Origin of the sequence: Bdellovibrio sp. 22V (assembly GCF_030169785.1) — a bacterium.
Taxonomy (GTDB): domain Bacteria; phylum Bdellovibrionota; class Bdellovibrionia; order Bdellovibrionales; family Bdellovibrionaceae; genus Bdellovibrio.
In genome coordinates this window covers 227,095-453,456 of record NZ_CP125854.1, presented here as the reverse complement: position 1 = coordinate 453,456, position 226,362 = coordinate 227,095, and the positions used below count along the sequence as shown (strand labels likewise).

230 protein-coding genes, 1 tRNA gene and 3 other RNA genes (2 of these 234 cut by a window edge) are annotated in these 226,362 nt (G+C 46.1%); 119 read left to right on the top strand and 115 right to left on the bottom strand.

Translation table 11 applies throughout. The annotated features are described in order from the left end of the window. The 9 genes from QJS83_RS02275 to QJS83_RS02235 form a co-directional block, all read right to left on the bottom strand. On the bottom strand, nt 1-627 hold the 5' portion of the coding sequence (locus QJS83_RS02275; protein WP_284607367.1) for an aminoglycoside phosphotransferase family protein. It extends 408 nt beyond the left edge of the window; the window shows 627 of its 1,035 coding nt (coding positions 1-627); the start codon lies at nt 625-627; its stop codon lies beyond the left edge, outside the window. 32 nt (nt 628-659) lie between these two features. Continuing rightward, a complete protein-coding gene (locus QJS83_RS02270) occupies nt 660-1,535 on the bottom strand; it encodes a hypothetical protein (RefSeq protein WP_284607365.1) in 876 nt (291 codons plus the stop codon). Nucleotides 1,536-1,831: 296 nt separating this feature from the next. After that, on the bottom strand, nt 1,832-3,388 hold the full coding sequence (locus QJS83_RS02265) for a sigma-54 interaction domain-containing protein (protein ID WP_284607364.1): 1,557 nt from the start codon (nt 3,386-3,388) through the stop codon (nt 1,832-1,834). A gap of 143 nt (nt 3,389-3,531) precedes the next feature. Continuing rightward, on the bottom strand, nt 3,532-5,250 hold the full coding sequence (locus QJS83_RS02260) for an ABC transporter ATP-binding protein (protein ID WP_284607362.1): 1,719 nt from the start codon (nt 5,248-5,250) through the stop codon (nt 3,532-3,534). Between the two features lie 15 nt (nt 5,251-5,265). Then, nucleotides 5,266-8,217, bottom strand: a complete 2,952-nt coding sequence (gene uvrA, locus QJS83_RS02255; RefSeq protein WP_284607360.1) for an excinuclease ABC subunit UvrA — start codon at nt 8,215-8,217, stop codon at nt 5,266-5,268. Further along, nucleotides 8,214-10,886, bottom strand: a complete 2,673-nt coding sequence (locus QJS83_RS02250) for a penicillin-binding protein 1A (RefSeq protein ID WP_284607358.1) — start codon at nt 10,884-10,886, stop codon at nt 8,214-8,216. Before QJS83_RS02250 ends, uvrA begins: the two co-directional genes overlap by 4 nt. A gap of 82 nt (nt 10,887-10,968) precedes the next feature. Continuing rightward, on the bottom strand, nt 10,969-12,411 hold the full coding sequence (locus QJS83_RS02245) for a coiled-coil domain-containing protein (RefSeq protein ID WP_284607357.1): 1,443 nt from the start codon (nt 12,409-12,411) through the stop codon (nt 10,969-10,971). A 151-nt stretch (nt 12,412-12,562) separates the two neighbouring features. Continuing rightward, entirely contained in the window at nt 12,563-12,997 is a 435-nt protein-coding gene (gene mscL, locus QJS83_RS02240) for a large conductance mechanosensitive channel protein MscL (RefSeq protein ID WP_284607354.1), read from the bottom strand. A gap of 19 nt (nt 12,998-13,016) precedes the next feature. After that, complete coding sequence (locus tag QJS83_RS02235; protein ID WP_284607353.1) at nt 13,017-13,739, bottom strand: DUF481 domain-containing protein; 723 nt, start codon at nt 13,737-13,739, stop codon at nt 13,017-13,019. 107 nt (nt 13,740-13,846) lie between these two features. On the opposite strand from QJS83_RS02235, the gene QJS83_RS02230 reads away from it, so the two are divergent. The 6 genes from QJS83_RS02230 (at nt 13,847) to QJS83_RS02205 (ending at nt 18,870) form a co-directional block, all read left to right on the top strand. Further along, nucleotides 13,847-14,107: a hypothetical protein gene (locus tag QJS83_RS02230; RefSeq protein WP_284607351.1), complete on the top strand. Its 261-nt coding sequence runs from the start codon at nt 13,847-13,849 to the stop codon at nt 14,105-14,107. 71 nt (nt 14,108-14,178) lie between these two features. After that, nucleotides 14,179-14,841, top strand: a complete 663-nt coding sequence (gene ftsE, locus QJS83_RS02225) for a cell division ATP-binding protein FtsE (protein ID WP_284607350.1) — start codon at nt 14,179-14,181, stop codon at nt 14,839-14,841. Further along, the gene (locus QJS83_RS02220; RefSeq protein WP_284607348.1) at nt 14,838-15,731 is read left to right on the top strand and encodes a cell division protein FtsX; all 894 of its coding nucleotides are present in this window, start codon (nt 14,838-14,840) and stop codon (nt 15,729-15,731) included. The genes ftsE and QJS83_RS02220 overlap by 4 nt, the downstream gene beginning before the upstream one ends. Continuing rightward, entirely contained in the window at nt 15,732-16,847 is a 1,116-nt protein-coding gene (locus QJS83_RS02215) for a murein hydrolase activator EnvC family protein (RefSeq protein WP_284607346.1), read from the top strand. A gap of 4 nt (nt 16,848-16,851) precedes the next feature. Then, entirely contained in the window at nt 16,852-18,231 is a 1,380-nt protein-coding gene (locus QJS83_RS02210; RefSeq protein ID WP_284607345.1) for a S41 family peptidase, read from the top strand. A 72-nt stretch (nt 18,232-18,303) separates the two neighbouring features. After that, the gene (locus QJS83_RS02205) at nt 18,304-18,870 is read left to right on the top strand and encodes a hypothetical protein (RefSeq protein WP_284607344.1); all 567 of its coding nucleotides are present in this window, start codon (nt 18,304-18,306) and stop codon (nt 18,868-18,870) included. Nucleotides 18,871-18,872: 2 nt separating this feature from the next. Here QJS83_RS02205 and QJS83_RS02200 read toward each other — a convergent pair whose 3' ends face one another. The 3 genes from QJS83_RS02200 to tig form a co-directional block, all read right to left on the bottom strand. Then, nucleotides 18,873-21,065, bottom strand: coding sequence for an autotransporter outer membrane beta-barrel domain-containing protein (locus tag QJS83_RS02200; protein WP_284607343.1), 2,193 nt, complete (start codon nt 21,063-21,065; stop codon nt 18,873-18,875). Between the two features lie 117 nt (nt 21,066-21,182). Beyond that, nucleotides 21,183-22,082 carry a DUF72 domain-containing protein gene (locus QJS83_RS02195; RefSeq protein ID WP_284607342.1) on the bottom strand — a complete coding sequence of 300 codons (900 nt, stop codon included), beginning with the start codon at nt 22,080-22,082 and terminating at the stop codon, nt 21,183-21,185. Between the two features lie 54 nt (nt 22,083-22,136). Beyond that, complete coding sequence (tig, locus tag QJS83_RS02190; RefSeq protein WP_284607341.1) at nt 22,137-23,450, bottom strand: trigger factor; 1,314 nt, start codon at nt 23,448-23,450, stop codon at nt 22,137-22,139. Nucleotides 23,451-23,577: 127 nt separating this feature from the next. On the opposite strand from tig, the gene QJS83_RS02185 reads away from it, so the two are divergent. From QJS83_RS02185 to QJS83_RS02165, 5 genes are all read left to right on the top strand, one after another. Further along, nucleotides 23,578-24,447 (top strand): ArsA family ATPase, encoded by an 870-nt coding sequence (locus tag QJS83_RS02185; RefSeq protein ID WP_284607340.1) that lies wholly within the window; start codon nt 23,578-23,580, stop codon nt 24,445-24,447. Beyond that, nucleotides 24,444-25,523: an ArsA family ATPase gene (locus QJS83_RS02180; protein ID WP_284607337.1), complete on the top strand. Its 1,080-nt coding sequence runs from the start codon at nt 24,444-24,446 to the stop codon at nt 25,521-25,523. The genes QJS83_RS02185 and QJS83_RS02180 overlap by 4 nt, the downstream gene beginning before the upstream one ends. Continuing rightward, nucleotides 25,520-26,623: a tetratricopeptide repeat protein gene (locus tag QJS83_RS02175; RefSeq protein ID WP_284607335.1), complete on the top strand. Its 1,104-nt coding sequence runs from the start codon at nt 25,520-25,522 to the stop codon at nt 26,621-26,623. Before QJS83_RS02180 ends, QJS83_RS02175 begins: the two co-directional genes overlap by 4 nt. A gap of 18 nt (nt 26,624-26,641) precedes the next feature. Beyond that, nucleotides 26,642-27,901: a glutamate--cysteine ligase gene (gshA, locus tag QJS83_RS02170; protein WP_284607333.1), complete on the top strand. Its 1,260-nt coding sequence runs from the start codon at nt 26,642-26,644 to the stop codon at nt 27,899-27,901. Between the two features lie 86 nt (nt 27,902-27,987). Beyond that, the gene (locus tag QJS83_RS02165) at nt 27,988-28,245 is read left to right on the top strand and encodes a KH domain-containing protein (protein ID WP_284607332.1); all 258 of its coding nucleotides are present in this window, start codon (nt 27,988-27,990) and stop codon (nt 28,243-28,245) included. 3 nt (nt 28,246-28,248) lie between these two features. Here the strand turns inward: QJS83_RS02165 and QJS83_RS02160 are convergent, their stop codons facing one another. Next, the gene (locus tag QJS83_RS02160) at nt 28,249-29,502 is read right to left on the bottom strand and encodes a hypothetical protein (protein WP_284607330.1); all 1,254 of its coding nucleotides are present in this window, start codon (nt 29,500-29,502) and stop codon (nt 28,249-28,251) included. After that, nucleotides 29,499-30,248 (bottom strand): TIGR02147 family protein, encoded by a 750-nt coding sequence (locus QJS83_RS02155; protein ID WP_284607329.1) that lies wholly within the window; start codon nt 30,246-30,248, stop codon nt 29,499-29,501. The genes QJS83_RS02160 and QJS83_RS02155 overlap by 4 nt, the downstream gene beginning before the upstream one ends. Before the next feature lie 246 nt (nt 30,249-30,494). Between QJS83_RS02155 and QJS83_RS02150 the strand changes: the two genes are divergently transcribed. Beyond that, nucleotides 30,495-31,127, top strand: a complete 633-nt coding sequence (locus QJS83_RS02150) for a hypothetical protein (protein ID WP_284607328.1) — start codon at nt 30,495-30,497, stop codon at nt 31,125-31,127. Nucleotides 31,128-31,233: 106 nt separating this feature from the next. Here the strand turns inward: QJS83_RS02150 and QJS83_RS02145 are convergent, their stop codons facing one another. Further along, a complete protein-coding gene (locus tag QJS83_RS02145) occupies nt 31,234-32,733 on the bottom strand; it encodes a leucyl aminopeptidase (protein ID WP_284607327.1) in 1,500 nt (499 codons plus the stop codon). A 152-nt stretch (nt 32,734-32,885) separates the two neighbouring features. Between QJS83_RS02145 and QJS83_RS02140 the strand changes: the two genes are divergently transcribed. Both QJS83_RS02140 and clpX read left to right on the top strand, forming a co-directional pair. Further along, nucleotides 32,886-33,491 carry an ATP-dependent Clp protease proteolytic subunit gene (locus QJS83_RS02140; RefSeq protein ID WP_284607326.1) on the top strand — a complete coding sequence of 202 codons (606 nt, stop codon included), beginning with the start codon at nt 32,886-32,888 and terminating at the stop codon, nt 33,489-33,491. A 7-nt stretch (nt 33,492-33,498) separates the two neighbouring features. Next, a complete protein-coding gene (gene clpX / locus QJS83_RS02135; protein WP_284607325.1) occupies nt 33,499-34,791 on the top strand; it encodes an ATP-dependent Clp protease ATP-binding subunit ClpX in 1,293 nt (430 codons plus the stop codon). A 97-nt stretch (nt 34,792-34,888) separates the two neighbouring features. Here the strand turns inward: clpX and QJS83_RS02130 are convergent, their stop codons facing one another. Next, on the bottom strand, nt 34,889-35,278 hold the full coding sequence (locus QJS83_RS02130; RefSeq protein WP_284607324.1) for a response regulator: 390 nt from the start codon (nt 35,276-35,278) through the stop codon (nt 34,889-34,891). Further along, nucleotides 35,279-36,808, bottom strand: coding sequence for a sensor histidine kinase (locus QJS83_RS02125; RefSeq protein WP_284607323.1), 1,530 nt, complete (start codon nt 36,806-36,808; stop codon nt 35,279-35,281). 354 nt (nt 36,809-37,162) lie between these two features. Here QJS83_RS02125 and lon point away from each other — a divergent pair, with 354 nt between their 5' ends. Next, nucleotides 37,163-39,667 carry an endopeptidase La gene (lon, locus tag QJS83_RS02120; protein WP_284607321.1) on the top strand — a complete coding sequence of 835 codons (2,505 nt, stop codon included), beginning with the start codon at nt 37,163-37,165 and terminating at the stop codon, nt 39,665-39,667. A gap of 160 nt (nt 39,668-39,827) precedes the next feature. Here the strand turns inward: lon and QJS83_RS02115 are convergent, their stop codons facing one another. Beyond that, the gene (locus QJS83_RS02115) at nt 39,828-40,292 is read right to left on the bottom strand and encodes a hypothetical protein (protein ID WP_284607320.1); all 465 of its coding nucleotides are present in this window, start codon (nt 40,290-40,292) and stop codon (nt 39,828-39,830) included. A 192-nt stretch (nt 40,293-40,484) separates the two neighbouring features. Then, the gene (locus QJS83_RS02110) at nt 40,485-41,744 is read right to left on the bottom strand and encodes an SUMF1/EgtB/PvdO family nonheme iron enzyme (RefSeq protein ID WP_284607319.1); all 1,260 of its coding nucleotides are present in this window, start codon (nt 41,742-41,744) and stop codon (nt 40,485-40,487) included. Between the two features lie 384 nt (nt 41,745-42,128). Between QJS83_RS02110 and QJS83_RS02105 the strand changes: the two genes are divergently transcribed. The 6 genes from QJS83_RS02105 (at nt 42,129) to QJS83_RS02080 (ending at nt 47,388) form a co-directional block, all read left to right on the top strand. Then, on the top strand, nt 42,129-43,232 hold the full coding sequence (locus QJS83_RS02105) for a winged helix-turn-helix domain-containing protein (RefSeq protein WP_284607318.1): 1,104 nt from the start codon (nt 42,129-42,131) through the stop codon (nt 43,230-43,232). Nucleotides 43,233-43,242: 10 nt separating this feature from the next. Then, nucleotides 43,243-43,806: a hypothetical protein gene (locus QJS83_RS02100; RefSeq protein ID WP_284607317.1), complete on the top strand. Its 564-nt coding sequence runs from the start codon at nt 43,243-43,245 to the stop codon at nt 43,804-43,806. Nucleotides 43,807-43,873: 67 nt separating this feature from the next. Continuing rightward, a tRNA-Val gene (locus QJS83_RS02095) sits at nt 43,874-43,949 on the top strand. 499 nt (nt 43,950-44,448) lie between these two features. After that, nucleotides 44,449-45,087 carry a hypothetical protein gene (locus QJS83_RS02090; protein ID WP_284607316.1) on the top strand — a complete coding sequence of 213 codons (639 nt, stop codon included), beginning with the start codon at nt 44,449-44,451 and terminating at the stop codon, nt 45,085-45,087. A gap of 143 nt (nt 45,088-45,230) precedes the next feature. Beyond that, a complete protein-coding gene (locus QJS83_RS02085; protein ID WP_284607314.1) occupies nt 45,231-46,649 on the top strand; it encodes a hypothetical protein in 1,419 nt (472 codons plus the stop codon). After that, nucleotides 46,618-47,388 carry a thrombospondin type-1 domain-containing protein gene (locus QJS83_RS02080; protein WP_284607312.1) on the top strand — a complete coding sequence of 257 codons (771 nt, stop codon included), beginning with the start codon at nt 46,618-46,620 and terminating at the stop codon, nt 47,386-47,388. The genes QJS83_RS02085 and QJS83_RS02080 overlap by 32 nt, the downstream gene beginning before the upstream one ends. 54 nt (nt 47,389-47,442) lie before the next feature. On the opposite strand, the gene QJS83_RS02075 is transcribed toward QJS83_RS02080, so the two are convergent. The 8 genes from QJS83_RS02075 to ffs form a co-directional block, all read right to left on the bottom strand. After that, nucleotides 47,443-47,835 carry a hypothetical protein gene (locus QJS83_RS02075; RefSeq protein ID WP_284607310.1) on the bottom strand — a complete coding sequence of 131 codons (393 nt, stop codon included), beginning with the start codon at nt 47,833-47,835 and terminating at the stop codon, nt 47,443-47,445. Nucleotides 47,836-47,905: 70 nt separating this feature from the next. Continuing rightward, entirely contained in the window at nt 47,906-48,436 is a 531-nt protein-coding gene (locus QJS83_RS02070; protein ID WP_284607309.1) for a 4'-phosphopantetheinyl transferase family protein, read from the bottom strand. 20 nt (nt 48,437-48,456) lie between these two features. Beyond that, complete coding sequence (nadA, locus tag QJS83_RS02065) at nt 48,457-49,422, bottom strand: quinolinate synthase NadA (RefSeq protein WP_284607307.1); 966 nt, start codon at nt 49,420-49,422, stop codon at nt 48,457-48,459. Nucleotides 49,423-49,539: 117 nt separating this feature from the next. Then, nucleotides 49,540-50,133 carry a GTPase MglA gene (gene mglA, locus QJS83_RS02060; RefSeq protein WP_063205482.1) on the bottom strand — a complete coding sequence of 198 codons (594 nt, stop codon included), beginning with the start codon at nt 50,131-50,133 and terminating at the stop codon, nt 49,540-49,542. Continuing rightward, complete coding sequence (recR, locus tag QJS83_RS02055) at nt 50,133-50,747, bottom strand: recombination mediator RecR (protein WP_284607303.1); 615 nt, start codon at nt 50,745-50,747, stop codon at nt 50,133-50,135. The genes mglA and recR overlap by 1 nt, the downstream gene beginning before the upstream one ends. Nucleotides 50,748-50,758: 11 nt before the next feature. Then, entirely contained in the window at nt 50,759-51,082 is a 324-nt protein-coding gene (locus QJS83_RS02050) for a YbaB/EbfC family nucleoid-associated protein (protein ID WP_284607301.1), read from the bottom strand. A gap of 1 nt (nt 51,083) precedes the next feature. After that, nucleotides 51,084-52,862, bottom strand: a complete 1,779-nt coding sequence (gene dnaX, locus QJS83_RS02045; RefSeq protein ID WP_284607299.1) for a DNA polymerase III subunit gamma/tau — start codon at nt 52,860-52,862, stop codon at nt 51,084-51,086. 21 nt (nt 52,863-52,883) lie between these two features. Beyond that, an RNA gene (gene ffs / locus QJS83_RS02040) (signal recognition particle sRNA small type) lies at nt 52,884-52,982 on the bottom strand. A gap of 173 nt (nt 52,983-53,155) precedes the next feature. Here ffs and QJS83_RS02035 point away from each other — a divergent pair. The 3 genes from QJS83_RS02035 to QJS83_RS02025 all read left to right on the top strand — a co-directional run bounded on the left by QJS83_RS02035 (nt 53,156) and on the right by QJS83_RS02025 (nt 55,267). After that, nucleotides 53,156-53,521, top strand: coding sequence for a hypothetical protein (locus QJS83_RS02035; RefSeq protein ID WP_284607297.1), 366 nt, complete (start codon nt 53,156-53,158; stop codon nt 53,519-53,521). Nucleotides 53,522-53,576: 55 nt separating this feature from the next. Then, the gene (locus tag QJS83_RS02030; RefSeq protein WP_284607295.1) at nt 53,577-54,470 is read left to right on the top strand and encodes a hypothetical protein; all 894 of its coding nucleotides are present in this window, start codon (nt 53,577-53,579) and stop codon (nt 54,468-54,470) included. Between the two features lie 149 nt (nt 54,471-54,619). Then, nucleotides 54,620-55,267 carry an ankyrin repeat domain-containing protein gene (locus QJS83_RS02025; protein ID WP_470287790.1) on the top strand — a complete coding sequence of 216 codons (648 nt, stop codon included), beginning with the start codon at nt 54,620-54,622 and terminating at the stop codon, nt 55,265-55,267. A gap of 55 nt (nt 55,268-55,322) precedes the next feature. Here the strand turns inward: QJS83_RS02025 and QJS83_RS02020 are convergent, their stop codons facing one another. After that, on the bottom strand, nt 55,323-56,549 hold the full coding sequence (locus QJS83_RS02020; protein ID WP_284607291.1) for an NADP-dependent isocitrate dehydrogenase: 1,227 nt from the start codon (nt 56,547-56,549) through the stop codon (nt 55,323-55,325). 212 nt (nt 56,550-56,761) lie between these two features. On the opposite strand from QJS83_RS02020, the gene QJS83_RS02015 reads away from it, so the two are divergent. Beyond that, entirely contained in the window at nt 56,762-57,553 is a 792-nt protein-coding gene (locus QJS83_RS02015; RefSeq protein WP_284607288.1) for a M48 family metallopeptidase, read from the top strand. A gap of 113 nt (nt 57,554-57,666) precedes the next feature. After that, on the top strand, nt 57,667-58,086 hold the full coding sequence (locus QJS83_RS02010) for a COG4315 family predicted lipoprotein (RefSeq protein WP_284607286.1): 420 nt from the start codon (nt 57,667-57,669) through the stop codon (nt 58,084-58,086). An 11-nt stretch (nt 58,087-58,097) separates the two neighbouring features. Here the strand turns inward: QJS83_RS02010 and QJS83_RS02005 are convergent, their stop codons facing one another. Then, a complete protein-coding gene (locus tag QJS83_RS02005) occupies nt 58,098-58,382 on the bottom strand; it encodes a TetR-like C-terminal domain-containing protein (protein ID WP_284607284.1) in 285 nt (94 codons plus the stop codon). On the opposite strand from QJS83_RS02005, the gene QJS83_RS02000 reads away from it, so the two are divergent. Together QJS83_RS02000 and QJS83_RS01995 are read left to right on the top strand one after the other, a co-directional pair. After that, nucleotides 58,374-58,880, top strand: coding sequence for a DoxX family protein (locus QJS83_RS02000; RefSeq protein ID WP_284607282.1), 507 nt, complete (start codon nt 58,374-58,376; stop codon nt 58,878-58,880). The genes QJS83_RS02005 and QJS83_RS02000 overlap by 9 nt on opposite strands. 186 nt (nt 58,881-59,066) lie before the next feature. Then, entirely contained in the window at nt 59,067-59,870 is an 804-nt protein-coding gene (locus QJS83_RS01995) for an extracellular medium-chain-length polyhydroxyalkanoate depolymerase (RefSeq protein WP_284607281.1), read from the top strand. A 21-nt stretch (nt 59,871-59,891) separates the two neighbouring features. On the opposite strand, the gene QJS83_RS01990 is transcribed toward QJS83_RS01995, so the two are convergent. Further along, nucleotides 59,892-60,866, bottom strand: a complete 975-nt coding sequence (locus QJS83_RS01990) for a serine/threonine protein kinase (protein WP_284607279.1) — start codon at nt 60,864-60,866, stop codon at nt 59,892-59,894. 47 nt (nt 60,867-60,913) lie between these two features. Between QJS83_RS01990 and QJS83_RS01985 the strand changes: the two genes are divergently transcribed. Beyond that, nucleotides 60,914-61,669, top strand: a complete 756-nt coding sequence (locus QJS83_RS01985; protein WP_284607278.1) for a M48 family metallopeptidase — start codon at nt 60,914-60,916, stop codon at nt 61,667-61,669. Here QJS83_RS01985 and QJS83_RS01980 read toward each other — a convergent pair. Next, the gene (locus tag QJS83_RS01980; RefSeq protein WP_284607276.1) at nt 61,666-62,361 is read right to left on the bottom strand and encodes a phosphatase PAP2 family protein; all 696 of its coding nucleotides are present in this window, start codon (nt 62,359-62,361) and stop codon (nt 61,666-61,668) included. The genes QJS83_RS01985 and QJS83_RS01980 overlap by 4 nt on opposite strands. Nucleotides 62,362-62,485: 124 nt before the next feature. Here QJS83_RS01980 and QJS83_RS01975 point away from each other — a divergent pair, with 124 nt between their 5' ends. The 4 genes from QJS83_RS01975 (at nt 62,486) to ssrA (ending at nt 66,947) form a co-directional block, all read left to right on the top strand. After that, complete coding sequence (locus QJS83_RS01975) at nt 62,486-63,928, top strand: proline-rich domain-containing protein (protein WP_284607274.1); 1,443 nt, start codon at nt 62,486-62,488, stop codon at nt 63,926-63,928. Between the two features lie 176 nt (nt 63,929-64,104). After that, nucleotides 64,105-64,974, top strand: a complete 870-nt coding sequence (locus QJS83_RS01970) for a hypothetical protein (protein WP_284607273.1) — start codon at nt 64,105-64,107, stop codon at nt 64,972-64,974. A 154-nt stretch (nt 64,975-65,128) separates the two neighbouring features. Further along, nucleotides 65,129-66,262, top strand: a complete 1,134-nt coding sequence (locus QJS83_RS01965) for a TIGR02147 family protein (RefSeq protein WP_284607272.1) — start codon at nt 65,129-65,131, stop codon at nt 66,260-66,262. A gap of 339 nt (nt 66,263-66,601) precedes the next feature. Continuing rightward, nucleotides 66,602-66,947: a transfer-messenger RNA gene (ssrA, locus tag QJS83_RS01960) on the top strand. A gap of 97 nt (nt 66,948-67,044) precedes the next feature. Here the strand turns inward: ssrA and QJS83_RS17435 are convergent. Next, on the bottom strand, nt 67,045-67,203 hold the full coding sequence (locus QJS83_RS17435) for a transposase (protein WP_350159168.1): 159 nt from the start codon (nt 67,201-67,203) through the stop codon (nt 67,045-67,047). Nucleotides 67,204-67,720: 517 nt separating this feature from the next. Between QJS83_RS17435 and QJS83_RS01955 the strand changes: the two genes are divergently transcribed. Continuing rightward, a complete protein-coding gene (locus tag QJS83_RS01955; RefSeq protein ID WP_284607270.1) occupies nt 67,721-71,530 on the top strand; it encodes a type ISP restriction/modification enzyme in 3,810 nt (1,269 codons plus the stop codon). Nucleotides 71,531-71,893: 363 nt separating this feature from the next. Here QJS83_RS01955 and QJS83_RS01950 read toward each other — a convergent pair whose 3' ends face one another. Then, nucleotides 71,894-72,502 (bottom strand): TetR/AcrR family transcriptional regulator, encoded by a 609-nt coding sequence (locus tag QJS83_RS01950; protein WP_284607268.1) that lies wholly within the window; start codon nt 72,500-72,502, stop codon nt 71,894-71,896. A 138-nt stretch (nt 72,503-72,640) separates the two neighbouring features. Between QJS83_RS01950 and QJS83_RS01945 the strand changes: the two genes are divergently transcribed. Together QJS83_RS01945 and QJS83_RS01940 are read left to right on the top strand one after the other, a co-directional pair. Beyond that, nucleotides 72,641-73,021 (top strand): DoxX family protein, encoded by a 381-nt coding sequence (locus tag QJS83_RS01945; RefSeq protein ID WP_284607267.1) that lies wholly within the window; start codon nt 72,641-72,643, stop codon nt 73,019-73,021. Nucleotides 73,022-73,037: 16 nt separating this feature from the next. Beyond that, complete coding sequence (locus tag QJS83_RS01940) at nt 73,038-73,523, top strand: SRPBCC family protein (protein ID WP_284607265.1); 486 nt, start codon at nt 73,038-73,040, stop codon at nt 73,521-73,523. 7 nt (nt 73,524-73,530) lie between these two features. On the opposite strand, the gene QJS83_RS01935 is transcribed toward QJS83_RS01940, so the two are convergent. Further along, on the bottom strand, nt 73,531-74,046 hold the full coding sequence (locus tag QJS83_RS01935; protein ID WP_284607263.1) for a cupin domain-containing protein: 516 nt from the start codon (nt 74,044-74,046) through the stop codon (nt 73,531-73,533). Next, nucleotides 74,024-75,247, bottom strand: a complete 1,224-nt coding sequence (locus QJS83_RS01930; protein WP_284607261.1) for an MFS transporter — start codon at nt 75,245-75,247, stop codon at nt 74,024-74,026. The genes QJS83_RS01935 and QJS83_RS01930 overlap by 23 nt, the downstream gene beginning before the upstream one ends. A gap of 128 nt (nt 75,248-75,375) precedes the next feature. Between QJS83_RS01930 and QJS83_RS01925 the strand changes: the two genes are divergently transcribed. The 8 genes from QJS83_RS01925 (at nt 75,376) to QJS83_RS01890 (ending at nt 81,678) form a co-directional block, all read left to right on the top strand. After that, a complete protein-coding gene (locus tag QJS83_RS01925; protein WP_284607259.1) occupies nt 75,376-75,810 on the top strand; it encodes a helix-turn-helix domain-containing protein in 435 nt (144 codons plus the stop codon). A 26-nt stretch (nt 75,811-75,836) separates the two neighbouring features. Next, the gene (locus tag QJS83_RS01920; RefSeq protein ID WP_284607257.1) at nt 75,837-76,391 is read left to right on the top strand and encodes a GNAT family N-acetyltransferase; all 555 of its coding nucleotides are present in this window, start codon (nt 75,837-75,839) and stop codon (nt 76,389-76,391) included. A gap of 169 nt (nt 76,392-76,560) precedes the next feature. Next, nucleotides 76,561-77,247 (top strand): dihydrofolate reductase family protein, encoded by a 687-nt coding sequence (locus QJS83_RS01915; RefSeq protein ID WP_284607255.1) that lies wholly within the window; start codon nt 76,561-76,563, stop codon nt 77,245-77,247. Nucleotides 77,248-77,269: 22 nt separating this feature from the next. Then, nucleotides 77,270-77,749 carry a DUF6496 domain-containing protein gene (locus QJS83_RS01910; protein ID WP_284607254.1) on the top strand — a complete coding sequence of 160 codons (480 nt, stop codon included), beginning with the start codon at nt 77,270-77,272 and terminating at the stop codon, nt 77,747-77,749. A gap of 53 nt (nt 77,750-77,802) precedes the next feature. Beyond that, entirely contained in the window at nt 77,803-78,249 is a 447-nt protein-coding gene (locus tag QJS83_RS01905; RefSeq protein WP_284607253.1) for an SRPBCC family protein, read from the top strand. 77 nt (nt 78,250-78,326) lie between these two features. Further along, the gene (gene katG / locus QJS83_RS01900; RefSeq protein WP_284607251.1) at nt 78,327-80,531 is read left to right on the top strand and encodes a catalase/peroxidase HPI; all 2,205 of its coding nucleotides are present in this window, start codon (nt 78,327-78,329) and stop codon (nt 80,529-80,531) included. A gap of 60 nt (nt 80,532-80,591) precedes the next feature. After that, nucleotides 80,592-81,449, top strand: a complete 858-nt coding sequence (locus QJS83_RS01895; RefSeq protein ID WP_284607249.1) for a class I SAM-dependent methyltransferase — start codon at nt 80,592-80,594, stop codon at nt 81,447-81,449. Between the two features lie 7 nt (nt 81,450-81,456). Continuing rightward, on the top strand, nt 81,457-81,678 hold the full coding sequence (locus tag QJS83_RS01890) for a DUF2905 domain-containing protein (RefSeq protein WP_284607248.1): 222 nt from the start codon (nt 81,457-81,459) through the stop codon (nt 81,676-81,678). Between the two features lie 17 nt (nt 81,679-81,695). On the opposite strand, the gene QJS83_RS01885 is transcribed toward QJS83_RS01890, so the two are convergent. Further along, nucleotides 81,696-82,469, bottom strand: a complete 774-nt coding sequence (locus tag QJS83_RS01885; protein WP_284607246.1) for an exodeoxyribonuclease III — start codon at nt 82,467-82,469, stop codon at nt 81,696-81,698. Between the two features lie 60 nt (nt 82,470-82,529). Between QJS83_RS01885 and QJS83_RS01880 the strand changes: the two genes are divergently transcribed. Beyond that, nucleotides 82,530-83,852 (top strand): MBL fold metallo-hydrolase, encoded by a 1,323-nt coding sequence (locus QJS83_RS01880; RefSeq protein ID WP_284607244.1) that lies wholly within the window; start codon nt 82,530-82,532, stop codon nt 83,850-83,852. A gap of 260 nt (nt 83,853-84,112) precedes the next feature. Here QJS83_RS01880 and QJS83_RS01875 read toward each other — a convergent pair whose 3' ends face one another. Both QJS83_RS01875 and QJS83_RS01870 read right to left on the bottom strand, forming a co-directional pair. Then, nucleotides 84,113-84,481, bottom strand: a complete 369-nt coding sequence (locus QJS83_RS01875) for a hypothetical protein (protein WP_284607242.1) — start codon at nt 84,479-84,481, stop codon at nt 84,113-84,115. Nucleotides 84,482-84,693: 212 nt separating this feature from the next. Then, on the bottom strand, nt 84,694-85,503 hold the full coding sequence (locus QJS83_RS01870; RefSeq protein ID WP_284607241.1) for a pirin family protein: 810 nt from the start codon (nt 85,501-85,503) through the stop codon (nt 84,694-84,696). Between the two features lie 104 nt (nt 85,504-85,607). Here QJS83_RS01870 and QJS83_RS01865 point away from each other — a divergent pair, with 104 nt between their 5' ends. Together QJS83_RS01865 and QJS83_RS01860 are read left to right on the top strand one after the other, a co-directional pair. Further along, the gene (locus QJS83_RS01865; RefSeq protein WP_284607240.1) at nt 85,608-86,495 is read left to right on the top strand and encodes a LysR family transcriptional regulator; all 888 of its coding nucleotides are present in this window, start codon (nt 85,608-85,610) and stop codon (nt 86,493-86,495) included. Nucleotides 86,496-86,542: 47 nt separating this feature from the next. Then, complete coding sequence (locus QJS83_RS01860) at nt 86,543-87,445, top strand: VOC family protein (RefSeq protein ID WP_350159163.1); 903 nt, start codon at nt 86,543-86,545, stop codon at nt 87,443-87,445. Nucleotides 87,446-87,464: 19 nt separating this feature from the next. Here QJS83_RS01860 and QJS83_RS01855 read toward each other — a convergent pair whose 3' ends face one another. The 3 genes from QJS83_RS01855 to QJS83_RS01845 are packed head-to-tail and all read right to left on the bottom strand — an operon-like array spanning nt 87,465 to nt 88,826. Continuing rightward, a complete protein-coding gene (locus QJS83_RS01855) occupies nt 87,465-88,001 on the bottom strand; it encodes an SRPBCC family protein (RefSeq protein ID WP_284607238.1) in 537 nt (178 codons plus the stop codon). Between the two features lie 3 nt (nt 88,002-88,004). Beyond that, complete coding sequence (locus QJS83_RS01850; RefSeq protein WP_284607236.1) at nt 88,005-88,418, bottom strand: NUDIX domain-containing protein; 414 nt, start codon at nt 88,416-88,418, stop codon at nt 88,005-88,007. A gap of 6 nt (nt 88,419-88,424) precedes the next feature. Continuing rightward, nucleotides 88,425-88,826, bottom strand: a complete 402-nt coding sequence (locus QJS83_RS01845) for a VOC family protein (RefSeq protein ID WP_284607235.1) — start codon at nt 88,824-88,826, stop codon at nt 88,425-88,427. Between the two features lie 160 nt (nt 88,827-88,986). On the opposite strand from QJS83_RS01845, the gene QJS83_RS01840 reads away from it, so the two are divergent. From QJS83_RS01840 to QJS83_RS01825, 4 genes are all read left to right on the top strand, one after another. After that, complete coding sequence (locus QJS83_RS01840) at nt 88,987-89,580, top strand: TetR/AcrR family transcriptional regulator (protein WP_284607233.1); 594 nt, start codon at nt 88,987-88,989, stop codon at nt 89,578-89,580. A 75-nt stretch (nt 89,581-89,655) separates the two neighbouring features. After that, a complete protein-coding gene (locus QJS83_RS01835; protein ID WP_284607231.1) occupies nt 89,656-90,162 on the top strand; it encodes an SRPBCC family protein in 507 nt (168 codons plus the stop codon). 158 nt (nt 90,163-90,320) lie between these two features. Next, nucleotides 90,321-91,241, top strand: coding sequence for a PLL family lectin (locus QJS83_RS01830; protein ID WP_284607230.1), 921 nt, complete (start codon nt 90,321-90,323; stop codon nt 91,239-91,241). A 52-nt stretch (nt 91,242-91,293) separates the two neighbouring features. Next, nucleotides 91,294-93,162, top strand: coding sequence for an OPT family oligopeptide transporter (locus tag QJS83_RS01825; RefSeq protein ID WP_284607229.1), 1,869 nt, complete (start codon nt 91,294-91,296; stop codon nt 93,160-93,162). A 29-nt stretch (nt 93,163-93,191) separates the two neighbouring features. Here QJS83_RS01825 and QJS83_RS01820 read toward each other — a convergent pair whose 3' ends face one another. The 5 genes from QJS83_RS01820 to QJS83_RS01800 form a co-directional block, all read right to left on the bottom strand. Next, entirely contained in the window at nt 93,192-93,557 is a 366-nt protein-coding gene (locus QJS83_RS01820; protein ID WP_284607227.1) for a PQQ-dependent sugar dehydrogenase, read from the bottom strand. Beyond that, complete coding sequence (locus tag QJS83_RS01815; protein ID WP_284607225.1) at nt 93,547-94,410, bottom strand: PQQ-dependent sugar dehydrogenase; 864 nt, start codon at nt 94,408-94,410, stop codon at nt 93,547-93,549. Before QJS83_RS01815 ends, QJS83_RS01820 begins: the two co-directional genes overlap by 11 nt. A 91-nt stretch (nt 94,411-94,501) precedes the next feature. After that, complete coding sequence (locus QJS83_RS01810; RefSeq protein WP_284607222.1) at nt 94,502-95,362, bottom strand: MlaD family protein; 861 nt, start codon at nt 95,360-95,362, stop codon at nt 94,502-94,504. Continuing rightward, nucleotides 95,346-95,954, bottom strand: a complete 609-nt coding sequence (locus QJS83_RS01805; RefSeq protein WP_284607220.1) for a paraquat-inducible protein A — start codon at nt 95,952-95,954, stop codon at nt 95,346-95,348. The genes QJS83_RS01810 and QJS83_RS01805 overlap by 17 nt, the downstream gene beginning before the upstream one ends. Nucleotides 95,955-96,051: 97 nt before the next feature. Then, nucleotides 96,052-96,708, bottom strand: coding sequence for a L,D-transpeptidase (locus tag QJS83_RS01800; protein WP_284607219.1), 657 nt, complete (start codon nt 96,706-96,708; stop codon nt 96,052-96,054). A 285-nt stretch (nt 96,709-96,993) separates the two neighbouring features. Here QJS83_RS01800 and QJS83_RS01795 point away from each other — a divergent pair, with 285 nt between their 5' ends. Further along, nucleotides 96,994-97,818 carry an extensin family protein gene (locus QJS83_RS01795; RefSeq protein WP_284607218.1) on the top strand — a complete coding sequence of 275 codons (825 nt, stop codon included), beginning with the start codon at nt 96,994-96,996 and terminating at the stop codon, nt 97,816-97,818. 5 nt (nt 97,819-97,823) lie between these two features. Beyond that, nucleotides 97,824-98,264, top strand: a complete 441-nt coding sequence (locus tag QJS83_RS01790) for a hypothetical protein (RefSeq protein WP_284607217.1) — start codon at nt 97,824-97,826, stop codon at nt 98,262-98,264. Between the two features lies 1 nt (nt 98,265). On the opposite strand, the gene QJS83_RS01785 is transcribed toward QJS83_RS01790, so the two are convergent. Continuing rightward, on the bottom strand, nt 98,266-99,852 hold the full coding sequence (locus QJS83_RS01785; protein WP_284607216.1) for an ABC-F family ATP-binding cassette domain-containing protein: 1,587 nt from the start codon (nt 99,850-99,852) through the stop codon (nt 98,266-98,268). A 16-nt stretch (nt 99,853-99,868) separates the two neighbouring features. Beyond that, complete coding sequence (locus QJS83_RS01780) at nt 99,869-100,732, bottom strand: penicillin-binding transpeptidase domain-containing protein (protein WP_284607214.1); 864 nt, start codon at nt 100,730-100,732, stop codon at nt 99,869-99,871. Nucleotides 100,733-100,784: 52 nt separating this feature from the next. Between QJS83_RS01780 and QJS83_RS01775 the strand changes: the two genes are divergently transcribed. Next, nucleotides 100,785-101,642 (top strand): DUF72 domain-containing protein, encoded by an 858-nt coding sequence (locus QJS83_RS01775; protein ID WP_284607212.1) that lies wholly within the window; start codon nt 100,785-100,787, stop codon nt 101,640-101,642. Here the strand turns inward: QJS83_RS01775 and QJS83_RS01770 are convergent. Together QJS83_RS01770 and QJS83_RS01765 are read right to left on the bottom strand one after the other, a co-directional pair. After that, a complete protein-coding gene (locus tag QJS83_RS01770) occupies nt 101,639-103,372 on the bottom strand; it encodes a hypothetical protein (RefSeq protein ID WP_284607210.1) in 1,734 nt (577 codons plus the stop codon). The genes QJS83_RS01775 and QJS83_RS01770 overlap by 4 nt on opposite strands. Nucleotides 103,373-103,450: 78 nt before the next feature. Beyond that, nucleotides 103,451-103,969 (bottom strand): asparaginase domain-containing protein, encoded by a 519-nt coding sequence (locus QJS83_RS01765; RefSeq protein WP_284607209.1) that lies wholly within the window; start codon nt 103,967-103,969, stop codon nt 103,451-103,453. A 66-nt stretch (nt 103,970-104,035) separates the two neighbouring features. Here QJS83_RS01765 and QJS83_RS01760 point away from each other — a divergent pair, with 66 nt between their 5' ends. Further along, the gene (locus tag QJS83_RS01760) at nt 104,036-104,593 is read left to right on the top strand and encodes an SRPBCC family protein (RefSeq protein ID WP_284607207.1); all 558 of its coding nucleotides are present in this window, start codon (nt 104,036-104,038) and stop codon (nt 104,591-104,593) included. Here QJS83_RS01760 and QJS83_RS01755 read toward each other — a convergent pair whose 3' ends face one another. The 3 genes from QJS83_RS01755 to QJS83_RS01745 form a co-directional block, all read right to left on the bottom strand. Beyond that, nucleotides 104,594-105,073, bottom strand: coding sequence for a GreA/GreB family elongation factor (locus QJS83_RS01755; RefSeq protein WP_284607205.1), 480 nt, complete (start codon nt 105,071-105,073; stop codon nt 104,594-104,596). 38 nt (nt 105,074-105,111) lie between these two features. After that, nucleotides 105,112-105,660, bottom strand: coding sequence for a DUF924 family protein (locus QJS83_RS01750; protein WP_284607203.1), 549 nt, complete (start codon nt 105,658-105,660; stop codon nt 105,112-105,114). Nucleotides 105,661-105,768: 108 nt separating this feature from the next. Beyond that, entirely contained in the window at nt 105,769-106,260 is a 492-nt protein-coding gene (locus QJS83_RS01745) for an Hsp20/alpha crystallin family protein (protein WP_284607201.1), read from the bottom strand. A 163-nt stretch (nt 106,261-106,423) separates the two neighbouring features. Between QJS83_RS01745 and QJS83_RS01740 the strand changes: the two genes are divergently transcribed. Both QJS83_RS01740 and QJS83_RS01735 read left to right on the top strand, forming a co-directional pair. Beyond that, a complete protein-coding gene (locus tag QJS83_RS01740) occupies nt 106,424-107,803 on the top strand; it encodes an NAD(P)H-binding protein (protein WP_284607199.1) in 1,380 nt (459 codons plus the stop codon). Nucleotides 107,804-107,805: 2 nt separating this feature from the next. Beyond that, on the top strand, nt 107,806-108,192 hold the full coding sequence (locus QJS83_RS01735) for an NINE protein (RefSeq protein WP_284607197.1): 387 nt from the start codon (nt 107,806-107,808) through the stop codon (nt 108,190-108,192). On the opposite strand, the gene QJS83_RS17500 is transcribed toward QJS83_RS01735, so the two are convergent. Further along, nucleotides 108,189-109,343, bottom strand: a complete 1,155-nt coding sequence (locus QJS83_RS17500) for an ArnT family glycosyltransferase (RefSeq protein WP_470287789.1) — start codon at nt 109,341-109,343, stop codon at nt 108,189-108,191. The two genes, QJS83_RS01735 and QJS83_RS17500, sit on opposite strands and share 4 nt — an antisense overlap. A 704-nt stretch (nt 109,344-110,047) precedes the next feature. Then, nucleotides 110,048-110,422: a hypothetical protein gene (locus QJS83_RS01725; RefSeq protein ID WP_284607193.1), complete on the bottom strand. Its 375-nt coding sequence runs from the start codon at nt 110,420-110,422 to the stop codon at nt 110,048-110,050. Between the two features lie 134 nt (nt 110,423-110,556). Here QJS83_RS01725 and ubiG point away from each other — a divergent pair, with 134 nt between their 5' ends. Both ubiG and QJS83_RS01715 read left to right on the top strand, forming a co-directional pair. Next, complete coding sequence (gene ubiG, locus QJS83_RS01720) at nt 110,557-111,327, top strand: bifunctional 2-polyprenyl-6-hydroxyphenol methylase/3-demethylubiquinol 3-O-methyltransferase UbiG (protein WP_284607191.1); 771 nt, start codon at nt 110,557-110,559, stop codon at nt 111,325-111,327. Nucleotides 111,328-111,391: 64 nt separating this feature from the next. Continuing rightward, nucleotides 111,392-111,850, top strand: a complete 459-nt coding sequence (locus QJS83_RS01715) for a DUF1772 domain-containing protein (RefSeq protein ID WP_284607190.1) — start codon at nt 111,392-111,394, stop codon at nt 111,848-111,850. On the opposite strand, the gene QJS83_RS01710 is transcribed toward QJS83_RS01715, so the two are convergent. Continuing rightward, the gene (locus QJS83_RS01710; RefSeq protein WP_284607188.1) at nt 111,801-113,378 is read right to left on the bottom strand and encodes a B12-binding domain-containing radical SAM protein; all 1,578 of its coding nucleotides are present in this window, start codon (nt 113,376-113,378) and stop codon (nt 111,801-111,803) included. The genes QJS83_RS01715 and QJS83_RS01710 overlap by 50 nt on opposite strands. 110 nt (nt 113,379-113,488) lie before the next feature. Here QJS83_RS01710 and QJS83_RS01705 point away from each other — a divergent pair, with 110 nt between their 5' ends. Next, a complete protein-coding gene (locus QJS83_RS01705; RefSeq protein WP_284607186.1) occupies nt 113,489-114,721 on the top strand; it encodes a M20/M25/M40 family metallo-hydrolase in 1,233 nt (410 codons plus the stop codon). Here QJS83_RS01705 and QJS83_RS01700 read toward each other — a convergent pair. Beyond that, nucleotides 114,718-115,638 (bottom strand): LysR family transcriptional regulator, encoded by a 921-nt coding sequence (locus QJS83_RS01700; protein WP_284607185.1) that lies wholly within the window; start codon nt 115,636-115,638, stop codon nt 114,718-114,720. The two genes, QJS83_RS01705 and QJS83_RS01700, sit on opposite strands and share 4 nt — an antisense overlap. A gap of 204 nt (nt 115,639-115,842) precedes the next feature. Between QJS83_RS01700 and QJS83_RS01695 the strand changes: the two genes are divergently transcribed. The 6 genes from QJS83_RS01695 (at nt 115,843) to QJS83_RS01670 (ending at nt 119,748) form a co-directional block, all read left to right on the top strand. Continuing rightward, nucleotides 115,843-116,223, top strand: a complete 381-nt coding sequence (locus QJS83_RS01695; RefSeq protein WP_284607183.1) for an HPF/RaiA family ribosome-associated protein — start codon at nt 115,843-115,845, stop codon at nt 116,221-116,223. A gap of 208 nt (nt 116,224-116,431) precedes the next feature. After that, nucleotides 116,432-117,016: a hypothetical protein gene (locus QJS83_RS01690; RefSeq protein WP_284607181.1), complete on the top strand. Its 585-nt coding sequence runs from the start codon at nt 116,432-116,434 to the stop codon at nt 117,014-117,016. Nucleotides 117,017-117,033: 17 nt separating this feature from the next. Next, nucleotides 117,034-117,234, top strand: coding sequence for a CsbD family protein (locus tag QJS83_RS01685; RefSeq protein WP_284607180.1), 201 nt, complete (start codon nt 117,034-117,036; stop codon nt 117,232-117,234). 70 nt (nt 117,235-117,304) lie between these two features. Further along, entirely contained in the window at nt 117,305-118,432 is a 1,128-nt protein-coding gene (locus tag QJS83_RS01680; RefSeq protein ID WP_284607178.1) for a Gfo/Idh/MocA family protein, read from the top strand. Between the two features lie 11 nt (nt 118,433-118,443). Next, nucleotides 118,444-118,980, top strand: a complete 537-nt coding sequence (locus QJS83_RS01675) for a hemerythrin domain-containing protein (protein ID WP_284607176.1) — start codon at nt 118,444-118,446, stop codon at nt 118,978-118,980. Between the two features lie 201 nt (nt 118,981-119,181). Further along, nucleotides 119,182-119,748 (top strand): flavodoxin family protein, encoded by a 567-nt coding sequence (locus tag QJS83_RS01670; RefSeq protein ID WP_284607174.1) that lies wholly within the window; start codon nt 119,182-119,184, stop codon nt 119,746-119,748. Here QJS83_RS01670 and QJS83_RS01665 read toward each other — a convergent pair. The 5 genes from QJS83_RS01665 to QJS83_RS01645 all read right to left on the bottom strand — a co-directional run bounded on the left by QJS83_RS01665 (nt 119,745) and on the right by QJS83_RS01645 (nt 124,564). After that, complete coding sequence (locus tag QJS83_RS01665) at nt 119,745-120,137, bottom strand: hypothetical protein (RefSeq protein WP_284607173.1); 393 nt, start codon at nt 120,135-120,137, stop codon at nt 119,745-119,747. The two genes, QJS83_RS01670 and QJS83_RS01665, sit on opposite strands and share 4 nt — an antisense overlap. Nucleotides 120,138-120,326: 189 nt before the next feature. Continuing rightward, nucleotides 120,327-120,950, bottom strand: a complete 624-nt coding sequence (locus tag QJS83_RS01660; RefSeq protein ID WP_350159274.1) for a superoxide dismutase — start codon at nt 120,948-120,950, stop codon at nt 120,327-120,329. A 62-nt stretch (nt 120,951-121,012) separates the two neighbouring features. Then, nucleotides 121,013-122,302, bottom strand: a complete 1,290-nt coding sequence (gene speE, locus QJS83_RS01655) for a polyamine aminopropyltransferase (protein ID WP_284607170.1) — start codon at nt 122,300-122,302, stop codon at nt 121,013-121,015. 110 nt (nt 122,303-122,412) lie between these two features. After that, nucleotides 122,413-123,558: a polysaccharide deacetylase family protein gene (locus tag QJS83_RS01650; protein ID WP_284607168.1), complete on the bottom strand. Its 1,146-nt coding sequence runs from the start codon at nt 123,556-123,558 to the stop codon at nt 122,413-122,415. A 61-nt stretch (nt 123,559-123,619) separates the two neighbouring features. Next, on the bottom strand, nt 123,620-124,564 hold the full coding sequence (locus tag QJS83_RS01645; protein WP_284607166.1) for a class I SAM-dependent methyltransferase: 945 nt from the start codon (nt 124,562-124,564) through the stop codon (nt 123,620-123,622). Between the two features lie 39 nt (nt 124,565-124,603). On the opposite strand from QJS83_RS01645, the gene QJS83_RS01640 reads away from it, so the two are divergent. After that, entirely contained in the window at nt 124,604-125,446 is an 843-nt protein-coding gene (locus QJS83_RS01640) for a Bd3614 family nucleic acid deaminase (RefSeq protein WP_284607164.1), read from the top strand. Here the strand turns inward: QJS83_RS01640 and QJS83_RS01635 are convergent. Continuing rightward, entirely contained in the window at nt 125,409-126,995 is a 1,587-nt protein-coding gene (locus tag QJS83_RS01635; RefSeq protein ID WP_284607163.1) for a PAS domain-containing hybrid sensor histidine kinase/response regulator, read from the bottom strand. The two genes, QJS83_RS01640 and QJS83_RS01635, sit on opposite strands and share 38 nt — an antisense overlap. A gap of 277 nt (nt 126,996-127,272) precedes the next feature. Between QJS83_RS01635 and QJS83_RS01630 the strand changes: the two genes are divergently transcribed. Then, complete coding sequence (locus tag QJS83_RS01630; RefSeq protein ID WP_284607161.1) at nt 127,273-127,683, top strand: four-helix bundle copper-binding protein; 411 nt, start codon at nt 127,273-127,275, stop codon at nt 127,681-127,683. 60 nt (nt 127,684-127,743) lie between these two features. Here QJS83_RS01630 and QJS83_RS01625 read toward each other — a convergent pair whose 3' ends face one another. Then, complete coding sequence (locus QJS83_RS01625) at nt 127,744-128,232, bottom strand: fibronectin type III domain-containing protein (protein WP_284607159.1); 489 nt, start codon at nt 128,230-128,232, stop codon at nt 127,744-127,746. A 99-nt stretch (nt 128,233-128,331) separates the two neighbouring features. On the opposite strand from QJS83_RS01625, the gene rnpB reads away from it, so the two are divergent. After that, nucleotides 128,332-128,717: RNase P RNA component class A (gene rnpB / locus QJS83_RS01620), an RNA gene on the top strand. A 30-nt stretch (nt 128,718-128,747) separates the two neighbouring features. Further along, nucleotides 128,748-130,577 carry a M3 family oligoendopeptidase gene (locus QJS83_RS01615; RefSeq protein WP_284607156.1) on the top strand — a complete coding sequence of 610 codons (1,830 nt, stop codon included), beginning with the start codon at nt 128,748-128,750 and terminating at the stop codon, nt 130,575-130,577. Between the two features lie 45 nt (nt 130,578-130,622). Here QJS83_RS01615 and QJS83_RS01610 read toward each other — a convergent pair whose 3' ends face one another. After that, nucleotides 130,623-134,621 carry an alkaline phosphatase family protein gene (locus tag QJS83_RS01610; protein ID WP_284607154.1) on the bottom strand — a complete coding sequence of 1,333 codons (3,999 nt, stop codon included), beginning with the start codon at nt 134,619-134,621 and terminating at the stop codon, nt 130,623-130,625. 223 nt (nt 134,622-134,844) lie between these two features. On the opposite strand from QJS83_RS01610, the gene QJS83_RS01605 reads away from it, so the two are divergent. Next, complete coding sequence (locus tag QJS83_RS01605) at nt 134,845-135,480, top strand: phosphatase PAP2-related protein (RefSeq protein WP_284607153.1); 636 nt, start codon at nt 134,845-134,847, stop codon at nt 135,478-135,480. A 7-nt stretch (nt 135,481-135,487) separates the two neighbouring features. On the opposite strand, the gene QJS83_RS01600 is transcribed toward QJS83_RS01605, so the two are convergent. From QJS83_RS01600 to QJS83_RS01555, 10 genes are all read right to left on the bottom strand, one after another. Continuing rightward, on the bottom strand, nt 135,488-136,237 hold the full coding sequence (locus tag QJS83_RS01600) for an alpha/beta fold hydrolase (protein WP_284607152.1): 750 nt from the start codon (nt 136,235-136,237) through the stop codon (nt 135,488-135,490). Then, a complete protein-coding gene (locus tag QJS83_RS01595; RefSeq protein ID WP_284607151.1) occupies nt 136,238-136,852 on the bottom strand; it encodes a glutathione S-transferase family protein in 615 nt (204 codons plus the stop codon). It abuts the gene before it with no gap. 13 nt (nt 136,853-136,865) lie between these two features. Continuing rightward, nucleotides 136,866-137,660 (bottom strand): ABC transporter permease, encoded by a 795-nt coding sequence (locus QJS83_RS01590; RefSeq protein WP_284607150.1) that lies wholly within the window; start codon nt 137,658-137,660, stop codon nt 136,866-136,868. 1 nt (nt 137,661) lies between these two features. Then, nucleotides 137,662-138,480 carry an ABC transporter permease gene (locus QJS83_RS01585; protein WP_284607149.1) on the bottom strand — a complete coding sequence of 273 codons (819 nt, stop codon included), beginning with the start codon at nt 138,478-138,480 and terminating at the stop codon, nt 137,662-137,664. Continuing rightward, nucleotides 138,431-139,261 (bottom strand): ABC transporter ATP-binding protein, encoded by an 831-nt coding sequence (locus QJS83_RS01580; protein WP_284607148.1) that lies wholly within the window; start codon nt 139,259-139,261, stop codon nt 138,431-138,433. Before QJS83_RS01580 ends, QJS83_RS01585 begins: the two co-directional genes overlap by 50 nt. A 15-nt stretch (nt 139,262-139,276) precedes the next feature. After that, entirely contained in the window at nt 139,277-139,807 is a 531-nt protein-coding gene (locus QJS83_RS01575; RefSeq protein ID WP_284607147.1) for a hypothetical protein, read from the bottom strand. 138 nt (nt 139,808-139,945) lie between these two features. Further along, nucleotides 139,946-140,743, bottom strand: a complete 798-nt coding sequence (locus QJS83_RS01570) for an endonuclease/exonuclease/phosphatase family protein (RefSeq protein ID WP_284607145.1) — start codon at nt 140,741-140,743, stop codon at nt 139,946-139,948. A gap of 10 nt (nt 140,744-140,753) precedes the next feature. Continuing rightward, on the bottom strand, nt 140,754-141,278 hold the full coding sequence (locus tag QJS83_RS01565; protein WP_284607143.1) for a GNAT family N-acetyltransferase: 525 nt from the start codon (nt 141,276-141,278) through the stop codon (nt 140,754-140,756). 91 nt (nt 141,279-141,369) lie between these two features. Then, on the bottom strand, nt 141,370-142,404 hold the full coding sequence (locus QJS83_RS01560; RefSeq protein ID WP_284607141.1) for a methyltransferase domain-containing protein: 1,035 nt from the start codon (nt 142,402-142,404) through the stop codon (nt 141,370-141,372). Between the two features lies 1 nt (nt 142,405). After that, nucleotides 142,406-142,885, bottom strand: coding sequence for a hypothetical protein (locus QJS83_RS01555; protein ID WP_284607140.1), 480 nt, complete (start codon nt 142,883-142,885; stop codon nt 142,406-142,408). A gap of 100 nt (nt 142,886-142,985) precedes the next feature. Between QJS83_RS01555 and QJS83_RS01550 the strand changes: the two genes are divergently transcribed. The 7 genes from QJS83_RS01550 to QJS83_RS01520 are packed head-to-tail and all read left to right on the top strand — an operon-like array spanning nt 142,986 to nt 151,450. Further along, nucleotides 142,986-143,621: a hypothetical protein gene (locus tag QJS83_RS01550; RefSeq protein ID WP_284607138.1), complete on the top strand. Its 636-nt coding sequence runs from the start codon at nt 142,986-142,988 to the stop codon at nt 143,619-143,621. Nucleotides 143,622-143,640: 19 nt separating this feature from the next. Next, nucleotides 143,641-145,248, top strand: coding sequence for a carboxyl transferase domain-containing protein (locus QJS83_RS01545; RefSeq protein ID WP_284607136.1), 1,608 nt, complete (start codon nt 143,641-143,643; stop codon nt 145,246-145,248). Nucleotides 145,249-145,250: 2 nt separating this feature from the next. Next, entirely contained in the window at nt 145,251-146,030 is a 780-nt protein-coding gene (locus QJS83_RS01540) for an enoyl-CoA hydratase-related protein (RefSeq protein WP_284607134.1), read from the top strand. Beyond that, the gene (locus tag QJS83_RS01535) at nt 146,030-147,508 is read left to right on the top strand and encodes an acetyl-CoA carboxylase biotin carboxylase subunit (protein ID WP_284607133.1); all 1,479 of its coding nucleotides are present in this window, start codon (nt 146,030-146,032) and stop codon (nt 147,506-147,508) included. The genes QJS83_RS01540 and QJS83_RS01535 overlap by 1 nt, the downstream gene beginning before the upstream one ends. Further along, nucleotides 147,508-147,888, top strand: coding sequence for an acyl-CoA carboxylase biotin carboxyl carrier protein subunit (locus QJS83_RS01530; RefSeq protein WP_284607131.1), 381 nt, complete (start codon nt 147,508-147,510; stop codon nt 147,886-147,888). Before QJS83_RS01535 ends, QJS83_RS01530 begins: the two co-directional genes overlap by 1 nt. Before the next feature lie 5 nt (nt 147,889-147,893). After that, nucleotides 147,894-148,844, top strand: coding sequence for a hydroxymethylglutaryl-CoA lyase (locus QJS83_RS01525; RefSeq protein WP_284607129.1), 951 nt, complete (start codon nt 147,894-147,896; stop codon nt 148,842-148,844). Nucleotides 148,845-148,885: 41 nt separating this feature from the next. Continuing rightward, nucleotides 148,886-151,450: a PAS domain-containing hybrid sensor histidine kinase/response regulator gene (locus tag QJS83_RS01520; protein WP_284607127.1), complete on the top strand. Its 2,565-nt coding sequence runs from the start codon at nt 148,886-148,888 to the stop codon at nt 151,448-151,450. On the opposite strand, the gene QJS83_RS01515 is transcribed toward QJS83_RS01520, so the two are convergent. Together QJS83_RS01515 and QJS83_RS01510 are read right to left on the bottom strand one after the other, a co-directional pair. After that, nucleotides 151,447-153,264 carry a TonB-dependent receptor plug domain-containing protein gene (locus QJS83_RS01515; protein WP_284607125.1) on the bottom strand — a complete coding sequence of 606 codons (1,818 nt, stop codon included), beginning with the start codon at nt 153,262-153,264 and terminating at the stop codon, nt 151,447-151,449. The two genes, QJS83_RS01520 and QJS83_RS01515, sit on opposite strands and share 4 nt — an antisense overlap. Continuing rightward, the gene (locus tag QJS83_RS01510; RefSeq protein ID WP_284607123.1) at nt 153,264-153,851 is read right to left on the bottom strand and encodes an energy transducer TonB; all 588 of its coding nucleotides are present in this window, start codon (nt 153,849-153,851) and stop codon (nt 153,264-153,266) included. The genes QJS83_RS01515 and QJS83_RS01510 overlap by 1 nt, the downstream gene beginning before the upstream one ends. 231 nt (nt 153,852-154,082) lie before the next feature. On the opposite strand from QJS83_RS01510, the gene QJS83_RS01505 reads away from it, so the two are divergent. Both QJS83_RS01505 and QJS83_RS01500 read left to right on the top strand, forming a co-directional pair. Further along, nucleotides 154,083-155,615, top strand: a complete 1,533-nt coding sequence (locus tag QJS83_RS01505; RefSeq protein ID WP_284607121.1) for an ABC-F family ATP-binding cassette domain-containing protein — start codon at nt 154,083-154,085, stop codon at nt 155,613-155,615. Nucleotides 155,616-155,692: 77 nt separating this feature from the next. Then, nucleotides 155,693-157,180 carry a hypothetical protein gene (locus tag QJS83_RS01500; RefSeq protein WP_284607119.1) on the top strand — a complete coding sequence of 496 codons (1,488 nt, stop codon included), beginning with the start codon at nt 155,693-155,695 and terminating at the stop codon, nt 157,178-157,180. On the opposite strand, the gene QJS83_RS01495 is transcribed toward QJS83_RS01500, so the two are convergent. Both QJS83_RS01495 and QJS83_RS01490 read right to left on the bottom strand, forming a co-directional pair. Continuing rightward, nucleotides 157,177-157,983: a DUF2799 domain-containing protein gene (locus QJS83_RS01495; RefSeq protein WP_284607117.1), complete on the bottom strand. Its 807-nt coding sequence runs from the start codon at nt 157,981-157,983 to the stop codon at nt 157,177-157,179. The two genes, QJS83_RS01500 and QJS83_RS01495, sit on opposite strands and share 4 nt — an antisense overlap. 1 nt (nt 157,984) lies before the next feature. Continuing rightward, nucleotides 157,985-159,817: an ATP-binding cassette domain-containing protein gene (locus tag QJS83_RS01490; RefSeq protein WP_284607115.1), complete on the bottom strand. Its 1,833-nt coding sequence runs from the start codon at nt 159,815-159,817 to the stop codon at nt 157,985-157,987. Between the two features lie 162 nt (nt 159,818-159,979). Here QJS83_RS01490 and QJS83_RS01485 point away from each other — a divergent pair, with 162 nt between their 5' ends. Continuing rightward, nucleotides 159,980-160,933, top strand: a complete 954-nt coding sequence (locus tag QJS83_RS01485) for a hypothetical protein (RefSeq protein ID WP_284607114.1) — start codon at nt 159,980-159,982, stop codon at nt 160,931-160,933. On the opposite strand, the gene panD is transcribed toward QJS83_RS01485, so the two are convergent. Genes panD through QJS83_RS01455 form a run of 6 tightly spaced genes read right to left on the bottom strand, consistent with a single transcriptional unit; the run spans nt 160,934 to nt 165,613 of the window. Further along, on the bottom strand, nt 160,934-161,308 hold the full coding sequence (gene panD, locus QJS83_RS01480) for an aspartate 1-decarboxylase (protein WP_284607112.1): 375 nt from the start codon (nt 161,306-161,308) through the stop codon (nt 160,934-160,936). Nucleotides 161,309-161,317: 9 nt separating this feature from the next. Beyond that, on the bottom strand, nt 161,318-162,088 hold the full coding sequence (locus tag QJS83_RS01475; protein WP_284607110.1) for a type III pantothenate kinase: 771 nt from the start codon (nt 162,086-162,088) through the stop codon (nt 161,318-161,320). Continuing rightward, a complete protein-coding gene (gene coaBC, locus QJS83_RS01470; RefSeq protein ID WP_284607108.1) occupies nt 162,085-163,353 on the bottom strand; it encodes a bifunctional phosphopantothenoylcysteine decarboxylase/phosphopantothenate--cysteine ligase CoaBC in 1,269 nt (422 codons plus the stop codon). Before coaBC ends, QJS83_RS01475 begins: the two co-directional genes overlap by 4 nt. Beyond that, the gene (gene panC / locus QJS83_RS01465; protein ID WP_284607107.1) at nt 163,340-164,095 is read right to left on the bottom strand and encodes a pantoate--beta-alanine ligase; all 756 of its coding nucleotides are present in this window, start codon (nt 164,093-164,095) and stop codon (nt 163,340-163,342) included. The genes coaBC and panC overlap by 14 nt, the downstream gene beginning before the upstream one ends. Further along, nucleotides 164,092-164,883 (bottom strand): 3-methyl-2-oxobutanoate hydroxymethyltransferase, encoded by a 792-nt coding sequence (gene panB, locus QJS83_RS01460; RefSeq protein WP_284607106.1) that lies wholly within the window; start codon nt 164,881-164,883, stop codon nt 164,092-164,094. Before panB ends, panC begins: the two co-directional genes overlap by 4 nt. 7 nt (nt 164,884-164,890) lie before the next feature. Next, a complete protein-coding gene (locus QJS83_RS01455) occupies nt 164,891-165,613 on the bottom strand; it encodes a Rossmann-like and DUF2520 domain-containing protein (RefSeq protein WP_284607104.1) in 723 nt (240 codons plus the stop codon). A gap of 162 nt (nt 165,614-165,775) precedes the next feature. Here QJS83_RS01455 and QJS83_RS01450 point away from each other — a divergent pair, with 162 nt between their 5' ends. From QJS83_RS01450 to QJS83_RS01435, 4 genes are all read left to right on the top strand, one after another. After that, complete coding sequence (locus tag QJS83_RS01450) at nt 165,776-166,510, top strand: hypothetical protein (RefSeq protein ID WP_284607103.1); 735 nt, start codon at nt 165,776-165,778, stop codon at nt 166,508-166,510. Between the two features lie 23 nt (nt 166,511-166,533). Continuing rightward, nucleotides 166,534-167,097: a hypothetical protein gene (locus QJS83_RS01445; RefSeq protein ID WP_284607102.1), complete on the top strand. Its 564-nt coding sequence runs from the start codon at nt 166,534-166,536 to the stop codon at nt 167,095-167,097. 11 nt (nt 167,098-167,108) lie between these two features. Then, nucleotides 167,109-167,819: an SDR family NAD(P)-dependent oxidoreductase gene (locus tag QJS83_RS01440; RefSeq protein WP_284607101.1), complete on the top strand. Its 711-nt coding sequence runs from the start codon at nt 167,109-167,111 to the stop codon at nt 167,817-167,819. Nucleotides 167,820-167,918: 99 nt separating this feature from the next. After that, nucleotides 167,919-168,686, top strand: coding sequence for a cyclic nucleotide-binding domain-containing protein (locus QJS83_RS01435; RefSeq protein ID WP_284607100.1), 768 nt, complete (start codon nt 167,919-167,921; stop codon nt 168,684-168,686). A gap of 3 nt (nt 168,687-168,689) precedes the next feature. Here the strand turns inward: QJS83_RS01435 and QJS83_RS01430 are convergent, their stop codons facing one another. After that, nucleotides 168,690-169,496: a helix-turn-helix domain-containing protein gene (locus tag QJS83_RS01430; protein ID WP_284607099.1), complete on the bottom strand. Its 807-nt coding sequence runs from the start codon at nt 169,494-169,496 to the stop codon at nt 168,690-168,692. A 117-nt stretch (nt 169,497-169,613) separates the two neighbouring features. On the opposite strand from QJS83_RS01430, the gene QJS83_RS01425 reads away from it, so the two are divergent. Next, nucleotides 169,614-170,003, top strand: a complete 390-nt coding sequence (locus QJS83_RS01425) for a hypothetical protein (protein ID WP_284607097.1) — start codon at nt 169,614-169,616, stop codon at nt 170,001-170,003. A 70-nt stretch (nt 170,004-170,073) separates the two neighbouring features. Here the strand turns inward: QJS83_RS01425 and QJS83_RS01420 are convergent, their stop codons facing one another. The 4 genes from QJS83_RS01420 to QJS83_RS01405 all read right to left on the bottom strand — a co-directional run bounded on the left by QJS83_RS01420 (nt 170,074) and on the right by QJS83_RS01405 (nt 174,347). Continuing rightward, complete coding sequence (locus QJS83_RS01420; protein ID WP_284607096.1) at nt 170,074-171,447, bottom strand: HAD-IG family 5'-nucleotidase; 1,374 nt, start codon at nt 171,445-171,447, stop codon at nt 170,074-170,076. Nucleotides 171,448-171,450: 3 nt separating this feature from the next. Beyond that, nucleotides 171,451-171,816 carry a rhodanese-like domain-containing protein gene (locus QJS83_RS01415; protein WP_284607095.1) on the bottom strand — a complete coding sequence of 122 codons (366 nt, stop codon included), beginning with the start codon at nt 171,814-171,816 and terminating at the stop codon, nt 171,451-171,453. Nucleotides 171,817-171,904: 88 nt separating this feature from the next. Next, entirely contained in the window at nt 171,905-172,246 is a 342-nt protein-coding gene (locus QJS83_RS01410; RefSeq protein WP_284607094.1) for a hypothetical protein, read from the bottom strand. Between the two features lie 136 nt (nt 172,247-172,382). Continuing rightward, complete coding sequence (locus tag QJS83_RS01405) at nt 172,383-174,347, bottom strand: M13 family metallopeptidase (RefSeq protein ID WP_284607092.1); 1,965 nt, start codon at nt 174,345-174,347, stop codon at nt 172,383-172,385. Nucleotides 174,348-174,499: 152 nt separating this feature from the next. On the opposite strand from QJS83_RS01405, the gene QJS83_RS01400 reads away from it, so the two are divergent. From QJS83_RS01400 to QJS83_RS01370, 7 genes are all read left to right on the top strand, one after another. After that, nucleotides 174,500-175,015 (top strand): hypothetical protein, encoded by a 516-nt coding sequence (locus QJS83_RS01400; RefSeq protein ID WP_284607090.1) that lies wholly within the window; start codon nt 174,500-174,502, stop codon nt 175,013-175,015. Nucleotides 175,016-175,079: 64 nt separating this feature from the next. Continuing rightward, nucleotides 175,080-176,324, top strand: a complete 1,245-nt coding sequence (locus QJS83_RS01395) for a DEAD/DEAH box helicase (RefSeq protein WP_284607089.1) — start codon at nt 175,080-175,082, stop codon at nt 176,322-176,324. Nucleotides 176,325-176,327: 3 nt separating this feature from the next. Then, complete coding sequence (locus tag QJS83_RS01390; RefSeq protein WP_284607087.1) at nt 176,328-177,467, top strand: hypothetical protein; 1,140 nt, start codon at nt 176,328-176,330, stop codon at nt 177,465-177,467. Nucleotides 177,468-177,799: 332 nt separating this feature from the next. Further along, the gene (gene hppD, locus QJS83_RS01385) at nt 177,800-178,855 is read left to right on the top strand and encodes a 4-hydroxyphenylpyruvate dioxygenase (protein WP_284607085.1); all 1,056 of its coding nucleotides are present in this window, start codon (nt 177,800-177,802) and stop codon (nt 178,853-178,855) included. Between the two features lie 7 nt (nt 178,856-178,862). Beyond that, nucleotides 178,863-180,047: a bifunctional diaminohydroxyphosphoribosylaminopyrimidine deaminase/5-amino-6-(5-phosphoribosylamino)uracil reductase RibD gene (gene ribD / locus QJS83_RS01380; protein WP_284607083.1), complete on the top strand. Its 1,185-nt coding sequence runs from the start codon at nt 178,863-178,865 to the stop codon at nt 180,045-180,047. 70 nt (nt 180,048-180,117) lie between these two features. Next, complete coding sequence (locus QJS83_RS01375) at nt 180,118-180,540, top strand: PspC domain-containing protein (RefSeq protein WP_284607081.1); 423 nt, start codon at nt 180,118-180,120, stop codon at nt 180,538-180,540. Between the two features lie 5 nt (nt 180,541-180,545). Further along, entirely contained in the window at nt 180,546-180,959 is a 414-nt protein-coding gene (locus tag QJS83_RS01370; protein ID WP_284607079.1) for a hypothetical protein, read from the top strand. A gap of 46 nt (nt 180,960-181,005) precedes the next feature. Here QJS83_RS01370 and QJS83_RS01365 read toward each other — a convergent pair whose 3' ends face one another. From QJS83_RS01365 to rfaD, 3 genes are read right to left on the bottom strand one after another with little or no spacing between them, the layout of a single operon-like run. Continuing rightward, nucleotides 181,006-181,797: an RNA methyltransferase gene (locus QJS83_RS01365; protein ID WP_284607078.1), complete on the bottom strand. Its 792-nt coding sequence runs from the start codon at nt 181,795-181,797 to the stop codon at nt 181,006-181,008. Next, on the bottom strand, nt 181,798-183,540 hold the full coding sequence (locus QJS83_RS01360; RefSeq protein ID WP_284607076.1) for an aromatic amino acid hydroxylase: 1,743 nt from the start codon (nt 183,538-183,540) through the stop codon (nt 181,798-181,800). It lies immediately after the preceding gene. Between the two features lie 16 nt (nt 183,541-183,556). Further along, nucleotides 183,557-184,531, bottom strand: coding sequence for an ADP-glyceromanno-heptose 6-epimerase (rfaD, locus tag QJS83_RS01355; RefSeq protein WP_284607074.1), 975 nt, complete (start codon nt 184,529-184,531; stop codon nt 183,557-183,559). A gap of 158 nt (nt 184,532-184,689) precedes the next feature. Between rfaD and QJS83_RS01350 the strand changes: the two genes are divergently transcribed. Further along, entirely contained in the window at nt 184,690-186,246 is a 1,557-nt protein-coding gene (locus tag QJS83_RS01350) for a S41 family peptidase (protein WP_284607072.1), read from the top strand. Next, nucleotides 186,243-186,881, top strand: a complete 639-nt coding sequence (locus tag QJS83_RS01345) for an alpha/beta hydrolase (protein WP_284607070.1) — start codon at nt 186,243-186,245, stop codon at nt 186,879-186,881. The genes QJS83_RS01350 and QJS83_RS01345 overlap by 4 nt, the downstream gene beginning before the upstream one ends. A gap of 54 nt (nt 186,882-186,935) precedes the next feature. Here QJS83_RS01345 and QJS83_RS01340 read toward each other — a convergent pair whose 3' ends face one another. From QJS83_RS01340 to QJS83_RS01330, 3 genes are read right to left on the bottom strand one after another with little or no spacing between them, the layout of a single operon-like run. Further along, nucleotides 186,936-187,787, bottom strand: coding sequence for a DUF4097 family beta strand repeat-containing protein (locus tag QJS83_RS01340; protein ID WP_284607069.1), 852 nt, complete (start codon nt 187,785-187,787; stop codon nt 186,936-186,938). 10 nt (nt 187,788-187,797) lie between these two features. Next, entirely contained in the window at nt 187,798-188,370 is a 573-nt protein-coding gene (locus tag QJS83_RS01335) for a DUF1700 domain-containing protein (protein WP_284607067.1), read from the bottom strand. After that, nucleotides 188,367-188,684 carry a PadR family transcriptional regulator gene (locus QJS83_RS01330; protein ID WP_284607065.1) on the bottom strand — a complete coding sequence of 106 codons (318 nt, stop codon included), beginning with the start codon at nt 188,682-188,684 and terminating at the stop codon, nt 188,367-188,369. Before QJS83_RS01330 ends, QJS83_RS01335 begins: the two co-directional genes overlap by 4 nt. Nucleotides 188,685-188,934: 250 nt before the next feature. On the opposite strand from QJS83_RS01330, the gene QJS83_RS01325 reads away from it, so the two are divergent. Together QJS83_RS01325 and QJS83_RS01320 are read left to right on the top strand one after the other, a co-directional pair. Continuing rightward, complete coding sequence (locus QJS83_RS01325; RefSeq protein ID WP_284607063.1) at nt 188,935-189,345, top strand: bacteriohemerythrin; 411 nt, start codon at nt 188,935-188,937, stop codon at nt 189,343-189,345. Between the two features lie 264 nt (nt 189,346-189,609). After that, entirely contained in the window at nt 189,610-190,383 is a 774-nt protein-coding gene (locus tag QJS83_RS01320; protein WP_284607061.1) for a murein L,D-transpeptidase catalytic domain family protein, read from the top strand. Between the two features lie 89 nt (nt 190,384-190,472). Here QJS83_RS01320 and QJS83_RS01315 read toward each other — a convergent pair whose 3' ends face one another. Continuing rightward, nucleotides 190,473-192,329, bottom strand: a complete 1,857-nt coding sequence (locus QJS83_RS01315; protein ID WP_284607059.1) for a hypothetical protein — start codon at nt 192,327-192,329, stop codon at nt 190,473-190,475. A 125-nt stretch (nt 192,330-192,454) separates the two neighbouring features. On the opposite strand from QJS83_RS01315, the gene QJS83_RS01310 reads away from it, so the two are divergent. Continuing rightward, on the top strand, nt 192,455-193,081 hold the full coding sequence (locus QJS83_RS01310) for a hypothetical protein (RefSeq protein WP_284607057.1): 627 nt from the start codon (nt 192,455-192,457) through the stop codon (nt 193,079-193,081). On the opposite strand, the gene QJS83_RS01305 is transcribed toward QJS83_RS01310, so the two are convergent. After that, nucleotides 193,070-194,230, bottom strand: a complete 1,161-nt coding sequence (locus QJS83_RS01305) for a hypothetical protein (RefSeq protein WP_284607055.1) — start codon at nt 194,228-194,230, stop codon at nt 193,070-193,072. The two genes, QJS83_RS01310 and QJS83_RS01305, sit on opposite strands and share 12 nt — an antisense overlap. A gap of 8 nt (nt 194,231-194,238) precedes the next feature. Then, entirely contained in the window at nt 194,239-194,766 is a 528-nt protein-coding gene (locus QJS83_RS01300) for a peroxiredoxin (RefSeq protein WP_284607053.1), read from the bottom strand. Nucleotides 194,767-194,832: 66 nt separating this feature from the next. Between QJS83_RS01300 and QJS83_RS01295 the strand changes: the two genes are divergently transcribed. Then, a complete protein-coding gene (locus QJS83_RS01295; RefSeq protein WP_284607051.1) occupies nt 194,833-195,603 on the top strand; it encodes an exodeoxyribonuclease III in 771 nt (256 codons plus the stop codon). A 12-nt stretch (nt 195,604-195,615) separates the two neighbouring features. After that, on the top strand, nt 195,616-196,194 hold the full coding sequence (locus QJS83_RS01290; RefSeq protein WP_284607049.1) for an FxsA family protein: 579 nt from the start codon (nt 195,616-195,618) through the stop codon (nt 196,192-196,194). Between the two features lie 11 nt (nt 196,195-196,205). Here QJS83_RS01290 and QJS83_RS01285 read toward each other — a convergent pair whose 3' ends face one another. Next, nucleotides 196,206-197,414, bottom strand: a complete 1,209-nt coding sequence (locus QJS83_RS01285; protein ID WP_284607047.1) for a penicillin-binding transpeptidase domain-containing protein — start codon at nt 197,412-197,414, stop codon at nt 196,206-196,208. 216 nt (nt 197,415-197,630) lie between these two features. Here QJS83_RS01285 and QJS83_RS01280 point away from each other — a divergent pair, with 216 nt between their 5' ends. The 3 genes from QJS83_RS01280 to QJS83_RS01270 all read left to right on the top strand — a co-directional run bounded on the left by QJS83_RS01280 (nt 197,631) and on the right by QJS83_RS01270 (nt 199,464). Further along, nucleotides 197,631-198,239 (top strand): TetR/AcrR family transcriptional regulator, encoded by a 609-nt coding sequence (locus tag QJS83_RS01280; protein ID WP_284607045.1) that lies wholly within the window; start codon nt 197,631-197,633, stop codon nt 198,237-198,239. An 88-nt stretch (nt 198,240-198,327) separates the two neighbouring features. Then, entirely contained in the window at nt 198,328-198,672 is a 345-nt protein-coding gene (locus QJS83_RS01275) for a hypothetical protein (RefSeq protein WP_284607043.1), read from the top strand. Nucleotides 198,673-199,092: 420 nt separating this feature from the next. Beyond that, on the top strand, nt 199,093-199,464 hold the full coding sequence (locus QJS83_RS01270; RefSeq protein WP_284607041.1) for a TraR/DksA family transcriptional regulator: 372 nt from the start codon (nt 199,093-199,095) through the stop codon (nt 199,462-199,464). Between the two features lie 97 nt (nt 199,465-199,561). Here QJS83_RS01270 and QJS83_RS01265 read toward each other — a convergent pair whose 3' ends face one another. Both QJS83_RS01265 and lexA read right to left on the bottom strand, forming a co-directional pair. Continuing rightward, on the bottom strand, nt 199,562-200,044 hold the full coding sequence (locus QJS83_RS01265; RefSeq protein WP_284607039.1) for an SRPBCC family protein: 483 nt from the start codon (nt 200,042-200,044) through the stop codon (nt 199,562-199,564). Nucleotides 200,045-200,114: 70 nt separating this feature from the next. Then, nucleotides 200,115-200,834 (bottom strand): transcriptional repressor LexA, encoded by a 720-nt coding sequence (gene lexA, locus QJS83_RS01260; protein WP_284607038.1) that lies wholly within the window; start codon nt 200,832-200,834, stop codon nt 200,115-200,117. 182 nt (nt 200,835-201,016) lie between these two features. On the opposite strand from lexA, the gene QJS83_RS01255 reads away from it, so the two are divergent. Together QJS83_RS01255 and QJS83_RS01250 are read left to right on the top strand one after the other, a co-directional pair. After that, entirely contained in the window at nt 201,017-201,817 is an 801-nt protein-coding gene (locus tag QJS83_RS01255) for a hypothetical protein (RefSeq protein WP_284607037.1), read from the top strand. 200 nt (nt 201,818-202,017) lie between these two features. Continuing rightward, on the top strand, nt 202,018-203,349 hold the full coding sequence (locus QJS83_RS01250) for a polysaccharide deacetylase family protein (RefSeq protein WP_284607036.1): 1,332 nt from the start codon (nt 202,018-202,020) through the stop codon (nt 203,347-203,349). 3 nt (nt 203,350-203,352) lie between these two features. Here QJS83_RS01250 and QJS83_RS01245 read toward each other — a convergent pair whose 3' ends face one another. Together QJS83_RS01245 and QJS83_RS01240 are read right to left on the bottom strand one after the other, a co-directional pair. Beyond that, nucleotides 203,353-203,703, bottom strand: coding sequence for a hypothetical protein (locus tag QJS83_RS01245; protein WP_284607035.1), 351 nt, complete (start codon nt 203,701-203,703; stop codon nt 203,353-203,355). 105 nt (nt 203,704-203,808) lie between these two features. Continuing rightward, nucleotides 203,809-204,030 (bottom strand): hypothetical protein, encoded by a 222-nt coding sequence (locus QJS83_RS01240; RefSeq protein ID WP_284607034.1) that lies wholly within the window; start codon nt 204,028-204,030, stop codon nt 203,809-203,811. Nucleotides 204,031-204,208: 178 nt separating this feature from the next. Here QJS83_RS01240 and QJS83_RS01235 point away from each other — a divergent pair, with 178 nt between their 5' ends. After that, nucleotides 204,209-205,090, top strand: a complete 882-nt coding sequence (locus QJS83_RS01235; protein WP_284607032.1) for a M14 family zinc carboxypeptidase — start codon at nt 204,209-204,211, stop codon at nt 205,088-205,090. A gap of 230 nt (nt 205,091-205,320) precedes the next feature. Here QJS83_RS01235 and QJS83_RS01230 read toward each other — a convergent pair whose 3' ends face one another. The 4 genes from QJS83_RS01230 to QJS83_RS01215 all read right to left on the bottom strand — a co-directional run bounded on the left by QJS83_RS01230 (nt 205,321) and on the right by QJS83_RS01215 (nt 208,076). Then, a complete protein-coding gene (locus QJS83_RS01230; RefSeq protein WP_284607030.1) occupies nt 205,321-205,863 on the bottom strand; it encodes a hypothetical protein in 543 nt (180 codons plus the stop codon). A gap of 144 nt (nt 205,864-206,007) precedes the next feature. After that, nucleotides 206,008-206,508 (bottom strand): hypothetical protein, encoded by a 501-nt coding sequence (locus tag QJS83_RS01225; protein ID WP_284607028.1) that lies wholly within the window; start codon nt 206,506-206,508, stop codon nt 206,008-206,010. 176 nt (nt 206,509-206,684) lie between these two features. Next, nucleotides 206,685-207,647, bottom strand: coding sequence for an aldo/keto reductase family protein (locus tag QJS83_RS01220; RefSeq protein WP_284607026.1), 963 nt, complete (start codon nt 207,645-207,647; stop codon nt 206,685-206,687). Between the two features lie 27 nt (nt 207,648-207,674). After that, nucleotides 207,675-208,076, bottom strand: a complete 402-nt coding sequence (locus QJS83_RS01215) for a hypothetical protein (RefSeq protein ID WP_284607024.1) — start codon at nt 208,074-208,076, stop codon at nt 207,675-207,677. 132 nt (nt 208,077-208,208) lie between these two features. Between QJS83_RS01215 and ung the strand changes: the two genes are divergently transcribed. The 9 genes from ung to QJS83_RS01170 all read left to right on the top strand — a co-directional run bounded on the left by ung (nt 208,209) and on the right by QJS83_RS01170 (nt 216,140). Next, on the top strand, nt 208,209-208,910 hold the full coding sequence (ung, locus tag QJS83_RS01210) for a uracil-DNA glycosylase (protein WP_284607023.1): 702 nt from the start codon (nt 208,209-208,211) through the stop codon (nt 208,908-208,910). 133 nt (nt 208,911-209,043) lie between these two features. Next, complete coding sequence (locus QJS83_RS01205; RefSeq protein ID WP_284607022.1) at nt 209,044-209,358, top strand: hypothetical protein; 315 nt, start codon at nt 209,044-209,046, stop codon at nt 209,356-209,358. Nucleotides 209,359-209,399: 41 nt separating this feature from the next. Then, nucleotides 209,400-209,810, top strand: a complete 411-nt coding sequence (locus QJS83_RS01200) for a sll1863 family stress response protein (protein ID WP_284607021.1) — start codon at nt 209,400-209,402, stop codon at nt 209,808-209,810. After that, on the top strand, nt 209,810-210,862 hold the full coding sequence (locus QJS83_RS01195; protein ID WP_284607020.1) for a 3-dehydroquinate synthase family protein: 1,053 nt from the start codon (nt 209,810-209,812) through the stop codon (nt 210,860-210,862). Before QJS83_RS01200 ends, QJS83_RS01195 begins: the two co-directional genes overlap by 1 nt. Beyond that, nucleotides 210,855-212,027, top strand: coding sequence for a 3-phosphoshikimate 1-carboxyvinyltransferase (locus tag QJS83_RS01190; RefSeq protein WP_284607019.1), 1,173 nt, complete (start codon nt 210,855-210,857; stop codon nt 212,025-212,027). The genes QJS83_RS01195 and QJS83_RS01190 overlap by 8 nt, the downstream gene beginning before the upstream one ends. Next, nucleotides 212,024-213,835, top strand: coding sequence for a shikimate kinase (locus QJS83_RS01185; protein ID WP_284607018.1), 1,812 nt, complete (start codon nt 212,024-212,026; stop codon nt 213,833-213,835). Before QJS83_RS01190 ends, QJS83_RS01185 begins: the two co-directional genes overlap by 4 nt. Further along, nucleotides 213,832-214,857: a chorismate synthase gene (gene aroC, locus QJS83_RS01180; protein WP_284607017.1), complete on the top strand. Its 1,026-nt coding sequence runs from the start codon at nt 213,832-213,834 to the stop codon at nt 214,855-214,857. The genes QJS83_RS01185 and aroC overlap by 4 nt, the downstream gene beginning before the upstream one ends. Before the next feature lie 22 nt (nt 214,858-214,879). Continuing rightward, nucleotides 214,880-215,785, top strand: coding sequence for a 1,4-dihydroxy-2-naphthoyl-CoA synthase (locus QJS83_RS01175; protein WP_284607015.1), 906 nt, complete (start codon nt 214,880-214,882; stop codon nt 215,783-215,785). A 133-nt stretch (nt 215,786-215,918) separates the two neighbouring features. Further along, nucleotides 215,919-216,140: a hypothetical protein gene (locus QJS83_RS01170; protein ID WP_284607013.1), complete on the top strand. Its 222-nt coding sequence runs from the start codon at nt 215,919-215,921 to the stop codon at nt 216,138-216,140. Between the two features lie 179 nt (nt 216,141-216,319). On the opposite strand, the gene ubiE is transcribed toward QJS83_RS01170, so the two are convergent. Next, the gene (gene ubiE / locus QJS83_RS01165) at nt 216,320-217,033 is read right to left on the bottom strand and encodes a bifunctional demethylmenaquinone methyltransferase/2-methoxy-6-polyprenyl-1,4-benzoquinol methylase UbiE (RefSeq protein ID WP_284607011.1); all 714 of its coding nucleotides are present in this window, start codon (nt 217,031-217,033) and stop codon (nt 216,320-216,322) included. Between the two features lie 8 nt (nt 217,034-217,041). After that, complete coding sequence (gene aroF / locus QJS83_RS01160) at nt 217,042-217,863, bottom strand: 3-deoxy-7-phosphoheptulonate synthase (RefSeq protein WP_284607010.1); 822 nt, start codon at nt 217,861-217,863, stop codon at nt 217,042-217,044. Between the two features lie 70 nt (nt 217,864-217,933). Here aroF and QJS83_RS01155 point away from each other — a divergent pair, with 70 nt between their 5' ends. The 3 genes from QJS83_RS01155 to QJS83_RS01145 are packed head-to-tail and all read left to right on the top strand — an operon-like array spanning nt 217,934 to nt 221,345. After that, a complete protein-coding gene (locus QJS83_RS01155) occupies nt 217,934-219,022 on the top strand; it encodes a chorismate-binding protein (RefSeq protein WP_284607009.1) in 1,089 nt (362 codons plus the stop codon). Then, the gene (menD, locus tag QJS83_RS01150; RefSeq protein ID WP_284607007.1) at nt 219,019-220,590 is read left to right on the top strand and encodes a 2-succinyl-5-enolpyruvyl-6-hydroxy-3-cyclohexene-1-carboxylic-acid synthase; all 1,572 of its coding nucleotides are present in this window, start codon (nt 219,019-219,021) and stop codon (nt 220,588-220,590) included. Before QJS83_RS01155 ends, menD begins: the two co-directional genes overlap by 4 nt. Further along, entirely contained in the window at nt 220,578-221,345 is a 768-nt protein-coding gene (locus tag QJS83_RS01145) for an alpha/beta fold hydrolase (RefSeq protein WP_284607006.1), read from the top strand. Before menD ends, QJS83_RS01145 begins: the two co-directional genes overlap by 13 nt. On the opposite strand, the gene QJS83_RS01140 is transcribed toward QJS83_RS01145, so the two are convergent. The 5 genes from QJS83_RS01140 to QJS83_RS01120 form a co-directional block, all read right to left on the bottom strand. Then, nucleotides 221,325-222,170 carry a S1 family peptidase gene (locus tag QJS83_RS01140; protein ID WP_284607005.1) on the bottom strand — a complete coding sequence of 282 codons (846 nt, stop codon included), beginning with the start codon at nt 222,168-222,170 and terminating at the stop codon, nt 221,325-221,327. The two genes, QJS83_RS01145 and QJS83_RS01140, sit on opposite strands and share 21 nt — an antisense overlap. 97 nt (nt 222,171-222,267) lie before the next feature. Beyond that, entirely contained in the window at nt 222,268-223,107 is an 840-nt protein-coding gene (locus tag QJS83_RS01135) for a S1 family peptidase (RefSeq protein ID WP_284607003.1), read from the bottom strand. A 134-nt stretch (nt 223,108-223,241) separates the two neighbouring features. Beyond that, complete coding sequence (gene pip / locus QJS83_RS01130) at nt 223,242-224,189, bottom strand: prolyl aminopeptidase (RefSeq protein WP_284607001.1); 948 nt, start codon at nt 224,187-224,189, stop codon at nt 223,242-223,244. Between the two features lie 48 nt (nt 224,190-224,237). Further along, nucleotides 224,238-224,942, bottom strand: a complete 705-nt coding sequence (locus QJS83_RS01125) for an HAD family hydrolase (protein WP_284606999.1) — start codon at nt 224,940-224,942, stop codon at nt 224,238-224,240. Then, nucleotides 224,911-225,804, bottom strand: a complete 894-nt coding sequence (locus QJS83_RS01120) for a YihY/virulence factor BrkB family protein (RefSeq protein ID WP_284606997.1) — start codon at nt 225,802-225,804, stop codon at nt 224,911-224,913. The genes QJS83_RS01125 and QJS83_RS01120 overlap by 32 nt, the downstream gene beginning before the upstream one ends. A gap of 227 nt (nt 225,805-226,031) precedes the next feature. On the opposite strand from QJS83_RS01120, the gene QJS83_RS01115 reads away from it, so the two are divergent. Continuing rightward, nucleotides 226,032-226,362: the 5' portion of a sensor histidine kinase gene (locus QJS83_RS01115; protein ID WP_284606995.1), read on the top strand. Its footprint extends 353 nt past the window's final position; the window shows 331 of its 684 coding nt (coding positions 1-331); the start codon lies at nt 226,032-226,034; the stop codon falls past the right edge of the window.

Genomic DNA, 226,362 nt, shown 5'->3' with positions numbered 1-226,362 from the left:
CATAAGATTGCGTGAGTGATAGTCACGATGAGCAATACGTTTTGGTTCCGCATCCAAGCGAGAGCAAATGCTTGTGAAAATATCCGCCATCTCTTTGTTCAAAGAGTCGCTGAAATGAAACTTAAGAATTCCGGAAAGCAAATTGTCTTTTCCGTAATTCATTTCCCACAAGAACTTTTCAGTATCAAACTTCATCTTAAAAGCTGTGCACTCGGATTTATCCAAAGTCGCTGGATGATGAATCTTTACGATTTCATCCACGGCCATTTGATAAAACTCCAAGGACGCTTCTTGATTTTGGTTCTCCCAGAATTTTCTTTCTAGTGTCAGGTCACCGAGGTCTTCCAAAAGCACAAGGCCTTCTTGCGGAGACATAGCAATTACTTGCGGCACATGAACGCCGTTTTTTGCGAAATGATTAAGGACACTCAGGAAGGGATAGTTCTCTGGCTGGAAAGGCTCCCAACGCATAAGGACCCAAGAATTGTGATCAAGGACGACGCGATAGTAGCGGCGGTTAGAAGCATCGCCGGCAAGGGAGAAAACCTTGTACGCGCTGGATTGAAGAGAACGAGTTAAAAACGGATTTAGATATTCATCATGAGTGACCATAAGAAAAATTCTCACAGACACTCATGCTATTTTCAAGGATTAAACTTTTAAGCGTCGAGAGGGGAGTCCTTCATGAAGAAAAGCTCCAAGACCTCTTTAAGACCTTGCGTCGTCAGAGGAGCTCGGTCGACCTCGAAACAATTCACGGACAGTTCATCAACAAGATTGGACGTCAGTGAAGACTTGCCAAGATCTTCAAGACTTAACAATGAGCTTGTAATGATAAGAGGTTCGTCTGCTGAGTGCCCTTCAGAGATGTAATCCAGCACGAGTTCTTGCTCAGCCGCGTTCAGATTCTCGACGTTTTCGATGAAGATCGTCATTGCGCCCATTTTAGCGATATCTTGTGCGGAGTGAAGCTGCCCTTTGATATCGTTGAAAGGTACAAAGGCCCATCTTGAAGTCAGCTCATGCAGTTGCAAAGCGACTTTTTTATTGGTGTTTTCAGAGCGACCTTCCAAATGAATCAGGTGAGAAATCAATTCGCTTGCAGGACCTTCGGTCAGGTCGTCGTTCAACTCTTCATCATTCAAAATGTCGTCGATAGTGGGGAGAGACTCTCCGAACAAACGCACGTTATCCAGTTCCAACTGCGCTTTATTCAGTTCCAGAAGATTGGATTCCTTTTGTTCAAGATACCATTTGTACATGGCTGGTTCTAGAACCATACGCACAAGTTGTGTAACACCCTGTTTTTTTTCGGCGTTGAGATCGTCAGCCGAAGGAACGACGGCGGTTCCCAAAAATGCGCCGTTCACTTGAATAGGAATATGAAGATCACGCCCCCGCGTAAAAGCTTCTTCTCCTGATTTCAATTCCGCCAGATCCATCAACTGACGAATCTGTAAACCCTTCCCATAGCGGCTAGCGAGAATTTGCTTCAATCGATTTACGAAAGAGCTGTCCAATGTTGAGTGCTGCATAAACCACGTACCCCTTACGAAAGGACTCTTATTACAAGAGTGGTGCCAGCGGCTTCTCAAAACCAATTCCTCTATAGATTCCAGCGGCTTAGGACCTTCGCCCGACTAAAAAACAGGCGGGGCGAGGGTCCCGAAATACCTGCTAAGTTTCGATCACACAGGTAATTTATTTAGGGTAAGAAACAGAAAGCGGCACGACGAGTTTTTGGCCGGGGCGAGGGTGCCTGAAAAAACAAAGAGCCCTGTGTTTTGCACAGAGCTCTTGGAGTTGGGAAAAGGTATCTGGTACCTTTTTCTTAGCGAGCGAGTTTACGTTTATCGAGGCCGTATTTTTCGACCTTCATGATAAGACCTGCGCGGCTGATACCCAATTCTTTTGCAAGTTTGGATTTATTCCAACCTGTGCGGCGAAGACCTTCACGGATCATTTCGCGCTCAAGATCTTCCAACGCATCTTTCAACTTACCTTGCAAACGGGAACCTTGAACTTTGTTCTTTTCGCCAGCTTCCAAAACTTTTGGAGAAAGAAGTTCCGCCATCAATTTTGTTTCGTCGCCGGAAAGAACACAAAGTCTTTCGATTTCATTTTGCAATTCACGCACGTTACCTGGCCATGGATAGTCATACAACTTTTCCAATGCACGTTTCGTGATTTGACGTTTTGGACCGCCTTGCTGATCGTGGATTTTGCTCAAGAAGAAATCCACAAGGAATGGAATGTCTTCTTTTCTTTCACGAAGAGGCGGAACGCGGATGTTGATAACATTCAAGCGATAGTACAAGTCTTCACGGAATGTTCCTTGCTCTACCATCTCTTTCAAGTTGCGGTTTGTCGCTGCTACGATGCGCACGTCAACTTTTCTAGACTCTGTCGCACCTACTGGCATGAAAGTACCTTCTTGCAATACGCGAAGAAGTTTAACTTGCATTTGCGGAGATGTATCACCGATCTCGTCAAGGAAGAAAGTTCCTTTATCAGCCATCTCGAAAAGACCTTTTTTATCTTTTAGAGCGCCTGTGAACGAGCCCTTCACGTGACCGAAAAGTTCAGATTCCAAGAGGTTGTCATTGAATGCAGAACAGTTTTGGATAATGAAAGGTTTGTCTTTACGGTTGGAATTGTAGTGGATTGATTTTGCAATCAACTCTTTACCAGTACCGTTTTCACCTTGCACCAGCACAGTAGAGTCCGCACCTTTGATCTTATCAAGAAGAGCATACAAAGACTGCATTGGTTTAGATTTACCGATCATGTTGTCATACTTGAAACGGTTGCCCAATTCTTTGTTCAATTCTTTGATGCGGTCTTCACGAGAAGAAATTTCCAAGTGAAGAGTTACAATCTCTTGAGCCACAAGTTCGCAAAGCTCGCCGAAGTGAGCGCGCTCTTGATCGTCCAAGAATTTCAACTTGCCCAAACATTTCTCAATCACTTCACCAGACATGCCGAAAGCAGCCAAGCGCTCACGGATTTCACTCATACGAGCTGTGAAGTTCGCTTCTCGGAAGAAGCCCATCGCAACAACAGTCCCCACGCAATCATTTTCAATCATGATTGGGAAAACACCAACGTCGAAACCAACAATGTCCCACTTGCGTAGGCTAAAGCGATTTTGCGAAGTGCGAAGATCATCCAAAGATTTAGAAACTAACTCTGCAATGCTAGCTTGGCCTGCTTCTTTTTTTACAAGAGCACTGATAGCTGGATTGTTGAAAGTGACTTTATCAGAGTCATACCCTTTAAGGGCGCCACGCTCATCCGTGAAAACCACGTCAATGTTCCACCACGCGCTGAGAATTTGTTTGAGCTTGTTGATCACATGTATATGTTCAAACTCATCCCAATTAATCATAAGTTCTTTCCTTTCATTGACTGTCAAAAGTATCGATACTTTTATCGTCAAGAAAGTAGACGAACTTGAGAGGGACTGTCTAAAGTGAGTTCAAACCTAGACCATGGTCTGTGTCCGATGTTTCACTCTGAAACACCGGGTGTCTAACTGTGTTGCAGGCTGTGGAAACGGAAGTATTCACCTTGCTGAGACAGCAATCCCTGGTGAGTTCCGATCTCGATAATCTCACCATCTTTAAGGACAACGATCTTGTCAGCCTTTTGGATAGTAGAAAGTCGGTGCGCGATAACGAGAGCCGTACGGCCTTCCATCAAATGATCAAGACCCTTTTGTACTTCAATCTCACTCGCCGTGTCCAGGGCGCTTGTCGCCTCATCTAGAATCAAGATAGGAGCATCTTTGAACATGGCGCGAGCAATACTGATACGTTGCTTTTCGCCACCAGAAAGAAGATTTCCGCGGTCGCCGACGCGAGTTTGGTATCCTTGCGGAGTCTTCATAATGAAGTCATGTGCATTTGCAAGCTTCGCCATTTTCGGAATGTCTTCGGTGCTGCGATCGAAATTTCCGGCTTGGATGTTCTTTTCAATCGTATCACTGAATAAGAAAACGTCTTGTGTAACAAGCGCGATATTACGACGAAGATCTTTCAAATTGATATCGAGGATATTTGTATTGTCGATTAGAATTTCGCCGCTGGAAGCATCAAAAAATCTTTCAAGAAGATTTACGATCGTGGACTTGCCGCTTCCACTGGCTCCGACTAAGGCGATCACTTCGCCGCGCTTAATCTCCAAATTGATCCCTTTAAGAATCATTTCTTTGCCATAGCCGAAGCGCACGTCTTTATAAACAAGCTTCTGCCAATCTTTAGGGAAAGACTTATTCACGGTACTTTCAGGAACTTCCTGGTCCGCTTCAATGATGGCGAACACGCGCTCTGAGGCAACGACAACTTGTTGCATACGCACGTAAGACTCTTGGAACTTTTTAATAGGCTGGTTGATCATAAGAAGGGACGTCACGAATCCAACGAACGTTCCCGGAGTTGCGCGCCCTTGCGAAACTTCATACGTCGTATAAAGAAGAACTGACATCATAATGGAGGCCGCCACAAACTCAGTCACAGGTCCCATGGCTTCTGTGCGTGCGTGAACAAGTTTTCTCGCCGCCAAATATTCTTTCGACTCGTCTCTAAGTTTATCAGCCATGACTTTTTCAAGATTGAACGACTGAATGATACGCACGCCATCCAGACTTTCTTTAATCGTGGAGGTCATTCTTTCCAGCACTTGCTGCCCGATAGGAACGTATTTACGCAGACTGCGAGAAATGTTTTTAAGAAAAACGCCGATGACAGGAACCGCCAGCAAAGTTGCAAGCGTTAGTTTCCAGTCAATCAAAAGAAGATTTTTAAGCAAAAAGATAAAGAGCAAGGGGTGCAGGAAAATATCCGCAACCATTCTTAAACCGTCTTGAATCACGTTGATGTCATTGAGAATACGGCTGATAAGACCGCCCGAACCTGTCGTGAAACTATTATGGAAGGTCAGGTTCAAACGCATAAACTTCTGTTGCAACTTTTGGCGCATTCCTTGAACGACACACTCGGCAACGTAGTTCATCAGGTAAATATGAAAGTAACGAGCTATACCTGCAACGACCGACAGACCTAAGGCAAAAGGAACGAGGTGTAATACTTGATCGAAATTAGCGCCGGCCAAATTATCAAAAAGTGGCTTAATCATGTAACCCAGTTGAGCATACGCGGCCGCGTGAATAACTCCCGCTACGGCGACGATGGCAATCAGCTTTTTGTAAACTTTAACTTCGCCGAGAATCTTCTTAATTTGCACTAACATGAGTTATTTCCAAAATTACGGACTTTTCTGACCGTCGATATAGCGTTTTAAATACTGCCCCGTGAGGCTCTTTTTCACCTTCATAATATCTTCCGGGGATCCTTGGGCGACAATATTTCCGCCTTTTTTACCCGCTTCCGGGCCTAGGTCAATAATATAATCAGAGGCGCGAATAACATCGAGATTGTGTTCTACGACGACGACGCTGCCGCCGGTCTCAATCAATTTATTGAGGACCTTCATCAATAGATCGACCTCGCGGAAATGCAGGCCTGTCGTCGGCTCATCAAGGATATACAACGTGGACTTCTGCTGTACTTGTGAAAGTTCTTTCGCGATCTTTAAGCGCTGCGATTCGCCTCCGCTTAAAGAGTTCGCGGGTTGTCCCAGTTGCAAATAATCCAAACCAACTTCTTTAAGAACGCTTAAAGGTTTGCGAATATTCGGATGAGCGACGAAGAAATTCATCGCTTCGTTCACAGTCATCGAAAGGATTTCGTGAACGTTTTTATTTTTATATTGGATTTCTAAAATCTCAGGGCGGTATTTCTTTCCATCGCAGACGTCACAAGGAATAACAACGTTATCCATGAACATCATATCGATTTCTTCATAGCCGGTGCCTTTACAAGCAGGACAGCGTCCACCATCGACGTTCAAGCTGAACGTGCCTGGAGTATAACCGCGGGCTTGTGCTTCCTGAGTGCCGGCCATGATCGTACGAATGGCATCGAAGGCTTTAAGATAAGTTACAGGCGAACTGCGCGCGGACTTACCAATCGGAGACTGGTCAATCAAAAGCACGTTCTTAATATGCTCGACACCTTCAAGAGCGGCGTATTCTTGCGACGGTAAGTATTCCAAATCCAGCGCTCGAGCTAAAGCCGGATACAGAGTCTTCGAAATCAGAGTAGATTTTCCCGATCCACTGACACCCGTGACCGTTACAATCCGATTCAGGGGGAAAACGACATCCAGGTTTTTAAGGTTGTGGCCTTTAGCGCCCTTCAATTCGATTTTTACCTTATAAGAGTCCACATCAACAGGACGAATCGTTCTTAAAGCCGCGACGCTCTTGTTGGGTTTTAAGTAAGGGACGGTATTGGATTTCTCGTAGTCATAGAATTCATCGGTGGCGCCTGCGTAAACGACTTCTCCACCAAGATATCCAGATCCGGGACCCATTTCGATAATGTGTTCGCTGGCTTTAATGACGTCGTGATCGTGTTCCACAATAACCAACGTATTTCCGAGTTCCTTCAGATCTTTCAGAATGGAAATCAAACGATCGTTGTCGCGAGGATGCAAACCTACGGTGGGCTCATCAAGAACATAAAGGGCTTGCGAAAGTCCCATGCCCAGTTGATTCGCAAGAATCAAACGCTGATATTCACCACCCGAAAGAGTGCGAGTTTCACGACTCAAAGACAGATAATGAACTCCAACACGCATAAGGAACTCTAAGCGTGAGCGAATTTGTTTTAAAACTTCACCAGCTACTTCTTCTTGATGAGGTGACACTTCAAGCTTTTGGAAGAACTGATGCAGATCCTCAATCGTGACCGTTGAAAGATCATTGATATTGGAATTTCCAATAAGCACGTGATTTGCCTCTTCACGCAGACGTGCCCCTTTACATGTAGGACATTGGAAAGGACTGCGGAAACGCGAAATAAAGACGCGAACGTGCATCTTATATTTTATTTGATCCAAGTATTCAAAAAGACCACGCACGCCGAAGAACTCTTTATTACCGTTCCAGATAACGTCGCGTTGATCTTTCGGCAACTCATTCCATGGCGAGTGCACATCGATCTTCGCTTTTTTACAGAATGCGAGAAGTTGTTTTTTCTCGTGCGCGGCACTCGGCATCCAGAAAGGACTCAAAGCCCCTTGTGCTAAAGACATGTTGGGATTTGGAATAACTTTCTCTTCGTCGATATCAAGGATATTGCCGAAACCTTTGCAAGTAGGGCAAGCGCCGATCGGAGAGTTGAAACTGAACAATCGCGAAGTCAAAGGCGGCGGCGTGTAGCCACACACTGGACAAGAGGCTTCTTCGCTGACCTGCAGGCGCTGTCCTTCAGTTGTCAGAATTGTTGCACGACGAGTGATTAAATTTGTATTGTACTTAATGCTGGCTTCATAAGCCTGAGTCAGTGAATCAGCGATACGACCACGCTCATCTTCATTAAAGCTCATACGATCGATAACAAGATAGAAAGTTTCTTTCGGAAGACCCTTTTTGATGGCGGCAGCGTCACCGATCTCAAGAACAGTTCCCATCTCTTCCAAAGTCACGCCACCATTGACGATGACAGGCTCGGGAATTTTCACTTCGGTTGTTTTTTTGGAAACTTTCTTTGCGCTTGCTTTTTTAGTCGCTGCTTTTGCTGCGGTCGCAGGTTTGCTTTCAGCAATCTTAGGAACGTAAATACGAAGATAACCGTCTTGGAGAAGCAAAGAATGAAGTTTCTTGGCTTGCGCCACTCGGCCCGCTTCCGTGATTTCGACAAGAATGTAGCCACGTTTACCGGTGAAATTTTTTATCACTTTGTCAGTGGCTTCAGTGACACTCTCTTTTTCCGTCGGACAATGATGAGTCGGGCAATAGGACTTCCCAATCTTTTCAAAAAGCAGGCGCAAGTAATCAATGATCTCTGTCGTCGTTCCGACGGTAGAGCGAGAACTTTTCACCGTGTTCTTTTGCTCGATAGAAATCGCCGGAGGAATATTATTGATACCCTCAATGTCAGGCTTCGGCGCTTTATTCAAAAACTGTCGAGCATAGTTCGACATGCTTTCGATGAAACGTCGCTGGCCTTCGGCAAAAAGAGTCTCGAAGGCCAAGGAGGACTTCCCTGATCCACTGGGGCCGCAGATCACCGTCATAGATCCGACGGGAATCTTCACCTCAATATTCTTCAAATTGTTTTGTTTCACCCCCCAGAGGTGAATATCTTTCATTCAGAGAGATCCTGTTTGTAAAAGTCTGTGGCTTCTTCAGCTTTATTAGCCGCAGCCGTTGGTTCTGTTCCTTCGACGAAAGCTTGGCGAATAATTTTCTTTGTTGAAGCGGAAGCAAGCTTTCCAGTTTCGCTATCAATATTAGCAAACACGATACCGTCAGGCACAGGGAAAGTCATCTGAGGCAGTCCGTCGTGAGCGGCTTTCATATAGTCCACCCAGATAGGTAACGCCGCACGTCCACCGACTTCGCCCTTACCGATACTCTTTTCTTTGTCGAATCCCACCCAAACACCTGTTGCGATTTGCGGGCTGTAACCAATAAACCACGCGTCAAAGTAGTTGTTTGTAGATCCGGTTTTACCAGCGACTTCACGGCCAACAGCGCGTGCTCGTCCGCCAGTACCCCCGGCATCTTCAACAACGCCTTTTAACAATGTCGTCATCACATAAGCGGTTGTTGGACGAATCAATTGCTCTGGATCCTGGAAGAAAATGCTTTCGTCGAGTTTTGCATTCTTATTGTTCTTTTTAAACTCTTCGAGCTTTGCAGGGTCGCCAGCGACTTCCAAATAAGCCTTGCGACGTTGTTCGAAGTCATCAGCCGCCGTTTTGATTTCTTTTTCAAAACGTGTGTCCAATGTCATTGTTTGCAAAAGATTTTTGCCTTGAGCATCTTCCACTTTGTGGATCAGCAGCGGAGAAATTCTTTTTCCAAGGCGGCCGAACTCTGCAAAGACTTTTGTCATCTCATACAAAGTCACGCTGCTGGAGCCAAGAGCCAATGTAAAATCAGGATTCAGAGGACTGTAGATACCCAGGCGTTTTGCATAATCCATCGCCCAAGGCACGCCGACGTCTTCGATGATTTTTACAGTTGGGATATTAAGAGATTTCACCAAAGCATTGCGGAAAAGAATATCCCCACCAAAGCTTTTCGAGTGATTGGATGGTTTCCAAACTTTTGGATCGCCTTGTCCTTCAGAATCGTCAGCGGCACCGCCTTCTTCGTAAACGATAGGAGCGTCCATGATTGGAGTTGCCGGCGTATAACCTTTATCCAAGGCCGAAGCGTAAACAATGGCCTTAAATGCGGAGCCCGTTTGACGAGGAGCTTGAATAGCGCGATTGAATTCGCTTTTCGCAAAGCTAGAACCACCCACCATCGCCACCACATCTTGAGATGTCTGGTCGAATGAAATCAAAGCCCCTTCGACTTGCGGTTCTTGATCCAATTCCAAAGCTAAATATTTCGCAAAGTCAGGGAGAGCCTGATTGGGAGTTTTCTTTTTAGAATTTTGCAAACGGCTTGATTCAAATTTGTCGGCCGTGATTTTTACAAGAATCACGTCGCCTTTTTTCAAAGCCTCTGAAGGTTTCTTAATCTGACCCAAATCGTAGCGCACTTCCGTGTCGGGCTTGCGCGCCCAAGTCATTGTCTCTATGTCAATCAAACCCTGCGCGTCTGGCAAAGTTACGAAAACAAGTCCCAAGCCATCATCAACATTTTGAACGACAGCTTGAACGGTGTCGTTCAGCTTGATGTAGGGAGGAAGCAACGGATGTTCTTTAGTATCTTTTGGGTTTTTAACCGGAACGATATCAGCGAAAGTTCCATCCGGAAGAATCGTTCTTTCCGGTGTGAAGTCGGAGATCAATTTCTTTTGCGTTTCTTTTAGGAACTCTGTGATCGCATCTTCATCAGAGAGATTTTTCAAAGGACCACGGTAGCCTTGGCGTTTATCCAAGGATTTTAAACCTGCCATCACGGATTCTTGTGCGGCAAGCTGCTTTTTGAGATCAAGACTTGTGTGAATGCGAAGTCCCTTATCAAGAACCATGTCCTCACCCAATTGCACGACAAGAAGCTGACGAACCGTTTCTAGGAAAAACGGAGCGAACTCTTCATAGTTCTCACGAACATAGACTTTCACAGGTTCTTTGATCGCTTTTTCTGCTTCATCTTTGGAAATGTAACCCACGTCAGCCATACGACGAAGAACGTAAATTTGTCTTTCTTTCGCTCTTAAAGGATTACGTACGGGAGAGTATTTGCTCGGAGCCTGAGGAAGGCCGGCAAGAATCGCCATCTCTGGAAGTTCCAACTTACTGACAGGTTTACGGAAATATGTTTGCGCCGCCTGCTCAACACCATAAGCGCCTTGCCCGAAGTAAATTTGGTTCAAATAAAGGAAAAGAATGTCTTCTTTGCTTAAGTTCTTTTCCATTTCAATGGCCAAAAGGATGTCACGCAGTTTACGTGTCAGCGTTTTTTCAGACGAAAGTAAAAGTGTTTTTGCCACCTGTTGCGTGATCGTCGATCCCCCTTGAACAGAACGACCAGCACGAAGGTTGGCAAGAGCGGCACGGAAAATTGCTTGAGGATTGATGCCTTTATGCTCAAAGAACTGGTCGTCTTCGGCAGCAAGGAATGAGTTCACTAAGTTCTTTGGAATTTTGTCGTAAGGAACAAGTGTTCTGCGCTCACGAAAGAATTCACCGATCTTTTTACCGTGTCGGTCATACACCTGACTTACAAGCAATGGCTGATAGTCTTTCACAGTGATCAATTGCGGAAGGCCGGATTGAACTGACTTAACAATTAAGTAGAGACTGAGAATGCCAATAAGGCCGAGGGCGACAATAGACAGTACGATCTTTTTTAACACTGGTGGGGGCTCCTTTAACAAGCCCCCATTCTAGCAGTGTGAATAGGGAGGGTCTAGGGACACTGGTCCGAAGACTGGGATATTATTTTGTACCTTTGAGAGAGTCTAGGGCTTCTCTCTTCGAATCAGAAACTTTGGATCTGCAAGACGAAGGGGCATTGCGATCGGCGCGCTCGATGATGCTGATCTGTGCTTCGATCTCTGATGAAGCATCGCTAGGAGCGTAGTCCGAACTCTTATTCTTCGGAGCAGGACCTAAGGTCATAAGCGACTGATTGGCGCGATTCAATGCGGCCTGAAGGCTCGCGCTTTTTGCAGCGAGAGTTTTTAGGTTCTCTTGCATTTTTGTATAAGCGGCCTGCATTCTTTGATTCAAACGGTTACCGAGGTCGATCACGCTTTGTAAAGCATCGTTCTTTTCTTTTGCGGAAGCCTGTTTCATTTCTTCGAGCTGGTTTTGTGCAAGATTCAAACTGTTCTGCACTTCATCCATGCTCGTTTGCAAGTCATTGATCTGCTTCGTGAGCTCATCTTGCTCTTGACGTTTGGATTCATTCAAAGCCACACGTTGTTGATCGAAAGCATCCATACAGTCATTATAGATGTTGATAAGCTCTTGTTTCTTTTTCTTAGCTTGCGCAATGTGATTTGCACTTGTAGACGCAGAAACACTTTCGTAACTCTTTCTCGCATCCGTAACAGCTTTCATGCAGGCGCGTTTGCCCGAAGCCTCTGTCATCGCGATCAACTTCAAGGCCTTGTCGCGCTGAGATTGAATCAGTTGCCCACGGACACGCAGAATTTCCGTCGCTTTTTTGCGCATTTCTTCTTTAGCTTGTGTTTGGCTGGCATTAAATTCAGCAATACGCTCACGCTCTTTTTCGCCGATCTCCAACTCTTTCTTTTTATAGTTCTCTTGCGCTTCTGTCAGAGTTTTTTGAATCTCTTCCATCTCTTTATTGTAGTCATCTTGGATCTGAGCTTTATCGTCGTTGAGATCCGCCAACTCTTTTTCAGTGTCTTTGATCTCTTTTTGAATTTTATCTTTTTCAGTGAAGTAATCGCGGCCACTCATTTGCGGACATGCTGCACTGACGTTTGCAAGACTTCCTGCAGGTAAACCCATTACTGTCGCAAATGCATCCACTGTATTGAACGAATCTTCGCCGGAAGTGCCTGCGCAGTTCTTCGCTTTAGCAACACAGTTTGAGCCACCAGATAAACCCGCTTTTCTGCAGGCTTCGCCGATTTTACGAGTCGCTTCATCAATCTTATCTGTCAGCTGACGACAAGCTTCTGATTCACGCACATCTTTATAGTCTGGTGGATAGCCCATTCCAAAACCATAAGGCTGTTGAGGCGCTTGGTTTTGCGTGTTACCAGAGCCATTATTATTAGTATTGTTGTTATTAGTTGTCGTCTCAGCAAATGCGCCCGGTGAGTAGGAAAGCAAAGACGCGCAAGCCAGGATGTTGATAAAGATTTTGACAACTGTTCTTTCGTTTTTGTCTGAAATCTTATTCATTTGAGTTCCTCCCCGATGAAAATAGATGGTGCAATACCAGTACCAATTATCGGCAGGTGCGCTCAAAAAGTTTACGTATCAAAGTGAGACGAGAATTGTAAAAACGGATATAGAATAAAGCCCGGAAAAATACCGGGCTTTTACAGAAATCCTAAGCGGGAAGAGATGACGTACAGTGAGAGCACTTACGAGCTTTAACAGGAATAACAGAGAGGCACTCTGGGCACTCTTTGGTTCCTGGAGGAGGCGGTTCCTCGGCTCTTTTAAGTTTGTTCGCCATTTTCACAATAATGAAGATAGCAAACGCAACAATAATAAAGTCCAACACCATATTGATGAAGAGTCCGTAGTTGACGGTAGCCACGCCTGCTTTTTTTGCTTCATCTAAAGTAGCATAAGTTTCGCCATTCAATGCCACGAACAAATTCGAGAAATCCACTTTGCCCAAAGCCAAGCTAAGAACCGGCGTCAGGATATCTGCGACGAAGGAAGATACGATCTTGCCAAACGCAGCACCGATGATGATACCCACGGCCATGTCGAGAACATTGCCGCGCATGATAAAGGTTTTAAACTCTTTCCACATAAAATGTCCTTCCTAGGTCTTAGAACTTTGCCACAAGGTTCATTGTAGTCGTAGACGTCGTGTTTTTTCCATTCGCAGGAGGTTCGTTTTGATATTGTAATAGGTAAGCAAGCTTCAACGAGAAAATAGAGTTGAGCATGATGTTCAAAGAAGCTTCTGTGTTGCCTTGCCATGCTTCGCTATCAGTAAAGTTGGGAAGATATTCAGCCCAGTATCTAAACGACAAAGTTTTATCCAGGTTTTTGTTAAATTCCGTGTAAAGACGACCGAAGTTGTCATACATCGTGTTGCCCACAGTCGGTTGAGTTTTCGTATAACGAAGACCGGCTTCAAGGATCCAGTTCATGTCATCTTGTTTTAGAAGGTAGTACTTCAAACCGGCATCAGTCGAATCACGTTGCAAATAACCAGCGAAGATATCACTTTCACTTTTATATCCGACGAAGAAGCTGAAGTAGTCAGTCAACTCGCGCTCATAACGAACACCGGCATCCCATTGACGTGCACTTTCAACGCCGTTGGAAAGAGTTTTAAGGTAACGACCGAAAGCTGTGTAAACATTCTTTTCGTGAGTGTAAGTAGTTTTGATCTTCGCAGCATAACTTTCTGAATCTGTATTCCCAGAAACAATGACCGCACCAGCCTCTGCTTCACCTTTGAAGGGAGGAGGCGCTTCTTGTGCGAAAGCGATAGTTGAAAATACAAGTGTGAACGCACTGACGAGGGACGCAAAAAGTTTCATTCCTTAAATCTCCTTTGATTTACTGACTTTAGTTTCATTTGACAGATGAGTCCAAGAAAAATTTGATGAGAATCCCATGAAATTCTGTTACGTTATGTTCGAGGTTTGTGGCAGTGCAAAAAGGTTTTAATTCAGATATCACGGTTCGCGGTCAAAAATTCCATGTGCAGACAGAAGATTGGGGCGTACAAAATCCATTTCTTGTAAGTCGAATTTTCTGCAACGGCGCTGTGATGAAAACAATCAAAACACCTTATGATTCCGTTCTTCGTTTGGGCTCAACGCGGTCCGAGGAAGCAATTAAGCAAGCTTTGCATCGTCAACATTCCACGATCATCGACACCTTGATGGCAGGCGGAACTGTTTAATTTCCAAGAAAGATAAAAACCTCGACTTCGGGCGAGTATCCAACGTCCCTCGTCTTTCATAAGATAGAGAGATGATTGAATTCTCACATGTCTACAAGACTTATCCCGGGCCTGTTCATGCGCTCAAGAATATCGACTTGCGCATCGACAAAGGTGAATTCGTTTTTCTTACGGGTCCCAGCGGCGCGGGCAAAACAACTCTTTTTAAAATGATTTCTGCATATGACGTCGCAACATCCGGAGACGTCAAAGTCGCGGGCCATGATCTTTTATCCATTAAGAATTCCCAAATTCCTTTTTTCCGCAGAAAAATCGGCGTTGTTTTCCAAGATTTCAAACTGCTGAAAGATAAAACAATCTTTGAGAATGTGGCTTTGCCTTTGCAGGTTCGCGGCGACAAGGCCCCTTCCATCCAACGCCGCGTTTACGAGGTTTTGGAACAAGTGGGCCTTGCTCACAAACATGATCAGTATCCTGATTTTATTTCAGGCGGGGAACAGCAGCGGACCGCGATCGCCCGCGCGATCATTCATCAACCCGGCGTTTTGATTGCCGATGAACCGACGGGGAACTTGGATCCGCGACTCAGCGAAGAGATCATGGATCTTTTAGAGCGTGTCTGTTCGCAAGGAACCACAGTGTTCGTGGCGACTCACGATCATGAGATGGTCAAGCGTCGTAATAAAAGAACTCTTGAATTACGCGATGGCATGATCGTGGGGGATAGTAAATGAGATCCTCCAAGAATTGGGCTCTTAAAGTTTCAACTCTCGTTGTTGTGACTGCGTGTTTCGCGGTGATGGCGGCGTCTTTATTAGTTTCACAAAATTTCAAAAATCTTCTGACACTTTGGGGAGAAGATGTCCAGATGACAGTGTATCTGTCACAAGATCTTTCCGAACAGGGCCGTCAAAGTATTGAAGAAACATTAAAAAAATCCGGTAAAGTCGGCAGCATTCATCTTGTAACTCAAGAAAAGGCATTGGGTGATTTCCGCGCTCAGCTCGCAAGCTATGCGCCGGATCTTTCGCAGGATGAAGAGCTTCTGAAACTGATTCCGTCAAGTTTGCAGGTGCGTCTTGCTGGCTCCGTAACGACTGCAGAACAGATTTCGGTTCTGCGGAGTCTGGCTGATTCGGTCAAAGGAATGAACGGTGTTGATGAAGTCAGTTATGGACAAGACTGGATCGAAAAATATTCAGCCTTAGTCATGGCCATCGAAATGACATTGCACCTTCTAAGTCTTGTTATCCTGGCTGCGGCTGTGTTTGTAATCTCTAATGCGATTCGCGCGTCTGTGCAAAACCGCAAAGATGAAATCGTTGTGATGGAAATGATCGGCGCCACTTTTTCGTCGATACGCAAACCCTTCATGGTGGAAGGGGCGACGGTGGGTTTGATCTCGTCACTGCTCTCTATCACAGCCTGTTTTGTTCTGTTTACGGGGATTAAAAATCTTCTGATGACCAAATTGAGCTTCCTTCAATTAGGCGAACATCTGCGCTTTTTGACTCCGACAGCTTTGGTTCTTTTCATTGTGGGCGGCACGTGTTTGGGTGCCTTGGCTTCTTATATCTGTGTTCGTCGTATCAATGATGGCTATGCAGGAAGTCAGAGGTCCTAGTTGAAATTAGCACAACTTCTTTTGGCAGGTATAATTTCGTTTTCCGTCGGCGTGAAGGCTTCGGCCCCGGCGGAGGTGGATACTATCGCCAAGGATTTTGAGGCCACTAAAAAGAAGTTGGAAGATGCGGAGCTAAAGCAGCGACAAGTCCTTTCGGCGCTCTATCAACTGAATAAAAAAATCAAAAAGATTGTGACGGATCGCGGAGAGATGTCGCAACAAAGAGCATTCTTGGAAGTCAATATCCGCAATCTTTCGCAAAAAGTGGAAGAGTTGGAGCAAAAGAATAAATCTCAAAAAGCTCTTCTGGCAGAGCGTTTGCGCGCGATCTATAAATTGGGTGGTCCTTCTCTGGCGCGTTTTGTTTTCTCTTCTTCGAGTTCTGTGAATTTGGAAAGAAATCTTAAGATCCTTGGCATTGTCGCCGGTCGCGACATGGATATGATTAAAAACTACAGCCGCGACCTTAAAGAGCTGCAAAATAAGAAAAAGATGCTGGCGAACCGTCTGGAAAGTTTAAAAAGCGTCGAACAAAAAATCGTAAGTCAGGAAAAGCAACTTCGCAAAGAGCAAGAGCTTAAGGGCAAGCTCCTTGATGGGATCCGCAAGAGCAAACTTTTTGCTCTTAATAAGATCAATGGATTGCGGGAAAAGTCCTTGCAGTTCAATATTGACGATACTGGACTCTTCGATCTTCTTTTCAAACCTTCCTTTGCAGACCAAAAGGGCGAGCTGCCTTCGCCATTGGCGGGTGTTATCACCAAAAAATTTGGACTTATGAAAGGTGACGATCACCCTTATACTTTAACCCAGAAGGGAATTTTCATTTCTGCTGCAAAAGGAAGTCCGATTAAATCTGTCTTTGATGGCAAGGTCAGTTATATCGGTGAGCTTCCTGGATTTGGTAAAACGCTGATCGTGGATCATGGAGATCACTATTACAGTGTTTACGCACACGCGGAAGAAGTGAAAGTGAATACAGGGGATGAGATCACGCAGTCTCAAATCATTGCTCAAGTGGGCGATGCGCCTCAAGAAAGCAATCCCGGATTATATTTTGAAATTAGACATTTTTCAGAACCCTACGACCCGCAACAGTGGATGAAAGGACTCTAACACTATGCAATCACTCAAACGCTACTGGAAAACCTATATTCTAGGCTTCGTCCTCCTGGTGACGTTGTTCATCATGGCAGAATCAGGTTTTCAGGTTCGTGCTTTCGCCCAAGAACGTTACGCGGATCTACAAAATTTCAGTAAGGTGCTCAATCTAATTCAGCAATACTATGTTGAAGAGGTGAACACAAAGAAGCTTGTCTATGGCGCTATCAAAGGTATGTTGCGTGAACTTGATCCGCACACGAACTTTATGCCGCCAGATATTTTTAAAGATTTCGAGACGGAAACAAGCGGAGAATTCGGTGGCCTTGGGATCGAGATATCGATTCAAAACGGCATTCTGACGATTATCTCTCCGATCGAGGATGCACCAGCTTGGGAAGCCGGCATCAAAGCGGGCGACAAAGTCATCGCCGTCGATGGCAACAGCACGAAGGGTGTGAGTCTTGTCGAAGCGTCTCAATTGATGCGCGGGAAAAAAGGCAGCAAAGTTATTTTGCGTGTCGTGCGCGACGGCGAAGAAAAACCTCGCGACATCACTGTTGTTCGTGGCAGCGTGAAAATCAAATCTGTGAAGTATACGGATATGGGTGACGATTTTGCTTACATCAAAATCACAAGCTTCATCGAGAACACAGCGAAAGATCTGCAAAAGGCGATTGAAAAACACATGAAAGAACATGATGGAAAAATGGCGGGTCTTTTAATCGACTTGCGCAGAAATCCAGGTGGTCTTTTGGATCAAGCCGTGAAAGTCAGCGACATGTTTCTTAAAGACGGAACTATCGTAAGCACCATTGGTCGCAACAAAAACGACAAAGAAGTCGCTGTAGCCACGAAAAAAGGTCAATACACAAATTTCCCTGTTGTGATTCTTGTCAATGAATACACAGCAAGTGCGAGTGAGATCGTTTCGGGTGCTCTCCAAGATAACAAACGTGCATTGATTGTGGGGCAACGTACTTTCGGTAAAGGGTCTGTTCAATCAGTTATTAAATTGGGTGACGGAAGCGGCTTGAAACTTACGGTGGCCCGCTATTACACGCCAAGTGGTGTCTCAATTCAGGCGGAAGGGATTCATCCTGATATCGAAATTGATGATGTCGATCCAGATGCATTTGCAAAAGCGGTTGTGAAAAATCAAACGACTCGCGAGGGCGATATTGCAGGCCACTTAAAAGGAGATCGCGAAAAAGCCGCTGAAAAACTTGATACTAAACAAGGCGTCGAAGAAGGTGCTTTGGCTTGGTGGAAAGACGTGGGTTCGAAAAAAGACGAAAAGCTTTCGCCGCGCGAAAAATTGTTGAAAGCCGATTATCAAGCATATCAGGCGTTTAGCTACCTTAAAGCGTGGGGTACGCTAAAGACTTTGACGCGCTAGTTATTGATTCTGATATTTAGAGGCCCTACTCTAGCGCCACATAGACAAGGCGAGGCAGAGGGGGCCTTACTGATGTTGAAGATCGCAGTTCTTTTACTGACATTCTGTTCATTTGCGAAAGCGGACTACGTCGGCTTTTCTCGCGGCGATCAATTCACAGCCACTCCCATTCAAGGACAAGTCCAAGTTACGTGCAGCGGTTTCAACGGGAGTGGTTCCGCTGTTTACACTTGCCGTGATCTTGTTTTAGATCCTCAAGCTTATGATGTTTTTTTGGGCCCGCGTGATGCAAGAGCGGATCGTGTGACTTTGGTGGCGTCTCATGAAGACGGTTCATCACGCACGAAATCGGCGGACTACGAAGGTACACGTGGTCGCAGCGGTGAAGCGTTCAATTTGTGGATTTCAACTTTGTTCCAAAAACCTTTGCTTGAAAACGGTGTGACGTCGATTCGTTACACGATTAACGGTGGCCATTATGCAGAGCCTCTTGCTGAAGGAACTTTCCGAGTCCTTGTAAAGCGCGGCCCCGCACGTACGTGCCCCAATGCTCGTTATACATCTTCAGACGTGAGCGATTGCAATTCGCAGTACTCCATCTGCCAACGCTACTTCGAAGAATTCCATAACTGCCTCTAAAATTATTTTCCGATCACTTGTGCGAGAATATTGCAGTAGACAATGCCGCCCGTGCCAGAGCCCACATGCCAGTAACCTCGGAATGTCAGTGTTCCGTTGGCAGAGGCTTTATAAAGACCAAAGCTCGAACCCGAAGTCCATGTCGTCATACTCGCAGAAGCCCAATTAGAGGGAAGTAGCCAAGTTCCTCCTGGAGTTGCAAAAACCTCGGGGCGAATGTACGTCACACCACCGCTGTTATTCATACTGCAAGACAATTCCGCTTTGACGACGTCACCATCTTGCACGTCGACGGAGGCGCTGAGTGTGGAGATAAATGTGCTCGTCGTGGAAGTTGTCGAAATGCCGGGCGCATCTATTCTCCCGTAACCAATGCTCGCAACACCGCGAATTTTTCCGTTCACATCTAGAGTCGCCGTTGGAGAAGCCGTACCGATACCGACTTTTCCTGTCGAGTCGATGCGCATCCGTTCCGAGGTTGCAGAAGAAAATCCACCGATATTAAAACGAATCACTCCGCTGGCGTGAGGTGAGGCGATTTGTAGGTTTTGAGTCGTGTTGCCAAGATATAACATCGCTGTATTTTGTAAATAGACGTTGGAATAATCTGAAGTGTAAGCATAGAAACCGAGGGCCGCTTTATTCGTGGGTGTCGTCACGCCGTTAGCTTGTAAATAGAAAAGGCCACCACCGTCTGTACTCGAGTGCACCTCTAAGGGCGAACCAGGGGTGCTAGTTCCAACCCCAACACTTCCGTTCGCGAGAACGGTCACGCGGTCTTTGTTTTCGGTTTTTAAAATAAGGCTTCCGCCTAAGTTTCTATTTGTTACTCTAAGATCACCGGAGTAGTCACCCACGGACCAACGAATTGTGTTGTCAGAGCTGATACCGCGAATATCGCCACTCGCAGCGTTTCCGACGCTGTCGGTGTCTTTTAAAATAAAACCTGGTGAGGTGAAGTGTGCTTCAAACTGGATAGCCCTAGCGATGCCATTTACTTCAAACATCGACGTCGGAGTGAGAGTGTTAATTCCCACTTTTCCTCCACTATAAGAGATGTCGTTGCCGTTTATTTGCCATGCGGTACTCGAAGCAGGGAGACGTGCAGAATCAATTGTGCCTGCCGTAATTTGATTGGCATTCAACGAAATCGTATTGCAGGTAAATGCATCGGTGATCGCACTCCAATTGAGGGTTGTATTCACGGGACAACTTGTCGGAAATTGCGTATTACCCAAGGAATTTTTTAATTCAAATGCACTCACTGATCCACCCGTCCACGTGGAACCATCCCAACGCAAAACTTGATTTGCATTTCCCGAAGGAAGAGCATTTTGTTTTGCCGAAAAAGCCGCATAGTCCGTATTAGAAATCAAACCTGCAGTCACAGAACTCGTGCTTGCCAGTGGAATATTCAAAGTATGAGTTCCCGTTCCATTGTGATTCCAGGCAGGACTGTTGCCTGCGGAACCGGTTGCAAAAACGTGTGCTGAAGTCGTATCTCCCGCGAGAGAAGTAATTCCTCCTCCCGAAGTTCCTACTTGATCGGTCACACACACGAATTGCGCTCCGTTAAACGAAAGAACCTGTCCTACTGTGCATGCCACAGGAGTGCCAGAAGAATTCGGGAGCTGAGACTTCTGTAAAAGATCCGCGGCCGTCAATGCGCCAATGGCATCCGCTTTGGCGGCGCTTTCCGCATAGTGTGCAAACGGCACAGAGCGAATTTGCATGTCTTCGGAAACTAATCTCCAACCGCTGCCATCCCAAAACCGTACACGCAATTTGCGCATGGAATCCACATTCGGAGTCCAAGTGCCTCCCGCCTCACAGGCAAAAGACGAAGTTTTATTATTGAAGGCATCTTTCAAAGTGAACGTGCCTGTGAGCGGAAATTGTACGGAAAAACTTCCGGCACCAAGAGGAACATCAAAGACCCCGTTGGAATTGGTCATGTCGATTGCTTGTGATTCTTCACGATAGATAACACAAGCACCATTATCACTGGTGATATCGAAAAGAAATTTTACACCGGAGCTTTCAAGAGGAATTCCGTCGCTGCGAACGATACGGCCCTGATATGTTAGAGAATTCGGAGTCGCCTCAGCAAAAGATGACAGCAAAAAAATAATGAAAGAACTAATTTTTAGAGCCTTCATACTGTCATCCCCCAACGTGCCAATCAAACTCGACATTTTCGAGTCGTAGAATAATTCGGAATAATCGTGAGGGTAGTTGAGGATTTAGGTCTCCAAATTAAAATCAATCCAAGTTATTTCGGTCACTTAGAGAGCATTTATTTTGTTCCAATTCTACTCCGAAACGGCACACCAGGTAAGGGGATTGAGTTGCGCATCACACTCTTCATTGAGGTATTGAATCAATGCTTGGGTCATTTCGGGGCTTTTCAAATCGTCAGGTTCGTGCACGAAATAGTAAACTCGTTGCAAGCCTTGCTGACTCCATTGCGAAAGACGTTGAGCCCACTCACGGCTGCGCGTGTAATCGCTAGCATGCAAATCATTGCCGATAATTCGCAACATGGTGAAAGGGGCGCTAATGGAAGTATGTAAGACATCGCGCCGACCAGCGACGTCTGTGATTACAAGACCAACGTTGCGTGTTTGCAGATACTTTGTAAGCGCTGAAAGTATGCGACCTTCTTCAAACCAAGAGGGATGACGAAACTCCAAAGCAAGTTCAAACTCTTGCGGCCACTGTTGCAGAAAATAAAAGAGCTGTGCTTTTTTGGAATAATCAAAATGTGGAGGAAATTGCGCAAAACAAGGTCCCAAGTTCGCACGGATATTTGCTAAAAACTGAAACCATTCTTGATAAAGTTTTTTATCTGAAAGCCCCTGCGCGGAATGCGTAATTCCTTGAAACACCTTCGGACAAAATTGAAAGTGTGGAGTGACTTGCTCTTGCCACTTTTTCACTTGTTCGGATGAAGGAATGCGATAGTGGGTGGTATTGAGTTCGATCGTGTCGTAATTGCGGGAGTAGTGGAATAAAAAATCTGCAGGTTTTGTTTTTGCGGGATAGATCTTCCCAATCCACTCTTTGTGTCCCCACGCAGGAGTTCCCAGAAGATATCGCGTGGATGGAAGAGCCGTTCCTGAGAGTTTTTGCAAATACTCCGCTGACGCGGGATCATCCGGCGGTAAAGTCCAATCTACGCTATCGACAGAGGCAAGCTTTCCAAATTCCATAAAAAAACCCGTCAGACTTTCGCCGGACGGGCTTCAATTTCTTAGAAAAAATTCTTAGTTGCCTTCTTCTTTCAAAGAACCAGCTGGAACTTCTTTAACTTTCACAGACTTGTTCAAGAAAGCGATCACCTTTTCTTCAGTGATCATGTAAGTCAAACGGCTTGCTTGTTCAGGACGGCCGTAGAACTCACGAATACGTTGTTCTTCGATACCAGTTTGTTGAGCGTACTCAGCAAACTTCGCATCTAGATCTTCTTTTTTGCAGAACAAATCGTGTTTCTTCGCGATAGCATCAACCAAGAAAGAAGACTGAATCATTTCAGCCGCTGTCTTTTCAAAATCGCCATCCCATTTTTCAACGTAAGAAGCGAAATCCTCTGGGCCCATACCTTGTTCAGTCATGCGTTTTTTGAAGTCTTCAACCAAAGAAGCTTTTTGCTCTTTCAACAAAGAAGGAGGAACTTCAACTGGATTTTCTTTAACAAGAACTTTCAAGAGACGGTTTTTGAAAGCGTCTTCGATACGTTTCTTGTCGCCCTGTTCAAGATCTTCTTGGATAGATTTTTTCAAAGATTCAAGATCTTTGGGTCCACCCAAAGTCGCCAAGAACTCTTCAGTCAACTCAGGCAAAACTTTTGATTTGATTTCGTTTAAAGTCACTTTGAACTCAACAGGTTTACCCGCAAGCTCTGCAGAGTGGTATGGATCCGGGAATTTCAAAGAGATTGTCTTTGATTCGCCTTTTTTCATGCCCACGATGCCGTCTTCGAAACCGTCGATGAATTGTTTTGCGCCCAACTCAAGGTGGTGATTCGTGCCAGAACCGTTTTCAAGAGGCGCTCCGCCCATGAAACCTTGGAAGTCGATAACAGCGATGTCGCCCATTTTAGCAGCGCGATCGTCAGTCACAGTTTCGAAAGTCGCGCGAGAAGCTCTGATGTTTTCAAGAACTTGGTCGACTTTCTTTGGATCGAATTCAAACTTTTCTTTTTCTACTTCCAAGCCTTCGTATTTTTTCAATGCGATCTCAGGACGTACGTCAAAAGCTGCAGAGAAAGAGAAGTCTTTGTTTTCAGACGGGTCAGCAAATTCAAACTCTGGATAGCTGATAGGTTCAAGCTTGTGTTCGTCCAATGCCAAAGCATAGTGTTTTTGAATAAGATCTTGAACAACGTCTTGCTTTACGCGGTCACCGTAAAGACTTTTGATTGTTGCCAAAGGAGCTTTACCTTTACGGAACCCTTTGATCGTTACATCTTTTTGGATGCCGTTGAAGATTTTTTGGAAAGCACTTTGAACAGCTGCCGCAGGAACTTCAATATTCAGTTTTCTGGACAGATTAGAGACTTTTTCTACATTCGATTTCATGTCTATTTCTCCTAAGATACGCGCACGCGTTAAAACTTGTGGATAGTAGAAGAGGTGCTGCTTTAAGGCAATGCTAATGCTATGCGTAATGCCTATATTTCCGAGGTCAGCGACACTCTAAAGACCTATGGAGCAAGAGATTCACTTTGTGACTGGAAAAGGAGGCGTGGGAAAGTCGGTCATCGCCGCGTCCCTGGCCTTAAAGAAGAGCCGTGAAGGCAAAAAAGTCCTCCTTGTCGAACTCGGTGATCAAAGCTTTTTCAAGGATTTCTTTGAACTTCCCGCCGTCGGGTTTCAACCGACCCAACTTCGCGATAATATTTTTGTCGCCCTGTGGACTGGGGAAGCCTGTCTTCAGGAATATGCTCGTCATCTGATCAAGGTCGAAAGCCTAGCGAAACTCTTTTTCGAAAATGCCGTCATGAAGGCGTTCGTTAACGTGGCGCCGGCGCTTCCTGAGTTGGCGATTATGGGAAAAATCACCAGTGGCCCGCGCAAACACGGACCTCCGTTGCCATTTGATTGTCTTGTGATTGATGCCTTTGCGACCGGCCATTTTATGGCGTTGCTTGAAGCCCCCAAAGGGATGGCGCAAGCCGTGCAATTCGGCCCCATGGGAGAGCAAAGCCGCAGTATCGACGCGTGCATTCGCAATACCGATTTATGCCACTATCACATCGTCACATTGCCGGAAGAACTTCCGGTGAAAGAAGCTTCCGAACTTCTTGCGCGTTTGCAGGCGGAGTTTTCCATTCAAGGAAAACTTCTTGTGAACAAAATGCTGCAAACGCCTCTTTCAAAAAAAGAGATGCAAGAAGCGCAAAGTGAAGAGGGTGATCTTGGAAAGTTCGCAAATTATCTTGAGCATCAGTTGGATCGCCAAACTCATATGTGGACCGTGGCTAAAGAAAAAGCGGCGCATATCCAAGCGGTGCCGCTTATCTTCGAAACGAAGCCGTGGCCTTTGGTTGAGCACATTGCGGAGACTCTTAAATGAGTGTGAACATTTTTAAAAACACACAAATCTTAGTCTGCGTCGGAAGCGGTGGAGTCGGTAAAACGACAGTAGCGGCTTCATTAGGTGTTCTTGCGGCTAAAGAGGGAAAGAAAGTTCTTGTTCTTACAATTGATCCGGCCAAACGCTTGGCGCAGACCCTGGGGATTGAAGGAACAAAGGATGTCACAAAAGTTCCGGGACAAGACTTTAAAGGGGAGCTTTACGCTTCTGTCATCGATCACAAAAAAACTTTCGATGATTTTGTCGCTCGGGCCGCGAAGAAAAGTGAAGCCGCGCAAAAGATCTATAAGAACCGACTTTATCAACAGCTTTCAACGAATCTCAGCGGCTCGCAGGAGTTCACGGCCCTGGAGAAACTTTATTCGGTGTATGAGTCTAAAGAGTTTGATTTGATCATTTTGGATACTCCGCCGACAAAACACGCGATTGATTTCCTGCACGCGCCACAAAAACTTTCGGCCCTTTTTAACGAAGGTGTTGCAAAGTGGTTCCGCGATCCTGCTTCGAAAAAATCTGGATTCTTCGGTCAAATTATTCAGACGGGAACACGCCAAGTTTTAAAAATTCTTGAGACTTTGACGGGCTCCAATTTTATTCACGAATTGGCGGACTTTTTCCTCAATATCGAGCAGTGGCAAGAGCAGCTTTTTAAAAGAACAGTGGATGTTCATCGCATGCTTGTTGCGCCGACGACACACTTTTGCATGGTGACCTCCTTTGATCAGGCAAAACTCAAAGAAGCCGAATTCTTCTCTCGAGAAATAAAAAAAGGGGGCTATCACTTGACAACGGTCGTTTTGAACCGAGTTTTCCCCTATTGGCTGGACCTCCAATCCGAGAGTAAACCTAAAAAGGCGCACCAGGACCTTGTAAAAATGTACTCGCAGATGAAGGCCTATTACACTCAGAGGGATCGCCTTTACCAAGGATTCGAAACAACGATGCGCAAAGAAGCGCGTGTCTTTCGCATCCCTGACTTGGTAAAAGACATCTCTGATTTGTCGGGATTGGAAGAGTTAGGCGCATTGATTGTGGAAGGGGAGAAAAAAGCATGAGAATCTTAGTGACGGCTTCGTTGATTTTTCTTTCTGGCTGCTCAAGCTTTCATTTTATCTCCCGGGAAACTCCGCAAGACGCGGAAATGCAAGCGGCGCAAAGAGCGTCCGAAGAAGCGGAAATCGGTAATGCCGAAAAAGTTCTCGCGGCAGGCCGTTTCGAAGAAGCTCGCATTTTGTTTCGTGATTTCCAAACCCGTCATGCGCAAAGCACCTTTTTGCATTCCGCACGTTTGGGAGAAGCAGAAGCTCTTGAAGGTTTAGGACGATATCAAGAATCCGTTGAGCTCAACCGTGAAGTCTATCTTAAAAGTCTTAAGTATCAGCCGGCGATCGCGGCATTAGCTTTGTACAGAATGTCTTTTGCCTATGAAGCGTTAGGCGACGACGAAAAAACTATTGCCTCGCTCTTAGACGCAAAAAGATTGGGCGAACACTTATCACCCGAGGTGCGTGAGGCTGAAATTCCCGCACGTCTTGCTGTCGTCTATGCCAGACAGAATCGTGAAAAAGAGGTCGAAGCCTATCTTAACCAAGCGGAAAAAGGAATCGCGAGACTGCGTGAAGAGCTGGGTCCTCAGTTGAAAAAAGACTGGCTGGCTAAAACTTACGTACAAATGGGCAGTGTTTCCACGAATCAATTGTCTGTGGAAAACTTTGAGGAATACGCGCGAAGCCAACGCTGGGTTCAGATTTATTTGATCAAAGCGCTGAAACTCAACGATGCCGTATGGTCGCCTCGTGCTTTGGCGAAACTGCAAGAAACTTATCGTGATCTTTATACGCAAGTGGAATCCGCTTCCGGAAGAGAGCAACAGTCACAATTGGGCGCCACTTTGGTTGAGTTAGTGGATCAAGCGGAATTATATAAACCGATCCTTGGACAAAAAATGAATACTTATGAGCAAGGATTTTTTAGTTTCCTCGCCGAAGTAAAAAAGAAAACAGAAACGCTTTTGTATCAATCAGGCGAAACAATGGGGTTGACGGAGGAGTCTCAACAGCTCAATAGTCTAAAACGTTTGCCACGAGCTAAAGAGTCGGCAAAACCGCTTCCACTTCCTCCGAAAATAGTTCCCTCGGAAGATCCAAATTTGTAAGAGCCTTAAGGAGAATTTATGGCGAAACTGACACTTCACAAACAAACACTCGCCAATATGAACGAGATTTGCGCATGGTTTGCATCAAAGACGGCAAATCTTTCGTATCCTATTTACTCCAGTTATGACATTCGTGATTCGGGTTATAAGATCTCTAACGTCGATGCGAATATATTCCCGGCAGGATTCAACAATATCTGCCCGACAGATAAAGAGACGTCCATTGGCTTGATGGATAAATACATTCTTAAGCACTATGGTCCTGACGTTAAAAACATTCTTCTTGTTACGGAAGAACATACGAACAATGCGTACTATTGGGAAAACGTTCATACCATCCGCAGTTTGATTGAAGCTTCTAATCGTGTTGTCCGTGTTGCAATTCCACGCGATCTTCCCGAGCCGCTCAAATTAACAAGCTCCGCGGGGAATGAAGTTGTCGTGCATTCTGCGCTTAAAAGCGGAGAGCTTCTGAAAACTTTTAAGCCAGATCTGATTATCAGCAACAACGATTTCTCTGAAGCGTACGAAGAGTGGGCGGGAACGATGACGGAGTTTCCGATGAATCCTCCGCGTGAACTTGGCTGGTATCAAAGAAAGAAAAGCACTTACTTTAAATACTACAACGAACTTGTGAATGAGTTCGCAGAGATCACAAAAATCGATCCTTTCTTGTTGCGTGTTGAAACAGAACTGTTCGAGCACTTCGATATTGGTGATGAAAACAGTCGCAATGCTCTGGCCGAAAAAGTGGATGCGATGCTCAACCGACTTCGCGAAGAATATAAAAAACGCGGCATCAACCAAGAACCTTTTGTTTTCGTAAAAAACAATGCGGGCACTTACGGCCTGGCGGTGATTCGTGTCGGTTCCGGAGCTGAAGTTAAAGAGTGGTCTTATAAATCACGTAAGAAAATGAAAGCAGCCAAAGGCGGACGCGACGTGGAAGAAGTGATCATTCAAGAAGGCATTCCTTCGATCGTGCAAGCGGACGGAGCGAGCGCTGAACCTGTTATCTATATGATCGGTTGTGAATTGGCGGGCGGATTCTTAAGAACGCATGCAGAAAAAAGTTCTACAGACAGTCTTAACAGTCCCGGCGCCGTTTACAAACGTCTTTGCGTTTCCGACCTAGCGATCAATACACCAGGCTGCCCGCAGGAAAACGTTTACGGTTGGACGGCGAAACTAGGTCTTCTTGCCATTGCTCATGAGGCTAAGGAATTAGGTGCGAGTTTTAAAGACTACCAACCTGTGGGATGTGGCAAGTCTAGCTAAGACCGAGTGCGGTCGGTAATAAAATAAATTCTGTTGAGCGAGTGGACTCGTGGATGGCTTCATACTTTTACAGGGGAATGTAAAAGATGGAGCAAGATCCAAGACTTCGTATCGCGAATACTTTAAGAATTGTCGTCGGCGAAATGACGGGTGGTCCCGATATCGTTCGCGTCTCTTTCGTACAAGGCGAAAAAACGACCATTTATAAAATCACATTGGAAGAAGAATCATTTCGGGGAAAATTGATTGGCTCCGGAGGCAGAAACATTGTTTCGTTAAGACAAATTCTCGGAGCCATGTGCGCCAATAACGGCTTCAGAGCCATTATTGACGTCGTCGCCTAGGTTTTAGTAACAGAGTGGCGGCTGCGTTTCAAAGCTGCCGTCCGCTTTCAAATAGACGTTAGCTTCGTTATAGGAATTCGCAGGCAGGAAATCTACGTGGTGTGTTCTTGGATTCAGGCAGGGAGCTCCGCCCAGACCAAGCTCAACCAAATTAAATCCATCATCAAAACGATAATAGCTTGTCGCCGGTCCTTGCGACATACGGAAATTAAATACGTTTCCTTTGTAAGAGAAGGATTCGAAATATCCGAGTTTGCGTGACGAAGAAATCTCTGTCGGTACACCTTCTTCGTTGAAAATCATCGTGTCGCCGTAAATTTTAAAACTATCATCCCCTTGAATGTATTCGGCGTGTGGCAGGGGGCAGCCATCATTTGAGTTGAAAGACGGTACGACTTGCAAAGATCTGAGTAAGCCATTTGGAGAAAGTTTAACGATCGCCAACTCGCCATCTTTTTTTACTCCACAAGAATATTGTAAATAGTGTCTGTCAATTTTCTGCAAACGTGACAGAGTCGCTGTCTCAATAGATCCGTCGTCAGCGAAGTTCATATATGTGGAATTCCATTCGCCTCGATCGTCGATATATCCAATCAAAAGTTCCAAGCTTGCGTAACGATAGTGCGAGAAATGCAGTTCGCGCAAGATCTCAAGGTACTGGGGCAGAGTCATGCCCTTGAAGGCATTAGCAATCAGCATGGAGTTGAAATAACGAATACGCTCGGAGCTGGTCTCTGCCGTGTTCGTCGTTACGAACTCGCGATAAATGATTTCATGAAGCACAAGCGCTGCTTGATTGTTTTCATCGAGCTGTGTCCAGTGATTCAAGTTGATGATGTAGCGAACGCTGTTCAAAATGGAGGGAGTTCTTTGGAAAGCCACCTGTTGCAAGGAGCAACCAAATGGAACTTTCACAAGTCCCAAGTCAGGGGTCGGCGCGAACTCCATTGAAGATGCAAACTGAACGGAGAAGAAGAATTCACGAGCCCACTCCTTGTATAAGGCGGAACGAGCGGGATCAATCTCATCAAGACGCGAGATCAATTCGATCACTTTTTCCAGGGTGCCGTGCACTTTCGGGAAATCAGCCGTACGGAAATGACGAGCCGAAATTTCGTGAACATCTAGAAGCTCCGGCGCCTTGCTGTCGCAGAAAAGGGCGAAGCCGGCATTGCCGCGGTCATACCAGTTGTTGGCAAAACTAGATGACGTGAAGATCGCGATGAAAAGAAAGAGACTGCCTTTTAAAGTTTTCATTTTGAAACCTTCGTCACAGGGAAAAGTTGAACGTTAAGATTATAAACGTCTGTCTTTGGTCCCTGAGTCATCAGGGTTGCCATTTTTCTGCGGAAGTTTCGGATAAGACGTTTTGCTTCAGGAATTTTTTTGCGGTTCATGGGGAATGTGATGGAAGTCACATCACGCAAATCCAAAGGCACGCGGTCCATATTGTCTAGAACTTGTACTAAAGATTGTTTGTGTGAGCGGCGCAAAGATTCAGAAGGAATATTGTGTGTCGTTTCAAGTTGCTTTTGAGTGACGATGAACTTGCCGTCTTCCAAAACCAAAAGTCCCAGACGCACCAATCTGTCGATCGCGGCATGTGCCACCTCAAGAGGAATATTGAGGCGTTCCGCAATCCACTGCGGATTTGGCTGGAAAGTTTTAATCGGCACCAAAGCCAAGATCGCGAAGTGATACCAGTCGCAGATGATTGCGAACTCGTCTTCTTTCAGCTGGCTTTCCGGCATAAGAGTTTTGATTTTCTTGCGATCAAACTCGATCAGATTCTTAAGATGATCAAAATCGTTCTCGGTCATGCCTAACCCTTTTACGATCTGACGACCGATCGTCGTTGTCATGATTCGGCGACCATTGATGTAGTCGCTGAGACGACTAGAAGGAATGCCCAGAATCTTGGCGAACTGTGCGTTCGTAAGAGTCGGGTTCTGAGAGCGACGTCTTTGAAACTCATTGAGTAGGAATTCTGATGTCTTGTTCATAGGGCTCGCGTTTTATTGCGAACCTGGGAAATGTGTCAAAGGCTTAGTTTTCCTCGGTAATTCCAGGTCGGTTATATTGGAAATTACCGGTAATTATGTGGGGACTTTAAGGAAAAAAGAAAAAAATACACCTCGCTAAGGCACCTAAATTCGTTCACAAAAAGTGGACGAATGGCCAGTGCCAAACAAAAAATGAGGACCTCTTCTGCGCGCATGTTATCCTGCATGAAAGAGGGATCAACACTCATGAGAAAATTCTTTGGCGTTTTCGCCTTGTTCACACTGGGCTTTGTATCTGGTTATACCGCGATCTATTTTACAACAGATTTTTCGCAAATCGCGCGCGATCCTGCAGCTATCAAAAACAGTTTCGATTTCTCTCACCTTACAGGGGATAAACTTCACGAAGCTGTGAAACAAAGACTGCTTGGTGGTTTGGAAATGAAAAAGAACGCGAAGGGCGCGGCTTTCAGCTTGGGTCACTTTGTTTTCGTTGATCCTCGCGGAGAAAAGAAGCTTGCATGCCAGGAGTTCGGAAAAGTTTTCTTTAGCTTCGAAGCAGAAGGCGTTTCCGTTGCGGGTGAAAAACCTTTGATGGAAGTGGAAGGACGCTGTGAATTCTCGAATGACATGGCAAAGATCAATCCGCTTTTTATTCCGGTAGCAAAAATCATGGGCGAGCGCCCTGGCGATGGCGAGTTTCAGTTTAACGAAGGCTCAGCAATCACAATCCGTTTCGCAAATCTTCCTGAAGAGTGGCCAAAAACGTGGTTGCTGAAATCCGTGAAACTAATGAATGAAAAAGAATCAGAAGCACTCGTTGTTGAAAGCGACGAAGTCGCCCAAATCCTCGGTCACCCGATGGTCTTCACCTGGTAGTTTAAGCAAAGCCGTGATTCTTAAAAGAGAAAACCCCTCCGAGCAGAGGGGTTTTTTTGTTGAAAAAGGTACCAGGTACCTTTTTCCTAAAGCTCTTCCTTTTTTATTAAGCGTGAAGTTTCGCAATTTCAACGAAAGTGCGGATCATAACGCCTGAAGCACCTTTCTTCGTGCAGTAAGGCAAACGGTTGCCTACAGCCCAGCCAGTGCCCGCAATATCGAAGTGCGCCCAAGGGATGCCTTCACCCACGAACTGCTCAAGGAATGCCGCTGCTGTTGCAGAGCCAGCACCTTTACCAGAAGAGATGTTAGAAAGATCCGCGAACGTGCCTTTCATGTCTTTTACGTGGAAATCAACAAGTGGCATGTTCCATACCCACTCACCAGATTCAACAGCCGCTTTTTCCACCTTGTTTTTCAAAGTGTTGTTACGAGTGAAGTAACCTGTGTGCGTGTTGCCAAGAGCAACAACCATCGCGCCCGTCAAAGTCGCAGCGTCGATGATCACTTGTGGCTCAAGTTCCGTCGCGTAAGAAAGAGCGTCCGCCAAGATCAAGCGACCTTCAGCATCTGTGTTGTTCACTTCGAATGTTTTACCGTTGCGAGCTGTGTGAACGTCGCCTGGTTTTGTCGCCGCAGGACCTACAAGGTTTTCTGTGGAAGCAACAAGGCCAACAGCGTTGATTTTAAGCTTCAATTTTGCGATCGCAAGAAGAGTTCCGATAACGTTCGCGCCACCGCACATGTCGAATTTCATTTCTTCCATACCAGCAGATGGCTTAATAGAGATACCACCGCAGTCGAAAGTAAGACCTTTACCTACAAAGCAGACCGGCTTTTTCGAAGCCGCAGCGCCTTTGTATTCCATGATGATGAAGCGCGGCTCTTGTGCAGAGCCGTTAGACACGCCAAGAAGGCCGCCCATTTTTTCTTTTTTAATACGAGCTTTGTCCCAAACAGTGACTTTAAGACCTGTGCCTTTTGCAGCATCCACAGCGTGGTCTGCAAGAATCGCAGGAGTCATCAAGTTGCCAGGCATATCACCCAAACGACGAGAGAAGTTTACACAAGAACCCAGGATCACGCCTTCAGCGAAAGCGGCTTTCACGCCTTTATCAGCTGCAAGCTTCGTCACTACGTGAACGTCGATTTCTTTTTCTTCTTTTTTCGCAGACATCAATTCGTTGAAAACGTATGAAGTCAGGATCAAGCCTTCTGCCGTTGCTTTTGCGAAATCAGCAGCGTCTTTCTTGCCAGTCACGATGCCGTCGAAGTGCAAAGCAGCTTCTTTAACGCCCAAAGCTTTAATCGCTTCGAAAGCCGCAGCCACAGATTGGCGAACAGATTCATGAGTGATGTCGTTTTCTTTGCCAAGACCAACCACGATCACATGGCGGAAACCTTTGTGGTTCAATTCACGGAAAGTCACAGCCTCTTGGTGCTTACCTGTGATTGATTTTTCTTCCAGAGACTCTGCAAGTCTTTTGTTGAGCTCAGAATGAGTCACTTTTGCGAGCTTATCTTTCTGTGCGGAGGATTTAGAAAACACGACCAAAGCCGGGCTGGTCAATGTGTCGATGTCTTTATTTAACAAGTTGAAAGCCATATGAACCCCTTAAAATGATTTGGTTTTCTTCAGCGTTACTAGATGTAGCACAGCAGATTTAGGGGTCAAAGGCTTTTTGATAAAGTCCTGCGTAAGTATTCCGATAGGTAGCACAGTATGACACCTCAATCACAACCACAGGAGACAGCAGAGTGGCACTCATTCCATACGTCATAGAGCAGACATCCAAGGGCGAAAGATCTTACGATATTTACTCCCGCTTATTAAAAGACCGTATCGTGATCCTCGGGACCCAAGTGACGGACGAAATTGCCAATGCAATTATTGCCCAATTCCTTTTCCTCGAAGTGGATAATCCAGAGAAGCCGATCCACTTGTACATCAACTCTCCTGGTGGAAGTGTTTCTGCGGGTCTAGCTATCTACGATATTATGCAATTCGTAAAATGCGATGTGGCGACATACTGTATGGGTATGGCGGCTAGTATGGGTTCGCTCCTGTTGACTGCTGGAACAAAAGGAATGCGTTACAGCCTTCCGAACACACGTATCATGATCCACCAGCCTCTTCTGTCTGGAGGCGGATTGTCGGGTCAAGTCACTGATATCGAAATTCATGCGAAAGAGTTGATCAAGACTAAAGAGAAGCTCACTCGCATTTATGAAACGCACACGGGCAAAAGCTATGATATCTTGAGAGAGCATATGGAAAGGGATTATTTTATGGACCCTTACCAAGCAAAAGAGTTTGGCTTGATTGACCACGTTGTAGAATCTCGTAAAGCTAAAAAAGGATAAGATTCAGATGACCACGAAAGATACTAATGGCGCATTGAGATGCAGCTTCTGCGGTAAAGGCCAAAAAGAAGTTAAAAAGCTGATTGCGGGACCTGGCGTTTATATTTGTGATGAGTGTATCGATCTTTGTAACGATATCATCGACGAGGAAAAAGAGCGCGAGACGGCGGTGAAGGGAACGTTCAAAGTTCCAAAACCTTCCGACATTAAAACTTATCTTGATGATTATGTGATCGGGCAGTTGCAAGCGAAGAAAACGTTGGCAGTTGCGGTTCACAATCACTACAAGCGTGTGAATGCTCTTTCCAACGGTAAGAAGACGGCAGACGTTGAGATGCAAAAATCCAACATCTTGCTTATCGGTCCAACAGGTTCCGGTAAAACTCTTCTTGCGCAAACAATCGCTAAAGTACTGAACGTTCCATTCGCGATGGCGGATGCAACGACATTGACAGAAGCCGGTTACGTGGGCGAAGACGTTGAAAACGTAGTTTTGAATCTTCTTCAAGCTGCGGACTACGACGTCGAAAAAGCTCAACGTGGCGTTATCTACGTGGACGAGATCGATAAGATTTCCCGTAAATCTGAAAACCCATCCATCACGCGTGACGTGAGCGGTGAGGGTGTTCAGCAAGCGCTTTTGAAAATCCTCGAGGGAACTGTGGCGAACTTGCCTCCTAAGGGCGGTCGTAAACATCCTCAACAAGAGTTCATCCAAGTGGACACGACAAATATTTTGTTCATCGTGGGTGGTGCTTTCGTAGGTCTTGATAAGATCATCGATAACAGAACTTCAAACAAGACAATGGGTATCGCTGCCGACATCCGCACTTCTGAGGAAGTGGAAAAGGCATCGAATCTTCTTGCGAAGGTAGAGCCTGATGACTTGTCTAAGTTCGGTTTGATCCCAGAGTTCATCGGTCGTTTGCCGGCGATTGCAGTGTTGGCTCCTCTTGATGAGGAGGCTTTGCTGGATATCCTGGTTCGTCCGAAGAATGCGATCGTAAAGCAATACCAAAAGCTATTCAGCTATGAAGGTGTTGAGTTGAAGTTCACGGACAAAGCTCTTCGTGCGGTCGCGCAAATGGCTTTGAAACGTAAAACAGGCGCCCGCGGTCTGCGCGGTGTTCTTGAAACAGCGATGTTGGACGTGATGTACGATATTCCTTCCAAAACAAATGTGAAGGAAGTTGTGATCGACGAAAACGTGATCAACGAGGGAACTCAGCCGATGCTTGTCTACAAGACGGAAGAGGAAATCCAAGCTGAAGAAGAAGCAAAAAAGAAATCTTCCGCTTAGTAAAAACCAAACAATTGAAAATAGAAAAACCCAAGAGCCATCTTGGGTTTTTTTATTTCTGCGAATGATTTTGAAAGAAATTTCGAGTCGCTTTTGTCTACGTCTGAAGGGAAAGATCTGTTCTCAGCATATCACCCAGAAGATGGAAATCGACAGGTTTGCTGAGAAAGCGAGTGGCGCCTAAGTTTTCCGCTTTAAGACGGAACTCTGGCGATTCGTAAGCGCTGACCATATAGAATGGAATCTGCGAATTTTTTTCGTGCACCTTTTGTAAAAGCTCAAAGCCATCCATTTCCGGCATGTTGATGTCGGAAAGAATCAAGTCTACTTTTGGAATGTCGGCGCGATTCAAATACTGCAGGCAATCCGGCGCGTTCAGGAAAGACACGAGATTGAGATCACCAAGATTGGCGAAAAGTTTTTTGAATTTCAGTTTGTAGAGAAGATGCGTGTCGGCTTCATCATCTACGATCACTATATGAATCATCTATGTCGGTCTCTCGTGTACAAGTGGAAGAGCCATGACGAACTCCGTCCATTGGCCAAATTCACTGGTATACTTTAATGTGCCCCCGTGTTTCTGAGCAATATTAAAAGCAACAGTGAGACCCAAACCAGCCCCTTCTCCAGCGGCTTTTGTTGTTAAAAATGGATCAAATATTTTTTCCCCAAGAATTGCAGGAATTCCGACGCCATTATCACGAATAGAAATTTCCACGGTATCACCACGAACGGCCGTGGAAATAATAAGCTCTGGTTCGAAATTTTTGTTAGTGACCACTTTCTTTTCCAGCGCGTGGATGGCGTTGTCTATGATGTTGGACAAGGCCCGCAAAAGTGAGGTCGCGTAAATCGGAGCTTTGACCGAGTCACTCAGACGATACGTGACTTTAGGAGGCACATAGCTTGAACCCAAGGCCCGGGTCGAAATAGTCTCTTGATAAGCGCGCTTGACGATTTCATTGATGTCCGCAGCTTCAAGAATGTCGTTATCGTATCCTGACAGGATCTGCATTGAACGCACGATCTGATCAATGCGCTGACTGTGCTTCAAGATCACGCGGCTGATCTCTTTAACCTCGTCCAGGTTTTCGGAATCCGTCAGAAGCTCACTGAAGTTGAGGACGAAGTTCAGCGGATTGCGAATCTCGTGCGCAACAGAAGCGGTCAAACTTCCCAGGGAGGCCAGGCGTTCTTGCGCCACCAGAGTAGCCTGCATGCGTTTGATCTGCAGCATGGCTTTTTCCAGACTTTCGTTTTTCGTCGTGAGCTGGCGAGTGCGGTCTGCGACTTTCTCTTCGAGAGCCTGGTTAAGACTTTCCAGTTTTTTATTGGCTTCGAGAAGCTCGCTGCGGAAAAGATTGATGGAATCGACCAGGACATCCAGTTCGTCTTCGCCTTTATGAACCTTGCGACGCAATTTTAAATTCGTATTGTCACGCACGCCCACCGTTTTCAAATAGCCGGCGATATCTTGTATGTGCACAACAAGAATTTGATTGAAGATAAAATACAAACAGAACACCACCACCAGAGTTTTGGCACCCTGGCGAATGAAAATCCACACGGCTTCTTGGACGTACTTGGTGCGCAGGCTTTTAACGTCAAGCTCGACATCCAAAGTTCCAAGAATTTCGTTCGTGTTCTTGTGATAAATATCAAATCGTTTGTGGCTTTCTTCGGAAGGGTCCGATTTTCCCGATTCGTAAATAGCTTTGTTATCTGCCACTAGACGTAGGTAGCTTACACCCTGCAAACGGCTTAAGCCATCGAGTTGAATTTCCAAAAGACGGGTGTCATAGGACCAAAGATGCTCGGCCATGGAATCCAGGTAAGAATTCTTAATGATGACGAAGTTATTCTGTAACTTATCGAAATCTCGCTGATAGTCCATCAGGAGCTGAAAGGCCGTTAAAATGAGCGTCGCAAAAGAACTCACGGCCCAAGTCGCAATAAGGAGCTTCAGGGAAAGAGAATTTCTGCGGAACCAGCGTCTGGAATCTCTAGGTGTCACCATGCACTTATCGAACAAATTGGACAAAAATGGCATGAAAATCTACCGTGCCCTGATTACAATTAGGAAAGATTCTCAAAACTCGACACAAATAAGAATACTTTTCGGTTAACATTAGGTCCATTTATATTGCCCGATTTTGCAGCACTCCTCGAAAATGTGAAGGGCCAGAACTCTTTTTTTTCCGAATATATTTACTTCCCAGTAATCGTTCACATAGTTAGACTGAAAGTAGGTATTTGCATTCGTTAGTAAAGGATTATTAACCCCGCGAATACCTTCAGTAGTCAGAGCTAAGAGCAAGTCTGAGCTAGTACGACGCTGATTGGCTCAGCAACCCACAGGGAGGGAGAGGATATGAGCGAGGGAAAAGTACAACAACTACCACTTTTGCCCCTAAGAGACCTCATCATTTTTCCACATATGATGATGCCTTTGTTTGTAGGTCGTGAAAAGAGTATCAATGCTCTTGAAGAAGCGATGAGCAAACAAACAGATATCGTGTTGGCGGCACAAAAAGACGCTAAGACGAACAATCCCGAACCTAAGGATATCTTCTCCATCGGTACGGTCGGAACAATCATCCAACTTCTTCGTTTGCCAGACGGAACTGTGAAAGTTCTGGTTGAAGGTAAACGTCGTGTAAAGATTAAGAATTTCGTAAACAACGAGAACTTCTTCATGGTCGCGTGTGAGGCGCTGGATGAAGAAGGAACAAACGTGGTTGAAGCGCAAGCTTTGGTCCGCTCGGTGAAATCGACGTTCGAAACTTACGTGAAACTTAATAAACGTATCCCGCCAGAGATCTTGATGCGTGTTTCTACGATCGAGGCTCCGGGGGAACTTGCGGATATTATTGTTGCACAACTCAATTTGAAACTTGAAGACAAGCAAACTGTTTTGGAAATCATTGATGCTTCCAAACGTTTGGAGCACTTGCTTAACTTGATGACGGGTGAAATCGAAATTCTCGAGGTCGAGAAGAAGATCCGCACGCGCGTGAAGAAACAGATGGAGCGCTCGCAAAAAGAGTACTACCTCAATGAGCAAATGCAGGCGATCCAGAAGGAACTTGGTGAAAAAGATGATTACCAAGCAGAGCTTCAGGATCTAGAAGCAAAAACTAAAGCTAAGAAAATGTCCCAAGAAGCTAAAGACAAGGTGATGAAAGAGATTAAAAAGCTCAAAATGATGTCACCAATGTCTGCGGAAGCAACAGTCGTTCGTAACTACATCGACTGGGTTCTTTCACTTCCTTGGTACGATTACAATGAAGAGAAGCACGATCTTAAGAACGCTCAGCGCATCCTCGATGACGATCACTGGGGTCTTGAGAAAGTTAAAGACCGTATCCTTGAATACCTTGCCGTTCTTTCGATTTCGAAAGACATGAAGGGTCCTATCCTTTGCTTGGCGGGTCCTCCAGGGGTCGGTAAGACATCTCTTGCAAGATCTATCGCTGAATCTTTGAACCGTCCGTTTGCGCGTATCTCTTTGGGTGGCGTGCGTGACGAAGCAGAGATCCGCGGTCACAGAAAAACTTACGTAGGTGCGATGCCGGGTAAAATCTTGCAAGCGCTTCGTAAAGTCGACAAAGGAAATCCGCTTGTTCTTCTCGATGAGATCGACAAGATGGCCAACGATTTCCGTGGTGACCCAGCAGCAGCGATGCTTGAGGTGTTGGATCCTGAACAAAACAACAACTTCCAAGATCACTACTTGGAGCTTGAGTATGACCTTTCAAAAGTGATGTTTATCGCGACAGCGAACTCATTGCATACGATTCCACGTCCATTGTTGGATCGTATGGAGATCATCAATCTTGAAGGTTACATTGAACAGGAGAAATTCCACATTGCGAAGAACTACTTGGTTCCGAAGCAATTGGAAAACCATGGATTGAAAGATTATAAAGTGACGATCAAAGACGAAACGATCCGCGACATCATTCGTTACTACACGAAAGAAGCCGGCGTTCGTAACTTGGAAAGACAAATGGCCAATGTGTGCCGTAAGGTCGCTAAAGAGATCGTCATGGGTGAAACTGTTGAGAACTTCAAAGCTGAAGGCAAGACGGAGAAGAAGTCTGCGGCAGCGAAAAAAGGTTCTAAGACAGCGAAGGCTACGACAACAACAAACAACAAGACTCAGGGTTACATTGTGACTCCTCAGAAACTTGTCGAGTTGTTGGGTCCGCACAAGTACAAGTTCGGCGTGATCGAGACGGAAAACGAAATCGGTTTGACGAACGGTATGGCTTGGACAGAAGTGGGAGGAGATCTCCTTGCTGTCGAAGTGAGTGTGGTGCCAGGTAAAGGTAAGTTCACAGTCACTGGTCAACTTGGCGACGTGATGAAAGAGTCTTGTTCCGCAGCGATGAGCTACGTACGTTCAAGAGGTCCTTTGTTCGGTCTGGATAAAGAGTACTTCTCTAACATCGACGTGCACATCCATTTGCCAGAGGGTGCTGTCCCTAAAGACGGTCCTTCAGCAGGTATCGCTCTGACGACTTCGATTGTTTCGGCAATCATGAAGGTGGCAGTGAAGAGAACTGTGGCAATGACGGGTGAGATTTCACTTCGCGGTCGTGTGATGGCGATCGGTGGTTTGAAAGAGAAGATCCTTGCCGCTCACCGCGGTGGCATTAAGATCATCATCTGTCCTAAAGAGAATGAAAAAGATCTTAAGGACATCCCTAAGGAAGTGATGAAAGATCTTAAGGTGATCTTGGTGGACCATGTGGACCAGGTATTGATCAACGCTTTGGATATCAAATCGCCAAAAGAACTTTTCAAAGTTCAAAAAGAACGCGAATTCGGTATCAAAGCCCAATACACAGGCCAAGCCATCCACCACCACTAAACAGGTGCCAGCCCCCATTGCTGTGTACAGCACATAAAAAACAAAAAGGCCCTCTTTAACCAAGAGGGCCTTTCCTTTTTTAAAAAGGTGCCTGCTTCTTTTCTCTGGCAAAGCCGCATCAAAAGTCCGCCCACCGACGCCTGAATCCGCGAGCCGCCCTTTAATACTTCGACTTTACGTAGGAACTTGGTTGCCGAGGAGCGTCCGATTTTTGATCAGCTATTTGCTCTTTATCCTCGACAGATTTTTTCATGCATAACGGGGAGATATTGTACACCTCTGGTGGATCGTAAGTTTTGTCATTGTAGGCATCGATGCCCATTCCGATCAGACCACCGAATACAATATTGCCGAGGATACCAGCCGTCGCATCGTACTTTGTTTGAATCACGCCATCGCGTGTTTCAGCGTTGCAAGTCACCGAGATAGGAATGTCTTCTTTAGAACGTGTTACAAGAATTGTCGTTTGCCCGTTACGAAGATTGTACTGACCATCGGGGAGACTCAGTTGAGTTTCTCCATGCATGAGTCCTCCGACAAACTTCACCGGAATTTTTTCTGACTTTACGATAGTTGCGCAGGCACTTAGATAAAACGCAGATACTAACAGCATTAGTTTCATCATAAAACGCACAGGCCCTCCTCTTTTGTTCGACCTACATTTAAGGTCGGTGGAGGGTCATATAAACTTTATACAATTTATTTCAAATTCTTTGCCGCAGAAGAATTCAACAGAGGAAACGCGTGTTTGTGAGCGGTCAATTTTGTGTGAAGAAAAAGAGGGTCTCTAAAGGAGACAGACGTCAAAATCTGTTCCTTATTTTGGTGAGGTTACGCAGCGGAAGCCGACGTTGTTCATCTTAAGATTCCATGAGGCGGGAGCTTGCATGTCGTCGACAGTGATGTCGCCGATATTCGCAGTGAAAACTCCTGTCGTACCTTTTGAGTGAATGCAGAGAGCGCCACCCCGGATGACTTTGCCCGAGCTTCCGCCGAAAAGACTGCCGAGATAAACATCTTTCTTCGGCACACTCGTCATTCCCGTGAAGTCGAACAATTGTTTGGAACCGGGTTTTACGTCCCAGTTGTTGTTGTGATAGTTTCGCGCGTAAGGACTCGAGAGATCCGGCGTGTATGCGTTTCCGTAAATAGTGTCGCTAACCCATTCCCACGCATTACCACCGAAATCCCAGATCACTTTGCCGCTTGCAAGAGTGAATGTTCGTCTTTCAATACCGTTTTTCTTTCCGGTGTTTGAATAAGGATTGCTGACGTCAGAAATCTCGACGGGCTCACTCCATCCGGAATAGTAGCCAGTGTGAAGAGTTCCATCCTCCACTTTTTTGTTCGTCCAATTTTCAGCGCGCCTGTAGATCTCGAGAGCGACAGCCGTCCATTCCGCGTTTGTCGGCAAGCGATAGTCGGCGCCAAGTGATGCACAAGCTTGAGTCGCCGTTGCTCTATTCGCAAGCCACGGTTTATTCGCCGGCATCGTCACAGCAACGTTATTCACCTTTTTCATTTCGTACTTGGCAATACAGAACGCAGACGTCTTCAGCGCTGCATTCGCCGCCACCATCTCATAATTTGCAGGACACGCCACTGGCGTCGGAGGAGCAGGCTCTGGAGACGGCGAGGGAGCTGGCTCTGGAGAAGGAGCGGGCGTTGGCGCGGGCTCTGGGCTTGGCGCAGGAGTCGGTGCTGGTGATGGCACCGGTGAGGGCGTTGGAACCGGCTCTGGTGCGGGCTCTGGCTGTGGGCTTGGTGTTGGCACAGGAGAAGGTGCTGGCTGCGGAGCCGGTTGTGGAGTTGGAGCCGGAGTCGGAGATGGCTCCGGCGATGGCGCAGGCTCAGGCGCTGGAATCGGTTCTGGCGCAGGTTCCGGAACAGGAGCTGGAGCGGGCGAAGGTGTCGGTGTTGGTGTTGGAGGAGGCTCCGACGGTGTTTGCGCAGGCGGAGGAGGATTTTCTGACGATTGACTGTCAGAGCCCTTCGCGTTTTCGTCATCTGCGGGAGAGCACGCAGCGAGCCCTATGACGAGCGATAAGCACATAACTATGAGACGAAAACTTCTCATGAACTCTCCGAAAATTATTTGTGTTCTCTCAGTATCTTCACTGATTTTTGACGTGCTTTCGAAGAAACCTTTTATTGAGAGCGAGAATTCGGACTTTAGTTACAACGACGAACGGACGATGAACTCCGCGCCCAGACTTACTTCCAGGACGTGAACAAGAATTCGCAACAACCCACTCCAAGAGTTTTTTTGGCCGCTCATCGCGTTATTTTCGGGGCTGTTTGGTCCTCTAGGAGGCGTTTTCCATTACATTACTGAAATCAATTCTCAAGATGCTTATTTAATGAGCAACTGTCTGCGTCTTACATTGACGAAATCCTGACAATCTGTAAAAACCTGTAGCCCGCGAGTAATTCAGATTTTGTTTTGGAGTTTCAAGATTTTATGAACCAACTAGATCGTGCCTTTGAGCTCGGTAAGTTATACTGCGATCGTGGAGAATTTGATCCTGCCGTTGATCATCTTCTCGATGCATCGAAGGGATACTTCGCCGAGAAAAATTTCTCTCAGTACTTAAAGTGCTTAAACCTGCTTTTGCGTATCTACGCTGAGCGCGAGCAATTTGAGGAAATCAATCAGGCTAAAGAAAAACTCCAAGATCTAGTTCTTAAAGAAGGCTTTGAGCTTAACTCCAAAACTTACTACACACTCGCGGTGTGCGCTTCTTACAAAGGACAATTGGAAACGGCGACAGACTATTTGCAAAAGGCATTGGCGATCGGACTTGCTTCCGACAATAAGGAAGATATTTGTCACGCGATCTTCGGCCTTGCGATGGTTTACTCTCATCCGTCTGTTGCTCGTCATTCAGATGCATTAAAAGAGATCTACAATCTTCAGGTCTTCTTCCAAGTGTACCAAATGCCTGATCTGCAAGCGGCTTCTTTGTTCTTAAATGCGGACATCTTAAAGCAAATGAAAAAGTACGACGAGGCCATCGAAGTTCTTTGGAAGGCTTACGATATCGTCAGAGAAACTCGCAACGTTGTGATGTCAAACTACCTTATGGGTGGTCTTGCTGATGCGTATTTCGAAATCGGCGATAAAGACATGGCTCGCACTTATATCACTCTTGCGCAGAAATCCGTCGACAGTGAAAATCACCGTCGCTTGGGCCGCATGGTGAAAGCTCTCGCAGAGAAAATCGGCGGAGAGACCCAAACAAACTTCGACCTTATCTTCGACGAAGCAAATCACTCTGTGATTGAGAAGAAGTTGGGTCGTATCGACTTTAAAAATCAATTCATTCTTCTCGACCTCTTGCGATTGTTTGTTCAAAACCAAGGACAGATTTATTCAAAAGAATTCTTGGTTGAGAACGTTTGGAAGCAGCCTTATGATCCAGCTATTCACGACAATAAAATTTACGTGACGATCAAACGTCTTCGTAAGTTGATTGAGCCGGATTATGAGAAACCTAAATATATTTTCAGAGCCAAAAACGGTTATTACATGAATAAAGCGGCTCGAGTTCATTTCGAGCACTAGGGGGGAATTCATGTTACGCAGCATCTTGTTAGCAACTTTGATGATTCTATCGAGCCTAACTCTTCCGACGAGCGCTTATGCTCAGCCTGACGAGGAGCATGTTATGCCAGCCAGTGATGATCGCTGGGTGCCATGGCCGTGGACTTTAGCTCAGCCATTCCCTTGGGGAGATATCCAAGGTTTGTGGAAAGTAGAGCAGGGCGATTTCGTTTCTTACTTCGCATTGAAAGTAGTACGTCAGAAATCCACTGGCATTCGCCAGCTTCAAGTGAAGCAGTTTGATGGCGATACTTGTAGAGTTCTTGCAACGGGCGTGGGCATCGAGCGCAACCAAAAAGTCTTGGCGCAAATGACCAGCAAGGGCGGTACGACTTACCGTGTGGAATTGACTGCATTTAGTGAGAAGGATTCACCAATTCCTCCACTTAAATCCAATGTGCCAGTTCATGCAGTGATGGTTCTTTCAATGGGTGCTTTGGACAACCATAAGATCGATGATATGGTTCATATGCAAATTATGAAGATCTCAGCGCATCTGACCCAAAGAGTCTGCATTGAAGATATAAAAAAGTAAGTATTTTAAAAAAAGTGATTGCAAATGAGGTCGGACCACTGTTAATAATTGGTCCTTCCGAACGAATAGGGAATTAGCTCAGTTGGTAGAGCGCCACCCTTACAAGGTGGATGTCGTCGGTTCGAATCCGGCATTCCCTACCAAATAAAACAACCGCCTGCTGGCGGTTTTTTTATTTGTATCGGACTCCTGTCCGATACCCTTCGGGCTGCGCGAAAAAATCCCCTCCTGGGATTTTTTTGTGCCTGTTGTACTCCGACTTTGTCGGAGTAGTTTCTGAAGTTTCCCGCCTTGATTGATGTTTTGGGTTTGTTCTTTTCTGCCGCCGGCAGAAAAGTCCCGTCTATTTTGTGGTGTGTTTGGTTGCTTAAGAATTTTCGTGTATTAAGGCAATAATAGTTACAGGTGGCGCAGAATCTCTTTTGAGTTTCAGAGGTTTCTGTTACAAGCTCTCTCACTTACAAATTTTGGGGCGGGCTTTATGGGCAGGTTATTGGCTGTCTTTTCGATTTTGCTGATTGCGACTATTTATTCTCTTCAGACGATGGGGTTTTAGCGACGGGCTTCGTCTTGACCTCGATGTTAAAGGACCATACAAAGGCTGGGTATTATTCCCGGCCTTTTTGTTTTTAGGAGTCCGCTATGAATCTTCTCGAATTAGTAAATGTTCCCGATGAAAAACGTGATCATCAATGGGAAACGGACTTCTTTATGTCCATCACGCAAAGCAATCTGAAACTCCTCGCGGAAGCTCCGCAAAAAGGGCCTGACGGATGGCCTTATCTGTTGGCGGAAACTTCCGAAGATGCGACAGAGCCTGCGAACAAAATTATGCAATGGTTGGCGATGAAGGGCATTGGTCTTGTGATCAATCCTCGCAAGTCCTACCCTGATTTCGTTTTTACTTACGGAATGCTTTGGCACTTCAAAGAGACAGGCTTGTTTTACAAAACGGCCGACGAAGCTCCCGTGGGTACTGTGGAAATTTCTGAAGGACAAAAGCTGCATGCGGGTCCTCCGGCACCTCACTATCTTCCGCAGTATGTGCGCAATATCTTGAAAGAGTTTTTCCGCGATCAAGGAGTTTTGCGCCCGCGCATTCTTGTGATGAGCATGGATCGCAAACACTACGATCTTGCATTCTCTCTTGAATCACTCGGCAATCCGCCACAGAAAGAACACCAGGGAATTGCAGAGGCGATCAGTTGGTTCCTGCCTCCACATTATTCAGTGGTTCTTGTTTCTGAAAAAGGTCTGCCTCAATTTGTGGAGCTTGCGTAGGTCCCGGCAGAGTTCTCTGGAACTTGAGGGGTCTAACGAAATCCTAACAGAAGCTTGAATCACGCAAAGAGTGCGCTCGTTTTTTTAAAGAGAATATTGTTTTCACCCTTAATTGAATAATCCTCGAACCGACAAGAACGGATATGACACATATTTCGTTCGTCTTTGTCTTTGTGTTTGGTTTTCTTTCAGCGCAAGCCTCGCCGGGCACTCTGACGTATCAAGGTCGCATCGTAAAAGAAACGGGCGCTCCGTTAGAACACGGAAACGTCAGCTTCCTTTTTGAGATCACAAATCCTCTGGGCACTTGTGTGATTTATCGCGAGCAAAAAGACGGCGTGAATATGATTAACTCCCATGGGGTTTTTGACGTACCGATTGGAACGGGAACTAAGCTGTATCCGTTGTCGCCGACATTTTCACTTCTCGATGCTTTTAAGAATTCCTTCACGCATGATTGTTATGGCGGCTCGACATACAACGCAGCTTCCGGCGACACGCGTTTGCTGAAAGTGCAGTTTCATGACGGCTCGGGATGGAAGGTGATTTCTCCTGCGAATGAAATACGCTCGGTTCCATTTTCTGCATACTCTCTTTCCGCCGAAAAACTGGGTGACAAACTTCCGGGAGATTTCGTGCAAAAAAGTTCCGTCACTTCATGTACGCCGGGCCAGTATCTCACATTCGACGGCGCAAACTTTGCCTGCGAAGAGGATTCGCGTTTCAGCGATGCTCGTCCACCGACGGGAACAGCCAGTGGAGACTTAAGCGGAAACTATCCCAATCCGACGGTGACCAGAATTCAGGGAGTGAGCGTGTCTGCAACAACCCCGACATCGGGACACTTTATGAAGTACAATGGCTCGAACTGGTTAAGCGCGCAGCTCGCCATCGCGGATGTCACAAATCTTTCGTCAACGCTAAGTGGATTGCAAACGTCTGTAGATGCAAAAGTTCCTTATTCACAAATTCCAGTCTGTTCGGCTTCACAAACATTGATTTTTATTTCTCCTGTCGGTGGCTTTAGCTGCACGAACATCTCGGTTACAGAGACGCAAATCTCAGGCTCCATTTCGGCATCAAAAATTTCGGGAAGCTTCCCGGCATCTCAGCTTCCGGAAGCCACGACTTCCGAAAAAGGTATTATGCAGGTCGGTTCGGGGTTGACTGTGTCTTCGGGAGTTGTCGCGGTCGATACCGGCACGACGGCTAACAAAATTCCAAAACTCGATGGCAGCGGTAATTTAGTTCTGACCAAACAAGCGGCAGCAGGCATTTTCAACAACAATGCGGCAACGAGTTTTGATTTCAACAATGGAAACGTTCAATACACAACAGCCAGCTGCGGAGCTTTCGCACTCTCAAACATGCTCGATGGAGCTTCTTATCAGATCAGCGTGCGGGGAGGCACCTCAGGAACTTGCACTTTCGCTCATGCGGGCTTGAGTTTTTATTTCTATCCACCCAATGGTCCGACAACGGCGGGAACTCACTCGTTGTATTCGTTCGTGCGGCACGGAGGCATAGTCTATGTTTCGTGGACTACAGGCTTTGCTCCTTAGTGTGACCCTTTTTTGCGAAGTGAATGCCTACGCCCAGGGATTCACGCCGTATTTTCATCACCTTATTCGCTATTCATGGGATTCCGGAGCATGGGGTTCGTGCAGCGGTGGCACAGGAACGTGGAACTACTCAGCCTGGAGCTCTTGCGCCGGAGGATCCGGTTCATGGAGCTATGGCGCATGGGGAGCCTGTTCAGTCTCTTGTGGAGGCGGAACGCAAACTCGCAGTGCCACTTGCAACTTTACGGCGAACAGCGGTTCACAAACCCGAACAGCAACTTGTGATAAGACCGCCAACAGCGGCTCGCAGAATAGAACCGTGAGCTGCGAAAACGATAAAAATCAAGTCGTGACGGATTTCTACTGTGGCGGAGGAAAACCTTCGCAATCTCAATCATGCACTCCGAGTTCGGATGCCGTGTGTGGATCTTCGACATTGTCGCAAGTGTGCACTCCTTCAAACCCAGCGGTGTGCGGAGTCGCTCAGACGTCGCAAGCTTGTAACACCCAGGCTTGCTGTACGAATGCAAACAATACGCTCAACTCTTGTGCGGGAAATACTTTTGACGGCATCGTGTATGGTTCGCCGACAGATACGTCAGATCCGCAGTGTCTGGCTTTGGCGAATCAGCAATGCGCAAACAATCAGGTTGCTTACTGTTCTTCGGATTCAGCGACATTGATTTCTTATGACTGTGATACCGACAACAGGCTCTATTACACTTGCCGTTGTAACTAAAATAAAAAAGCCCGGAATGACCCGAGCTTTTTCTTTTTAAACTGCCATTAAGTATTAGTCCAACTCACCTGGCTTAGGGAGAAGATCCATCAGACATTCTCTCCAATACTCAGGAGCTTCATCCGAGTAGTCCACCGCCACGTAGAAACCTTTCTTACCAAGCAGCTGCGTGCGTGTAATCACACCGGAGATTTCGATATTCATTTCTTCAAGATGCATGAAGACGCGGTCGCCAATCAAAACATCTAAGGTCAGATTTTTACGAAGAGCCGTCGGGATCAAGTCGTCGCGTTTAATCAGCAACAAAAGACCCGTCGAAGAGGCTTCGACAATCTCACAGTTCTTCGCGATTTTTGCGAAGTCATCCAAAGACGTGAGATAAGAAATATGAATGGGAGAGACTTCTTTCCGTGGAGCCACTCTGCGGTTGTATTTTGCACTTCCCATTGGTCACCTACCTTCTAGAACAAGTACATTAACATCAGTTAATAAACTCTTCGGCAGGACCAGACCAAAGTTAAGAGGGAAAAACAAAAAAGCTGATAGTGTGCTCTGGAACTCGCAGCACAACACCTCTATTTTCAGAGGGAGCAGCGAAGTCTGAAGAGTTTGAAAGACGATATGTCTCAGTCTGAGAATCAATTTTTTCCCAAGCCCCTACAGTAATTTGCGAAATCACCGAGGGCTGTTGGAAGGGACGAAGCGCTTTAAAACACGCTTCTTTGGCGCACCATAAAGACGCTGATGAGGGGGCCGCCTGAAACTCTTCCTGTGAAGAAACTCGCGCCATTACGCGATCCTGAACGCGGTCCGTAATTTCGATATCAACGCCTACAGGAAAAGAAGAAATCGCCACCAAACCCATTCCGTGACAGTGAGAAATCGAAGAATAAAGACAACGCCCTTGCAGCAGGAATTTGATCTCTTCACGGATCAATGTGCGATGTTGTGGATTATGGCTGCCCCATTCCGGTTTCATAAAAACTTGCAGATCAGGACAGCGCAGACTTTTTTGCAAGGACTCGATAACGCTTTGGGAAAGTGTCATAGCTCGAGTCCTCTCGAAAATTAAACGGTGAATTCCGCAGGCCAAGAAACAGGCTTGCCGCTTGTGATATCCATCATACGATCTAAAGAGACTTTGGCCTTCAAACGCAGATCTTCTTGCAAGCTCACTTCAGGATTGAAGCTTTCAAGAGCACGTTTGATTTTTTCCATGGAGTTCATCTTCATGTAAGGACAGTTGTTGCAAGAGCAACCCGCATCCAAAACAGGAGCTTGAATCAACTCGACATCAGGACGCTTCTTTTGCATTTGATGGAAGATGCCGGTTTCTGTCGCGACGATAAATTTCTTCGCGGGATTTTTTTCAACTTCTTCAAGCAAGCGGGATGTCGAACCAATCACGGAAGCATGTTGCAAAACGGATTCGTCACACTCAGGATGTGCGATCACGACAGCGTCAGGATGTTGCGCAATCAACTCGTACAATTTCTTGGCGTTGAACAAAACGTGAACCTCACAAGCCCCAGGCCACAAAACGAATTCACGATTGAGTTTCTTAGACAACCAGCGACCCAAGTGTTGATCGGGACCGAACAAAATTTTACGATCTTTCGGGATAGACTCGACGATTTGCTGAGCATTGGAAGAAGTAATAATCACGTCAGAGATGGATTTCACTTCCGCAGAAGAGTTAATGTAAGTCACCGCGACGGCATCTGGATGTTGACGACGCCAAGCCAGGTACTTGTCATAAGGAGCACCCTTCACAAGAGAGCAGCTCGCTTCCAATTCAGGCACCAGAACTTTTTTAGAAGGATTTAGAATCTTCACGCTTTCCGCCATGAAGACAACACCGGCAAGCAAGATCACATCTTGCTGAACTTGTTGACCCATCTTTGCCAGATAGAAACTATCACCGACATAATCTGCAACGTCTTGAATGTCGCCATCCTCGTAATAGTGCGCGAGGATCACCGCATTTTTTTCTTTTTTCAGACGCTGAATATCAGCAGCAATATCGTAAGACATAATCACCTCATGCAGAACCATCGTCCATTATACGCGGAAAGATAAGCTCTCGGGGCTCATATAACTCGTACTAGTCCTTTTGACTAGCCATAAAGTGCCTAGATATCCGAGGAAAGTTTAAAGAGTCGTTCCGCCCTTAAGGACGTTGATAATCGACTTGGAAACGGTCTTCAAGGACTCGAAAACGCCTTTGCCTTCTGAAGCGCAACCTTCGATTTCAGGAGCGTTGTAAGGATTTAAAGCGCTTCTAAGCTCTGCCAAAGAAGCCACGTTAGGAAGATCACGCTTGTTGTATTGCATGATCAAAGGAATCTCACGAATGTCATAGCCCTGTTGTTCCAAGTTTCTCTCCAGATTACGAAGAGACTCGAGGTTTTCATCCATACGCTCGATTTGTGAGTCCGCCACGAAAATAACGCCATCCAAACCTTTTAAAATCAGCTTACGGGAAGCATCGTAAACGACCTGACCCGGAACTGTGTAAAGGTGAAAGCGTGTTTTAAAGCCACGAATGTCGCCGACATTCAAAGGCAGGAAGTCAAAAAACAGAGTACGCTCAATATCCGTATTCAATGCCACGAGCTTGGACTTTTGATCCTCCGCCGTTTTTTGATAAACCCACTGAATGTTCGTAGTTTTACCGCCCAAGGAAGGACCGTAATACACGACTTTGCAGTGAATCTCTTTAGCATTGTAGTTAATAAAGGACATTACAGCTCCACTCTATTTTGCAGGGCACGACCCATAGTTCTATCATCTATGAAATCGATGTCGCTGCCAATAGGAACTCCATGGGCAATGCGAGAAAGTTTCAAACCTTTGCCTTGAAGTTGCTTCGCTAGGTACAAAATCGTCGTGTCACCCTCAAGGTCGGCATCCAAAGCCAGGATGATTTCCTTGATCACGGGACCATCGCCGTTCAAGCCGGCATCAACACGGTCGATCAGTTCTTTGATTTTAAGATCTTGAGGACCGATGCCTTCTAGAGGAGAAATCGCGCCATGCAAAACATGGTAACGACCGCGGAAAGCTCCTGAAGACTCAATTCTCATGATATCCGCAGGTTCTTCCACCACACAAAGAACCTCATCCGAACGGTGAGGGTCTTCGCAATAACGGCAAAGATCGGTGTCGGTGTAGTTAAAGCATTGAGGGCAATCGTGCACCTCGGCCTTTACACGCAAAAGAGCTTCACTGAGGCGCTCTGGAAAATCATTGTTCGTCTTAAGAATAAAATAAGCCAAGCGTTGAGCAGTCTTCGGCCCGATACCGGGAAGACGGCTCAATTCGTGGGTTAGTTTTTCCAAAGCAGAAATATGTAACACCTCGCGGCCGCCTAGAACATTCCAGGGATATTCAATCCGCCAGTGATTTTTTCCATTTCTTTTGCAGACGTGTCGCGAGCTGTTTTGATAGCTTCATTAGTTGCAGACATAACCATGTCTTGAAGCATTTCAACGTCGCCAGCTTTCAAAACTTCAGGATCGATAGTCAAAGAAACGATAGCATGATCGCCGTTCACTTTTACTTTTACAGCGCCGCCGCCAGAAGTTGCTTCGTATTCTTTCTTAGCAAGATCTTCTTGGGCTTTTTTCATCTTCATTTGCATTTGGTTGGCTTGCTTCATGAGCTGAGCCATTCCGCCAGGCATGCCTTTCATGTTATCTCCCTGCGCCGTCGCGCTTAATTTCCACTATGGATTTAATCTGCCCTTTGAAAACATCTTGGGCCGCTTTCACCATAGGGTTTTCTGCGATCTTATTGCGAAGGTCATCCTCAGCCGCTTGCTGCTTTTTTTGCTGCAAAGCCTGCGCGGATTCTCCGACCTGATCGCGACTCATTAATACCTCAAAAGAATACCCAGCACCCCAGTATGAATCAATAAATCCTTGCAGTTTTTTGCGAACCTGAGTGTCGGCCATTTGCTCTTTCAAAAAGGCCAATTTCGGAGGGACGCCAAGGCTGAGGAGCTTTCCTTCTTCCTTTACGAAAAGTAAATTTTCGACCTTCGCCGCGAAAAGAGCGTCATCTTGACGAAGAAGCTCTACAAAATGCACCCATTTTTCCGCGGGAGTTGCGCCTGTAGCCACTTTCGGAGCGGCAGGTGCACTCGCAACAGTCTCAGAAGCTTGCGGAGCTTGATTTTGAACAGGAGTCGCTTTCGGTTTGTTTTCCAAAGCAGACTTCATTTTCTCAAGCCCCGTTGGGACTTCACTCACTTTTTGCGATTCTTTAAGGCGATTGTGTCCCTTTACCGGGGGAGCGACCGGAGGCGTGTAGGGCCTGGCCCCACCTGCGCTTTGAGAGGTGGAAACGCCGCCTTGAAGCAAAGTTTTTAAGTCCACCAATTTCGGCGCAGAAGCCATACGAAGCAGAGTGACCTCAAGAACAATACGCGGATCTTGCGCGCGCGGAATATCATTTCCGCCTTTCAGAGCCATGTCGAACAACATGTGAATGTCTTCTTCAGAAAGACGTTGCGACATTTCACTGAGAGCCTGCATCTCGGAGTCTGGCATTTCCAGAATTTGAGTTGCCTGCGCCTCAGAAACTTTCACAAGAAGAAGATTGCGGATCATCTCAAGCAAATCTTGCGAGAACAAATGCGGCTCAAAACCGGCCGCTGCGATTTTTTCGATGACCTGCATGATACTTTGCGAGTTGCGCTCGATCAATGCGTTCAAAGTTTCCAAAAGAAGAGCGCGGTCTGTAAGACCCAGAATTTCCACAACGCTGGCGCGAGTTAGCGGGCCATTCGCAAATGTAATAACTTGATCCAGCAAGCTTTGCGAGTCGCGCATAGAACCGTCACCCTGACGAGCCACAACCCACAGAGCTTCCTCTTCCGCTTGTACGCCTTCGCGCTCGCAGATGAGTTTCAGTCTTTCCGTGATTTGACGGGTAGAAATTCTTCTAAAATCAAAGCGCTGACAGCGCGACAAGATCGTTTGCGGGATCTTGTGAACTTCGGTCGTCGCCATGATGAAGATCACATGAGAAGGCGGCTCTTCCAAAGTTTTCAGCAAGGCATTGAAGGCACTTGTTGAAAGCATGTGAACTTCGTCGATGATGTAGATTTTGTATTTCCCGCTGGAAGGCATGAAAGCCACGGTGTCGCGAAGTTCACGAATAGCATCAACACCGTTGTTGGAAGCTCCGTCGATTTCGATTACGTCAACGCTGGAACCAGAAGCGATTTCTTTGCAGGAATCACACTCGTTACAAGGAACAAAGTTCACAGCATTAGGACAACGCAGAGCTTTCGCCAGAATACGTGCAGAAGAAGTTTTTCCAGTACCACGAGGACCCGTAAAAAGAAGAGCGTGAGGAAGCCGGCCGTTCGCCAAGGCATTGGAAAGAGTTTGGGTAATATGATTTTGCCCGACAACGTCAGTGAAAGATTGTGGACGCCATTTGCGTGCAATCACCTGATAAGACAAAGTGCATACCCCTCGCAAAAAAGTGGCCGAGCACCCCATATCACATAGTCCCTCGAGTACCGTTGCTTCCTTCCGGACCTAGCGGGATTCGTCAAGGGAGCTATTGTATGGGACCCGGCCACGGGTTGGTGTATATCACAGCGCGGTTCATTACATGCAATAACTCACCGTCCCATAGCTAGAATTCGGACCAAAGAAGGTGCCCGGTGATTTTTTACGTCTATATCGCGTTAAGGGAAGGGCTTTTCATGGCAGGGGAAGGTGCTACGATAAAAGGGCTTAAGGAGTTTGTTATGAAAAAGATTTTGATTCTGCTTTTGGTCCTTCCGTTCTTTGCTCAGGCACAGTCTGTGGGCGTGAAAGACATCCCGGCGGAGGGCGATACAACGATCGAAATTAAAAAAGGCAAAAACGCCGACCGCACTTACGAAGTGGTGACGGATGAGGATGAAATCGAAGGGGAGGCCGCTCCGCTTTTGAAAGAAGCTCGTACGAACTGGAAAACGGCTTGTGCCGATTGGAAGAAAGAGATCAAAGAACTTAACAAAGACAACCAGGTTCTTTCATTAAGCTGCGGCAAGATGACATGCTCGACAGTGTCTATGGAGTCGACATGTCGCTCTGTGGGTAAGTTTAAATTGAGAGTACAAGTTAAATAGGGAAATTTTTTCGCACCTATTTCGGAAAAAGCTCAACTCGTCTAAGATTCGCGACATGTTGAGCTTTTTATTTGTCCTTTTATTAAGCCCATCTTCCCATGCCGCAGAGGCTTGTCCCAACGTTGGCGGAGTCGTTCAAGCCGTCCACTTCCTTAAAGAAACAGACTGCGAACTTGCAGGTGATGTCTCTGAAGCTTTCAATGACATGGCGAAAATTTTTGGAGTCGCTCCGAAAGTGACACTCGTCATCGGTGGTCCAATGGACAATGCGAGTTTCGACAACGGCTACGTGATTCGTTTGCCTTACAGAATGGTTTTCTATGGCCAATACGGGACTGAACATCCTATGCCGATCGTGAATCTTGTAACGTGTGCCGCTCACGAATACGGTCATGCGATTTTTCACGAGTACATCCGAAGTACCTTCAAGAATGAGTTTTCATCTTTGCTGGAGAAGTTCGACTCCCTTTCGGCTCGTTCTTTAAAAATGCTTCAGGGAGAAAAAGATGAAGCTTACCATTCAGACTTGAGAGCTTTGGCGGAAACACGTGATTATCAAAGATTTCACTCTCTCATTTCTTATTCCGAGTTTTACGCTGATGTCCTCGCGGTTTACTTAAAAAAAGACAAGTCCGCGATGTTTTCTGCTCTTTACTATCACGAGATGTCGATCTTTCAATACAACTTCACCCGCATGCGCGACTTCGAAGGGCAGCCCGATCTGCGCTGGGAAAACCTCATGCACGAAGAACATTCGTGGTTCGCGATCACTCGCGCCTTTGTGGGGGAAAAACTGTGGCCGCAGGATGACGCGCAGGCATCGGAATATGCGCACAAAATCATGAAGGCGATCTTGAACATGGCTCTGTCGACATTTGATCGCGAAGAGCGTGGTTCGCCTGTAGAGGACAGTCAGCGCCTCAATGAAGAAATTCAGAAGCATCTCTAATTGAGACTGAAAACGCTTTTTTTCAGTCTCTGAAATCTGTTAAATCACATCTGTAAATAATCAATTCAAAAACCGCTGCTCTTTCGCTTAACATTCAAGAAACAATAGAGGCGACTTTGAAAATTCGAAATTTCCTAATTTTAGCAGTGATGGTCTTCACCTCATTGCAAGGTGTATCGAAGGAGAAAAGTATGCTGGCAAAACCTGAAGAGAGAACATTGATTGATGCCGTGAACAGCCACAATAAAGAGCTGGTTCAGACATTGATCAAAAATAAAGCTCAGCTCGAGATCAGAGACAGCCGCAAACGAACTCCTTTGATGATTGCGACTGAAAATAACGACGCGGAAATCGCGCGCTTGTTGATTGAGGCGGGGGCCGATGTGAATGCGCAAGATCAGAAGCAGGACACGCCGTTGCTGTATGCGGGCGCGGAAGGACGTCTTCTTATTCTGCGAATGATTTTAAAAGCGAATCCTAATTTTAAAATCTACAACCGCTTCGGAGGAACAGCTCTTATTCCTGCGGCGGAAAAGGGCCATGTTGACGTCGTCCGCGAACTCGTAAAAACAAAGATTGACGTGAATCACGTGAACAATCTGGGATGGACAGCTCTGATGGAGGCTGTCGTTCTTAGTAACGGCGGTCCCAAACATCAAGAGATCATTCAAATCCTTCTTGAGAATGGGGCGGATCCTAATATTCCGGACGGTGATGGCGTGACAGCGCTCGCTCATGCCAAACGCAAACACTTTAACGAGATCGTACAAATTCTGCAGAAGGCAGGAGCCAAATAAAAAAAGCCCCGGTTTTCACCGAGGCTTTTCGAGAATCAGAATTTAAAATTCCAAATTACATCGCAAGAGCTTTTTTCAAGTTCTCGTCGAGTTTCGCCAAGAACGGCTCTGTGTTCATGTATTTATCGGCAGGAACTTTGTCGCCGTAGATGCAAACCGCAAGGTCTTTTGTCATGAAGCCAGCTTCAACTGTTTCGATACAAACTTTTTCCAAAGTTTGCGCGAACTTCACAAGATCTGTGTTGCCATCCAAGTTTCCACGGTGCTCAAGACCACGAGTCCACGCAAAGATAGAAGCGATTGGATTTGTAGAAGTCGGTTTGCCTTGTTGGTGCTGACGGTAGTGACGAGTCACAGTTCCGTGAGCAGCTTCAGATTCCATTGTTTTTCCGTCTGGAGTCACAAGAACTGAAGTCATAAGACCCAAAGAGCCGAAACCTTGAGCGACAGTATCAGACTGAACGTCACCGTCATAGTTCTTACAAGCCCATACGAAGTTACCATTCCATTTCAAAGCAGAGGCAACCATGTCATCGATCAAACGGTGTTCGTATGTGATGCCGGCAGCGTCGAATTTCGCTTTGAATTCTTTTTGATAGATCTCTTCGAAGATGTCTTTGAAGCGACCATCGTACTTTTTCAAGATTGTGTTCTTAGTAGAAAGGTACAAAGGCCATTTCTTAGAAAGAGCTTGGTTGAAGCAAGAACGAGCGAAACCAGCGATAGATTCGTCTGTGTTGTACATCGCAAGAGCAACGCCATCACCTTTGAAGTTGTAAACTTCGTGTTGAATCTTCTCTCCGTTTTCACCTTCGAAAGTGATCGTCAACTTGCCTTTGCCTTTAGTCACGAAATCTGTCGCGCGGTATTGGTCACCGAAAGCGTGACGACCGATACAGATTGGCGCTGTCCAGTTAGGAACCAAGCGAGGCACGTTTTTGCAGATGATAGGTTCACGGAAAACAGTACCATCCAAGATGTTACGAATAGTGCCGTTTGGTGATTTCCACATTTGCTTCAGGTTGAATTCTTTAACGCGAGCTTCGTCAGGAGTGATGGTCGCGCACTTGATACCGACGTTGTATTTTTTGATCGCTTCTGCAGCGTCAACAGTCACTTGGTCGTTGGTAGCATCACGATGTTCCATGCCCAAGTCGAAGTACTTAATATCAATTTCGAGGTAAGGAAGAATCAATTTCTCTTTAATGAATTTCCAGATGATTCTTGTCATTTCGTCGCCGTCGAGCTCAACGACGGGATTTGCAACTTTGATTTTCTTCATAGTCGGTCCTTTGTCTTTTGATTGCTAAAAGCCCTGAAAATATAGAATGAAGAAGCCGCTGTTTCAAAGGAAAAGAGGCCGAGTCGTGGACATTATTTCAGCCGCAGGCAATGACAAGCGCTGTCACAAAGTCCCGAAGCTTTATAGATGTTGAAACCCAACTGAGGCTCGTTAGAGTAGTTACTAAGGAAAGGTGCTGATAGGTTTACATTATGAGAATTCTGCTAGTCTTACTTACACTCATCATTACGTCCTGTGCCACATCTACCAAAGAAGGGGAGATTGGGGTCAAACGGCGACAACTTCTTCTGATTCCGAACGAAGAAGTGATTTCCATGTCGGCCCAAGCTTACACGGCGACAAAGTCCGAAGCGCAAAAGAAAGGTGCCTTGGATAAGAATCCAGATCAGGTTCGCCGCCTCAACGTTATCGCCAAGCGCCTCATTCCGCAGACGGCGATTTTCCGTGAGGAAGCGCCAAAGTGGGCGTGGGAAGTCCACGTTGTCTCTTCCCCCGAGCTTAACGCCTTCTGTATGCCGGGTGGAAAGATCATGTTTTACACAGGCATCATCGAAAAATTAAAACTCACGGACGGAGAGATCGCCGCGATCATGGGTCACGAGATTGCCCATGCTCTTCGTGAGCACGGCCGTGAAAGAATGTCAGAGGAGCTCGTGAAAAACGTCGGCCTTCAGGCGATTCTCTTAAGCGGTAAAGTCGATGCTTCTTACGTTGGTTACGCCGAACAATTAACGACTTTGGCGGTCACTCTTCCGCACAGCCGTGGGCAAGAATCCGAAGCCGATGATATCGGTGTCGAGCTGATGGCGCGCGCGGGTTATGATCCGAACGAAGCTTTAAGTTTGTGGAAGAAGATGGGTTCGCAAGGTGGCAAGCCGCCGGAAATCCTAAGCACGCATCCCGCGGATGAGACTCGTCTTAAAAACATTGCGGCTTTGATTCCTAAAGTGATGCCGCTTTATCAGAAAGCACAAAAAAACTAGGGACGTTTTGTGAAACGACTCTTGGGAAACTGATTCGTCACATCTCAAAGGGATTTTCTTAGACGCCAGGGAGTTCGCTCCTCAGGATGTCTGAACAAAAAAAGGAGATCCCTATGAAAATTCTTAAACTTATTGTTATTCAACTCACACTTTCACTTTTCGCCTTGGGTGTTTTCGCCAACGGAACAACGCCGCGAGTTCCGCTGACAACTGCAGTCACTAATGCGGAAGGAGAAATGCTTCTTGCCGACAGTATCGGTAAAACGCTGTATGTTTTTGATCCGGATTTGAATCAACCGATGCCGACGTGTAAAGAAACGTGCGCCGAGATTTGGCCGCCCTATCTTTTGACAGCGGAAGAAGTGGCGACTTTGACTGCTCCTTTAGGCATGGTTCGACGCCATAACAATCAAATGCAGCTGACTTACAATGGACGTCCTGTATACACATACGCCTTTGACCGCGTGAAAGGTGATGACCTGGGTGACGGCATCGGTGGAGTTTGGCACTACGTCGAGCTTGAAAGCAAATAGACAAGATCAAACTATTTAAGAACTGCCCGTTCTATAAATGCGAGATGCAGGTCAACGGCCTCAGAAACTGCGTTTTTCGAAGTAAGACTTTGAAATTGTCCATCGAGCAGCAGAATCGAAAAGCCATGCACGCTGGACCAAACCGAGCGAGCTACCATGACGGGATCTTCTTTTTTGAAGGTTCCGTTTTTAATTCCTTCCCCTAAAATTTCAACCAGCGGAAGAAACGCTTTTTCTCCGGCGTCGTGCAGTTCTTGTCTTTGCTCGTCAGCACGGCGCAGTTCTGAATGAAACATGCTGCGGTAGTCTATGTTTACAATGGTCACATCAATGTTACCATTGGTTACATGAAACGCTTAAATGCCTTTTATCGAATGTTGATTGTGTTTTCCGCCTTGGCCCTAGTCGCAAAAGCCTTCGGGCTTCTGGCAGAATGGAAAGAAGTCCCCCTGTGGATCATGATCATGGTCTTTTTCTTTGCGGGCATTAGTCACTTCACAAAGCTAAGACACGAATTCGTTAAAATGATTCCACCGGCGATTCCCGCGAAAATGTTCCTGGTTTATTTAACAGGCGTTATTGAAATTGTCGGGGCGATTGATCTTATCAATCCGGTGACTCGTCCCTATGCGGCTTGGGTTCTCATTGCTTTTCTTGTCTGCGTATTTCCAGCGAATTTCTATGCAGCTAAATACAAGATCCGTTTTAGAGGCGCGGAACCTCTTTCCGCCTTTCAGCGGGGCTTTGTACAAGTTCTTTTTATTGTCGCTCTTTACGTGGGAGGCATTCTATGAAGAAGATTTTAATCATCAACGGGAATTTAAGAGCCACGAATTCTCATGAAAAGATGGTAATGTTGCGTACGAGGCCTTGAAATTCGGGACCTCTTTTGACAAAAGGACGCAGAACCCGTCAACTCTTTGTAAGGACAGCTCGGGAAGTCACCACTATAGTGGCGCAGAATTCCCGAGGAGGAATCAATGCAAAGATTTGTTTTACTGGTATCTATGGTGGCTTTGAGTATTTCAGCTCAGGCGAAATCTCTGTGTGAAGTTTCCGGTCCTCTGGATCGCATCACATGTCCTTCTCGTGAATTGGAAATTTCCGGTTCTGATTTTAAAAGAGCTGTTAGATATGCCACTCCCGCGGGAAAAGCTCCCAAAGAGGGGTGGCCCGCGGTTATTATCTATCAAGGCAGTTTCTTTGATGTCGAATTCTCGCGCCAAAAAGTTTTGCCTTTCGGCGGTTACAATGAAATTCGTTTGATTCAATCTTTGTTAGACAGTGGCTTTGCGGTGGTGGCCCCGCGCGCGATTGCCGGAGTTGCGTGGATGACAAACATCATCGGTGTCGACTACGAAAAATCCCAGGATTTTGATTTTATCCAGCAGCTCTTGAAAGACATGAAAGCAAAGCGCTTCGGAAAATTAAACATGCAACGCCTTTATGCGACGGGCATCTCTAGCGGAGGCTACCACTCCAGTCGTATGGCGGTGAGTTTCCCAGGCGTGTTCAAAGCATTGGCCATCGAATCGGCTTCTTTTGCAGATTGCAAAGGACCTTTGTGTTTCGTGCCTGACGTTATTCCACAGAATCATCCACCGACTCTTTTCTTGCACGGCGAAGATGACAGAGTCGTTCCTGTTGAAACAATGCTTTCATATTACGAAAAGTTAAAACGCCGTGGCGTCGAGGCGGAATACTTTGTTGATCCCACAGCAGGCCATCAATGGCTCGATGATTCCCCGGAACTCATCACAGAGTGGTTCTTAAGACATCCTTAAGAAAAAGGTACCTTTTTCCCACTACCGGATTTGCCACGCGATTTTTTCAAGAGCTTCGACTTCTTCAGCCCAATATCGGAACGTGTTGAACTCTGGGAAAAGGCGCGGGAAGCTTGGGTCGTCCCAGCGTTTCGCAATCCACCCTGCATAGGAAATAATACGCAAACCTCTTAAAAGAGGAATCCAAGACCACTGATGATCAGGAAACTCGCGCAGTTCTTCATAGCCTTCGATGATTTGGAATTTTTCTTCGTCAAGACGATCGGCGTCCCCTGAAAGGAGCATCCAGAAATCCTGAATCACGGGACCATTGACGAAATCGTCGAAATCCACGAGGAAAAATTCTTTGCCATTATTGAGTAAATTTCCTTTGTGACAGTCGCCGTGAATACGAATGAATTCGGAAGGATCGAAAAGATCGTCGATCGCAAACAAGATATCTTCCGCTGCGATCGTGTAGCGTTCACGCAATTCAGGCGTAATCCAATCTTGTAGATTGTCCAAAGTGTTCCAGCCGCCATAATAGGTCGTATCTAAAACCGGACGGTGAGGCGCGCGTTTTTTTGCGCCGACGTTGTGAACTTGCGCCATTAAGCGGCCGACCTTTTTAAGTTCACCTTCTAAAAACTCTTGTGGCATGCGTCCTAAGACTTTGGGAAAGAAAGCGACATACATTCCGTCGGCTTCAAACACCGTCGTGTCGTGGCCTTGAAAAAGAGGAGCCACCGCGGGAATGCCCTCCGCCTTCAAAGAAAGAAGAAACTCATGTTCTTCCAGAATAGCTTCTTTGCTCCATCTTTGCGGGCGGTAAAACTTGGCAATCACGTTTTTAGTGTAACTGCTCGGATCAAGAGGTTGTTCCAAGCGAATATCAAAAACACGATTTTCATAGGAATTGAGCTGCGTGAATTCGCCCGTAGGATAAAACCCGGCATTTTCTGCGGCTTGCAGAACTTTTTCCGGATCGAGGTTATAGAAAGAAGAGGTTTTATCCATTCTTCCAACTTGCCAGTTTTTTCCGGTTAAGTCATTCTCTGACTGCAATGAGCGGCAAAGAAACCTTTCTCTTCGCAAAATGGCCTGTGGAAGTACACCGACGAAATTTTCGCCGCTCGGTATCTATTTATCTTTATCCCAATAAACCGATCAAAGTCGTCGCTGCGAAAAGCACTTCGCAAAAAGTCATCGTCGACTTCCTGATGGCGAAAAAAGACTGGATCGAAAAGAACTTCCTCAAGTTCTCTGAAATCGCAGAGAGGTTTCCGGATAAAAAGATCAAGGCTTACGAGAATTTTCCGTTTCTAGGTAAAGAAAGAAAACTCAAGGTCGTTATCACACTTAATAAAAAACCATTTGTTTCGGTGACAGAGGAAAATCTTCTTTTACACATTCCACGCAACCAGTGGAGTGCGAATTCTCTGCTCGAAGAACATCCCACAGCGCTGAAAGAAATACGTCACTTTTACAAACGCGAAGCCGTAACTTTTTTAAGCGAACGCCTGGAATACTGGTCAGCACAGATGGGCCTGCGCCCGTCGCAGGTGAAATTCCGTGAACAGCGCACACGATGGGGAAGTTGCTCTTCTAAAAAGAGTATCAACTTGAACTGGCGTCTGATTGTGTTTGCTCAAGAGATCATTGACTACGTCATCGTCCATGAGCTAGCGCATTTGCAGCATATGGATCACTCCAACAAATTCTGGTCGCTCGTCGAAACGCATATTGGGAATTATAAAGAGATCATGAAGTCTTTAAAAGAATCCCAATACCTCGTCGAATTTTTGTCAGAGCAAAATTAAGGATAAAGTCCGTTCTTGGTCTTTTTGCGCATGAGCTGCAGTGCGAGCAATGTTCCGATATAACCAACGGCCGCGCCCATAATAATGTCGCTGAGGAAGTGGTCATGAACCACAACGCGAGTGGCACAAATCAACATTGCGAAAGGAATCCAGAACCAGCGAAAGCGCGGGAAAGCCACACTCATCATCGTTGCTGCGGTGAAGATCACCTGCGAGTGGCCAGAAGAGAATGAATGCCAGTGCCAATGCGTTGTGAATGGATTGAAAACGTAAGGATCAAAGTCAGGCGACTTGTGAGGTCTTTGGCGGCCTGCGAGGAATTTAATAATGTGAGTCATCGCTCCACAGACAAGAAGAGCGACAAAGAAATTAAGTCCCCAGCGGCGATAGTAGTCGACCTTGTTGGGATGTTTTTTAAAAGCCGTGATTAAAGGAGCAATCCACTTCGTAAAAGCCCACGTGCCCAAAGCGAGAATGAAATAATACTCTGACAAACCAATGTCGGTCAGAATGCGCGCCCAGGCCCAGTAAAGATCTTTCACTTCTTTCTCTGCAAAATAAGCAGAGAGCGGCTGATCAATAAAGAGCATCGCCAAAATAGCCAAGACAAGTGCGCAAAAGAACACTTTAAGAATATGTTGAGTCAGTTTTTTGGGGTTGCTCAAGAGCTCGCCGAATTGTTGTACAGGCATGTAATTCCTTCCAGAACAGAGTCTAAATCGTAACTGTATTGCAATACAAGCCCTGATGAGGGGTGACGAATTCTGGCCCAAGGCTTGCTTAATGGTCCAGCGATAGAATACTTGGAGGTTTCTAATGCTACCTATGCTTCATAAGCACACGATGATCACGGCTGCGCTTGTCGCGACTCTCGGTCTTTCAGCGTGTGGAAAGAAAAAAGATTTAATTGAACAACCGGCTCCTGGTCAAACTTCTGACCAAACAGTCACTCAACCGAATCCAACACAAAAAACAGATGATACAAGCGGATCTATCGGCGGAGGTCTTCCTGATCCTAATGCTCAAGGAGATTCTGACTACAATCCACCTCTTCCAGAGCCAATTCCTGAGCCTAGTAAGCCAACGAAACCAGCTCCGACTCCTGGTAAAAAACCGGATGCTCCGAAAACGCAGCAACCAAAACCTGGTACGCAAGTTCCACCAGCTCCTCCAGCTCCAGGTCCTGTTGTTTCTGAACCGGCACGACCAACGACTCCACCGGTTGTGGATACTCGTCCCGCTCCAGGCGGTTTGACACAATTGCCTCCTGATTATCGTACGAACGATGCAGCGAACGTAACGCGTGATAATTTGACGAAGCGTATGACGGGTGCTGTGACTGAAGACGGTTTGGTTTATACATCTTCTTCCACAGACAATCTTTTGAACTATTTGAGAGCTCGTAACGAAAAAGTCAGTTATGAAACTCGTCGTTTGAATTTGGATGCAGCAGCTTCTGTTGTTTCCGCAAAGTTGAGCGTTGACGGTTTGTCTGGTGACGCTGTTGTGACTTTGAAAGTTCAAGAGGGTGGTTCTCAGAAGGTTTATAATCTTGCGGGCGCAAATGGCTCTGAGGGTTATGCTTCTCCGTTGAGATCTGTTCGCGCAGGTAACGGCGAAAGATCAACAGGCACTCGCGCTATCGAAGGTACTTTGAAATGTTTGGATCTTGACGGCGGTTGTGAAACGACTTTCGTAAGAGTCAAAATCGGTTCTTCTCCTGCAAGCGCAATCATTAACTTGGTTTTCAGAAATTCTGCGGCAGACCTGTACTTCCACTTACCGGCAGCAGGCAAACACACAGACAACCCAGAGTTCTTGTTGTTGCAAGAATTCATGTTGAGCACGATCCAAAGATTGGATGTTGATAACAAAGTGAAGACTTCAAAAATCTCTTCATGGGAAGTTGTTAACGGTCGCTCTGGATTTAACGTGGCGATGAAAGGTGTGAATCGTGAGCTTCTTGCTTTTGCGGGACCTCTTTTGGCTCCGGAAGCGGGAACAGGCGTGAATATCAACCTTTCTCGTATTGCTAAAGATCAAGAAGACACTTTGGATTTGATCTCTTTGGATAACACAAGATTGAACTATGCAAACTACATTGGCGAAGCTCGTTTGATCGCTAACAACGGTTTAGGACAAGTTCGTATCGCATTGAAAATGAGGAAACGTGGTGCTTATGCGCAAGATCAGTTCGCTATCACGTTTATGAGAAAGATCAAACCAATCGTTGATCTCACTGACGATAATTTGAAGTAATATTTAAGACATCATAGTTGTACTGTTCCTTTCTTAGGGATCGCGGAACCTCCAAGCCGCGGTCCCTTTTTTATTTGTGCTAATACCAGTTCGGTGTCGAAATGGCCCAAAATGCTTTGGTATGCGAGTTGCTTTAGGGGAGGATGGGGAATCACCAAAGAACCTTGGGGGACATAATGACTCTAAAAAATAGTATCTTAGCCGCTTTTGCTGTCATCACTCTGACTTCTTTAGCCGCTGAAGCTTATATTATTCCGGGCGATCGAGGCCCAGCGCCAATTCCAAGACCACAAGAACCGTTGCCTCCATATCCTGGAGACGACTTTGGAAATGGCAGTGGCCGCCAAGAGCAAAAAGTTATTTATTTAAGCCGTCGCGTTTCAAACGAAACATTGGCCCTTCGCCAATTGGCAGGCATCGGCGAAAACTATCGTGGCTATACAGTTGAATCTGTGATTATTGAAATTCGCGGCGCAGGTCCTCGTGCAGAACTGGCTCTTCTTACAGATGGCCGAGTTGAAGAAAGCGTTTACTCTCCGCAAAGAACAGTTCTTCTGCGCCCGCAATATCGTGCTGTGATCGGTGAAGACTTCCGCTCATTGCAATTGGATGTTCGTGGTGTTGTAGATATTCAATCTGTGACAATCAATCTTCGTGATGATGGTGGAGGCCGCCCAGGTCGCCCTGATCGTCCCGGCCGTCCTGGCAGACCGGATCGTGGAGAAGAAGTGCCTCTTTATGTTTCCACTCGTTTGTATGGAAACGATCGTCTTGATCTAACTCAATACATCGATATGTATCGCTACCGTGGTTATAAAATCCAAGCGATCGAAATCGATGCGAGCGCTGTTTACAACGTCGCTTTGCTGGATGTTTTGATTAACGGTTTCAATCAAACTCCGACAATTCAAGTGAGCCCGTACGGTCAGCGATACACTGTGCGCCCACAAAATAACGTGCTCGGTCAGGGTGCTGATAGCATCGTGTTGATTTCTCGCGGAGATCTCGACATTCGCGGGGTGACTCTGCGCTTGTCTCGCTACTAATAGTAAAAACAAACTCGACGACTGCAAAAGAGGCTCCTTGATGGAGCCTCTTTTTTTATGCCTTGCAATAAGTTAAGGGTCTTTGCACCAATTACGCTTGTTTTGCCGATTTAAATCAGGTGAACTATTTGGGTGCAAAGGAGAACTGATTTCTATGCAAAACAATCATCCTGAGTTTAGCAAAGGCAAAGAAATTTCAATGGGTTCGCTCGTTCCGCCCGTACTTTCTGATTATATGAACTATCGCCAGTTTTTGGCGGATTTCTATCAATACAAACGCAAAGCTTCGAAAGGCTCTTTAAGAGCTTATAACTATGCGGTTTTCTCTGCAGCGGCGAATATCAAATCTCCGAACTATTTGAAAATGATCATCGAAGGAAAAAGAAATCTTTCTGATGATATGATCGGCAAATTCGGTAAAGCTTTGGGCTTCATGAAAGAACAAACGGAGGAATTCCGTTTGCTCGTGAACTTCACGCAAGCAACAGATCCAGCTGAACGCAATATGTACCTCAAGAAATTGAGCGAGCATCGTGTCGCTGGCAAATTGAAATCTGGCGAGATCGATCGCAAGACTTGGGAGAAAGTTCCAAACTGGGTGGCGTGGATTATCTACGCTATGATCGATCAAGAGGGTGTGAGCTTCGACACAGCTTCCTTGAAAAATCTTTTGCGTGGAAAAGCTTCTGAAGACGAGATCGATACTGCCTTAACGACATTGATCAACTCTGGCGAACTTCGTCGTGACGAAGTGACGGGCGAGCTTAAAAAGAACCGCAGCTTGATTGAGTCTCCGGAAGATATCCCCGTTGCTCTTGTTCGTAAGTTACAATCGCAATTGATGTACTTGGGTCTTGAGTCTTTGTATCAAGATCAACCGACAGACCGTGAATTTGGAACGTTGACGATGTCATTGACGAAAGCGGAGTTCGAAGAAATCAAATTCAAACTTCGTCAGATGAGAAAAGGTCTTCACAAAGACAACTCTATCGCGCGCATGAAAGGAAAAGGGGAGAGAGTCTACCAACTCAACATCCAACTTTTCCCTGTCACAAACGCGGTTGAAAATCTTGCGAAAGAAACTGTGATCAAACCGTCTTTGGATGTGGCTCCCGAGACAGCGATCGTTGAAACACCGGTCGAAGCAGCTCCTGCTGCACCAGCGACTGTCGTTGCAGAAACTCCTGCGATGAACGCGAAACCGCAAGATCCTAATGCTAAAGATCCCCGCTCAAATGTGAGCTCACTCGCGGCCACTGCGGCCTCCGCAGCGGACCTTTTCCGTTAATTCTGCTTAATAATGGGGCTATCATTAAACGTGATAGCCCCTCGTGAAAATTTAAGAATCTTAAATTTTAGTGTCATTTCAGCCCCATTTTTTAGGCAGCACTGTGGATAACTCTGTGGAATAGGCCTATAAATGGTGGATATCTCGACCTTTTGGTGCGTTTTGACCCGTGCTTAAGTCAGGAACTCGTTAAGATCGTGTAACCTCAGCAAGTGGAAACTTCTGCGTCATTAAAAATTTAATCATTGAATGTGAGGGGTGAAATCGGAAAGGATAATCGATTTTCAATTTCTCGCTTCTTGTGAGAGAATGAAAAATCCAATTGTTAATCACACATATGGGGGCGTACTGGCTTCGACGTGGGTGCTGAAACATAAGGAGCATACCGGGGCGCATGAGGACCTCGATAAAAACGTGCATTTTGTAATTGGCAACGATTACGCACTTGCAGCTTAATTAGCTCGCACGATCAACCTTGCGGTGGTTCCGCGCTTGGATTGATCGTCATTTAGGGACCTCGGTGAGTTGGGTTTTCTCCAGCAGACTCGCTTAAATTTACTGGGGGAGTGTTCAGTCTGATTTTGTTAGTGGAAGCTGGCTGAACAAACTAAAACACTGACTAAGTATGTAGCGCCTTATCGCGGATCACTTGCGGACGGGGGTTCAATTCCCCCCGCCTCCACCAATTTCCGGTTACCGTAAAATCGAACTGGGTGAGTTTTAATAAAGACTCAGGTTCTACGGTTCTACTCGCTCCATGGTGGGCAATTTCAAAAAGTCATTTAAGCACAAGCATTTAGGTATCTGAGTCTATACATTTCAAAGCTCTTAACGCCGTAAGCTCGCTTCTGTACTAGCTTTGCTACATTGTTAAAACCTTCTGTTCTTGCGTTAGTAATACCGGTTTTAAAATAGTTCAAGATCTCATTTCGCCATTTCATAAAGATAGCTATCTAAAACGAACTAGATAGGCAGCTCAACGGGGACATGGGAGGGGGCACAACCTTTGATCCGCCGATTTGCCATTGAAGGATCGCGGTAGTACATCGAGGTAATACAACTTATTACACTCTAATCCGAATTGAATATACCGCAGCCAACTGCATGCGCTTTTGCGTGTAATAAAAATTCGGAAAAGATCCTTCGGCAATAATTTCGGGCGCATGGGATAGACATGACATTTTCAATCCATATATTAACGTGGTATTCGTAGCGAAAATTGATGTCTCAACTTTCTAAAGGCTAACAAGTTAATATACTCCAAAAACGGACCTAAGTGCTGGATGTATTATTGAGCTGGATGTTCAGCCTAAAAGTTGTCGGTAGAGAATCCTAGTTTCAGAACTTTCGTCGACGTAGTAACGACCAGCTTTTCGGATAGGTCTGCCAACATAAAGCTCCTTTGTATATTCTAGTTTATGAGGGACGTTCGAGTCAGGATGATTCGACAACAACATCATGGAAGATGCAGCATTTCGCACCTACATTTCAGAGGTTCAGAAACACTTTAAGTCTGGTGTTGCAACTGAACACACATACAGACCAGCACTAATTCAGTTCCTTAAAGAGATCTCAAGCGAGGAATTTGAAATTACAAATGAGCCTCGACGAGTTAACTGTGGGGCGCCGGACATTCTCTTGTCAGAAAGTGGTTTGCCGCTCGGGCACATTGAAACCAAAGACTTGGGCGCGGATTTAGACGATCTAGAAGAATCAGAACAGATTGTTCGATACAAAAAGGCGCTGCCAAATCTCATCGTCACTAACTACTTAGAGTTCCGATGGTATGTAGAGGGCTCTCTTAGAGACAGATTTAGTATCGCAGAACTCAAAAACAAAAAGTTGATGCAAAGCAAAGAAATGATTGAGGACTCAAAGTCCGTCCTCGATGCCTTTCTAAGAGTTCGATTGCCCATCATCACATCCTCGTCGGCACTTGCAACGCGGATGGCAGGTCTGGCTCAGCTAATTCGGTATGGCATTAAAAAGGCTCTTAAAGACGCAGATAAAGGAGGAAACTTATTCCATCAGCTTTCAAGCTTCAGAACAATCTTGTTACCTACTTTGGATGAAGATGAGTTTTCTGATCTCTATGCACAAACGCTTCCATACGGACTTTTTACTGCTCGCCTAAACATGACGAACAGTATTTTGCAGAGAGAAACCGCTTCCTACGCAATACCGAGAAGTAATCCATTTTTGAGGCGAATTTTCTTAAACCTTGCGGGACCCGATCTTGAGGACCGCGTAGTCTGGGTTGTCGAAGACCTTGTCAACCTAATGAACCGAGTAGACTTCAATGCACTGGCTGAAGATTTTCGCCAGGGGCAAAATACTGCTGATCCAATCATTCACTTCTACGAAACCTTCCTAAATGCTTACGACTCTGACTCACGAAAGAGCCGTGGTGTTTACTACACTCCCGTTCCTATCGTTAACTTCATCGTGAGAAGTGTCGACCAGCTACTAAAGGAAAAATTCGAAATAATTGATGGCCTTGCTGACGACACAAAGCTGACACTTGTTCAGAACGAAACGCCGAAAGAGTATCATCGCGTTACAATTCTCGATCCTGCGACCGGGACTGGAACATTTTTGAATGAGTCGTTCAAATTTTTAAAAAAGCAATTTGAAGGTAACGAGGGCCTCTGGCCAGACTATCTGAAGAAGAACGTGATACCTAGGTTCTTCGGATTTGAGTTCTTAATGACACCGTATATTCTGGCACATATGAAGCTGGGAATCGAAACAGAGGTGTTCTCACAAGAAGCTTCAGAAGAAGAGCGATTAAATATCTATCTGACTAATACTCTTGATGAGCCCAAAGCCACGGGTCAGTTGTTCCCTTTTGCAAGATGGTTGTCCGAAGAGGCTACCGCCGCAAACGCAGTGAAGAAGAGTGCTCCTGTTATGGTCGTAATGGGTAACCCTCCCTACGCAGTAAGCTCTCAAAACAGAAGCGATTGGATTAACGAGCTCATTAAGGACTATAAAACCGGCTTAAACGAAAAAAAATTGAATTTGGACGACGACTACATCAAATTCATTAAGTTTGCGCAATGGCGAATTGAACAGACGGGCCAAGGCGCAATCGCAATGATCACAAACCACAGTTTTATTGAGGGAATCACGCATCGGAGAATGAGAGAGAGCTTGCTAGAGTCATTCGATGAGATCTACGTCTTTGACCTACATGGGAATTCAGTTAAAGCCACCGAAACTCCTGACGGTAGAAAAGACGAAAACGTATTCGAGATTAAGCAAGGTGTTTCAATAAATTTGTTGGTCAGAAACGGTACTAAAACAGGAAAGTACGGTCGAGTCTTTCATCACGAAGCCTGGGGTAGTAAACAAGAGAAATACGATTATTTGGATGCAAATAGCTGGAAGTCTATTGAGTGGACACCGATTGAGCTGGACGAAAAGTATTTCTTTTTTGTACCAACCACGCATGATAGCGAAAGCGACTACACTAAATTTCCTTCTGTAGATGAAATATTCGTGGTGGGTAGTTCTGGTATTCAAACTAAGCGAGATCCGCTCTTTGTAGATGACTCAGCGGAAGCACTTGCGGAACGGTGGGAAGAGATTTTAGAAGATCCCACTGACGCTTCATTGCATGATCGTTTTCCGCTCTATGAGTCACCAGGTTGGTCGGTTAAAAAACTGGAGGACCTCGAATACTCCAGAGAGAATATCCGTCCGTATTGGTTTCGGCCGTTTGACAGAAGGTATATTTATTACGACCCGCAAGCGCTTGGAAGGGCTCGGGACAAAGTCATGAGGCACTTCCTAAATGAAAATCTTGGGGTAGTAACTTATAGACAAACAGTAGACGACGGATTTCGCCACGTTTCGTTTGTCAACGGCTTGGCAGACATCAACTTGGTAACCAATCATCACGTGTCAGACAGAATTTATCCGGGATTTCTTTATGAGTATTGGGATCTTTCCGAGGACGAAGCTCAATTGTTAGATCCGAAATTCAATGAAAATGGGCATGCCGAGCGAGTACCGAACATAAGTGCAAAATTCGCGAAGGTCTTAAGAACCGCGATAGGTGTTGAGCTTGTAAATGATACGACCGGCGCTGATACAACCTGCGGGGTCGCTGATGTAATGAATTATGTATTCGCTGTTCTAAATTCTAGCGAGTACCGCTCCCTCTACTGGGATTGGTTGAAAATTGAGTTTCCTAGAATTCCTCTCCCTAAAGACAGGGAAACATTCTGGAAGATAGTTGAGTTTGGTCGAGCGTTAACTGATTTGGTAAGTCTTCGAGACGTCGTCGGACGTGCACAATACATTGGAAAATTTCCGATTGAGGGCAGCGGGAAAATTCAAAAAGTGTCATATGAGGAAAACAGAATCTACATCAACAAAAAGCAGTACTTTGAAGGGGTCCCAGCAAGTGTCTGGCAGTATTCAGTCGGGGGATATCAAGTTTGCGAAAAATGGCTCAAGGAAAGAAAGTCTTTGGCCCTGACCAGCGACTCCATTAGGGACTTTCAAAAAGTGCTAACTCATATAAATCTTGTTGTAGAGAAAGTCAGCGCCTTAGATTCGATGCTCAGTGAGCTTGGAGGGTGGCAATCGATTAGCTTCGCTGGTTATATGGAAGCCAATGAGCCGCCTCAAATCTTTAATGACACTTCTATTCAGACTCACATTAGAGACCGTCTGGGGCTCGGTTGTCTAATTGTTGATGCGCATGAGAAACAAAGGCTAGGCCGGGTAAAGCTCGCAAAAGTATTTTATCTACTGGATCAATCATCACCATTGGACTTGAAGACAGAATACTACAGAGAGGCAGCGGGTCCTGTTGCCTTGCAGGCGATTTACGGCAAATCTTTTGGAATAGAAGCATTGGGTGTCAAAGAAGGCTTATTTAAAACTTCTGAAACAAAACTTCGAAAAAATAAAAAACTAATCACCTACAGTAAGGCAGACAAAATCTCTTTAGGTTCAAACTATATTAGGCAAAGACTAGGAAAGTCTTGGGACGAGGTACATTCCAAACTTGAAATTCTCACAAACTTAAATTCGATTCAGACGGAAATAGTAGCGACACTCTTTGCTTGTTGGAATGATCTGCTTCTGCAAAAGCAAAATCCGACCGATGATCAGATCGTGGCAGAGTTTAGGGACAAATGGAGTGAACGAAAAAAGCTATTCCCGCCGGAAAGACTAAGGAAGGCTCTTCTTTGGATGAGACAAAATGGTTTTGTACCGGAAGGCAAAGGGTCCAGAACAAGAATTCGGTTCTAGTATAACATTGATTTATCGCGTCCTAATCAAACCTACTCCCTAGTGGGTGCATAATTCTGGACACTTCTCTGGGCAAAGATAAAAAACCGATGTGTTTATTTAGGGTTAGCTGAGCCACCGGCGCCTCCACCAAATTAGAAAATAAAGAACCACCGCAAGGTGGTTTTTTATTTTCTAATTTGCTCGATGTGGAGTGATTGAACTCAAAGTGTTCAGGGGATTCACAAAAATGCCATGACGGCATTTTTGGGGTGCCGAAGGCAGCGCGAAGCGCCGAGGGGCAGGACGGCCCGAGCCCCATTCCTTCCGATTATTTAAGTAATAGTAGCTGAGGCTCCAAAAAATATTACTTTAAAGAACTTCTCAAGAAATCAAGGCCTCAAGATGCTGCTTCAGCGAGTTGTACATCGAATCAAAGATACGACGATCGTTCAACGCCTTACCCATCGCGAACGTGCCCTCTTGAAACGTCACTATATATTCCGCGAGTTCCTGGGTGTTCACGTTCTTACGCAAGTAGCCGGTTTGCTGGGCGCGCTTCAGGTGCTCGCGGGTTTTGGCGATCCAATCTTCTAAAACGGCGCGAGTCTTTTGTTTGAAGAGTTCATCCGAGCCCGCCATTTCTTGAGTGAGATTATTCAACGGACATCCAAGGGCTACGTATTCATCCGGCCAGTTATCAAAAGTGTTCTTAAAACATTTCAAGATGCCTTGAATCGGATTCTTGTAAGCGTTCAGCGGCTTAATCCAACGGTCCAGAATTCCCGTGTGGATGATTTCATCGACAATGGCATAGCCGACGTGGTTTTTTGTGGGGAAGTAGTGGAAGAAGGCCCCGATTGTGACATCGGCCTTGGCAGCCAGTTCGCGCACGCCAACACCATTAAAGCCCCGGCTATAGATTTCCATAAATGAGGCATTCAATATCTGGGCACGTGTTTTTTCTGGATCTCTTGCAATACGTTTAGCCATCAAATCAAATATATCAACTGATATGTAAATTGTCCATGGATATTACTTTATTAAAGCTGAAACACACTTAAAATTTACTTCTAAACATATCAAGTGATATGTAATAATACCGATAAAGACACACAAAAAGGAGCTTACATGACCTCAAAAGCAATATGGATGGGTAGAATCTTAAGCGGTTTGGCGATCGCCTTTTTATTGTTCGATGGCACCATTAAATTTTTTATGGATAAGCTTCCACCGGAAGCTCTAGAAGCCGGGGCTGCATTGCAGTGGCCGATGGAGCTTATGCCGACGGTAGGAACCATTCTTTTGATTTGCACTCTTCTTTACGCCATTCCAAAGACGTCGCTTCTTGGTGCGGTTCTTCTTACAGGATATTTAGGTGGAGCTATCGCAAGCCACGTGCGTGTCAGCAATCCACTTTTCTCGCACACGCTTTTTCCTCTGTATATTGCTGCTTTTATCTGGCTGGGTCTTTATTTGCGTGACTCCCGCCTTAGACAAGTCTTTCCCTAACTAATAAGGAGTAACTATGAATATCAAAGTCGATCCAAAACTTGATCTTGTGCTAGAAAAAATCGTTCCCGCAACTCCCGAGCAAATCTACAAAGCGTGGACGGACCCAGTTGGAATTAAAGAATGGTTTTGTCCGAAGCCTTGGCAAACTGTTGAGTGCGAAATGGATTTGCGCCCTGGTGGAAAATTCTTTTCCGTCATGCAAAGCCCTGAAGGACAAAAGTTCCCAAGTACAGGATGTTTTTTAGAACTCGTCCCTTATGAAAAACTTGTTTGGACGACGGCTCTGCAGCCAGGCTTTAGACCTTCACCAAAGCCGCAGAGTCCGCACGATTTAATGTTCACAGCCGTTCTGCTTCTGGAAAAGCATCCAGAAGGTACCAAGTACACTGCCATCGCGATACACCAAGACGAAGAAGGCCGTAAGGTCCATGAGCAAATGGGCTTTCATGAAGGCTGGGGCATCGTGGTTCAGCAGTTGACGGAGTATTTGAAGAAATAAAATCTCTTCATGAACCTTCAGTATACCGGCGCATCCTCTTCGCTTGCAGTTCCGTCTTAAGATCACAGCTTGTCAGACGAAACATTAAGACCGAATCCGAAATGCACTTTGTGTCGTGGATGTCGCCGGGTAAGTAAACTCGACTCTCGCCAGCTTTCATGCGGTACTTCTCGCGTTGAACTACAGCGGCGCCGTCTTGTCGCTTGATGTGTGCGTAAGTTCCCATCTCCATTTCGCCTCGTTGGACGGCATAGATAACCCATCCGTCTCCATGATTGTGCGGATGTCTATACAACCCTTCATGTTCTGTGTGCGCTATGAGAATGAATCCATGCTCGGGGTCATGATACAGCTCGCGACTTTCAGCAAAGTCTTCCTGAAGATCGGCAAGCCAGGGTTCAGTGACTGGTGCTCGTACAAGCTCATTCATCAGAGCTTGTGCTTTCGCTGCAAGTTTCGAATCCAATGGCCCCCAGACCTGACGAAGTTCTTCGATAAATTTAGTTAACGAATCTTTTTCCATAAGTTCTCCTTTTTTGATGTTTGAGTTGGCTGATTAACATAAATGCGATCAAGAATGCCGCGACTGAAAACGTTACTTGGAACCCGTCTGAAATAGTTTTTTCAGTCGGGTGCGAAAAAATGCCACCTATCAAATAGGTTCCGCTGATAAGTCCCAGGTTGCGTGAGAGATTTAAAGCTCCGGCTGCGACTCCGCGATGTTCAGCGCGAGAGTTTTTCATGAAGCTGTTTGAATTCGCGGATAGAAAAAGCTGATAGCCAGAACTTAGCAGAATTGCCGAAAGCACAAACCCCAAAGAGCCAAAATATTTGGGCAAGAATATAAATGAGATAGTTCCAACTAACGCCTGCACAAATCCGATTTTAATAACGAGGCGACAGCCAAAGCGATCCACTGCATAACCAGCAACGGTTCCAGAAAGAATCGAAGTTATGGGACCTGCCGACATCACAAGTCCCATATGGCGGGGATCAAGATGAAGAACATGGGTTAAATAAAAGGGCCCGACGATCAAAGTTGAAACCATGACGGCGGAAATGGCGAGGTTTGAAAAAAGATGCACTCTTACAGAAGAGTCCGAGTAGAACGCCCTAATCGAGTCGATAAAATGACCGTGCTGATCGAGATGACTTGAGTGTTCATTCAACCGAACGAATTTGAGAGCCAATAAAAGAGTGAAGACTCCAAGTGCAGTCAGTGCAGAGAAAACGGAACGCCAACCAAACTCCGCTATTAAAATGCCTCCGATCGACGGGCCTGTTGCGGTTCCTATGGCTGACATGGTGGCAAGAAACCCCAGAGCTCGACCCATTTTCTGCTTGGATAAGACATCTGTCACGATAGCGATCGGAAGGACTGCAAGAGCGGCGGCGCCAACTCCTTGTAGAACTCGACTGATAAGCAAAACAGGGAGCGAAAACGAAAAAGAAGAAGCAATCGTTCCCAAGTTAAACAGGGCGAGACCCCAAAGAAGAATGTTTCGTCGTCCATTGATGTCTCCGACTCTGCCGACAACAAGACTCAATAATGTGATGGCTAGCAAGTAAGAAAGAACAATCCATCGTGCTGCCGAAAACGAAAGCGAGAATTCAGCAGAGATAGCTGGCAAAGCAAGATTGGCCATGCTCGTACCGGACGAGACCAGAAGAGCTGATAATGCCAGAGTTCCTATTAACATGTTGAGTTTGAAACGTGATTCCATGAAATCAGTGTGCAACTTCAAGTCGACTTTAATTCAAGGGGAGTTTGCCAAAGAATGAATTATTTATTGGTTTTTAAGGATGTTTGGCTTAGCCTGAGACCTCAAGCTAGGTTGAGGTGAGGTTAAATATGAAAGCGAATTCTATAAATAAAACGCTCGACATCGGAGAGGTTGTTCGCCTGACAGGTGTGCCTCCATCGACGCTTCGCTATTATGAAGAGAAGGGTTTGATCCGATCAACAGGGCGTCATGGTCTTAGAAGGTTATTCAACTCTCATGTCTTACAACAACTGGAGTTCATCGCATTGGGAAGACATGCGGGACTGAGTCTAGAAGATATTGCCTCGATGTTTACTCCCGAAGGCAAACTTCAAGTGAATAGAGGGTTTTTATTTGAGAAAGCCGATGAGATGGAAAAAAGCATTCGCAAACTCACGGCAGTTCGTAATACTCTACTCCATGTGGCAAAGTGCTCGGCACAGAATCATATGGAGTGTCCTCAGTTTCAGCGCTTACTCCGAGTTGCCGGGAAAAGAAAAGTTCCTACTGGCAAGAAAGTCTAAGAAATTAAAATACAGTTAGGTTTGATATGGAAAAAATCCCCACCTTCGAAACAGAAAGACTGATCCTTCGTGAAGTTCGATATGAAGACATTCCTTCCTACGAAAAGTATTTCATAGACTACGAAGTCATCAGTCATCTTTCTGCGGCGGTGCCGTGGCCTTATCCACAGAATGGCGTGCGCCAGTTTTTAGAAGAAATGATTTTTCCGCATCTAGGTATAGATCAATGGCTCTGGGGGATTTTCGAAAAGAAGAACCCCCAGGAGCTTATCGGGACCGTTCATCTTTGGCGTCAAGGTCGACCTGAACATCGCGGCTTCTGGCTGGGAAAACCGTTTTGGGGAAAAGGCTACATGACAGAAGCGGTTGGGCCTGTGATGGACTATGCTTTTAATGAATTGGGTTTCGAAAAGCTTGTCTTCGCAAATGCACGCGGCAATCAGAAGTCGCGTCGAGTGAAAGAAAAAACCGGCGCACGACTTATCGGCGTTAAACCCACGAAGTTTGTAAGTCCTGAATACACCGAGAGCGAAGTATGGGAATTAACGAAATCAGAATGGCTGGCTCGACAAAGTAAGTAGTTGTACTTTCTTGCGGTAAAAAGTTTGTGTAAAAACAAATCCGCTGCCTTTGTTTCCGAGATGGCAGCAAGCCAACATCATTGTAATAAAGATCTCAGTGACCCCGGCGAAAAACGGCGCTTACAATTTTTCTCATCCGCAAAATCATTCCAAAAAATGGGAGCGTACGGTGAGAGAAATCGTAACTTCGGCATTCATGAGTATTGACGGTGTTATTCAAGCGCCCGGCGGTCCCGATGAAGACCCATCAGGTGGTTTCAAGTTCGGTGGATGGGTGGCGCCTCATTGGGATGATACGCTCGGCGCTTCTCTGGACGAAATCTTCTCTTCACCTTTCGATCTTCTACTTGGGCGCAAAACCTACGACATCTTTGCGGCTTACTGGCCTTATATTGGAAAAAGCCCCAGCGAAAGCAAGGTCGAAGACATGAATTCGGAAATCGCCAAGCGTTTCAATGCGTGCAATAAATTTGTGGCGACACATCGACCTGAGTCTTTGACGTGGCAAAACAGCCATTGGCTCGGGAAAGATACAGTTGCAACCTTGCAAGAACTCAAGAAGGGAAACGGCCCGATACTGCTCACTCAAGGGTCCGGCGACTTTATTCAAACATTGCTTCGAAACGATCTTGTTGACCAAATTCGCCTTTATATTTTTCCGATCACGCTCGGCAAAGGGAAGCGCCTTTTCGCTGACGGGACTCAGCCAGGGGAGTTCGAGCTTACAAACTCCTCTGTTTCCCCTACGGGAGTGTTGATTGCAAATTACCGCCGCGCAGGCGAAGTCAAGACGGGATCTTTCGCAACGGAAGAACCGAGTGCGGCTGAATTAGAGCGACGAAGGAATCTCAAATAGAATACGAATCAAGGAGTGACGTATGCCTGAAAAAGCAACCATCGAGAGAGCGAAGAAAAAAGCAAGAAAAGGACAAGCTCCGTCAACACAAGCCGGGGAGTTTGTGAAAGAAGAGATTGATAAAGTTCGTCGAGGCGAGCATGGAGTTCGTTCTATGAAACAAGCCGTGGCCATAGGTTTGTCGGAAGCGCGAAAAGCCGGCGTTGATATTCCAGAGAATCCTAATGTGAAACCTAAGACAACTCGTAAGAAAGCTTCTCGCAAACCCTCTTCGGAAACTTCGGCGAAAAGAAGCCGAGCGACTTTAAAGGCTCTGAAAAAAGAACCGACTTCCACAGTGTCACCAAAAGAAGTTTCCAAGTTCGCGAAGCAAACGGCGAAAAAACGGGGACCGGCTGCACGTCAGGCGGCCGCAGCGAAAGCGGTGCGAACAAAGGGAGCTGCGGGACTGAAACGAGCTGCGCAAAAGGCCGCACACACAAGACATTCTCACGCACACTAGACGTCCTCATTCACATGTGGAAAGATGGGACATTAAAAACATAGGAGGACGTAATGGCAGGCACAGTTCAATTACACAGAGTTTTGGCGGCTCCGCCGGAAAGAGTTTTTAGAGCTTTGACGAATCCCGATGCGATGGTGAAGTGGCTTCCTCCTCATGGTTTTATCGCAAAAATGCATGAGATCGACTTTCGCGTTGGTGGTGGCTATAGAATGTCTTTCACGAATCTGACGACGAATCAAAGTCAGTCCTTCGGTGGCAAGTACACGGAGATCAAACCGAATGAGCTGCTCAAGTATACAGATAAGTTTGATGATCCGAATCTGCCTGGCGAAATGCACGTGGTGGTTTCTCTTCGCAAAGTCATGGGCGGCACCGAACTAAAAATTACTCAAGACGGTATTCCTGACGCGATTCCGGTAGAGATGTGTTATCTCGGCTGGCAGCAGTCTCTTCAATTGCTTACTCAGCTTGTAGAACCCGAGATCAATGAAATGTGATCTGACATGTTTCTAAAATCGTAATTGGAAAGTTTGTGAGTTCAGACTGACGATGGAGTCTTTTCAAGGAGCCCATTATGTCTGAACCACGCAGTGAAAGTGAAAATCCCCAGATAGCATCTCCAAAACCAAAGACAACGCGACCGCGATCGAATCGTGATTGGTGGCCGAATCAGCTGGATCTTTCCGTTTTGAATCAGCATTCGCCGCGAGTGTCTCCGATGGAGGCGACTTTTAAGTACTCGGAAGAGTTTAAAAAGTTGGATGTCGAAGCCTTAAAGCGGGATATTTTTAAAGTCATGACAACCTCTCAAGACTGGTGGCCTGCGGATTATGGCCATTATGGACCACTCTTCATTCGCATGAGCTGGCATGCCGCAGGTACCTACCGTATTGAAGACGGACGAGGCGGTGGTGGCGACGGCGCGCAGAGATTTGCGCCGCTCAATAGCTGGCCTGACAATGCGAACTTAGATAAGGCCCGTCGACTTCTTTGGCCGATTAAGAAAAAGTACGGTCGTAAAATTTCCTGGGCAGATCTTCTAGTCTTCGCTGGAAACTGTGCCTTAGAGTCCATGGGTTTTAAAACTTTTGGTTTTGGATTTGGTCGCGAAGATGTCTGGGAACCTGAAGAAGTTTTCTGGGGACCCGAAGACACATGGCTTGGAGACGAACGCTACAGCGGAGACCGTGAATTAGCAGGACCTTTCGGAGCGGTACAAATGGGACTTATCTATGTGAACCCCGAAGGTCCCAATGGCAAACCCGATCCAGCAGCAGCTTCTCGCGATATTCGCGAAACGTTTGCGCGTATGGCGATGAACGATGAAGAGACGGTGGCATTGATTGCCGGAGGTCACACGTTTGGAAAAACCCATGGTGCCGCGAGAGCAGATCAACACGTAGGACCGGAGCCGGAAGGTTGTCCCATTCATGCGCAAGGGCTTGGCTGGAAAAATTCTTTCGGTACAGGTAAAGGCTCGCATGCCATTACGAGTGGGCTTGAGGGCGCGTGGACTCAGCAGCCGACAAAATGGAGTCATGGCTTCTTTGAAAATCTGCATAAATACGAATGGGAATTGTCGAAGAGTCCCGCAGGTGCCCATCAATGGAAACCGAAAAATCCAGAGGCACAAAACACCGTGCCTGATGCGCATGATCCGACGAAGAAACATGCTCCCACAATGCTCACGACGGACATTGCTTTAAAAACGGATCCTGCCTACGCGAAAATTTCAAAACATTATCACGACAATCCAAAAGACTTCGCCGAGGCTTTTGCCAAAGCTTGGTACAAACTTCTTCATCGCGATATGGGACCTCTTTCCCGTTATTGGGGACCGTGGGTTGCGCCTGCGCAGTTGTGGCAAGACCCGGTGCCCGAGGTTGATCATAAACTTATTGATGACCAAGACATAAAGAATCTTAAAGAAAAAATTCTGGCGTCGGGCCTCAGTATTTCGCGTCTCGTTGCTACAGCATGGGCTGCGGCTTCCTCTTTCCGAGGAACAGATATGCGAGGAGGCGCGAACGGAGGACGGCTTCGTTTGTCTCCGCAAAAAGATTGGGAAGTGAATGAACCTGCAGAGCTTGCCAAAGCCTTACAAGCCCTTGAGAAAGTGCAGACAGATTTTAATAAATCGCAAGCGAGCGGTGGGAAAAAAGTTTCTCTCGCCGATGTGATTGTTTTAGGAGGATGTACTGCCGTCGAAAGTGCCGCGCAGAAAGCAGGTCATAATGTTATTGTGCCGTTTGCGCCGGGTCGTACAGATGCTTCACAAGATCAAACGGATGCGGCATCGTTTGCAGTGCTTGAGCCCAAAGCGGATGGCTTCCGCAATTACGTGCGCTCGGGAAAACTTTCTCCGGAAACTCTTTTGTTGGACCGAGCTAATTTATTAAAACTAACGGCTCCAGAGATGACGGCTCTTATTGGCGGGATGCGAGTGCTCGGAGCGAACGTTGCTAAGTCACCGCATGGAGTTTTCACGGATCGGCCGGGCGTTTTGACGAATGACTTCTTCGTGAATCTTCTTGATATGGGAACCGAATGGAGTGCTTCGGCCACCTCAGGTGTTTACGAAGGGCGAGATCGCGCCAGTGGCAAAACAAAGTGGACGGCGACCAGTGTGGACTTGGTCTTCGGGTATCACTCGCAACTAAGAGCTTATTCGGAAGTTTACGCGAGCGACGATGCTAAAGACAAATTCGTGCGCGATTTCGTATCGGCTTGGAATAAGGTGATGAATCTGGATCGTTATGATTTGGCAGATCGGCCTTGAACCAACGCGCTCGATTTCTTAGAATCTTTGCATTGGTCATTTCACCATGTGAGGTGGTTTATGCAAGATAAGCACAACAACGTTCCTGATAGCACGGCCGTACGCGTAGCCCTATGGAGAGCATTGCACGTGGAAGTGGATGCTCCTCCGCATATTTTAGAAGATGATATCGGTGTAAAGCTTGTAGCGCCTGAAGAGGGTTGGCGTCAGCGAGGTGATATGCACCCGCAAGGCACAGCACCTTTTCGCGCGTCCATTGTAGGTCGCGCCAGATTCGTCGAAGATTTTGTGACAGAGCAAGCTCACCAAGGAATCAGTCAGTACGTGATGTTGGGTGCTGGCTTAGACACCTTTGCCCAACGACGTCCTGACATAGCATCGAAGTTGCAAGTTTTTGAAGTGGAAAAACCAAGCACCCAAGCGTGGAAACAGCAGCGTCTGCAAGAGATCGGATTTTCAACTCCGTCATGGCTGCACTTTGTTCCTGTCGATTTTGAATCGGGAGAGTCATGGTGGACAAAACTTGCCGCTTCCGGATTTGATCCCAAGAAACCAGCGATTGTAACTTCGATGGGCGTAAGTATGTATCTCACCTTGGATGCGATTAAAGAAACTTTGAAACAAATGATGAGTCTGGCTCCTGGATCGAAATTTATTATGACATTTATGCTGCCGCTGGATCTGGTCGACGCTCAAGAGAAACCCGGTTATGAAATGTCTTTAAAAGGGGCGCAACGCTCAGGAACGCCATTCATTAGTTTTTTCTCTCCTCAAGAAATGTTGTTTCTTGCAAAGGAAGCGGGCTTCAAAAAGGTTGAGCATTTCTCAACGACGGACTTGGTTCCCAAATACTTTGCCGGAAGAGCTGATGGCCTGAGACCATCAACGGGAGAGGAATTTTTGGTAGCGACGACATAAGGTGCCTATGCAGCTCGACCCCATCGCGAAAGTATTAGTCTTAATCGGAATCGTTTTGATCTTAGTCGGAGTTGCATGGCACTTTGGTTGGATTCAATCTTTGCGATTAGGACGACTTCCAGGCGACATTCGTATAGAAAAAGAAAACTTCAAATTCTATTTTCCACTGACAACATGCCTGCTTATCAGTGCCGTCATTGGTCTTATAAGCTGGCTATTTAAAAGATAATTCTTTCGGAACCAAATCTATTTCTTTAGCGTCAAACGAACAGGGCAGTGGTCTGAACCCATCACATCTGGGCAATGGGCAGCGGCCCTTAAACGATCGGACGCTTCCTTATTCACAAGGAAGTAATCCAAGCGCCAACCGATATTTTTTTCGCGAACGCCTGGACGGTAACTCCACCAGGTGTAGTGCCCTGGGCCTTGTTCGAATTTGCGGAAGGCATCGACCCACTCAAGTTTGTCTTGGAACTTTGTCATCCACGCACGCTCCTCGGGAAGAAAGCCTGCGTTTTTCATATTAGATTTTGGATTTTTAAGATCAATTTCCTTGTGTGCAATATTGAAGTCACCGCAAATCATGACTTCACGGCCTTTCTTGCGCAAAGCTTGCAGTCTTTTCTCCGCAGCGGCACAAAATTCCAACTTGAAAGGCAGGCGAGCGTGATCGCGTTGCGAGTTCGGCCAATAGCTATTGATGACAGTGATCGGGCCGAAGTCCGCTTCAAGCCAGCGGCCTTCCTTATCAAATTTAGGAATACCCAAGCCAATACGGACTTCATCCGGCTCTTTCTTAGAATAAAGTGCTAATCCTGAATAGCCCGCTTTTTCTGCAAAGGCCCAAGAAGAATGATAACGGGCAGGATGATAAAATTCCTCATCATCCTGAAGCACGTCTTCAGTGATTTTAATTTCTTGAAGACAGACAATATCCGCCTTCTCTTTCTCAAACCACTCACGAAAGTTTTTCTTATGTACAGAGCGAAGGCCGTTCACATTCCAAGAGATCATTTTCATAGGTTTACCATAGGCCGATCTTGAAAAAGACGCAAGACCAGAGGTAGGATCAGTTCGGCGATGGGTATTAAAGTTTCTAGAATTCTTCATGCAGGTTATGTTTTAGAAAGTCAGGGCGTTCAGATTGCCTTTGATCCTCTCTTTGAGAATCCATTCAGCCGAAACTGCCATGCTTTTCCAAATGTGAGTTTCGATTATAAGCGGATCGAACAAGAAAGATTCGCCGCCGTCTTTATTTCGCATTTTCATGATGACCACTGTTCTTTGGAGAGCTTGAATCATCTTGATCGTGAAATCCCGATTTATATGTATTGTCTTTTTGACGAATATTTTTCGTTACTCAAGGAGCTTGGGTTTCAGAATGTTCATTCGCTCCAACTGAATGAGCCGGTATTTATAGGTCCTTTTGTAGTCACTCCGCGCCGGGCGCTCGACGAGGATGTGGATTCTATTTTTCATGTCAAAGCGGAAAATCTAAACATTCTTAACGTCGTTGATTCATGGATCGATTACGAAACTCTCGATCTTCTTAAAAAGACCTCCTGGGACCTTGTGCTTTGGCCTTTTCAAACTATGCGCGAGATCGAGGTGCTTTCTCCGGCGCAGGCGGAACCTGCTTCGCGCGAGCTTCCTCCAGAGTGGATAGAGCAAATTCAAGAATTAAATCCGAAAGCGATCGTGCCGAGCTCTTGTCAATTCCGCATGGAGGAGTGGTCTTGGTATAACAAAGCGTTTTTTCCGATTACCTATATACAATTTGAAAAAGACATTTCGACGGTGCTGCCGAATACCAAAGTCGTGCGCTTAAATCCTTCAATGTCAGTCTATTTACAACAAGATTCCATCATGCCAGCGCCCTCGTTAGACTGGGTGCACCCGGTCGGAGAGCAGAACGTCGACTACGAGTACGACGACACCCTCATCCCGCCCGCGACGTCAGAAATTGCAAAACACTTTGCAGCTTTGACCGATGAACAAACTGAGTCTGTGCTTCGCTACTGCCGGAAAGGGTTGCTAGAAAAGTACAACGCGATGGAGCCACCACAAGATGCATACTTCGAAGTCCCGCGCATCTGGAAACTTGTTTTGTATGACCACAGGGGAACACCGATGTCCTTTGAATATCGGATTTCCCTCGAAGGAATAAAAATCGCCGACACCAAGAGCGAACCTATCGGTTGGTTGACTGAAGTCTCCATAGCGAAATTATATGCCGCTCTGGAGTTGGGAGAGTCACTCACTTCGATGTATGTGCGGATCAATGATAATATCCCGACTCAGTCCGTGGATATTATGGAAGATCCATTGCTTCGCTGTCTGTTTAATGGAGCCGTCGCTTCGTATCAAAAAGCGCAACTCAAGAAAATTCAGTCTAGAGCGTAGAGGAAGATTTTTCTTCCTCTACGTTTTTATTTATATTTACTTTTTCCTCTGAGCAAACTTCAGAAGGTTCATACTTCCAAAGTCGGATTCTATCGGATGCATGCTCCTTTCGTTCACACTTTTGAATTAAAAGAGGAGAAGGCACTTGCCACCGAGGCATCAGCATCTCGTCAGTCAAGGTAAAGCTTGTATTGCTTGCATTGACCTTTGAGCTAGTGACAACGGCAAGAAGAGCCAAGAAGCTTACGGCTGTGAAAATTTTATGAGCCAGATTGCGCCAAACCGTCAAAGTTTTCATAGAGGTCCTCCTTTCCGTTCTTTTGGAACCGCTGGTCTTTCCACTTCTGCAATTGCTTGCGAAGTTGTTCAACCAATCGTTGAACGACTTCTTTCAATTTTGTTCCTGAAGCCACGGCGAAGAATCTCCCTGCGGAAGAGTGAATAGCGACAACTCCTTTGAAAGATTGATTCCTGCGTGAAAAGATCGCTTTCAGCGCGGAACCATAGGGAGCTTCGTCGTGAATGGCTGACATTTCTCCTCTTAGATAAGAGCGAGTAAAGTCAGTCGGGTGAAAACCTTGAAACTTAATACAAAGTTCTTCAATGTCTATTTGATGAATCTGTTTCATAACCAATTCCTCCTTTCACATGGCATTTGTATATAGAAACAGAAAAAGATTTTGTTATCCGGAACAGTCAGGCCGCTCCTTAAATAAATTTTGATATCACCGAAAAATTTGTCAAGGGGGCGGTTTTTGAATTTTAAATTTTCAAGAAATTACAAGAATTTAGAATTACGGCGGAAGTCTAAAGGCGCGGGTTGAAACCCGCGCCTTTAGCTTTAAGGAAGTTCGAAAAGAATCATTTCGGAATCGTCGTTGGCAACAATCTTTGCTGTGCCGATATCGGTCGCGGCAACGGCGTCGCCAGTTTCCAGTTTTTCACCGTTCACCTCGACAGATCCTTTCACCAATTGAAGCCACAAACGGCGTGGAGCTTCGAGTTTGAAATCCAAGGTCTCGGATTTTTTCAAGCGCGAAATATACATATCCGCGTCCTGGTGAATGCTGATCGAACCGTCTTTGCCATCTTTTGAAATCACATGAACAAGTTTTTGCGAGTTCAATTCCTGTTCAAAAGACTTCTGACCGTATCCAGGTTTTACGCCACGTTGATTCGGCATAATCCAGATTTGGAAGAAATGCGTTTCTTTATTATCCTCATCGTTAAACTCCGAGTGAAGAACGCCGGTGCCAGCACTCATGCGTTGCACTTCGCCGGGTTTGATGACCGCGACATTTCCCATGGAGTCTCTGTGGCGAAGTCCGCCCGAAATCACATAAGAAATGATTTCCATGTCTCTGTGCGGATGCGTTTCGAAACCACTGCCGCCGGCGATACGGTCTTCGTTAATCACGCGTAACGGGCCAAACCCCATATGTTGAGGATCGTAATATTCCGCAAAAGAAAAGGTATGACGTGATTTCAACCAACCATGTTCCGCAAGTCCTCTTTCATTTGATCTTCTAATTGTAAGCATACCTTTCTCCTTTCGTTTAAAACCGAATGCCGCTGCTGCGACGAAGCCCAATGTTGTTGTCAAAGCTCCCACTAAAAACTTTCGTCGTGGTGAAGAGTTTTTGTGCGACATACGTGACCTCCACTGAACCTAGTATCGGCGAAAAAGGCTTTGAAAAAAATTAATAAGAATTTAAGATCTATATAGATTATATTTATATAGATTAAGGCGGAATAATGACCATAGATCAGCTAGAAACCCTTGAAATGATTGTGGAAAAAGGAAGTTTTAAGGCGGCTTCTGAGCATCTTCATAAAACGCAGCCCAGTCTCAGCGTGGCGATTAAGAAACTGGAAGAAGAGTTTGATCTGCAAATCTTCAATCGCCAAGAGTACCGGCCCAAGCTAACGGCGGAAGGAATTGTTTTTTACAATTGGGCAAAGCAAACTCTGCAGTCCTTTCGCGAGTTAAAATCCATAGGTCAAGAACTTGGAACAAAGAAGGTGGAACCTTTTTTAACGGTTGTTTTAGATCCATTGGTGCGTTTTGAAGCAATTGAAAGCGTCTTCTCTGAAACTGTTTTAGGTAAATATCCAACCGAGATGACCTTCCGATCCGAGATCATGAGCGGTGGCATTCAGTCGCTTATTTCCGGCGATGCTGATTTTGCGATTTCCACGAAGGACGAAGGCAATAAAGATATTGAGAGTGTCGCCTTCGATAAAATAGAAATGATTCCGGTGGTTGCGAAGTCGCTTGCAAAACAGAATGCGACGACAGGGGGCGGAAAATTTCTTCAGCGCTTTACTCAAATTGTCGTGCTTCCGCAGGGAAATAAAGAAGAACTTCTTAAAAGAGATATCAAGGGCATTGGTGCGGGGACGAAGAGATGTTACGTCACGGATCATGCGCTCAAACACAAAATGATCTTGAATGGTTTTGGCTGGGGGCGCTTGCCTCGCAATGAAATTGAACAAGATCTTAAAAAAGGCCGTCTTATCGAGATAAAAAACGAAAGTGTGAAGCCATTTTTTCTGGATTTGCATATCATGCGACTGAAGCTTAAACCGATGGGCCCGGTCGCCCGCATCATTTGGGAAGAACTTCTTAAAAATTGTAAATAACATATTGTCGGTTCGTACATTGACGAAGGCTGCGCCTCGAAGGTGTAATGAACACCATCGAGGAAACTTTTATGAATAGAATTTATCCTTGTCTTTGGTTTGATACGCAGGCGGAAGAAGCGGTGAAGTTTTATACGTCACTCTTTAAAAATTCAAAAACGGACAGAGTCGCGCACTACAATAAAGCGGGCGCTGTAGCTTCCGGTCAGAAAGAAGGATCGGTGATGACGGTAGAGTTTCACCTCGAAGGTCAGCCTTTCATGGCACTCAATGGAGGACCGGCTTTTAAGCACACTCCGGCCGTATCATTTTTTGTTTCATGCAATTCAGAAAAGGAAATAGACGAACTATGGAGCCAGCTCAGTAAGGGGGGCTCTACGATGTTCGAGCTCAAAGAGTATCCTTGGGCAAAGAAATATGGATGGTGCCAGGATAAGTTTGGCGTTCCTTGGCAATTAATGTTGTGGGAGGGCAAACAAGGTCAGAAGATTGCGCCCTCGTTACTTTTTACTGGAAAAATGTACGGCAAAGGCGAAGAAGCGATCCATTATTACGTCTCGCAGTTTAAAAATTCAAAAATTGAATCCTTGCAAAAAGATCCTCAATCCAACTCAGTTATGCATTCAATGTTCTCTCTTGATGGGCAGGAATTTGCTTTAATGGAGGGACAAGACAAAAAGGATAATGAGATAACGGCTGCGATGTCCTTCGTCGTGAACTGTAAAACTCAAGAAGAGATTGATCAATATTCTGAAAAGCTGTCTAAAGATGGCGTGGTTCTGCCTTGTGGCTGGGTTCAGGACAAGTATGGCGTCTCTTGGCAAATTGTTCCGGTGGAGCTGGCGGAAATGATGGCCAGTAAAGATGTCGCGAAAGCCGAGAAAGTCATGAAAGCAATGCTTGGAATGAAAAAGCTCGACCTCGCGAAACTTAAGGAGGCGTTTCATTAATGAAACCCTCCTTTGAAAACTAAAGAAGCTCTGCAAATTTTACGAACTGTTGTTCCCAGCCCATCTTTGCAAAGACGTACATAATCATGGGAATGCCAGTCTCTGTGATCTTGATGTGCGTTTTGTCGCCAAGATCTTTGAACTCTACTGTGACAGTCACCTCAATCGGCCACTCTCCGGGTACGCCGTAAGTGGATGCAGGTACGACATTTCCGTTTTCGTCAGAGAAGGACATCACCGCTGCGATTTTTTCGTTTGGAAGGACTTCGGTGTATTTCCCCACGTTCCATGACACTTTACCGTCCGGCGCTTTCATAGAAAGCAGAAACGTACCGCCGACTTGCAGATCATTTTTGATAACAGGAGCCGAGAAGCCTTTAGGGCCCCACCATTTTTTCATGGACTCAGGGTCATTCCACAAAGTCCAGACTTTCGCGACCGGCGCATTGAATGTATGTTCGACAACGACGGTTTTAGTTTTCTTTTGTGCGATGTAAATAAAAACACCAAGAACAACAACGATTGCAATAAGTCCTACAAAGATTTTTTTCCACATATTTTATTTCATCTTTCCGTGGGCCCAGTTCAGCACGCGCAAAACCCGAGGGCCTAAAAGTTTTTTAGCTTCTTCATATGTCGCCCATCTGTATTCTTGGTGCTCGGGACGACCGAGTTCGGGATTCACACCCAGAACGACTTCGGTTTCAGTCACAGCGCCAAGATAATACCGGGCGACTTTTCCATTCGAGTACGGTTCCGTTTCCAGAAACTCTTTGCCGAACGGAAATTCGACATCAGAAATTCCTGTTTCTTCCAGAAGCTCTCTTTGAGCTGCGGCGAAAGGATCTTCGTCTTTTTCAACCAAGCCTTTTGGAAAGTCCCAATAGTTGTAACTGCGTAGCAGAAGATACTGAGTTCTTTCTGCTGCGAATACGGGAACAATGCCTGCGGAGAGTCTGAAAGACGAAGCCATTATTGCTTATTGAACGTGAGAAGGATCCATCCAAAAGACTTCCCAGATATGACCGTCGAGATCTTCGAAGGCATGCTGGTACATAAACCCCAGATCTTCAGGAGGACGATAAGTCGTGCCGCCGGCTTTCACGGCCTTTTCCACCATCTCGTCCACTTCTTTTCTGCTATCAGCGGAAAGAGCAATAAGTACTTCGGTGCTTTTCTTTGCATCTGATACTTCTTTTTTAATGAAAGTTTTAAAGAACTTCTCGTCCAAAAGCATCGTGAAGATGGAATCACTGATAACCATGCACGCGCCTTGTTCGTTGGTAAACTGTTTGTTGAACTCAAAACCTAGTTGTGAAAAAAACTGCATCGACTTTTTTAGGTCTTTCACCGGAAGATTTACGAAGATTTTCTTTTCCATATTCATCCTTTCTGTTTCCCTTGCTTTTATTTCTACTGTACTAAATAGTACAGTTCAACAGAAAATAAGAGGTCCTATCATTTTAAGACATTTCTAGGGAAAATCAGCCTGTTATAAGACAGATATGTACTAATTAGAACAGGTATGATAGATAAAAGGTATGGCGATAAAATCGGACGCACGACTTCGAATGATCAACTCCGCTCTGGAGCTCTTTCACCTTCAAGGGGTGAACGCGACAAGCATTGATCAGGTCCTGGAGCGCTCGGGGACAGGGAAAAGTCAATTCACGCATTATTTCAAAAATAAAGAAGGTCTTGTCCACGCCGTGATTCAGTTTTTGCATGACGTGATCAAAAGTGGAGCGGCTCCTACAGGTTACGACATCAAATCATGGGAAGATATGGAGACCTGGTTTCAAAAATATATCGACTTTCAAAGGTCGGTGTCTTTCGAACTCTCTTGTCCTATTGGCACTATTGGCAATGACATTTCTAATGAGCAAGAACTTTTACGCCAAGACGTTCGACTTTTTTTGGAGTGGTGTCGCAATCAATTCATCCGCTTCTTTGCGGAAAGAAAAGCTGCCGGAGAACTTGTGGCGATGGCTTCGCCTGAAGGATTGGCAGATCTTTGTATCTCGATCATGCAAGGCGGGATGCTTTTAACAAAAATAAAACGCAGTCCAGAGACGTTTGAAAATGCTGCGGCTCAAGCGCTTCACTACATTCACTCTTTAAGAATCAAAAAATAGCTGTTAAAGGGCAGAAGGCCGAGACTGTTAAATATATGGATGACAGCCTCCGTGGGATGAAGACACAGTTGAAGAATGACTGAAAAAACACTCTACTCTCCCAAAGAGCCACAACTCACGATGGAGCGTACTTTCGATGGTCCACGCGAGTTGGTCTTCAAAGTTTGGACGGAACCCGCACACATTGAAAAATGGTGGGGACCTCATAAGTTCAAAGTACCTCATTGCGAAATAGATCTTAGGCCCGGTGGCACATTCCTTATCTGCATGCGTTCCCCTGAAGGAGATGACTATTGGAACAAGGGAATGTTTCAAGAAATTATTCCAGAGCAAAAAATCGTATCGACTCTTTACTTCTGCGATGAAGAGGGAAACTTTGTGCCGCCTTCGGCCTATGGAATGGGCACCGACTTTCCTTCGGAAGCCGTCTTGACGGTGACTTTTGCTGAGTTAGACAAGAAAACAAAAGTGACGTTGAATTATGGAATTCCCGTGTCTATCGCTAAACGCTATGGCGTAGAAGACGGGTGGATCCAGTCTTTTGAAAGATTTGAAACAGAGCTTTTAAAGTCCTCTCATTAAGTCCCATCCAGCGACAAGAGACATTGGAAAGCGAACCTCTTTTGCAATACTCAATTCCGTTTGTCCTGCACGGAACGGGTCTTTTAGCATCGGATCTGTTGAGAAAATTTCTTCCTGCTTAAAGTTTTCTTAGAAAGCTCAAAAGAGGGAGGAAAAAAATGAACTTCAATATCAGATCACTTTTGGCTTCCATTCTTGCAGTTGTCCTTGTGTCAACTGTCGTACAAGGTTCCGCGAAAAAAACAAAACCATCGGCTAATTGGCGCTGGACGGATTGGCAAAGCCTTCAGGGGAATTTTATTTCCGATCCTGCCGCATGCACCTCAGGCATGGCGACCTCGGTCGTCGCTATCGCTCCTGATAATACGCTGATGATTCGAACGTGGAATGGATCGCAATGGTTGCCGTGGTCCTCTCTTGGCGGAAGTTTTAAATACAATCCTGCATGTGTCTCCTCAGGTCCTGGTCGGCTCGACGTTTTTGCTGTGGGATCTGACAATGCTCTTTGGCAGCGGACTTTCAGAAGTGGGTTTTGGTCTAACTGGATTTCGTTAAAGGGAAATTGGACATCGGGACCTGCGGCGACGTCATGGGGCGGGGGTCGTATCGATCTTTTTGTGCGTGGGCCTGATACCTCATTCTGGCATCGCACGTGGAATGGGCGTAGTTGGAATGGCTGGAAGTCTATCGGTTTAAAATCGACAAGTGATCCTGCAGCAACTTCGTTAGCTTCGGGAAAAATGGATGTCTTTGGTTTAAGTGGCTCCAATCTTTTTCAAAAAACTTTCACCAGAAATTCTTGGCGATCGTGGCTGAGTAACGATGTTACAGAACTGATGCCTTCACCAGATGTGATTTCATTGACCAATGGAGTGATGGTCGCCTTTGCGCGCAAATCCGATAATTCACTTTGGTACAAGATGCAGAAAAATGGTTTCTGGTCTGTTTGGGTGCCGCTGGGAGGAAGAATCATTTCGGGCCCTGGAGCGGCAGCTCGTGATTCCGCCCAATTAATGGTATTCGCTGTGGGCTCTGATGGCGCACTGTGGTTTCGAGAATTAAAGCAGTTCGAAAAATAGTAAGCTTCAGTCCCTCTCTATGGTAAAAGAGAAACATAGTAGAGGGACTACCATGATTAAAGAATTATCAGAAGATCAAGTACACTCCATGACGTTGGCGGAAAAAGACGAGTGGTGGCTGAAGAACGTTTACAAAGGCGATATGCCTCAGCTCAATCTTCGTTCTGCTCTGACGGGAATGATTTTAGGAGGCATTTTAAGTCTGACCAATCTCTATATCGGGATTAAAACCGGGTGGACATTGGGAGTCGGAATTTCCTCGGTGATTCTTTCTTACGCGTTTTTCAAATTGATGTCGAAACTAAAATTAGGTTCGCACATGACTATTCTTGAAAACAATGCCATGCAAAGTATTGCGACGAGTGCGGGATACATGACGGCGCCCATGATGGCATCCATTCCTGCGTATATGATGGTGACAGGTGAGGTGATCCCGATGTGGCAGACATTCTGGTGGATTGTCGCACTGGCGATTTTGGGAGTGCTCTTTGCTTTTCCTCTGAAAAAACGTTTCATCAACGAAGAACAGATGCCCTTTCCGGAAGGTTACGCAGCAGGTGTGGTGCTGGACAGTCTGCATTCCGAAGAAGGCAAACAGGGTATGTTCAAAGCCAAACTTCTTATGGCGGGTGCTTCGCTTTCAGCGTTGATCGAGTTTTTAAGAGCGGATACTATTTTAGGTGCCATCAAATTAAAATTCTTAGCTTTGCCGCACTATTGGGATGACTTCATTTATAAATTCGCAACGCCAAAAATTCTGGGAAGTCCTCTTAAGGATCTGACAATTCAATTCGACACTTCTATCGTTATGATGGGAACGGGCGGCTTGATGAGCATGAAAACGGCCATGTCGATTCTGCTTGGTGGTTTTATTAACTATTTCGTGTGTGCACCTGTTCTTATTAACATGGGCATTATCCCCGAAGCGAAGTTCAAAGCGATTACGATGTGGGCTTTGTGGGGCGGCGCCGCGGTCATGACGACTTCGTCCTTGTTTGCATTCTTCTCTAAACCGCAAATCATCGTTGAAACTTTCCGTAAAAGTTTTTCGAAGAAAAAAACAAAAGTGGATGCCTTGGAGAAGATCGAACTTCCAATGTGGATTTTCGCAGTAGGCATCCCGGTTGTGGGCGCCATTGTCGTTTATCTAGGTCATATGTGGTTTGGAATTCACTATTGGCTAGGCCTTCTTGCGATTCCTCTGGTTTTCATTTTCACATTGATCGCCGTGACGTCGACGGGACTTACCGGTATCACACCAGGCGGGGCTTTAGGAAAACTCACACAGATTACTTATGGAATTGCAGCCCCTGGTAACGTGACGACAAATTTGATGACAGCCGGAATCACCTCTGAAGTTTCGTTGAATGCGAGCAATCTCTTGATGGACATTAAACCGGCTTACATGCTGGGTGGTAAACCTCGTCACCAGGCTATCGGTCACATCTTAGGAATTTTTGCCGGTGGATTGGTGGCAGTACCCGTTTTCTATTCTCTATTCCACGGAGACATCTCGTTATTCACGTCAGAAAGTCTGCCGCTTCCGGGCGCCTCCATTTGGAAAGGTGTCGCAGAAGTTCTAACAAAGGGCTTAAGCAATTTACATCCGACAGCACAAGGAGCCGCTGCGATTGGTGCGATTCTTGGAATTGTCATCGAGATTCTAAATAAAAAAACAAAAGGACGCTTTCCGCTTTCAGGTGTGGGATTGGGTTTAGGTTTTGTTTTGCGTTTTGTCGATGCGTGGTCAATGGCTTTGGGAACTTTATTATTCTGGATTGCGCGCAAACGCTTCAAGGATACAAATAGCTTTGGCTATCGTGCCTTCGTAGACAATCAGGAAACGCTCGCTGCAGGAGTGATCGCCGGCGGGTCTATTATCGGAATTATTCTGATCCTTCTGGAAAATGCCGTTGGATAATGAAAAGAGGGGCCAAGGCCCCTCTTTTTTTATTGAGGCGTTACCTTCCAAATAGTGCCTTCGTCGGTGGCAATATAAAGGCTTCCATCAGGTCCTTGCACCAAAGCCCGCATGCGAGCGTCAGGCAAATCCGCTTTCACGGTTTCAGAGACTTCGCCTTTTTCATCCATAATCAGGATATCCACTTTTTGGCCTGCGAGAGATCCCACGGCCATAGCGTTACTCCAGCCTTTCCATTGAGGACCCGTTAAGAAAGTGGAATCACTCATGCCAATAGAGTCCGCGTAGACTTTGACCGGCTTCATCGCATTCGGAAACTTTTTTAGATCCGTCATGGGGGTCGGAATACCTTCTTTATTATTCGAGATGTAACCGCAGTAATTGTCAAGTAACACCTGGATCTGGTTTCGGATCCCAGCCTCCGTTGCCACCCACAACAAGAGGGGTCACCTCATCGCTGTGTTCAGGACCATGTTCTGAAATAAAAGGCTGTGCTGTCGCCGGGTGAAAAGAGATACCCTGCGGATTTCGATGCCCATAAGTAAAAATGCGGGCATCGCCTCCTGCGGGTGGAGTATTTCCCGGAGCCGCAGCACCTGCAGTCGTCACGCGCAAAACTTTTCCGCCCAGTTTGTTTGCGTCTTGCGGAAGGGGACCGTTGTGATTGTCTCCCGTTGTTATGTAGAGGAACCCATCGGGACCGAAACGAATACGACCGCCACTGTGTGAACCGGCACTTCCCCAATTGTTCGCGGCGTTCTTATAGGAAATATCCGTCACGATATCAGTTCGCTCAGAGGCTGTGCCAAAATCCGAATCGACGACAAGTTTAACGACACGATTCGTTCTTGGGTTCGTCGAGAGATTTGAAGCCATGTAAACGTAAAGAGTTCTGTTGTTAGCGTAGTCAGGATCAAGAGCTACGCCATTCATTCCGGACTGACCTTCGCAAAAAAGATCTTCAGCAACCAGGGAGGCGCCAGTCGTGCCAAACAGATGCGCGACAGTTCCGTCGTTCTTTCTGACTGAAAGTCCTTTGCATTTTTCTGTAAAGAACATGGTTCCATCGGGCGTAAACGCCATATCCCAGGGAGAATCAAGTCCCGTAAGAAAATCCGTCCGGGTGAGAGTTGGAGGATTGTCTACGCTCGGTTTTTGAAATGGATTTCCCTTCGTGGTGGAAGAGCTGTTGTCATTACATCCCGCAAAGGCGAGAGTGATCCAAAAAAGAGAAAATATTTTTTTCATGCAGACCTCCAAAAAGGTATTTTGAAGAAAAAATGGAGAAGCTCATCCCAAAAGGAAATCTTCCGGAAAAAGACAAAAACCAAAACTGCGTTTAATCAGATGTCAGTTTTGGATTCCACTTTTCCCAGTCTTTGGGAGGAGCCGCCAGCAACGGAAATTTGCTTTGTGCCTTAGCTATCTCGCCGGGAGTCTCCGGTGTGAAAAGTTCCACTCCGCCGTGAAGTATGGACTCGAAGGAATTTATTTTAAGTTCTGATTTGAAAATTCCAAGTCGGGCTTGAACAGCGACTTTCTTCCAGAACACGGTGTTGGTTCTGATCAACCGCACATATTTGTAAGGAACATTGATTTGCACAATGGCGAGCTGTCCGGTCTTGTTCAAGCTTACTTTCGTGATCGAGCCCACTCTGAGCCCCCGAAATGTCACCGAGTCGCCGTCATTCAGTGAATCCACGTTAGGAGATTCCAGAAAGTATGAAACGGTGTCCTCTAAAGGATCTTTGGTGTCAGAGTCTTCTTTGCCTTTGAAATATTTTTTAATTCTGTTTCCAGAATCACCGGGCTGAACGGCAATATAGGTTCCTTCGGTCAGGGTTTCTAAACCGCTGACTCCTTGCAGAGTGACTTTAGGTGCCACCAGCCAAAAGCGAGAGCCCTCGACAGCAAACACGGCGGCTGCTTTCTTAAGTCTTGCGTAAGCGATGACGGACTTACGGTCGTCAGAGATTTCAATTTTTTTAACGACGCCAATCGGAACTCCACGAAAGCGAATGTATGTTTTGTCTGGCTGGATCGAAGCCCCATCGTCAAAAGAAATTTTAATCATGGGCCCGCGCTCATCAAGATACTCCACAAAAAGCCAAGCGGATATCCCGATGGCAAATAAAGGAAAAAGCCATACAAACCAGTTAGAACGAAAGAGTGAAAAAATGGATTTAAGTCTCTTTGCCATTTTCATCTTCCCAAATAATTTGCGGGTCGAAATATGCAGAGGCGAGCATTGTGAAAATCACAACTAAAGCAAACATCACGGAGCCGATTTCAGGACGAACTGTTGTCCAAGGGCCCAATTTCATAATCGCAACTAGGACTGCGAGCAGAAAAATATCGAGCATCGACCAGCGTCCAATGGCTTCGACAATTTGATAAAGACGCGTTTTGAGTTTTTTGTTGCGGGAATTCTTCGCCGTAAAAGATAAATAAAAAAGAATCGCTAGTTTTAGGAAAGGAATCACCAGACTGGCCAAGAACACAATCACGGCAATGGGCCAATAGCCCGTATCCATCAAAGCGACAATGCCGGTCCAAATCGTCGAAGTATTTCTGTTGCCATAAAGTTCAATCGTCATAAAAGGGAAAACGTTTGCGGGGAGATACAGAATTAAAGCGGTCAGTGAGTATGCAAGAGTTAACTGGGTTGTCTTCGGCTTGATACGATTGCGCGCGCCACAACGGTCGCAGACCACGGAATTATCTTTTCCATTTTCTATGGGAATATGGCGAGAGCACACGTGACAGACAACAAAACCATTAGATTGTTCCATGCTTCTGTATCTTCCCTGAAAGACGCGATCCTTCAAAAGCAATTATCCCTGATTTTTCTCAGGGATAATTGCTTCCACACTCTCTCGCTTTGTGGAGTTATTGAACCGTGATCCACACATTGGTTTTGCCGTATTGTCGGACAAGACGATTGAACATGTAAGCATTGTCAGGATGCATACGGATACAACCGTGCGATGCCCGTTGACCTAACTTCGGCCAGTTGCCCCGAGGAGTTCCGTGAAGCGCGAAACCACCTGTGATAAAAACAGCATAAGGCATGTTGCCTAAACCGTTGTAATCACCACCGGGAAACTTCGATGAAGTGTATCGGTCATAGATACGTCCATTGGGATGTCTGTCAAAATTTGGAGTGCCGTATCCTGAAATCCCTGTCGAGACAGCCCATGAACCACGAAGGGAGCCATTCACGTAAAGATACATTCTTTGTGATGACTTCACGACTTGCGCCCACACGTTGCATGAACTTCGATAGCAACTTGCAAGACCGATGATGTCGTTCACATCGAGATCTTCAAGATGCGCGGACTTACCAGTCTCTTCTTCGTAAATTCTATCGTAGTACTCTAGGATCTCTTCGACATTCGGATCGAAGGGATTGAGTTCTTCAATCATGTTAGTGGTGTTGGCGTCTTTCTGTGCCGGTTGTCCTTTCACCGGTTGTGCGGCCACAGGATTTGAAATGACCAAAAGGAGAGAGAGAGCGAGAGATGCTATTTGCTGTACGTTTTTCATGTCACACCTCATTTGTTAGAAGCGATTTTCTGGCTTCATTTTACTGCGCACCATCAGACGCGGAGACGAATCTGCGCAAACACAGATGAAATTTGTCTTAAGATAGAGTGTTAATGCTCACCGGATCGTGCGAACGTCGCTCGACTGCAAAAAATAAGATTCTCGGAAATCCGCTACCAGAGCGGTTCTTACGTAAAATAAATTTTTATCTCTTGGTCCATATATGGTCTAGAAACTGGTCTATAGGTCTTTTCAATTACAGCCGTGTTACCTAAGACTCGGGCAATGACAAAAAACAACTTTACACCACACAATTTTTTAAAAGGTAACAATACTCACTTTTCAAAACTGACAAAGATGTTGGCCTCTGCCGTTGTTCTTGTTTCCATGTCGACTCTTATTAGTTGTGCGAATGCCAGCGGAGACGGTGATTGGGCCTCAGGAGAGCCCGACACTTCGCAAGGGATTCCAGATACTGAGACGCCCTCACCAGGGACGACAACTCCGACACCAAGTCCTGTACCCACGGATCCCGCCGATCCAAGCATCCATTTCTCTATGTTGCCAAAAATCGCGCAGCTAGCACATGGGCCAGGGCAAACATGGAATGGCTGCGATAAAAATGCTATGGTCATGGGCGGATACGGAAGCACCACGAAGTGCGGTAACGGGACTTTGCACCCGGCATTCGCTGTTCATTTGAACAAGCACTTCTTTGGATGCGTGGAAGTCGCAGCGAGAGCGGCAGATATGAAACAACCAGACCGCGTTTTTCTTACGCACTGGGGAACATACGTGAATAGAAATGCACGAAACTCTTCCAGTTTAAGTATGCATGCTTTGGCTAGAGCGATCGATATCGTGAAGTTCGTCGTTTATGACCGTGACGGGAAATCCGTGCAAATCAGCACGAACGTCAAAGACTTTAAAGGTAACACGGTCAAGTTCTACAACTCTTTTAGACAGTGTTGGAAAGACACGATGCCATCGAAGTGCCGGCCCGGCCAAAGAGAGTATTCAGGATCCATCGGAATTCCTGGTTCGGCTCTAGGCGGAAACAGTCTGCATAACGACCATATCCATCTTTCTTTTCCAACATGCGCGGGGTAATGAATATGAAATCTACATTTAGAAATTTAACACTTGTATCGACATTTTTATTTGGATCTTTTTCTTTCGCGGCGACGGATCTTGTCGGAGAAAAGACAATCACGCTGAATGACGGTAAAGGCCAGGCTTTGGTTTCCATGCGTAAAGTGGAAGAAAGATTGGGTCTGCCATACACAATCGAATTGAAGGTCAGTTGTGCCAAAGAAGCTCCACAGTGGCAAAAACTTGAGGTGGTGGATTCTGAAGCTGTTTGCGATGTGAAACCACACTCAGCAAAACTAACAGCGGATGGAAAGAATATTTCTGTCGTTGTTAAGGAAGCGGATACGGATGCTTTCAATGAGCAGTCACAAACGGCGGATGCGAAGGCGTTGGGTGATTTGCGACCTACCTGTAAGAAGGCCGCAAAGAAGTTGCTCATTCCTGTCGCGAGCTACTGCCAGTAAATTATTTCTTTAAAGCCAGATATTCCTCGTAGGTGATGTGGTTGTCATAGACCACGCCACCTTCGAGCTCGATCACACGGTTTGCCACAGTCTGAATCAACTCGTGGTCGTGAGATGTAAAGATCACCGTGCCTTTAAAGCGTTTAAGCCCTTCGTTCACCGCTGTGATGCTTTCCAAATCCAAGTGATTCGTTGGTCCGTCGAGAATCAAAATATTCGCACCAGACAACATCATTTTAGAGAACATGCAGCGAACCTTTTCGCCTCCAGAAAGCACATTCGGCTGTTTCAGAGCGTCGTTTCCGCTGAATAACATTTTCCCTAAGAAGCCACGTAAGAAAGATTCGTCCTTATCTTCAGAGTATTGACGAAGCCAGTCGACCAAAGTCGCTTCTTCGCCTTGGAAGTATTTTGAGTTGTCCGTTGGAAAGTAACTGCGATTTGTCGTGATTCCCCAGGTGTATGAGCCCGCATCCGCGTTCATTTCCCCTGCGATGATTTCCAGAAGAAGTGTTTTCGCCAAGTCGTTCTTACCCAAAAGAACAACCTTGTCGCCTTTTTTGAGAGTAAAGTTAACGTTCTTGAGCAACGTCTCGCCTTCGAAAGTTTTCGTCAGACCTTGAACGGTCAAGACGTCATTACCTAACTCACGTTTGATATCAAAACCAATGAAGGGTTGACGTCGTGATGAAGCGGGAAGGTCATTGAACTCAAGCTTCTCAAGTTGTTTTTGGCGTGAGGAGGCCTGGCGAGACTTTGAAGCATTCGCGCTAAAGCGGGCGATGAAGCTTTTAAGTTCTTCCGCTTTTTCAGCGCTTTTCTTGTTCTGATCACTCAAGAGGCGTTGCTTGAGTTCGCTAGCTTCTCTCCAGAAATCGTAGTTACCAGTGTAAGTCGTGACCTTGCCATAGTCGATGTCTGCGATGTGCGTGCACACCTTGTTCAAGAAGTGACGGTCATGCGAAATAACGATGACGGTGTTTTCAAAGTTGAACAGAAACTCTTCAAGCCACTGAATAGCGTAGATATCCAAGTGATTCGTCGGCTCGTCGAGCAAAAGAATGTCGGGCTTGCCAAACAAGGCTTGTGCCAAAAGAACTTTTACTTTTTCGCCGGCGTTCATTTCTTTCATTAGTTTTTGGTGGGCATCTTCGTGAATGCCTAAGCCCGCCAGCATGACGCCCGCTTCGGATTCCGCTTCCCAGCCGTTTAATTCCGCAAACTCTGTTTCGAGTTCAGAAGCGCGCACGCCATCTGCTTCGGAAAAATCCGCCTTGGCATAAAGAGCGTCTTTTTCCTCCATGACTTTGTAGAGCTTTGAATTTCCCATGAGCACGGTCTTTAGAACCGTAAAGTTATCGTAAGCGTAGTGATCTTGTTTCAAGATCGAAAGACGCAAGTCAGCGGCGATGTGGACTTCGCCCGTGTTCGGCTCGATTTCTTTGGAAAGAACTTTGAGGAAAGTGGATTTTCCGGCACCGTTGGCGCCAATAAGGCCATAACAATTGCCGGGCGTGAATTTGACATTCACGTCTTCAAAAAGTTTTTTTCCACCGAATCTAAGGCTGACATTGGACGTACTAATCATAGTGCGTCAGTTTGTACTAGAAGAGGCCTTTCTCTGCAAGAATCTCCTTGAGAATCTTTTTCGCCGGTCCGCTGGCAAAAGCAGGCTCTTTTTGCGGATCAAGATCATTGTAAGTAACAACGCCTAAATATCTTTCGGAACCTTTTTCCACAACGGCAATAAACCAACCAAGTCTCTTATTTTGCTTAAAATCGACGTATCCGGACCCTGTCTTGCCATAGAGCTTTGCTCCCGAGGGGGAAGTTTCTAATAAGAGGATCTCTTTGGTGGTTTTCATCGCATGCTCAGAGACAGGAAGCTGCTGGTTCCAGAGCTTCTCTAAAAAAGAGATTTGCTCGTAGGCCGAGATTAATACGGAAGTTTTTACATTCTTAGAAAACGGCGCGGGGGTCAGCCAGGCGTCTTGAAGACCTCCCGAGAAATCTTTATTTCCGTAATCGAATTTGGTCAGATACTCCTGCACTTTTTTTCGACCCATTCTTTTGGTGATTTCTTGCGAATACCAAACAACTGAATTTGTCATCCAGCTTTGCGCGGTGTGATCCTGATTCCAAACGTCAAGACTGCGCGGAACTTTGTCCCACTTGAATAATGTTGAAGCGTCTTTAAGAGTTCCGCTGTCAAATGCCATCACAGCCAAAGGAACTTTGAACGTCGAGCAAGGTGCATGACGTCTTTTACATCTTTCAGGATTGAATTCTTCAAGCCACACTTTCTTGTTCATATCGTAAAGGAGAGCACATCCATCCATGCCAAGAAATTTGAGACTTAACTCGCTGGCAGTTGCCGAACCTTGCGACTTTTCAGTCGGTTTGACTTCTTTCTTTGCAAAAGCAACGGACGATAGAACGAATAAAAGTGAAATGACAAAGTACTTCATATGAAACCTCAATATTCTCGACGGAACTTTGTCAGTCTAATAGCTTTAGGACATGGAAACAAGAGTTGGTATTTCTGGTTGGCGCTATAAACCTTGGCGAGGAGTTTTTTATCCCGAAGACCTCGCGCAAAACAAAGAACTTTTCTACGCAAGCAGGCAGATCAATTCGATTGAAATCAACGGGACCTTTTATTCCACGCAGTCGCCGGAAAGTTTCAAAAAATGGTATGCGGAAACTCCCAAGGATTTTGTTTTTTCTGTGAAATGTCCCCGTTATATCACGCATATTCGCCGACTGAACGATATAGAAATACCTATGGCGAACTTTTTTGCATCGGGTGTTTTGCATCTTAAAGAAAAACTGGGCGCCTTTTTGTGGCAGTTTCCACCGAGCTTTCGCTTTGAGGAAGAAAAAATAGAAAACTTTTTTAAACTATTACCCCGAACTATGAAGGAAGCGGCAAAGCTGGCGCAGAAATCCGATCGCAGAGAGCCCAGTTTTCCGGAAGGCGCCAAAAGTTCTTCACAGATATTACGTCATGCGATGGAAGTGCGCAGTCATACTTTTGAAAATCCCGATTTTATCGATTTGCTGCGCGAATATAAAGTCGCGCTCGTCTTTGCGGATACCGCGGGCAAGTGGCCTTATATCGAAGACGTCACAAGTGACTTTGTTTATTTGCGCTTGCACGGCGACGAAGAGATTTATAAAAGCGGATATGACGAGCCGACATTAAATTGGTGGGCTGACCGGATCAAATTGTGGCGGGGAGGAAAGCAACCTCAGGACGCTTTAGCGATGTCTGACAAAGCTTTTCCCAAAGGGAAAAAAGACGTCTTCGTTTATTTTGATAACGACATCAAAGTCAGGGCGCCCGAAGACGCCAAGTCTTTAATCAGAAAACTCTAGCGAAGAGTTCGATCCAGGATATATTTCAGCAAAGTATCCCGTGTGATCCCACGTTCAGCGATAGGACCTTGTGTCTGCAGAACAGCCTTTTCTTTAACCCATTTACGAATTGCCGAGAGTGAAGATTTCGCAGTCGGCGTGAAACCACCAATAAGATCCAAACACAATCCGCGCGCAGCGCCCGGTTGTGGAGCATAAGCGCGGGAAACGAACACGCCGTTCTTACTCCAATTACTATCGTAAGTAATTCCTGGATATACTTTGTTACTTAAATTCGTCCAAACATCGCAATAGTCGTTATTACTCATCGACGAATCCATGCGGTATGAAAAACTTTGCACTGACTCTAAAATCCAATCAGCCGTTTCCGGAGCTAATTCTTTGATAAGCTCTTTTCTGACTTTTTCGAAATGAAGAGTGCTCAGGCGAAGCCTTTCATTGAATAGAGCGTGCGGAACGATGTCGGGATATTTATTAGCGTTTTCTTTTTGCCAGATCACGGTTGCTTCATAGTCTACACACGATCCGAAAAAACTGGTTGGCATATGTCCAAGAATGGATTGATAGTAAGACTGACGGCAATTCGTCTTAATAGTGTCCAGATTGCTTTTTGTGAGGTCACCGCCGTTTTCATCAATCTTCTTTTGGTAGCTTCCTGACAGGGTTTGCTTTTTACACCCAGCTTCTGTTGTGTATTCAAGACCGTCATGAACCAGAAGCTTGATGAGATTGTATTTTTCCATGGATTTACGTTTCAAAAGCTCCGGATTAAATCGGTAAGCTGTCACGCTTTCGGCGAAGTCTTCGAAGGGGTTGGTCTCTCCGTATTTTGATACAAATGGATGACCTTGCATCGCTTTCTGACGTTGGCTTGCGAAGTCCCCAGCTTTAGTTTCTTTCCAATTGCTGAAGTTCAACCAAGTTGCGGAACGATCGTAATCAGTAAACTGACTGTCGGCATGATTGTGGGCCATCTCGTGATAAAGAGTGTATTGGCGCATCAAAGACGGTTGGCGTGACCAGCTGTCAAAAAGTTCGATCATCGCATTGGCGACGACAGTGCCGCCGCCTTCTCCATAAGACGCTCTTGTGTATCCGCGTTTAAACTTCGTGAGCTGTTTATTATGCGAGAACGGAATTTGTTCGGGATGAACAAGCTCGAAGGAACGAATGACGTCGGCAATTTCAGAAGCCGTAAAAGGATCCGCATTGATGAAAGAATAAGGTGACGTGTTGACGTCAAAGCGGTCCATTAAGAAAAGCATTTGCGGCCCTACGTCTTTACCAAAGATCTTGGTCGCGGCACAAAGCGCTTTTGTGCAAGAAGGATTCACTTTGAATTTTTCCTGAAAGTTTTTAGGGGCATCATCGATGACTGCAGATTCACGCGCAGGGCTGAGAAGTTTTGCAAGTGCTAATACCAGGCGAGGTTTTTCATTTTCAAGAACGACACCTGAAATTTCAGATATGCCAGGTTCGAAACCTTCCGTTGAAAGCTTTTTGAAATAGGATTCGATCTCTGCTGTTGTTACGGGATATTTGATTCGGCAGGTTGCATTTTTCACTTGTTCGGCGGTGGCGGACCACCAGTCAATGTCTTGAGCTGCGGGGGTTCTTTCGCTTAAGGGCATGACAGTGTCGAAAGAAGCTTGCTGGACTTTCGTCGGGCTGTGTACGCAAGAACTTAAAACAAAAGAGAAACTGATCAATGTGGAAAGCAGAATTCTCAAAACCGACTCCTCGAAAAGTACAAAGAATTCTTTTCGGAAGACGGCTAAGAATCCTCAGCCTCAAATTGAGAAATGCGTTTAGAAACTTTCGAAAGTTCCTTTTTCTTTGTTTTTACGAACATTCGGTACTGCGAAAACCTGATTATGAAACGCGATATAAAATCCGGGAGATAAGAGTTTCGCTGCCAACAGGGCTTCGGTCACATTTTGGGCGGCATCGGAGTCATCGAAACCCATAGGAATCATCGCTCCAGTAAAGACAACAGGCACTCGAGGCGTACCTAGAGCATTGTAGCAATATTCCGCGGTGATATTCATTGTGTCAGTTCCATGAAGAATAACAATCGGACATCCGCGCTGCATTTGATCTTTGACTGTTGCTGCAATCAACGACCGGTCTTCATCTGTCATGTAAAGCGAGTCTTTGCTTAAAAGCGGATACACCGAAATGTTTGTGTAAGGAAGACGCATTTTTGACAAAATACGATTTTTGATGCTGGTGCCGCGATTTTCTAAAGATCCATCAAATTCATTGTAGGTCTTCTCGATCGTTCCACCAGTTGTGATAATAACAACATCTTGAATAGCAGTGCCCATGAGGCAGAATCCTAAGCTAAGATAGGGCAACTAGCAAGACACAGAACCCCTGCGGAGAAGAATTCGATGGATACGAAGCTTAAAATCCTTATAACTATTCCTATCGTCATTCTTGTTCTGCTTTTTATCGGGCTCCTCCTGCCGGCGCGGTGGAGTGTGGAAAGATCTGTGTATATTCAGGCGCCACCCACCACGATTTATCCCCTAGTCGCAAACTTTAAAGAAGGCTGGACTCAGTGGAGCGCTTTTGATTACGAAGACCCGGCGATAAAATACGCCTACTCAGGGCCACTTGAAGGCAAAGGCGCTTCGCGTTCATGGGTTTCCGCGAAAATGGGTAATGGCTCGCAAACAATCACGAAGGCCGACCCTTTAAGCGGTGTAGAGTTTGAGCTGCTTATGGAAGGAAATTCGTTTCGCATGAAAGGCGAAATCATTTTCACGCCCAGTGGCGAGGGAACTCAAGTGAAATGGAGAGATTCCGGAGATGTTGGGGCCAATCCCGTATATCGTTATCTGGCATTGTTTATGGATAAATTCATGGGAGAGACCTTTGAAAAAAGTTTGGACTCGCTCAAAAGAAAAGCGGAAGAAAAGCAAGAGCCGGGCCCTGCTGAAGATTAATCACCACACTTTAATAATATCGTATTCGCGAAATTGATCGCCGTTTTCGACAACGGCAGAACCGCCTTCTTTCTGATCAAGTAGCGCTTCTCCCAACGGACTGTTCGGTGTGATGATTTGCACAGTGCGGCCTTCGAACTTCACACTGACGCCGCCACCTTTTGCGAGAATAAAAAAGAAGTTTGTTTTGCCGTTGCTCTCAACTTCGACCAGTGCGGATGAAGTGATTTTGTCATTCGGGCCAAAGTTTTTCACATCCAAATGTTTTAAGATAACTAAGAGCTCTTCAATCTCAGCAATTCTTTTTGCCTGAGCACCCGCCAAATAAGACGCTTCCAAGCCGCGCGTGTCGTACTCATTTTCGGGTTTGCTTTCTTCGTGAGTCGCAGCTTCGTAGGTTGCCAATGCGGCGGCCTTTAGAACCACGATGTCTTGCTCGAGCTGAGTACGAATGACTTCGACGAGTTTTTTCTTATCCACAATGACCTTCCTGCTTTCTAAAGTATCTTCTTTTAAACTTAAAAGGAAGAACCAGGTTGCTTTAGAAATTCGATTTCTTCAGGAGTCGACGTGCGGCCTAAAACTTTGTTTCTATGTGGATACCGACCGAACCGATCTATAATCGCTTTATGCTGAAGCTCGTACTTCAAAGAGTCTTCCAAACCTGGTTGAGAAAAAAGCGTCACGGCTTTTTCGTGAATCTCCCGGGACTCACTGTGCATATAGGGCATGTAGAGAAAACTTTTTTGTACCGTGGGTAACTTTTGATCGTCGCCTACGCGAACGGCTTCTTGTGCCAAATGCAGCGCCAAAGGATCACTGGCAAAAGCTTGCGGAGAATTACGAAACATGTTTCGAGAAAACTGATCCAAAACGATAACTTCCGCCAGGCGGCCTTCCGGTGAGTTTCGCCAAAGAGCAGTGACGCCCGCAACGGTTTCTTCGTGAGCTTTATGAAAACGGGCGCGAAGACGTTGATCGAACAGCTCATCTTTCATGAACCAAAAGCTGGGATCAATTTCCTCGAACCAAAAATCCAAGATGTCGTTCGGCGTGAAAGAACTCATGGTTTTACTTTAATGAAAATTTCAATCGAATCAAAATAAAAAAAGAGGGACCCTGGCGGGGAACCAGGAGCCCTCGAGGGAAGGGAAGAAAGGAATTGTTAATGTTTATTAGTGAGCTGTTTTTTCAGATGCATTCTCGACGTCCTTCTTAGAAGTTAAGAGTCGGTCGAAGAAGCCCCCTTTATCAGTTTGAACTTCAATTTTACGTGCCTTCGCCACAGGTGTTTTAGGCAGATAAAGATTCAAGACACCATCTTCATAATGGGCTTCAATTTTTTCCGCATCCACCGTTGTGGGAATGGTGAATCGGCGAGAGAAAGAAACAGATTTTGTTTCACGCTTTCTTTCGCCTGAGATTGTCAGCATATTGCCGTCCATCTCAATTTTGATATCTTCTTTTTTCATGCCGGGAAGATCGACACTCATTAAATAGTGTTCGTCTGCCTCAGTCACATCAATAGCGGGCGTATACGTATTGCCGTCTTGTGCAACGTTTACGCGAGGAAAACCGGCGAAATCTTCAAAGAAGCGTTCCATTTCGCTGAAGATATCATTAGAAAAATCACGACGATTTGCCAAATAAGGTGTTAAGAGTCTCATAAAATCCTCCTATTAAATCATTTTATAATTTAACAAAGCGACCGGCCGAGTCTCCTTTGCACTTATACACTAAGCACATCCTTAACATGGGATCGGTCGCAAAAATGTCAAGGTGGTGTCTAAGAACTTTTGTGATAGGCTCATATTTTAAAGGGAGTCCAGGTTGAAAGTAGCGATTGCAGGAGCCAGCGGGTTTGTAGGCCACGCATTGATTGCAGAGTTGGAAAAGAATCACGAAATCGTGGCTCTTAGTCGTGGCAAAAAAAAGTCAGAAAAAATTGAATGGCGATTCTGTGATCTTTTCAGTTTGCTTGATGCGGAACGAGGACTGCAAGGCGTTGATGTCGGAATTTATCTGGTCCATTCCATGCGCCCGTCAGCAAGACTGACGCAAGGAGCTTTTAACGACTTTGATTTGATCGTCGCGGATAATTTTGTTCGCGCGGCTGAAAGATGCCAGTTGAAACAAATTATTTTTCTTGGCGGACTTCATCCGGAAGAAGCGCAGGGTCTTTCGCGCCATCTGCGCAGCAGGTGGGAAGTCGAAGACGTTTTTAAAAAAAGCAAAGTGCCTTACACGATTTTTCGCGCGGCCATCATTTTAGGAGGCGAAGGTTCTTCGTTCCATATCATGACCCGTTTGGTGGAAAGGCTGCCCGTTATGCTGTGCCCGCGCTGGACAAACACGAAAAGTCAGCCCGTGGCTTTGCACGATGTGACGGCGAGTATCGCCCATGTGGTTGGCAACAGTGAAGCATTCGAAAAAGTTTACGATATCGGTTGCTCCCAACCTGTTACTTATAAAGAGATGATGAAAAAGATCGCGAGACTGTTGGGAAAGAAACGCCTTTTTATTCCATTTCCGTTTATGAGTCCGCAACTTTCAACCTTATGGGTGTGTATAATTACGAAAGCACCCAAAGAATTGGTTAAACCCCTGGTGCGAGGTCTTAAGACGGAGCTACTGCTAAATCCGCAAAATAAAATCACTGTTCCGGGGAAAAATTTTCTGTCGATTGATGAGGCTGTCAAAGAGGCGCTTCAAAACTATGACCCACAACAGACGCCGGCGGCATTCCGCGAAGCTAAAAAAGAAGGAAGAGTCGTGCGCTCGGTCCAAAGGCTTCCTTTACCAAAAGGAAAAACGGCAGAGGATGTGGCGCAAGCTTATATGGAGTTTCTTCCAAAAATGAATCCTGGCTTTATGAAAGTTGAAGTGCGCGGCCGTTGGATTCATTTTTGTTTGCGCTTGCCGTTCGTGCCGCTTTTGGTGCTTGAGTACTCTCCCGAAAGAAGCTGGTCGCATCGGCAGTTATTTTATGTTCGTGGCGGACTCTTGGCGCGCAAAACGGAGCGAGGGCGCTTGGAGTTTCGTGAAATTTTAGGAGGCGAAGCTGTGATAGCTGCGATTCATGATTTTGAACCGCGCTTGCCTTGGTACTTCTATCGTTGGACACAAGCTTTAGTGCATGTTTTTGTGATGAAAAATTTTGGTCTTTACTTGCGCCGAAAGACCGCCTTCAATAGCGAAGCAAGGAGATAGTGATGGCAAGCACTCATTCAGTTGTGATCGGTTATATATTGTGGATTTTTGGCTTTATGGGCGCGCACCGTTTTTATTATGGTCGTCCCGTGACTGGAACTATTTGGTTTTTCACGCTGGGATTATTAGGAGTGGGCTGGTTCATCGATTTATTTCTTATCCCTTCCATGGATGAATCTGCGGACCGCCGGTATAAGAACGGTCGAGTCGACTACAACATCGCGTGGATTCTTCTGACATTTTTAGGTGTCTTTGGAATCCATCGCTTTTATATGGGAAAATGGTTCACGGGCCTTATCTGGCTGTGCACTGGCGGTCTTTTTATGATCGGTTATCTTTTCGACTTTTGGACGTTGAATGAACAAGTCTCTGAAGTGAACCGCGCTTAAACGCCGTCGGGCTCGACCGGCGCATCGATGGCAGAAATCTTTGTGCCTTTAAAGACCAAGGCTTTGACTTGTTCCGCGAGCCAGGCGACGCCTACAGATCCCCAAACCAAAAGAATTCCATCAAAAGGCACACGGAAGCGGTTCTCTGATTTAAAAAACCAAACCGTGAAGAACAGGGACAGCATCATCAATGCCGAGATCTCTGTAAAGTCATCTTTCTTTCGCGCCAAACTTAACGCGCCTAAAAGAGCTAAAGGCAACAATCCATAGTGGAAGAAGTATTCCCACGGGATATACCAGCTTCTTGTCGCATTAGTCATGATAGGCCAAAGATCATTGCCGCCGAAAAGATAATAAATATAGCGAAGGCTTTCGACCAGCACGAACGGATTTTCTTGAACGCATTTAAATCCTTCATTCCAAAAGTAGCCTTGATCCGTGAAGGGACGGGACCATATTTTCACCGTCGTTTCATTGAGGATTCCAAAGAGCGGAGACATCCAGCGTGCGCCAGTACTATCGATATTGTCTTTGGATGGACACTTTCCTTCGACAAAATTAAGGGCCCCGGCCATGGGACCCAAGAACGGTTTTTGATAATGCTGCCAAGTCCAAGCCATGTGGACGGTCGTCACCAGAAGACACCCTAGCCCCATGACGAAAACTTTTTTAAATCCACTCGAAAAACTTTTGCGCTCGCGATAAAAAAGCCATAACGCAAAAAGAGGAATAAAGTAAGCGTGATTGCCTTTAAAATAAAAGGCCAGGCTCAACAGAAATCCCACAGTGAAAAAATATGACAGTTTTTTATTCGCCAAAGCTTTCAAGGCAAAATAAAACGTCAAAGTGATCACGAACGCATAAAAAGTTTCCGCCATATGAAAGGTGGCAAACGCCGCCTGCGGAACGTGCAAGCCCGCTAATACAAGAGAAGCGATGCCTGCGACATTTCCAAAGCGATTTCGGGCGATAAGAAAAATTAAAAACACTGTTCCCCAAGAAAGAAAAATCTGGGTCCACTTGAAAAGTTCAAACCCGCCCAAATCGCGTATCCACAAGGACCACAAAGTAAAACCCACCGGTTGGAATAACTGTCTTATATAGTAAATACCTCTGCCGATTTCCCAAGAGCGATGAAAATACGCGCCCATATCCGAGAACAATCCCATTTCAGGAGGCGCTATTATAAACACCATCCAAAAACGCACAGCCAAAGCTCCAACTAAAAGTAAGGAGGTAGAGATCCGCAGTGCAGACTGTGGAATCGGCAATTTTGTGTAAAGAAGAAGAGCTAGAGAAATAAAGAAAATCGCAAGTCCCGCAACAAGTTTGGGATCTCGCCAGTCTTTTTCCAAAGAAACACCATAGGTGTCACCGCGTGTGCTGCCGGCGATATGCCAAGTCGTATTTTCTTTCAGTGTGCTCGCCGTGGAACGAAGAATGAGGCCTTCGCGATTGTCGCAAGACTTGTCCAAGGGGGGAAGTTTCCACTCCGTTTGGTTCGTTTGCAGATTGTGCACGCAATTGCGGATACGAAGGCGCAAACTGTCCACCGCAAAAACACGCCCGGGCGTTGTGAACTTGATCCAATAAAGTCCTTTGTTGCGAGGATCGTAATTCTTGTGCTGCATCGTATGGGGAGCGTTATAGATAGTTCTTAAACTCGGCTGAATAATTTCTATTTTACCGGGCTCAGGAGAGAGATAAAGAAACCACGCCAAAGAGGCGACAATGCCAAATAAACTGATAAGGAAAAGAAATTTTTCTGAAAGGAGGGCTTTGTTAAATTTCATAAGGTCAGGCTTATCTACAAAAAACAAAGCCCGATCTTCAAGTTACGAACAAGCCATCCGGTTTAGTGAACAAGTCGTAATAAAGAGCCGCTATGTACGACCAACAAAACTAGATAAGGCAAGCTCAGCGGAATCAGAACTGCCGCCCATTTTGGATTGTGTAACAAATGCAAACCCGATACGACAAACATAATCGGGGCAAAGACGAGAAGACTGACCGGCACGATGAAATTAAAAAGAAGAAACGCACCGAACACGATTTCAATTATTTTAACGGTAGGAAGAATAAAGCGGGTTTGCATGCAAGCCGCCACAAAATCGTCGATCACCTTAGGCGACGGAGGAATCGGCACCCAGTGAAAGAAACCGTTCAATCCCCAGAACAACATTTGAAAACCAAAAATCCAGCGTAAGCCGATCTCGATGTATTCACTCATAAACCCAGCTTATTTAGTTTTTGTATAGAAGGGAAGCGGGGACTTCAATTCCAGATGATTCTTACCACTAGACTTCGCTAAATTTTTAGGAACACCGCCATTTTGTTACCCTTAAGGCAGAGGAGGAAAGTGGCATGGATATGGATCTAGCGAAGTTAGACAGAGAGATCATTAATAACGAAAGCTACGATGAGTTGGCGGAACGATGGTATGAAGCCCAAGATGATCCAATCGCTCTTTTGCGTTGCCAGCACAAGGCAGAATTGCCCTGGCTCCTTGAAGTCATCCGTCGCAACATAGGTTATCACGCTGAGATCCTTGATATGGGTTGCGGGGGAGGATTTTTATCCAACGATCTGGCGCTGGCCGGCCACAGTGTTTCGGGTATTGACCTTTCATTACCGAGCCTCAAAGTCGCCGAAGACCGAGATCAAACGCATTCGGTAAAGTATATGCAAGGCGATGTCTATCAAGTGCCTTTTCCGCGTGAAAGCTTTGATGTCGTGATGGCGATGGATTTGTTAGAGCATGTTTCCGATCCGCAGAAGGTTATTTCAGAAGCGCAAAGAGTTTTACGTCCAGGAGGACTCTTCTTCTTTAATACATTCAATAAGAATTTCCTGTCGTGGTTGATCGTCATTAAGGGCGTGCAATGGTTTGTAAAGAATACTCCCCATGACCATCACGTTTACTCACTATTTATTGACCCCAACAAACTTCGGCAATGGAACGATGACGTCGGTTTGGAGACACTCTCGATCCGCGGACTCCGACCGGTCTTCTTTCAAAGAGCGATGTTTTCACTTCTGCGAACTGGTGTGGTGCCAAAGGACTTTCGATTTACATTCACGAAATTCCCCCTCATTGGATACACGGGCTATGCCAAAAAAATGCGTGAGCATTAAAGACTTTTTGATTTCAAAAAAGAAACTTGTGATGGACTAAACAGAAGAATATATAAGTCGGCACATGAACGTTTCCACTTTACTAAAGTATGCGAGCCTTTTGCTTGTGGGTTTGATGGCTGGACATTCCATCATTGCTATCATCGACATTGAAGGTTCGCCGCTTATTTCAGATCTTGCTTTACATATGAATTATCCGACTTGGGCTCCCATGGCATATTTGTCGTTGGCGTTGTTGTTGGGGCTTTGTATGTATTGTCTGCGCCAAGAATGGCGAACCTCCGAGTTTCGCTTGGTAGGTTTCGCTCTCCTTTGTGTTCTTGATGAAGCGATTATGTCGTGGATCAGCGACTGGCAGATGCTGACTCCACCAGCGCATTGGATTGACATTCAGTCAGAGTGGGTGCGTTTGCTTTACATTCGCTCTGCTCTATTACTCACAGCCTTTGGGCTTTTATTGGCTTCGCGAATTGTTACGAAAAAGAACCCTGTTTCGCACCAAGATGCTTTTGTTGTCGCTTAGGCAAATTCGATTTCGGCGTTGCCGACTCCGTCACATCACTCTTTTTAACGAACGAAACTTGATGCAAGAAACGCGGTAAATCCTTCTTTCCCGTCGCGGTTATGAAGTCTTCGGTGACAAGATTCTTCGCATCTTCTTCAGACCAGTTTTGATCTTCGATCAAATAAGCCAATGCAGACTCAAACAAACTGTTTTGCGAAATACCGAAAGACTGCGCGTGGCGCTTTGAAAGAAACTCGTTGAATTGGAAAAACTCCCAAAAGAACGACTTGTGCTCGCGCTCCATTGCTTTTTCACGAATGGTGGTCACAAGCTTCTTAAAATTTCCGCTATTGGCGTAAAGATCCCAAAACTTTGCAAAACGATTCATCTTTTGCAAGGTCTCAAAGTTCATCGTTTTCGTGCGGAGGATTTGGAAAGGCGGAATATTGGAATAAACCATCTCCCATTCTTTATCATGACGAGAAATCGGTGCGCCTTTAAGACGTTTTAGAATTCCGACTTGAATTTCGTCAGGACGAAGCTCTGCCAAAGTGTCAAACCCGCGCGCAAAACTTTCCAGATCTTCCCCCGGTAAGCCGACAATCAAATCGGCATGCGTATGTACGCCCGTTTCGGAAGCTAAGAAATTGAAATTGTCTTTAACCTTCACATAGTCGTTGCGGCGGCTGACCAAACGTGCGACTTCGGGGTTCCAAGTCTGAATACCAATTTCAAATTGCAAAGCACCTGCAGGAAACAGTTTGATCAAATCGCGAATTTCTGTCGGAAGACGGTCTGGAACCATCTCAAAATGCAGGAATAAACCTAAATCAATACGGTCTAAAAAGAACTGTAAGATTTTGGTGCACGTTGTAGGACTCAGGTTGAAAGTGCGATCGATAAATTTAAACTGGCGGGCTCCACGTTGAAGCAGTTTCTCCATGGCCACTAAAAAATCGTCGATTTCGAAGCTGCGCACGGCTTTATCCAAAGAAGACAAACAGTATTCACAGCGATAAGGGCAGCCGCGGGAAACTTCGACATAGATCACGCGATTCTTGATGTCTTCGTCGGTGTAAAACTCATAAGGCGTTTTGATGGCTTTAATGTCCGGCAAAGCCCCTGAAATAATTTTGTTTTCGGGAAGCACACCGTTCACTAAATAGTTTTTGCAGAACTCATAGAACAAAAAATCCGCTTCGCCCTTGATAGTGAAATCCGCTGTCTGGCAGATCGGCTGTCCTTCTGCTTCATGGCTGACTTCGGGGCCGCCAAGTACGACGATCGTTTCAGGGCTGATGCGTTTTAGCAAAGAGACCAGTTCAAAAGACTCGTGCGCATTCCAAATGTAAACACCGAGGCCAATAATTTTAGGATTTTGACGCAGCAGAGCTTCGGCAATGTCTCGAGGTTCACGTTGAATCGTAAACTCCATGATTTGAGCTCTGGGCTGCAATTCTCCTAAGTTGGCGTACAAATAGCGAAGACCAAAAGAGCTGTGTGGATAAGACGAATTAAGTGTAACGAGCAAGATATCGGTGTTCATACAAAAGCAATCCTAATGCATGTTGAAAAAATAAGCGAATTGTCTTTGCCAACATGAGGACATTTTAGCTACCATTACTGTACGGTAATTTATTTTCAAAGGATTGAAATATGAAGATTGCCATGATGGCGCTTTTATTTGCAACTTCGACTGCGGTCGCGCATGTTGCACCTCTCGAGAACTTCGAAACAAAACCGATTCTTGCGGACCTCAATGATCTCCGCGCATTAAACATCCCGGTTCTTGCTAAGGATGAAAGAGTGGAAGTGGGCTACGCCCAAGTCACACCTCTGATGCTGCAACGAATTCAAGAGCGTTCTCACGCTGTTGGCAAATGCGGTGGCTTTGAAGATCTTAGCCAAGATACGTTTTTGCACTCTGCAGGCTTTGTAGGTTTGCTTGAGAATCTGTCTAAGATTCAAGAGAAGAACGATCTTTACGAGCGCGCTCCGTTTAAGGCTTTGGCACTTAACAAGTCCAACGAAATCGAAGCTGCGATTTCTGAAGTGAGTGAAAGCAATCTTCGCAGTTACGTACAATGGCTTTCTTCTTTCCCTAACCGTGCCAGCCGCGATTCCCAACCGAATAAGCACGTTGTTGAAATGAAGCAGCGTTTGGAAGCTATGCTGGGAAATGCCACGATTCCTTGGGAGATTTCAGAGATCCGTCATTCTTCGACTCAACAAAACACATTGCGTGTTCGTCTGGTCGGAAGCGAGCGTCCTAACGAGATCGTCGTGCTTGGCGGCCATTTAGATTCGATCAATCAGTCCTGGGGCGGAAATTCCAAAACAGCGCCGGGTGCGGATGACAATGCTTCGGGTTCTGCCAACTTAATTGAAGCTTTGCGCGTCCTCATGAATAAGCCGCAACCAAAAAGAACTGTCGAGTTCTTCTGGTACGCTGGTGAGGAAAATGGTTTGCTAGGTTCCGCGGAAGTGGCGAAACAATACAAAGCCGAAAAGAAAGACGTCGTTGCGGTTTTGCAGCTTGATATGACTTTGTTCGCTGGTTCTGGAGAGTTTGTTCTTGGCAGCATGACAGATTTCACCAGCGCCTGGTTACGTGACTATTTGAAAGCGCTGAATGAGACGTACATCCACGCTCGCATCGTGGACGATAAATGCGGTTATGGTTGCAGCGATCACGCTTCATGGCACCGTCAGGGTTACCCTGCGCTTATGCCGTTTGAAGCGACTTTCAGAGCAAGTAACAAAAACATTCACACAGTGAACGACGTTATTTCGCCAGAGTCGAACTTCAAACATTCAGCGATGTATTCAAAAATCGCTGTCGTGATGGCGATGGACTTGGCAAACAGCGAAGCTCGCCAACCTTACTAGATTCGCTCTAGTTTTTTGATACTGTTCTTTACTTCCTCAATCGTTAAATCTTGCTTGGCATCTTTTCTGCCAAGCAAGTACAACGTGTGTTTCCAGTATCCGGCTTTAGGCCCGATGACTGTGACGGCTCCGGATTGATATTCATCAAGCACGTAGGGAACCGGTAAAAAACCGACACCGGCTCCATCAATGATGGCTCTTCCGACGACCGACATAATATCGCTTTCAAAAACGACTTTCTTGCGGGCTTTGATTTCTTGAAAGAACAAATCCGTTTCATGGCGCAATTTCATTTTATAAGACGGAATAATTAAACCCCAGGGAACGGCGTTTAAGAATTCGAGGGCCGAGGTATTGCGGGAAATGCGAATTTTGAGATCTTTTAAATTCTTTGTAGAGACCATCAAATTCACCGGCATGCTTGCAGATGCCAACTCTTTTACGTCTTCGGCATAAATGGGTTTGTTTGTAAGAACCAAATCAATTTCTTCGCTGCGAAGCTGATTCACAAGAATCTCAGACGGTGCGGAACTGACGAAAAAAGTTTTTTCAATGCCGCGTTTTTGTTCACGGATCAGCGGACTTAAAAGGTCGGCGATAAAAGGTCGTTCAACTTGATCAGTGACACCAATGCGGATTCTTTGGCTTTGTTTTTCTGAGGGCGCGCGCAGGGATTCGGCAAACTCATTGGCTATGTCAAACATCTTCTTCGAATAGGCGAAAGCCCGTTCACCCTCTGGTGTCAGTTGCAGTTTGCGGCCCTTCTTTTCGAAAAGTTTTTGATCTATGGAATTTTCAAAAACTTTTAATTGAGAACTCAGAGAAGGTTGGCTGATATGAAGGTACTTTGCGGCGTTGCTGACCCCGCCTAATTTCGCCGTGACGTAAAAGTAATAAAGATGGTTGTAGTTAAACATAAAACTAGACCCCTTTTAACACGCCTTTTTCGGAACCTTTTTGGCACTGGTCTTATGCTGCACATCTTTAACGTGCGAAGACCACATCGTTTTCCACGAGGCGTCTAGGATTATATATAACTTAAAACTAAGTATGTCATCGAAATTATATATTTAACGAAATTGTTGTTCTCTACGATAATAAAAAAAGAATAGGAGGTAGATATGCAAACAGACATCTACTACAGAGACATCACTAAGACTGAAAATCTCGAAGACTATCTTATGGAGAAAGTTGAAGGAGCGGTTGAAGACTTCTTCAAATATGACAGTGGTGCTCACCTCACGGTGCGAGTCGAAACCGATCGACATCGTACGCAAACTCGTAAACCGAGCTATCTCTGTGAGGTCATCTTGAAACCTTCTCGTATGCGCACCGTTATTAAAGTGCAAAAAACGGACGAGAACTTCAAACGATGTGTGGCTAGAACGGTGAACGCGTTGAAAGTCATCCTAAGCAAGCGTTCTTCTAGAAAAGCTCAGCACGGCCGACATGATCCGATGCTTGAGTTGCAAACGACTCTTCCAGAGGAATGGGTCGCTTAACATAATTACTTAACATCCTGAAACCTCAAGGAGGTCTCCTGATGAAATTTCACAAATCATGAAGTGCGGTCCTTTTCCCATCCCTCCATGTATGGGCGCCTGCAAGAGGCGCCCTTTTTTTATGTCTTTTATTATCTCCAGTCCAATCGCCTTGCTCCGTTTCTGAAATCAGCGCACAAATTTACTCATGAATAAAAAAGGAGCGAGTATGTATATGAATTTGAAGCGCAGTTTTATTTCTAGTTTGTGTATTCTCGTTATGGCGGCCGTCGGCTGCACGACCAAAGATAAAAAAGATTCTTCTGCTTCGACGGCGACGTCAAAGCCAAGTGCTCAAGCGCGTAGTGTCGCCCAAGAGCAGGAAGCTTCCTACGTAGCAGAAATCGACTTTCAAAAAGGCTCTTCCACGTTGAGCAGCCAGGCCAAAGCAAAGTTGGATGAGACCATCAATAAGGCGAAGGTCTCGGGACGAATTGATGACGTCAAAGTTGTCACCTGGGCCGACAAAGTCATGCCACCAGGCAGCAGTAGCAGCTTGTCGAAAGCGGATCGTGACCTCGCGGATCGTCGTAACAAAGAAATCGCAAAGTATCTCAACGATAAAGAGGGCATGTTAGACGTTGATACTTACAGCATGGCGGAAAGACCGAATGCTTTGTCTCGTCTTCTGCAAACAGATGACGTCAAGATGAAGAAATCCCTCGAGGAAGCAGGTGTCGCAAAGACCGATGCAATGGGCGAGACCACGTCCAACAACGCATCGAAATCCATCATTATGGTCATCATGGAATAAACCCAAAGGAGACTCATATGAACAAAGATACTATGCAAGGCGACTGGAAGGTTATGAAAGGGAAAATCAAACAGGCGTGGAGTAAGCTGACAGACGATCAGATCAACTCCGCGGAAGGAAATTTGGACCGTCTTGAAGGCGAGATCCAAAAAACGTACGGACTTTCTCGCGAAGAAGCGAAAAAGAAGTACGGCGATTGGAAAAAAACTTTGAGCTAAATTTGCAGCCCGTCCATTGACGGGCTCTTTCTCTGATTCTGGAAAAGATTTAAAGAAAGGAAGTTCGTCAATGGCTACTCGATTTCGCAATAGATCCACAAAAATCCGTTATGCTGTCGTCGGCCTGGGACATATCGCGCAGAACGCTGTTTTGCCGGCATTTGAACACGCTAAAAACAATTCAGAACTCACGGCCTTAGTTTCCGGCGACGAAGAAAAACTTTCTCGTCTGTCGCGAGCATACGGTGTGGAAGATATTTTTACGTATGATGAATATCTCGAGCTGCTTCAGTCCGATCTTATTGATGCGGTTTACATCGCTTTGCCAAATCATCTGCACTACAAGTACGTTGTTGCAGCCCTCGAGTGCGGTATTCACGTCCTGTGCGAAAAACCGCTGGCGTTAAACGTGGACGAAGCTCGACGCATGATCAAGTCGGCCGAAAACAATGACTGTAAACTTATGACCGCGTATCGCCTGCATTTTCAAGAAGCTAATCTCAAGGCGATGAATATTGCGCGCTCAGGACAACTGGGGGATATTCGCTTCTTCAATTCTATTTTCACAATGCGGGTAAAAAATAGAAACATCCGTCTAGAAAGAGCCAAAGGCGGAGGTCCCCTTTACGACATCGGCATTTATTGTATCAACGCGGCCCGCAGTTTCTTTGGCGAACTGCCAGAGCAGGTTTTTGCCTTTAATAACAGAGGATATGACCAGCGTTTTAAGGAAGTCGACGAGATGGTTTCAGTGAATATGAAATTCTCTGACGGTCGCATGGGAAATTTCGTCGTGAGTTTTTCAGCGTCTCCTTTAGCCGTCTATGACGTCGTTGGAACGCAAGGCAGTCTGCGTCTGGAATCGGCGTATGAATATTACGAGGATATGGAAATGACGATCACGAAACCACCCGGAATCAAAGAGACCCGAACGTTCAAGAAGAGCGATCAGTTCGCGCCGGAACTTCTTTATTTCTCTGATTGCGTACTCAATGACCGAAACCCAGAGCCCAACGCCAGTGAAGGACTTTTGGATCTGATGGTAATTGAGGCCTTGCAACACTCATTGCGCGAAGGCAGACCGATTCGTATTCCCGCGTTCTCAAAAGAGGGTCGACCTACTCTGAGTCAGATGATTCGTCGACCACCTGTAAAAAAACCTATGATGGTCCATGTTTCTGGACCTTCAAGAGATTAACGGAGGAACACATGAAAACTATATATGAAGTGCTCGAAAAAGATCACCGTGAGGTTGAAACCCTCTTCGAAGAGATCGAAGATGCATTGGAAAATGACCGAGACATGGTTCCTGAACTCTTCGATACTTTGAAAACGGAACTCACAGCACATGCCAAGGCCGAGCAGGAAGTTTTCTATGAACCTCTTAAAGTCATGGCAGAAGACGAAGAAGGCCACGAGCTTTCCTGGGAAGGTGGAGAAGAACATCACGTCATCTGTCTTCTTTTAAACGAACTTTCCCGCATTCCTTTCGATTCCGATCAATGGGCGGCAAAGCTCAAAGTGTTATCCGAACTCGTAGATCATCACGTTGAGGAAGAGGAAGAAGAAATCTTTAAAGAAGCTAAAAAAGTTTTCTCAAACGACGATGCACGCCAGATGGCGGAAAGTCTCGAAGAATTGAAAGAGGTCTACAAAGGAAAAATCGACGAAGCCTTGGCAGAAGATGTTGAGCTTTTCATGCATCCGATGCTTTCAGAGCAGGGACGCTCTATGGAACAAAGATGAAACCAGAAAAAAATATATCAGGAAAGATTGGGTGGATTCTTCTATGGCTGATAGGCATTCCTTTGCCAATCTTGCTTATCCTTTATTTACTAAGAGGCTGCACGTAACAGCCCAAGTATTTGTCGATTTTAAGGGGCTTTCTGTTGCAGAAGGCCCTTTCCTTTTCTTAAGATAGTGCAAGAAAGTGGAGAGCTATCGACAATGAAGAAAGTACTTATTCTGAATGGCAGTCCTTCTGGAGATAAAGGCAACTGTGCGAAGTGGATTAAAAATATAACTCCGCTTTTGAAAAAACACTCGGCCATCGAAGTCGTGCATCTTGCAAAACACGGCTACAGCAAAAATCTGAAAAAGAAAATTTTAGATTCCGCGGGTTTGATCTTTGTCACGGGAACTTACTGGGACTCTTGGGGAAGTCCTTTACAAAAATTGCTCGAAGACATGACGGAGCTTGAGGCTTCTCCGGCGCTGATGGGAAAACCCTGTGCCGCGTTTGTGCTGATGCATTCCGTGGGCGGCAAAGCCGTGCTCTCGCGCTTACAAGGCGTTTTGTCGACGATGGGTCTGCTGATTCCGCCAATGAGTGGAATGGTTTATTCTTTGGTGTCTGACATTGCCCTTAAAGGGAAAAGTTCTCACGCTGAAGATTTCTGGCAAAAAGAGGACGCTGAACTGATTCTGCGAAACTTTTTGCTGGCATGCGAACTTGAAATCGCGTGGCACACATGGCCCGTCGACAAGAAAAATCCGAAACGCCACTGGCTCTAACTGTTAAGAGCCAGTCCTTTTCCCGTAAATCTGACAAGGGTTTTTCCAAGATTGGTCGCAACCGCCAACTCGCCAAAGTATTCCATGGCTTCCGAGGGTGTGAAATAGACAAAGATAGAACATTTTTCACCGGCCGGAAGTTCTTTAGGACAATTCGTTTTTGCCGAAAAAGCTGTTCCTTTGATCGCGACCTGAGAGAAGATGATCGCTGTCGTTTCCGGAGCGGTGATATCCAACACAGTATAATAAGTTTCTCCCACCGAGATATCGCCAAAACCGAACTGCAGTTTTTGATCCTCCATCGCCGGAAGAACAATTGGAGACCGATCTCCGGCATAGCTAAATAGTGAAGCGAAAGATGAAAGTAAAAAGACCGAATTTGCTTTCATGGCAATCCTCCCGAAGAAACCGTTATCTTCATTTTGTAGCGAGAGGACAAGCAGTCCTAGGCTAATCCATAAAAAGCAAAATTCGCTGTGTTATCGTTGTTGAATTGCAGAAAGCACGACGGAGGGAGAAAAAGAAAAGGGAGCGTTTCGGCTCCCTTAAACTTTTATAATTTGAATTCGACTTAACGACTAAGTCATCGCTTTTGTCAAATCACGCACTTTTTTAGCAGCGTAGTTCTCTGAAACGAAAGCCCAGTTTACTTGGCTCCAGAATGTTTCAAGGAATTTTTGACGAAGATTTCTGTAGTCGATGTAGTAAGCATGTTCCCAAACGTCAGCTACCAAAATAGGTGTTGGGCCGTTATTTGTGAATGGAACTGCTGCATTCGATGTAGAAACCAAGCTCAATTTGCCAGAAGCATCCGTGCAAAGCCAGATCCAACCAGAACCGAAAGTCTTAACACCACCGTCAACGAACTTCGCTTTCAACTCGTCCATAGAACCGAAGTCGCGTTTGATAGCAGCTTCAAGATCCGCAGACGGTTTTCCAGATTGACCGTTTGTTGTCATGCCGAACCAGAAGAAAGTGTGATTCCAAGCTTGCGCGGCATTGTTGAAAACACCGCCAGAAGAAGAAAGAACGATCTCTTCAAGAGATTTTCCTTTCAATGAAGCATCGGTCTCCATGAATTTATTCAAGTTGTCGATGTAGGCTTTGTGATGTTTGTCGTAGTGATAAGTCATTTGTTCTTCATTGAACAAAGGAGCTAATGCTGTTTTTGCGTAGGGAAGAGTGGGAAGTTTGAACATAATACGCCTCCTGTTTTGTTTAGTCCCAATTGAAACTATAATGAAAACAGGAGGCGGTCTATTAATTAAGCATTTTCGCCGAGCATCGTCTTGACGAAGGTAGGCAAAGAGAATGCGGCCGTGTGCAGGTCTTCGTTGTAGTACTTAAGACCTTTTGCCTTCGCGAATTGGCGCGCTTGGTCTTTGTTGAAGTCTTTTGCAGGGTGAGAAGAACCCTTAACACCGATTTGCAAGCTCCACATTCCTGATGGATATGTCGTCGCATGGAACAACATCGTGTGCACTTGAGGTTTTCCAAAAATCCCTTTAAGGCACTGATTAAGCTCAACAAAAGTGCCTTCATGGAACATTGGTGATTCGCCTTGAGTGATGATGAGGCCGCCCTCTTTCAGCGCATTCTTACAGTTCGTGTAGAATTCCGCCGTAAACAAGCCTTGAGCTGGACCCACTGGATCCGAACCGTCAACGATGATCACATCGTAAGAGTTCGGAGCCGCCTCTTTCACGAATTGGATCCCGTCGCCGATGATGAGATTCAATTTCGGATTGTTAAATTCACAAGCAATGCTAGGAAGATGTTCCTTAGAAGCGCGGACCACGGCCTCATCAATTTCCACCATTGTGACTTTTTCCACTTGGTCATATTTGAAAAGTTCGCGGATCGTTCCGCCGTCACCGCCACCGATGACTAGAATATTTTTCGCTTTTCCGTGGGCTTGCATCACAGGGTGCGTGATCATCTCGTGGTAGTGGAACTCGTCACGCTCTGTGCACATCACCATATTGTTGATCGCAAGAAATTTACCGTGAGAGTAAGAATCCAAAACGCGCACGCGTTGGAATGGATTTGTTTCGTCAAACAAGACGTCGCCGGTATAGCGCAAGGAAAGCGCCTGATTTTCGTCCTTATCTGTGAACCAAACGTTACGTTCGATTTGGAAACCTTTTTTAAGATCAAAAGAAGGCTCTGTGCGAAGGTGTTTTGGTTGGAAATCCGACTTTTTGATAACGTGAAGCGAACCACGGTTCATTTCGATCGCAGAGTAGTTAGCTTGGAAAGCTTTTTTCAAGTGTTCGAAAGAAACCCAAGGATCAACGGAATCGCCGCAAGTAAAAAGATCTACGGCTGCATAACGGTATTCAGGCCAAGTATGGATTGCGAGATGGCTTTCCTGGATCACCACAACACCACTCACACCCCACGGTGAAAAGTGATGAAAAGTTGAATTAATAACAGTAGCGCCGGCGATTTGCGCGGCCTCAATCATGCTTCTTTCAATCACAGAAACATCATTTAAAACCTCAGCGTTGCAACCACTGAACTCAACCAAAATATGACGACCTAAAGCTTTCAATTCGCAGCCCTCCCTGATAACCCTTTTTTGCGTTGTAAAAAAGGGGGTTCTAGGACCTTTTGAACCCCCTGACAAGGAAAAAAACCACTTCTAAAAGAGTTACTTAGAGCTTATTGGATTTCGTTAGAAACCGTCTCTGCTGCAAGCGGGATCGCTGGCGTTTCCGCAGCTGGACGGCGTGGGCGAGGCATCATGTCAAACTGACCGAAGCGATACGCGCGCAAAACCTCTGGAGTCAATGTATCTAGGAAGTTCGCGTATTCTTTTACAGTCACGCATTTTACTTCCGGCATTCCGCACACGGATCTGATGAAATCCTTCAAAGCTTCGCTGTAAGCGCCGCCATTGTAGTGAGCGAAACGGTGGCTCAAGCTGATCGGAGCACGACGACCGTAGTAGTTCAGGACAAAGTAGTTCATGTAGGAATCAAACATCGACTTCTTATATTGGTCTTTCTTAGCAACGTCTTCTTTGGCTTTAGAGTGCGCATAATAGAAGTTGTAATCCATACCCAAAACTCTTTTGCCGGTGCCGACAAGTTCGATCATTGGAATATTGATTCTCCAAACGTTGAACTTATCTTTTGTCGGCCACTGAGTCATTTCACCTGGAGTTGAAACGTCATATCTGAAATGGAACGCTTTCATTGCCGGCCAAAGAGCATCGTTCACGCCCAATGCGGGAGCACGGAAACCGACGATGTCTTTCTCTGTCAGTGCATAGCCTTGTGGATATTTGGAATTCGGAGAAATTCCGTTGTTAAAATAAGCGCCGAAAATGAAGTCATTGAATTGACGGAATTCTGATTCCCAATCTGTTTGCGCCCAGTTTTCACGGTGAGCATTGAAACCACCATTCGCCAAAGAAGCGATCTCATGGCCTTCAGCAAAAGAGTCGTTCATCAGGTTAATGCGTGAAGCGATACCTTGAGCACTTTCACCAAATCCGATCGCAGAATAACCGACATCATGTTTTGGCGGAGTGTAGAAGTGGCGATTCATATCGCGCAGGAAATAAACGCCACTGAGGAAGTAAGTGAAGCTGACCGGCTTACCGATTTTGCGCATTTCCGCTGCGAAATTGCGTGTTTCTTGCCAGCGGTTCAAATCCAAGCCGCCGTCATAGCTGATCATCACATATTGGGGAGGTCTTGCTACTTTTGTGCTTGGCTTTCCTGGAACTGCGGCCCACGCGGTTGCCGCTGTCGTAAGGGAAAGAAGAACTCCTAACGAAATACTTTGTAAACTTTTAGACACTGTTCACCTCTCAGTTAAGAAATTTAAACAATGCTAAACAGGACGTCCGTCGGGAAGCACTTTACTTATTTTTAATCTCGAAGCAGCAGTGGATTTTTTTGTCGTGAAAATCCTGGGGAATGGATTCTTCTGAAATGTCCTTCACCTTGTACTTCGACAAAACATTTTCAGAGATTTTAAATTTCCTTTTATTATTCGAGAAATAAAGCACTCCGTCAGGACGAAGCATTCGCATGCAAGAGTCGACGAGGAATTCCTGATCCCGCTCAACCTCAAAGGTGTCCTCCATTTTTTTCGAGTTCGAAAAAGTCGGAGGATCCAAGAAAATAATGTCATATGTGGGTTGTGCTTTCTGCGAACGCAGCCAATCCAAGACATCGGCGTTGATAAAGCTGTGCGAGCCAAGATCGATATTATTGACTTGGAAGTTGTCCTGAGCCCAACGCAGATATGTTTGCGACATGTCCACGCTGGTGGTTGTTGCGCCACCCAGCGCAGCGAAAACGCTCACAGATCCCGTGTAGCAGAACAGATTGAGGAACTTCTTGTCTTGTGCAGTTTTAAAAACTTTTTGGCGCATGGGACGGTGATCTAAAAACAGTCCCGTATCCAGATAGTCGTAAAGATTTACTTTTAAGTGCGCTTGCGTTTCGCGGACTAGGAAAGTTTGTTCTTTTGCATCCAGCTTCTCGTATTGTTTCAGGCCTTCTTGGCGCTCGCGCTTTTTGATGACGATGTTGTCGTCATTTGTTTTGAATAGCGCCTTTAGCGCCTCCGTTACATGCGGAAGATGATTTTTATCTTTGTCTTTGATGAAGTCACTTTTATCGTAAACGACGAAATGGTCTTTATAGATGTCGACAATGAACGGGTATTCAGGAATGTCACGGTCATAAAGACGAAACGCTTCGATATGGTTGCGCTCGGACCAGCTTTTTAGCTTCTTAAAGTTTTTTTCGAGGCGATTTTTAATCATGTCCATGGCAATGTCCTGGTTAGAGGACATTTTTAGACAATAAATCGCCATTATGGTATCAATTCCTTGATGTTGACGGAAAAAACGGCGGCGCACATAGCATTTTTACTCGATAAAGAGGGCTTTGACTTGGCTTTTGTAGAGTCAAAGGGGGTCGTCTATTATTCATATTTTCCGCGAAACCTTGCGGGACCTTCCTCTGCTGTGGTGAAGCTTCTGCAAGGCGTTTTTGACCGGTTCCTAGATCACAGTTTCTTTATTTTGCGCCAACGGATTTTTTCTACGGCTCCGCTTTCGGAAATGTGCCAAGGTATGGTGAAGGTGGTCGCGAAAAGAATCACGGGAAACATCGTTCCGCTCAACCCTCAGATGGATCTCGCTTTCACATATGAGCAAGTAGGAGCCGCAGACGCCGCTTTGCTGGAAGTTCAGCATCTAAATAAAGAAAATGCTCTGACGCTTCAAGAAGTTCGCGACTGGTTTCGACATCAGTCTTTGCACAATCATGAAGATCATTTAGAGGCCGCCACACGTCTGGCAGCCCATGTCCCACGCGGGGAGGTTCTGCATGACTTTGATAGGAATATCGCCGCGGTTCTTGTCGATGAAAAAGATGAGGTTCTTAGTTACGGAATCAATTCCAATTCAAAAAATAAAACGCTGCACGCGGAAGTAAACCTCTTGCAGCGCTATTTTAAGGAAACGGGAAAGAAGGTTCCCGCGGGGGCGCGGCTGTATTCAACTCACAAGCCCTGCAAGATGTGCGCAGGAATGATTTATCACTGGAGCGAGAGTCCGCAGAATTTGCAGGTTTACTATGCGATTGAAGAGACCGGCGGCCTTTCCCGTGAAACAGTTTTAGACCGCGAGAAAATCAATAAACAGCTTCGGACACGTCAAAAAACGAATTGATGGCCTTGATAAGGGTGTCTTTGCGAATAGGTTTGGAAAGATGCATGTCGCAACCGGCCTGCAAACTTTTTTGCACATCTTCAGAGAAGGCATTCGCCGTACAAGCGAAGATGCGTGCAGGAGTGCGCTTTTGTTCGTGCTCTAGGAGACGGATGCAGCGAGTGGCTTCATAGCCATCCATTCCCGGCATCTGTACGTCCATAAAGATAATATCGAAATGCTCGTTTTGAACTTGCTGAACGGCATCCACGCCGCTTTCCGCATAACTGATGTTATGGATAGTATTCTGAAGATAAATACCAAAAAGGTTGCGATTGTCATCGACGTCGTCGACAACCAGGATTTTAAGACGGCTGTTTGCAATATTGTGTTTAATGTCGCTCAATTTATATCGGCCTTGCAGAGGATTGTTCAAAGATGTTTTGCGTTCTGTTGTGACTGGCATCGTGACTGTGAAGTAGAATACGCTTCCAACTGCGGGCTCGCTTTCAAGCCAAATTTGGCCGTTCATAAGCTGGACAATGTTCTTTGTGATTGAAAGACCCAACCCGGTACCGCCATAGCGACGATTGGTTGCAGAGTCCGCTTGCGTGAATGGCAGGAAAATATCCTTAAACTTTGACTTATCAATTCCAATGCCCGTATCGCTGACACAGAAAAGAAGATTGCCGGGACGGGAGGTGCGATTCTTAGTCACACGAAGAGTGATTTCGCCGACATGGGTGAACTTGATTGAATTGTTGATCAGGTTCATTAAAACCTGGCGCAAACGATCGATGTCGCCAATAAAGAAGGAATCTACGTCGGGATCAATGTTCACTTTAAGCTGAAGTCCTTTTTCCTTTGCGCGGAATCCAAGAACGGCCACAAGATCATCCATCAGTTTTTGCAGCTCAAAAGGAAGATGTTTCAGTTCGATCTCGCCAGCTTCAACTTTTGAAAGATCCAGAATGTCGTTGATGATTGTCATAAGTTGATGATTGGCGCGTTGAAGAATTTCAACGAAAGAAGCCTGCTGATCATCCAGGGGAGTTTCAGCCAAAGTGTCCGTGATGCCGATGATAGAGTTTAAAGGCGTGCGAATCTCGTGGCTCATGTTCGCAAGGAAAACGGACTTTGCGTAAGTGGCCGCTTTTGCTCGCGCCGCTGTCGAGATCAATTCTTTATTTTTCTTTTCAAGATTTTCGGCGAGGGCTTTCTTTTCAGTAATGTCGACTGCCATCTTGATAATCTTAGTGATAGTTCCCCGAAAGTTTCTTACGGGAACGTAAGAGCCCTGAATCCAAACTTCTTTTTTGGCTTTCGTGATTCTTTTGAATTCACCGTTTTGTGGAAGGCCTTGAGCTAAGAGAGTCCATCTTTCTTGATACTCAAGTTCGTGTTGATGAAATTCCGGTAAGAAAATCGAGTGGTGTTGGCCGACAATTTCATTGAGTTCATAGCCCATCAAGTTCAAAAAGTTCTGATTCGCCCACAGAATGTGACCATTCACATCGAACTCGATGACTGCGTTGGAATCTAGCAATGCTTCGTAGGATGAGCGATTCATGGGATTTAGTTTTCCAGATTGTTTTATTTTAATAAAATTACAAAATGCAATGAGGATTAAAACTTTGTAATTGCGTCTCGCGAATCCTCGCTGATCTGACTCTCACTCGGATATAAAAGGAAAATTTGTTTTGTATGTTATTTGGCAAAAGCTTTCTTGTGCAAAGCTTGATTGCGAATCTGCAACGTTGGGTTCGCGACATGAACTCTAACAGTTTCACCTCGAAAATATATTTCTCGCGCGTGAGTTGAGAGAAAATATTTGAAAGGAGGAAGTTATGCCTATCAATCAAATTCAGGATAGCGACACGGCCAAGTGTATTAACAGCTGCTTGAGCTGCGCGCGCATTTGTATTGAAACTCTCTACTATTGTTTAGATCAAAAAGGTACGGCCTATTCCGGGAAACTCTTGGCACTCCTCCAATTCTGTTCGGATGCTTGCAATCTCTCTGCGAAGCTGATGATCGCGGAGTCTGAGTTTCACCACCAGGCTTGCGAGCTTTCGTTCCAACTCTGCGATACGTGCGCTGTCGAGTGTGCTCGTTACGAAGGTGACGATGTCATCGAAATGTGCGCCGAGGCTTGCAGAGACTGTGCGGAAGCGTGCAGAGGTATGGCAGGTATGACGGTCAGAATGCCTTACCATGAGCGCGTTGAGCGTGATCGTGGAATTGGCGCAAGAATGTAAAAATAAAAAAGGCCTTTTGGAAAACCAAAAGGCCTTTTTCTTTTTCTTTCTTAGATCGTATTACTTTGCTGCTGCAGCGGGAGTTTCGAACATAGATTTTGCGAAGAAACTCTTACGGAATGTACTCCAGTTTTGTGAACCAACAGCTGCGACACGCCAGAAGTAATGTTTGCCAGCTTCCAAACCTGTTGCCTCGAAGCTTGTACCTTTGTGGTGATAGTCTTGTGCCACAATCCATTTGAAGTTTGGATCTGTCGCTACTTCTACATGGTACTCATCCGCGCCGTTAACGGCTTTCCATTGCAAAGTGACTTTGTCGCTTTTTACCGTTGAGTAAAATTCTGGCGAAACAAGCTCTGGAGCTGAAGGCACTTGGCGTTTTTCAGCATGAGGTTGTTTTTCTGGGAAAAGTGCATTCATTTTTTCAGCTAGATTCCCGTGGCCACCACCGTGTCCTTTTCCTTGTTGTTCATGAGCCTGGTCAGCCAATGAAGGAGAGGTCAAAGCTAGAGTCAAAGCGAACGCAAATAGAGATACGAGGATCTTCATGATTAATTCCTTTTGTAAACGATGCCTTAGAAAGTAAAATAAAATGGGATTGAAGAAAACCCTCTTGCGCTTTTTGCTGGGGGGTGTTAGAAATCCACTTCGGTTTTGCGGATGATCGCTCTTGAGATATCGTAAGATGTTGAAATTAGAGAGGAAAGTCCGGACTCCATATGGCAGCGCAAGGGGTAACGCCCCTCGACGGTAACGTCAGGAACAGTGGAACAGAGAGAATGTCCAGGGCTATGAGCCTGGAGGCGGGAACGGGAGCCTCTAGGGGAGTCGCTGGAGTGAAAACAGCCAAACTCTGCGCGGAGCAAGATCAAATAGGGAGACATTAGTAGGACGGCCAGTCCGTAGTCTTCGGGTAAGATCGCTTGAGGGTGTCAGTAATGCCACTCCCAGAGGAATGATCATCTACGATTATCGGGACAAATTATGGGACCTGGTGATTGGGACAGAATCCGGCTTACAGCAAAACCGTGTTCCCGCCTTCTTTTCAGTGATACGCTAAGACCATGGAAAAAATGGCTTGGAATATCGAATCTGAATACTCTTCTTATAACTCTCCGGAATATCAAAAGGACTTCGACGAAGTTCTGCTTAAGACGGAGCATCTTGAAAAACTCATTAAAACAATCGAGCCTGCTCTGCACGAGGCGGATCATTCTGGTTCCGATCCGCAAGGGAATCAGACGTTGGAGACTATTCAAAAAGTTTTAGTCGAGAACGAAGCTGCTTGGGTTTTGGCGATGAATCTTGGGACCTATCTGAATTGTGTTCTTTCTGTGGATTCGTCTTTGAATGAGGCTCAGGGCAAGAAGTCGGAACTTAACAATCTTACTTCACGTTTAGCGCAAGCTCTGATTCCTGTGAGCAATTTCCTTAAACGTTGTTCAAACAGTTACATGGCGAAAGTTTTGTCGCATCCAGAGCTGCAAGCTGCGGATTTCAAATGGAATGAATTGCGCAAATTATCTTCTATTCTGCTTTCAAATTCCGAAGAGGCATTGCTTGAAGCCATGGGTAATTCCGGCAAACACGCGTGGGGAGATCTTTACACGAAAATCAGCGGTTCGATGCGCTGTCATCTTAAGTTTGCCGACAGAACCGAGACGGTGGGTCTGGCACAAGCAAGCGCGATGATTCGCAGTGATGACGAAAACACTCGTCGCGTTGCATGGCAAAGTATTCAAGAGGCATGGGGAGAACACAAGCATACGGGTGCGGCGATTCTCAATGCTCTTGCGGGTTGGCGCCACGAAGAAAATAAAAAACGCTCACGCACGAAGAGTGTGCATTTCTTGGATGAGTCGCTATTTCACTGTCGTATTCAGAAAGAAACTTTGGATGCAATGTTGACGGCTTGTTACGACAATCTTGAATCCACGCGCAAGGCCCCGCTGATGATGGCGAAGCTGATGGGCAAAAAAGCTCTCGATCCTTGGGATCTTCTTGCACAAAGCCCTGTTTCTGGCGGAAAGAAAGAACGCAATTACGAAGAAGGATTGCAGCTGATCCAGAATGCCTTCGCGCAGGTAGACCCGCAAATGTCTGACTTTGTAAAAATGATGGCGGAAAAAAGATGGATCGAAGCGCGCGTTCTTTCGAATAAACGTAACGGCGCTTATTGCACGGGCTTTGCGAAAAGACGTGAACCCCGCGTGTTTATGACTTACATGGGTTCAAACAGCGATGTTGCGACTTTGGCGCACGAGCTGGGGCACGCCTTTCATTCATGGGTTATGCGCGATCTTCCGCGAGCCCAAACCCGCTATCCTATGACTTTGGCTGAAACGGCAAGTATCTTTGCCGAGACAGTTCTTCATGATGTCGTGATCGAAGAAGCAAAAACGCGCGAAGAAAAAATCGAATTTGCGTGGGGAGAAATCGAAGGAGCAACGAGCTTCTTGATTAATATTCCAGCGCGCTTCGAGTTCGAGAATAATTTCTATAAAGCTCGCGAAAAGAAAACTTTGAGTTCCGATGAACTTATGCAGATGACGGATGAAGCCTGGACGAAGTGGTACGGTCCGACGTTAAGTCACAATGACAAAATGTACTGGGCAACGAAGCTGCACTTTGCAATGTCAGGAACCAGTTTCTACAATTACCCTTACACGTTCGGATATCTTTTCAGCATGAGTATCTACGCTCGTCGCGAAGAATTGGGTCAAAACTTTATGAAGACCTATATCGAAATCTTGCGCGATACGGGCCGCATGACGGCCGAGGATCTTGTGCAAAAACATCTCGGCGAAGACATCCGTCGTCCGGAGTTCTGGCAAAAATCCATCGACGTCATCAAAACGAAAATCTCCGCTTTCGAAAAATTGGCCTTTCAATAACTCACCACTTCCATGAAAGGTGCCAGGCCTGGCACCTTTTTTTCGTTATGGTGCGAATTTGAGGCTTTTGAAGAATGTTTCTGACTGCGACTCTGTGTCGTTCGAGTCGTGTTGGATCGTGATCGCCACGATGTCCATGTCAGCGACATTCTTGTCGGGGAAGGCCTTTTTGAGGTCTTCCGCTAAGTTGCGCTGGTAAAGCTGAGCTTTGCCAAGTTGATCCGGATTGTTCAGCAACAATTGTTTTGCTTCTGGAAGAGTCGCAACCACGACGTTCTTGTTCGAGTACCAGTTTTCAAAGATGTCGCCGGCCTTGCGATTTTCTCCAGGAACGGCGCCTGCGTAGTAGTAGCCGAACAAGAAGACTTTGTCGTTCTTAGCATCAATTGTCGATCTATCGCCGTTCGCGCGGCCGTTACGGATCGTAAACCATACTTGGAAAGCAGAATCGTCTTTTCCGGTTTTTCCTTTTACTGGATCAGCACCCGTTACATCCTTTGTTACCGCCATCTTCAACGACATCTTAGAGAAATCGAGTGGGGAGAAACGATACGCTAACGTCGTCATGCGAATAGAGTTGTTTTTACTTCTCATCAACGCCCAGTCTTTTTCACCTTCAAATTCGGAAGTGATGTAACCGAAGTCTTTGTTGTCGTCCAATCCACCTGGAGAGCGAGACTCATAGTTGAACTGGTGATCCATGCGGAAGTGAACCATGTTCGTATGCGCGTACTCGATGTTAATTCCCTCAGGCATGTTTTGCTGAGTCGCCGGAGAAACACGCACCGCCGCCATCACATCACCGAGCTTTGCCACATCCAAAACATTGTAAGGGTCATAACGAAGAGCCGATTGCGGAAGTTTCGTTTTTACTTCATAGCTGTCAGCCGGGTCGTTGATCTTCGGCAAGATCTGAAGGTTGAGTTCGTACGGCGTACCGTAAGGATGGAACTCGACAAGATTTTTGCCGGTAACGCTGAATTGTTCAACGACGCCCGGTGATTTCATACGGAAGTAGGTTTTGCTTTTCAAAGCGTTTGCGTTTGCAGCCGCAAGAATGACGTTGGTGTTCCACTCGAAGTTATTCTTGTCATTCTCAATATTAAGCTCAGCCAACGTGCTTGTCAGACCTTTCATGAACGCTTTTTGGTTGAAGCGAGAAGAAAGAATACCCGCCAAGTGGTCGGCATGGATTGTCCCAAGATCCACCGCTTTCAATTTCGCAGGGAATTTAGATGAAGAAACCGTCACAACACCGTCATTGTCTTCGTCAAACTGACCGATCAACTTCGTCGCTTTCATGAAGATGTGCGAATCTTCCGGAGAACTTTCAAAAGTCACAGAGAAGTAACGAGTCAAACCAGTCAAAGTTCTTTCGTTCTTTCTCCAGAATGCATCCATCGCGGTTGGAGTGATTGATTTTGAAGCTGTTTTCTCTTTGCAGATTTCCGGACCTTCATTTTCTGTCAATGCGGAAACCAATGCGAAAGGAACGTCCGTCGTGTTCAAAATGCTCGAACCGTGAAGAGGAGCCGCAATCGCCACCATTCCCTTCACGGAAGACGAGATAAAATGAGGACGCTTCAAGAAAGCGTGAAGCGTATCGACAGCACCTTTCGAGTAAGAGAAGAAAAGATATTTCGGAGCCTTGTGGCCGCGTTTTACACGGTCTTGGTAGTCTTTTTGGAGATAATTAAGAATGATATCGGCGTTAACATCACTCGCACATGTGCTTTCTACCGGCGGTTGGATCACGCGCAAACCCATCTCGTCGCTCAAGGCGCTCAGACCAAGACTGAAAATCTCTTTGTCGAAGATGGAGTTATAGATACCAGGCACATAAACAATTGTGACGTCGTCAAGTTTACTGTTGTAGATCTTCGTTAAAGGTGTCGGATAAATGCGGCCTTCAAATTCGGCTTCCTTAATTGTTTCTTTAAGAAGAGACTGCGCCGTCGAGATCTGCCCTTGTGACGTTGCCGTCAAAGATTTGAAGGATTTCGTTGCAGAGCTTTGTTTGCTAACCCATTGTCTTGCGAATTGCAGATCGCGTGTGTCAGGAAGGTAAGGTTTTTCCTGAATAACGATAGAGTTCTCAAGAAGGAACGGCATTTGGTACATTTTCATGACGGCTCTCTTTGCAGGGAGCACATAGCCTTTGATTTTATCGATGAAGTCTTCGCTCTTATTCAGATCAACATGCTGAAGATCGAGGTTTGCTGTTTTCTGATCCTGCAGCATGCCCACTTTTTCTTTAAGCTTTTCAATGCGCGGATCGTTCATAAGATTCTCGACAGAACCTGCCGTTAGAACAGCATCCGTCAGAGAACCAATGTCTTCCGGAGAAATCATTGTTTTCACATCAAACTTCGTCACGTCAAAATTCATCGGCGTCAGGCTGCGGCCCGATGGATCTTTAAACGGATCGAATTTGAAGGCGTCCATAAAGCTTTGAATCTCAGAAACCACGAAGTAAGGACGAGTGTCCGCCACGAATTTCGTGATGTGGCGGAAGATGCGTTGCTGGCTAAGGTCCTTAGCGTCCGTTCTGATACCTTTTTTGTAGTCCGTGATAACTTGTCTTAAAGCTTGATCGTTCGTGTTGTTATGTTTTTGTACGGCTTCAGCGAAAAGATCTTTTGCATCGACGCCGACGAAAGAAAGGATGTCTTTAGAGCGAATCTGCCCCGGAACTTTTCGTTTCGTAGAAGCCAAGAGCCCAAAAGACGAAGCCGCCGTCAAAGAACCATGCGTGCGGTACATCTTTGCAAAAGCACCCAGTGAGTTTTTGATGAATGTGCCATCTTTTGTTGTCAGAATGAAATCAGGGAAATCGAAGTTTCTTTCAGAGGCCGACTCGATGATACGATAGATCGCATCCGGATATTTTGACCCTTCAGAAGCTTTTTGTACTTGGGCCTCATCCATTGCAATAGGAGCGGATTTCGTCGAATGAAGATCCTTGGCGAGGAAAAGCGGATTGCCCGTCACTGGATAGTAAAAGTATTTTTTTGTTTGTTTGTCGTATTGAACTTTCGCCTCACCCCTTTGAGTGATCACAGTCATCAAAGTGTCGCGAGCGGAATTGCGGTTGATGTAAACCGCCATATCGAACCAGATTTCTTTACGGAACTCTTCAATAAGAGCCGGCATTTGTTTGCGATCATGAAGGTAAACAGGAGCCCACGAGCCCAGCGCCAACAAAGGCATGGCCACGTCTTTTTCATTTTTAAGCTGTTGAACGAAATTAAGTCCCGCGCGTTTAACCACGTCAGCGACTTCAACGCCTTCAAGCTCCACTTCCGGTTGGCCTTCGCTGAAACGGCCGATATTTCCGTGATCAGAGACAAGGACGATTTCAACGTCTTGACCTTTTTCTTTAAAGCCCTTCATAAGACGTTTTACTTCTGAGTCGACCGTTTTAAGAATCGGATAGAGGCGATTTAATTGTGTGTGCGCCGTAGAATCGACCGCACCGATGTAACCTGTCATAAATTTCTTAGGTTTCGCAGAGAGCAAATCGTCGACAACTGTTTTCACTTCCAATTTTGGAACTTCTTCTGTGGGGAAATACATCAAGGCTTCAACATAAGGATTGAAGAACGTATCGAAGGCGCCCATGTAATACTTAGGAAAAGCCAAACGACGATAATAATCGCGAGGGTCGCCCTGGATGGATTGAGAGGATTCGTCAAAATAAGTCGCTTCCACGGATTTGATTCTTCCTGCAGCTCCAAAGAGCTCTGCCGTGTTAGTAACGGTTGCCCAGGATAAATCCGTCATGGAAGGAAAAGGTGCGACGTGTGCGCCGGCACTGATAAATTCCTTAAAGAGACCTTGTTTTTGCGCTTGGAGGAAAGCGTAGTAACTGAAACCATCCACAGCCAACACAACAGTTTGGATTTGTTGGGCTTGCGTCGCCGCTTGTGCCTTTTTAGTCCAAGGCAATGTCAGAGCATGGGCAGGAGTGATAGAGCCCAAAGTCAAACTTCCGGCAATCATTCCTGCTGTAAAGATGCGGCCGTATTTAGATGGACGTTTCATGGAATACCTCCAACACGCAAAGTGTCTCAACCTGAATAGAGGCAAGGGGAGTGCCAAAGGCGATGCTATGGAAGCCTCTATATTCCAGGAGACTCCGGGAACAGACGGGAATTTTGTCTCAGGCTGAGATGAGTGACATTTCTTCGGCGATCCTGTCAAAACCATCGTCCTCTTGCTATTCCTTAAGAGTGCAGATAATTTCGAGAGAACGTGCGGAGCCGATATGACAATAGCTATTAAAATTGGAATGACAGTCGCTGCCATTGGAATGTGGTTGTTCACTCAGAAACTTCTGGGGCGTCGACAAATGAAATTCAAAGATCGTATCGGCGACGTTATTCACATGCTCACGGAAAAGTGGAGCCTTTATCTCAACAACTCTCCGCGTGCGGCGAATGGACTTTTAATTTCCAGTTCACTCGTCATAGATGCGGTAGGGATTTTTCTGATCGTACAAACTTTGTTTGGCGACACGGTTCGTCCTCTTTTAGCACTTCTCGTTTTATTTACGCTTCGTCAAATCAACCAGGCGATCACAGTACTTCCAACTCCCGAAGGTATGATTTGGCGCAACCCTGGAGTGCCTTCGATTTTTGTAACCTATGATGTTTCAAATGATCTGTTCTTTTCAGGTCACACGGCTTTGGCGGTTTTGGGAGCTTTGGAAATCGCGCAGTTGGGAGGCGGCATGTACATGGCTTTGGCGTGTTTCATTGTCGTTTTTGAAATCGCAACGGTGATTCTTCTGCGGGCGCATTGGACGATGGATGTTTTTGCCGGCGCCATTGCCGCGTTGTGGACTCATGACGTTGTGTCGCGTGTGGCTCCAGCCCTTGATGCGTGGATCGCTTCGCTTTAATACTTAATTACGATGAATGGTGTCTAAGAAAGTGGCTGACTTGCTTGATAACCCATTGGGGATCATTCAGGGTCAGATCGTGCCCGGCCTCTTCATGACGAACAAGAGGCAGATTCCAGGTCTTTGCGATTTTCTCGGAACAATCGGGATGTACGACTCTATCTTTTCCGGAGGATAACACTAACACCGGTGCCGGTGGCTGTGGTCTTTGTGGAATTTGTGACGCCAGCATGATTTGCCGTAAAAAGTTGATTGGTTTCACGGGATACTCTTGCCCACGCGGACCCCATTGCATCGCAATTTCTTGAATACGTTCTTTCGGCATTCCTGTTGTCGTCATCTCTAAGATCATTTGCTCTCGGCGGGAAAGGTCCTTTTGCATTGCGGACTTGAAGATGTGTTTCAGGGAATAAGGCGTAATACGTTTATAAAAAGCTGAGTTACTAAGACTGCAGTTAATAAGAACAATCGCTTCGATTTCGTCGGGGTGATGATGGGCCCACTCCAAAGAAAGCATTCCGCCCAAAGAAAATCCCATAAGGATCTTCTTTCCTTCGGCGGGCACTTGGCTGCGAAGAGCTTGAATGTTTTTTCGAACGCTAATGGGCGTATGGTGTTGAAAATGCCGCCCATTCCCCAAAATGTCGGCCGTGTGGAACTGATCCTGAGGAAAGCGCTCTTGCAACTGAGGAAGAAAATCCCACCAGTGAAAAGCCTCGCTCATAATTCCTCGGACCAGAACCCACTGCTTAGACACTTAAGCGCCTCTCATCTTAGCCAATTTTTGGAAAGCCGGACGATCCGCGCACATACTCATCCACTTTTGTACATGAGGGAAAGCAGCGATATCGAAACCCAATGCCTGGATAAGACTGACTACGGAAGCAACGTTAAGATCTGCAACGGTAAAGCGGTCTGCTGCCAAGAAAGTCGTTTTCGCAAGTTCGCCGTTTAGAACTTTCAAAAGGTGCGGAAGAACTCTTTTAGACTCTTCGATGATTTGATAGTTTTTCTTTTCTGTTGGAACAAAGATCTCTTGAATCAACCAGTTTACGGCAGGTTCTTGAAGTTCATTTAAAGCCCACAAGCTCCACTGCATAGACAGGCCTTCTTCGCGCGCCGTTGCTGGTGCTAACGGACTTTTTTCTTTTTTCGCCAAGTAAGTCGTGATCGCCATGGATTCCCAGATCACGAAATCGTCGTCAACAAGAACTGGCACTTTGCCGTTCGGATTGAGTTTCATATACTCGTCGCCTTTGTGCTCTTTCGCACGCATATCCAACGGCATCGTCTCATATTTAAGACCGAGCTCTTCAAGCATCCAATAAACACGGCCTGCGCTGGAGTTAGGAGATCCCCAAATTTTAATCATAAATACGTCCTTTCTAAGAGCTGGCGCTCGAGTAAAATCTTAAAGCAAAGTTCCAAAACTTATTGGAAAGATATATCAGGATGCCGGAAAGCACGACAACCCAAATGAACAAACCGAAGTTCGGTGGTTCTAAGATGGCGCGGGCAGGAACGCTGGCAATCACGCCAACAGGCAAAGCCGTCAGGATGAACCACTTAAACCACGGGACATAAATGGAATCAGGACGCATACCAAGGCGATAAATTTGATACCAAATAAACTGCAGATTTTCGGAGCGCGCAAAAATGACCGCTGTGGACGCCATAAAAAATCGCATCGCATACAGAGCCACAAGGCCGCAAGGGATCAAAACCAAAAGCCAAAACAGACGAGTCCATTCGAAATCAGAAAGCTGAGAGAGGCTATAGATAAACCATCCTGTGCCCAATGCCAGATTGCCAATCATCGCTGTACCAGCTTTTTGCAAACTGATCATAAATTGCGAGTTGATGGGTTTCGCGAGCAAGAGATCAAGATCTCCTTTGCGCACTTTTTCAGAAAACTGATCCAGATTTTCCGAGAGGATAATCATGTAAAGACCATCGACGACGAACATGATGCCAAGGAAAACGCGCATCTGTTCAAGATTCCAATCTCCGATCTTGGGAGTGTGCTGAAACAAAACTTCAAAGGTGATAATTTGCGCCGCATACCAAAAAATATCTGTGACGATCTTCGTAAGAAAGTTCACACGATATTCGAGATCGGCAATGAAGCTTGTTCTAAAAAGGGCGGCATAGAGTGAAAGATATTTTTTCAGGGTTGCCACGCTAAGCTCCCGTTCCCGTGTACACATTCACACCCTTACGCCACATATAAGCACCGATCAGATTCACGATTACGATACCGACAGTGACAGAGGTAAAAGCTTGATAAACAGAAGCGATCTCAAGACGTCCTGTGAGATAACCAACGGGAACGTACACGCCCGCACTAAAAGGCAAGGCAATCACCGCGCTTCGAAAAGGCTCCGGCATTAGATCCAGAGGAAAAAGTTCCCCGGTGAAAAGCCAAAGTGCGAGATTCTTTGCTCCCGTGATCGCATAGACTTTGTTCAAGTAAAAGGCGCCGGCCGCAATCACGAAGCTGATCGAATGGACAAGAATCAAATAGTAAAACTCTAAAGCAAACGCGAGCGGCAGACGCTCAAACTTTGTCGGCAGTTTAAAAATCATAACAGCCAAAAGAGGAATCATCATAGAGACCAGAGTCGTAATAAATTTATAGCCCATCAATTGCGAGAAATAATATTCATAAAAACTCATCGGGCGCACAAGCAGGCTGTTGACGCTGCCAGAGTCGATCTCTTGAATCATGCGGTATTCGTACATCCAGCTTGTGCAGATACGCGCAAAGAAAGCTCCCCAAAGCGCGTAAGACAAATAGAACTCGCGACCGAAACCGTTGATTTCGGATGTAGCGGCGCCGGCAAACACGGCGAACCACAACAAGACCTCAATGCCCGTTGTGAGAGTCGGCTGCACAACGGCATCGACAAAATAATTTAGACGGTATTCCAGATTCGAAACAATCGCGAGCTTAGCGAACGCGAGATTCCGTTTCCAAAAAACGGCGAATGACGTCTTCAAAATCTACCTCTTCATTTTCAGCCAATTCACTATTCGACTTCGCTACGAATTCAGGAACGGTGCCCTGATAGACGATGTTGCCTTTGCTGATCAAAAGCAGTTTGTCGGCGAGCTTTGCAATATCGTCCATGTAGTGGCTTGTCAGAATCACAGTTGGAGCCTTCTCTTTCACGTACTCATCCAAAAATTCGCGGATGGTTTCTTGCGCGACGATGTCGAGACCAATGGTCGGCTCATCCAGAAAAAGAATTTTCGGTTCGTGCAAAAGAGATCCAATGATTTCCATTTTCATGCGCTCACCCAGGCTCAGGCGGCGCAATTGCGTGTGCAGCACGTGCGTGCACTGAAGCATTTCCGCCAAGTGCTCTACACGTTTGCGAGCTTGAACCAAATCAAGATCATAAATGCGCGCAAGCAAAGCGTACGAATCGGCAGGTGAGATATCCCACCACAACTGATTTTTCTGGCCCAGCAAGATACTGATCTGACGAAGAAAGGCGTTTTTTCTTTCCCATGGTTTAAAGCCAAGTACGATCGCTTCACCGCTTGTGGGCGTAACGAGACCCGAAAGCATTTTCAACAGCGTCGTTTTGCCTGCACCATTGGCGCCGACAAGTCCGACAATTTGTCCTGATTCAATTTGCAGAGTGGTTTTATCAAGAGCGACTTTGGAAACGTACTTGCGATTCACGAAGCCCTTCAGGGAGTTTACGAATCCTTCGGGCTTCTGATAACTTTGATATACACGGGAGAGGTCTTGAGTTTCTATAACAATCGCCATGCAGGCGACTATAGACTAATTTTGTACAAAAGAAAACTCAGCGTAACGTTCTTCGTCGCTGAAGTATGTTTGCGTATCGGCAGATACATAGCTGCCCTCAACAATTCGCCCTTCTTGGCAGCCTTTGAGCGATTCGCGTTTGCCGTTGAAGCCGCATTCGCCAGTGTACCAAGCTTTTTCAGAGTACTGAATTTTAAATCCGATCAAAGCGTTGCCTTTGTAGAAAGCAAGAACGCTGTCCAAGCGTGTACGGCCTGAAGCATGGTAATCACCTTCAAGAATCGTATCGCCCCAGATTTGCGCTTGCGCCACGGCGATTTCTTTCAGTGCCGCTTTTGTCGCCACTTCGATTTTATTGATATTCATTTTTTGATCGTAAACGACCACTTCAGAATAAGGCGTTTTGCAGGGTTCCGTTTGGCATGCGTGCTCGTAGTGAGCAGCTTCTTCGTAGAATTTATCGCCATTGGGACCCATTTGATCTGCGAGGGCTGATGAGGAGATCAAAAGACCCAACAATGCTGCTGCAGTAGTTTTAAGAAACATAGTGACCTCCTTCAATGGAAAGACTATGCGCCTAAAACGAGAAAAATTTTAATACATAGAGAATAAGTTATTATACAAAAAATGAATCATAGGAAAACCTCTGCCAGAGAGGCTTTCCGGGAAGCTCGTCGGTATCCGTTATTGCAAACGGAATTCCGCTGTCAGCGGCTTGTGATCGGAACTGTTGATGTCATGATGAATATTCGTGTCCACAGTCGTCAATCCGCGCACGTAGATATGATCGAGTTTCAGGCGACGGTTGTCGTTTTTGAACTTCAACTTTTGCAAACCCAAGGGATTGAGAATCTCGTCCAAATAGGCAAGGCGGTCCTGATTCCAAGAATTAAAATCTCCTGCAAAAATGACGGGGCCTGTATGTTTCTTCAAAACGGCCGCTACTTGCAGAATTTGTTCGCGATTGAGTTTGTTTTGCACGAAGTTTAAGCCGTGAATATTCGCGATCAGCAAAGTTTCTTGGGAGTTTGCAATCACGTATTCATTCAAAATCACCATTTTGGGAGTGTTGGCGATGGGTTCTCGGCCTGGACTGCGCAGGAATTGCACGGAAAGAGGCGTGGTCAGGCCACCATTCATAACTCCGGTCGCATCTTTGCCGTCCAAAAAACTGGTCGCGAAATCCCAGCAGAAATCTTTCTGACGAAGAGCGATGGCAGGAACGAAATTATCAATCATCGACTCTTGCAAAAGAACGAGGTCCGAGCGGGGAGTGAAGATCTCGAAATCGCGAGCCCAGTCCGCTTTAGCTTCGCCTTTTTTGATATTCCAGACGAGAACTTGAAAATGTGCCGGAAGATATTCCTGGTGGCAGGTGCCGAATTGGGTGAGAACGTCTCTGTCGTCGGGGATGGTGTATTTTGCATGAACGGTAACGGTTGTAAAAAACAACAGTGCAGAAACGGCCCATCCCTTGAGCATAAGACTCTCCTTAGATTTTCTTTTCGAGAACGACGAACTCCAGTCCTTCGACTTTAGGAATTCCGAAACGTTCATCTCCATAAGGGAAAGGTTTCTTTTCCCCGGTGTTGCGGAAACCGTGTTTTTCGTACCAAGCGATCAACTCAGTTCGCTGCACGATCACCGTCATGAAAATCGTAGTACAGTCCCAGAATTGTGCAAGAGCTTCTGATTCATCTAAGAGCATTTTTCCGAGGCCTTTTTTCTGTAGGGTCGGGTCCACGGTGAGCATGCCGAGATAACACTTTGTTCCTTGTCGTTCTAGGTGAACACAGCCCAGGAGTTTCCCGGTGTCATCGTCTTCGGCAATGAGTACAATCGAATCATCTTTGTGAATTAGTTCCGCAATGCCTTGGGAGTCTACACGTTGTCCGCCCAGCAAATCCGCTTCCGTCGTCCAACCCTTTTTCGAGCTGTCCCCGCGATAAGCCGAATTCACAAGCTCCACAAGACTTTCCACATGACTCTCATCAGCCTGAGTAAACTCAATATGCATACGTCCCCCCAAAAAGGTGCCTGCTTCTTTTTTCTGGCTACAGCGCGCAAATGCCGCGCCATCGCCAGAAAAAAGAACCAGGCACTTTTTTTTAAGATTTTTTGGTGTAGATGAAAAGTTCTTTTCCTTGGCGGCGTGGGATGGATTTTTGCCAGCGGCCCCAGAAGATGGGCTGATAGCTGGATTTTAATCTTTGGCGAAGTTCCCACTCGCTGCCTCCGTAAGGAGGGCCTTGGCGTTTTTCGAATGTGAAGAAGACGCCCATCAAATGTCCGCCAGGGGCGAGAACGCGGTTCCAGATTTTCACAAGATCTTGGCGTTTTGCAGGATTGATCGCACAGTAACAAGTGTGTTCGAAAACAAGATCGAATGCCTGATCGAAATCACGCGGAAGTTTAAATAAATCGGATTCGACAAACTTAAGATTAGGAATGTCGCCGTAGTTTTTGCGCGCTTTTTCCAAAGCCAATGGAGAAATATCGACAGCCGTTACAAAATGTCCCGCCTTCGCAAAGAAAGCGGCGTCATGACCTTCGCCACAACCCAAAACAAGCACGCGACAAGGAGAGATTTTCAGTCGCGGCATCATGTCTTTCAAGGCCTCGGCAGGCTCGCCAAGATTCCAACCGGGATTGGCTTCCGTTTCGTAAATCTGTGACCAGTATTGTTCTTTTTCAACGTTCGGATCGGCGGGCCAATAGTTGGGAACGTCGTAAATTTTGCCATCGTATTCGACGAAGTCATCGCCGTATTCATCAAGCAAGTTGAAAAACTCCGCTTGAGCTTTTCGGGAAAAAACAAAAGGAATTTTATTTTCCGTGTAACCGTGAAAACGATCCCACTCATCAAGAGAAAGAGATGCCAATTCAAACTTGTATTCGAGACCGTAAGGAAGAGTCAGAGACCAAACACCGTCTTCAACGTGGACCTGTTGGGCAATGTAAGGCTCGTCAAAAGCTTCGACGATCACAGGTGTAGCGCCGATGGTGCTGAGGAGAGTTCCGCCCTCGTGAATTTTTAAATTTTGCAGAAGTTCTTGTCCCACAAGAGGGTCTTGAATGCGAACCTCGCGGCTCAGACCATAACCCTCTTCATCAATTTGGATGAATTGTGTGGGAATAGGCATATTACTTTTGAGGTGCGGCTGGAGTTTCCGCAGGAGTTTCAGTTGTTGTTGGAGCTTCGGCCGGTGTTTCTTCGCCCGGAGTGATTGTCGAACCTTCTGTGAAAACGACGATGTCGTTCGTTGTTTTTACAGATTGCAAAGTCCACTTGTCCACATTGGAGTCCTCAGAGAGTTCACGGTGAAGAACCGCTTCGCCTTCAATAACTTGCTCAAGGGCTTCACCGGACTCAGAAATATCGACGAACTTGTAGGCAAATACCGCGCGAACCTTGTTATCAGCCAAAGTTTCAGTCCAAAGTCTCATGATCGAAAGTTCTTTAGCATTCGGCTTTTTCACAGCTAAAGTCTGCTGAATCAACTCGGCCAATTTCGCTTGAATGCCGGAGTGCGTCTCAAATCCTACTGCCTCCGACGTGTGAATCACGTTCCAAGTCCAACCGAGGGCAGCGATGAAAACAACGAGACTAATAATTTTCTTCATTTCTAGAGTCCTCTCTCCATTTACTCAGTGTGATAAAACTGACATCCTTATCCGAGCATGATATTTCGTTTTTTTCAACATCAGTGCGAGAGGATATCTCATGAACCAACAATGGCTGACAATCTTAATGTCAAAGGGGATTGAGCTGGAGCAAAGTCTGCGTCAGCAACTGCAAAGTGCGAAACAGGAATTGAAGTCGCAACTTGAAGAACGAGGCATTCGCTTGAGTGCGGCGGATTTGGCGGCTTTGCTCGAAGAAGTTTCTCCGAAGGCCTCTCATGCTGCGCTTAGTTATGCGCTCGATATCGTCCGTCCTTTTTCAGCGGGCATGGGGCTGAGAATTTCTCGTCTCTCTGACACGCAAGTCGAGATGGTAGTTCCTGCTCGCACGCGCAATATGAGCGAAGCCAATGTCATGCACGAAGGGGCGTTAACAACAGCGTCTATCGAGGCGGCCAAGCTTTTGTGGATGCGCCACGCTCCCATTGGTCATTTCGAAATCAATGTCGGTAAAGTTGAAGCGGAGTTTTTTAAAACTCTGAGCAGTGAATGCCGCGTTCGAATGGAGCTACCGGAAACAGTTCGGGAAGTTGTTTTGGCGGAACTGCGCGATCGCCGCGAATCACAAGCGGGCGCAGAATTGAAGATCTATGATGAAAACGAACAGGCCATTGCAGAGCTTCGTTTGAATTTGAATTTTAAACATACTCCGGCGCTGGCGGGACAACACGAATAGTTCGGATCAAGAAAGTTTTATGGAAATCTTAGAAACGCATATAGATACAAACTCTCAAGACTTCAAAGCCAACCGCGATGCGATGATGAACATCGTCGGCGAATGGCGCGAACGCGTGAATTTGGTCAAACAAGGTGGCGGAGAGGATGCGACAAAAAAACACAAAGCGCGCGGCAAACTGACAGCGCGTGAACGTATCGAAGCTCTTGTCGACGGTGGAACGGCTTTCTTGGAGTTTTCAACTCTGGCGGCTTGGGATATGTACGAAGGACAAGCTCCGGGGGCGGGTGTTATCACCGGCATCGGTGTTGTTCACGGTACAGAGTGTGTGATTGTTGCAAACGATGCGACGGTCAAAGGCGGAACATATTTCCCGATGACGGTGAAAAAACATCTTCGTGCCCAAGAGATCGCTTTTGAAAACGGCCTGCCTTGTATTTATCTTGTCGACTCTGGCGGAGCGTTCTTGCCGATGCAAGCGGATGTCTTCCCAGATCGCGATCATTTCGGAAGAATTTTCTACAATCAAGCACGCATGTCCGCAGCGAACATCCCGCAAATCGCGGTGGTGATGGGTTCGTGTACAGCCGGCGGAGCCTACGTTCCGGCGATGAGTGATGAAACCGTGATCGTCAATGAAAACGGTACGATCTTTTTGGGTGGACCTCCACTGGTGAAAGCGGCGACGGGAGAAGTTGTCGACGCGCAGGAGCTTGGCGGTGCGAAAGTGCACTGTGAAACAAGCGGCGTGACAGATCATTTTGCGGAAGACGATGAACATGCGATTGAAATCACGCGCTCTATCGTTGCGCACTTAAACCACAAACGGGTTGTTCAACTTAGAACAATGCCTGTGGAAGATCCTCTTTACGATGCGCAAGAGCTTTACGGAATTATTCCAAAAGATAGTCGTGTTCCTTTTGATGTGCGCGAAGTGATTGCGCGTATTGTGGACGGCTCACGTTTGCATGAATTCAAACCTCTTTTTGGAAAAACTTTGGTGACGGGTTTTGCTCATATCTGGGGTATGCCTGTCGGCATTATTGCCAACAACGGCGTTCTTTTCAGTGAAAGCGCGCAAAAGGCCGCGCACTTTATCGAGCTGTGTGAACAGCGTGAGATTCCTTTGATCTTCTTGCAAAACATCACAGGTTTCATGGTCGGAAAGAAATATGAAAATGAAGGTATCGCGAAACACGGTGCTAAAATGGTGATGGCAGTTTCCAATGCCCATGTTCCGAAGTTCACGGTCGTCATCGGGGGATCTTACGGCGCCGGAAATTACGGAATGTGCGGAAGAGCCTACCAACCTCGTCAATTGTGGATGTGGCCGAATGCGAAGATCAGCGTCATGGGCGGCGAGCAAGCGGCGAACGTTTTGTTAACTGTGAAGATGGATCAAATGGCGGCGAAAAAACAAACGATGTCTGCCGAAGAGCAAACAGAGTTCAAACGTCCGACATTGGAAAAGTACGAAAAAGAAAGTTCCGCGTATTATTCATCCGCTCGTCTTTGGGACGACGGAATCATTGATCCGGCAGACACTCGTCGCGTTCTGGCTTTGGGAATTGCCGCGAGTCTTAACAAGTCTTGGGGAGAAAAATCCCAAGGCGTCTTTAGGATGTAGCCATGTCATTTGTTGTTGTTACAGAAATGAACCACGTCGCCTATGTAAAACTAAATAGGCCGGAAATGAGAAACGCGTTTAATCCCGAGATGATCGCGGAACTCACAAAGATCTTTCAAGACTTTCAAACACGAAAAGATCTGCGCGCTGTTGTTCTACAGGGCGAAGGCAAAGTCTTCTGTGCGGGAGCGGATTTAAACTGGATGAAGGAAATGGTGAATTTTTCTTTCACTCAGAATCGCGATGATTCGATGAAGCTTTTTACGATGTTTGAGGCGATGGCTTCGTGTACTTTGCCGGTAATAGGTCATATTCACGGCGCCGCTTTCGGCGGAGCTTTAGGTCTGGTCGCCATCTGTGATGAAGTGATCGCGGAAGAGGGCACGCAGTTTTGTTTTAGCGAAGTGAAGTTGGGAATTGCACCGGCAGTCATCAGCAGCTTTGTGAATCGCAAAGCGGTTCCCGGAAAAGTTCGTCCTTTGATGTTGTCGGGGATTGTCTTTAATCCTCATATCGCGCAACAGGCAGGCCTTGTGAACGAAGTCGTTCCGCAAGGAGAAGGTCATACAGCCGTACAAAAGGTTTTACACAACTACCTGCAATGCGGTCCCGAAGCTGTTCGTGAAACGAAGAAACTTTTAAATGATTTGAATTTTATGACGTGGGGTCAGCAAAGGGATACGACGACAACATTGATCGCTGAACGTCGCGCCAGTGCAGAAGGACAAGAAGGTTTAAAATCTTTCTTGGAGAAACGCGAACCCACATGGAGATCTCAATAATGGGTAAATTTACTCGTATCGCCATTGCCAATCGCGGTGAAGTGGCCGTTCGTATTATTAAAGCGTGTGAAGAGCTGGGCATTGAAACGGTTCTTTTGCATTCCGAAGCCGACATCAACACTCGCGCTTACAGAATGGCGACAAAAACGATCTGCATCGGCCCAGCCCCGACGGCTGAAAGTTATTTGAATATTAAAGCCAATGTCGACGGTGCTTTAGCGGCGGGTGCGCAAGCGATTCATCCAGGATTTGGTTTTCTTTCTGAAAACGCGGATTTCGCTGAGGCCGTGCAGAAAGCAGGTTTGACGTTTATTGGTCCCTCCGCGGAATCAATTCGTTCTTTGGGTGACAAGGTTCACTGTAAAGATTTGGCGAAGCAAGCGGGTCTGCCTTTAGTGCCAGGCTATCAAGGTGAAAATCAAGATGTGGGGCACCTGATTCAGCAAGCGGAAAAGATCGGTTACCCTGTGATTGTCAAAGCTGCTGCCGGGGGTGGCGGTCGCGGCATGAAACTTATTAAATCTTCGACAGAGGCCAAAGAGCTTATTGAGTCCGCGCAAAGGGAAGCTCAATCCGCGTTTGGATCTCCGAAAGTTTTTTTGGAAAAATATTTGGATCGCGCAAAACACATTGAGTTCCAGGTATTCGGTGACAGCACGGGAAATGTTCTGCATTTCTTCGACCGCGAGTGTTCCGTCCAACGTCGTCACCAAAAAATCATTGAAGAAGCGACATCACCTTCACTGACAGAGGATCTTCGTCGTCGTATGGGTGAAGCTGCTTGTGCTATTGCGACCATGGGGAAATACAAAGGCGCAGGAACTGTTGAGTTTCTATTACAAGATGGGGAGTTTTACCTTCTTGAAGTCAACACACGTCTGCAAGTAGAGCATCCCGTGACTGAGGAAGTTTTGGGTGTGGATCTGGTAAAAATGCAGATCCTGACGGCGCAAGGCGAATTCGTCCATGATCCAAAACAGATTCGGGCGCCACGCGGCCATTCCATTGAGTGCCGTATTTATGCGGAAAATCCTTACATGGGAGGCGTTCCTTCAACAGGTCTCTTGGGACATGTCGAGTGGCCGGAAGGACCGGGCCGCCGTTATGAATACGGTTTTGACTCGGGCGATACGATTACTCCTTACTACGACCCAATGATTGCGAAAGTGATTGTTTGGGACGAGTCCCGTCCTCGTGCGATTCAAAAGATGATTCGTGTGTTGAAAGACGCTGTCGTTTTCGGTGTGCACACAAACATTCCTTATTTGATCGAAATTCTGTCGCACAAAGAATTTGTGATGGGCACAATGACAACGCGTTTTATTGAAACTTATTTTGCCGATGCTTTGAAAGAACCCGCGTTGACTGAGATCGACAAGAAAGTCGCAGAAGGGGCTTTAGCGCAACTTCGCGGCGGAACTCCGGAGTCCGTGAAAGCATCCACATCTCCTTGGTCTTCTTACTGGAGAGGTATCTAATGGAAGTCACAGTTCGTATCGACGGTGTTGATCACAAGGCGCAGGCGCAGTTAATCAAGGGAACTTTGTGGGTTCATCATAATGGCCGTACTTTCACAATGGACACAGGTTCAGGACGAAAGTCGCGCAAGAAAGGTGCTGGTGGAGGTTCCTCCGATCAGATTCTGGCGCCAATGCCTGGTAAGGTGACGAAGATTTTACTTTCTCCGGGCGCTAATGTTGAAGCAGGGCAAGCCGTTCTAGTGATGGAAGCAATGAAAATGGAGTATACTTTGAAGGCAGAGATTGCCGGAACGATCGACGCCGTGACATGCGTGGTGGGCGAACAAGTGGCTCTTGGAAAAAGCCTCGTGAAAATCAAACCAACTGCCGATAAATAAGTGCTATGAAAAAGTCAGTCGTGATTGTGGAAATGGGATTAAGAGATGGCCTTCAAAACGAAAAAACCGTTTTGGATTCCGACACGCGCGTGGAATTTGCGCGACGACTGATTGCTGCGGGAACAAAACGTGTTGAGATCGGAGCATTTGTTTCCCCGCAATGGGTTCCGCAAATGGCAGGCACGTCCGAAGTCATTCAAAAAACTTTTACTTTGGTGAAGTCGGGCGTGATTCCAAAAAAGACGGAATTTTCCGCCTTGGTTCCCAACGAGCGCGGAATGTTGGATGCGATCCAAAGTGGCGTGAAAGAAGTTGCGATCTTCGCGGCCTGCACGGAATCATTTTCTTTAAAAAATATCAATTGCACCATTGACGAAAGTTTCAAACGCTTTGAGCCAGTCATGGCATTGGCAAAAAAACATAAAATCAAAGTTCGCGGATATCTTTCAACGTGTTTCGGTTGTCCGTTTGAAGGAAAAGTTCCTGAAGCCAAAGTTATTAAGCTTGCTCAGCGTATGCATAAACTCGGCGTTTATGAAATTTCCATCGGTGACACAATCGGTGTCGCTGACGTGGGACAAGTTGAATCGCTATTCCGAAAATTAAAAAAAGTGGTTCCGGTTAAAAAACTCGCGGGACATTTTCACGATACGCGCGGACAAGCTTTGGCCAATATTCTTGCGGCTTACAAGCTTGGGATTACTGTTTTTGACACAAGCCTTGGGGGCTTGGGTGGTTGTCCTTACGCACCTGGTGCGACGGGAAATGTGGCGACGGAAGACGTCGTCTATATGTTCCACGGCATGGGTATTAAGACGGGTCTGAACCTTCCTAAGCTGCTTGAGATCAATCCTTGGATAGCGGAAAAGATTCAGCATCCTCTTCCTTCTAAAGTGGGCAAAGTCGGAACACTTAAACCTCTTGGTAAAGTGACTCGAACTCCGTCTGTGAAATAGCAGATTCAGGAAAGTCTTCGCTGCATGTACTCTTAGGTATTATGCCGCGATCGCAGGATGACTCCATTGAAAAGAAAGCTGAAAGATATGAAACCATATTCAAATCGGATATGGTGGGTATTCTTTGTAGTGATCTCGACGGAAACATCCATGAAGCGAACGACTACTTTCTTAAGATGGTCGGCTATTCCCGCGAAGAATTTAAAGAAGGCAAAATCAATTGGATGGATTTGACCGTTCCCGAAGATCGGGATCGCAGTCGAAAACTTGCCGAGATTTTGCGCGACGAAAATAAAATCCACTCCTTCGAAAAAAGATATATCCACAAAGACGGCCACATTGTTTACGCGCTTGTAAGCCCGACACTCTTTCGGGACGGCACTTTTATCACCTTGGTCTTAAACATTTCCCGCCGCAAAAAAGTCGAAATGGAGTTGGAGAAGGCGAACAACCTTTTGGAGGAACGTGTTGCAATGCGAACCCAAGAGCTGCAAAGATCCGAGGCTTTTTTAGAGGCGATCTTCGAAAATAATCCCAACATGATTTTCGTTAAGGACGCCAGGAACCTGCGTTTCGTTCGTTTTAACAAAGCCGGCGAAAATCTGATTGGTGTGCCTCGCTCAGAGATGATTGGTCGTAGTGACTATGATTTTTTTCCTAAAGACCAAGCCGATTTTTTCGTGCAAAAAGACCGCGAGGTGCTGAAATCCCCGCAGGGAGTGGATATTCCGGAAGAACCCATAAAGACAGCTTCGGGGACGCGCTACTTACACACAAAAAAGATTCCGGTTTTTAACGAATCTGGAGAAGCCGTTTATCTTTTAGGAGTTTCCGAAGACATCACCGAAAAAAAAGAAGCCGAAAATCAAAAGCTCGAGTACCTGCAGGCGCAAATTGCACGTCAAGAGGCGGAAACGCGTGCGGCGCAAATGAGTTTTCTTTCGGAAATTACGGGAATTTTGGCTGAATCATTTGATCAGAAAAAAATCCTGGAGTCTTTTTGCAAAAAAGTGTGCAGCTTTCTATCGGATATTTGCATTGCCGATCTTCTGAATGAAGAAGGACTCGATTTTGTTCATCCTGAAATCGCCGCGAAGGATCCCAACGAAATCTCTGTTTTAGAGGCCTGGCGCGATCGACACACGCCTCGTTGGGACGCCTCTGAAGGCATAACCAAAGTTGTGCAAACAGGTGGATCAGAGTTTTATCCCGAGCTCGACGTGACAAAATTTCTTACGGAGTCTTTCAGTTCGGATGCAGCTGCGGAGAAACGGCAAATTGCCATTAAATCCTTGATGTTTGTGGCTATTAAAGTAGGTTCGGAAAAACCAGTTGGCGTTTTAACTTTCGCAAACAAGGAAGGCAGCCCCCGCTTTACAAAAATGGATCTTGTGATTGCGGAAGAGGTCGCGCGAAGACTCGCGATCGCCTTGGAAAACTGTCGTCTGTATTTAAAATCCCAAGAAGCCAGTCGCGCTAAAAGTGCTTTTCTTGCCAATGTCAGCCATGAAATTCGCACGCCTTTGGGTGCGATGCTGGGCTTCGCGGAACTTTTAAAAGAAGATGACTCTTTGGGCGGCGAACAAAAAGAGGCGATCGAAACCGTCTTAAGAAACGGTCAGCAGCTTCTTCGTATTGTTGATGAGATTTTGGATATTTCAAAAGTAGAGTCTGACCGAATTCAAATCGAAAACATTGTTTTCTCTCTGCCGCACTTATTGGACGAAGTCGTACATCTTTTACATGGCCGCGCTGAAGAAAAAGACATTCAGCTTACGATGAGAAGGGGAGAGCTGCCGGAATATATTTGCAGCGATCCCACTCGCATTCGGCAGATCCTTATTAATATTGTGGGGAATGCCATTAAATTCACAGAACGCGGCGGTGCTGTCGATATTGATGTAACAGCAAAAGTCGCAGGCGGCGTCGGTCGACTTGAAATTTATGTCACTGACACAGGAATTGGAATTACCTCTGAACAGAGAGGACAGCTCTTTCAGCCCTTTGCACAGGCCGACAGTTCGACGACACGGCGTTTTGGCGGAACAGGGCTGGGACTTTTTCTTTCGCGTAAATTGGCGCGCTTGCTAAATGGCGACGTCATTTTGGATTCGAGCACTCAAGGTAAAGGCAGCCGCTTTTTGATGACGGTGGGTTTTCAAGAAGTTAAGGATTATCATGAGACTCTGCCGTCGGAGATGCCGCAGACACCGCGATCTCCGTTAGAGAATATTTCCCGCATTTTGATTGTCGACGATGCGATTGATAACCGCGAGCTTTGCAAACACTATCTTAAAAAAATGGGATTGTTGGAAGAGCAAATCGACACCGCTCAGAACGGGCGCGAAGCGGTGTCTTTAGCGAGTAAACATCCCTACAGTCTGATCTTGATGGATATTCAGATGCCTTATATGGACGGCTTCGAGGCACTGAAAGAATTAAGAAAACGGAATTATAAAAACTGGATCGTCGCTTTGACGGCGCACGCTATGAAGGGCGATGCGGAAAGATGTCTTGAAGCTGGATTTGATGCTTATTTGCAAAAGCCCCTCCGACGAGAGGCTCTGCGAAAAACTTTACAGAAAGTTCCCCCGGCACCGCCTTAGAACCAATACTCCGCACCCAAAGATCCGGAGAAGCCTTCCGCATAGAAAGAGTAAGTTTCTTCATAACGATAATCGGCAAGATTATTCAAACGCGTGAAGAAGTTCAAAGTTTCATTCCAGCTATAAGTGTACGCCGCATTCGCAACGACGTAACCTGGAAGAGTGACAACGCCTGAGGAGCCGAAATCGGAACGAGTGCCGGAGCCGACAATCTCTAAAGCACCTGAGTGTTTATTCCAGTTCCGCAAGTATTTGAGACTTCCATTAACTAGAGGTCGGCGCAATAGCCAGCGGTCATTCTGAATGTCTCGCGGTTCCTGGTAACCGTATGTAGCCAGGACTGTCGACTCTGGCGTCATTTTGAGAGTGTATGTAATATCAATACCGCGAGTTTCTGATTTAGAGATATTGTCGTACTTCATGTTTCCGGGTGATCCTGTGATCTGCAGAAGATCGGTAAACTCAGAATAAAACAAAGTCGCGGAAAAGTTTTGGTTTTCATTGATTTGCCACTCTTGTAAGACACTGTATTGCATTCCGCGCTCCGCCTTCAAATTCGGATTCCCGTAACGAGAATACAGTTGGAAAAGAGATGGAATTTTATATCCCGATGCCACTTCGAGTTTTGTGTTCTTAAAAAGTGTGACACCGATCTGGTAAGTGCCAACAGGATCCTCGTCGCTCCAGTTTTCAACTCGGCCCCCTATTGCAAGCGAGAAGCCCGGTGCAAACTGATAGTCGGCTTTCGTGAAAAGACCTCGTTGCTCAGAGAAAGTGTTATTCTCTTCGACGCCTTTGTTGCGAAAAACGAAGTCTTCATAAATGTAACTCAATCCGGAGATGATTGAGAGTTTTTCGCCTGCGTAAGGTGTCGCGTCGAGACGAATTGTTCTGAGATTGGCACCATAGTCTTCTTCAGTACCCGTTGGATTGTCTACAGGAACGATGGTAGGCCAAGTGTATTCACGTAGGCTATTTTGTGCGCTCAGGGCAAGGCGCGGATTCCATGCCATCTCATTGAACTTCAAGTGAGAAGATACACCCAATTGTCGCGTATACTGCTCGAAGTCTTCTGTGTCGTAAACTTTATTAGTCAGGCGGCTGGCGTTCGGTGAGAAGTTTCTGTCCTGTAGAAAGATTCCCTTAAGGTTTCCCTCGACCCGGCCTTTCCATGCATAAGCTCCTTCGGCATTCCAGTTGTTTCGGGGGTAAGTTTCAGAGGAGTTTAGGACTGGAGATTCGGCATCTCTCCAAGCGCCGTGACCGCGAATGAGAAACGCCTTGCTTTCATCGAGCGCACTGGTGTGTGTGGCAGTGATGTCGCGGAAACTCTGTGTTCCCACCTGTCCCATGAGACCCGTTTGATCTTTGAATTCTTGTGGGATCGTATCAATCTTAATGACACCTGTAAGGGCTTGTCCTCCATAAAGGACTGTCTGTCCGCCCTTAACAATCTCAATACGACGAACAGATTTTATGTCCAAGGAGTTGAGATTAAAAGTTCTTTGAATTGTAGAAGCATCGTAAAAAGGAACTCCATCCACGATGATCATAACGTGGCTTGCATCGCCTCCGCGAATGAAAATGGAGTTGGGTTGAAAAGGTGTGCTTACCACTGTGACATTGGCCTGACTTGAAAGAAGACTTGTAATGCTGGGAGCGCGGGATTCTTTGATAGTTTCTTCGTCGATGACGATTTTGCTGGAAGTGTTGAAGACGACGTCTTCAACGACAGTTTCGAAAGAAGGAACGTTTTCCTGAGCGAAAGCGGGAAGAGCAACGAACAACGACACGACGATAAAAAACGTTTTCACTAATTCACACCTAACTTAAAGCGATATGTATATCTGATTTTGACTGAAACGGGGTCCGCACCTTTTTGTGCAGGTAAAAATTCGAATTGTTTAAGAGCGGAAATGGCAGACTCGTTCAATCCATGACCGGGCCCGCTCACGAGTTGAACGTCCTTAACCTTGCCGCGACTATCGATCAAGACTTCAAGAATCACGGGGCCGTCGATGCCCGCCTTTTTTGCCTCTTCGGGATAAGAAGCTTTCACCTCTTTAGCGACTTTCGGAAAGCGTGTGACTTCGCCCCAGCCAACGGGCGTGTTGGTTGCGCCTTCTTCATCACCATTGTCCGAGATGCTCTCCTCAGCTGTCGCCGTTGGAGTAACCGTTTCCGAAGTTGTTGGCGCATTCGATACGACAACGGTTTTTTTTGCGGCTTTCGGTGGTGAGGATGGCGCCGCTGATTTCACCGGCCCGCCCAATGGAGATGTCAAAGTCAAATCGATCACTTCCTCGGGTGATGAAGACTCATGCCAACCCGAGACACCCAGAAAAAGGGCCAAACTTGCGTGAAGACAAAATGAAATAAGAATCCAATACTGTGCTTTCAAAACGGTTTAACTTCGCATAAATCGGCTCTGGGAGCAATCTTCCGGTCTTTTGTTTGCAGTTCATTCTCAATTAGAGAACGAATAAAAAAGGCCCCCTTGAAAATTTCCCGGGGCTTATGTTATTCTTTGTGAGTCGGGCGCAAATCCGACGTCTATGAGAAATTAAATCCGTCATTTTTTCTTTTTTAAGAACTTTCATTCAACCCAACCTGGGTTCGGCGGATTTTATATATGCAGAATACATATTTTCAGGCGACGGGAAAGTCGCTGACCCTCGAGTTTCCTCGAGGCGACATTTTATTTTCGAACATTTCATTCACTTGGAACGGGCCTCGCTGCGGTTTGGTCGGTCCTAATGGCGTTGGCAAAAGTACGTTTGCTAAGATCCTTGCCGGCAAAGTGGAAGCGACGTCGGGAGAACTCAAGATTTCCCACGAAGTTTTTTATCTTTCGCAGTCAGAAGAGCGGCCCGCCCTTTCGGTGGCGGAATACTTAATCGAGCTTTGGGAGAGTCCGGCGACAACGCCGGCTCAATGGGGTCCTTTATTGGAGTCCATCTCTTTGGAGGCGTCTTTGCAAAGTCTGAGTGGCGGTGAGTGGACACGGGTGCGTATCGCGCATGCGTTGATCTACAGTCATGGACTTTTGATTTTGGATGAACCTACGAACAATCTTGACGTCGAAGCGCGAAGGCATGTGACTGAGTTCATAAAGTCTTATCAAAGCCCTTTATTAGTGATCAGTCACGATCGCGATTTGCTTAATCATGTCGATTGTATATGGGAACTTTCCAATCAAGGTTTAACTTCTTACGGCGGCAATTACTCTTTTTATAAAGAGCAGAAGGAAAACGAAATCGCCTTGCAAGAACAAGCGATCGATCGCGCTCGCAGGGAAAAGAAAAAGATCGAGCGGGAATATCACGAAAAACTTGAGATGCAGGAAAAACGCATGCGAGCCGGAGCCCGCAAAGCCGAGAAAGGCGGTATTCCAAAGATCTTGTTGGGCGGACGCAAACGCAGAGCCCAGGAAACCCAAGGAAGAATCCACAGCAATGAGGAAAAGCGTGTGGAAAAATCAGTAGCTGAGTTTAATGAAATTCTCTCCCAGGCAAAGATCTCGAGCGTGTTGGGATTAGAGCTTCCGCAAACGGGTGTGCCAGAGGGCAAACTGGTTTTTGAAGTCGAAGAACTGCAAATCACTTATCCGGGAAGAGATCCACTCTGGCCCGAGCCACTGCATTTTTCGATGAAGGGCCCGCGGCGAAAAGCGTTGGCGGGAAAAAACGGAGCCGGTAAGAGCAGCTTTATCAAAGTTTTGTTGAATAAAGTGCCGGCATTTCTTGTGGTGGACGGAAAAGTTCATCGCGCTGATATTCCGTGGGCTTACTTGGATCAAGAGTATTCTCTCTTGGACATGGAAAAAACTGTGCTTGAAAATGTTTTTGATACCTCAGCCTATGATATCGTCGAAACCCGCAATCGTTTGGCGCGGTTTCAGTTCTTCGGAGACAAAGTGCTGCAACCGGTGAAGACGTTAAGCGGAGGAGAAAAACTCAAGACCGCATTAGCTAAGATATTCCTGGCGGCGACACCTCCGCAGTTTTTGATATTGGATGAGCCTACGAACAACTTAGACCTGCAAAGTCTGGAAATTTTGGAAGAAGCTCTCAGCGCTTTTGAAGGGGCTCTGCTGGTGGTTTCGCATGACGAAGTTTTTCTGGAAAATATCGGAATTGAGGAGGTCTGCCTTTTGCAATCTTAGTCATTAAGATGCTAGCCCGTTGGTTGACCTCCTTGAGTTTTGTGTGTTTTGGCCTACTTAGCCTGATGGTTCTTCAGATGACGAAGAGGCCGCTCTGTATTGATTCCAAGGTTGTCGAAAGAATAGACAGGCTTTCAGAATCAGGGACAGACACCGTCTATCGTTGCGCTCTAAACAAGGCGACTCCTTACAGCGTGTACTTTAGCGAACAGGGTAAAGACCTGGGCTATCGCATTCAACAGATGGAAAGGCTTCTGGAAAGCATGGAGCCTTTCTATCGTAAGATTCAGCTTACGATTTTAGAAGACCGCCCTTTGGCTTTTCGCATTCAAGGCCATCAGGTCTATATGGGTGCGAAACTTATTGAGGCTCCCGGCCATTTGGAAAAAGCTCTGGCGAAAATCTGGTATCGCGAGCGCAACGAAGCTCTTTTCGCGCAGCAAGCATTGATGGAGGAAGTAGTCACAGACTTCCTGGTCTATCTGCAGGGCGGGGATCTTGATATCGGCGATCCGAACACGAAAATTAAAACAGCTCTTCGTAAAGTCAAATGGCCTTACGTGATTAAATCCGTTGCGGCTTATTGTGAATCACCGTGGAAACAATCAGAGCACTTTGCTCTATGTCAGAACAAGCAAGACGCGGCGTTGGTTTTAGATCAGCAGGTTGTTGAAATGAGCCTGCGTTCGTTACTGGTGACGAGCTGGGTGAACTCGTTCAAGGCGCTGACGCTGCGAGAGCGGTTTTATTTCTCGCAAAACATTCCGCGTTTTCTAAGATCTGAGCATACGCCGGAGCTGCCGTTAACAAGTTCTTATGAAGTTTTACAGGCCAATGAAACCACGTTGGTGAAGGCGGCCGAAGCAATCAAGAATGTGAATGCGTTTGTTGCGAGTTCTAAGACGATTAAAGATTCTGAAATTCACCGGATGTTCGTTGCGAATTTTACTAATGAGCTGCGCTCAAATGGATTTCAAGATGCTTTTGCGGAAGCAACCTTTGATCTTCTTTACGTCAGTCAGGAAAAGCTCGATGAAAAATCGAAAGTCCTGCAGCAGTTTATGAAGATTGCGAAGGCTTCGCCCAAGTTGCAGATAGCTTTGCAGGATAAAGACGGCCTGTGGATGCTGCCTTCAAAGTATCCAATTCCTTTAAAGTCTTTCGGTGCCGTTAAAGCATCTCGCACTGTCGTGGAAAAGTGCGGAGGGTACAACTTTAGTTACGTCATGGATTATGCCGATAAGACGGAAAAACTTTTGGTTGTCGACCACTGTGATTTGAAACGCGATTTGCGCTATGATCGTTATCTTACTGACGGAGCTGAAGGCTTTGGCGCTCAAAACAAAGGAATCGCTTTCGTGCAATTCCATTTGCCTTCTCTTTTGATGAAGAAGACGGAGCTTGAGGCTGTCGCAAACGTTTTTGAATTCATCCAAAAAAGGGACGTTGATAGTCCCTCATTTAAAAGCTTAGGCTGGAGAGAAGTGAAGTGGAGCGAGCAAGCGAACGCTTATCAACCCAAGGCCTACGTTGATGCGATCGAGTGGTTCCGCGTTCCAAACTAGTTTGGATCAAGACTTGGCAGCTCTTCTTTAAGAGCTGTGACTTCCGCTAGTTTCTCATTTCTTTCTTTTTCAATTTTCCGAATGTCGCTTTCCAGGTTCGACACTTCATATTTTGCCGAGTTCAGCTGCGTAGATGCTGAAGAGATTTGTCCATCCAGTTGGCTGCGCTGTTGGTAAGCTTCAATGGGAAGCATGTTCTTTTGTGTTTCCAAAGATGACATTTCAGACTGTTGCATACGCAAGCGGTTTTCAGCACTAAATAAGTCCGAACGTTTCCAGCGAATTTTCTTTTCCAGTTCGTTGATCTCGTCATTTTTAATATTAATCAAAGACTGAACGTACTTCTTGCGACCTTTACGATACTCCACCAGAAATGCCGGCTCGAGTTCCTTCGGACACACGTTTTTATATTTCTTACCGGAAGTTCCCGCAGGGAAGCCGTTGGTTTTATGGCAATAGTCGTGCAGGCCCCTTTTGTGTTCGGAAATAAGGAACGTGATTTGCGGCCCCTCACAGATGTCACGAGAGAACAAGTCTCCGTTCTTTCCTGTCAGGTAAGCTTGAGTATTAGAACAATATTTCTCTACACCGTTTTTGAAGCCTTTATCGAGTTGCGACTCTTGAATGTCAGCGCCGACCTTACGGCATTCATTGACGAGTTGATCTGAATTCAACCATTTGCCTTCCATTGCGACGCTTTTGCCGTGCTCGAACCAATTGGTGGATTCGCACTCTTTCTTTTTAAAGTAACTCGCACAAGATGTCAGACTCAAACATGCAATCAGCAAAAACGCTCGAAACATTCTACGACCCCACAAGACTTTTCAGTTCTTCCTCGCCACGATGCTGTTCCTCCATGGCCTCCAACATCAGGACTTCGAGATTCTCGATGGAGCCGCTCAATTCATGCAGCTCTTTTGCAAGGCCTGCTGCTTTATCACCGCTGGCGTTCATCAAGGATTCATTTAAAGCATCTCTTTTTTTGCCAAGATCGGCAATCTTCTTGTCGCAGTCTTCAATCTGCTTTTGCGCTTTTTTGATCGCAGCCTCAAGACGTTTGCGCTCTTCTTTGTAATTAAACTTCGGCGCTTCATCAATTTTCGCGACAGGTCCTCGTGATGTCGAGTTCTCGTCAAACACGCGGTCGGCTAAAAATCCTTTTTGCAAACTCCAGACGTATTCGTCATAAGTTCCCGGATAAAGCGTGAGCTTGCCGTGATTGACCTCAAGAATCTTATTCGCTACGCGACCGATAAAGCCACGATCATGGCTGACGGTAACAATCGTGCCTTCATATTTTTCCAAAGCCGTTGTGAGCGCTTCCACCGTATCGAAATCAAGATGATTCGTCGGCTCATCCAGCAAGAGCAGCGGCGATTTTTGCAAAAGGATTTGTCCTAGAGCGACGCGGGACTTCTCACCTCCGGAAAGAACCCGGACTTTCTTTTGAACGGTATCACCGGAAAACAAAAGACTACCGGCGATGTTAAGCACATCTTGCTGTGTAACTTCTTTATGCGCCGTCGCGGCCATCGCTTCCAACACCGTATGATTGGGATTCAGAGATTCCGGCGTGTGTTGAGCGAAATAAGAGTAACTAACTTGATGTCCCCATTTAATTGAGCCACGAAGAAGAGGAATTTGCTCGCCCAGGGATTTCAAGAGAGTGGATTTACCAGCTCCATTGAGACCGACAATGCCTAGATGATTCCCGCGCTCTAGACGCAAGGATACGTCTTGCAAAATGACTTTATCGCCATAACCGCAGTCGACGCTTTCAACTTCAAGAATCATTTTTCCGGTCGGGCTTGCGGGAGGAATATGGATATGTGAATGCGTCGGCGCCGCCTTCATTTCAATCACTTCCATTTTCTCCAGCGCTTTCAAACGGCTTTGCGCCTGACGGGCTTTTGTTGCCTTAGCGCCAAAGCGCGTGACGAAATCCATGATGGATTTACGTTTAGCCTGCTGGCTGAGAATTTGTTTTTGCAAAATCTCGTTGAGCATTTGCTTTTGCTCGAAATAGTCATCAAGACTACCTGGGAATTTCACGATATCGCCGGATTCCACTTCAAGAATATGATCGGTCACGCGACGTAAAAACTCGCGATCATGCGAGATCAAAAGAAAAGCGCCTTTGAATTCCTGAAGGAAGCTTTCCAAAACTAGAAGCGTTTCAAGATCAAGAAAGTTTGTCGGCTCATCCAGCAACAAAAGATTGGGCTCTTGGCCGATAAGATACAAAAGTTTCACGCGCATGCGATAGCCGCCGCTCAATTGCTTGAGATGCGATTGGAAGTGCGCTTCGCTAAGTCCCAGTTTAAGGCCGAACTGTTTCAATTCCCACAAAGGCTTGATGCAGTTTTTCGCAAGATACTCTTCAACCTTTTCATCGACGTTCCAGTCGGACTCCTGCTCAAGATAACCAAGGCGCAGTTGTTGGGATTTCGTGACGATGCCTTGATCCAGATGTTCTTGATCGACAAGAATTTTAAAAAGTGTGGATTTGCCGGCGCCGTTGGGGCCGATAACGCCAACGTGTTCACCCTCGTTCACCGCAAATGTCGCGTCCTCAAAGAGGGACTTGGATCCGAAAGCTTTGTAACCAGATTGAAGTTGTAGAAGGGTGATAGCCATGCACAGACCTTATATCAAAACTTTGGTCTTGAAAAGAAGTGTCTTATTCTGAGATTCGCCAGCAAAATCCAGAGATTCCTTATGGTTGTTCTTGAATACCCGATAAGTTCCTTGATGAGATTCAACCGGCATTCTTTTTTCAGCTTTGTAAAAACCGCGCTTATGCTCGTAGTGGTGACGCCCGTTTTTGCGTGGGCCCAAGTGCCAACGGCAGTACCGGCGCCGGTGACAACACCCAGCGCGGACCAAGTTTTTCAAACAATGCAAATGCAACAGAATGCTTTTCTTCAGTGGCAACAGCAGCAACAAGTCGCTGCCGCCAATGCAGCACTAGAACAGCAAAACGCACAAGTTAAAGCTACACAAACACAAGGTCTTTTTACGATGTTTGCGGGCCTTTGCCCAATGATGTTCGGGGGCTCGGGCAGTTCAAAGACAGCTATGGGTTCAACCGGCGACAGTCTTGAAGATGCTGCTTATGAACTTCAAGAGGCTGCGTGGGCGGCACGTGAAAAAGAAGGTTTCGTTTACGAAAAAGATTTGGATCGCAATACGTCCCGCACGATTGGTCAAGATGCGAGCGCTACTTTCGCTAAAGGTTGCGATCATTTCATCAATAAAGAAGGTCAGCTGGGATCGTGGGGCTCTTACACGCTTCAACAGATCAAAGACAAACCTGAATCATTCGGCGCTAACGTTCCTGATGACATCACTCAGTGGTGCCCGAATTATCCGAAGATGAACAAGGATCAGAGAGAACTTTATTGGGTATGGATCATTATGTCCATGGCTTCCTCCGAGTCGAGCTGTAATCCGCGCAATGACAATCGAAATGCCCCGAACGGCACGGCGATTGGTTTGTTGCAAGTGTGGAAACCCGTATGTCCCAAGGCCCGCGATCTGCACGTGCCGTATCAGAATATTCAGTGTGGCGTCGACTTGCTTGCGAAAGAACTTCAGAATCGAGACACACTGATGACACCGACGTCAAAAGGCCCTGAAGGAACCTACTGGGGACCTTTGCGCAGTGACGACTGGAACAAAAGACGTGGTGGGGATATCGATGGAGCGCAGAAGACCCGCGCTCTTATGAGCCAATACCGCTACTGCAAATAATTATTTATTATTCTTGCGATCTTCTTTGCGTTTTTCTTTTACGCGATTTTTTGCGTCGACAAAAACCACTGTTGGTTCATGCTTTTTCGCGTCGTCGTAATTCATTCCGCAGTAAGCACAGATAATAACCAGGTCGCCTCTTTGAACGTGGCGAGCGGCAGCTCCGTTCAGGCAGATTTCGCCTTTTTTTCCTTTAATCACGTAAGTGGAAAAGCGCGCACCGTTGTTGCAGTTGTAGATATCGACGCGCTCATTGATCAAAAGACCTGAAGCTTTGATAAGATCAGGACAAACACTGACAGAACCTTCGTAATCAAGGTCTGCGCCTGTCACAGTCGCACGGTGAATTTTAGCTCTAAGCATTGATAAGTTCATAACGTTTCCTTAAGTATTGTATTGCAAAGCGATTAACATGCCCTTGAGAACTAAATCCGGGACAATCTCATCGAATATTTTCTCTTTTTCAAATAAATATGCAAATCCTCCAGTCCCAACGACTAGGGGCTTTTCTCCGTGAAAGCTCTCTTTTGTGATTCTTTCTACAATCTCTTTTATGGTGCCGATATGGCCGTAATAGAGACCGGATTGAATGCTTTCTACCGTAGAGCGGCCCAAAGCTTCATGCATAGAGATGATCTCTACTGACGGAAGTTTCGCCGTTTTACTTTCCAAGGCCTCCATGCACAGACGCAGACCCGCGACGATGGAGCCGCCAAGATAATCTTTTTCTTTCGTAACCGCGCAGAATGTCGTTGCCGTCCCCAGATCCACCAGGATCAGATTCTTTCCTGGATAAAGATGAGTCGCCGCAATAGAGTTGGCAATACGATCCGCGCCGACTTCCACGGGATTGCGATACTTTACTTTTAATCCTGTTTTTACTCCTGCTTGCAAAATAAAAGGATTGATATTGAAGTATTTCATACAAGCGCCACGCAAAGAGTAAATCACTTCAGGAACAACGCTGCAGATGGCGATTTGTTTTACTTTCGCAGGATCATAACCGTTTTCACGAATTGCCGTACGCAAAAAGATTCCCGTTTCATCCGAAGAGGCCCCGCTTTTAGAGTTTTTTCGGAATGAAAGTACCATTTTATCTTTTTCAAACAGACCGGCATAGATCTGCGTATTACCTACATCAAGACAAAGAATCATAGAATTTCCTTGGGAATTAAAACCTGAATAAGTTCACCCACCAAAACACCGAGGTTGTCGCAGACAACCGAAGATGTTGGACTGATCAGAGTGAATTTGTGAGTTTTTTGAACGATATCAATTTCCGCTAAGTCGTTGTGAACGACGTAATCCGCTTTGGAACTTTTAAAAAGTTTTTCAACAGCGGCTTGACGTTCCTCGGCTGAAGCATGGCTTGTTAATTTGAAAGCGATAACCTGTAAGGATTTATTTTTTGAATAAGTTTTTAAGCGATCCACAATCTTATGATTGCGCTTCAAATGGATGCTCATAGCGTCCACATCCGAACTGAGTTTTTTCACTTCGAAAGGACGAACCTTTTTTCCAGCCGCTTCGATCGTGTCGACCGAATAGTCGCTGACTGCCGCTGCATGAATCACGTGCGTGAAATCTTCGCTGCCAAGATACTCTTTCATTTTCTCGTCGAGACTTGCAAAGCTTGTGAAATAATCTCTGCGCGACACGTGTTCCGTTTTTGGCGTGCCGTGAGCTTGCAGCAAAGTGACTTCAAACCCCATTTGCGCCATGTACTCCGCTAAAGCAATTCCCGTACGACCCGAGCTCAAATTACTGATCACCCGAACAGTATCAATGGGTTCTTGCGTTCCGCCCGCTGTGATCAACACTTTAACTTTGGAAAGAGCGGTCCTACGTGAATCTTTGGCTGGTTCCTGTGCCGGAGATTTCTTCTGAAGAGCTTCAAGAACAAACTTCAGAATCATATCAGGCTCAAGAAGTTTTCCCCAGCCTTCCTCACCGCAAGCAAGAATTCCGGAAGCCGTGTCTAAGATTTGCAAGCCCATCCCGCGCAAAGTTTCGAGGGACTTTTGCGTCACCGGGTGCAAGTACATGCTTGTGTTCATGGCGGGCGCAATCAGGAAAGGCTTTTTAAAATCATGCGCCAGGAAAAGTGTCTGGACTAAATCGTCACCAACACCTTGAGCGGCCTTGTTCAAAAAGCTCGCCGTCGCCGGAGCTACAACAATTGCATCAGCCCATCTCATAAGATGAATATGATCCATGACATTGCCAGCGGCATACATATCGCTGACGACAGGTTTGCCAGTGAGACCTTCCAATGTGGCATTGCCGACAAATTTCAAAGCAGAAGGGGTTGCAACGACCTGCACTTCGCAGCCATTTTGGACCAAGCGAGAGATCACGTGGCACGCTTTGTAACAGGCAATAGAACCTGTCATGATGAAGAGCACTTTAGATTTTGACATTGTCAATCAACCTCACTTCTCCCAGTTTTGCGGCAACAAAGCGACGGTCTTCAATATCCGTTACGTAATCAACAATAAAGCCCAACTCCGTCAGTTTGCGAGTCGCCTCGGCCGCTGTTTTAGAACCTGTGATGGCTTTAAAAATCTCGGGAGCTTGGGTGCGCTCTTCAGCACTAAGTCGCGTATTGCGTGAACTCATCGCCAATCCGTCTTTTTCGCGCACAGTGGGAACGGGAACGATTTCCACATCCATGAAAAAGCTTTCCACCATGCCTTTAATCAAAGTCAGTTGTTGAAAATCTTTTTCGCCGAAATAGGCGCGATGAGGCGCAACGATATTAAATAACTTCATGACAACAGAAAGAACGCCGTCGAAATGTCCCGGGCGGTGCGCGCCATCTAATAACTTAGAATATTCATTCTCTGTGACTTTATAGCGGTAGCTGTCCGGATACATTTCGGGATAGCGCGGATAGAAAATCGCATTCACGTTATTTCGTTTTGCCATCTCAAAATCTTGATCCCAAGTTAAAGGATACTTTTCAAAATCTTTGGGATCGTTGAATTGTGTTGGATTTACAAAGATCGAAAGAACGACGACGTCATTTTCTTGGCGAGCTTGCTTGATCAGCTCTTCATGGCCCGAGTGCAAAGCGCCCATAGTGGGAACGAATCCCACTTTGCCTGGCTGTTGTTTGCGCCAGGCCTTAAATTCTTGAGGAGAGCGTAAGATCATTGTCATGAGTAACTCTCTTTCTCGGTCGGGAATTGGCTCGCAACGACTTCATTGTGGTAAGTATTGAAGACATCTTTCAAAGTCGCAAAACCGTTGAAATAAGTTTTTAAATATTTAGGTTTAAAGCCTTCATTCATGCCGAGCATATCCTGCAAGACTAAAACTTGGCCGTCGCAATCAGGGCCTGCGCCGATACCAATAGTAGGAATGTCCAACGACGCCGTAATCTCTTTGGCAAGTTTCGAAGGCACGCATTCCAAGACTAAGGAAAAAGCGCCGGCCTCTTGTAATTGCAAAGCTTGTTCTTTTAATTTCTGCTGGGCCTTTTCGTCACGTCCTTGCACTTTAAACCCGCCAAGTTGGTGTACAGATTGAGGCGTCAAACCGATATGCCCCATCACCGGCACGCCCGAATCTACGAGATGACGAACAAGGTTGATGTTTCCCGCCGCGCCTTCAAGTTTCACGGCGTGCGCGCCCGCTTTCATGATTTTTTCAACGGACGTCATGTTTGCCGTAAGACCTTTGCGGTAACTCATGAAGGGAAGATCTGCGATGACGAATTTTTCACCGGCACCACGAACGACAGCAGCGGTATGTAAAGCCAGCATATTCACGGAGGCGTTCAAAGTCGTCTGATGACCATGCATAGTCATTGCCAAAGAATCTCCGACCAGGATGCAATCGATATTGCTGTCCGCGACGATACGAGCGAAAGAATAATCATAACAAGTGATCATCGAGATCTTTTGTTTTTTGCTTTTCTTTTCATGGAAATCGAGGATGGTTTTCATAGGAGCCTCACTTTCGCGGATAGTCCGGCCAATAAGCTTTTAAAAAACTTTGATAAATTTCGTGGTATCGATCCTGTTCAAGAGCTCGCAGATTTGCGCTGACGGTTTCGACATCTTTGCGGACAAGGGGACCTGTCAAAGCGGTGTTGGGATTTGCAAATGTATTCGCCACGACCTTCTCGACGTAAATACGCGCGGCCTCGTTAGGAACATTCAGCTCTTCAAATCCCGACAGCATTTTTGCAATCAACAACGTGACAAAGTTTCCGCCTAAAACGCAGTAAGAGTGATAAAGCGCTTTATCTTGGGCCGGAATCGTCGAAAAAGAATTGGGCAATCCAGGAAGAGCGTCCGCTAAAGAAGCGGCCCCTGTCAGAGTAAAGTGGATTTGCTTATAAAAATTAAAATCGTAAAGCTCTTGCCCAAAAGTCATCAACGGATGGGCTGAGATCATGCCTTCAAAATATTGAGCTCCGGAAAACTGCACTAAAACTTTTTCGTGACCCGCTAAATGCTGTCGGTAAAAACCTTCCAGAGCTGTGTCGGAGATCGCCAAAAGAACGTGCGTCGCCGCTGAAACTTTGCGAGCCAAAGCATGTGGATCTTGAGAGCGGTCCCAAGAATCGAAGCTGATATTTAACAAATGAAAGTAGTGAGCTAAATGGCGGGCGACCCGGCCAGAGCCTATAATAAGATAAGAAAAAGAAGATGGTGTATTCGTCGCCTTCATATATTTCGGTACCTGTCTTTTTAGGGATCAAGTCCTCTGTAATGCTCGCAAACTAGCACAATTCTATCAGAAGACAACCCTCATTGCCACTCTGTGGCATCCTGTTAGAACGCACGTTAAGGAGCTGGACTTAGCTCCTTATCTAGGGGAAGTTCCTGAGCTATGAAGTACTTTTATTGGATTTGCGCCGTTGCGGTGATTGCTTTAGGAATTTTCTTTGCGACTCAGTTTTCAATTCAGCCCAAGTCCATTCCTAAAATCAAATTTTCTCAAGTCTCTTTGCCCGAAGAGCTTGGCAAAGGCATTTACGAACGTCTGCGCTTAGAGATCAAAGAATCGCCGATTGTTCTGTTGGGTGTTACACCCAATCACATTGAAGACATTGAATTGTGGCGCGGCTTCCTTGAGGCCAATCAGGAACAGGGTTCGAAGTATGACGTGATTGTCGTTGAACCAATGCTGCCCTACGTGGAGCTTTTTCCCTCCAACATGCGCATCGATATCAAAGAAGACATGAACCGTTTTGTTGAGGGTGTTAAAAAAGCCCGCGAACAAGGATTGCGTGTCGCCGTCATCGTTCCAAACATTTATTCTTCGCAACTTTTGAAAAAAAATCCTGCCAACAGATTGAAAGAAGAGTACAAACTCGACGTAACAAGTTTTTCGATTATGAAATTCCCGGTCACACGAGAACAAGAAGAAGCGTTTGAACCGAAATGTGTCGTGGAAGCCGGCAAGGACTTTAGCGGTCAAGGTCCCATCGGTTGTATGGTGCGCGAGATCGCAAGAAAAACTTATCGTAAAAAATTTGAAGACGGAAAATATTCAGGCTTGATGGAGCAAACCGGTTCAAAAGACTATCTGATTCTTTTTAACCGCAATGCGGGTTCCAAATAAGCATGAAACTTGGGGGAGGAAAAATGAAATTCATCTTAGCTCTTTTCGTTACATTGACAGGAGTGACAGCCGTTGCTGCCAGCAATCTTGAAGGCGAGTGGAGCAGCGTCGATGGCCGCGCTGTCGTAAGTCTCATCGAATTTGACGGCAAGCTGACAATGAACACACGCAGTTATTATCCTAATGGCGCTCCTTCAGATTACTTCTTCGAGTTCCGCGTTCCTCAAGACCGTGATGTTGAGCCCGGTGAAATCTTGCAGGGGCGTTTGCGCAGTATCGACGGATACTACGGCTGTGTTTTTGATGAACCGGCAAAGGCGCAACTGACTCACGACGGAAAATTAAAATTGCATTATCCGCTTTTGACATTCCACCGCGAAACGCGTTCCGTGCGTCAAGGTGTCGGCCGCGGCTATTATCGTGAAATCGATTGGACAGGCTGGGGTTGGGTTGAAAGATATTATTCTTTCCCTATCGAGCGCTACCGTGTGATTTCGTGCGAGTGCGTGATTGATCAAAGAAACTGGACAACGGGAATTTTAGTTCCTGTTGGCAATACCGAAATTCCAGTTCCACAACCAGAGTAAACGGGGACACGATGAAGAAGATAGCTATCGTCACAGGCGCAAATCGCGGATTGGGTTTGGCAACAAGTGAGGCCCTTGCGCAGCGTGGGTTCAAAGTGGTGATGGCTATGCGCAGTCCCGATAAAGCGCAAAAGCAAGTGAACGCATTGAAGATGAAAGATCTCGACGTCGTTCCAATGAAGCTCGATCTTTCACAAGAAAAAAGTATTACCGATTTTGCTGAAGCGATCAAAAAGGAATATGGGTTTGTCGACGTTCTTGTGAACAACGCCGGTATTCTTATCGACAGCGAAGATGGTGGTAATTCAAGTCTTTTCAAAACCAAAGCGACGACTATTCAGAAGACCTTTACGACGAACACGATAGGTCCTTTTTTACTGACGCAAAAACTTTTTCCTTTGATGAAGCAAGAAGGATACGGCCGAGTCGTCAATGTCTCTAGTGGGATGGCCCAGCTTTCAAATCCGCAGTCGGCCTCGGCAGCTTACCGTATTTCCAAGACGGCATTAAACATGGTCACGAATCTTTTCGCATCTGAAGTCAGCGGCGAAGACATTTGCGTGAACTCGGTTTCTCCGGGGTGGGTGCGTACGGATATGGGTGGTCCAAATGCGGATCGTTCGCTTGAGCAAGGGATCAAAGGAATCGTTTGGGCGGCGACTCTTCCAAAAGGAGGCCCGAACGGAGGGTTCTTCCGCGACGGCGAGCCTATTTCTTGGTAATAAATGTCACTTTAGTCTAAGGATCATTTTCTTCCCGTTGAATATTGGCTTCTGGGGCTTCATATTTAGGTCTACATAGTAATCGTGTAGGGATCTTTGATGTCGGACCTAGAAAATAAAAAAATCTTTCTTATCGCTTCCAGCAACTCGCAAGAAATTTCAAAACTCGAGCAGCACATCAAAGCGCGGATCTCGCATGCGACAGTTTTTTCTGCGGTGGATGGGATCGAAGCTTTGTTTAAAAGTGAAAACGTGCCTCCGCATGTCGTGCTGATTGATTCCAATGTGCAAAAGATTCAAGCCCTGGATCTTGTCGATAAGTTTTTAAGACGCAAAGATCGAGTGGCTGTCGTCGTCGTTTCAGATCGTCTGGACAAGGAACATTTGGTCGACGAAGTCGTCACAGGACAGGTTCAATTCGTTGAAAGACCGGTCAAGGAATCTCAATTAGGACAAGCACTGACACGAGCATTGAACTGGGTTGCCGACGGCGAGAACTCCAATTATCGATTGCGCTTTCTTGCCGCAAACGAAGTTTTGATTCAGCACGGAGAAAAAGGTGACTACGTTTACTTGGTAAAGTCAGGAAAACTGAAAGCCTACCGTGAGGACAATGGGCAACACGTCGTTTTAGGCCAGATTCAGCCCGGTGAATTCGTGGGCGAAATGTCTTATATTAATAATGAAGCGCGTTCTGCCAGTGTCATGAGTTTAACCGACTGCGAACTTATCGAAATTCCCAGCAAGTCCTTGGATGTTTTGTTATTCTCTCGTCCAGCATGGTCGAAGGCGCTTGTGAAAACATTGTCTCAACGTCTTAAAAACTCCAACGAAGAAAAAACGCAAAAAGCGGCCGAGGAAAATTAGTCTTTATTTCGGTAAAGCTTTTAAACGCAATCTTCCTGCTTCAGAGACTGCCTTCGAAGTTATGAAACTTTTAAGGTCCGTCACTGACACCCATTGCATGGTCTGCAAGTTTTTATTGGAAACTTTCATTTCGCGAATAGCGGTTCTTAGCAAATCGATCTCGAGTTCTTTTAGTCTTTGTAAAAAACTTTGGTAGGTAGAGGGTTTCATTCGCAAACAGCGGATGATAAATTTACCTGACTTTTGATTCTCGGGTCTGGCGATACTGCGAACGGAATCAACACTCCATTCTTGGTAGATGTGTTCAAGAAAGGGACCTGAGCCGAAATCTCTGACATGTGAAAGCGGTGGAAGTTTGATTTTATTACCGGGCAAAAGTTGTATCCAGCCAAAAGAATCCAATGTTTTAAGAATTTTAAAAGTTTCAGCATTGCTTAATTGGAATTCAGTCTGGATTTCTTCGACGCTATTTCTTTCGATGAGCAGTCGAACGAAGAAATAAAAAGTTTCTTTGTTCTCGAGGAAATATTTTTGCTCCTCAGAGCTAAAGGTGACGGAGTGAGTTTCGTTGTTTTCAATTTCATTAAGTAAATCTGTGATTCGCAAACCAAGAGCGCCGGCTATTTGCGAGACTCTGCTGAAGGAGATGTCATTACTTGAGAAAACTTTTTTAAGACCCGATTCGGACATTCCCAATTGCTTCGCAAGTTCCGCGTATGAAATCTTTCGCTCTCGCAAAATGTTCTTCAGCAAAGACATCAGAGCTTTGAATTCTTCTTGAGAATCTTGAATCGGCACTAAAGGCGTCATAAGAGTTCCTTATTTAGGTACTGCTCAAATAGCGTTAGCAAAGGGATTCTCGAATTTGTATATCTCGGGGGTACGCAAATTCAACTAGACTCAATCATTATTAAAAAGGGGAACATAATGAAAGCAGTAAATGTATTTTTCAAATTTTCATTGGTATTTGGACTTCTAGTTTCTGCTGCGACGGCGCAAGCATTTGAATACAACTACACTATTAAGGGTGATTACGAAGTGGGTGGCAGTTGTGAAAAACAAACTTGGATTCAAGATACTCCACAACACGGCCACTGGGAGATTGAGAAAATTTCATCACCAAATGACCCTGGTAATTTGTCATACGTGACAGTGGGAGGTCACTACTTCCGTATTTTGCGAGACGGTCAATGTTCTCTCTTTCAAGCAATGTTGGATTGCCCTTCACAAAAAGGATCTTTGGAGATTCACGATATGAACGGTCCCATTTACGACAGAGCAGCTATGGTGAAGTCATTTAAGTGTTTGAAAAGATAGTTCCGTAAAAACAGAGCAAAAAAAAGCCGCCAGAGATGGCGGCTTTTTTTATGTAAACTCACAACCAGCGTTAGTAAAGCTCGTGCGCCAAAGGACGGCGAGGAGCGCGGAAGTAAGTTCTTGGCGACAGATCCAAAAGATCCGCCAGCTTTTCCATATACACGCATGCATAACGATCGAGCTGGTAGGCAAAATAACTTTCTTCGTTGCCGGCTCTCATCAATTGACCCCAGTTCGCGTTATACATCGACTGTTGCTTTTTGATGAGCTGACTGATCTGCGCATCGATCTCAGAAATCGTTTTTTGCAAAGTTTCGATCTGCTGTTCGCTGACGTCTCCGACCTTCTCAATTCGACGGGTCATCAAATCCGTCAACTCGTCTTCAAGAGGTTCTTTTTTCTTCATCAGAACTTCGATCTCTTGGTTGATTGGCTCGGCCGTTTTGTTGTTGTTCACTTCTTCATCGAGCTCTTCGATGACCATCGCTGTTCGCCAGTTACAATCCTTTTTCAATCGAAGGATGTCGCCGTAGATATGATCCCCGATATAAAGAATATCATCACCGGCAAGTTCAAGGTCGGCCGTGAATTTCTTCGCGTTACCACCTTGGTAAATGCCCGGCGTCAGTTTGCCTTCCATATTCGTCATCGTTCCGTCTGCAGGATTGACGCGAAGATACTTCTGGCTTTCGTAGAAGAACTTCGGTTTGGAAGCAAACGTGATCACGAACTCGAACAGATCTTGCCAAGACTTGTGTTCTTTCAAGAACGGTTGAATCGCGTAATCCAACAAAAGCTTCGTGTAGTGGAAATCAGAGTTCGTCAGAACGAAGATCTTTTTTCCGTGGCGACGGAACTTCTCAAGGCCCGCAACCAACTCTGGATCTTTGATGATGTAGTGATCCAGATTTTTCTTAACGACGTCTTTCAAAGAACCGTCGCGGTGAGCTTCATCCAAAGCATCCAACACGTCGTCGGCGATTTGTGAATACTCAGGATATTTATTAGCAACGTCTGTATCTTTCAACTCTACGATCTGCGCGATCAAGTTCGCCAATGAGATCGAGAAAGACGTATCAACAGCCAAATAATCGCTGTTCGACAAGTCAATGTAAGTGGATTTATAAAGCTTTTGATGGCTTTTGAAATCCAACGGCTTTAATCCATGGTAGCTCGCGCGAATCGCCGTGTAGCGATTCAGCTTTAACAGATTTCCCATCTTACGATCGATCACGAGGCCGCGAATGGCGTAGTTATAGTCGAACGTCAACTTGCGCAAAGTTTCAGGGTATCCGCGCTTCACAAGCTTATCGATCATTGTTGTATGCGAAAGTCTTTCAAAGTTCTCGCTGTTATAACGAACCAACGTGTGGTCCATGTCGACGCCGATGTAGCGGATCTTTTTTAAATTCAAAGTTCTATTAACAAATACTTTTCCAGTCATTTTCTATCTTTCAGTCGGAAGTTGCAGGTCGTTCCATAGGAGCATTCCGCCCTGCATATTATAAACGTGCGTAAGGCCATTCATCATCGCGTAGGCTGTGGCTTTGGCGGAACGCCCGCCGCTGCGACAAATGAACACCACTGTTTGGTCTTTAGGTAATTTTTCAAGATGATCAGGAAGAGTATCAAGAACCACAAGCTCGGATCCAGGTACGTGTCCTAGTTCGCCAACATATTCTTCAGGCTGACGAACATCGATCATTTTCACGTGCGACATCATTTTCTGCAGCTCTTGAGGAGCGATGTCATAAACGCCCTCGTAATGAGGGTTTTCGGTTTTGTTTTCGAAGTTAATTAACTTCACTGTCACAGAGTCCTCCTGCGTCAGAGTCAAGACTCTAACATTAACATCTGCCGCAAAAGACAGCAAGCAGCAGGGATTTTTCGGAGGGGCTGCATCACTGGATTTCTGTGGCAGGGGCTACGCAGCGGAACCCGACGTGAGTATTGGAATAATTTGGAGCATTGTCCAGATCTAAGGCTAAAATGCCGGTATCTGTGCCGTTATAATAAGAGCCACCACGAGCGACAGCGCCTCCTGGCGAGCTCGTCCAGGTATAACCCATTCCACAGAAGTCGTTCATATTTGGATCAGCACAAAGAAGTGGAGAAGGTGGAGCATACTCCGTGGCAAGGGGACCTCCAGCGGTTACAAGGTCCGAAATATACTTGTTTGCTTCCGATCCTGAGAGTGGGACTACAGACGGCATCAAAATCGTATCCGTAACAGGGATGATCATCTCCGCCAGCCTCTAGTAAAGGTCCAAAGCCATTATCAAAATGACCGCGATTGATATTCCCCCAAGGGAATGTGATCTGGATTTTAGAAAAAGGGAGCGTCTCAAAGTTGAATAGCTCCCTCTTGTTGTTGGGCGACTACCAGATTTTTACGCGTTCATTCTCAGGAAGAGTCATTTTATCTCCCGGTTTGCACTGGAACGTTTCCGCGAAAGCCGGTTGATGTTTTACCTGTTCGTTGATGCGCGCTTCGCCGGAAGCATGAGGATCTGTCTTGCGCATCAACTTATCGAAATCAGGGCGAGTGACGGAGCACCATACGCGCCCGTAAGCCACGAAGAACGTTTTCTTATTTTCCGCCGTGCCGACACCTTTCGGGAAAGCCGCATTGTAAGCGAACGTGAGACCTACTAAGTCTGCGACATTCTCACCCAGGGTCAATTTGCCGTCGTGACCGATTTTATTGAATTGGTCGATCATCTTCTGGCCGCGCAGATTGAACTCCATAATATCTTTTGTCGTCATCCATTGTTTAAGGCGTCCTTCAGAATCGTATTTCGATCCGCTGTCGTCAATGCTGTGGCCCAACTCGTGGCCCATAACCGCACCTACGGCACCCAAGTTTTCAATTACGGAGCCGTCTTTATCATAGAACGGGTATTGCAGAATGCCGATCGGCAGAACGAATTTGTTTTCATTGCTGCTGTAGTAAGCGTTCACAGTCAAAGGACCCATGCCCCAAGCGTCCTGGTTCGCAGGTTCGCGCACTTCCTGCATCGCTTTTTCCCAGCGAGCTTCCGCGAACGTGTGCAAATTCTGTAAGTAGTTATTGATGGAGTACTTCTTCAAAGGCATGAAGTCCCACTCTTTATCCGTGTGCGGTTTTACCAGTTGCAGACGTGCCTTCTCGATTTTGGCGATGGCTCCGGCCTTTCCTTCTTTGGAAAGCCACGTGTTATTTTTAAGTCCGTCCAGAATGCTGGCGCGAATACGTGCGCCTACCTCATTGACTTTTGTTTCGTCAAAATGAGGGAACACTTTATCGACTAAAGCGGCGTCCATCTCTTTCATAAAGTAATTCGTAACAACCGTCGTGCAGCGCTCTTGGCGATCCGGTCTTGTATCTGGGCCACCGAAGAATTTCTTGTCGAATTTAAATTGAGCTTTGAAATACTTCTGATAAGCATCGTCCATATTGTCGGAAAGCGCGCGGTAAAGATAGACGTCCTTCCACACCTGCAAAGGCCTTTTGCCCAGTTCCGCGTTTAAGAACTCAAGAGATTCTGGAATCGGAGTATTGATCAAAAGATTCTCCGGCACATTTGCAAAAACCAGCCGAAGCTGCAAGTGCGGATACTTTTTAGTCAAGTCTGCCTGACTTGAAACTCGTTTTTCACTCCAGCGCTGGTGACGAACGGCTGCGACCGGAAAAGTTTTAATAAACTCTTGCTCCAAAGAGATAAGCGCTTGCGCCTTTTCTTTTGCCACTGATTTTTTCAGTTGCGGCTGAATGGAACGAAAGAAAAGAGTCAGAACTTTTTCATATTCTTTCAAGAGTTCAGGGTTTTCATAGTATTTATGATCAGGCAACGCCATAAAGTTCGAGTACAGCATTCCATCCATTTTTTTGGGATCATCCAAGTTCGGAGAAGGCCAAAAGGAAACGAAGTTGCCGAAACCCTTCGGTAGATTTTTATGCGAGTACTGGATCAACTCTTCCGTCGTTTTGATTTGCTCGATTTCTTTAATCATGCGCGTGACTTCTGATTTTTCTGAGCGCACTTTTTCCGGAGCATTCATGCAGGACAAATAAACGTCACGAATTTGCTCCGTGCGTGGATTCAAATCCTTCGCTGTCGGCAACGACTTCATGAAATCCATCTTCACTTTCAAAAGGCGTTCGCGCGAATCATTGAATGCAAAAGTGTGATGGCTGCGGTCGGGGCGCAGCTTGAAGCTCGCTTCAGCCTTGGAGCAAACGTACTTGTGAAAGTCTTCACAAGGATTGACGGCCGTATTAAGAGGGAACTCGCGCTTTGCCGGAATATCAGAAGAAGGTGCGGCTGCGAATGACAAGCTGGAAATCAGAAGAAGTTTTAGCATCCTAAGTGATCCTTTTTTTATTTAACAGTTCTAGAATGGTAATCCTCATCCAGTTCATTTTAAAGGGCATTGAGACTATGATCGAGGGCGTTATTCCTCGAGAAAGTTGTTTCTCCGGAACATCCGAGGTAACCAGAAAATCTGGGGGTCCTATGAAACGTTTTATTCTTCTTTTGCTTGCGACGACAGCTTTGGCTGCGTGTAAGACAGTTCAAATCGAAAATGGCGAAGTGCCTGATGAGCATCTGGCTCGTGCAAAAAAGCTGGAGGGAGTTTACTCTGGTTCTTTCCAAGGTCGCCGTGGTCAATTGACGATCACGTTTGAAGGAAACAAGCCGATTCTTCTTTACAAAGACACGCGCGGCGAAAGTCTGTTGATGCCGGAATGCCGTTCGTCTATCGACAACTTAAAATGGGCTTACGTGACTCGCAAAGGCGTTGTTGAGTCGGTAGGTTTTTATTTTGATCCAGGCATTTGCAATATCGACGGACGTGAGGTGATGTTGAGTTTGAGCAACAACTACAACACAATTCGTTTGAGCTTGCTTGAGCGCCGTTACTTCGACAGACGCTGCCGTTGGGAAGTGCGCGATCCTCGCCATGGTCCGACAGAAGTCTGTGAAGTCTTCCAGCGCGATGTGACTCTTGAAGGCAAATTCTCTCGCTAATTCCTGAATTTCCGTTCGGAAATTTATTTGTAGGAGCGGTCATGTGATGGCATGATCGTTCCTCATGGCAGCCCAATACTCCGTTGAACTTTCCCCTGAACAGTCTGAAGCCCTGGAACTCCTGCGTTCCGGCGAGAATGTTTTTTTAACAGGTGGGGCGGGCAGCGGTAAAAGTTTTCTAATTCGCCACTTCATGCGCGAACTTGATCCCAAAGAAATGCCCATTCTTGCCAGCACGGGGGCTGCAGCCGTCTTGTTGGGTGGTCGGACTTTCCACAGTTTTTTTGGACTTGGAATCATGGAGGGCGGACCTGACGCGACTTATGCGCGGGCCTCTAAAGATACAAAATTATTGGCGCGTTTACGTAAAGTCGAAGGCGTGATCATTGATGAGATTTCAATGATTCCAGGACAGGCCTTAATGATTGCAGAGGCTTTAGCACAAAGAGCCCGCGAATCAAAACTCCCTTGGGGAGGAATGCGAATCATTTCCGTAGGGGATTTTGCGCAATTGCCTCCGGTGACGCAGACGAGTCAGCGCGACTGGTGTTTTATGAATGAGGTGTGGAGACAAAGCGGTTTTCAAACCGTAATGCTTTCGCACAACCAGCGCGTTTCTGAAAATCACTTTTTAAATATTCTTAGCGATGTTCGCCACGGTTTGGTGACTGAACAAGTGCGCGATTTTCTCAATGAACATATTAAAACTCATGATGAAGATCATCCGGGAACAAGATTGTTCCCTCGGAAAATCAATGCGGAGAATTTCAACCAACGCAAACTCAACGAGCTTGCGGAAGAAGAAGTGACGATCGACTCCATTTACTTCGGCTCTGAAAAACATATCGAAATTCTGATGAAATCGGCACCCGTTCCCGTGAAGCTCGTCCTGAAACTCGGTTGTCGTGTGATGTTTTTGCAAAACGATCCGCAAAAACGCTGGGTGAATGGGACCCGCGGCATCGTCACTGATATTTCTTCGGATCGGATCACCGTCAAGAAAGACCAAGGACGCGAAGTTCAGGTTGATAAATCTTCTTTTGCTTTGCAAGACTCCGAAGGCAACATCATGGCCCAAGTGATTCAGTTTCCGCTGACTCTGGCTTATGCCACGACTATTCATAAAAGTCAGGGAGCAACTCTTGATGATCTGTGGTGTGATCTGAGTTCTTTATGGGAGCCGGGTCATGCCTATGTGGCGTTGAGTCGCTTAAGAGCGTCTGAAGGATTGCACTTGATAGGATGGAATCCTCGTTCCATCATTGTAGATCCAAAAGTTTTGGATTTTTACAAACGTCTTGAAAGATAGAAAATGCGTCTTGGGTTTATTTTACTGAATGTTCTTGTCGGCACATCAGCAGTCGCCGTGGATTATCCTTTGCCAGCGGGACACCGCGAGGCCTTTATGGCCAACACCGGAGCCGCGATGGTCGCCTCACCTGGGAACGTGCTTTTTAATCCTGCGGGTTTGGGTTTTCGCGATACAGACAAACTTTCTCTTTCCGTGAGCGGCAATGCGATCTCTTCGCAAAAGTTTGATATTCCCAATCAGAAGATCGTTCCGCAAGAAATGACAATTCGCCCGACATTAGCGGCGAGTATTTATCCAACAGCTTTCGGAACCGGAGCCTTCTTTGTTGCGAATCCTCTGGCATTTCAAGTTATCGCAAGTTCCTCTCAATCCGTTGCGGGAGGTTATTTGTTAAACTCCACGCAAAAGGTGCGGCAGGATGCGATTGTTATCGGCGGATCCTTTGGCAGCAGTCTTGGAGAGCGTTTCGCTTGGGGATTTTCAGGTGGTGTTCAGACGGGCACAGATGAATCGACATATTATTTCACTCTGACACAAGGGGGAGCCTATGCCTCCACGCAGTTTGCTCAGCGCGATGAAAAGAAGACGGCGATTATTGTGATTCCCGGAATCATGGCGAAAGTCACTGAGGCTTGGACGGTCGGTCTTTCGATGAAATTATTGCCGTTTTTTATTGAATCCACAGCGACCGAGTTTTCCTCGAAGTTGGAATCAACATCACCGACGACCATTCAAGAAACGGTCACGACATATGACCCCCAAGCAGAAGCGTCCATGGCAGTTCGTCTTGGGCAGAATTTTTCGCTTATCGGCGGCAATAGAGTGAATTTGGATGTTGTTTACAACTCACAAAGTAAAACACGCAATGCTGACGGCACGATAGATACGAGTGCGGAGGACTGGTTTTATGCTTTCGGCTGGCGCAATACTTCTCCGGAAGGATGGGAACCACTCTTTGGCTACGCTCGTGGGGAGTCGGAGCCAGCGACGTCGGATTTAATAACCGCGGGAGTTTCCATAACCAAAAGACGCAATGAAATCATCGTTGGCGCTTTCCATATGGGCACGACACCGAAAAGTGAAAACGGCAGCAAATTTTCTTCTTATGGAATTATGTTCTCTTCGAATGTCGCGTTCTAAAGAATCCACATAAGATCTTTGAGCATCCCGATCAGGATGATGCCTAAAATCACTTCGCCCGCGAGCGCGAAATAAAACCAGGGAGGATTTTTGATTTTCTCTCTAGGCATAGATGGTCCCCTTATAAAACCTATCGGCGCTCTCTAAACAAACTCGATACTACATTCGGGTTATTGCGAAGCTTTAACCCTGCAATGTTCCGTGGTCTCAATGAGAGACCCATAAATCGTCTAAATACCTATATTCACTGGTTTTCTTCCTGCTTGAATAACAGCTTATTTAGGGCTACTGTCACGGAATCTTGATATATCTTTGACCTAGCAGAGGTGCAAATGGCGCAGATTTCAGAGCAAAATCCTATTGGTCTCAATGGAGTTGATTTCATCGAGTACTCGGGGCCCGATGCTCATTTCTTTGAACAAGTTTTCAAGAGATATGCTTTCAAAGAAGTGGGACAAGTTCACGGAAAAAACATCAAGCTCTATCGTCAGGGTGACATCAATTACATCTTGAATTGTGAACCGCAAACTTTCGCAACAGAATTCGCGAAACAACACGGCAACTCGATTTCGGCCACAGGCTTTCGAGTCGTCGACGCTGAAAAGGCTTTTGCAGCTGCCGTTGCTCGGGGAGGACGCCCTTATGACGGCAACGATCATCAAAGAGGCGCGACACCTTTCCCCGCGATCTACGGCATCGGTGATTCTTTAATCTATTTTATGGACGACAAGAATCAGAAAAAACTTTACGAAGAAATTTTCCAGATCAAAGAAGAAGACAAAGCTCCGCAAGGCGCGGGTTTTCTTGTGATCGATCATTTCACGAACAACGTTCCCAAAGGCGAGATGGATAAATGGTGTGAATTCTACACGAAGGTTTTAAACTTCCGTGAAGCGCGCTATTTCGATATCCGCGGAACGAAGACGGGTCTTCTTTCTAAAGTGATGCGTTCTCCTTGCGGTAAATTCTCAGTGCCCATCAATGAACCGACAGAGTCGAAATCACAAATTCAAGAATACCTTGATGAATACAAAGGGTCGGGAATTCAGCACGTGGCTTTGTTGACCAACGACATCGTCGCGACTTTGGAATCTTTGAAGAGCAGCGAAATTCAATTCCTGACGCCGCCTCCGCATAGTTACTACGAGATGTTGCCGGACCGTGTTCCAAATGTGACAGAGGATCTGAACGTGTTGGAAAAAAATGCGATTCTTGTCGATGGGGACGAGCACGGTTATTTATTGCAGATTTTCACAAAGAATACTTTTGGTCCGATCTTCTATGAAGTTATTCAGCGAAAAGGTCACGATGGCTTCGGTGACGGCAACTTCCAAGCGTTGTTCGACGCCATTGAACGAGATCAAAAAGAACGCGGTTATTTGACGTAAAGGTTTTATGGAGCTCATTCAAACTCTTTCAGTTCCAAACAGAGGTGACAAACTCACGGCCGATCAGGCCATGCGTTTGGCGATCAGTGAAGCTTACAAAGGCTCTACGCGCACCAGTCCGAATCCGAACGTGGGCGCGGTTGTTTTGGATTCTCAAGGGGGATTTCTCGCTTCGGGTTACCATGAATTTTACGGCGGACCTCACGCGGAAGTGAATGCTCTTCGCCATCTTTCCAGTGAAGAGCTTCAAGGCGCGCACGTGTTCGTGACTTTAGAGCCTTGCGCACACGAAGGAAAAACTCCTTCTTGTGCGAAGATGATGGCCAAACTTCCGATTAAAAAAGTCACTTTCGGTTTGATTGATCCTAACCCGCTTGTGGCAGGACAAGGCGCTGATATCTTAAGAGCTGCCGGGATCGAAGCGGATGTCTTTCATTCAGACAACGCGGATGTCGATCGCGATATCAAAACGCATCTTGAAGAAGTGTGCGAGACTTTTCTTTGGAACTATCGTCAGAAAAAAGTTTTTGTGGCCGTTAAAATGGCTTCGAGTTTGGATGGGCAGGTGGCTCTTCGTTCAGGCGAGTCACAGTGGATCACAGGTCCTCAATCGCGTGAGTACGTTCACTATCTACGCGCGTGCTACGATGCGATTTTAGTCGGCAAAGGCACGATCGAGTTCGACAATCCATCCTTGGATATTCGCCATCCAGAAATTCAAAAGAAAAATAAAGTCGTCGTGATTGACGGGGAAGCCGAGTTGCTTCATCGCTTTGCCGAACTAAAGCTTTCTAAAGTGCACGCGGCAGCGGATGTTTTGTGGTGCGTTTCTGAAGAGACGAAAGAAGAAGTGCAAAAAATTTTAGCGAAGCTTTCTTTGGCGCCTCAAGTTCTTTATGTAAAAACTCAAGTCGATGGCAACCTTCAACTCGAAGATTTGCTCGCGCAACTTTATCAACAAGGTTTGCGTAGTGTGATGGTTGAGGGCGGCGCGCTGACTGCGAGCACGTTTATAGATTGCGGTCTTGTAAATCGACTTTACATGTTCCAGGCTCCTATCATTATGGGCTCTGGAGGCTCTCGCTCTTGGACGGAAACCGTAAGGATTGCCTCCATGACAGAAAAGATCCATGTGAAGAATCCTCGGTATCTGACTTTTGGGAATGATTTCATGATCACGGGGACTTTCTAACACGGGTTTGCTGAGAGCCTCTGGACAAAGTAGATTTGCGATACATATTTACTTTGTTTAGGAGTCACAGATGCAAACCACGTCCACTCAATCACCGACAGCTAATTATCGTTGGACTCGGGCCGCCGATGGCGCTTTAGCTGGCGTTTGCAAAGGTCTAGGTAACGCCTTAGGTATTGAAACTTGGATATTGCGCGTCATTTGGCTGGTTGCCGTGCTGTGGTTTGGTAGCGGAGTCCTTCTATATTTGATCTTATGGGCGTGTTTGCCCCGCGTCGATAGACTGGACCAAGCTCTAGATGGAAAGGTTCTCGGCGTCTGTGCTAGAATTGCTAAAAGATACCGCATCGAAGTGGGGCTGGTGCGAACGGGATTTGTTATTTTAGCCCTCGTAACATTCGGTGTGGCTCTCTTGGGTTATGGTCTGTGCTATTTCATGATTCCGAAAGACCAAGAACCCACAAGTCGCTCAAAGAGCGCAGGAGTATTTTAATATTTATGGGTGATGACAGTAGTAGGTCGATCGTAAAAGCCCTCAAAAACGAATGGTCTCTTTTCTGGGAAGCCTTCCAAGGCGAAGACAAAGAAGTGCCAGCAAAAACTGCAGAAGAAACTTTGGACGGTAAAGTCGAGGTGCTTAGCCTCGATCAGATCCGCGAAATGACAAAGGCGTTGGTAGAGGATCGTAAGAAACTCAACCAGAAGCTCGAGTCTCTTTCTAAAGAAATCGATTTGAATTCCGCAAAACTCGAAAGCCTTCGCCTCGTCGGTGGTGAAGAGGATGATACCATGAAACGTATCACCGAACTTCATGACATGGGTCAGAGCATGGCGATGACATTGGCGAAACTCGACAAACAATTGCGCGAAATCCGCGAACAAGAAGACCGCATTCACGAAGACGTCGTTTAACGAATTCATGACCGCCAACTGACGGCGTTTGACGTTCCTGAATTCGTTAAATTTTTTGGTCTCTTTTTTGGAAGGCTTTCCATTCGCGAAGTTTACGGATGGATTGCTGTAAGACTGTTTCTAAGATGACGAGTTCTTTTTTTGTCGGTGTGTTTTGCAAAAGCATGCGGCGAAGAACCGTGTAAACGTTGATCTTTCTTTGGCGAGTGAGATCGAAACCCATTTCTTCTAGCCAGATTTTCAAAGTGTGTTCAGGATTGATTCCCGCGATTCCTTCCGGAGCACGGCGAGCTTTGCCACCATCAAGTTGGGTTCTGTTTCCGCCCCAAGTACGGCGCAAGGAAAACATTCCCAGCAGAGCCGCTTGTGCTAAGTTTAAACTCCAGTTTTCCCCGTAAGTGGGAAGGCACGCGCAGAAATTCACATGCTCTAAGTCTTCCGCAGCAAGACCCCAATCTTCAGGACCAAAAATCAAGTGCACAACATACGGAACGTCGCTCGTGATTTGAAATTGCGGAGCATGATCGGCAACGTCTTTAAGAACTTCGTCGATATCGCGAACCTGACGGCCTTTTCCGTCGCGAGCCGTGAAAGCGATCTTAATGCTTTCCGGTTCTTTCGCTTTGAAATCTTCCCAAGACATGTACGTCGTACGATTTTGCAGGCCTGTTTGTCCAGTCGCTGCCGCTTGTTGGGCATCATAGGTGATTTCGCACTGCGGATCGATCAAGATCAACTTGTCCATCCCCATGTTGCTCATCGCCCGTGAAGTCGATCCAATATTGCGTTCATAAATAGTGCGCACAAGAACAATACGCACTTCAAAAGGTCTTTTCATCTAGAGAGTCTCCGATAAAAGCAGGCCATCATGAATAAGGCCTCGAGTCTTTTCATCTTTTTTCGCAAGCAGCGCAAGGTCCTCTTCCAGTTGAGATTTCAAAGATGATTGCGGGTCGCGGGCTTTCACAAGTTCCAAAGCTTCCATTAATAGAAGCCAATCTTGAGGCGCGATTTCTTTGTGCTCTTTCAAAATCTTTTCAAGCGCGCTGCTCAGTTCAGCACCGTGAGTTTTATCTTCGCGCAACTTGCGAACGCTTCCGTAATGCATGTGCATTTTCAATTCTTGCTCGGAATATTTTGGAGCAGGAACGCGTTTGGCGACGAAATCGGATGTTTCGCCGTAAGCTTCACGGTCTGCAGGTCCACCGAAAACAGAAGGGACGCTGGAGCCAATAGCCATATCAAAGGTGCCCCATTCGGGAGCAAAAAGAACACGGCCTTGGAATTCGGCTTTTGCATTCGTCAAAGTAAGCAGAAGTGTTTTGCCATCTTTGACAAGACGGCCTTGCACCGTTCCGGTGATCACAACTCCCGACGTGTATGTCAAAGTCACGCTCTTGCCATTTTCCACCTGCAACCACATCCATTCGGAATCTGTGAAAGTAGAAGGACATCTGCTAGGGAATTCTTTCAGGAATCCCACAGGCGTACCGAAACCGTGGGCGTGATAGTCTTTACCATGACCACTGAGTTGTTTGTCAGCGTAACAAAGTTGTGAAGGGCCTTGCAGGCGAAGGTAAGCGATTTCGTTTTTCGCCGTCGTGATTGCTTCGACAATTTGTCCTGAAATTTGAATGCCGGAGTTCAGTTGCGCCGTATTGACGGATTCTGCTTCAATCGCTTTTTTCAAGCCTTGCAATCCGCCCACACGGTAAGCCATCTGTTCTGCCATCTCGTCCAAAACTTTGGATAGAGTTTTGAAATCAGGCGCGACAAAAAGTTGTGGCTGAGGTTCCGTGATATCGTAACCGACTTTGATGCAATCGACGGTCAAAGGAATTTTCTTAACGTTGGAGCTTAAGCACCACTTCGATTCGCCCACGCTGGAAAGAAGGCCCGCACCGAAAATTTTCGGATTTTCGAGTGTGCCGATAAGACCGTACTCTGCCGTCCACCAATTCATGCGAGAAAGCTCGGAAGCTTCAGAAATGTGTGTGATGCTTTTGCTGACTTTTTCAAGCGTCGCTTCCGCGTTTTTAATTTGTTCGGAAGTCGAAGCCGGATTTTCTTTAAGATCCGAGAGTTCACGAATTGCTTCGTAAAGATCCAAGTCTTGTTTGCTGATAATCGCTTTTTTTGCGACCTGGGCATACTGGCGCAGATATTCGGAAAATTCAGGATGAATCAGAATCGGCGCATGACCGGCAGCCTCGTGAACAATATCTGGAGCGGGAGTGTAAAGAAGATGGTCCAGAGTTCTCATATCAGACGCGATAGGGAGAACGCCCAACGATTGCAGCTCCATGAAAGCTGCGGGCGGGATAAATCCGCTCACAGGCAAAGCGCGCCAGCCGAATTGCTGCAACTTTTTGCTGATGTCATCAATACGCGGAATACGCTCGATATCGATTCCGGTTTTGTTAAGTCCTTCGACGTAACACTCGTGCGCATGCTTCGATAAAAAAGATTTAAGCTGGCGCAAGATATAGCGCCAGACAGCTTGATCTACAGGAGTGTACTTTTCGTAGTGTTGTTCTACGACGTATTTTCTTAAATGCGGGGGAAGAAAGTCCGTCTCCATTCGCGGGTCTCCTCAACTACAAAGATGGATCGTCTTTGGAGAGATAATTTTGCACATAATCCGCCACCGCTTTTTCCAAAGGCCATTTCGCGGGACTCATACCTGCTTGTTGCCATTTGTCGGTTTTAGCTTCTGTGAAGTACTGGTATTGACCGCGAATATTTTCGGGCATTTCTAGCCAGTTGATTTTCATGTCTTTACCCATGGCAGAGAATACGGAACTCGCAAGATCCAACCATGTGCGCGGTTTACCAAAGCCCATATTGTAAATGCCGTTCTTTGGTTTTTTATCCATCAACTCGGCCATCCACCCGGTGACATCTTTGACGTAAACGAAGTCACGCATGAATTCACCGTCTTTGTATTCCGGGTTTGCGGATTTAAACAATCCCAACGAACCATTGGCTTTGATTTGATTGTACGCTTTGAAAGCGACGCTCGACATCGCTTCTTTGTGGTATTCGTTCGGCCCAAACACGTTGAAGAATTTAAGTCCGTACCAGTGCGGAGGAGTCTGCGTTTGTTTCAACGCCCAACGGTCGAACAAAACTTTGGATTCACCGTAAAGATTAAGCGGACGGAGTTTTTCTGGATCTGTCGTGTCGTCAAAGCCCAATTCACCGGCGCCATAAGTCGCCGCGGAGGAAGCATAGATCATCGACTTTTGATGTTTTGTACACCACTCAAAAATTCTTTGTGTGTAGTGCGTATTGTTTTCCCACAGAAACTCTTTGTTTGTTTCTGTTGTTGAAGAGCAAGCACCCATGTGGATGATCCATGTGACGTTCTTTTGAGCCTCTTCGCTATCCAAGAACGCCCACAATTCGTCTTTCATCAGGAACTTTGAGATTTGGCGCTTCTTTAAAAGATTGCGCTCAGAAAGACCTACTGAATCTACCGCGATAATGTCTTTGAACCCTTTTTGGTTAAGTTCCCAGACCATCACGCTGCCAATAAAACCGTTTGCACCTGTTACAATAATCATGACCATGAACCTATTACAGAGTGCCTTTTTTCTCAAGAAAACTCCTCTGTTGAGCACCTTAGCAAGCACGAAAAAAATACCCAAAAACCGCCCTAGACTAGAACCAATTCGATCTGAGCGGGCATGGCCGTTGCTCAGGAATGTCACCAGTCGGGAGGCGATGAGTGCTCAGTTCACCTCGTTTTTTCATTATCTCATTGTGTGTATTGGCCGTGGGGGTCAGTATTTCTTTGTCGCGTTCGAATCGTAGCGACTCTTCCAAGGTGAAATCCACCGAAGCCTACTGGGCCGAGACGGGGCTCGGCCCAGCAGCCTTGGAAGATCTTCTTCAGGACCAGACTTGTGGCAGTTCTGAACGTTACTTCCTGGCTTGTGCTAACTCCATTTTGACTGTGGCAAACCGCTTTAATATGAGCCTTAATACGGCGGGTAAACTGGTCCCCGTGCAAGAAGCGTTGTCTGCCGACATGAGCACAGAGAAAAAACAGCTCGAACCGTGGAAAGAGTTTTTCTCTGCGCAAACTGACAAGGCCGTGAAGATTTCATTCTTAAAGGCCTGGCAGGAACTTTCAAAGCGTTTCATTTCTGATGAACAAAAATCAATGATGGTGGGCTTGGGCCTCAACGGATTCATTTCAGTATTTCGTGATCCGCATACTTACCTTATGCCGGTTTCGCAATTCCAAGAGGTGATTTCCAAAGCGGACAATCGCTCGGCTTCTTTGGGAATTACTTTGGGTCGTTCGCAGGGGAATTACGTCATTCGCAAAGTGACGGAAGGAAGTGCGGCTAAAAGCGCTGGCGTTGAAAAAGGCGATGTGATCGTTTCCATCAACGGCCAAAGAACGCCGGGCCTTTTGCAGGCGCGCGTTTCTGAACTTCTCAAGGGTGAGGTCGGCGATCTTACAACATTGATCGTTACTCGTGACGGTGAAAGATTGAAGTTCAAACTTCGCCGCAAAGAAATCACGGTGGCGACGGTATCGACTCGCGTGATTGAGGGAATCAAGCCTGTGGCGGTTGTGGGTATTAACAAATTCGCCAAGGGTGCCTGTGATAAAGTGAAGGAGTCCTTGAGCATCGTTAAAAAATCTCACGTGCGCGGCTTGCTCTTGGATTTGCGTGACAATCCAGGCGGACAAATGGAAGAAGCCGCATGTATCGCGAGTCTTTTTGTCGGCCCTGAGCAAAAGATTTTTGAAGTTCGTTATTTAGATCCTAGCAAGAAAAGAGAAGACTATTTCGGCGGAGAAGAAAAAATGTTCGACTTGCCGATGGCTGTTCTGGTGAATGGCTCTTCTGCCAGTGCGGCGGAAATCGTAGCCGGAGCTTTGCGTGATTTGAACCGCGCGGTTCTTGTGGGCGAAAGAACTTTCGGTAAAGGTTCTTTCCAAGAGGGCGAATATTGGTCGCAGAATAAAAAGATCGCGTTGTTCGAGACGAAAGGTTTTTATTATCTTCCGTCAGGCCGCTCTCCGCAAATGAAAGGTCTGCAGCCGGATGTCGTTGTTAACTTCGATAATATTCTCGTGATGAGAGAGGCGGACCAATTCATGAATCCTTTGCGTGCTCCCGAAAGACAAGTGCGCGCGGCGGGTCCTCTGTATTCTTCGAACGACTGTTTGGATTTGGATGAAGGCGGTCTTTCGGACGACGTTCAATTATCAAAAGCGCAACAAGTTTTGTTTTGTTCAGGTTCTGTGGCAAGAGCAGGGTTATGATTTCGACGAATTTATTTAAGCATAAGTTTATTCAGGCAAAAAGAAAATCGGATTATTTGATGATCGTGTTGCACGGTCGTGGCGATAGTATTCGTCCCTTCTATTCCTTCAATGAGGAACTGAACATCCCGGAAATGAATTATCTTTTATTGAATGCTCCTCGTCGCTTCATGGATGGATACACTTGGTATGGTGAACCTCCGTATCAGAGCGGCGGAGTTCTAAAGATTCGCGAAAAACTTTTTGATCTTTTAAATGATTTGGAAAACCAGGGTTGGAAAAGCGAGAACATCTTTTTGTTTGGTTTTTCCCAGGGTTGTTTGATTAGTGCTGACGTCGGCATGAACTATCCGAAAAGGCTTGGTGGTGTCGTCGGTATTAGCGGTTATTTTAATTTTTATCCGCGGTGGCGTGCGAATTTGGCCGAAGATTCGCGCCGTACACCCTGGCTTTTCACACACGGTCACCAAGATGATATTCTTCCCTTGGAAGAAACAAAGTTCGGCGTAGATAAGTTAAAAGATGCCGGTCTGAAGGTTGAATGGGTTGAAATGGATAAGGACCATTCATTGAAAGAAGAAGAGTATCCGATTATTCGCCGCTGGGTTCGCGAGAAATTGGCTGAATTAAAATAAAAAATCGCGAGTCTTTTGGGCTCGCGATTTTTCGTGTTTATCTGTTGCGGCTATTTACTCGATTTCGATATCACCGCTAGTTGTTTTCACGGTCACATCAAATTTTCCATTATTAGCGCTGCCGAAGGCGTTATGAATTTCTCCGCTTGTGGATTGCAAAGAAAAATGGACGTCGTCCGCTTTTGCCATTTTTAACTTCACGTCGCCAGACACAGAAGAGAATGACACGTTCGCAGGAGCTGTATTGCTCACTTCGATGTCGCCGCTCACGGATTTGCCTACGACTTTAGAAAGAGTCGAGGATTCAATCTTAATATCGCCAGAGACAGTCACGGCATCGACATCCTTGACGTCAATCTGTCTTCCAGTGACTTCGCCAGAAACTGTTTTCACGATAAGACTGTCGAGCTTTAAATTTTCCAAAGTCAATTCGCCGCTTGCGGATTCGAAACGCAGTTCTTTCGAGAAAGAGTCAGGGATTTCGATAGTGACCTCCAGTTTTGTCACAGCGTTGTCATCAGGCTGACGAATTTCAAGAACGTCGGCGGTTTCAGTAACGGCAAGCAGTCGCGGCGCTTTGTTGACATCCAGTCGGCCTGTCGCTTTGATGACGACTTCTTTATTCATTGTTTTCTTAATACGAACATCGCCGTTGAAAGTCTTAATGGAAAACTTGCTTGCGGGAGGGGCTAGGTTCCAAATATCTTCAGCGACTTCTTTGCTGGTATCTCTTTTGGAAATACCGCCAATATGGACGGAAACGTTGTATTTTTCTTCGAGCTTGGTGATAAGGGCAGGATCCGCTTTGTAGGCTTCTTGCGAAGCGTAGCCGGCGATACCCAGGAAAACCACTGTCCAAACAACAGCGCCAATAAAAACTTTTGAGAACACAGAGAACGATTTCATTGTAAGTCTCCTATTTTTCCAAAACGAATTTAAGATTCCACTGCAAATAACTAATAAGGCCGAGCAAGATGTACTTTGTGATCATAAACATCACCATCCCGCTGATAACGGCTAATCCAAGCAGCCCCATACTTGCGGAAAAACCCGCAAGCCACGTCCAACCCGAGGATGACAAAGTTCCTAAAGAAAAAAGCACCGAGAGAAGGGCCACGCTTACAGAACCAATAGCCATAGACACTGCCCAACCGGATGCAAGGAGGGCAAAGGTCACAACTCCCGGAATAAATAAAACAATAAAATTAAAAGGTGCGATTACGAGAAGACGTCCAATCACGTTGATCGCAAGACTCCACTTGAACGCTTTTTTTGGATTCTTGATTTCGCTGATCATGGATTCAGTTTGATAAGCTTTCGCAATCACAGACGGGAAGCCCAAGCTTTCAGAGATTTCTTCTTCGGTTTTTCTTTTGTTGAGACCGTGATTAAAATGCTCTTCGTAGTCAGACAAAATATCATCGACGTTTTGCACTTTATTCTTTTCAAGCTCTGCTTTGAGATTCTTCAAAAACTCTTGCTTGTTCATTTGATTTCCTTGCCGATCAATTCTTCAATTTGCTGATTAAATTCCATCCACTGCTTGAACTGGTCTTTTTGAAACTCTTTTCCCAGTTTTGTAATTCGATAATATTTGCGGGGAGGTCCCTCGGAAGATTCCTGCAAATATGTTTCGAAATACTTTTCTTCGGTCAGGCGGCGAAGAATGGGATAAAGAGTGCCTTCCGAGATTTCCAGAACTTTGGAGATCTCTTCAACCAACTCGTAACCGTAGTAATCCTTGCGACCAATCATGGTCAGGACACAGAGTTCAAGGACACCTTTTTTAAATTGCGCGTTCATACTGCCTCGACCTTTCAGTACTAAATTATGCTAGGTACTGTGTAATGTAAAGTACTAAGTTATGTTCAGTAGATAATTCTTCGGGAGGCGAATAAGTCATTGTAATCACGTATATAATCAGAAATGGATGCGATTAGTTATCGCGTTTTTTGAAATATTTCCGGCTTCATGATGGCCGTCATATAGAACAAATGGGCCGGTCCCGAAGAGGAGGTTGAAACATTAAAGCCAATCGGAAGGGAAGGTAATTATGTCGGAATCATTTTTCAAATGGGATCAAGAGCGTCTCACAACTCATGTCGATGCTATGGATAACGAGCATAAAAAACTCATCGATATTATGAACCGTTTGTATGAGCGCTCAGAAGCGAAGGCCTCCAAAAATGAACTGTCAGCGATTGTGAGAGAGCTTGTTTCTTGGACCATCACGCATTTTGATCACGAGGAAAAGTTTTTTGATACGCTTCCATATTCTCACGCCGCCGTTCATAAAAAGATTCACAAAGATTTGATCGAAAGACTCAAAGGGCATCAGGCGGAGTTTGACAAAGCCGGTTCACTGTCGCCGGCCTTCTTTCAGTTCTTAAAAACGTGGCTCACGGCCCATATTATGGGTATCGATACCAAGTACGGTGTGATTGCCGCGCAGAAGTCGGCGTAAGCTCACTATATATATAAGAGTAAAATCGGGATTCCGCCGACGCTTCTGAAGAGTCGGCGAATTTCGCAAAAAAGAGAATTCCTCTTTCTTCTTACTGAAACAAAAGTTTATTCACGCACGAAGGGCTTAACGCATTTGAGTTCCATTCGGAACAGCCTCGGTATTTGGTCTTAATTTTCATTCCTCCGTAATGAAAATTGCCTTTTTGTAATCGGCTTTGGCTAGTATTTGCCAAAACACACAACGTCTTTTCACGGAGGAATAATGACGAAAAAACTACTAAGTAACGCCCTTGTGATATCCGCGTTTTTGGCATTAGCAGCTTGTGGAAACGGTGGTGGAAGTGATCTTGCTTCTAACGACCTTGCCAACAACCCGGCGTCAAACGAAACATTGGCGGATGATACATCTGATGAACAAGCGTTCAATGCAGATGATAAGAGTGAAAACGATGCTCCCGAAGCGATGGTCGAAGAGTCTGCTATCGCCAGCAACAGTCGTGATTCCATTCTTAAAAACTACGACTATGTCGATCCAGGCAACGTCGTTCCTACAAGAGCTCTTGAAAATGCGATGGTTTATTTCCACCAGAACAAATCAAGAATCAAAAATCAGAAATATGTTTCTGTGATTGATTTTTCTCGCAGCTCGAAAGCCGCTCGTTTCCATATCATTGATATGAAAACAGGAAAAGTATGGAGCATTCACGTTGCGCACGGCAAAGGATCTGATTCTAACCATGACGGTTACGCAGAAAAATTCAGCAACAGATCAGGTTCCAAAGCGTCTTCTTTGGGCTACTACCTCACAGGAAGCACATACCAAGGCAGCAACGGTTACTCTTTGAAGTTGGACGGTCTTTCTTCAACAAACTCGAATGCTCGCGGTCGTGCGGTCGTGATCCATGGAGCGAGTTACGTTCGTGAAAAGAGCGTTAAACAAGGTCGCAGCTGGGGTTGTCCTGCCGTTGCGATGGAGTTGAGAACAAAAGTGATCAATATGCTTAAAGGCGGAAGTCTTATTTACGCAGTTAACTAACCAAGAATCTGAATGGGACCTCCTTCGAGGTCCTGCTCATTCCCCAAGCCCGCGCGGTGATTTCCCTCTCGCGTGGGCTTTTTTTTTGCTTAGATGGATTCGCTGTTTTCTTCGACGAGGCTAAGAAGTTTAGCGTAAAGATCCATTTTTACCGCAGGTGTATTTTGCAGCTCGCGATAAAAACGACTGACCGGGGCTTCCGGAGATCCATTGCTTTCATAGACCAAACGGTCCACGATTTTTTGCAGTTGATCCATGGAGAGGCCTTTTTTCTTTTCTGTGATGATCTCTTCAACCATCTCGATCAAGGCATTTCCCGTAATGCGTTTGGCGTTGTTCAGTTTTTCGGCGCGCTCTGAAAGACCTTTAAGGATCGTTTCAGGTTTTTGTTTTCCTGCGGCCGCCGTTACCAGATCGCGATAAGCTTCTTGGAAAAATTCGATATGCCGTCTTTGTTTTTCTCCCATGCGGGTGTCACGAGCTTTTGCAAAGCCCGAGACAATCGCTTTAAAAAAAGACGACTCCAGCATGCGACGTTTTTCAAAAGGCAGAGGGCTTTCAAATAAAAACTTCGGATATTCACGGAAAATCGCGCGCATATTGTAAAGCGCCGGATGATTGACGCCGTCTGCGACTTTTTCGATAGAGCCACTGACTTTGGCTCTTTCAAAGAAAATAAACTCTTTGTCGAAGTTCGCAAAAAGGTCCTTCTCCGCCAGGATGTGGCCTCTTTGGGTTTCGTTGAAACCCATGCGGTACAAAATGCGCTCCGCACGTTTTTCATCAAATTTTTTATTGAAGTTTTCGACAACAGGATGTTTCGAGAAAACACGCAAAGGTTTTTTCTTGCGGGTTTTAAGATAGTCCACCATTTGCGCAAACACCTGAACGATTAAACGCGCCTTTTGTTTCTGTTCGTTCAAATTCGTCGAGAATCTTTCGACGTCGTCGTAACGATATTTGTCGTGACGAATGCCAAACTGGCGAACGCTGCCATAGTCAATAATACCTGCATCCGCTAAAACGTTATCGCCATCCCAGTCCAACCAGGCAAAAATGTAGTCGCTGTCGAGTTGCGCCGTAAATGTTGCAAAGGAATCACAAACGTATTCAAGAAGGGCGTCGTATTTTTGATTTCCTTTAGGAGTGATGTCCCAAACTTTATTAGCGACCTGACGGTCGATAAAATAGTCCGTGGCCGCTTTCAATGACTCGTATTTTTCCTGTTTAAGATAAAGGAATAAGTGAGCAGGGCGGATCAAGTTCGGAGCGGCGCGAACGCCAATACCATAGCCTTTTCCTAGATCAATCACGCAAAGAACACGCTCGGTTTTTAAACCTTGCAAATGAAAAACTTCGGCAAGAATTGAGGCTGCAAGAAGTTCGTCGATCTCGGCAAGACCGCACCCGTAACCGAATTCAGTTCCACCTGTTTTTAAAGGTTTTTGCGCGGCCACAGCGCCGGGTGCAAGACATGTAACGCCAGTGCCTCGGCTCGAAACATCCCAAGTCATACCACGGTGATAGACCGTACCATTCCAGATGCCACGGCCATCGCCGGAAGTTTTTCCCTGTTTATTAGAGTGTTGCAGCTGCAGATAGCGAGTCGCCATATAACGATGAGGCTTGATTGTCGCGGGATCAATACGGCGATGAGTAAGTTCGTCGTATTCATTGATAATTTGCAGAGAGAAAGTTTCGATCAGTTTGTTCTCTAGATCTTCCGTCATTTGATGAGGATGATCCGGAGGAACCAGGCCCATTTCTTTTGCGAGGATAAAATTGAAGTAAGCGATTTTTCCGGTTTGCAGTTCGCGCACGCGATAGGAGACGTATCCATCTTCCACTGCTTCCATCCAAGGGTGCACGCCATTGAGTTGATCAAACGACGAATAAAAGTTCGTCACTTCCTTAAGCTTTCTTGCGCCGCTATGTTTCATCGTCATGATGCTTCCACACTCCTTGTAGAAAAATGAGACACTCTTCATATCGGCAGACCCAGCCTGCACTTTAATATTAAGCCCTAAAAAAATTCTTCCGAATACTGGACTAGACAAAATAAGAGGATGCGATGAAAACAGCTGGCTTTTTACTTCTAGTGCTTCTTTCAACAAGTTCCTTCGCGGTGAAACGCGATTACGCCGGAAAAATATTACAACCGCAATTCAGCACCGCGCCTGCCTGTGAAGAGCGTCCCGAGTTCCTAACTGAGATCCGCAATGAGTTTGTAGGAACCTTGTCGCGCTTGCCGGAAACGGTGCTGGTCGCAAGAGATGCCGAGTTCTATGTAGAGGGGCAGAACGCGGGACATGATTTGAAGTTGTATGGTTATCAGTCTTTCTTGCAAACATCAGCAGCGTCGCAAATTCTTTGTGGAAATGCTTCCGGCGAGTTGCGCAGCCGCTTTTCTTTGCTGGCGCCCACTTTGATCGACACGAATAAAAAGCCACGCACAGGCCAAAGTCTGTGGCAGTTTCAAATGATGGCGGACGGGAATAAGTTTTCTTTTTGGAATATTAAGAGTCCCTCTTTCGCTGATAAAGGAACTTTAGAGAAGTGGATTCAAAGTTCAGGCGCGGTTTACAAAGTCTATCAACGCTCTCACAACGAGTATGAACTGCTTCTGGTGAAAAAAGACAAAGACAGCACTCAATATTTGTCAATTCGCTACGATGCTGTCGCGAGTTTAAGAAAATAACGTCGTGGCAAAGCCGCCGTAAGGCGTGCGCAGATTGGTCACTTGTCCCTGATAAAGGCGAGCAACAACAAGTTGCAGTCGCCCTTGGTAGGCATAACAACGCAAATCGAATTTAAAATTTTGTGGTCCCTCGGGAGTCACGAAATTCTTTTCAGGCGCTGGTACGTACTCTTGCGCGATCATTCCTTGATTTAAAATCTCATCATAAGCTTTGCGGCTGATCGAAGCGCCCTTAAAAGACTGCTTAGAGCCAAAGGCGTTCTTGGGTTTAAAGAAAAGTTTTTTCCTTTGGGCCCAGATCTCATCCGCTTTTTCCGGGCAAAGATCATGAGATTGTGGAAGAACGGTTTTAAGCAGCTGCAAGTCGCTGCCGCTCATCCCTTGGGACTCAAGGAAGCCGGGTGTAACCCAATCAATCAAACGCTGCTTGTCCGCCAGCAGAAGATATTCATAAGGATTCGGCGATAAGCAAACTTCGCGATTCAAAAACTTTTCCCGCAAAACCGCGCTGGAAGATTCCGCGAGGAAGAAATCGGTATAACGATTGTAGATAAACTCTGGACTGAAGCCCTGAAAGAGCTCGCGGTAGTCTTGAATGCGCGAGTCCCAGCCCCAAGATTGAAAGAGTTCATTATAAGCCAGGAACTCCACAAAGAGCCGCTGCTCTGCGGGTTTGTCATCTGTAATGGCGATTTTTAAATCTGCCGGCGGTGTTTTGTCTTGAAGACGGAGTTCTTCCTCAATACTGCTTTTGATTTCTGCCAAAGAAAAATCACTCACGGGAAGCGGATGCTTTTTCATTTGGTACATTTGATGACCCAAAATCAAGAAAGCGGCATTGGTATTAATCTCGATCAGCTTTAGATTTTGGTTTTCATCCAAATGAAAATCGTAAGACATCATGATCGACTTGTTGCCGGGATCACGAAGACCTTTTTGAGAGATCAGATTTTGATAGTGATTTTTGTAAGACTCTTTTTCTCTTAAAGAGAAAAGCAAAGACACGGCCTTTTGCGCTTGTTCCAAAACAGACTTGGGAAGCTCAACCGCAAAAGGCGAAATCAGATTTTCGGCAACAAGGTCCTCAAGAGGCTCTTTTTCAAGCCTCGGAAAAGAGGAACGCAGTTGTCGAATAAAATCTGATTTCATCTCCATGATTATTTCAACGGAGTGATGTGAGAATCACCTTTTTTCCAGCCTGCTTGGCAAAGCTCACCGGATTGGCAACCTTGAAGGACGCGCAAAATTTCTTTAGCATCGCGGCCGACAGAAGTGTTGTGAATTCCCATGTACTGAATTTTTTGTTCAGGATCGATAACAAATGTCCCGCGCGTTGCAATGCCGCGGTCTTCGAAAAGCACGCCGTAGTCGCGAGAAATTCTTTTAGTCAGGTCCGCAAGAAGAGGATATCCCAGGTTTCCAAGATCATCGCGCAACCAGCGTTTGTGAGAGTGGATAGAATCCACGCTGCAACCGATCACTTGTGCTCCAGCGGCTTCAAAATCGCGAATATGTTCACGAAACTGAGTTAATTCAGTTGGACATACGAAAGTAAAGTCGAGTGGATAAAAGAACAAAATGACCCATTTTCCTTTATAATCATTCAAGGAAATATCTTTAACTTCGCCAGCATCAAAAACAGCTTGAGCAGCAAAGTGTGGAGCGGGTTGATTAATCATTGGCATAGACCTGCCTCCTTGCATCTGCTATTTATAGATGCCTTCGATAGTGGCGAAACTCAAGGAGAAACTGTGAAAATCATCTCTTGGAATGTGAATGGAATTAGAGCTTGTTACAAGAAGGGCCTGCTTGATTTCGTCCATGCAGAAAAGCCGGATATTTTTTGTATCCAAGAAACAAAAGCTCACATTGATCAAGTGGAAGAAGAAGCTCGCAAACTCACGTGGCAGTTCTCTTATTGGTCGTCCGCAATAAAGAAAGGTTATTCGGGTGTGGCGACGTTCATGAATCAAGAACCGCGCATGGTGCAAACTCATTTCAGCAGTATTCCTGAGTACGAGTCTGAAGGTCGTATTGTCATGACCGATCACGGGGCTTTTGATCTTTACAATATTTACTTCCCTAACGGCGGATCTGGAATTGAACGTCACAACTTCAAACAAAAGTTTTTAAAGGATCTTAATGTCCATCTGAAAGAGAAGCTGGCAAACGGCCGCGAGATGGTCGTTGTCGGAGACTACAACGTCGCACATGAGGAGATTGACGTTTATGATCCGATTCGCATGTCCAAAGTGAGTGGCTTTTTCCCGGAAGAGCGCGCGTGGTTTGATGATTTTCTGGATCTTGGTTTCATCGACACTTTCCGTTATTTCAAACCAACCGAAGCGCAGCGTTACTCGTGGTGGGATTATAGAACTCTTGCTCGTCCTGCAAACCGCGGTTGGAGAATTGACTACATCTGTATTTCAAAAGGGCTTGAGAAATATCTGTCTTCCGCGGATATTCTCGACCAAGTTGAAGGATCCGATCACTGCCCTGTGGTAGCGACCTTGGATCTGTAAAAAGGGGTTCGTATGATAGCTATCCCGTTTCCTTTTATCGTTGCAGAAATCATCATCTTTATTTTTGCCGTGAACCATCTTGGATTTTTGCACACATTGGGGCTCTATCTTTTGCCATGTCTTTTGGGTCTGTTCATCGTCGCAACTGTGGGCCGTATGGCCATCATGACTTTGCAAAGCACTGTGATGCGCGGGCAGTTGCCGGCGTCGCGTATTTTGCATTCGGGTGCGATATTTTTGTCAGGTCTCTTGTTTTTGGTGCCTTCGTTTTTCACGCGCGCCCTGGGTTTGATTCTTTTTCTTCCGGGGCTTCGTCATCTAGCGATCTGGCGTTTTAAGCTCTATATGGCAAAACAAGTTGCAAAAGGCAGCGCGAACTTTGGCTTTGGCAACGGTCCTTTCGGTTTCGGTAGGGGCAACATGGGGGGCGGCAGTGGATTCCGTTATTATGAGTTCAGAAATGACGGAACGGGTTTTCGAGACATGTCTTCCGAGGCCCGCGAAGAACGTGAAGTGCGCAGTGCTGACGTTCTTGACGTCACTCCGCTCAAGATCACTCACGAAACAAAAAAGCCCTCAGACGAGAAATAGGTACCTTTTTCTTATTTTGCTGAGGAAATCACGCGGCCGTTTTGTTGATTAGAAACAACGGGGCCGAAGTATTTACGGAACATGCTTTGTCCCAAATGAGCTGATTTTACTGTCCAGAATTTTTTATTCACAGTGATAGCGGCGACCGCGATTTTTCTTTCTTCATCCAAAGCGTAACCAACGAACCAGTCAACGCGGCCACGAGGATTGTCGCCTGTAAGATGACCTGTTTTTCCACCCATTTCAATTTCACGGAATTTGCGATCGCGAATGATCGGGCGGAATGAGCGGCGAGACGTTCCCGCAGTCACAGTTCTTTCCATCAACTCACGAACTTTTGCAGCGGATTCTTTTGTCATGATGGTGCCATTTGTAAGGGTGCCACCTTCATAAACTTTTTCGCCCTTGTCATTCATCATGGAGCTAACCAGGTAAGGTACAACCACTTGGCCATCATTCGCGACCGAAGCGGCGATCATGGCACCTTGCACGGGACTCATGCGGTTTGTTTTATTGTAGCCTGAAGCGACTTCGGCCAATTCAAAACCTTTTCCTGGAGGGATATAGGCCACACCCATGTCCACAGGGAAGTCAGCAGGAATTTCTTGATTGAACATGAAGCGGTTCGCGTACTCGTTCAAATCTTCAGGGTGCAGATTTTCGATGGAAAGACGGCCAAATGCCGTATTGATAGAGCGGGCAAATGCGTCTTTCAAAGTGATGACATTCGTCCATCGTGTGACCTTGTCTGAAAGAACATTCTTCTTATAAAGAGTGTAGGCCCCACCGTTGTAACGGATTTTGTGTTCAGGGGTCACGCCGGCTTTGTCTACTGCCGCTGTAGCAGTTACGACCTTGAAGACAGATGCTGCAGGGAAAGTCGCTTGCAGGTTTAAGTTCGCCGCCTGTGGATTATCGCGTTGAAAACTCGACATCGCTAAAACTTCACCCGTCGTCGCATCAATCATAAAGATCGCGCCGTAATCTGGTTTGTAAGATTTCAAAAGACGGTCGGCTTCTTTTTGCAAACTTTGATCGATTGTGTAGTTGAGAGTCAGAGAAAGTTGTTCTCCGTCCCACTCTGCATCCAAAGTTTCTGGAAACTGATTTTGACGAAACTTCTCGCCGGCAAGCTTGGCGATCTGAGTGCGCCTTTCAAGTTGTGATTGAATCTTTTTGTGAACCTGTGCTTCTTGATCTTCTGAGGTTGTAAAGCCCATAAGGGAATAAAGACCGAAGAGACAAGCTCCAGAAAATACGAATAGTTTTAACAACTTATATTTGTTTTTAAGACGCATTATTTTATGGTAGCACCAAGTTTTTAACGCTTTCAAGAGCATTCTCAGAAGAATACGCCGGAAAGCCACAGCTCGAGCCTATTTCCAGGCGATCTTTATAGTGACTCTCGAGGGGACTTGGACTAAAGACTTAATAGCATGAAGACTAAAGAACGCATTCTCCTTACTTCCATCGAACTCTTCAATCGCAGCGGGGTTGTGGCTATCACGACAAACCACATCGCCAAGGCCATGGAAATCAGCCCTGGGAATCTCTATTTTCACTATGACAATAAGGAAGAAATCTTAGTCGAGCTGTTCAAGCGTATGGCGAAAGAGACCTACGATGTTTGGCGCCCTCGCCGCACTAAAAAGGTTTCTCCTTTGGAGTTCATCAACGAGAATTTCGAACTTTATTGGCGCTATCGTTTCTTTCACCGCGAAATGTATGCTCTTCGTCGCAAAGATCAGCAGCTTGCAAAGATGTGGAGAGCCCACATCCAGAAAATGATGAAACTCATGGTCATTCTTTACCGCCAATGGGTTAAAGACGGCAAAATGGCGAAGATCGAGCAAGTGTCTGAAATGCAGTACATTGCCGAGTCTTTGTTGGCGATGGCGACGACATTCTTGCAGTTCTTCGAGTCTGCGGAAAAGCAGCCCGGCAAGCGCAGTATCGAGCGCGGTAAACACCACGTGGCGCGCCTTCTTTTGCCTTACACAGCTGGCGAAACAAAGAACGAGTTTGAAAAATTTCTCAAGTCCTAGCCAAAAACGTCACCTGAGAAGCGTTTAAATTTACTCTCAGGTGGCAAGGTCGTTGCTTTATTCGGAGTCATCATCGAAAGGCTCTGAAATGAAAACGATTGCATCATTCCTCTCTATTATTCTTTTTGCTTCCAATTCGATGGCAGCCAGCAAATGTGCTCAGCTTGTTGAAGAGCTTCAAGCGATGAAAAAAGCGCAACAGCATATTGTTGCAAGTCTTGTGAATAATCATGAAACCTTTGCCTCATCTATGGAGGAATATTCCTCTGTCGTTAAATCCGCTAAGGGGTCTTCTATAAAAGCGGTCTCTAACGAAATGAACGAGTCAGCGGTGGCTTTCCGTTCACGTGGCATCCAAGGGAAAAAAATGGCCACGAAACTTGGTGAAGCAACAGGTGATCTTTTCGAGCGCGTGGCTTCCTGCCTTAAATAGCTCACTCTCCTAAGAACGTGTTCTCGGGGGAGAAACATTCAATGTTCTTTTTAAAGGCGGCTCGCAAGGCCGCCTTTAATTTTTATTGCTGTCTCACTCTGAGAATCTCGGGCGATTTTCCTTTTCGTGCCTTTCATTTGTCATAGCTAAGGGCTAGAATGTCTAACGCGGTGCAAGTATTGATGGGGGTATAATCAGAATACTGATTATAATTTTAAGAAAGTGACCCGCGATTCTTTTATTGAGGACGTCCGGGTCGGCGCATCGATGGCCGCAATTAGAGATTCATCAAGATTTCCAAAGATTTGTTTAATTTTAAGTTAATGTAAGATTTTTTACTTGCAAATTTTACATGCGTGGAACTTAATAGGTCAGTTCCAAATTGGCACTTACGCTTGGAAGGAACAAGAGGGGGCAATCATGGCTATCTCTGAAAAGCTTATCGCTGAATGCAGAATGAAGCTTTTAAATACGAAGCAAGACATCCTCAATAGAGTGAAAGAGGCTCGTATGAACTTGGATCAGAACGAAGAAAAAGGTGGCGATGAGGGTGACCAAACTGTCCGCGTTCTGGCTGAACAAGAATTCCTGAGCATGCACGAACGACTTCGTTCTCAGCTTATGGAAATCGAAAGCGCGTTAGCACGCATTGAAGGCGGTTCTTTCGGTTACTGCGAAGAAACTGAAGAAGAAATCGAGCCTGAAAGACTTCGTGCGATTCCTTGGACTCGACTCAGCATCGAAGGTGCGGAGATTCGTGAATCCATGAATAAGCGCTACGCTCGCGGCTAAAACCGAAAGCGTCACTATATATAGATATTTATCTCGAGGGGATAGAGGGGTTTCTGCGTGCCAGAAGCCCCTTGTTTTTTGTCTAAATCGTGAAAGTCTACTTTTCAAGAAGACCTTTGAGGGTTTTTAAATCCTTTAATACCTGAGCCGCGTCTTTATCAAAATCCGCATCTGACATTTCCGGCTGACGATACAAAGTGAAAACAACTTCACTGCCATCTTTGTTTTTTAAAACACGCATCGGGTTGTGAAAGGTTTTTCCTGAACTGATCGTGACGTCATGATCGAGAACGCCGAAGGTATTCTTTTCCGCGAAACGAATCTTCACTTTTCCCATAGGAGAATCGGCAACCCAATCCTCGTCGACTTTATTGATGGTGCCGCCACTTAAACCCGCAGCCCATTTCGGGAGATTGTAGGGGTTGGCTGTGAACTCATAGACATCGCGGGGCGAGCGACTGATCGAAACAGAAATATTTTTCGCTGGGAAGGTCATGGTTTTCTCTTTCTGTGATTTTGCGGCCGAAGAAAAAGACGTAATGATGCTCAAGGCGACAATAGCGGATGCGAAAGCCTTCATAAAAGCTCCTTAGAAATTTATTGTCAGAGATCATAAAGCGCTCTGATGAAAAGGTCTTTTTGCTTTGGAACTAGAACTTACGGATCAATCCTACAACAATACCGCGAATAGAAACATCTTCCGGGGAATACCACATAGATTTCATTGTCGAGTTCGATGGACGGAGTTCCACTAACTTTTCACTGCTGCCACTTTCAGGGCGGGCGCGCAGATAGAAACGTTTCACTGTCGCTTCGTTTTCGACTGTCGCGACAATGATATCGCCGTTACTTGCAGATTCTTGTTTTTGAATAAGAATGATGTCTTCGTCGAAAATTCCATCCTCTATCATGGAATCACCTTGCACCTTCAGGGCAAAGGATTTCGAAGGATTACGAACCATGGACGGAGGAACATCGACAAATTCGTCGTGTTTAAGAGCTTCGATAGGTTGTCCCGCAGCCACTTTCCCAAGAAGGGGAAGGGACAGGATCTCATCACGTGCCTGGAGGAGCTGTGTGCGAGGAGATCCTGTCGTCGTCGAGACTTTTTTAGAGAGGTTTTCAGCCACTGCCGAAGCAGAGTGAAGTACCTGGATCGCACGCTTCTGACCCAAAGGATTTTCGATGTACCCTTTGTTCGTCAGTTGCTTCAAATAATTCTGAACAGAATTAAACGAAGCTAAGCCGAAGTGATCCTTAATTTCTTGATATGACGGAGAAACTCCTGAACTTAAGATGTGGCTCTCGATAAACTCGAGGACCGATTTTTCTTTAGGTGTCAGTGGGGGGAGGGGCGTTTTCTTTGTCATAACTTACATATGAACTTACAGTGTAAATAATGTGTAAGTCAATTCTCTTTTTTAAAATATTTTGCGAGGTCCAGGTCGATTTGCGTCGCGCCCCATTAACTCGTTGTAAGTCGTCAACATGCGCGAAGCATAATAGAACCGGAGGCTCCTTAAACAAGCCTGAAAACAAAAAGGAGTCTTCAATGAAATCTATGTTCAGAAAAGTAGCGCCCTGGGTTCTCTTAGCCTCTTCAGTGGCGGTGGCAGCAGGTGTTATCACAAAAGAAGAAGTGAATAAAAAAGTCGCTTCACTCACGGCCCCCTATAACAACGCTTCGACTTCAATGAAAATTGAATTCACGGATCTCAATGTAGACGCAGTACGAGCTTTAGATTTCGGAATCAATGTCGCGATCACGAAAGAGGGCGCGGAAAACAAACTCGCTTTGCAATTGAAGGATGCTTCTTATCACTACGGCGATGGTTCAGCGCCGACAGTGCAAGGGCGTTTGTTGATGCGCTTAGATCTTGTAAAAGCCTTCGGTCAGCCGACGTTGAACGATTTGGGTGCGCAACTTGAGGATATCGCGAAAGGCGCGGTCGCAGAGTACGGCAAGAAATACGGCGAGGCTGTTGCCGTCGATGTAAAAATGGAAGACGTTAAAAAAGATGCGGAAGGAAATCTTCTGTCAGCACGTTTGCGTTTCAATGCAAGCTTCGATTTGGCAAAACTTCCAGCGGACTTGAAACCGGAAGACGTGGAGCTTCGCTCTGTGAAAGCGGTTCTTGCTGCCGGTCGCAACGGAATTTCCGGTCGTCTTGAAGCTGTGATCAACCCTCAATACAAAGGTTTCCAATCTAACGAGCCGGGCTTAAAAGAGTACATCGAAAAACTTTTGAGCGACGATAAAGACACTTACGAAGAGATCGGCAAAGCCCTATCGTCTTTGGATGGCATCGCGGAATGGCTTGTGACGCAAAAAGCTCCAGAGCCACAACCATAGATAGCTCCATACTCCAAAGGGGGCTTCTCTCTTTGGAGTTTTCCTCTCTTCTCAAAATGAGACGAGCGCGCCGTTGTTCACTCTCTTTACGAGAGGGTGCGCATTTGGTCTCTTTGTTACCAAATCCTTTGTGAAAAGCAATTAAACAGCTCCTCAGCGGGAACGAGTCTTGCGAAGGCTTCTATCTGAAGAGGTGTTATATGTTGAAAAGAAACGTATTGGTTCTTACATCCGTTCTTTTTGGTTTCAACTCATTGGGACTGGCGCAAGCGGAAAAGCCGAGTGAGGCTATTAAGTATGTGACGGAATACAACCGTATTGCCGACACTTATAGAGGCATTGTTACGAAAATCGCGAACAGTAAAAACGCGAATGAGTTCGACGAAAATTATCACTCATTAAAAGCCTTCATCGCAAGACCGGGAGCGGACCGCTACTCGAACACGGCCCTATGCATGCACTTGAAGTCGCTGCCTTTGGCGGAGCTTGAATACGTTGAAACAATCATCGATTCCTCGGACACAATGTTGTCTTTGCGAGACTGTCAGTCGGAGCTTTTGAATAAGGCACAATTCGCAGGCATGTGGAAAACGGCGTCGTTCGATTTGAATCAAGATATAAAAAATATCAAACGCATTCCTTTTGAAGAGCGTGAAGTTCCAAACTTGGATTATCTCTCAATGCAGGGACTTAAAGAAAAAGAAGTGATGCTGACTTTTGACGACGGCCCGACACAAAGAACGACGGTACCTATCTTGGAGTCCTTGAAGAAAGCGGGCGTGAAAGCGGCGTTCTTCTCGACAGGCCGTCAAGCGTTGCAGAATTCAGAACTTACACAAAGAATTTTGCGTGAAGGTCATTTGCTAGGTTCGCACTCTTTCTATCACACTTTGATGATGGGACGCCAAGTGAACCGTGGTGCGATGTCTTATGACTACTTCTTGTCCGAGTTCATCGGTGGACACATGGGTGTCTTTCTCTCTGGCGGTTACATCGATCCTTACTTCCGTTTCCCTAACGGTTGTATGAATAAAAACATGAGAAGAAACGTGACAGAGTTGGGTCTAAAAATTTTCGGTTGGAGCATCGACAGCTTTGACTGGCAATATCCTGCATCGAAATTCACTGACGCTGACAAGCGCCGTGAGCTGATCCTGCAAAGTTTCTTAAAAGCTCTTCGTGGCAGTAAAAATCGCGGTATCGTTCTTATGCACGACGTGTTTAAACAATCCGCAGAAGCATTGCCGTTGATTTTGAACTACTTGGCTGACAACGGTTACAAAGTGGTTTTGTTGAAACCAGCAAACCGCAACATGCAAGACCGTAACAATATGCCGATGGTGACTCAGGCGATGGATTTCATGACGACGCATGATTTGAAAATCACGGATATCCGCCCGCGTGTAAACTCAAATGGCGAACCGGTGTCTCCGTTGGATTATGAACCTGCTCGCTTCCGTTATCGTGAGATGTTCCCACAGTTGAGCTATGAGAACTCTCCGATCGATCCTAAGGCTTCTTCTTGCGAATAGGCCTTAGTTCTGAGCGAACGCTTTGTTAACACAGACATTGAGCTCGGTTTGAGCATAAGGTGACAGGGAGACAGACGTCTTACCTGTCATTTTATTTTGAGACACGTGATAGAGATCTTCCGCCGCCGTGATTCTTTCGATCATGCAGCCGATGCGCGCAGAGCCGACTTCCAAGCGCACTAAGCACATACGTCCACGCAAAGAGCAGCGCACGCTTTCAAACTGAATGTGCGGCTCATAGGCGCTATTCATGGCCTGAAGCAATTGGTCTTCTTCGTTAGCGGAGATAAAAGCTTGGGCAGGAGCACCCGCAAGAGAAAGAATGGAAATTAAAGAAAGAACGAATTTTTTCATAGAAGCCTCCTTGTTTTGAACTGCGCTTCTTGAAGTCAGTTCTAACAAGGGACCCTATGATTGGTAAAAGGCATAATAAGAATTCAGATATTCAAATAATGAATACTACTTGGCGCGAACACATTCTTTTTTATTGTCGTTGCAGGCAGGCTTCACATCAGCCAAAACCGGTTTAGCCTCTGACGCAACGGAACGAGTCGCGACGGCTGGCGGTGTTGTATTTTTCGCATAACTAATCGGGCTCATTGAGCAGTTCTGATAAAAAAGTATCACGATGGGATTTATCACCAACATCGCTACAAAACTGAAACCACCACGATTCACCATACATCCTCCAACTGAGTCCAATAGGTCACACCCTTTTACTTACGGACAAAAGGCTGCAAGACTTTAGTCAATTTGTAAGGATTCTCAGCTTGATTCGAAAAAATACGTTCAACGAGCGGTTTCTCATCTTGAGAGTCTGCGAATACACGGTGATAATGGAAAAGTAATGATGGGGTATATGAAGACATTAATATTCAGCGTGATGTTCTTGTCAGCGCTCTCGGCGTCGGCCGACTTTGCTACCGTTTCTCAAGACTGTAAGAACGATCTTAAAAAATTTCCTGGGGCTTGGGACGATAAACTTCTCAATCAAGCGTGCGAGAAGGTCAAAGTGGATTCTCTGTGTGTGAGCGCGGAAGGTCGTCCTATTTATCACTATGACAAAGCGGCATCTGATCCGGGTGCAAAAAAAGTTTTGGTTTTCAGTTTGATCCACGGTGATGAAACACCGGCAGGAACTGTCGGCCGTTATTGGATGGAAAGACTTGAAGGCATTGATCCAAGAAATTCTTGGCGGGTCATTCCTGTCCTGAACCCTGATGGGGTGAAATACAAAACGCGCACGAACGCCAATAAGATTGATATCAACCGCAACTTTCCAACGAAAGATTGGAGCTCGGGTGCGATCGAAAATTGGAAGCGCACAACAAAATCCAATCCGCGCCGTTTCCCTGGGGAGATGGCGGCCAGCGAGCCGGAAACAAAATGCGCTCTTCATCACTTAGAGGATTTCCAACCTGACTTCGTGGTGTCGGTACATACGCCACTTAAAGTTTTGGATTTTGACGGACCGAAAGTTTCGCCTCCGCCGAAGTTTGATTATCTTCCTTGGAAGTCGTTAGGGAATTATCCGGGCAGCTTGGGCCGCTATATGTGGTTGGAAAGAAGCACGCCTGTATTGACGATGGAATTAAAAGAAAACTTGCCGCCGAACTTGGCTCCGTTTGAAAAACTTCAAGATATCATCGGGACATTGGTGAAACTTGAAAAAGCGGGCAAGGCTAAGAAAGAGACTGCGGCGTCTCCGAGCTCTTTATTGCCAGTGGCGTTGGAACACTGATCCCCAAAAATGGAAACGAGGCTCAGTAATCACTGAGTCTCGTCTCGGACAATCTCTTAGAAACTGAATTTACGAATCCTGAGATCACTCAAATCATCGTTTTTCGTTCTTAAGAGATTGTTTCTAGAATCTTTCTGAATCTCTCTTATCACTACAACTTCACTATACCACAAAAAAACTTTGTGGGATCGGCCAGTGTCGACAAACATCCTTCAGGTCCAGGCCAAGGATTAACGAATTTTCTCGCAACTTAAAGCGAGATCCCAGCTTTGTTTCCAGTCTTCTTGAAAGAGATAGGAATGTTCACGGTTATAAACATTCAAGCGCGCTTTTCCATCGCTTTTACGAAGCTTTAGAATGGTAAGAACATCTCTTTGATGCAAGACCTTAGAACCTTCGCGATACGCTTTCAGTAACATCTGAGAATTGTTTTGAGCGAATTCACTTTCTCCGTCCTGGCCCAAGAACGAGAGACCGGAGTACCATGTGTCGAAAAACTTCTCGTTTAAGCCGTCTGCTTTGCTGAACTCATTGTTGTATTGAGACAAACTAATCCACTTCAGTTCGAGGTGCGCAAAGCTGTCGCCGCGATAGTCGTGGCTCGTTGCTATGCAGACTTCCACTTTATGCAGCTGCAGCTTTTGCAGTGTTTGTGAATTCGTCGTGCAGGCGTAAGCTTCCTCGGCTGTGTCGCGGTTGTCGATAAACTGAAGGCACTCATGAGCGTGAGCGAAAGAAGAAATGAATACGATAAGAGTGATAAGCCATTTCACGTGAGATCTCCGATAAAACAACAGTTCGTTATATACGATCCGTGAAGGTAAAACGAGATCTCTCAAACGGGATGAAATTCTTCCCGGTATGTCCAGATTCTGAACAGAAAGAGGAGCCCCGGGGGGAGGGGCTCCTCAGGAAAATTATCTTTGTTCGACAAGTTTAAGATTGCGGCACTCGTATTGTTTGTAGTCACGACGGTTTTCAGAAATTTGGTGATCAACGTATACATTGACAGCCAAAAGAGCTCCGGATGGAGAAGCAACCTTGATTTCAGCTGAACCGAATTTTTGGAAGAGGTTTTTAAAAGTCACGCTGTAGGCGTTGAATTCAGATGTATAGATATACGGTCCCTGAAGTCTTGCAGAGAGATTTGTTTTGCGAAGATCTCCCGTTTGCGCCAAAGCGGGAATTTCCACTTCAACGGCAGAGTACCCGTTCGCGCCCAATGTCAGCCCTACAGCGCAGGCTTTCGACGGCAAAGAAAGCTTTTTGCATCCATACTCTTTCGCGAAAATACTAGCGTTGTTATCCGCGCATTGAGAGCGGGAAACCAGCGTGCCATGATAAACATGTGTTGCAGCTTGCGCGGCTGTAACGAACGACAAAGCAAACAAAGAAACAACGACCTTCTTAATAAGCATAAATACCTCCAAAATGTTCACACGCAGTAAACCTAAGCACTAGGTATTCCAATCGTGAGACTTCTTCTTTTTGGCTATATTTCAGATGGCGAAGGGGGGTTGTAAGAACTACCGTCAGGACATGACAAAGAAGGGCCGTGGGTTCGCCAGGAGAGCCGCTCTCCTGGCGGGTTTTATCACAGCTGATAGTCGAAAAGTTTTTTAAGCTCTAGATCCACCTCGGTGGTGATGTTCACCTTCATGGCGCCGAGATTCTCTTGCAGCTGCTCAATACTTGTGGCCCCCAAGATGACGCTTGTAATGCCGGATTGAGCTGCGAGCCACGCGATCGCCAATTGCCCGCGCGTGCATTCCATATCATCGGCGATCTTTTTCATGTCGCGAACCCGCTGCACGTTTTTATCTGTATAGAAAGTATCCTTAAGCCATTCGATGCGCGAAAGACGGCCCTCGCTGACTCCATCGTCGTATTTGCCCGTGAGCATTCCCGAAGCCAAAGGCGACCAGGTTGTCAGGCCCATTCCGTGTTCCAAAGCTTTAGGTTGAACGTTGGTTTCAAATTTTTCTCGCGCCAGAAGACTGTACTGCGGCTGTTCTACTTGCGGACGGTAGTATCCGCCTTCATCGCAAACATCCATGGCTTCTTGAATTTGCTCCGCCGTCCATTCGCTGGTGCCCCAGTACAGAATTTTTCCGTGATGAATCAAGTCATCCATAATGCGCACGGTTTCTTCGACAGGTGTTTCAGGATCATAGCGATGGCAGTAATAGATATCGAGATAATCGGTGCCGATGCGTTGCAAACTTTTATTCACCGATTCCAAAACGTGTTTGCGCGAAAGACCTTTGTCGTTGATATCATCGCTCATCGGCCAGAATACTTTCGAGGAGATCACTAATTCGTGCCGCGGAAAATCCTTGAGGGCGGCGCCCATCATGCGCTCGGATTCACCCTTGGCGTAAATATCGGCGATGTCGAAAAAATTAATCCCGGCTTCGTAAGCCAGGCGAAGAATACTGCGAATGGATGTGAAGTCTTTAACCGTACCGCCGAAAGTGGTCCATCCTCCCAATGAAAACGAACTCAACTTAAGCCCGCAGCGACCGAGGCTGCGGTAAGGCATGTTGGGATTGAACATGAGGGCCTCCTAAGAAGCCCCATTATCTTAATGAAGAACCGGGTGTTGCAAGTAATGATTGATTTCCATAATTCGATCTTGCTGACTGATGACAGAATCTTGAATAGCGTCGAGCTTAATCAAAAGATTGTCTTTCGCTAGTTTGATCGCGTTGTAGATATTTTCGTGGACACCTTCGGCCTCCACAGTAGCTCCGCCTTCGTTAAGAACGATCGCAATACGATACAGTTTCTTAAGTCCTTCGCGCGTGAACTCCTTGCCTTCCGTTTCATACTGAATCGCGAGTTTTTTAGGATCCCGCGCGACCACCGTCACAATAGTTTGTGGCGTCACAAAGGGCTCGAACTCAGCAATTTGTTGATAAATGAAAGACTTAACTTCCGGATTTTGTTCAATAAGCTGAATGGTGGGATTTAGAAGAGTCGTCATAGGCGGCCTCCTTTTCCTCTGCTTCCATTGTAACAATGGGGTCTAATTTTGTCTGGTCAAGATGGGGTTGGCCCAAAAAATAATTTGAAAACCAATAGGTTTGCATTAGAATCCCGGTCCTGGACCAAGGTCATGTGTCAGATTGAGATGGGCGATATTAAAACCGAAATAAAGTTAGATTCATCTTGGAAGTCGCGTTTGCAGAGTGAGTTCGAAACAGAACGCATGCAGCGCCTCAAAGCTTTCCTGGTCGAAGAGTACAAAGCGGGCAAGAAAATCTATCCGCGCGGCGATGAATATTTCGCGGCCCTCAATCTTACGCCCTTCGAAAAAGTTAAAGTCGTGATCGTAGGACAAGACCCTTATCATGGACCGGGCCAGGCACATGGTCTTTGTTTTTCGGTCCGTGACGGCGTTCGTTTTCCTCCTTCCTTGCAGAATATTTTTAAGGAACTTCGCGACGATGTCGGAGTACAAATTCCCAAAAGCGGTTGTCTGACGAAATGGGCCGAGCAAGGTGTTCTTCTTCTCAACGCGGTTTTGACTGTGGAAGAGGGCAAAGCAGCGGCTCATCAGAAAAAAGGCTGGGAAGAGTTCACGGACAAAATCATCCATCTTTTGAATGAAGAAAAAGAAGGCCTGGTGTTTGTGCTTTGGGGTTCCTATGCACAACGCAAGGCGGGCTTTGTCGACCGTAAAAAGCATTTTGTGATTGAAGGGGTCCATCCTTCTCCGCTTTCCGCGCATCGTGGTTTCTTTGGCACTAAGCCGTTTTCCAAGGCCAATGCTTATCTGCGCTCTAAAGGCCAAACGGAAATCGACTGGTCTTTGTAGTTAATGAATCTCAAATTGAGACTTTTTTTAACGGCCATCCCGGGCCTGGCTGTTAATTTTTTTTAAGACGAAGGTCCTAGCCTCTAGGGGGCGAAGGTCTCGCCGATAAGAACAACATCAAAAGGAGCAACGCATGAAGTGGATTTTAGTGGCAGCTTTGATGATGACGGCGACTTTCAATGGAACTCCCGCAGAGGCTAAGAGTCAATCCCGCGGGCCGGCCAGCGCTGAACAACGTGCGACGGTGACGGATGTTGTGAAAAAGCTTCGTGAAGATGATGAGGGAATCGTTGTTTTATTCGTAAAAACTCCGGGCTCTCATTATTTGCGACGAGACGTGGCAGCTTTCGACGATTACCGAAAGAAACTTGAGGCCAGCTTGAGTGGCAAGAAGCCTGTGAGCGTCACTATTGAGTCCTCGCAACTCAATATCCTTGAAGTAAAATAAGGCTCCGTTGTAAACTGGTCTCCGTTAAAAGGAGACCAGTCATGAAAACTCTTATTCTTTCTCTTCTCATTCTCACTTCGACATCTGCGTTCGCAACTTCTAAAGAAGAAGTCGCACAAAAAACCAAAGAAGCTGCAAGTGCGGCGGCTGAGTACTCTAAAGAACAAAAAGAAGAATTCCAAAAAGATATGGAAGCAAAAATCGCTTCTTTGAAAACTGAAATCGCAGAGATGAAGGCTTCCGCGGCAAAGAAAACCGGCGAAGCACAAAAAGAAATGAAAGAGCAAATTAAAGCTCTTGAGGCGAAACAAGAGGAAATGAAAAAAGACCTTGCGAAGCTTAAGAAAAGTTCCGGCAAAGCTTGGGACGAAATGAAAGTGGGAATGAGCAAAGCCTGGGATTCACTTTCTGAGTCTTATAAAAAAGCGAAGGCTGAACTTAAAGACAACTAATGAAAAAAAGTTCGTTGTCTTTCACTTCTGAATTGCCCCGTCTGTCTGATCTTGGTGAAGAACTTCTGTTGATTTATGACGAAGTTCTTCCCAAAAAATCCACGACCTTTCGAAAGTGGATGCAATCATTTCCACTTAAATACCCTGTTAAAGCCGGCGAGGATCTAAAATCCGTTGCGCGCTTTCCGCAGCATATTTCCCGCATCGTAGACCTTTGCCAAAATGTCTCTAATCGCAAATTGACAATTGTCGTTGTCGGCGGCGGAAGCGTCGGCGATTTCGGCGGTTTCGTCGCAAGTATCCTCAAACGTGGCGTGCGTTTGGTGCAAATGCCAAGCACGTGGCTGGCAGCGATCGATTCGGCTCATGGCGGGAAAACAGCTTTGAACGTCGGTGCCGCGAAAAATCAGATCGGGACTTTTTATCCGGCAGATAAGATTTTCTTGGTGAAATCTCTTTTGCTTTCTCAGCCGGAACCGCGAGCATTCGAAGGATTCGGAGAATTGTTGAAAATCTCTTGGATCGTGGGCGGTCCGTTGTGGAAACAGCTGTCCCGTGAAAAAGAAATCAACGCAAACGTGCTGTGGAAGTATTTGGCGGCTGCTATTCAGGCCAAGAATAAGGTTGTTGCCACGGACCCAGAGGAAAAAAAGGGTCTTCGCCACATCTTGAATTTAGGTCATACGGTAGGCCATGTTTTGGAGGCTTATTATAAACTTCCACATGGTGTTGCAATCAACTATGGTTTGGATTTTAGTCTGCGCTGGTCTTTGCAAAAAGGCATCATGAGCAAAAAAACTTTCGAAGATCTTCAGCAGGCTCCGGTGTCGGGATATCTTCTGTCCCCGGCGCGCGACTGTTTGTTAAGCACGAAGGCTTCCGATCTTAAAGAATTCCGCCATCTTTTGTTGAGCGATAAAAAGAAAACGAAAGCGCAAACCTTGCGCTTTGTATTTATTAAAAAACCAGGTGCGTGTATTATCCGCGAAGTCTCTGTTGACGATATTTTGATTGAGTTGTGCCGTCAGAAAGAAGAAGAGCTTCATGGCTAAGTTTAACTTTCGAGGCGAAATTCCGGGTTCAAAATCTGTCTTTAATCGCACCTTGATCGTGCAAAGTTATTTCCCGGCGCTGGCCTTGCAAGGATTTTCGTCGTGTGATGATGTTGTCTTCATGCGCGAAGGTATTCGCAAAATCTCGCAGCAAAGTTACGTTCACTGCGGAGAAGGCGGCACAACTTTCCGCTTTCTTTCTTTGCGTGCTTCCCGCGAAGCCGGCGAACATTTTCTGGAAGGCACACCTCGGTTGTTACAACGGCCACAAAAAGGTCTGATGGATTTGCTTTCGCAATTGGGTGTGAAGTCAGAGCTGACAAGCAAAGCTTTGCATATCTTCAGTTCTGGCTGGCAAAAACCGGCGGCCCCTTTGCAAGTAGACACCTCGGAATCCAGTCAATATGCTTCGGCTTTAATCTTAAACGCGTGGAATTTGAATTTTGATTTAGAGTTTGAGCTTGTCGGCGACAAAGTTTCGGAATCTTACTTTCTTCTTACTTTGCAAATGCTGCGAGATATGGGCATGGTCGTGCACCAAAATTCCCGAGGCTATTTCATCCCTGCAGGCCAGACTTTAAAGAAAAAGGAGTGGCGGATTGAATCGGATCTGAGTTCGGCGTTTACGATGGCTTCAGCGGGCGCTCTTGCGGGGCAGTCTGTTTTAGAAAATTTCCCGACGCAAAGTGCTCAGCCCGATCTTGTATTCTTAGATATTTTCAAAAAGATGGGCGTTGATTTCAGTGTGCAAGGATCCACACTGACCGTTAATAAAACAAATCCATTGCGCTCGTTGGAGTGGGATTTGGGGCAGTCTCCTGATTTATTCCCTGTGCTTGCTGTCCTTTGCAGTTACGCCGCAGGAACCTCACGCTTGTTTGGTGCGCCTCACTTAACAAAAAAAGAATCCAATCGTATTGCCAAAGTTTCTGATCTTTTTCGCCTTGCGGGGATTTCCCATGAGGCTTTGCCGGATGGCATGATCATTCATGGATCGTCGAACCAAACACCCGCGCAGGGAGTTTTTAATCCTGACAAAGATCATCGCATGGTCATGGCCGCGACATTATTAAACTTGCAAGGTCATCAAATCCAGATCGAAGAACCCGACGCTATCAATAAAAGTTTTCCGGAATTCTGGAGCATGATAGGAGTGAAGCCATGATCACAGTGGTCACAGGTCATCGCGGCACAGGTAAAACGGAATTGATGAAGCGTCTTCAGCTTTATCTGCGCGATCAATCTGTGGACTTCGTCGATCTGGATAACGAGATCGAAAAGAAAATCGGGAAAACCATTCCCGAACTTTTCATGCAGCACGGAGAAGAGTATTTCCGTGACCTCGAGCGCCAGCTCTTTCTTGAAATTCTGCAAAGAAAAACTCATGAATCCATGTACATCGTTTTGGGCGCGGGCTTTGACCTCAGTGTGGTGCCCGATAACGTGCGCGTCTTATGGGTTCGCCGACGTACTGATTTAGATGGTCGTATCTTTTTAAATCGCCCGCGTTTAAATCCCGAGATGTCTCCGCTCGAAGAATTTCAAAAGCGGGGGCGGGTTCGTGAAGTCAAATACCGTGAACGGGCTGATGAAATCTACTTGATGCCTGAAGGTGTATTAGAAAATCGCCATCAAGCCATGGCTGTTGAAAAGTCAGTGCTTTTCGGACAACTTCATGGCGTCGGCGGAACATTGACGGTATTGCCAGAATTGTTTGCGACTGAAAACCGCTGGAGTCTTTTTAAATCTCGATATGCCGATCGTGGCATTGATCTCATCGAACTTCGCGATGATCTTTTGAGTTTCGAACAGATACTTCGAGCGGTGAATGAAATGCCGCAAGAACGATTCGTCTATTCTTTCCGAAAGCCTGCAACAGAGTTCAGCGAAGATCTTCAGAGTCTTCTTGTGCAGGTGGAGTGGGTGGATTGGCCGTGGGAATTGGGAGCTCCCGATCCTCTTTTGGCGGTCGTACCTCGTGAGAAATTGATCCTCTCCTTACATACCAAAGACCACTATACCTCGTGGATAAAGTATGAAGATAAGGTCGCGCATTTGAAATATGCTCCTGAAGTTTTAAGCTTTGCGGAGCTTGAGCAAGGCCATCAATGGCAAAAAGAGTCTTCTTCTAAGCGCAGCTTTTTACCGCGCTCGGCTCAAGCGCGCTGGGATTGGTATCGTCTCTTGCAAAAAGGAAATCAGCTTTTGAATTTTTGGAAAGAAGGCGATGGCAGCGCGGGTGACCAACCTTCACTGTGGTCTTGGCTGATGATGCCTATGGGCCGTGCAGGTTTTGCCGCCGTGTTAGGTGATCCTGTGGCGCACAGTTTTACTCCTGTTGAACACTCGGATTACTTCTATAGAAAAAGCATGCCGGTTTTTGCCGTGCAAATTTATCGCGAAGAGTGGAATGAGGCATTACCTGTTTTGCAAAGAATGGGATTGACTCACGCCGCGGTGACGTCGCCGCACAAAGAAAATGCCGCTGTCCTTTGCAAGCATGCGCAGTTGCGCGCGGTGAATACGCTTTACTGGAATGGCAGTCAGTGGCTTGGAACTTCAACCGACGATCAGGGATTTTTGGAATTGATCGAAGGCGTTGGTATGATCGCGCCTTTACAAAAAGAAATTTTCGTCTGGGGCGGAGGCGGGACCCTAGAAATGATTCACAGGCATTTACCGCATGCGAGTTATTTTTCCAGTCGTACCGGCGAACCTCGCCAGGGCAGTGAAGATGCTCTTTCATTAAAACCGAAAATTCTAATTTGGGCGGCTCCGCGCTCTGCAGAGACAGTTTTTCCTCCTGCTGAGTGGAGTCCTGCCATGGTTTTTGACCTGAACTACAAAGAAGATTCCATGGGCCGAGAGTATGCGCAGCGCTCGGGATCTAATTATCAATCAGGACTTGTGATGTTCACGGCGCAAGCGCAAGGGCAACGAACTTTTTGGAAAAACTGCGAGGAGCAACGATGAGTGCGAATCAATTCGGATCACGATTTACAATCACAAGTTTTGGCGAAAGCCATGGCTCCGCTTTAGGTGTTGTGATCGATGGTTGTCCCGCAGGCGTGAAGTTCGACGAAAATCTTTTACGCAAAGAGATGGAGCGTCGTCGTCCCGGTCACCATGGTTCTGGGCAGGTCGTCTCAGGTCGCCAGGAAACGGACGAGCCCGAAGTTTTAAGTGGCGTGTTTGACCAAACAACATTGGGAACACCGATTGCGATTATTGTGCGCAATCAAGATGCACGCTCGCAAGATTATAAAGAAATCAAAACGTCGCCACGTGCAGGCCACGCTGACGATATGTGGAGAAATAAATTCGGTCACAGCGATCATCGCGGTGGTGGAAGATCTTCAGGCAGAGAGACCGTTTCTCGAGTGATGGCCGGAGCAGTCGCGCAAATGATGTTGCGTCATGTTTCTGCACCTACTCGGGTCGTTGGTTATGCCTCACAGATCGGCCCTTTCATACTCACAGATGAAGAGCGCAGCCAGGTGTTGCAAAAGGACGTTGATTCTTATCAGGCGCGTTTTCCTTCCGCACGGGATCAAGAAGTCGGCGAGATGTTGAAAAAAGCCCAAGAACAAGGCGAAAGCCACGGCGGTGTTGCGGAAATTCTCATACAAAATCCTCCGGCCTATTTGGGTCAACCTGTATTTCATAAATTGAAATCCGATTTAGCGCAGGCATTTTTAAGCGTGGGCGCTGCCAACGGTTTTGAATTGGGATTAGGATTTGATTCCGCCGCGATCAAAGGAACTTCTTTTCATCAAGGTTCGCAAAGTCATTATGGTGGCATCCGCGGAGGAATCTCTACGGGAGAAAATATTTTGCTCCGCGTATCCTTTAAGCCCACAAGCTCTATTTTAGATGTAGCCAAAAAAGGCCGTCATGATCCATGTATCGTGACTCGGGCCATCCCGGTTTTGGAAGCCATGACAAACTTGGTATTGGCAGATCACTACTTATGGTCTAAGACTGATCGTATCTAGCGAGCAAGCGGGCGGAGGAAAAATGGTTTCAGATATTTTTAATCCTGAATGGTGGACGGAAGTGGAAATTCCTGGAGTGAAATTTCAGGATATTACTTATCATCGCGCTAAAGATCAGGGCACGGTTCGTATTGCTTTTAATCGTCCCGAAGTTCGTAACGCCTTCAGACCGCAAACTGTCGACGAACTTTATACGGCTTTAGAGCATGCGCGTATTACTGCGGATGTCGGTGTTGTTCTTATTACCGGAAATGGTCCTTCTCCTAAAGACGGTGGCTGGGCATTCTGCTCTGGCGGCGATCAGCGCATTCGCGGTAAAGACGGCTATAAGTATGAAGAAAAAGAAGCTGTCGGCAAAATGGATTTGGCACGCTTGGGCCGCTTGCACATTCTTGAAGTGCAGCGTTTGATTCGCTTCATGCCCAAGATTGTTGTCGCTGTCGTACCAGGCTGGGCTGTGGGTGGCGGTCACTCATTGCATGTGGTGTGTGATTTGACTCTTGCAAGTAAAGAACATGCGGTCTTTAAACAAACAGATCCGGATGTGGCAAGCTTCGATAGCGGGTACGGTTCGGCGTATTTAGCTCGTATGGTGGGACAAAAACGCGCGCGAGAAATCTTTTTCTTGGGTCGCAACTATTCTGCACAAGAAGCTTTCGAAATGGGTATGGTGAACGCCGTTATCCCGCACAAGGATCTTGAAAAGGTGGCATTGGAGTGGGCGAAAGAGATGAACTCAAAAAGCCCGACAGCAATGCGCATGTTGAAATACGGCTTCAATCTTTGCGATGATGGTTTGGTGGGTCAGCAACTTTTTGCTGGTGAAGCAACTCGTCTGGCTTACGGCACGGAAGAAGCGGTCGAAGGTCGCAATTCTTTTGTCGAAAAACGTCCTAAGGATTTCTCGAAATTTCCTTGGCATTACTAAAAGACTCACAACGGGTCTTTTAGTCCTAAAAAATTCTCGGAATAACTTTACAAGAACGCAAAGCTAAGGCCTTTGGTGAAGGCTTTGCGTTCAAACACGTTTCGACTCCGGCGGACGAGAGTAGAATCTAAACATGGGAAAGATTTTACTCTATCTTTTCATGTTGATCGGCCTTGGATATCTGCTCTGGGGATGTCCAACGAAGAAGTATATTCCTGATCCCACTCCACCAGAGCCGCAAGTTCAAGAAGAGGAGCAAAAACCTCAGTCGAAAAGAGTGGAGGATACACCGGGATATCTGGGGAGAGAGCCTTATGTAGGCCCGCGAATTCAATTCCGCAAAATGCTTGCTTAGTTCATCCTTGAACGGGGAATTTTCGTAAGGACGAAATCCGTGCGAGCATTTTGCGAAATTGAGAGGCGAATTGGAATCTATTCGATAAAGGTGTTTTGGGGCAGATCGGCGCCACTTATTTAACGAATAAAAAAGCGGACTTTGTAGGTCCGCTTTTTTTATGAATTTTTTTGTGACGATTACTTTACTGTGCCTTTGTAGATATAAGCGATGCCGCCTGTGAGGGAGATGTATTCGCTTTTTGAAAAGGCGCCGCTTTCATTCATCAAAGCGACGAATTCTTCGCGGCAAGGGAATGCGGCGGAGGATTTTTGCAAGTATTCGTAGGCGTCTTTTTGACCTGTTACGAGACCACCGATTTTTGGCAAAATGTTTTGCGAGTAGAAATTGTAAAGTGCGCCGAAGACAGGGATGTTAACTTGGCCGAATTCAAGGACCATGACTTTGCCGCCAGATTTTGTTACGCGGCCCATTTCGCGCAAAGCTTTTACAGGATCGCTGACGTTGCGAATGCCGAAAGAGATGCTTGTGGCATCGAAAGATTTATCAGCGTACTGAAGTTGCGTAACGTCGGCCTGTTCAAACGTGATGTCCAAGCCCGCTTCTTTGGCTTTGCCGGGAGCTGGGATCAACATTTCAGCGCAGAAGTCAGTTCCAGTAACAGCGCCTGAAGCGCCTACGGTTTTCTTGAACTCGATCGCAAGATCGCCTGTTCCTGTGGCGCAATCTAAAACTTTGTCGCCGGCTTTTACGCCTGAGTACTTAACAAGTTTTTTTCTCCAAAGATGGTGGATACCCATCGACAAAACGTTGTTTCCTTTATCGTAGTTAGCCGCGACTTTCGCGAACATGGAACGGATGATTTCAGGATTTGGAGAGTGCTTTGTTTGCATCGTAACGCCTATTTCTGTGTGTGAAGAGGACGATCCACAGCAACGAGGATCTTTTTAAGCTTCGCCATCATCGTTTCAAAGTCATTCAGAGTCAGAGCCTGCATGCCATCAGAAAGAGCTTCTGCGGGGCGAGGATGAACTTCAACGATGATACCATCGGCGCCGACAGCCGCCGCTGCGTAAGCCAAATCTGGAACAAGAGCGCGGATTCCCACTGCATGAGAAGGATCCACGATCACAGGCAAATGCGTATTCTTTTTTGCGAAAGCAACGGCATTAAGATCCAAAGTGTTGCGAGTCGCTGTTTCGAAAGTACGAATACCGCGCTCACACAAAATCACATTCGGGTTGCCGCCGGCAGTGACGTATTCTGCCGCTTTCACCCACTCTTCGATAAGAGCGGCGAAACCACGCTTCAACATCACCGGTTTTTTCTGCATGCCCAACTCTTTGAGCAAAGAGTAGTTGTGCATATTGCGAGAGCCGACTTGGAAACATTCAACGATGTCATAGATCTCTTCGATCTGACGGGGATCCGTCACTTCGGAAACCAGACTCATGCCCGTTTCTTTACAAACGGCTTTGATAAAATCAAAAGAGGAAGAGCCAAGTCCCTGGAAGGCTTTGGAGGATGTGCGCATCTTCCAGATACCGCCACGAAGAATGTGCGCTCCAGAGGCTTTTACGCCTTTCGCCGTTTCCATGAATTGCTCATAACTTTCGATAGAGCATGGGCCGGCGAAGACAGTGAATTGAGGGCCCCCAATATCATACCCAGCAACATTGACGATTTGGGTTGAGGGACTTGTTTGCATAGTTTGCGTTTCCATAATACGAACTTCTGTTGTTCACCCTTATTAAACATTTAACAACTTTATAGTTGAAAAAGAGGGCCCTTTTGTGGAACGGCAGAATAGCATAACGCTCGAAGGCATTACAAACTTTTTGGAGGCCGGGGCCCTTCTGCGCCATAGGGATCAATGGATTCTTATTGAGGGACCTTTTCAGCCTGCTACAAGTCAAAACAGTGATGAAATTACAGTGTTTTTTCCCGATTTCTACGACTTGAAGTCCGCACCTGCATGGGCAGGGCAAAAGCTCTACCGTCTGAACACGGAAACATTACGCGCGAATTGCGAGTCTTACTTGGCTCAGAACTCTACTGCTGAGGTCCCCTTAAAGAAGGCACCTTGGGAGGAGCCGCAAAAGGAACACTTCGCCGAAGATCTACGCGTTATTCAAGAGCGAATCACAAAAAAAGAGATCAATAAGGCTGTTCCAGCGGTTTTCGCGCGCTCCTCGCAAACAGTGACAGCTCCTGAGCGTGCGCGCATGATTTTACAACTTCTCAACGCTCCGACGACTCTTTACATCTACGGATTTTGGCAAAACGGTGAAGGCACTTTGGGAGCGACTCCGGAAGTGCTCTTTGATTACTCAAAAGGCTTGCTGAAGACGATGGCGCTCGCGGGCACGTGCCCTAAAAGCGAAAGCAGTGAACGTGATTCTTTGCTGAAAGACGCCAAGGAAATGGAAGAGCATCGCTATGTGACGGAAGACATCGTGGCTCGCCTTCAAGAGTGGGGTGTTGTTCTCAAGGACGGTCCTAAGATTGTCGAGCTTCCGACTCTGTATCATTTGAAAACCGACATTCAAGTGCAGTGTAAATTCAAACCTGATTTTTTCTCTTTAATCGAGAACCTGCATCCAACCCCGGCCTTGGGAGTTTCGCCGCGCATTTATGGTTACAAGTGGATGAAAGACCTTCCCGGGCAGGACGGGCGCCGCGGTTTCGGGGGGCCTTTCGCCTTTGTTGGTCCAGAGGAGGCTCTGTGTCTTGTCGCCATTCGAAATTTGCAGTGGAATAGGGAATTCTCCATGATTGGTTCCGGCTGCGGCGTTGTTGCCGCCAGTGAATTGGAACGCGAATGGAGAGAGTTATTTCAGAAACGCTTGTCAGTGAGAAAGATTTTGGGGCTTGAAGTATGACAAACATGGAACTCGCATCGAAAGTCATTCAAGAGTTGGTGCACACCGGAGTTCGCGAATTCGTTTTGTGCGCAGGAGCACGCAACAGCCCTCTAGTTCACATCCTCGACGAAAATAAAAACTTAAAAGTTTATTCTTTCTTTGAAGAACGTTCGGCAGCTTTTTTTGCTCTGGGCAGAATCGCAAGCACGCGTCGTCCAGTCGCGATCATCACGACTTCGGGAACTGCGGTTGCGGAACTTTTGCCGGCGGCGGTTGAAGGAACTTATTCTTCCTTGCCTTTGATCATGGTCACTGCGGATCGTCCTAAGCACTATCGCGGCACGGGCGCGCCACAGACGATTGAGCAAGTCGGTATTTTTTCTTACTACAATGAAGTGGCGTTGGATTTGGATAAAGAAAACTCGCACGTCTCTTTCAAATCTCTTTCTTGGAAAAAGCCGATTCACGTGAACATTTGTTTTGAAGAACCGCTTATTGACGGGCCGGTTCCAAAAATTGAATTTCCGACGGTTGCGGAAAGAACAAAACTTCCGGGACAAATTCCTTTGGGAACTTTGAAAGAGATGGAGAATTTCTTAAACTCTCACAAACCTCTTGTGATGGTGGGCATTCTTCCGGAAAAAGCGTACGGCACCGTTTTGGATTTCTTGAAGCAATACAAAGCGCCGGTTTACGCGGAAGGTATTTCAAGCCTGCGGGGTCATCCCGATATCAAGGATGTTGAAATTCGTTCGGGCGAAAACATGATCCACAGAATTATCCAATCCGGAGAGTGCGATTCTATTCTTCGTATTGGCGGAGTGCCCACGTCGCGATTCTGGCGCGATCTTGAAGGTAAATACAAAGACCTTCCTGTTTTCTCGGTCAGCTTCAATCACTACACGGGCTTGAGCCGTCCTGTGCAACATTGCAATTCACTGGATCTTTTGAGCCAAGTTGAGTTCTCTTATCCGCATCGCGAGAACGTAAAGCTTAACATCGAAGACAGTGCGCGCGCCGAAAACGTGCGTAAACTTCTTGAAAAATACCCAAGCTCTGAGCAAGGTTTGATTTATGCTCTTTCTCACAAGATGAAGGGGGCCTCGATTTATCTGGGCAACTCTTTGCCTATTCGCGAGTGGGATTCGTGCTCTTCCCACGATTGCATGCCTTTGCGTGTGGCAGCTAACCGCGGAGCCAACGGCATCGACGGGCAAGTTTCCACATTCTTAGGATGGGCGCATCCTGAGGCGGAGAACTGGTGTCTTGTTGGAGATTTAACAGCGATGTATGATTTATCGTCACTTTGGGTTACTTCTCAACTCGATGCACGTAAACTTCGCATTGTCGTGATAAACAATGGCGGAGGTCAGATCTTCTCGCGCATGTTCAAAAAAGAGATTTTCATAAACAAACACCAGATTTCGTTCGATTCATGGGCAAAGATGTGGAATTGGTCTTATCAAAAGTGGCATAATGTTCCTGTGAGCATCGAGTTGGCAGATCATCAAATCATCGAGTTGTGCCCGCATTGGGAACAAACGCAGGAATTCTGGAAGGAGTACGAGGCGCTGTGGAGAGAGTAAATCTCTTTTTCCTTCACGGATTTCTAGGAAGACCTTCGGACTGGGCTGTTGTTAAAGCCCATCTCCCGCAACGTGAAAATCTGCGTATTTTTACTCCGGACTATTTCAAAGAAATGAGCTTGGGCCCGCAGCACTCGTTTGCCAACTGGGGTGCGAACTTCACAAAGTTCGTGGAGCTTCACGGCTGTAGTGCGGATCGTAATATTCTTATTGGCTATTCCTTGGGTGGTCGTCTGGCTCTGCATGCTTTTGAAAAGAAACCGGCGTTGTGGCATAAGCTGATTCTTGTCTCTACCAATCCTGGCTTTAACGATCCTCATGAAACTTTCGATCCCAATTCCGAAGAGCGCCGCCAGCGTTGGATGTCCGATTCTTATTGGGCTGAAGAGTTTTTGAAAGCGCCCTGGGATATGGTCATTCGCAATTGGAATGCGCAACCTGTTTTTGGCGGCGGTGAAAACGAGCCCGTGCGTGTGGAAAAGGAATACTCGCGCGAAACCCTGAGCTTAGCTTTGACTCAGTGGTCTTTGGCTCAGCAAAAAAACATGCGACCTTTGTTGCAAAAGAACCTGCAAAAGATTTTATGGCTGACCGGAGAACGCGACGAGAAGTTCATGGAAATGTCTCGTCGTCTGGCGGAAGAGGTGCAGGGGCTGCGCACAGAGGTTGTCCCTGCTTCGTCTCATCGAGTGATTTTCGATAGCCCCAAAGAGCTGGGCGAAAGAATCAAAAATCTAGTTCAACAATTGCTTTGAGTGCGTGTCGATCCAAGAACGGAATTTTTTAACGTTCATGTAAATGGATTTTTCCGCGCACACGTCTTTATTCTGAATGTACTGATTGCGTTTGCCCGCGCTGATTTCGTCGGGAACGGACCAAGACACGGCGGAAGCAATCCCCACGACGTAATCGCGCTCCATATAGCGCATCAATGCAGGGCCACCCGAGTCGCCGTTGCAAATGCCCTTGCCGGATCTTTGATCGACAAAGAATTGCGTCTCGTCAGAGTTGAGGCTGTCGATTTTCAGTTCTACGTGGCGAAGCACGCCTGAACCTTGAATGTCATTCTGGGGCGTGCTTTTTCCCGAAGTGCGCCCGTAACCCACAGCCGTGAAGGCAAGACCTTTTAGCAGAGGAAACTTTTCGTCAGGGAGCAGAAGAGGCAAGTAACCCTCGGGTGCCGTTCCTTTGATGAGGATCAGACCCAAATCATGGCGATTTTGCGAACTGTTTTTGTCGTACTGCTTGCTCGCAAAAATTTTGTCAGCTTTTCGAAGCGTATAGTTTCCTGAAAGAGGATTAAGTCCAAAAGCCAATGAAAGGTCTTCGGCCTTGGTGCCCACGCAATGCGCGGCCGTCAGAATCATTCTCTTGGAAATCAAGAGACCTGTGCAGTTCTTCTTTGTCGGATTGTCGACGATAAGAACAACGTATTTAGATAGAATGTTATCTCGTGTGGTTTCTCGCCCGCCAACGATCGCATTTTCCGTTCCCGTGAAAATAACGTCTGAGTTTTGCGGACCCCCACAAGCCGTTAGTGCTAAAACGATAAAAGAGCTGACGTACTGCTTCGTTTTCATAACTCCCCAGGCATGCATGAGAATGAAATAACAAAAGGGCCGCTAATTTCCTAGCAGCCCTTTGCGTTTTGAAAAATTTTGATGTGATTTCTAGAGATTAATTCGCCGTTGAAACTTGCGGATTTACCAACGAGGTCGCTAGCTTATTTGCCATGCGATTGATCCACGTTTTGTAGAATAAAGCGCTCGTGTAAGCAGAGAATTGCGAGCAATCGTTGTTTTTATCGTCAACGCCACGGCTTGTAACACCCCACAAGTACAACTTGCCTTTAATTTCCAGGAACGCCGGTCCGCCAGAATCTCCGTGGCAGGCGCCTGTGCCGTCTCTTTGATCCAATTTGATTTCAGACGTGCTGAACTCAGGATCAGAGACCTTCACCGACGTTACGCGAAGAATGCCTGCGCCTTCGCCGGAAACTCCGTTAGAGATTCCGTATCCAGCAAGGATCACGGTCGCGTCTTTCTTAAGAAGTTTTTTCTTGTTTGTCGCGCTCAAGAACTTCGCTGGCTTGTATCCCGCAGGAACTTGCCCGACGAAGTGAATAAGAGCGATATCGCCAGTGTCTTTTTTCTCGTACTGACGTTCTTGCCAGTAAGGGGAAATTTCAACTTTGTCGACTTTAAGTTTAAAGCTTGTCGCTTCCAATTTTGTATCGAAGAAAATGTACATTTCTTCAGGGTAAGCGCCGATACAGTGAGCCGCTGTTAGAACAAGATTGTTAGGAAGTAATGAACCTGTGCAAAGTTGACCTTCTACGGGATCGTAAACAGCGACGATGCTTTCTTGAACTTTGTCTCCCGCCTGAACTTCTGTGCCGCCAATAATTCCATCAGCAGACATGTTTGTTTGAAGTTCAGAATTGTTTGATTGAGGTGTACATGCCGTTAGAGCTAAGCCTGAAACGATCCCCGCCAAAAACAATTTATTCAATTTCACTTGAATCCCCCCGGATTCACACCACAACCCCTTCGTGGTGCGTTGAGCTAATAAACCCAATTTGGAACCACTTTACAAGTCGATAATATTTATGGATTCCATAAGTGGAAAAGGTCTCCGGGGGAGTGAAAATGTTACAGATGCTTGACGGCCTCCGTGGCTTCAATAAGCGCTGAGCGTGTTCCCGGTTCTGAAGCCGCGTGGCCCGAGTCAGCGACCATTGTAAATTTTGCTTCCGGCCATGCTTTATGAAGCTCCCATGCAGAGCGTGCCGGACAGACCACGTCGTAGCGACCTTGCACGATATAACCAGGGATGTGGCGGATCTTATCGACGTTCTCCAAGATCCAATTGTTGGTGTTAAAGAACGCATTGTTCGTGAAGTAATGGCATTCGATACGAGCAAAACTCAACGCGTATTCAGGATCTTCAAATTCATCGATGGCTTCTTGGCTTACGATCAAGCGGGAGGTCGCTGCTTCCCATTTGCTCCATGCTTTAGCGGCTTGCAAACGAACGTCGGCATTTTCATGAGTCAGGCGTTTATAGTAAGCCGCGACCATGTCGTGTCTTTCGTTTTCTGGAATCGGTTTTAAATATTCATCCCACACGTCCGGGAAAATTTGTGAAGCGCCTTCTTGATAGAACCATTTAATTTCGGAAGGACGGCACAAGAAAATTCCGCGCAAAACCAAAGCTTTGACTTTATCAGGATGAGTGATCGCGTAAGTGAGGGCGAGGGTCGATCCCCAACTGCCGCCGAAAACCACCCACTTATCGATTTTGAGCATCTCACGAATAGTTTCAATGTCTTTCACCAAATCCCATGTCGTGTTTTCACGAAGCTCGGCGACGGGTTTGGATTGCCCTGAACCACGTTGGTCAAAAAGGATAATGCGATAAGTTTTTGGATCGAAGAAACGACGGTGATCGGGATGAATACCTCCGCCCGGTCCTCCGTGCAAAAAGACCACAGGTTTTCCTTGGGGATTTCCGCACTCTTCCCAATACAGAGTGTGAATGTCAGATACTTTCAACAGGCCTTTATTCAGAGGTTCGGTTTCAGGGAAAAAATCGCGCATAAGAAACTCCTTGTGGAAAAAGAGTATCCTGCGAGGTCGTTGTCTTTGTCAAAGCGCGGAGCGTGCCATGGCATGCAGTTTTTCGGGTATTTCCTCGATGGGAATCTGTTTCAATTTTGCAAAGAGTTCCTCAGGTCCCGAGAGAACGGCCACAGCTCCTTGCAAATCTTTTTCTTTCCAGCCGCCGCAGGTGAAGGCAATAGTTTGTACTCCGGCTTTTTCGGCGGCGGCGATGTCGTAGGGAGTGTCTCCTACCATCAATGTCATGCTGGGGCGAAGGTCGCCTTTTTGGAGGGCCGCTTCGATAATGTCAGGCGCGGGTTTAGATCTTTCCGCGTCGTCGGAACTCGTGGCTCCATCGACATATTTTTCAACTCCGGATTTTTTAAGGAGGGCTCCCAGGTCTTCTTTGGAAGCGGATGAAGCGGCGATGATTTTCAGGCCGGCTTTATGTAAGAGCTCAATCAGTTGTTGGGCATAAGGGAACGGCTGCAAGTGAGGAAGGTAATCCTGTTTAAAAATTTCAACGCGTCGTTTGTCGACTTTTTTGCCAAGGCCTTCTTCTTTGTGAAGCTGGGCGACGAGCGGCAGAAGATTGTCGCCTCCCATGCCGATTTTTTCCCGCACATCTTCGTACTTCACATGAATATCAAACTCGGCCAAAGCCTCTTGCCAAGCTTTGGCGTGAGCATCATTGCTGTCAATCAATGTGCCGTCGATATCAAGAAGCAGACCTTTGATCTTCTGGGACATTTTGTCTCTCCCATTCCGCTTTGTTGATCTCGTTTGCGATTTCCGCGCTGATAAAAATAATAATTGAAGAGTAGTAAACCCACATAAGGAAAACGATCAAAGACCCGGCCGCCCCGTACAAGTTGGCGACGGCACTTTGACCTAAGTACATTCCTATCAGTGACTTTCCGATGGAAAATAAAATCGCCGTGATCGCGCCTGCTGTAAAGGCAATGCCGGGACGTATCTGCCTTTGTGGAAGGAAATAATAAATCGCGGCAAAAAGAAAAGAGAAAACCAGAAACGACACGCCAAGATTGATGAACTCTCCCAGAATCGCGGCCGTACCGCTCAGAAACATGGAAAGCATCGAAGACACCACTAATGAGACGATCGAAATAAAAACAAAAGTAAGCACCATACCCATCGAGAATATTTTTTGTTTAATGAAGTTCCAGGCGGAAACGAAAAAGCCTTCCTTCTCGGGCTTCTTGAGATCTTCTTCTCGCACTTCAAAAATAATATTCAGAGACATACGCAGCTGACTGAAGATCGCACCCGCCGAAAACAAAAGGGTTATAAGCCCCGCTAAGCCGGCCCAGTCACGCACTTCCGGCGTTTGGCTGGCGTTTTTCGCAATGGCTTTGATGGTGTCCTGCGCGCGGCCTCCGACAAGACCTTCGACTTCCATAAGCAGCTCTTGTTTGAAGTTATCGCCAAGAAAAGACACAAAGGTCAGAAGAAGCACCAGAAGGGGAGCGAATGATAAAGCTGTATAGTAAGAAAGCGAAGCGGCTAGATCCAGAATTTTATCTCGATCTAATTTATCAATGAACTGACCGCTGAAGATTCTTTTGTAGGCGGTGATGACCCTTTGTTTCATGATAAAAGTATGACAGTGGATTTTTTGAAGTCCTTATTAACAAGCGGATTTGGTTAGAAACATAGGAAACGTATGTAAAAAATTTAGAGAGGCCGTTAGGGGAACTGCTAAATTGCACGAAATTTTTGGAGTTCCCAAAGTCGTTGTGCTAGTTCTTCTGGACGATTCAATTTAAAAGATCGTTCTAAGTAGCACGTCCGCTGGATCTAAGAATCAGGGGGATGTGTATGAATAATTATTATCTTGCCAATATCTCGCATGAGATCCGCACGCCGTTGGGCGCCGTTTTAGGATTTGCAGAAGTTTTATCTCAGCCGGATCTGACAGAGACCGAGCGCATGGAATCTCTTGAAGCCATTCGTCGTAACGGTGAACTTCTGCAACGGCTCATTGATGACCTCCTTGATTTAACAAAAATAGAAGCCCAGAAGCTTGAGTTCGAAGAGCGCGACTTTTCAGTCGGTACTTTGCTAAGCGACGTAAGAAAGGCCCTGACCTTAAAAGCGGCGGAAAGAAAACTAAATCTTATCATCGAAGAGCCTCTCGAGGACGTCGTAT

Bases quoted from the DNA above. Each gene is read 5' to 3' on its own strand.
- QJS83_RS02270 (WP_284607365.1), bottom strand. From the start codon at position 1,535: ATGCAGCACTCAACATTGGACAGCTCTTTCGTAAATCGATTGAAGCAA.
- QJS83_RS02265 (WP_284607364.1), bottom strand. From the start codon at position 3,388: ATGATTAATTGGGATGAGTTTGAACATATACATGTGATCAACAAGCTC.
- QJS83_RS02260 (WP_284607362.1), bottom strand. From the start codon at position 5,250: ATGTTAGTGCAAATTAAGAAGATTCTCGGCGAAGTTAAAGTTTACAAA.
- uvrA (WP_284607360.1), bottom strand. From the start codon at position 8,217: ATGAAAGATATTCACCTCTGGGGGGTGAAACAAAACAATTTGAAGAAT.
- QJS83_RS02245 (WP_284607357.1), bottom strand. From the start codon at position 12,411: ATGAATAAGATTTCAGACAAAAACGAAAGAACAGTTGTCAAAATCTTT.
- mscL (WP_284607354.1), bottom strand. From the start codon at position 12,997: ATGTGGAAAGAGTTTAAAACCTTTATCATGCGCGGCAATGTTCTCGAC.
- QJS83_RS02235 (WP_284607353.1), bottom strand. From the start codon at position 13,739: ATGAAACTTTTTGCGTCCCTCGTCAGTGCGTTCACACTTGTATTTTCA.
- ftsE (WP_284607350.1), top strand. From the start codon at position 14,179: ATGATTGAATTCTCACATGTCTACAAGACTTATCCCGGGCCTGTTCAT.
- QJS83_RS02220 (WP_284607348.1), top strand. From the start codon at position 14,838: ATGAGATCCTCCAAGAATTGGGCTCTTAAAGTTTCAACTCTCGTTGTT.
- QJS83_RS02210 (WP_284607345.1), top strand. From the start codon at position 16,852: ATGCAATCACTCAAACGCTACTGGAAAACCTATATTCTAGGCTTCGTC.
- QJS83_RS02205 (WP_284607344.1), top strand. From the start codon at position 18,304: ATGTTGAAGATCGCAGTTCTTTTACTGACATTCTGTTCATTTGCGAAA.
- QJS83_RS02200 (WP_284607343.1), bottom strand. From the start codon at position 21,065: ATGTCGAGTTTGATTGGCACGTTGGGGGATGACAGTATGAAGGCTCTA.
- QJS83_RS02195 (WP_284607342.1), bottom strand. From the start codon at position 22,082: ATGGAATTTGGAAAGCTTGCCTCTGTCGATAGCGTAGATTGGACTTTA.
- tig (WP_284607341.1), bottom strand. From the start codon at position 23,450: ATGAAATCGAATGTAGAAAAAGTCTCTAATCTGTCCAGAAAACTGAAT.
- QJS83_RS02185 (WP_284607340.1), top strand. From the start codon at position 23,578: ATGGAGCAAGAGATTCACTTTGTGACTGGAAAAGGAGGCGTGGGAAAG.
- QJS83_RS02180 (WP_284607337.1), top strand. From the start codon at position 24,444: ATGAGTGTGAACATTTTTAAAAACACACAAATCTTAGTCTGCGTCGGA.
- QJS83_RS02175 (WP_284607335.1), top strand. From the start codon at position 25,520: ATGAGAATCTTAGTGACGGCTTCGTTGATTTTTCTTTCTGGCTGCTCA.
- gshA (WP_284607333.1), top strand. From the start codon at position 26,642: ATGGCGAAACTGACACTTCACAAACAAACACTCGCCAATATGAACGAG.
- QJS83_RS02165 (WP_284607332.1), top strand. From the start codon at position 27,988: ATGGAGCAAGATCCAAGACTTCGTATCGCGAATACTTTAAGAATTGTC.
- QJS83_RS02160 (WP_284607330.1), bottom strand. From the start codon at position 29,502: ATGAAAACTTTAAAAGGCAGTCTCTTTCTTTTCATCGCGATCTTCACG.
- QJS83_RS02155 (WP_284607329.1), bottom strand. From the start codon at position 30,248: ATGAACAAGACATCAGAATTCCTACTCAATGAGTTTCAAAGACGTCGC.
- QJS83_RS02150 (WP_284607328.1), top strand. From the start codon at position 30,495: ATGAGAAAATTCTTTGGCGTTTTCGCCTTGTTCACACTGGGCTTTGTA.
- QJS83_RS02145 (WP_284607327.1), bottom strand. From the start codon at position 32,733: ATGGCTTTCAACTTGTTAAATAAAGACATCGACACATTGACCAGCCCG.
- clpX (WP_284607325.1), top strand. From the start codon at position 33,499: ATGACCACGAAAGATACTAATGGCGCATTGAGATGCAGCTTCTGCGGT.
- QJS83_RS02130 (WP_284607324.1), bottom strand. From the start codon at position 35,278: ATGATTCATATAGTGATCGTAGATGATGAAGCCGACACGCATCTTCTC.
- QJS83_RS02125 (WP_284607323.1), bottom strand. From the start codon at position 36,808: ATGGTGACACCTAGAGATTCCAGACGCTGGTTCCGCAGAAATTCTCTT.
- lon (WP_284607321.1), top strand. From the start codon at position 37,163: ATGAGCGAGGGAAAAGTACAACAACTACCACTTTTGCCCCTAAGAGAC.
- QJS83_RS02115 (WP_284607320.1), bottom strand. From the start codon at position 40,292: ATGATGAAACTAATGCTGTTAGTATCTGCGTTTTATCTAAGTGCCTGC.
- QJS83_RS02110 (WP_284607319.1), bottom strand. From the start codon at position 41,744: ATGAGAAGTTTTCGTCTCATAGTTATGTGCTTATCGCTCGTCATAGGG.
- QJS83_RS02105 (WP_284607318.1), top strand. From the start codon at position 42,129: ATGAACCAACTAGATCGTGCCTTTGAGCTCGGTAAGTTATACTGCGAT.
- QJS83_RS02100 (WP_284607317.1), top strand. From the start codon at position 43,243: ATGTTACGCAGCATCTTGTTAGCAACTTTGATGATTCTATCGAGCCTA.
- QJS83_RS02090 (WP_284607316.1), top strand. From the start codon at position 44,449: ATGAATCTTCTCGAATTAGTAAATGTTCCCGATGAAAAACGTGATCAT.
- QJS83_RS02085 (WP_284607314.1), top strand. From the start codon at position 45,231: ATGACACATATTTCGTTCGTCTTTGTCTTTGTGTTTGGTTTTCTTTCA.
- QJS83_RS02080 (WP_284607312.1), top strand. From the start codon at position 46,618: ATGTTTCGTGGACTACAGGCTTTGCTCCTTAGTGTGACCCTTTTTTGC.
- QJS83_RS02075 (WP_284607310.1), bottom strand. From the start codon at position 47,835: ATGGGAAGTGCAAAATACAACCGCAGAGTGGCTCCACGGAAAGAAGTC.
- QJS83_RS02070 (WP_284607309.1), bottom strand. From the start codon at position 48,436: ATGACACTTTCCCAAAGCGTTATCGAGTCCTTGCAAAAAAGTCTGCGC.
- nadA (WP_284607307.1), bottom strand. From the start codon at position 49,422: ATGTCTTACGATATTGCTGCTGATATTCAGCGTCTGAAAAAAGAAAAA.
- mglA (WP_063205482.1), bottom strand. From the start codon at position 50,133: ATGTCCTTTATTAACTACAATGCTAAAGAGATTCACTGCAAAGTCGTG.
- QJS83_RS02050 (WP_284607301.1), bottom strand. From the start codon at position 51,082: ATGAAAGGCATGCCTGGCGGAATGGCTCAGCTCATGAAGCAAGCCAAC.
- QJS83_RS02035 (WP_284607297.1), top strand. From the start codon at position 53,156: ATGAAAAAGATTTTGATTCTGCTTTTGGTCCTTCCGTTCTTTGCTCAG.
- QJS83_RS02030 (WP_284607295.1), top strand. From the start codon at position 53,577: ATGTTGAGCTTTTTATTTGTCCTTTTATTAAGCCCATCTTCCCATGCC.
- QJS83_RS02025 (WP_470287790.1), top strand. From the start codon at position 54,620: ATGGTCTTCACCTCATTGCAAGGTGTATCGAAGGAGAAAAGTATGCTG.
- QJS83_RS02020 (WP_284607291.1), bottom strand. From the start codon at position 56,549: ATGAAGAAAATCAAAGTTGCAAATCCCGTCGTTGAGCTCGACGGCGAC.
- QJS83_RS02015 (WP_284607288.1), top strand. From the start codon at position 56,762: ATGAGAATTCTGCTAGTCTTACTTACACTCATCATTACGTCCTGTGCC.
- QJS83_RS02010 (WP_284607286.1), top strand. From the start codon at position 57,667: ATGAAAATTCTTAAACTTATTGTTATTCAACTCACACTTTCACTTTTC.
- QJS83_RS02000 (WP_284607282.1), top strand. From the start codon at position 58,374: ATGAAACATGCTGCGGTAGTCTATGTTTACAATGGTCACATCAATGTT.
- QJS83_RS02005 (WP_284607284.1), bottom strand. From the start codon at position 58,382: ATGTTTCATTCAGAACTGCGCCGTGCTGACGAGCAAAGACAAGAACTG.
- QJS83_RS01995 (WP_284607281.1), top strand. From the start codon at position 59,067: ATGCAAAGATTTGTTTTACTGGTATCTATGGTGGCTTTGAGTATTTCA.
- QJS83_RS01990 (WP_284607279.1), bottom strand. From the start codon at position 60,866: ATGGATAAAACCTCTTCTTTCTATAACCTCGATCCGGAAAAAGTTCTG.
- QJS83_RS01985 (WP_284607278.1), top strand. From the start codon at position 60,914: ATGAGCGGCAAAGAAACCTTTCTCTTCGCAAAATGGCCTGTGGAAGTA.
- QJS83_RS01980 (WP_284607276.1), bottom strand. From the start codon at position 62,361: ATGCCTGTACAACAATTCGGCGAGCTCTTGAGCAACCCCAAAAAACTG.
- QJS83_RS01975 (WP_284607274.1), top strand. From the start codon at position 62,486: ATGCTACCTATGCTTCATAAGCACACGATGATCACGGCTGCGCTTGTC.
- QJS83_RS01970 (WP_284607273.1), top strand. From the start codon at position 64,105: ATGACTCTAAAAAATAGTATCTTAGCCGCTTTTGCTGTCATCACTCTG.
- QJS83_RS01965 (WP_284607272.1), top strand. From the start codon at position 65,129: ATGCAAAACAATCATCCTGAGTTTAGCAAAGGCAAAGAAATTTCAATG.
- QJS83_RS17435 (WP_350159168.1), bottom strand. From the start codon at position 67,203: ATGAAATGGCGAAATGAGATCTTGAACTATTTTAAAACCGGTATTACT.
- QJS83_RS01955 (WP_284607270.1), top strand. From the start codon at position 67,721: ATGGAAGATGCAGCATTTCGCACCTACATTTCAGAGGTTCAGAAACAC.
- QJS83_RS01950 (WP_284607268.1), bottom strand. From the start codon at position 72,502: ATGGCTAAACGTATTGCAAGAGATCCAGAAAAAACACGTGCCCAGATA.
- QJS83_RS01945 (WP_284607267.1), top strand. From the start codon at position 72,641: ATGACCTCAAAAGCAATATGGATGGGTAGAATCTTAAGCGGTTTGGCG.
- QJS83_RS01940 (WP_284607265.1), top strand. From the start codon at position 73,038: ATGAATATCAAAGTCGATCCAAAACTTGATCTTGTGCTAGAAAAAATC.
- QJS83_RS01935 (WP_284607263.1), bottom strand. From the start codon at position 74,046: ATGGAAAAAGATTCGTTAACTAAATTTATCGAAGAACTTCGTCAGGTC.
- QJS83_RS01930 (WP_284607261.1), bottom strand. From the start codon at position 75,247: ATGGAATCACGTTTCAAACTCAACATGTTAATAGGAACTCTGGCATTA.
- QJS83_RS01925 (WP_284607259.1), top strand. From the start codon at position 75,376: ATGAAAGCGAATTCTATAAATAAAACGCTCGACATCGGAGAGGTTGTT.
- QJS83_RS01920 (WP_284607257.1), top strand. From the start codon at position 75,837: ATGGAAAAAATCCCCACCTTCGAAACAGAAAGACTGATCCTTCGTGAA.
- QJS83_RS01910 (WP_284607254.1), top strand. From the start codon at position 77,270: ATGCCTGAAAAAGCAACCATCGAGAGAGCGAAGAAAAAAGCAAGAAAA.
- QJS83_RS01905 (WP_284607253.1), top strand. From the start codon at position 77,803: ATGGCAGGCACAGTTCAATTACACAGAGTTTTGGCGGCTCCGCCGGAA.
- katG (WP_284607251.1), top strand. From the start codon at position 78,327: ATGTCTGAACCACGCAGTGAAAGTGAAAATCCCCAGATAGCATCTCCA.
- QJS83_RS01895 (WP_284607249.1), top strand. From the start codon at position 80,592: ATGCAAGATAAGCACAACAACGTTCCTGATAGCACGGCCGTACGCGTA.
- QJS83_RS01890 (WP_284607248.1), top strand. From the start codon at position 81,457: ATGCAGCTCGACCCCATCGCGAAAGTATTAGTCTTAATCGGAATCGTT.
- QJS83_RS01885 (WP_284607246.1), bottom strand. From the start codon at position 82,469: ATGAAAATGATCTCTTGGAATGTGAACGGCCTTCGCTCTGTACATAAG.
- QJS83_RS01880 (WP_284607244.1), top strand. From the start codon at position 82,530: ATGGGTATTAAAGTTTCTAGAATTCTTCATGCAGGTTATGTTTTAGAA.
- QJS83_RS01875 (WP_284607242.1), bottom strand. From the start codon at position 84,481: ATGAAACAGATTCATCAAATAGACATTGAAGAACTTTGTATTAAGTTT.
- QJS83_RS01870 (WP_284607241.1), bottom strand. From the start codon at position 85,503: ATGTCGCACAAAAACTCTTCACCACGACGAAAGTTTTTAGTGGGAGCT.
- QJS83_RS01865 (WP_284607240.1), top strand. From the start codon at position 85,608: ATGACCATAGATCAGCTAGAAACCCTTGAAATGATTGTGGAAAAAGGA.
- QJS83_RS01860 (WP_350159163.1), top strand. From the start codon at position 86,543: ATGAACACCATCGAGGAAACTTTTATGAATAGAATTTATCCTTGTCTT.
- QJS83_RS01855 (WP_284607238.1), bottom strand. From the start codon at position 88,001: ATGTGGAAAAAAATCTTTGTAGGACTTATTGCAATCGTTGTTGTTCTT.
- QJS83_RS01850 (WP_284607236.1), bottom strand. From the start codon at position 88,418: ATGGCTTCGTCTTTCAGACTCTCCGCAGGCATTGTTCCCGTATTCGCA.
- QJS83_RS01845 (WP_284607235.1), bottom strand. From the start codon at position 88,826: ATGGAAAAGAAAATCTTCGTAAATCTTCCGGTGAAAGACCTAAAAAAG.
- QJS83_RS01840 (WP_284607233.1), top strand. From the start codon at position 88,987: ATGGCGATAAAATCGGACGCACGACTTCGAATGATCAACTCCGCTCTG.
- QJS83_RS01835 (WP_284607231.1), top strand. From the start codon at position 89,656: ATGACTGAAAAAACACTCTACTCTCCCAAAGAGCCACAACTCACGATG.
- QJS83_RS01830 (WP_284607230.1), top strand. From the start codon at position 90,321: ATGAACTTCAATATCAGATCACTTTTGGCTTCCATTCTTGCAGTTGTC.
- QJS83_RS01825 (WP_284607229.1), top strand. From the start codon at position 91,294: ATGATTAAAGAATTATCAGAAGATCAAGTACACTCCATGACGTTGGCG.
- QJS83_RS01815 (WP_284607225.1), bottom strand. From the start codon at position 94,410: ATGAAAAAAATATTTTCTCTTTTTTGGATCACTCTCGCCTTTGCGGGA.
- QJS83_RS01810 (WP_284607222.1), bottom strand. From the start codon at position 95,362: ATGGCAAAGAGACTTAAATCCATTTTTTCACTCTTTCGTTCTAACTGG.
- QJS83_RS01805 (WP_284607220.1), bottom strand. From the start codon at position 95,954: ATGGAACAATCTAATGGTTTTGTTGTCTGTCACGTGTGCTCTCGCCAT.
- QJS83_RS01800 (WP_284607219.1), bottom strand. From the start codon at position 96,708: ATGAAAAACGTACAGCAAATAGCATCTCTCGCTCTCTCTCTCCTTTTG.
- QJS83_RS01795 (WP_284607218.1), top strand. From the start codon at position 96,994: ATGACAAAAAACAACTTTACACCACACAATTTTTTAAAAGGTAACAAT.
- QJS83_RS01790 (WP_284607217.1), top strand. From the start codon at position 97,824: ATGAAATCTACATTTAGAAATTTAACACTTGTATCGACATTTTTATTT.
- QJS83_RS01785 (WP_284607216.1), bottom strand. From the start codon at position 99,852: ATGATTAGTACGTCCAATGTCAGCCTTAGATTCGGTGGAAAAAAACTT.
- QJS83_RS01780 (WP_284607214.1), bottom strand. From the start codon at position 100,732: ATGAAGTACTTTGTCATTTCACTTTTATTCGTTCTATCGTCCGTTGCT.
- QJS83_RS01775 (WP_284607212.1), top strand. From the start codon at position 100,785: ATGGAAACAAGAGTTGGTATTTCTGGTTGGCGCTATAAACCTTGGCGA.
- QJS83_RS01765 (WP_284607209.1), bottom strand. From the start codon at position 103,969: ATGGGCACTGCTATTCAAGATGTTGTTATTATCACAACTGGTGGAACG.
- QJS83_RS01760 (WP_284607207.1), top strand. From the start codon at position 104,036: ATGGATACGAAGCTTAAAATCCTTATAACTATTCCTATCGTCATTCTT.
- QJS83_RS01750 (WP_284607203.1), bottom strand. From the start codon at position 105,660: ATGAGTTCTTTCACGCCGAACGACATCTTGGATTTTTGGTTCGAGGAA.
- QJS83_RS01745 (WP_284607201.1), bottom strand. From the start codon at position 106,260: ATGAGACTCTTAACACCTTATTTGGCAAATCGTCGTGATTTTTCTAAT.
- QJS83_RS01735 (WP_284607197.1), top strand. From the start codon at position 107,806: ATGGCAAGCACTCATTCAGTTGTGATCGGTTATATATTGTGGATTTTT.
- QJS83_RS17500 (WP_470287789.1), bottom strand. From the start codon at position 109,343: ATGGGCGCGTATTTTCATCGCTCTTGGGAAATCGGCAGAGGTATTTAC.
- QJS83_RS01725 (WP_284607193.1), bottom strand. From the start codon at position 110,422: ATGAGTGAATACATCGAGATCGGCTTACGCTGGATTTTTGGTTTTCAA.
- ubiG (WP_284607191.1), top strand. From the start codon at position 110,557: ATGGATATGGATCTAGCGAAGTTAGACAGAGAGATCATTAATAACGAA.
- QJS83_RS01715 (WP_284607190.1), top strand. From the start codon at position 111,392: ATGAACGTTTCCACTTTACTAAAGTATGCGAGCCTTTTGCTTGTGGGT.
- QJS83_RS01710 (WP_284607188.1), bottom strand. From the start codon at position 113,378: ATGAACACCGATATCTTGCTCGTTACACTTAATTCGTCTTATCCACAC.
- QJS83_RS01705 (WP_284607186.1), top strand. From the start codon at position 113,489: ATGAAGATTGCCATGATGGCGCTTTTATTTGCAACTTCGACTGCGGTC.
- QJS83_RS01700 (WP_284607185.1), bottom strand. From the start codon at position 115,638: ATGTTTAACTACAACCATCTTTATTACTTTTACGTCACGGCGAAATTA.
- QJS83_RS01695 (WP_284607183.1), top strand. From the start codon at position 115,843: ATGCAAACAGACATCTACTACAGAGACATCACTAAGACTGAAAATCTC.
- QJS83_RS01690 (WP_284607181.1), top strand. From the start codon at position 116,432: ATGTATATGAATTTGAAGCGCAGTTTTATTTCTAGTTTGTGTATTCTC.
- QJS83_RS01685 (WP_284607180.1), top strand. From the start codon at position 117,034: ATGAACAAAGATACTATGCAAGGCGACTGGAAGGTTATGAAAGGGAAA.
- QJS83_RS01680 (WP_284607178.1), top strand. From the start codon at position 117,305: ATGGCTACTCGATTTCGCAATAGATCCACAAAAATCCGTTATGCTGTC.
- QJS83_RS01675 (WP_284607176.1), top strand. From the start codon at position 118,444: ATGAAAACTATATATGAAGTGCTCGAAAAAGATCACCGTGAGGTTGAA.
- QJS83_RS01670 (WP_284607174.1), top strand. From the start codon at position 119,182: ATGAAGAAAGTACTTATTCTGAATGGCAGTCCTTCTGGAGATAAAGGC.
- QJS83_RS01665 (WP_284607173.1), bottom strand. From the start codon at position 120,137: ATGAAAGCAAATTCGGTCTTTTTACTTTCATCTTTCGCTTCACTATTT.
- QJS83_RS01645 (WP_284607166.1), bottom strand. From the start codon at position 124,564: ATGTCCTCTAACCAGGACATTGCCATGGACATGATTAAAAATCGCCTC.
- QJS83_RS01640 (WP_284607164.1), top strand. From the start codon at position 124,604: ATGTTGACGGAAAAAACGGCGGCGCACATAGCATTTTTACTCGATAAA.
- QJS83_RS01635 (WP_284607163.1), bottom strand. From the start codon at position 126,995: ATGAATCGCTCATCCTACGAAGCATTGCTAGATTCCAACGCAGTCATC.
- QJS83_RS01630 (WP_284607161.1), top strand. From the start codon at position 127,273: ATGCCTATCAATCAAATTCAGGATAGCGACACGGCCAAGTGTATTAAC.
- QJS83_RS01625 (WP_284607159.1), bottom strand. From the start codon at position 128,232: ATGAAGATCCTCGTATCTCTATTTGCGTTCGCTTTGACTCTAGCTTTG.
- QJS83_RS01615 (WP_284607156.1), top strand. From the start codon at position 128,748: ATGGAAAAAATGGCTTGGAATATCGAATCTGAATACTCTTCTTATAAC.
- QJS83_RS01610 (WP_284607154.1), bottom strand. From the start codon at position 134,621: ATGAAACGTCCATCTAAATACGGCCGCATCTTTACAGCAGGAATGATT.
- QJS83_RS01605 (WP_284607153.1), top strand. From the start codon at position 134,845: ATGACAATAGCTATTAAAATTGGAATGACAGTCGCTGCCATTGGAATG.
- QJS83_RS01595 (WP_284607151.1), bottom strand. From the start codon at position 136,852: ATGATTAAAATTTGGGGATCTCCTAACTCCAGCGCAGGCCGTGTTTAT.
- QJS83_RS01580 (WP_284607148.1), bottom strand. From the start codon at position 139,261: ATGGCGATTGTTATAGAAACTCAAGACCTCTCCCGTGTATATCAAAGT.
- QJS83_RS01575 (WP_284607147.1), bottom strand. From the start codon at position 139,807: ATGTTTCTTAAAACTACTGCAGCAGCATTGTTGGGTCTTTTGATCTCC.
- QJS83_RS01570 (WP_284607145.1), bottom strand. From the start codon at position 140,743: ATGCTCAAGGGATGGGCCGTTTCTGCACTGTTGTTTTTTACAACCGTT.
- QJS83_RS01565 (WP_284607143.1), bottom strand. From the start codon at position 141,278: ATGCATATTGAGTTTACTCAGGCTGATGAGAGTCATGTGGAAAGTCTT.
- QJS83_RS01560 (WP_284607141.1), bottom strand. From the start codon at position 142,404: ATGCCTATTCCCACACAATTCATCCAAATTGATGAAGAGGGTTATGGT.
- QJS83_RS01555 (WP_284607140.1), bottom strand. From the start codon at position 142,885: ATGAAGAAAATTATTAGTCTCGTTGTTTTCATCGCTGCCCTCGGTTGG.
- QJS83_RS01550 (WP_284607138.1), top strand. From the start codon at position 142,986: ATGAACCAACAATGGCTGACAATCTTAATGTCAAAGGGGATTGAGCTG.
- QJS83_RS01545 (WP_284607136.1), top strand. From the start codon at position 143,641: ATGGAAATCTTAGAAACGCATATAGATACAAACTCTCAAGACTTCAAA.
- QJS83_RS01540 (WP_284607134.1), top strand. From the start codon at position 145,251: ATGTCATTTGTTGTTGTTACAGAAATGAACCACGTCGCCTATGTAAAA.
- QJS83_RS01535 (WP_284607133.1), top strand. From the start codon at position 146,030: ATGGGTAAATTTACTCGTATCGCCATTGCCAATCGCGGTGAAGTGGCC.
- QJS83_RS01530 (WP_284607131.1), top strand. From the start codon at position 147,508: ATGGAAGTCACAGTTCGTATCGACGGTGTTGATCACAAGGCGCAGGCG.
- QJS83_RS01525 (WP_284607129.1), top strand. From the start codon at position 147,894: ATGAAAAAGTCAGTCGTGATTGTGGAAATGGGATTAAGAGATGGCCTT.
- QJS83_RS01520 (WP_284607127.1), top strand. From the start codon at position 148,886: ATGCCGCGATCGCAGGATGACTCCATTGAAAAGAAAGCTGAAAGATAT.
- QJS83_RS01505 (WP_284607121.1), top strand. From the start codon at position 154,083: ATGCAGAATACATATTTTCAGGCGACGGGAAAGTCGCTGACCCTCGAG.
- QJS83_RS01500 (WP_284607119.1), top strand. From the start codon at position 155,693: ATGACGAAGAGGCCGCTCTGTATTGATTCCAAGGTTGTCGAAAGAATA.
- QJS83_RS01495 (WP_284607117.1), bottom strand. From the start codon at position 157,983: ATGTTTCGAGCGTTTTTGCTGATTGCATGTTTGAGTCTGACATCTTGT.
- QJS83_RS01490 (WP_284607115.1), bottom strand. From the start codon at position 159,817: ATGGCTATCACCCTTCTACAACTTCAATCTGGTTACAAAGCTTTCGGA.
- QJS83_RS01485 (WP_284607114.1), top strand. From the start codon at position 159,980: ATGCTCGTAGTGGTGACGCCCGTTTTTGCGTGGGCCCAAGTGCCAACG.
- panD (WP_284607112.1), bottom strand. From the start codon at position 161,308: ATGAACTTATCAATGCTTAGAGCTAAAATTCACCGTGCGACTGTGACA.
- QJS83_RS01475 (WP_284607110.1), bottom strand. From the start codon at position 162,088: ATGATTCTTTGTCTTGATGTAGGTAATACGCAGATCTATGCCGGTCTG.
- coaBC (WP_284607108.1), bottom strand. From the start codon at position 163,353: ATGTCAAAATCTAAAGTGCTCTTCATCATGACAGGTTCTATTGCCTGT.
- panC (WP_284607107.1), bottom strand. From the start codon at position 164,095: ATGACAATGATCTTACGCTCTCCTCAAGAATTTAAGGCCTGGCGCAAA.
- panB (WP_284607106.1), bottom strand. From the start codon at position 164,883: ATGAAAACCATCCTCGATTTCCATGAAAAGAAAAGCAAAAAACAAAAG.
- QJS83_RS01455 (WP_284607104.1), bottom strand. From the start codon at position 165,613: ATGAAGGCGACGAATACACCATCTTCTTTTTCTTATCTTATTATAGGC.
- QJS83_RS01450 (WP_284607103.1), top strand. From the start codon at position 165,776: ATGAAGTACTTTTATTGGATTTGCGCCGTTGCGGTGATTGCTTTAGGA.
- QJS83_RS01445 (WP_284607102.1), top strand. From the start codon at position 166,534: ATGAAATTCATCTTAGCTCTTTTCGTTACATTGACAGGAGTGACAGCC.
- QJS83_RS01440 (WP_284607101.1), top strand. From the start codon at position 167,109: ATGAAGAAGATAGCTATCGTCACAGGCGCAAATCGCGGATTGGGTTTG.
- QJS83_RS01435 (WP_284607100.1), top strand. From the start codon at position 167,919: ATGTCGGACCTAGAAAATAAAAAAATCTTTCTTATCGCTTCCAGCAAC.
- QJS83_RS01430 (WP_284607099.1), bottom strand. From the start codon at position 169,496: ATGACGCCTTTAGTGCCGATTCAAGATTCTCAAGAAGAATTCAAAGCT.
- QJS83_RS01425 (WP_284607097.1), top strand. From the start codon at position 169,614: ATGAAAGCAGTAAATGTATTTTTCAAATTTTCATTGGTATTTGGACTT.
- QJS83_RS01420 (WP_284607096.1), bottom strand. From the start codon at position 171,447: ATGACTGGAAAAGTATTTGTTAATAGAACTTTGAATTTAAAAAAGATC.
- QJS83_RS01410 (WP_284607094.1), bottom strand. From the start codon at position 172,246: ATGATCATCCCTGTTACGGATACGATTTTGATGCCGTCTGTAGTCCCA.
- QJS83_RS01405 (WP_284607092.1), bottom strand. From the start codon at position 174,347: ATGCTAAAACTTCTTCTGATTTCCAGCTTGTCATTCGCAGCCGCACCT.
- QJS83_RS01400 (WP_284607090.1), top strand. From the start codon at position 174,500: ATGAAACGTTTTATTCTTCTTTTGCTTGCGACGACAGCTTTGGCTGCG.
- QJS83_RS01395 (WP_284607089.1), top strand. From the start codon at position 175,080: ATGGCAGCCCAATACTCCGTTGAACTTTCCCCTGAACAGTCTGAAGCC.
- QJS83_RS01390 (WP_284607087.1), top strand. From the start codon at position 176,328: ATGCGTCTTGGGTTTATTTTACTGAATGTTCTTGTCGGCACATCAGCA.
- hppD (WP_284607085.1), top strand. From the start codon at position 177,800: ATGGCGCAGATTTCAGAGCAAAATCCTATTGGTCTCAATGGAGTTGAT.
- ribD (WP_284607083.1), top strand. From the start codon at position 178,863: ATGGAGCTCATTCAAACTCTTTCAGTTCCAAACAGAGGTGACAAACTC.
- QJS83_RS01375 (WP_284607081.1), top strand. From the start codon at position 180,118: ATGCAAACCACGTCCACTCAATCACCGACAGCTAATTATCGTTGGACT.
- QJS83_RS01370 (WP_284607079.1), top strand. From the start codon at position 180,546: ATGGGTGATGACAGTAGTAGGTCGATCGTAAAAGCCCTCAAAAACGAA.
- QJS83_RS01365 (WP_284607078.1), bottom strand. From the start codon at position 181,797: ATGAAAAGACCTTTTGAAGTGCGTATTGTTCTTGTGCGCACTATTTAT.
- QJS83_RS01360 (WP_284607076.1), bottom strand. From the start codon at position 183,540: ATGGAGACGGACTTTCTTCCCCCGCATTTAAGAAAATACGTCGTAGAA.
- rfaD (WP_284607074.1), bottom strand. From the start codon at position 184,531: ATGGTCATGATTATTGTAACAGGTGCAAACGGTTTTATTGGCAGCGTG.
- QJS83_RS01345 (WP_284607070.1), top strand. From the start codon at position 186,243: ATGATTTCGACGAATTTATTTAAGCATAAGTTTATTCAGGCAAAAAGA.
- QJS83_RS01340 (WP_284607069.1), bottom strand. From the start codon at position 187,787: ATGAAATCGTTCTCTGTGTTCTCAAAAGTTTTTATTGGCGCTGTTGTT.
- QJS83_RS01335 (WP_284607067.1), bottom strand. From the start codon at position 188,370: ATGAACAAGCAAGAGTTTTTGAAGAATCTCAAAGCAGAGCTTGAAAAG.
- QJS83_RS01330 (WP_284607065.1), bottom strand. From the start codon at position 188,684: ATGAACGCGCAATTTAAAAAAGGTGTCCTTGAACTCTGTGTCCTGACC.
- QJS83_RS01325 (WP_284607063.1), top strand. From the start codon at position 188,935: ATGTCGGAATCATTTTTCAAATGGGATCAAGAGCGTCTCACAACTCAT.
- QJS83_RS01320 (WP_284607061.1), top strand. From the start codon at position 189,610: ATGACGAAAAAACTACTAAGTAACGCCCTTGTGATATCCGCGTTTTTG.
- QJS83_RS01315 (WP_284607059.1), bottom strand. From the start codon at position 192,329: ATGACGATGAAACATAGCGGCGCAAGAAAGCTTAAGGAAGTGACGAAC.
- QJS83_RS01310 (WP_284607057.1), top strand. From the start codon at position 192,455: ATGAAAACAGCTGGCTTTTTACTTCTAGTGCTTCTTTCAACAAGTTCC.
- QJS83_RS01305 (WP_284607055.1), bottom strand. From the start codon at position 194,230: ATGAAATCAGATTTTATTCGACAACTGCGTTCCTCTTTTCCGAGGCTT.
- QJS83_RS01300 (WP_284607053.1), bottom strand. From the start codon at position 194,766: ATGCCAATGATTAATCAACCCGCTCCACACTTTGCTGCTCAAGCTGTT.
- QJS83_RS01290 (WP_284607049.1), top strand. From the start codon at position 195,616: ATGATAGCTATCCCGTTTCCTTTTATCGTTGCAGAAATCATCATCTTT.
- QJS83_RS01285 (WP_284607047.1), bottom strand. From the start codon at position 197,414: ATGGGCTTTACAACCTCAGAAGATCAAGAAGCACAGGTTCACAAAAAG.
- QJS83_RS01280 (WP_284607045.1), top strand. From the start codon at position 197,631: ATGAAGACTAAAGAACGCATTCTCCTTACTTCCATCGAACTCTTCAAT.
- QJS83_RS01275 (WP_284607043.1), top strand. From the start codon at position 198,328: ATGAAAACGATTGCATCATTCCTCTCTATTATTCTTTTTGCTTCCAAT.
- QJS83_RS01270 (WP_284607041.1), top strand. From the start codon at position 199,093: ATGGCTATCTCTGAAAAGCTTATCGCTGAATGCAGAATGAAGCTTTTA.
- QJS83_RS01265 (WP_284607039.1), bottom strand. From the start codon at position 200,044: ATGAAGGCTTTCGCATCCGCTATTGTCGCCTTGAGCATCATTACGTCT.
- lexA (WP_284607038.1), bottom strand. From the start codon at position 200,834: ATGACAAAGAAAACGCCCCTCCCCCCACTGACACCTAAAGAAAAATCG.
- QJS83_RS01255 (WP_284607037.1), top strand. From the start codon at position 201,017: ATGAAATCTATGTTCAGAAAAGTAGCGCCCTGGGTTCTCTTAGCCTCT.
- QJS83_RS01250 (WP_284607036.1), top strand. From the start codon at position 202,018: ATGTTGAAAAGAAACGTATTGGTTCTTACATCCGTTCTTTTTGGTTTC.
- QJS83_RS01245 (WP_284607035.1), bottom strand. From the start codon at position 203,703: ATGAAAAAATTCGTTCTTTCTTTAATTTCCATTCTTTCTCTTGCGGGT.
- QJS83_RS01240 (WP_284607034.1), bottom strand. From the start codon at position 204,030: ATGGTGAATCGTGGTGGTTTCAGTTTTGTAGCGATGTTGGTGATAAAT.
- QJS83_RS01235 (WP_284607032.1), top strand. From the start codon at position 204,209: ATGAAGACATTAATATTCAGCGTGATGTTCTTGTCAGCGCTCTCGGCG.
- QJS83_RS01225 (WP_284607028.1), bottom strand. From the start codon at position 206,508: ATGCTTATTAAGAAGGTCGTTGTTTCTTTGTTTGCTTTGTCGTTCGTT.
- QJS83_RS01220 (WP_284607026.1), bottom strand. From the start codon at position 207,647: ATGTTCAATCCCAACATGCCTTACCGCAGCCTCGGTCGCTGCGGGCTT.
- QJS83_RS01215 (WP_284607024.1), bottom strand. From the start codon at position 208,076: ATGACGACTCTTCTAAATCCCACCATTCAGCTTATTGAACAAAATCCG.
- ung (WP_284607023.1), top strand. From the start codon at position 208,209: ATGTGTCAGATTGAGATGGGCGATATTAAAACCGAAATAAAGTTAGAT.
- QJS83_RS01205 (WP_284607022.1), top strand. From the start codon at position 209,044: ATGAAGTGGATTTTAGTGGCAGCTTTGATGATGACGGCGACTTTCAAT.
- QJS83_RS01200 (WP_284607021.1), top strand. From the start codon at position 209,400: ATGAAAACTCTTATTCTTTCTCTTCTCATTCTCACTTCGACATCTGCG.
- QJS83_RS01195 (WP_284607020.1), top strand. From the start codon at position 209,810: ATGAAAAAAAGTTCGTTGTCTTTCACTTCTGAATTGCCCCGTCTGTCT.
- QJS83_RS01190 (WP_284607019.1), top strand. From the start codon at position 210,855: ATGGCTAAGTTTAACTTTCGAGGCGAAATTCCGGGTTCAAAATCTGTC.
- QJS83_RS01185 (WP_284607018.1), top strand. From the start codon at position 212,024: ATGATCACAGTGGTCACAGGTCATCGCGGCACAGGTAAAACGGAATTG.
- aroC (WP_284607017.1), top strand. From the start codon at position 213,832: ATGAGTGCGAATCAATTCGGATCACGATTTACAATCACAAGTTTTGGC.
- QJS83_RS01175 (WP_284607015.1), top strand. From the start codon at position 214,880: ATGGTTTCAGATATTTTTAATCCTGAATGGTGGACGGAAGTGGAAATT.
- QJS83_RS01170 (WP_284607013.1), top strand. From the start codon at position 215,919: ATGGGAAAGATTTTACTCTATCTTTTCATGTTGATCGGCCTTGGATAT.
- ubiE (WP_284607011.1), bottom strand. From the start codon at position 217,033: ATGCAAACAAAGCACTCTCCAAATCCTGAAATCATCCGTTCCATGTTC.
- aroF (WP_284607010.1), bottom strand. From the start codon at position 217,863: ATGGAAACGCAAACTATGCAAACAAGTCCCTCAACCCAAATCGTCAAT.
- menD (WP_284607007.1), top strand. From the start codon at position 219,019: ATGACAAACATGGAACTCGCATCGAAAGTCATTCAAGAGTTGGTGCAC.
- QJS83_RS01140 (WP_284607005.1), bottom strand. From the start codon at position 222,170: ATGAAAACGAAGCAGTACGTCAGCTCTTTTATCGTTTTAGCACTAACG.
- pip (WP_284607001.1), bottom strand. From the start codon at position 224,189: ATGCGCGATTTTTTCCCTGAAACCGAACCTCTGAATAAAGGCCTGTTG.
- QJS83_RS01125 (WP_284606999.1), bottom strand. From the start codon at position 224,942: ATGTCCCAGAAGATCAAAGGTCTGCTTCTTGATATCGACGGCACATTG.
- QJS83_RS01120 (WP_284606997.1), bottom strand. From the start codon at position 225,804: ATGAAACAAAGGGTCATCACCGCCTACAAAAGAATCTTCAGCGGTCAG.